A 230,686-nucleotide genomic window follows, 5' to 3' on the forward strand; every position below is an offset into this window, starting at 1 on the left:
GAGAAAGCAAAAGCGATTGCCTTAGTAGCGGCGAGCGAAACGGCAGGAGGGCAAACCGAAGAGTTTACTCTTCGGGGTTGTAGGACTGCAATGTGGACTCAAAGATTATAGAAGAATGATTTGGGAAGATCAGCCAAAGAGAGTAATAGCCTCGTATTTAAAATAGTCTTTGTACCTAGCAGTATCCTGAGTACGGCGGGACACGTGAAATCCCGTCGGAATCTGGGAGGACCATCTCCCAACCCTAAATACTCCCTAGTGACCGATAGTGAACCAGTACCGTGAGGGAAAGGTGAAAAGCACCCCGGGAGGGGAGTGAAATAGAACCTGAAACCGTGTGCCTACAACAAGTTCGAGCCCGTTAATGGGTGAGAGCGTGCCTTTTGTAGAATGAACCGGCGAGTTACGTTATGATGCGAGGTTAAGTTGAAGAGACGGAGCCGTAGGGAAACCGAGTCTGAATAGGGCGAATTAGTATCATGACGTAGACCCGAAACCATGTGACCTACCCATGAGCAGGTTGAAGGTGCGGTAAGACGCACTGGAGGACCGAACCAGGGCACGTTGAAAAGTGCTTGGATGACTTGTGGGTAGCGGAGAAATTCCAAACGAACTTGGAGATAGCTGGTTCTCTCCGAAATAGCTTTAGGGCTAGCGTCGACATAAAGATTCTTGGAGGTAGAGCACTGTTTGGGTGAGGGGTCCATCCCGGATTACCAATCTCAGATAAACTCCGAATGCCAATGAATTATGGTCGGCAGTCAGACTGCGAGTGCTAAGATCCGTAGTCGAAAGGGAAACAGCCCAGACCACCAGCTAAGGTCCCAAAATAATTGTTAAGTGGAAAAGGATGTGGGGTTGCACAGACAACTAGGATGTTAGCTTAGAAGCAGCTATTCATTCAAAGAGTGCGTAATAGCTCACTAGTCGAGTGACCCTGCGCCGAAAATGTACCGGGGCTAAAACAATTTACCGAAGCTGTGGATACCTTTATAGGTATGGTAGGAGAGCGTTCTATGTGTGAAGAAGGTGTACCGTGAGGAGTGCTGGAACGCATAGAAGTGAGAATGCCGGTATGAGTAGCGAAAGACAGGTGAGAATCCTGTCCACCGTAAGACTAAGGTTTCCAGGGGAAGGCTCGTCCGCCCTGGGTTAGTCGGGACCTAAGGAGAGACCGAAAGGTGTATCCGATGGACAACAGGTTGATATTCCTGTACTAGAGTATGTAGTGATGGAGGGACGCAGTAGGCTAACTAAAGCAGACGATTGGAAGTGTCTGTCTAAGCAGTGAGGTGTGAATTGAGTTAAATGCTTAGTTCTATAACATTGAGCTGTGATGGGGAGCGAAGTTTAGTAGCGAAGTTAGTGACGTCACACTGCCAAGAAAAGCTTCTAGCGTTTAAACATACTCTACCCGTACCGCAAACCGACACAGGTAGTCGAGGCGAGTAGCCTCAGGTGAGCGAGAGAACTCTCGTTAAGGAACTCGGCAAAATGACCCCGTAACTTCGGGAGAAGGGGTGCTGACTTTAAGTCAGCCGCAGTGAATAGGCCCAAGCAACTGTTTATCAAAAACACAGCTCTCTGCTAAATCGTAAGATGATGTATAGGGGGTGACGCCTGCCCGGTGCTGGAAGGTTAAGAGGAGTGCTTAGCGTAAGCGAAGGTATGAATTGAAGCCCCAGTAAACGGCGGCCGTAACTATAACGGTCCTAAGGTAGCGAAATTCCTTGTCGGGTAAGTTCCGACCCGCACGAAAGGCGTAATGATTTGGGCACTGTCTCAACGAGAGACTCGGTGAAATTTTAGTACCTGTGAAGATGCAGGTTACCCGCGACAGGACGGAAAGACCCCATGGAGCTTTACTGCAGTTTGATATTGAGTGTCTGTACCACATGTACAGGATAGGTAGGAGTCTATGAGATCGGGACGCCAGTTTCGAAGGAGACGTTGTTGGGATACTACCCTTGTGTTATGGCCACTCTAACCCAGATAGGTGATCCCTATCGGAGACAGTGTCTGACGGGCAGTTTGACTGGGGCGGTCGCCTCCTAAAAGGTAACGGAGGCGCCCAAAGGTTCCCTCAGAATGGTTGGAAATCATTCGCAGAGTGTAAAGGTATAAGGGAGCTTGACTGCGAGAGCTACAACTCGAGCAGGGACGAAAGTCGGGCTTAGTGATCCGGTGGTTCCGTATGGAAGGGCCATCGCTCAACGGATAAAAGCTACCCTGGGGATAACAGGCTTATCTCCCCCAAGAGTTCACATCGACGGGGAGGTTTGGCACCTCGATGTCGGCTCGTCGCATCCTGGGGCTGTAGTCGGTCCCAAGGGTTGGGCTGTTCGCCCATTAAAGCGGCACGCGAGCTGGGTTCAGAACGTCGTGAGACAGTTCGGTCCCTATCCGTCGCGGGCGTAGGAAATTTGAGAGGATCTGCTCCTAGTACGAGAGGACCAGAGTGGACTTACCGCTGGTGTACCAGTTGTCTTGCCAAAGGCATCGCTGGGTAGCTATGTAGGGAAGGGATAAACGCTGAAAGCATCTAAGTGTGAAACCCACCTCAAGATGAGATTTCCCATGATTATATATCAGTAAGAGCCCTGAGAGATGATCAGGTAGATAGGTTAGAAGTGGAAGTGTGGCGACACATGTAGCGGACTAATACTAATAGCTCGAGGACTTATCCAAAGTAACTGAGAATACGAAAGCGAGAGGTTTTCTTGGTTTGAATAGATATTCAATTTTGAGTAGGTATTACTCAGAGTTAAGTGACGATAGCCTAGGAGATACACCTGTACCCATGCCGAACACAGAAGTTAAGCCCTAGAACGCCGGAAGTAGTTGGGGGTTGCCCCCTGTGAGATATGGAAGTCGCTTAGCTCTAGGGAGTTTAGCTCAGCTGGGAGAGCATCTGCCTTACAAGCAGAGGGTCAGCGGTTCGATCCCGTTAACTCCCAAAGGTCCCGTAGTGTAGCGGTTATCACGTCGCCCTGTCACGGCGAAGATCGCGGGTTCGATTCCCGTCGGGACCGTTAGAATAACGGAAGTTATTTTAGACTCGTTAGCTCAGTTGGTAGAGCAATTGACTTTTAATCAATGGGTCACTGGTTCGAGCCCAGTACGGGTCATATCTGCGGGTTTGGCGGAATTGGCAGACGCACCAGATTTAGGATCTGGCGCTTAACGGCGTGGGGGTTCAAGTCCCTTAACCCGCATTAAGATATAATAAATGAGCCGGCTTAGCTCAGTTGGTAGAGCATCTGATTTGTAATCAGAGGGTCGCGTGTTCAAGTCATGTAGCCGGCATTTTTAGATAGAAGAAAACAGTGCGAACGTAGTTCAGTGGTAGAACACCACCTTGCCAAGGTGGGGGTCGCGGGTTCGAATCCCGTCGTTCGCTTGGAGAGGCCGGGGTGGCGGAACTGGCAGACGCACAGGACTTAAAATCCTGCGATTGGTAACGATCGTACCGGTTCGATTCCGGTCCTCGGCATAAACTAATGAGCACCCTTAGCTCAACTGGATAGAGTACCTGACTACGAATCAGGCGGTTAGAGGTTCGACTCCTCTAGGGTGCATTTTTCTTTTTAACTCGGGAAGTAGCTCAGCTTGGTAGAGTACTTGGTTTGGGACCAAGGTGTCGCAGGTTCGAATCCTGTCTTCCCGATATATTACAGAGATATGTGAGTGTGTATTTTTAAAACTAGATATTATATACATTAAGAGAGAATCATTTTGGTTCTCTCTTTTTTGATTTTCAGCAATTCATTTTGATTGCGTATATTTTTTTGTTTCCTGATTTGTTCAATGAATACTGTAGTTTAGGTACATAAATTAAAATTTAACAGATTGTATAATTCTTACAAACTTTTAAGAAAGTAATTGAAGAGTTTTTTGTCCTACATATAATATATATGTTTGTACGATAAAAATTTCCGCTCTTTTGATTTTAAATAAGTATTAGTTTACATTATAGTGTGAATGGGGTTTGATATCTCTTTTGAGGAAGTTGCCTTAGATTTTTCTACTTGTGTTTTATTGTATAGTGTATCTTGCTTGTTTTGAACAGAATCTTTTATGACATTTGTCATATCTCCTCATGACAGAAGCTTCTAGTGATTCTACCTTCAAAGAATTATACTAGATGTATCAAGTGGAGGAAGAAAAAATGAAACATAAAGTAATTGTCGCAATGAGTTTAGTAGCAGCAGGAGTCATGACTTATCTCATGTTCTCAGGATTGGATGAAGATTTCTATCATTTTCCTTGGGAGCTATTTGCAGGATTTGGAATGATGTCCTGGCTTATCCGAGAAGGTTTGAAATTAGTCTCAGATGTGAAAAAGGAGTTTGAAAAATGAAAAAAGCGTTTCTCTATCTTTTTATTGGACTATCACTAGTGGTATGGTTGGTAGAAATGTTTACAGGTTGGTTTGATCAAGCCTTCCTTCACCAATTCATCCGTGGTGCCTGGGGACTAGGATTTATGATTTTTATCGTCTTTCCTATGGGAAAGGAGTGGCTGAAAGGAGAATATCATGAACATGATTAAGGTAGAAAGTCTAAATAAAAACATCAAGGGCAAGGCTATTTTGAAGGATATTTCTTTTGAGGTAGCTGAAGGTGAATGCGTCGCCTTGATTGGGCCCAATGGAGCTGGGAAGACAACACTCTTAGATTGTTTGCTTGGAGATAAACTAGTCACAAGCGGTCAAGTATCTATTCAAGGTTTACCAGTGACGAGTTCTAAGTTAGCCTATACTAGGGCTTACCTCCCTCAAGAAAATGTAATCGTTCAGAAATTAAAAGTTAAAGAGTTGATTGCTTTCTTTCAACGTATCTATCCAAATCCCTTAAACAACCAGGAAATCGATCAACTATTACAGTTTGACCAGCAACAAAAAGAGCAATTCGCAGAAAAATTATCAGGTGGACAAAAGCGTCTTTTCTCTTTTGTCTTGACCTTAATTGGGCGACCAAAGCTTGTCTTTTTAGATGAACCAACTGCTGCTATGGATACCTCTACTCGTCAACGTTTTTGGGAAATTGTTCAGGAGCTAAAAGCGCAGGGAGTCACCATTCTCTATTCGTCCCATTATATTGAGGAAGTGGAACACACCGCAGACCGCATTTTGCTCTTAAATAAGGGAGAGTTGATTCGCGATACGACACCACTAGCCATGCGTAGCGAGGAAATAGAAAAGCACTTTATCCTTCCTATATCTTATAAGGAAGTCGTTGAGAAGTCAGTCTTGGTTGAAAGGTGGGTACAAAAACAAGATGCTCTGCAAGTTGTCACACGAGAGGCAAATGCTTTCTGGGAACTATTAGTCCGAGCAGGATGTAGGATTCAAGAAATTGAAGTCAATAATCGTAGCTTGCTGGATACAATCTTTGAAGAAACACAAAAGGGAGATGACTAAGATGAAACAATGGATCGCACTAAACAAGATAGAATTTCTATTGACCAAACGACAATTAGTCTATTATCTATTATCCGTAGGGATGCCGACAGCCTTCTATCTATTCTTTTCAGGCATGTACCAGGACACACCAGGTGGACCGGCTAATTTTATGCGCGACTACCTCATCTCCATGACTGCCTTTTCCATGATGTCGACCGCTATCTTTTCATTCCCAGCTGTCTTACATACCGATAAGATGAACAACTGGCAGAAAACATTGCGTCATAGCCCTGTAAATATGGTAGAATATTATCTATCAAAGATAACAAGTATGCTGGTTGATTATTTGGTTTCAATTTTGGTTGTTTTTACAGTTGGGCATTTTGTAAGAGGTGTGGATATGCCTTTAGCAAGTTGGGTTGGTGCTGCGATTTTGCTTATTTTGGGAAGTATTGCTTTTGTAGCGCTTGGCTTGACCTTGACGCTCTTACCGACTAGTCAGCTGATGTCTGTTGTGGGCAATCTTCTTTATCTAGGGTCGGCTGTTTTAGGTGGGCTCTGGATGCCTATCTCTTTATTTCCAGACTGGATGCAAGCAGTCGGTAAGTGTCTCCCGACCTATCAGTTGATGGAGTTGCTCAAGACCTTTTTAAACGAGGGTGGTATCAATCTATCAGCCACAGTTTATTTACTTGTTTTTTCAGCAGTTTTATTTGGTTTGACCATTTACCTTCAAGGTCATAAGGAGAATGCTTAATGCTTGAAAGACTGAAAAGCATACATTATATGTTTTGGGCCAGTTTAATTTTTATGATTTTCCCCATCCTACCTGTAGTGACTGGATGGCTTTCTGCCTGGCATTTATTGATTGATATTCTATTTGTAGTGGCATATTTGGGTGTTTTAATAACTAAGAACCAGCGCATATCATGGCTTTTCTGGGGGATCATGCTGGTCTATGTAGCTGGGAATACCGCCTTTGTTGCTGTGAATTATATCTGGTTTTTCTTTTTCCTTTCCAATCTCTTAATTTATCATTTTGGCGTACGTAGTTTAAAGTCTTTACATGTATGGACATTTCTCCTTGCTCAAGTCCTTGTTGTGGGGCAACTTTTGATTTTTCAGAGAATCGAAGTTGAGTTTCTAGTCTATCTGCTTGTAATTCTTGCTTTTGTTGATTTGATGACTTTGGGCTCGGTTCGGATTCGACTTGTCGAGGATTTGAAAGAAGCTCAGGTCAAGCAAAATATCCAGATAAATCTATTGCTAGCAGAAAATGAGCGCAATCGTATCGGTCAAGATTTGCATGATAGTCTGGGACATACCTTTGCTATGCTGAGTGTCAAGACAGATTTAGCCTTGCAGTTATTTCAGATGGAGGCTTATCCACAGGTGGAAAAGGAATTAAGAGAAATACAGCAAATTAGCAAAGAATCAATGCGTGAAGTGCGAACCATTGTGGAAAATCTGAAATCACGGACTTTAACATTAGAACTTGAAACTGTCAAAAAGATGCTGGAAATTGCTGGGATTGAGGTGGAAATAGCTAATCAACTAGATACAGCTAGCTTAACTCAGGAATTGGAGTCAACGGCTTCCATGATTTTGCTTGAATTAGTGACCAATATCATCAAACATGCTAAAGCGTCTAAAGTCTACTTGAAATTAGAACGGACAGAGAAGGAATTGCTCCTGACGGTCAGAGATGACGGGAAAGGTTTTGCAACTGTAACAGAAAATGAGCCCCATACGGTTCGAGATCGTGTTATTCCATTTTCGGGAGAGGTAAAGGTGATTAGTCAGAAACAACCGACAGAAGTTCAGGTTCGACTACCTTATAAGGAGAGAAAGTAGATGAAAGTATTAGTCGCAGAAGATCAAAGTATGTTGCGAGATGCTATGTGCCAGTTGCTTGCCTTTCAAGCAGATGTAGAGTCTGTCTTACAAGCCAAGAATGGGCAAGAAGCAATCCAACTCTTAGAAAAAGAGTTCGTAGATATTGCCATTCTTGATGTAGAGATGCCTGTGAAGACAGGTCTTGAAGTCTTGGAGTGGATACGAGCAGAAAAGCTAGAAACAAAGGTGGTTGTGGTGACGACCTTCAAGCGTCCTGGTTACTTTGAACGTGCGGTCAAGGCTGGAGTAGATGCTTATGTATTAAAAGAAAGAAACATTGCAGACCTCATGCAAACCTTGCACACCGTCCTCGAGGGACGCAAGGAGTATTCACCTGAATTGATGGAAGTGGTGATGACACATCCCAATCCATTAACAGAGCAAGAAATCGCAGTTTTAAAGGGAATCACTCAGGGCTTGTCTAACCAAGAAATTGCAGATCAACTTTATTTATCAAACGGAACCGTCCGAAACTATGTCACCAATATTCTTTCGAAACTAGATGCTGGTAATCGAACAGAGGCAGCTAATATCGCAAAAGAATCTGGTTGGTTGTGATACTATCATATCTCGAAAACCATTATGTGCTAAAATTGATGGGATTCAATGAAATAATTTGTAACTTGAGGAGGCTTAGTTTCCTCCTTTTTGTTTACTCTAAGGTGTAGCAAGGAGCTAAACCTAGGCTTTCTATGAAATTTTTTCAATCAATCTTCAAAAAACACTTGAAAGTGTTTACAATTAGTGATAGAATGGAATAAGTAGAAACATGAAAACGAAATTTTCACATCTTCACTTTTGTAAGTAGATGTAGAGCTTCAATCGGTGCCTCTACTTGTAAAAGAATGTGTGGGATAGAAAGGGCAGGAAAAGGAATGAATGCAGATGATACAGTAACCATTTATGATGTCGCTCGTGAAGCAGGTGTTTCCATGGCGACGGTCAGCCGTGTGGTCAATGGCAATAAAAATGTAAAAGAGAATACCCGTAAAAAAGTGCTAGAGGTAATTGATCGTTTGGATTATCGTCCAAATGCAGTTGCGCGTGGTCTTGCAAGTAAAAAGACAACTACTGTTGGTGTCGTGATTCCAAATATTACCAATGGTTATTTTTCGAGTTTGGCCAAGGGGATTGATGATATTGCAGAAATGTACAAGTACAATATTGTCCTAGCTAATAGCGATGAAGATAACGAGAAAGAAGTTTCTGTTGTCAATACCCTCTTTTCAAAGCAGGTAGATGGCATTATCTTTATGGGTTATCACTTGACAGATAAAATTCGCTCAGAATTTTCGCGTTCACGTACTCCGATTGTTCTCGCAGGAACTGTCGATGTTGAGCACCAGTTGCCAAGTGTCAACATTGACTATAAGCAAGCAACGATTGATGCAGTGAGTTACCTTGTTAAAGAAAATGAACGTATTGCTTTTGTTAGCGGTCCGCTAGTGGATGACATCAATGGTAAGGTTCGTTTAGTTGGCTACAAGGAAGCCTTGAAGAAAGCAGGAATCGCTTATAGTGAAGGTTTGGTATTTGAATCTAAGTATAGCTATGATGATGGTTACGCCTTGGCAGAGCGTTTGATTTCATCAAATGCAACTGCAGCAGTTGTGACAGGTGATGAGTTGGCAGCAGGAGTCTTGAACGGTTTGGCTGATAAGGGTGTTTCTGTGCCAGAAGATTTTGAAATTATTACTAGTGATGATTCACAAATCTCACGCTTTACCCGTCCAAACTTGACAACGATTGCCCAACCTCTTTATGACCTTGGTGCCATTAGTATGCGTATGTTGACCAAGATTATGCACAAGGAAGAGTTGGAAGAACGTGAAGTTCTCTTACCTCATGGTTTGACAGAACGTCGTTCAACACGAAAACGGAAATAGAAAAAATCAGGGAATCGTGAAGATTTCCTGATTTTGTGCTCTTAAACAAGAGATGTTGACTCAATGAATACCACAGAGCGGACTAGGAGGCTTGTTGAAGGCTACGCAACACACCGTTTTGAGGTTGCAGATAGAACTGACGAAGTCAGCTCAAGGCACTGCTTTGAGGTTGTAGATAGAACTGACGAAGTCAGCTCAAAACATGTTTTTGAGGTTGCAGATAGAATTGACGAAGTCAGTAGCCATACATACGGCAAGGCGACGCTGACGTGGTTTGAAGAGATTTTCGAAGAGACTTAGCCTTCCATATAGTCTTTCAAAGCCTGTCCTTTTAGTCCGGCATTGAGGGCAATGAGGAGTTTCAAGCGGGCTTTTTGGGCGTTAAGTTCTTTAACAAAGAAAACGCCTGATTTTTGCAACTGCACGCCCCCACCTTGGTAGGCATAAACAGGCTCAGCGATACCGTTAAAGCATCGTGAAACCAGGGCGACTGGGATTCCTTTTTGCAGAAGGCTTTCTAATTTTTGAGCCGTTTCTTTGGGAATATTACCAGCTCCGAAGGCTTGGATAATCAAACCGTCCAATTGTTTCAAATCCAGCATATCAATCAGCTCATCTGTCATACCAGCATAAGCAGAGATGATAGGGACTAAGCCTTGTATGTGATCAAGGTCAAAGCGGACACGAGGCTCAGCTGTTTTAAAGTAGAGGATTTCGTGTTTCATGATCAGACCAAGTGGTCCGTGTGTTGGAGTCTGGAAGGTGTTGACGTTGGTTGTATGCGTTTTGGTAACATACTTGGCAGCGTGGATTTCATCGTTCATAACGACCAAAACTCCTTTATCAGCAGCCCTGTCATCGCTAGCCACCCTTAAAGCACTCAGATAATTATAAACACCATCACTGCCGAGTTCATTGGAGCTGCGCATTGCCCCTGTTAGAACGATAGGCATATGGGGAACTTCCATGGTATCAAGGAAATAGGCTGTTTCCTCTAAAGTATCGGTTCCGTGTGTGATCACCACTCCATCGTAGTTATCTGCTTCCTCTTTAATTTTCTGGTAGAGAGCCAGCATATGCTTGGGTTTGATATGGGGGCTTGGCAGGTTAAAAAAGTCTAAGGCGTGGACTTGGATTCCTTCAAGTGGGTTGGACACATGATTCATGGGATTATCTGAACTCGTCACAACAGCGCCAGAAGCATCGGCCTGCATGGAAATAGTCCCACCTGTATGTAAAACAAGGATTTTCTTAGGCATGATTTACTCACTCTTTCTGAAATGTGGTATAATCATTGTATCACAAAAGGGGAGATTGGGATAGGATGGAAGTCAAAGCGGTTTTTTTTGATATCGACGGAACCTTGGTCAACGATCGCAAGAGTGTTTTGAAATCCACTAAGGACGCGATTAAAATCGTCAAAGAACAAGGGGTGCTTGTCGGTGTAGCGACAGGACGAGGACCTTTTTTTGTTAAGGAATTGATGGACGATTTGGACCTGGACTTTGCGGTAACCTACAATGGCCAGTATATCTTTACTAAAGACAGAGTCTTGTTCACGAGCCCAATTTCCAAGTTACATTTGCGCCATCTTATTACGTATGCTAAAAAAGAGGGCAAGGAGATTGCCCTAGGGACCAAGGATGCCATGCTGGGTTCCAAAATCATGTCCTTTGGTCTGGGTTCTTTTTCCCAACGAATCAGTCGCTTCGTTCCCTCTGTTTTAACTCGGACAGTGAGTCAGTCTTTTAATCGCATGGTCAGCAAGGTTGTTCCCCAAAAGGAAGAAGACCTGCTTCATCTGATGAATCAGCCTATCTACCAAGTTTTGATGCTGATGACGCCAGAAGAATCTGAGAAGGCGGCAGCTGATTTTGAAGACTTGAAATTGACACGTAGCAATCCTTTTGCTGCAGATGTCATCAATCAGGGAAATTCTAAATTAGAAGGCATTCGCCGAGTCGGGAAAGAATATGGCTTTGACCTCAACCAAGTCATGGCCTTTGGTGACTCAGATAATGACCTTGAAATGCTGGCTGGTGTCGGTATGTCGGTCGCTATGGGAAATGGTAGTAGCAGTGTCAAGGAAGTTGCCAAGCACATTACCACTAGCAATCAACAAGATGGGATCCACAAGGCCTTGGAACATTTTGGTGTTTTGTCTTCAGAAAAAGTCTTTGTCAGCCGTGACTATCATTTCAATAAGGTCAAGACCTTCCACCACATGATGGATGAACGGACCCAAGAAGAACCTCGAGCTTGGGATTTAGAAGGTGCAACCCACAGGGCTGGTTTTAAAATAGAAGAATTGGTGGAGTTTGTTCGAGCTGCCAGCCCTTCTGAAGAGGACTTTGGTCAAGCTCTATCGCAACTTCATCAAGCTCTTGATAAGGCGGCAGATAAGGTAGCCAAGAAGACGCCTGCCCAGCAAGATTTGATAGGGCAGGTGGATGCCTTGATTGACACACTTTACTTCACCTATGGCAGTTTTGTCTTGATGGGAGTGGACCCAGAACGTATTTTTGATATTGTTCATCAGGCCAATATGGGGAAAATTTTCCCAGATGGCAAGGCTCATTTTGATCCAGTGACCCACAAAATCTTAAAACCAGATGATTGGGAAGAAAAATATGCTCCAGAACCTGCTATTAAAAAGGAACTGCAGCGCCAGCTAAAGGCTTATGAACGCCATAAAGAGAGAAATAATACTCAATGAAAATCAAAGAGCAAACTAGGAAACTAGCCGCAGGCTGCTCAAAGCACTGCTTTGAGGTTGTGGATAGAACTGACGAAGTCAGCTCAAAACACTGTTTTGAGGTTGCAGATGAAACTGACGAAGTCAGTAACATACCTACGGCAAGGCGACGTTGACGTGGTTTGAATAGTATAAATAGTAAACAAAAAGGAGCGTTGAGCTCCTTTTCTTCGTGATTATAAGGTTTTTTCTTGTTCTCTCACAACCAGCAAATCGACCTTAGCATGGCGGAGAATGTATTCAGATGAAGAGCCGACCAAGAGGCGTTCAAAGGCGTTGAGACCAGTTGCGCCAACTAGAATGAGGTCCACTTCCTCAGCATCTGGAATAGTACGTGCTAGTAGGGTCTTTGGATTTCCCATTTCAATGACGATATGAACATCTGCCACACCAGCATCTTTAGCACGTTTTTCGTACTCTTTCATCAGACTTTCAGCGTCAACTTGGAGTTGTTCGTAAACTTCAGCATCAAAGGTGGATACGCTTTGGAGAGCGCGTGTGTCAATGACATGGGCGATGGTGAGTTTAGCGTCGTTTCGTAGAGCAGAATGAACTCCTTTGATAAAAGCCAAGTCCGCTTCCTTAGAACCATCGATTGCGACCATAATATTTTGGTAACGTTGTGCCATAATGAAACCTCCTGAAATTTTCTTACTATCATTGTAAACCTTTTCACTATAGAAGTAAAGCAAAAAAAGTATTTTTCAAAAGAATGTTAGTGCTTAAAATCTATATAAATATATGATAAAATAAAAGAAAGGATAGCAGGAAAGAAGTGAAGGGAGGGAGAATGATGAAAAACTCTTTTCAAACATCAAATTTCCTTTATTATGGAATCATTCTAGTTTCAGTCTTGGTAGAAGTTGTCATGATCTGGCAATTAGAGAGTCTGGTACCGTTTCTTTATCCAGGGTTTATCGGATTTTTAGTCTTTCATGTACTCTACCATCTAATCTTATTCCTGGTTGCAAAACGAAGTGGGCGTTGGGATTACTTGATGATATGGGGGCTTTTCCTCATGTTCAATCTTCTCTATGACTCCTTTTTAGGCTTACTTTTTCTAGGTTTATCTTTTGGTATGTGATATGTCTTTCGCAAAATACCTGCTATCTCCCCTGTCTTGACCTCGCTTTTAGCGAGGCTTTTCTTCTGTAGGATTTTAGTAACACATTTCAGCAAACTTGTCGCATTGTCTTTCTAGTGGTATAATGTTACTATCTCGATGAATTGAGGAAACAAGATGAAAGAATATAACAAGTCTAGTAAGTTAGAGCATGTTGCTTATGATATCCGTGGCCCTGTTTTGGAAGAAGCCATGCGGATGCGAGCAAATGGAGAAAAGATTTTACGTCTGAATACAGGAAATCCAGCAGAATTTGGCTTTACAGCGCCAGATGAGGTCATTCATGACTTGATTATGAATGCGCGTGATAGTGAAGGATATTCTGACTCCAAAGGGATTTTTTCAGCCCGTAAGGCCATCATGCAGTATTGCCAATTGAAGAAATTCCCAAACGTAGATATTGATGATATCTACCTTGGAAATGGTGTCAGTGAGCTGATTGTCATGTCCATGCAGGGGCTTTTGGACAATGGAGATGAGGTCTTAGTGCCAATGCCAGACTATCCTTTATGGACAGCGGCTGTCAGCCTAGCTGGAGGAAATGCCGTTCACTATATCTGTGATGAAGCTGCAGAATGGTATCCAGATATTGACGATATCAAGTCAAAAATTACTTCCAATACCAAGGCAATCGTCCTTATCAATCCAAATAATCCAACTGGAGCCCTTTATCCTAAGGAACTCTTGTTGGAGATTATTGAGATTGCCCGTCAAAACGATTTGATTATCTTTGCGGATGAAATTTACGACCGCATGGTAATGGATGGTCATGTGCATACGCCTGTTGCGAGCTTGGCACCAGATGTCTTCTGTGTCAGCATGAATGGTCTATCAAAATCCCATCGTATCGCTGGTTTCCGTGTGGGTTGGATGGTCTTGTCTGGACCTAAGACTCATGTCAAAGGCTATATCGAAGGGCTCAATATGCTGTCCAATATGCGCCTTTGCTCTAACGTTTTGGCCCAACAAGTCGTACAAACTTCCTTGGGTGGCCACCAATCAGTTGATGAATTGCTTCTTCCAGGTGGACGAATATATGAGCAAAGAAACTTTATCTACAATGCCATTCAAGAAATCCCAGGTTTGTCTGCTGTTAAACCCAAGGCCGGACTCTATATCTTCCCTAAAATCGACCGAAATATGTACCGTATAGATGATGATGAGCAGTTTGTCCTTGATTTCTTGAAGCAGGAAAAGGTTCTCTTGGTTCATGGTCGTGGTTTTAACTGGAAGGAACCAGACCACTTCCGTATCGTTTACCTTCCTCGTGTTGATGAGTTAGCCCAAATCCAAGAAAAGATGACTCGTTTCTTGAAACAGTATCGTAGATAGGGCTTACATTCGAAAAAGCGCCAAAAAGCTGGAAACATTTGCCTTGAGCTATTGACAAAAGTGAAAGAATCAGATAGAATAGTAAAGTATGTTTAGTAACTGATCACTTTATAGCCGGCTAAACGAATACAAATCTATGAGGAGGTATTCATCGTGAAACGTACTTATCAACCAAGTAAACTTCGTCGTGCGCGCAAACACGGATTCCGTAACCGTATGTCAACTAAAAACGGTCGTCGCGTATTGGCAGCTCGTCGTCGTAAAGGACGCAAAGTTTTGGCTGCATAATCCAAACGAACCATAACAAAAATCAGTAGGAACTCGAGTCTACTGATTTTTATTTTTGTAAAAAAGTTCAAAAAGGCTTTATATTTTTGCTTAAATGGTGTATAATATTTCACATACTGTAAAAAATGGAGAATAATCATGAAGAAATCAAAAGTTATGCTTTTTGGAGCTGTAGCTTTTACAGCAGGTCTAGCTCTAGCGGCATGTGGGTCTTCCCAATCTAGTAATGCTGAGAAAACCTACTCTTATGTATTTACTAGTAATCCTGATACCTTGGACTACATTACGTCAACACGTGGTTCTACTTCAAGTATTACGACCAACCTGATTGATGGCTTGTTAGAAAATGATCAGCATGGTAATCTCATTCCATCTATGGCTGAGTCATGGACGGTGTCAAAAGATGGCTTGACCTACACTTATAAAATCCGTCAGGGGGCGAAATGGTACACTTCAGAGGGCGAAGAGTATGCGGATGTAACGGCTCATGACTTTGTGACAGGTCTCAAGTATGCAGCTGATAAAAAGGCTGAAAACTTGTACTTGGTTCAAGACTCTATCAAGGGTCTCGCAGACTACGTTGAGGGGGAAACATCTGACTTTGAAACTGTTGGTGTTAAGGCAGTGGATGACTATACTCTTCAATATACTTTGAATAAGCCGGAATCTTACTGGAATTCTAAGACTACTGGGGGTATTTTGAGTCCTGTAAATGAAGCTTTTTTGAAATCTAAAGGAGATGACTTTGGAAGTGTAACACCATCCAGTATCTTGTCAAATGGTCCTTACTTGTTTAAATCTTTCTCATCAAAATCTTTGATTGAATTTGATAAAAATCCTAATTACTGGGACAAGGATAATGTGAAAATTGAGAAAGTGAAGCTCTCTTTCTTTGACGGTTCTGATCAAGATAGTTTAGCGAGAGGATTTTTGGAAGGGAACTACTCGGACGGTCGTATCTTCCCGACAAGTTCAGTGTTTAATCAGCTGAAAAAAGGGAATGAGGACAAAATCACCTACACACCACAAAACTCAATTACCTTCTATTACCTTTTTAACGTTAATCGTCAAAGCTACAAGCAGACCATGAAACAGTCTGATAAGGAAAAGACAGATTCACTTGCAGCCATGCGAAATAAGGATTTCCGTCAGGCTATCAACTTTGCCTTTGACCGTCATGCTTATGCAGCGCAGACAAATGGTGAAGATGGAGCAGACCGTATCTTGCGTAACACGCTTATCCCAAGTGATTTTGTCCAAATCGGTGGTAAAAACTTTGGAGATGTTGTCAATGAAAAGATTATTAACTATGGTACAGAGTGGTCGAATATCAATTTAAATGATGCGCAACCTGCCTTTTTGAATGCTGAAAAAGCCAAGGCAGCATTTGCTAAAGCTAAAGAAACCTTGCAAGCAGAAGGCGTGACCTTCCCAATTCATTTGGATATGCCGGTTGACCAGACGGCCAAGTTAGATGTGCAACAAGCAAGTTCCTTTAAGCAGACAGTGGAAGAAACCCTTGGGTCGGACAATGTTGTGATTGACGTGATCCAACTTTCTCCAGACGAGAAGGATCAAGCTACATTCTTTGCAGATACAGCTGAACAAAAGGACTATGACATTGATATTTCAGGTTGGAGTGGAGATTACTCAGATCCTAAAACTTATCTTGATCTCTTGGATCCAGAATCAGGTTCTCAGCTTAATAATATTGGGTTAACTGCTGGAAAAGATAATGAGGTAAAAGAAAAAATTGGACTTTCTGCTTACAAGAAGTTACTAGATGAAGCAGATAGCGAAGTTGAAAATACTCAGGCTCGTTATGAAAAATTTGCTGAAGTACAAGCTTGGTTGACTGACAGTGCCCTCTTCCTACCAGTTCAAAGTGGCGGAGCCAACCCAATCTTCCGTAAGACTGTACCGTTCACAGGAGCCTTCTCGTTCGTTGGTCATAAGGGAGATGCTGATAACTACAAATATGTTGAACTGCAAAAAGAGCCGGTAACTGCGAAACAGTACCAGGAACTCTATGATAAATGGCTAAAAGAAAAAGCCGAGTCAAATAAAAAAGCTCAGGAAGATTTAGCTAATCATATTCAATAACATTGCTAGTCATGCTTTTTAGTTAATACTCTTCGAAAATCTCTTCAAACCACGTCAGCGTCGCCTTGCCGTAGGTATGTTACTGACTTCGTCAGTTTCATCTACGACCTCAAAGCAGTGCTTTGAGCAGCCTGCGGCTAGCTTCCTAGTTTGCTCTTTGATTTTCATTGAGTATAAGCATAGTGACTGGTTTCAGAAAAAGGCCTTACCAGACGCTTTTGGTTCTGGTAGGGCCTTTTCTTTATTTTGTGATGAAGTAAGTGGAGTGGATAGGGATATAGATACCTAGAATGACTTGTTTTATGTTTTTGAATGGGAATCGATTAAAATTTATAAATCTGTATAAGGGATTAGTGACAAAACGATAGCAAATAAGGTAAATTTCTATATATTTTAATTAAAGTAAAAATTAGGCTAAAAGTGGACGGGGGGGGGATTTTATGCTATAATGTACGTATATTCTTATCACCTAAAGTAGATATATTATAATAAAGTTTTATTGTAGTGCATCAGCTTTTTGAATAAGAAGCAATAAAAATAAAAAATGGAGATCAAAGAATGAAGTATAAGAGAACGCAGAAACGCTCCAAGCAAATGTGGCAGCGTGTGGAAAAATTTTCGATTAGAAAGTTTAGCTTTGGAGCAGCATCGTGTTTGATTGGGGCTATTACTGTACTTGGCTCATCATATCAAATAGCTAAAGCGGACGGGATAACATCCTACGAAGCTAATGGTAATAAAGTGACCGCTTATGCTCATGGAGAAAGTGTGTATAAACTTAGAGGTACTTCAACAAGTATTTATAATGCTTTTCGTATGAACGTTGATACTTCCAAGTATACAAAAGAAAATCCAGTAGTTACTGTTACATTAACGTATAATGCTAAAGATAACTCGCATGAAGAAGCTCCGATATTTTGGAGTGGTCGACCATTTCATTGGTTCACTGTGCCAGAAGGAACAGAAGAATTAGGAAATGACTATGGACTTACACTAACAAACGGTAGTGGAGTTACTAATGAGTATACAAATTGGAGTAGTTGGGAAAGTAATTCACGTTTTATTCATAGTAAATATAAAGGTAATCCAGATGCATGGGAAAGATTTAATGAAACTACTGGAGAATGGCTGAGAAAAACACCTTTTGCAAGTTTAAATAGTGAATTTAATAAGTTTTTAGGGGATTATAACAATCGTTGGTATGACAATAGTAATATGCCTACTCAAGATATCATGCATGACCTTCGTGCTAAGAGCCGAAGTATTTACGCTGATTGGGAAAAAAGAGCAGCTGGAACTGTAACGGTTACTTATACTACCAAGGTGAAAGATCCTGTAAACACTAAAGAGTTAACGATTGGTATGGGGGTCTATCAAGAATTAAATAGGCAACAATATGCTCGTGTTGGAACTGTTAAGCTTCCGGTATTGTATAAATTAAATGAAGTTTTTGAACCGAAGGTACCAGAACGTACAGGAGTAGTAGATAAAACAAAACTTACAGATGCTGAAGTAAATGATATTAAAGAAAAAATTTGGACAGTCAATGGCAATAATGAAAGTGAGCTTTTATCTACAAATAAATCGTTTAAAGATAATTTAAAAAACGGTAAAGATTCAATTACTATTGACAAAGCTACTGGTAATGCAACGATTACTTATAAGGATGACAGTACGGATACGATTGAAGGCTCTAAGTTGACTTATGAAAAACCAAAAGCATCAAAAAATGATACGGCTTCAACTGATTTAAAAACAGATGGAAGCTACAATGTTAAATACCACATTAAACCTGTAACAGTGGAAAATTATGATAAAATTAGTGAAGACGATAAAAGCAGAGCCTTGGACAACTTTTTAAGTGCCAATTTAACGGAAGCTGGGCAGAATTACTACAATAGTAATAAGGAAGTACGTAGGGGGGATCTTAAATCTGGGGTTAGTTTTAACTTGGATAGGTATGCTGGTAGACTTGAGTTCAATGAAAAAGGTGAATTAAAGATTATACGAAAAGTACGTGAACGCGTTTTAGCTATTGTACCTAAAGAACACTTGTATAAGAAAAAACAAGAACCTGCATTTGATGTTAACGCTGCACGTACTGAAGCTAAAAAGGTAATAGGTTCGTTGGATAATTTATATCCAAGCGAAAAAGCTGATTTTGTAACTAAAATAGATAAAGCAACAAACCGTGAAGGTATTGAAAAAGTACTAAATAATGCCCAATCAAAAGCTAATGAAAATGCTGTAGCATTAGCTAAAATGAAAAAGGCTGCTAATGATAAAATCAATGCGCTAGGTTATCTAACACCAGCTGAAAAAGATGCTGCAATTAACAAGATTAATTCTGCAACGATTAAACAAAATGATGCGGCTGTTGATAAAGCAGTCGGGACTAATAATCTAGATACTGACGCTAATCGTGACGCGACAAGAGCTCGTTTAAATAAAATTGTAGCTGAACTTGAGAAGAAAAATATTGAAAAAGCTAAAGAAGAAGCGATTAATAATATCAAGAACATTTCAGATGAGAACTTGCCAAAAGCTGAAAAAGATAAGTATATAGAGGACATAAAGAAAGCCGATAACGAGGAAACTATCTTAAATCTTGTAAAAGAAGCACAAAAAAAGCGTCAGATGCAGAAGCTGCTCGTAGAAAAGCAGAAGCCGATAAAGTTCGTCAGCAATATAAGGATATGATTGCTAATATTCCAGGTTTAACTGATGACGAGAAAAAACAATACGATGATGCAATCGATAAAGCAACTAGTACCGATGAAATGGCTGCTATCGTTGACTTTGCTAAATTATCAGGTGAGCGTAAAAAAGCTGTAGCTGAATTAGAAAAACTACAATACTTAAATAATAATCAAAAACAATCATTTAAAGATCGAGTAGAAAACAGCGCTAATAAAGAAGATATAGAAAATTATGTTTCACAAGCTAGACAATTAAATAGTAAAATGAAACGACTTCATGATTTAGCTGAAAAAGCAAAAACAATTAAACCAACGGTTAAATATACATCGGCTGCAACAGAGAAACAAACAGCCTTTGATAATGCGTTAGAAAAAGCAGAAAGTGTGCTAAATAAAGAAAATGGTGCTGATGAAACTATTACAACTGTGGGTAATTTATTTACTGCATTAGAGACAGCAATTAATAATTTACAACCTAATGGTGAAAAAGTAAAAGTTAATGCCGATAAATCAGCCTTACAAGCAGAGTATGATAAAAAGGATTCGGTTAAAAACTCACCAGCGTACACTAAAGAAAAAGATGAAGCGAAAAAACAAGCTTATGATAATGCATTAATAAAAGCTAAAAAAATATTAGATAATACTGATGCTACACAAGATGTAGTAGATAAAGCGTTAGAAGATTTAGAATCAGCTCGTTCATCACTAACTGGTAAGGCGGATGAATTTGAATTAACGAAGAAAGATGACAAACCAGTACCTATTTCTGTTGATCCAGTTATAGGAGCGACTAATTTATCTTCAGAAGATAAAAAGTTAGTTCAAGATAAGATAAACGGAATACCGACTGGAGCAATAGTAATCTATAAACCAATAGTAGCAAAAGCTGATAAAAAATATGTACCAGTAAAAGTTACACACGAAAATATTTCAAAAGAAATAGAAATAGAAATTGTTCAATCTGAAGCAGCGAAATCGCCATTAACAGAACCAGAAAAAGTAAAAGTAAATGATGTGAACAATCTATCTGAGGAAGAAAAAACAGCAGTAGAGAATGCGATTAAAGAAGCAAATCCAAGCTTAAAAACAAATCCTAATATAAAAGTAACTGTAGATGAAAAAGGAAAAGTAACGGTAACATATCCAGATACATCACATAACGAACTTACACCAGATAAGACTGTAGTAGAGAAAACAAAAGAGGAAAAAGTATTAGATGCTGCCAAAGAAAAAGCGAAATCAGACTTAATAGCTGCAGCTAACAAAGAAAAAGCAGAGATTGATGCAGACAAAAACTTAACAGATCAACAAAAAGCTGATAAGAAAACAGAAGTTGACAACGCTAAGAAAGCTGCAGAAGCAAATATCGATAAAGCGACAACACCAGAAGATGTAACAAAAGCAACAGAAGAAGGCAAGAAAGCAATCGATGCAGTGCACCAAACAGAGTTAGACAAAGCTAAAGAACAAGCAAAATCAGACTTAACGGCTGCAGCTAATAAAGAAAAAGAAGAGATTGATGCAGATACTAAGCTAAGCAAAGATGAAAAAGACAAAGCCAAAGCTAAAGTTGATGAAGTTAAGAAAGCAGCGGAAGACAAAATCGATAAAGCTGGAACAACTGACGAAGTAACAAAAGCAATAGAAGACGGTAAGAAAGCAATCGATGCAGTTCACAAAACAGATGCGGATAAATCAACTCCAACAATCACATCAGGAGAAGTACCAGTAAGCGTAGACCCATCTAAAGATAAAAAAGTAGCAGAAACAGACAAAAAAGCAATTACAGACGCAGTAGAAGTACCGAAAGACCAACCACAACCGACAGACAAACAAGTTAAAAATGACGGAGCAATCGTGGATGGAACAGGAGCGAATGCAGGTAAGAAAGTAGTTGTAGTAGAAGTTACATATCCAGATGGATCAAAAGATGAAATCGAAGTACCTGTGAGAAAAGAAAAAGACGCAGACAAAGCAACTCCGAAAGTGAAAGATGAAATTGCATCAGGAGAAGTGCCAGTAAGCGTAGACCCATCTAAAGATAAAAAAGTAGCAGAAGCAGACAAAAAAGCAATTACAGACGCAGTAGAAGTACCGAAAGGACAACCACAACCGACAGACAAACAAGTTAAAGATGACGGAGCAATCGTGGATGGAACAGGAGTGAATGCAGGTAAGAAAGTAGTTGTAGTAGAAGTTACATATCCAGATGGATCAAAAGACGAAATCGAAGTACCGGTGAGAAAAGCGACTGATAAGGAAAAAGCAAAAGCTGACTTAACAGACGCAGCTAACGCAGAAAAAGCCGAAATTGATGAAGACAATGCATTATCTAAAAAAGAAAAAGAAGCATTGAAGAAACAAGTTGATGAACTGAAAGCAAAACACGAAGAAAACATCAATAATGCAACTTCACCAGAAGCTATAGCGTCAGAAACAGAAAAAGGTAGACAAGAAATTGCTGCTGTTCATACTCCACAAGATATTACAGAAACAGCTAAGAGAAAGTTAACTCCACCAAAAGAAAAGGTTAAAGTTACAGATAGCAATCATTTAACAGATGAAGAGAAAGAAGCTGTTAAAAAAGCGATTGTGGCGACTAACCCTTCATTAGAAGAATCTGAAGTCTATGTGAGTGATAAGGGAGATGTAGCTTCTCCTAAAGGTTACTTGGAAGCAGAAAAAGTTGTTGTTCAAGCATTAAACAAACCAGCGACACCAGTCGTAGTAGCTGATCCAAATCATTTAACAAATGAAGAAAAGGAAAAAGTGAAAGATGCTGTAGCTAATGCAAATCCTGGTCTAAGCAAAGATGATATTACAGTCGATGATAAAGGTAATGTAACAACTAAAAATGGCGATAAATTACTTGCAAAAGATGTAGTAACTCCAGCCTTGAAGAAACCAACAACACCAGTTGTAGTTGGAAATCCTAATGCTTTAACAGAAAAAGAAAAAGAGGACATTAAGGATGCTGTCGCAGCTGCAAATCCAGGCTTAAACAAAGGTGATGTAACGGTAAATCCTGATGGCAGTGTCACAACTCCAAAAGGAAATCTACCAAAAGAAGATGTTGTAACGACAGTCTTAAATAAACCAAATAAACTTGTTGAAGTAGAAAATCCAAACAGCTTAACAGTTAAAGAAAAAGAAGCGGTTAAGAAAGCTGTTGTAGAGGCAAATCCAGGTTTAACTGAAGATAAAGTCAAAGTCGATGATCAAGGCAATGTGACAACACCACAAGGCAACTTACCGGCAAAAGATGTTGTAACTTCTAGCTTGAAGAAACCAACAACCCCAGTTGAAGTTGTCAACCCATCTAAACTGACAGACCCAGAAAAAGCTAAAGTTGTAGAAGAAATTATTAAAAACAACCCTGATTTAGCGGATAAAAAAGATAAAATTAACGTTGATGATCAAGGCAATGTTGAAACGCCAAAAGGCAACTTACCAGCAGAGGATGTAGTGACACCAGCCTTGAAGAAACCGACAAATCTTGTCCCTGTTAAAGATATCAATAACTTATCAGATGCAGAAAAAGACGCTGTTAAGGATGCTGTTGTAGCTGCAAATCCAGGCTTAAACAAGGACGATGTCAAGGTTGATGATCAAGGCAATGTTGAAACGCCAAGAGGTAATTTACTAGCAGGAGAAGTTGTAACTCCAGCCTTGAAGAAACCTGTGACACCTGTAGAAGTTAAAGATCCTAAAAACTTAACAGATGCAGAAAAAGACGCTGTTAAGGATGCTGTTGTAGCTGCAAATCCAGGCTTAAACAAGGATGATGTCAAGGTTGATGGTCAAGGCAATGTTGAAACACCACAAGGTAATTTACCAGCAAAAGATGTAGTAACACCAGCTTTGAAGAAACCTGTCACACCTGTAGGAGTTAAAGATTCGAATAACTTAACAGACAAAGAAAAAGAAGATGTTAAGAAAGCTATTGTTGAAGCAAATCCAGGCTTAAACAAGGACGATGTCAAGGTTGATGATCAAGGAAATGTTGAGACTCCAAACGGAAATCTACCAAAAGAAGATGTAGTAGTACAAACTGCTAAAGGGCAATCTACAAGTATCTTCAAACCAGAGTTAGACCTACAAACTGCTTTAGTATCCGGAAAAGCAACTGTTGAAAAAGGCAAAGACTTAACAGACGAAGAAATCCTAAAACAATTAGCACTTGCAGAAGGCTTAATACCGAAAGTTATCTCTAAACCATCTACAACAGAAACAGGCACTAAAGAAGCAGAGGTGGAAGTAACCCTAGCTGATGGTACTAAAGTAACTGTAAAAGTACCGGTTGAAGTAGTTGATTCCTTAGGCACAGCTGATAAAGATAATGATCTTGCAAAAGCGAAAGAAGATGCTAAAAAACAAGTAGAAGAAGCTGCTAAAGATAAAATCACTGAAATCAAGAAGGATCCAAGCTTAACTGAAGAGCAAAAACAAAAAGCTGAAGAAGCAATCAATAAAGCTAAAGATGAAGCTAACAAAGCTATTGACGAAGCATCATCAGCAGGAACAGCTAAACAAATTGCAGATCAAGCAAAAGAAAATATTGAAAAATATGATCCAAAAGCTGATACAGAAGTTAAGAAACCAGATGTAACAAACCTTGATGAAGAAAAAGCGAAAGCAAAAGCTGAAATACTGGAAGAAGCTCAAAAACGCATTGACGAAATCAAGAGCAATAAAGATTTATCAGACGAAGCGAAACAAAAAGCTATCGAAGAAATCAATAAGGCCAAAGATAAAGCGATTGAAGACATCAACAAAGGTCAATCTAAAGATGAAATCAACGCGGCGAAAGAAGCTGGTATTCATAAGATAAATGAAGTTCAACCAGATGGCTCTATTGCATCTAAATTCGAGCCGAAAGTTCCTGAAAATAAAGTGGAAGTGGGAAATCCAGCAAAACTTTCAGATGAAGAAAGAGAACAAGTTCGTCAAAACATCGAAGGTGCGAACACATTCCCAGATGGAACAACAGTAGAAGTTCAACCAGATGGAACAGCTGTAATCACATATAAAGATGGTTCAAGCGATACGATTTCTAAAGATAAATTAGTAGCGCCAGCTAACAAAGAGACAGGAACAATCGCGTCAAGAACCGAGCCAGTTATCCCAGGAAAAACACAAGTAGGAAACACTACTAAGTTAACACCAGAAGAACAAGCTGCGGTTAAAAAAGCGGTTGAGGAAGCGAACAACTTCCCAGTAGGAACTACGGTAGAAGTAAGACCTGATGGAACAGTAGTCATCACCTATCCAGATAAATCTGTAGATACAATAACAGGGGATAAACTTGTTGAAAAAGGAAGTAAACAAGGAACTCCAAAAGTTCAGACAGATGCAGAGAAGAACCCAGCGCAAGTTCCAGGAAACTTTGTACCTGTTGAAAATACTCACAACTTGACACAGATGGAGCAAGATACTGTAGCAGCTAAGGTTAAAGAAGCAAATCCAGTGGCGACAGATGTTAAGGTATCTAAAGATGGAACAGCAACGCTAACATATGGAGATGGTTCAGTAAACACAATTCCAGGAACCAGTCTAGTAGTAGCCAAAGATACTGACAATGAAGTTGCAACACAAGCTGCGCAAAACCCAGCTGTGGTGCCAGCAACTACAGAAGTTGGAAATGCTCATAGCTTAACACCTGAGGAACAAGCTGCAGTAACAGCTAAAGTACAAGCAGTCAACCCAGCGGCGACAGATGTTAAGGTATCTAAAGACGGAACAGCGACATTGACATACTCAGATGGTTCAGTCAATACAATTCCAGGAACCAGTCTAGTAGTTCAAAAAGAGGAAACTTCAACACAAGAGCAACCAACAATCGCAGAGAAGACAAAAGTAATCATTCCAGCTAACCCTACAAAAGTAGCAGAAGCTACAAGATTAACAGATGCAGAAAAAGAAGCTGTTAAAAAAGCTGTAGTAGATGCAAATGGATTCGGAAGCGATGTTAAAGTTGAAGTAGCTGGAGATGGCACAGCGACAATCGTCTTTAAAGATGGTTCAGCTATTACAATTCCAGGAAATCAATTGGTAGCACAAGATCCAAAAGCACAAGATAGCACTAAACCGACTGCTGAAAAATCAACTGTTAAAGCGCCTGCTCAAAGAGTAGATGTAAAAGATATAACTCATTTAACAGATGAAGAAAAAGAAAAAGTTAAGGTTGCTATTTTACAAGCAAATGGTTCAACATTAGACGGAGCGACAATCAATGTAGCTGGAGATGGTACAGCAACAATCACATTCCCAGATGGTTCAGTAGTGACGATTCTAGGGAAAGATACAGTTCAACAATCTGCCAAAGGTGAATCTGTAACTCAAGAAGCTACACCAGAGTATAAGCCAGAAACTACACCAGGTGGAGATAATGGAGGCAATACTGGAAGCTCAGATGCTAATGCGAATGCAGGCGGTGGTAGCCAGGCAGGCGGACAAGCTCACACAGGTTCACAAAAATCAGCTCAATCACAAGCTTCTAAGCAATTGGCTACTGAAAAAGAATCAGCTAAAAAGGTCATTGAAAAAGCTGCCAAGGACAAGCAGGATGAAATCAAAGGCGCACCGCTTTCTGATAAAGAAAAAGCAGAACTTTTAGCAAGAGTGGAAGCAGAAAAACAAGCATCTCTCAAAGAGATTGAAAATGCGAAAACTGTGGAAGATGTGAAGGAAGCAGAAACGATTGGAGTGCAAGCCATTGCCATGGTTACAGTTCCTAAGAGACCAGTGGCTCCTAATGCTGCTCCTCAGGCAACAAGTGCACCGCAAGCAACTGCAGGAACAATGCAAGATGTTACCTACCAGTCACCTGCTGGCAAACAACTACCTAACACAGGTTCAGCATCAAGTGCAGCACTTGCTAGTCTTGGTCTAGTGGCGGCAACCAGTGGTTTTGCTTTGCTAGGAAGAAAGGCTAGACGTAGAAAATAGGACAGCTAGAAAATTCTATTCTCTACTTAAAGTTAGGTTATAAGGGGGATTTGGAGAAATCATCAATCCTAGGGATGGGTGAGAGAAGTGAGAACCCAAGATAATCACACACTTTATACTCAATGAAAATCAAAGAGCAAACTAGGAAACTAGCCGTAGGCTGTACTTGAGTACGGCAAGGCGACGTTGACACGGTTTGAATTTGATTTTCGAAGAGTATTAGATGAATAGGGATGTTCTATCAATCTAGCCAATCTCTTCTGTCTCTAACTGTGAGACAGGAGATGGGCAATATCGAGCCAGAAAAGATAGCAGAATAGCTCTCTATGGAAGAGAGGAGGGAAACCGAAAATTGGGTGCCCCTCCTCTTTTTTGGTATAATAGAAGATAGAAAACGAGGTTAGAAGAGATGATTTTTGATACACATACACACTTAAATGTAGAAGAATTTGCAGGTCGTGAGGCAGAAGAAATTGCCTTGGCTGCTGAGATGGGTGTGACACAGATGAATATTGTTGGTTTTGATGAACCGACGATTGAGCGTGCTTTGGAGTTGGTAGATGAGTATGAGCAGCTCTATGCGACTATCGGTTGGCATCCGACAGAAGCTGGAACTTACACAGAGGAGATTGAAGCCTACTTGCTTGACAAGCTCAAGCATCCAAAGGTGGTTGCCTTGGGTGAGATTGGTTTGGATTATCATTGGATGACAGCACCAAAAGAGGTGCAGGAGCAGGTTTTTCGCCGTCAGATCCAGCTATCTAAGGACTTGAATTTGCCTTTTGTTGTCCATACCCGTGATGCGCTGGAAGATACCTATGAGATTATCAAGAGCGAGGGAGTTGGCCCTCGAGGTGGCATTATGCATTCTTTCTCAGGAACTCTTGAATGGGCAGAGAAGTTTGTTGAGCTTGGCATGACCATTTCCTTCTCAGGAGTGGTGACTTTTAAGAAGGCAACTGACATCCAAGAAGTAGCTAAAGAGTTACCTTTGGACAAGATTTTGGTGGAAACAGATGCGCCTTACCTAGCTCCTGTTCCTAAACGGGGTCGCGAAAACAAAACAGCCTATACTCGCTATGTAGTGGACTTTATCGCCGACTTGCGTGGTATGACGACAGAAGAGCTAGCGGTAGCAACGACTGCAAATGCAGAACGAATTTTTGGATTGGAAAGTTAATTATGAAAGAGAAAATTTCTCAAGTTATCGTGGTCGAAGGTCGCGATGATACGGCCAATCTCAAACGTTATTTCGAGGTAGAGACCTATGAGACTCGAGGTTCTGCCATCAATGACCAGGATATAGAGCGGATTCAGCGCCTGCACCAACGTCATGGAGTTATTGTCTTTACAGACCCAGATTTTAATGGGGAGCGGATTCGACGCATGATTATGACAGCCATTCCAACAGTTCAGCATGCCTTTCTCAAGCGAGATGAAGCTGTTCCTAAGTCCAAAACCAAGGGACGTTCTCTGGGAATTGAGCATGCCAGCTATGAAGACCTGAAAACGGCTCTAGCTCAGGTAACAGAACAATTTGAACATGAGAGTCAGTTTGACATCAGTCGTAGCGACTTGATTCGCCTTGGTTTTCTAGCAGGGGCAGACAGCCGTAAGCGACGAGAATATCTAGGAGAGGCTCTCCGAATTGGCTATTCCAACGGCAAGCAACTCCTCAAACGCCTAGAGTTGTTTGGGGTCACCTTGGCAGAAGTGGAAGAAACCATGAAATCTTATGAGAACAGCTAAGCAGACCCCAAATGTAAGGGGAATGTGTTACAATAGTAGTAACAGATAATAGAAAAGAGAATAGATGAGAATTGCAGATTATAGCGTGACCAAGGCGGTGCTGGAGCGTCACGGTTTTACTTTTAAAAAGTCCTTTGGGCAAAATTTCTTGACGGATACCAATATCCTACAAAAAATCGTGGATACAGCTGAGATTGACGGCCAGGTTAATGTTATCGAAATCGGGCCAGGGATTGGTGCCTTAACGGAGTTTCTGGCTGAGCGTGCAGCTCAAGTCATGGCTTTTGAGATTGACCACCGTTTGGTACCAATTTTGGCAGATACCTTGCGTGATTTTGATAATGTGACCGTGGTCAACGAGGACATTCTCAAGGTTGACTTGGCGCAACATATCCAGAATTTTAAAAATCCTGATCTGCCAATCAAGGTAGTGGCTAACTTACCCTACTACATCACGACGCCTATTCTCATGCACCTAATCGAGAGTGGGATTCCTTTTAGTGAGTTTGTGGTCATGATGCAAAAAGAGGTAGCGGACCGCATTTCCGCTCAACCAAATACCAAGGCATATGGTAGTTTGTCAATCGCTGTGCAGTATTACATGACTGCCAAGGTTGCCTTCATTGTACCTCGTACGGTCTTTGTGCCAGCACCAAACGTGGACTCTGCTATTTTGAAAATGGTGCGTCGTCCAGAACCAGCCGTAGTAGTAGAAGATGAGAACTTCTTCTTTAAGGTTTCCAAGGCAAGTTTCACCCATCGCCGCAAGACCTTATGGAATAACTTGACAGGCTACTTTGGCAAGACTGAAGAAGTTAAGGAAAAATTGACCAAGGCTTTGGACCAGGCAGGATTGTCACCAAGTGTACGTGGGGAAGCTCTCAGCTTGGCAGAGTTTGCTAGCCTAGCAGACGCACTTAAAGGGCAAGGACTCTAAGATGCAGGGACAAATCATTAAAGCCTTGGCTGGGTTCTACTATGTAGAGAGTGATGGCCAGGTCTATCAAACACGAGCGCGTGGAAATTTCCGTAAAAAAGGTCATACACCCTATGTTGGAGACTGGGTCGATTTTTCTGCAGAGGAAAATTCAGAAGGCTATATCCTCAAGATTCATGAACGGAAAAACAGTCTGGTCCGTCCGCCTATTGTCAATATTGACCAAGCTGTGGTGATCATGTCTGTCAAGGAACCTGATTTTAACAGCAATTTGCTGGATCGTTTCTTGGTTCTTTTAGAGCATAAGGGCATCCATCCCATCGTCTATATTTCTAAAATGGATTTGTTGGGAGACGGGGGAGAACTGGATTTTTATGAACAGACTTATGGTGATATCGGCTATGACTTTGTGACCAGTAAAGAGGAACTCCTTCCTTTGTTAACAGGCAAGGTTACAGTCTTTATGGGGCAGACAGGTGTTGGGAAATCAACTCTTCTCAATAAAATCGCACCAGATCTCAATCTTGAAACAGGAGAAATTTCAGACAGTCTGGGTCGCGGGCGCCACACTACTCGAGCAGTTAGTTTTTACAATCTTAATGGGGGTAAAATCGCAGATACACCAGGCTTTTCATCACTGGATTATGAAGTAACAACGGCTGAAGACCTCAATCAGGCTTTCCCAGAGATTGCTAGTGTCAGTCGAGACTGCAAATTCCGCACTTGTACCCATACACATGAGCCGTCTTGTGCTGTCAAGCCAGCTGTTGAAGAGGGTATCATTACCACCTTCCGTTTTGATAATTACCTGCAATTCCTCAGTGAGATTGAAAATCGCAGAGAAACTTATAAAAAAGTCAGCAAAAAAATTCCAAAATAAGGAGAAACCTATGTCTCAATACAAGATTGCTCCGTCAATTCTGGCAGCAGATTATGCCAACTTTGAACGTGAAATTAAACGCCTAGAAGCAACTGGGGCGGAGTATGCCCATATCGATATTATGGATGGTCATTTTGTACCGCAAATCAGTTTTGGTGCGGGTGTGGTCGAATCTCTTCGTCCTCATAGTAAGATGGTTTTCGACTGCCACTTGATGGTGTCAAATCCTGAGCATCATTTAGAGGACTTTGCGCGTGCAGGTGCAGATATCATCAGTATCCATGTGGAAGCAACGCCTCATATTCATGGTGCCCTCCAAAAGATTCGTTCACTCGGTGTCAAGCCTTCGGTTGTCATCAACCCTGGTACGCCTGTCGAGGCGATTAAGCACGTCCTTCACCTAGTTGACCAAGTCTTAGTCATGACAGTAAACCCTGGGTTTGGCGGACAAGCTTTTCTGCCTGAAACCATGGATAAGGTCCGTGAGTTGGTTGCCCTTCGTCAGGAAAAAGGTTTGAACTTTGAGATTGAAGTGGATGGTGGGATTGATGATAAAACGATTGCTCAAGCCAAAGAAGCTGGTGCGACCGTTTTTGTAGCAGGTTCCTATGTCTTTAAGGGAGATGTCAATGAGCGAGTACAAACTCTCAGAAAACAACTGGACTAGGGTTGCCGTTTTTGCTGGTGGAGACCGTGGTCATTATCGGACAGACTTCGATTGCTTTGTCGGTGTGGATCGAGGTTCGCTTTGGGTCTTGGAGGAAAAGCTGCCTCTTGCTCTAGCAGTTGGGGATTTTGATTCTGTTACTGCAGAAGAGCGTCAGTTGATTCAAAAACGTGCTCAGCATTTTGTCCAAGCCCGACCAGAAAAGGATGATACAGATCTGGAATTGGCTCTCTTGACTATTTTTGAGCAAAATCCTCAGGCTCAGGTCACTATTTTCGGTGCTTTGGGTGGCCGTATTGACCATATGTTGGCCAATGTCTTTCTGCCTAGCAATCCCAAGTTGGCGCCTTATATGCGGCAGATAGAAATTGAGGATGGGCAAAATTTGATTGCCTATTGTCCAGAAGGGACCAGTCAGCTAGAACCCCGCTCGGACTATGACTATCTAGCCTTTATGCCGGTTCGGGATAGCCAGCTGACTATTCTCGGAGCTAAGTATGAGTTGACAGAGGAGAATTTTTTCTTTAAAAAAGTGTACGCTTCTAACGAATATATAGATAGGGAAGTGTCAGTGACTTGCCCAGATGGCTATGTGGTCGTGCTGCATAGCAAGGACAGGAGGTAGGATGGAAAGTTTACTTGTTCTATTATTGATTGCCAACCTAGCTGGTCTCTTTCTGATTTGGCAAAGGCAGGATAAGCAGGAAAAACATCTGACCAAGAGCTTGGAGGATCAGGCAGATCACTTGTCAGACCAGTTGGATTACCGTTTTGAACAAGCCAGACAAGCCAGTCAGTTGGACCAAAAAGATTTGGAAGTGGCTGTTAGCGACCGTTTGCAAGAAGTGCGAATGGAATTGCACCAAGGTCTGACTCAGGTCCGTCAAGAAATGACAGATAATCTCTTGCAAACTAGAGATAAGACTGACCAACGCCTTCAAGCCCTGCAGGAATCCAATGAGCAACGTTTGGAACAAATGCGCCAGACAGTCGAGGAAAAACTAGAAAAGACCTTACAGACACGCTTGCAGGCTTCCTTTGAGACAGTTTCCAAACAACTGGAGTCAGTCAATCGTGGCCTTGGAGAAATGCAGACAGTTGCCCGCGATGTCGGCGCCCTCAACAAGGTTCTCTCTGGAACCAAGACGCGAGGGATTCTGGGAGAATTGCAACTGGGGCAAATCATCGAAGACATCATGACTCCTGCCCAGTATGAACGAGAATATGCAACGGTTGAAAACTCCAGTGAACGAGTGGAGTACGCTATCAAGTTACCTGGGCAAGGCGACCAGGAATATGTCTACTTACCAGTTGACTCCAAGTTTCCATTGGAAGATTATTACCGCTTGGAAGAAGCCTATGAAGCAGGTGACAAGGACGAAATCGAACGCTGTCGTAAGTCACTCTTAGCAAGCGTCAAGCGCTTTGCCAAGGATATCAAGAGCAAGTACATAGCACCGCCTCGGACGACCAATTTTGGAATCTTGTTTGTTCCGACAGAGGGACTTTACTCAGAAATCGTCCGCAATCCTGTCTTCTTTGATGACTTGAGACGGGAGGAGCAGATTATTGTCGCAGGGCCAAGTACCCTGTCAGCTCTCCTCAATTCCCTATCAGTTGGATTCAAAACTCTCAATATCCAAAAGAGTGCCGACCATATCAGTAAGACTCTTGCCAGTGTCAAGACCGAGTTTGGCAAGTTTGGTGGTATTCTGGTCAAGGCACAAAAGCATCTCCAACATGCCTCGGGCAATATTGATGAATTATTAAACCGTCGTACCACAGCTATCGAGCGTACGCTCCGTCACATTGAGTTGTCAGAAGGTGAGCCTGCGCTTGATCTACTCCATTTCCAAGAAAATGAGGAAGAATATGAAGATTAGTCACATGAAAAAAGATGAGCTATTTGAAGGCTTTTACCTAATCAAATCAGCTGACCTGAGACAAACTCGCGCTGGGAAAAATTACCTAGCTTTTACCTTCCAAGATGATAGTGGCGAGATTGATGGAAAGCTCTGGGATGCTCAACCTCATAACGTTGAGGCCTTTACTGCAGGTAAGGTTGTCCACATGAAAGGTCGCCGAGAAGTTTATAACAACACCCCTCAAGTCAATCAAATTACCCTCCGCTTGCCTCAACCTGGCGAACCCAATGATCCAGCTGATTTTAAGGTCAAGTCACCAGTTGATGTCAAGGAAATCCGTGACTACATGTCGCAAATGATTTTTAAAATTGAAAATCCTATCTGGCAACGGATTGTCCGAAATCTTTACACCAAGTATGATAAGGAATTCTATTCTTATCCAGCTGCCAAGACCAACCACCATGCCTTTGAAACGGGTTTGGCTTATCATACGGCAACCATGGTGCGTTTGGCAGATGCTATTAGCGAAGTCTATCCTCAGCTCAATAAGAGTCTGCTCTATGCTGGGATTATGCTGCATGACTTGGCTAAGGTCATCGAGTTGACGGGACCAGACCAGACCGAGTATACAGTGCGAGGTAATCTTCTTGGACATATCGCTCTGATTGATAGTGAAATTACCAAGACAGTTATGGAACTCGGCATTGATGATACCAAGGAAGAAGTCGTTTTGCTCCGCCATGTCATCCTCAGTCACCACGGCTTACTTGAGTATGGAAGCCCAGTCCGTCCACGCATTATGGAAGCAGAGATTATCCATATGATTGACAATCTGGATGCCAGCATGATGATGATGTCAACAGCTCTGGCTTTGGTGGATAAGGGAGAGATGACCAATAAAATCTTCGCTATGGATAATCGTTCCTTCTATAAACCAGATTTAGATTAATAATTTAAGAAAAATGAGCATTTTTTAGGATAAGAATGTTCGTTTTTTTATGTGAATATGGTATAATAAGTAAAAGACAAAAATGAATACTCTTCGAAAATCTCTTCAAACTAGGCTAGCATCGCCTTGTCGTATGTATATATGCAGGTATATTACAGGAATTGTCAGTTCTATCGACAATCTCAAAACAGTGTTTTGAACCACCAGCGACCAGCTTTCTAGTTTGCTTTTTTGATTTTTTGAATAAAAATGGAATAGGAAATAGAAATGAAATTAAGAAGAAGTGATCGGATGGTTGTCATTTCCAACTATTTGATTAATCATCCTTATAAACTAACTAGTCTCAATACTTTTGCTGAAAAGTATGAATCTGCTAAATCATCCATCTCAGAAGATATCGTGATTATCAAACGCGCCTTTGAGGAAATTGAAATTGGTCACATCCAGACAGTAACTGGTGCTGGCGGAGGTGTCATTTTCACACCATCAATCTCAAGCCATGATGCCAAGGAAATGGTTGAAGACTTGCGTGCCAAGTTGTCAGAAAGTGACCGTATCTTGCCAGGTGGCTATATCTACTTGTCAGATTTGCTTAGCACACCAGCTATCTTGAAAAATATTGGACGCATTATTGCCAAGAGCTTTATGGACCAAAAAATTGACGCGGTTATGACAGTAGCGACCAAGGGTGTGCCACTTGCAAATGCAGTTGCCAATGTCCTCAATGTTCCTTTTGTTATTGTGCGCCGTGACTTGAAAATTACCGAAGGTTCAACTGTCAGCGTCAACTATGTTTCAGGTTCAAGTGGTGACCGTATTGAAAAAATGTTCCTTTCAAAACGCAGTCTCAAGGCAGGAAGCCGTGTCTTGATTGTGGATGACTTCTTGAAAGGTGGCGGAACTGTCAACGGGATGATTAGTCTCTTGCGTGAGTTTGATTCAGAATTGGCTGGTGTAGCGGTCTTTGCGGACAATGCCCAAGAAGAACGTGAAAAGCAGTTTGATTACAAGTCACTCTTGAAGGTAACCAATATTGATGTCAAGAACCAAGCCATTGATGTTGAGGTTGGCAATATCTTTGACGAAGATAAATAAGAGATAGAACTAAAGGTTGGAACGATTGTCCCAGCCTTTCTTTGCAAATAGAATAGAAGGAAACTTATGAAAACACCATTTATCAATAAAGAAGAGTTAGAAGCGATTGTTGCCGAGTTCCCGACTCCCTTTCACTTGTATGATGAGAAGGGAATTCGTGAGAAGGCAAGAGCTGTTAACCAAGCCTTTTCGTGGAATAAGGGCTTTAAGGAATATTTTGCGGTTAAGGCTACTCCAACACCAGCTATTTTGAAAATTCTCCAAGAGGAAGGCTGTGGTGTGGACTGCTCTAGTTACGTAGAGCTTTTGATGAGCCATAAACTGAATTTCCCTGGTTCTGAGATTATGTTCTCTTCCAACAACACGCCAGACAAGGAATACGCCTATGCGCGTGAATTGGGTGCGACCATTAACTTGGATGCCTTTGAAGATATTGAACATCTGGAGAGAGCAGCAGGCATTCCAAAAATCATCTCATGTCGTTACAATCCTGGAGGCGTTTTTGAACTGGGGACAGACATTATGGACAATCCTGGAGAAGCCAAGTTTGGCATGACCAAGGACCAGCTCTTTGAAGCTTTTGCTATCTTGAAGGAAAAAGGAGCTAAGACCTTTGGGATTCACTCCTTCCTAGCGTCTAATACTGTGACCCATCTCTATTATCCAGAGTTGGCGCGTCAGCTTTTTGAATTGGCTGTTGAAATCAAGGAAAAGTTGGGCATTTCGCTAGACTTTATCAATCTTTCTGGCGGTATTGGTGTCAATTATCGTCCTGATCAGGAGCCAAATGATATTGCCTTGATTGGTGAGGGGGTTCGTAAGGTTTATGAAGAAGTTCTTACGCCAGCAGGTCTTGGTCAGGTTAAGATTTTCACCGAATTGGGTCGTTTTATGCTAGCCCCTCACGGTGCTTTGGTTACAAGAGTGACTCATAAGAAAGAAACCTACCGTACTTATCTGGGTGTGGATGCATCAGCAGTCAACCTCATGCGTCCAGCTATGTATGGAGCTTATCATCACATTACTAACGTGACCCATCCAGATGGACCAGCTGAAGTGGTAGATGTGGTCGGCTCACTCTGCGAAAACAATGATAAATTTGCAGTGAATCGCGAACTGCCTCATACAGAAATCGGTGATTTGCTGGTCATTCATGATACAGGTGCCCACGGATTTTCAATGGGCTACCAGTACAACGCCAAACTTCGTTCTGCGGAAATCCTCTATACCGAAGAAGGTAAAGCCCGTCAAATCCGCCGAGCAGAGTGCCCTGAGGACTATTTTGCAACCTTGTATGGTTTTGATTTTGAAGAATAAAATGAGAAGTAATTGAAAATGAAATTGAAAAACAGATTGCTTTCTAAAAAATAGGCAAAAATCTTGTTTTTCCTTCAAGTCATGATATAATAAAACTATAAAACGTTTTCAAGGAAGGTAACGATATGTCTGAAGAAACAATTGATTATGGACAAGTGACAGGAATGGTGCATTCGACAGAAAGCTTTGGGTCAGTAGATGGGCCTGGTATTCGCTTTATTGTCTTTTTGCAGGGCTGTCACATGCGTTGCCAGTATTGCCACAACCCAGACACTTGGGCTATGGAGTCCAATAAGTCACGTGAACGGACGGTAGATGATGTCTTGACAGAGGCCTTGCGCTACCGCGGTTTCTGGGGAAATAAGGGTGGGATTACAGTCAGTGGAGGAGAAGCCCTCTTGCAGATTGATTTCCTGATTGCCCTATTCACTAAGGCTAAGGAACAAGGAATCCACTGTACCTTGGATACCTGTGCGTTGCCTTTCCGTAATAAACCACGTTACCTTGAGAAGTTTGACAAACTCATGGCTGTCACTGACTTGGTTCTTTTGGATATCAAGGAAATCAACGAAGAACAGCACAAGATTGTTACTAGCCAAACCAATAAAAACATCCTGGCCTGTGCCCAGTATCTATCAGATATTGGAAAACCTGTCTGGATTCGCCACGTGCTAGTTCCAGGCTTGACAGACAGAGATGATGACTTGATTGAACTTGGGAAGTTTGTCAAGACCCTTAAAAATGTTGATAAGTTTGAAATTCTGCCTTATCACACCATGGGAGAATTCAAATGGCGTGAATTGGGAATTCCATATTCACTCGAAGGGGTTAAACCACCAACAGCAGATCGCGTCAAGAACGCTAAACAACTCATGGATACCGAAAGTTACCAAGACTATATGAAACGTGTACATGGATAAAAAGAAGCCTGATGGAAACATCGGGCTTTTGATACTCAATGAAAATCAAAGAGCAAACTAGGAAGCTAGCCGCAGGTTGCTCAAAGCACTGCTTTGAGGTTGTAGATAGAACTGACGAAGTTAGCTCAAAACACTGTTTTGAGGTTGTGAATAGAACTGACGAAGTCAGTAACCATACGTACGGCAAGGCGAAGCTGACGTGGTTTGAAGAGATTTTCGAAGAGTATGACTTGCAAAAAAGACTTAGCAAATCAGCTAAGCCTTTTTCTTCTTATCTCGAACGTTGTTTTCCAGCGTTGCGATTTTTGTGTTTTTTCTTGCTTGTGATAGCAGTTGGTTGTTCAGGGGTAACGTCTTTTCGTCCACTTGGTTTAGAGAAAGCACTTGCTTTTGGTGGATTCTTGGCCAGTTCTTCACGGACTTTTTTGCGAAGTTTTGGACGAACGATATAGTTGACGATAAACTGTTGGAGAATCATCATGAAGCCACCAACAACCCAATAAAGTGTGACACTAGCTGGTGAGATGAGGGAGAAGCCGGCAATCATGACTGGGCTCACGTAAGCCATTTTCTTGATTTGATCTCTTTGCGTTTCATCCTCTACTCCGTGAAGTGAAAGGAGTGATTGAAGATAGTAAAGGACACCAGCGCAGGCAGCCAAAATCATACTTGGAGAGCCTAGAGGAATGCCTAGGTAGCTTGCTTGAGCAACACCTTCAGTATGTTGGGCAGTAAAGTAGATAGCAGAGAAGAAAGGCATTTGAAGGAGGAGAGGGAAACATCCTACACCACCAAACATACTGATGCCATGCTCTTTTTGAGCAGCAAAGAGAGCTTGTTGGGCTTCGAGTTTTTCTTCTTGAGTAGTCGCTTCCTTGAGACGAGTTTGGTGTGGCTCAAGGACATGCTTGAGGGCGTTCATCTTTTCAGAGTGAAGCGTTGCCTTCCATGATTGGTAGATACCAAGTGGCAAGATAATCAAGCGCACGATAATGGTTACGATAATGATAGCGACACCAAAGCCTAGAGCTTTATCATTGGCGAAGTACTTGATAGCTTCAGCCATAGGCGCTCCGAAAGTATTCCAAATGACTCCTGTTGGCTGGCCTGTGGATTTATCAACATTGACACAGCCAGTCAAGACAAGCAACATAGCCACTCCCATAGCTGAGAGTGCAAAACGTTTAATAGATTTCACTGTTTTTATTCCTTCTTTAAAAATTATACCTTTCTATTCTACTGTTTTTTTACAAAATATACAATAGTTCTAGAGACCTAATTTGCGATTTTAAAGTCAGAGTAGGGAGGAAAGTTGCTCAGTTTGACATCTAAGTAGCTGACTTTTGAAAAAGGTGTGGGTCCTTTGCGGATTTCTTGGATAAATTTTGCCATGATAGCAGATGAGTCTGCTTGGGCTAAGATTTCCACTGTGCCATTGTCGTTATTCCACACTCGACCTGTGATGCCACCAATTTCAAGCGCCAGGCTGTAAACACCCCAACGAAAGCCGACTCCTTGCACCCTACCTTGGGCAATCATTCTAACCTTTTGCATACCAAACCCCTTTGATTGTGTTATAATATTTCTATGACTATTATAACCTCAAAAGCCAATTCTGTGGTAAAAAATGCCAAGAAATTACACCAAAAAAAATACCGCAAGTCTTCCTATTTGATTGAAGGCTGGCACTTGTTTGAAGAAGCTGTTCAAGCTGGAGTGACGATTGAGAAAATCTTTGCCCTAGAAAATTACCGAGATCAGTTAGTTGCTTTTCCGCAAACTGTCTGGGTTTCAGAGGATATTTTGCTAGATTTGGCAGATTCTCAGACTCCTCAGGGAATTGTTGCGGTGGTTCAAAAAGAAGAAGTAGTACAAGCTGATTTGAGTCAGGGCAAGTTCTTGTTTTTGGAAGATGTGCAAGATCCTGGTAATGTGGGAACGATCATTCGGACTGCGGATGCAGCAGGCTATACAGGAGTGATTGTTTCAGAAAAGTCGGCAGACATCTACAGTCTCAAGACTCTACGTTCCATGCAAGGCAGTCATTTTCATCTGCCTATTTACCGGATGTCTAGTCAAGCGCTTCTCGAGGAAGCTAAAAAGGCAGCTATCCCAGTGCTAGCAACAACCCTATCTAAAGATTCTGTTGATTACAGAGAACTGCCTCCTATAGAAAATTTTGTACTAGTCATGGGAAATGAGGGTCAAGGAATTAGTCCCCTTATGGCTGAAAGTGCAGACCAGTTGGTCCATATTAGCATGAAGGGGCAGGCGGAGAGTTTGAATGTTGCCATTGCAGCTGGTATTTTGATTTTCCATTTAAGCTAATTTTAACTTTTTTTGTTATAATCAAGGAAAGATGTTCATAGAAAAGGAGAAAAGGATGAATCACACTATTATACATGACCGTGCAGGTCTCAATCAATTTTACGCTAAGGTTTATGCCTTTGTTGGTCTAGGAATCGGACTATCTGCTTTGGTATCAGGCCTTATGTTGACGGTCTTTCAGTCTCAGTTGGTTTACTTTTTGATGCAGGGGCGTCTCTGGTTGACCATTGCTACTTTTGCGGAGTTGGCCTTGGTTTTCGTTGCCAGTAGCATGGCTTCAAGGAATAGTCCAGCTGCTCTTCCAGTATTTTTACTTTACTCTGTTTTAAACGGTTTTACACTCAGTTTTGTGGTGGCCTTCTATACTCCGGGTACAGTTTTATCTGCCTTTGTATCGAGCGCCCTTCTCTTCTTTGTCATGGCGGCAGTTGGTATCTTCACCAAGAAAGATTTGAGTGGCCTTGGTCGAGCGATGATGGCGGCTCTCATTGGTTTACTGATTGCTATGGTAGTCAATATTTTCTTGGCTAGTGGCTTCTTTGATTATATGATTAGCGTAGCCATGGTTTTGGTTTTCTCAGGGTTGATTGCTTGGGATAACCAAAAGATTCGCCTTGCTTATGAGCAATCACAAGGTCGTGTAGCGACAGGTTGGGTTGTGTCAATGGCTCTCAGTATCTATCTTGATTTTATCAATCTCTTCCTAAGTATTTTACGTATCTTCGGTCGTAATGACTAGAAGGTCCCTAACATCAGTGTTCGAAGGAGCACTGATTTTTTTCGTATTTGCTCTTTCCTTTTCTTGAAAATAGGTGTATAATGTTTTTAATTAATTTTTTGAGGAGTAGTTTATGAAGAAAAGTTTTATCCATCAACAAGAAGAGATTTCCTTTGTCAAAAACACTTTTACCCAGTATTTGAAAGATAAGTTAGAAGTTGTCGAAGTTCAAGGTCCTATTTTGAGCAGGGTCGGTGACGGGATGCAGGACAACTTATCAGGTGTGGAGAACGCCGTATCGGTCAAGGTTCTCCAAATCCCTGATGCTACTTATGAAGTGGTGCACTCCCTTGCTAAATGGAAACGCCATACCTTGGCTCGCTTTGGTTTTGGTGAAGGTGAAGGTCTTTTCGTCCACATGAAGGCCCTTCGTCCAGACGAAGACTCGTTGGATGCGACCCACTCTGTTTATGTTGACCAGTGGGACTGGGAGAAGGTTATCCCAAATGGTAAGCGTAACATCGCTTATCTAAAAGAAACAGTTGAGAAGATTTATAAGGCCATTCGTTTGACAGAACTAGCTGTTGAAGCCCGCTATGACATTGAGTCTATCTTGCCAAAACAAATCACCTTTATCCACACAGAAGAGTTGGTAGAACGCTACCCAGACTTGACACCGAAAGAACGTGAAAATGCTATTTGTAAAGAATTTGGAGCCGTCTTTTTGATTGGTATCGGTGGCGAGTTGCCAGATGGTAAACCGCATGATGGGCGTGCACCAGACTACGATGACTGGACAAGCGAGTCTGAAAATGGCTACAAGGGTCTAAATGGTGATATTCTTGTTTGGAATGAGTCTTTAGGTGGAGCCTTTGAGTTGTCTTCTATGGGGATTCGTGTAGATGAAGAAACGCTTCGCCGTCAGGTCGCCATCACAGGTGATGAAGACCGTTTAGAATTGGAATGGCACAAGTCTTTGTTGAACGGCCTATTCCCATTGACAATCGGTGGAGGAATTGGACAATCTCGGATGGCCATGTTCCTACTTCGCAAGAAACACATCGGAGAAGTGCAAACAAGTGTTTGGCCTCAAGAAGTCCGCGATACTTACGAAAATATTTTGTAGAGAATCGAACCGCAAGGTTCGGTTTTCTTTCTCTTTTCGCCCATAATTTGGTATAATAAACGGTATGAAAATCGTATCAGGAATCTATGGGGGACGTCCCCTCAAGACACTAGAAGGAAAGACGACAAGACCTACTTCGGATAAGGTTAGGGGAGCCATTTTTAACATGATTGGTCCCTACTTTGAAGGGGGACGAGTCTTGGACCTTTATGCAGGTAGTGGTGGTTTATCTATCGAGGCAGTATCGCGTGGCATGTCCAGCGCTGTTTTGGTGGAACGAGACCGTAAGGCTCAGGCTATCGTAGCTGAAAATATTCAGATGACCAAGGAAGTTGGAAAATTTCAACTCCTCAAGATGGATGCAGAAAGGGCATTGGAACAGGTATCTGGGGAATTTGACCTCATTTTCTTAGACCCTCCTTATGCCAAGGAACAAATCGTAGCAGATATTGAAAAAATGGCTGAGAGAGAGCTTTTTTCTGAAGATGTCATGGTCGTGTGTGAGACGGATAAGGCCGTTGAGCTTCCAGAAGAAATTGCCTGCCTGGGCATCTGGAAGGAAAAAATTTATGGAATTAGTAAGGTGACGGTCTATGTCAGATAAGATTGGCTTATTCACAGGCTCATTTGATCCGATGACAAATGGGCATCTGGATATCATTGAACGGGCGAGCAGACTCTTTGATAAGCTTTATGTCGGTATTTTTTTTAATCCCCACAAACAAGGATTTCTCCCTATCGAAAATCGTAAACGGGGGCTAGAAGAGGCTTTGAAACATTTAGAAAATGTTGAAGTCGTGTCTTCTCATGATGAATTGGTGGTTGATGTTGCGAAAAGACTGGGGGCTACTTGTCTAGTGCGGGGTTTGAGGAATGCGTCGGATTTGCAATACGAAGCCAGTTTTGATTACTACAACCATCAACTGTCTCCTGATATAGAGACTATTTATTTACATAGTCGACCTGAACATCTCTATATCAGTTCATCAGGCGTTAGAGAGCTTTTGAAATTTGGTCAGGATATTGCTTGCTATGTTCCCGAGAGTATTTTGGAGGAAATAAGAAATGAAAAAAAAGATTAGATGGCCCTTATATGTCATTGCGGCCTTAATTGTGACTTTCTTGGCATTTGTAGTGCCCTTGCCCTACTATATAGAAGTTCCAGGTGGTTCGGAAGATATTCGCCAAGTCCTTAAAGTAAATGACACAGAAGATAAGGAAGCTGGGGCCTATCAATTCGTTACGGTTGGTGTCCAGCACGCTACTTTAGCCCATATGATTTATGCATGGTTGACGCCTTTTACAGATATTCGTAGTGCCCAAGAGACTACAGGTGGCTCTTCCGATGTTGAATTTATGCGAATCAATCAATTTTACATGCAAACATCGCAAAATATGGCCAAATATCAAGGGTTAAAAACAGCTGGTAAAGATATCGAACTCAAATACCTTGGGGTTTATGTCTTGACTGTAACGGATAATTCGACCTTTAAAGGGATTCTCAACATCTCTGATACAGTTACAGCAGTCAATGATCAGACCTTTGATAGTTCCAAAGATTTGATTGATTACGTCAATTCTCAAAAACTAGGGGACTCCGTCAAGGTCACCTATGAAGAGGATGGGCAAACCAAGTCTGCAGAAGGAAAAATCATTACTCTAGAAAATGGCAAAAATGGGATTGGAATCGGTTTGATTGACCGTACAGAAGTGACCAGTGATGTCCCAATTCGCTTTTCAACAGCTGGTATCGGTGGTCCAAGTGCAGGTCTCATGTTTAGTCTAGCTATCTATACTCAAATAGCTCACCCAGGTCTTCGTAATGGTCGTATTGTTGCTGGTACAGGTACCATTGACCGTGATGGGAATGTGGGGGACATTGGTGGTATTGACAAGAAAGTTGTAGCTTCGGCTAGAGCAGGTGCCGCTATTTTCTTTGCTCCTGATAACCCAGTTAGCGAAGAAGAACAAAAGGCGCATCCGGACGCGAAAAACAACTACCAAACAGCCCTAGAAGCGGCTAAAACAATCAAGACGGATATGAAAATCGTGCCCGTTAAAACCCTACAAGATGCGATTGATTACTTGAAAAACAATCCCTAGATTTTGAGGGGGATTTCCAAACTAGCGCGCAAACAGAGAAGATGGTATAATAGTCAAATGGTTCAATTATTATTCACTCTAAGCAGTCACATGCTCTTTATTTATGTGAGTTTTTACCTTTTAAAGGATCTTGTTAGATGGGAAAAGGTTTTAAAAGTGACAGATGAGAATACAAGAAAAGTTCGTTTATTAGTAGCCTTTTTCAGCATTGTCATGGGCTACATCCTGAGTTCTTTCTTTATCAGCCTATATCAGTTGTGGCAAGAAGCGCTTAGAGGATTATTATAAAATCAAGAGTAAAGGAAACGAGTATGGACAAAATTGTGGTTCAAGGTGGCGATAATCGTCTGGTAGGAAGTGTAACCATCGAAGGAGCAAAGAATGCAGTCTTGCCCTTGTTGGCAGCGACTATTCTAGCAAGTGAAGGAAAGACAGTCTTACAGAATGTACCGATCTTGTCGGATGTCTTTATTATGAATCAGGTAGTTGGTGGTTTGAATGCCAAGGTTGACTTTGATGAGGAAGCCCATCTTGTTGAGGTGGATGCTACTGGCGACATCACTGAGGAAGCCCCTTATAAGTATGTCAGCAAGATGCGCGCCTCCATAGTTGTCTTAGGGCCAATCCTTGCCCGTGTGGGTCATGCCAAGGTATCCATGCCAGGTGGTTGTACGATTGGTAGTCGCCCTATCGATCTTCATTTGAAAGGTCTGGAAGCTATGGGGGCTAAGATTAGCCAGACTGCTGGTTATATCGAAGCTAAGGCAGATCACTTACATGGTGCCCATATCTATATGGATTTTCCAAGTGTTGGTGCTACGCAGAACTTGATGATGGCTGCAACCCTAGCTGATGGGGTGACAGTGATTGAAAATGCTGCGCGTGAGCCTGAGATTGTGGACCTAGCCATTCTCCTCAATGAAATGGGAGCCAAGGTCAAAGGTGCTGGTACAGAGACTATTACCATTACTGGTGTTGAGAAACTTCATGGTACGACTCACAATGTAGTCCAAGACCGTATCGAAGCAGGAACCTTTATGGTAGCTGCTGCCATGACTGGTGGTGATGTCTTGATTAAAGACGCTGTTTGGGAGCACAACCGTCCCTTGATTGCTAAATTGCTTGAAATGGGAGTGGGAGTGACGGAGGAGACTGAAGGCATTCGCGTTCGCTCTCAACTAGAAAATCTAAAAGCTGTCCATGTAAAAACTTTGCCCCACCCAGGATTTCCAACGGATATGCAGGCTCAATTTACAGCCTTGATGACAGTTGCAAAAGGCGAATCAACCATGGTGGAGACAGTTTTCGAAAATCGTTTCCAACACCTAGAAGAAATGCGTCGTATGGGCTTACACTCGGAGATTATCCGTGATACAGCTCGTATTGTTGGTGGACAAGCTTTGCAGGGAGCAGAAGTTCTTTCAACTGACCTTCGTGCCAGTGCAGCCTTGATTTTGACAGGTTTGGTAGCACAGGGAGAAACTGTGGTTGGTAAATTGGTTCACTTGGATAGAGGTTACTACCGTTTCCATGTGAAGTTGGCACAGCTAGGTGCTAAGATTCAGCGGATTGAGGCAAATGATGAAGATGAATAAGAAATCAAGCTACGTAGTCAAGCGTTTACTTTTAGTCATTTTGGTACTGGTTTTAGGGCTTCTAGCCCTAGGAATCGGTCTAATGGTCGGCTATGGAATTTTGGGCAAGGGTCAAGATCCATGGGCCATCCTGTCTCCAGCAAAATGGCAGGAATTGATTCATAAATTTACAGGAAATTAGGCTGGGAGACCAGCCTTTTTATAAAGATAAGGAGAAATATGAACAAAAAAACAAGACAGACACTGATTGGCTTGCTAGTGTTATTGCTCTTATCTGCGGGGAGCTATTATATTAAGCAGAATGAACTAGGCAATCAGGCTGCTAAGACAAAAATAAGTCAGAAAAGTCAATCACCAGACGCGCCTAGTCAAGAATTGGCAGAAAGTGTCTTAACAGACGCAGTCAAAAGCCAAATAAAAGGGAGTCTGGAGTGGAACGGGGCTGGTGCTTTTATCGTCAATGGTAATAAAACAAACCTAAATGCCAAGGTTTCAAGTAAGCCCTACGCTGATAATAAGACAAAGACAGTAGGAAAGGAAACTGTTCCAACCGTAGCTAATGCCCTCTTGTCTAAGGCTACTCGTCAGTACAAGAATCGTGAAGAAACTGGGAATGGTTCAACTTCTTGGACTCCTCCAGGTTGGCATCAGGTCAAGAATCTAAAGGGCTCTTATACCCATGCAGTCGATAGAGGTCATTTGTTAGGCTATGCCTTAATCGGTGGTTTGGATGGTTTTGATGCCTCAACAAGCAATCCTAAAAACATTGCTGTTCAGACAGCCTGGGCAAATCAGGCGCAGGCCGAGGATTCGACTGGTCAAAACTACTATGAAAGCAAGGTGCGTAAAGCCTTGGACCAAAACAAGCGTGTCCGTTACCGTGTAACTCTTTATTATGCTTCAAACGAGGATTTAGTTCCCTCAGCTTCACAGATTGAAGCCAAGTCTTCAGACGGAGAATTGGAATTTAATGTCCTAGTTCCCAATGTTCAAAAAGGGCTTCAACTGGATTACCGAACTGGAGAAGTCACTGTTACTCAGTAAAATACAAAATAAACTCCTATGTCACTTATGGATGTAGGAGTTCTTTTTTCTAGTTTAAGCAGGGATAGAATAGGTACTAAGAAAAAATAATATGTACTGAGCTAATTTTTGTGATATAATAAGTGACAAGATACTATTTTAGGAGAAGAACTATGGAAGACCCAAGTAGTCAGAATTTGTTGCTACAATTTGTTTTATTGTTTATCTTGACGGTATTAAATGCCTTTTTCTCAGCCACAGAAATGGCCATGGTTTCTCTTAATCGTGCGCGGGTTGAACAAAAGGCGGAAGAAGGAGACAGACGCTACATCCGCCTGCTGAAGGTACTAGAAAATCCTAACCACTTTTTATCAACCATTCAGGTAGGAATCACCCTGATTACAATCTTATCAGGGGCGAGTTTAGCTGATACTCTAGGACGTGTGATTGCCTCTTGGCTTGGGAATGGCGAAACAGCACAAGCCGTGGCAACTTTTCTATCCTTGGCATTTTTGACCTATATTTCCATCGTTTTTGGGGAATTATATCCTAAGAGAATCGCTCTTAATCTAAAGGATGCCTTGGCAATTCGTACAGCGCCGGTTATCATTGGGATCGGAAAACTAGTCAGTCCTTTTGTTTGGCTTTTAGCTGCTTCGACCAATTTCTTGAGCCATTTGACTCCTATGTCATTCGATGATGCGGATGAAAAGATGACCCGTGATGAAATTGCCTATATGCTGACAAATAGTGAAGAAACATTGGATGCTGATGAGATTGAGATGCTACAAGGTGTCTTTTCGCTCGATGAACTGATGGCACGAGAGGTTATGGTTCCTCGAACGGATGCCTTTATGGTGGATATTCAGGATGATAGTCAAGCCATTATCCAAAGTATTTTAAAACAAAATTATTCTCGTATCCCGGTTTATGATGGGGATAAGGACAATGTAATTGGAATCATTCACACCAAGAGTCTCCTTAAGGCTGGTTTTGTGGACGGTTTTGATAATATTGTTTGGAAGAAAATCTTACAAGATCCACTTTTTGTACCTGAAACTATTTTTGTGGATGACTTGCTAAAAGAATTGCGAAACACTCAAAGACAAATGGCAATCTTGCTGGATGAATACGGTGGGATGGCTGGTTTGCTAACCTTGGAAGACCTTTTAGAGGAAATTGTTGGTGAAATCGATGATGAAACGGACAAAGCAGCAATAGATGTTCATCAGATTGGCGAGGATACCTATATTGTTCAAGGAACTATGACCCTCAATGATTTCAATAATTACTTTGATGTTGAACTGGAAAGTGATGACGTTGATACCATCGCTGGTTATTATTTGACAGGAATTGGAACCATTCCAACGACTGAGAAACTCAGTCATGAATTGGTCAGCCAAAACAAACAGCTTATCTTAACCAATGATAAAGTGAAGAATGGACGTGTTACCAAGGTAAAGGTCCAAATTACCGAAGTCGAAATAGAAGAAGAAACAGAGTAAACTAGAGGCTTTTGTCACCAGGCGTGACGAAGCTTTTTTCAGTTTCAAAGGTTCTTTAATGACTTTATAGCAAAGAGCACGAGAGACTGGAGTCTATTTCGGTTAATTCATAGGGAAGTCGTATTCTGGGAAAACTCAGCCCCAAACTTGCCCCAAAACTATCCGTATTTATCAGAAGAAAAAATAAAAAAAGCCCTTCAAATTGGGCTTTCTGTTCATTTGAAACCTGATAAATCAAGTTATAGAAGGCGGTAGACGGATTTGAACCGACGATCAAGCTTTTGCAGAGCCGTGCCTTACCACTTGGCTATACCGCCTTAACGTTTCTTATTATACCTTGAAAATGATTTTCAGTCAATAGCTTTTTCAGTTTTTTGTACTATAGTGTGATTCGAATGTGATGCTAAGTTTTCTATGGGAAAAAGATTACCAAAAATCTACTGAATCCCCTTGAAAAATCTAGCTAAATAGGGTATAATGTAAATAATCATTTGTCGTAGGTTTTGTCTGAAATATTGTCCAGACAAGGCTCACAGCAGTTAAATCTTCTGAAAAAGTCAGATTTAGCTGCTCTTTTTGTGCTTTTTTTCAGGATTTCGAGTATTTGTAACACAGACTTAAAGATTCTGAAAATTCGTCAAGAGGACACGGTGATAGGGGTTTTACAACCATATGACGATTAGAAAAGCCTGATTGATAGGCTTGGAACTTATTTACAAAGGAGAATCATCTTGGCAGGACATGACGTTCAATACGGGAAACATCGTACCCGTCGTAGTTTTTCAAGAATCAAAGAAGTTCTTGACTTACCAAATTTGATTGAAATTCAAACTGACTCATTCAAAGATTTCCTAGACCATGGTCTGAAGGAAGTGTTTGAAGATGTATTGCCAATTTCAAACTTCACAGACACAATGGAGTTGGAATTTGTTGGATATGAAATCAAGGAACCAAAATACACGCTAGAAGAAGCTCGTATCCACGATGCTAGCTACTCAGCACCAATTTTTGTAACCTTCCGCTTGATCAATAAAGAAACAGGCGAAATCAAGACCCAAGAAGTTTTCTTTGGTGATTTCCCAATCATGACAGAAATGGGTACCTTCATCATCAATGGTGGTGAACGTATCATCGTATCTCAGTTGGTGCGCTCACCAGGTGTTTACTTTAACGATAAAGTTGATAAAAACGGTAAAGTGGGCTACGGTTCAACGGTTATCCCTAACCGTGGAGCTTGGTTGGAACTTGAAAGCGACTCAAAAGACATCGCCTATACTCGTATCGACCGTACTCGTAAGATTCCATTTACAACCTTGGTTCGTGCCCTTGGTTTCTCAGGCGATGATGAAATCTTTGATATCTTTGGTGATAGCGAATTGGTTCGCAACACTGTTGAAAAAGATATCCACAAGAACCCAATGGATTCTCGTACAGACGAAGCTTTGAAAGAAATCTACGAACGCCTTCGTCCAGGTGAACCTAAGACTGCTGAAAGCTCACGTAGCTTGCTTGTAGCTCGCTTCTTTGACCCACGTCGCTATGACTTAGCAGCAGTTGGTCGTTACAAGATCAATAAAAAACTCAATGTTAAAACACGTTTGCTCAACCAAACCATTGCTGAGCCATTGGTAGACCCTGAAACAGGAGAAATCTTGGTAGAAGCTGGTACAATCATGACTCGTAGCGTGATTGAAAGTATTGAAAGCCATTTGGATGGTGACTTGAACAAGATTGTTTACATTCCGAATGATGCAGCGGTTGTGACTGAGCCAGTTGTTCTTCAAAAATTCAAGGTTGTTGCACCAACTGATCCAGACCGTGTTGTAACCATCATTGGTAATGCTAATCCAGATGACAAGGTTCGTATCGTCACTCCTGCTGATATCCTTGCTGAGATGAGCTACTTCCTCAACTTGGCTGAGGGACTTGGCCGTGTAGATGATATCGACCACCTTGGAAACCGTCGTATTCGTGCGGTTGGTGAATTGCTTGCCAACCAAGTACGTCTTGGACTTTCTCGTATGGAACGTAATGTCCGTGAACGTATGTCTGTTCAAGATAACGAAGTCTTGACACCACAACAAATTATCAATATCCGTCCTGTAACAGCTGCGGTGAAAGAATTCTTTGGTTCATCACAGTTGTCACAGTTCATGGACCAACACAACCCACTTTCTGAGTTGTCTCACAAACGCCGTTTGTCAGCCTTAGGACCTGGTGGTTTGACTCGTGACCGTGCCGGATATGAAGTACGTGACGTGCACTACACTCACTATGGTCGTATGTGTCCTATCGAGACACCTGAAGGACCTAACATCGGTTTGATCAATAACTTGTCATCTTACGGACATTTGAACAAGTATGGTTTTGTTCAAACACCATACCGTAAGGTTGACCGTGAAACCGGCGTTGTTACAAACGAAATCGTTTGGTTGACAGCCGATGAAGAAGATGAATATACTGTAGCTCAGGCAAACTCTCGTCTGAATGAAGATGGAACCTTTGCTGAGAAGATTGTCATGGGACGTCACCAAGGGGTCAACCAAGAGTATCCAGCGAATGTTGTTGACTACATGGACGTATCACCAAAACAGGTAGTTGCCGTTGCGACAGCATGTATTCCTTTCTTGGAAAACGATGACTCCAACCGTGCCCTCATGGGAGCCAACATGCAACGTCAGGCTGTGCCATTGATCAATCCTCAGGCACCTTACGTTGGTACTGGTATGGAATACCAAGCAGCCCACGATTCAGGAGCTGCTGTGATTGCTCAGTATGATGGTAAAGTTACTTACGCAGATGCTGACAAGGTAGAAGTTCGTCGTGAAGATGGTTCATTGGACGTTTACCACATCCAAAAATTCCGTCGTTCAAACTCAGGTACCGCTTACAACCAACGTACGCTTGTTAAAGTTGGCGATGTCGTTGAAAAAGGCGATTTCATCGCTGACGGACCTTCTATGGAAAATGGAGAAATGGCGCTTGGACAAAACCCAATCGTTGCCTACATGACATGGGAAGGTTACAACTTCGAGGATGCCGTTATCATGAGCGAACGCTTGGTGAAAGACGATGTCTACACATCTGTTCACCTTGAAGAATACGAATCAGAAACACGCGATACAAAGCTTGGGCCTGAAGAAATTACTCGTGAAATTCCAAACGTTGGTGAAGATGCCCTTAAAGACCTTGACGAAATGGGTATTATCCGTATCGGTGCTGAGGTTAAAGAAGGTGATATCCTTGTAGGTAAAGTAACACCTAAGGGTGAGAAGGACCTTTCAGCTGAAGAACGTCTCTTGCACGCTATTTTCGGAGACAAGTCTCGTGAAGTGCGTGATACTTCTCTTCGTGTACCACACGGTGCCGATGGTGTCGTTCGTGATGTCAAGATCTTTACACGTGCAAATGGAGATGAGTTGCAATCAGGTGTTAACATGCTGGTTCGTGTCTACATCGCTCAAAAACGTAAGATCAAGGTCGGAGATAAGATGGCCGGACGTCACGGAAACAAAGGGGTTGTCTCTCGTATCGTTCCTGTAGAAGACATGCCTTATCTTCTAGATGGAACTCCAGTCGACATCATGTTGAACCCACTTGGGGTGCCATCACGTATGAATATCGGTCAGGTTATGGAGCTTCACCTTGGTATGGCAGCTCGTACTCTTGGTATTCACATCGCAACACCAGTCTTTGACGGAGCAAGTTCTGAAGACCTTTGGTCAACTGTTAAAGAAGCAGGTATGGATAGTGATGCTAAAACAATCCTTTACGATGGACGTACTGGTGAACCGTTTGATAACCGTGTGTCAGTTGGTGTCATGTACATGATCAAACTCCACCACATGGTCGATGATAAATTGCACGCTCGTTCAGTCGGACCTTACTCAACCGTTACTCAACAACCACTCGGAGGTAAAGCTCAGTTTGGTGGACAACGTTTCGGTGAGATGGAGGTTTGGGCTCTTGAAGCCTACGGTGCCTCAAATGTCCTTCAAGAAATCTTGACTTACAAGTCTGACGATATCAACGGACGTTTGAAAGCTTATGAAGCCATTACAAAAGGAAAACCAATTCCAAAACCAGGTGTTCCAGAATCCTTCCGAGTTCTTGTCAAAGAATTGCAATCTCTTGGTCTTGACATGCGTGTCCTAGACGAAGATGACCAAGAAGTGGAACTTCGTGACTTGGATGAAGGAATGGACGAAGATGTCATCCACGTAGATGACCTTGAAAAAGCCCGCGAAAAAGCAGCACAAGAGGCTAAAGCAGCCTTTGAAGCTGAAGAAGCTGAAAAAGCAACAAAAGCGGAAGCAACAGAAGAAGCTGCTGAACAAGAATAAGCAGTTCACTTAGAATAGAAAGGGAAGAAATAGTGGTTGATGTAAATCGTTTTAAAAGTATGCAAATAACCCTAGCTTCTCCAAGTAAAGTCCGTTCATGGTCTTATGGAGAAGTCAAAAAACCTGAAACAATCAATTACCGTACTTTGAAACCAGAACGTGAAGGACTCTTCGATGAAGTCATCTTTGGTCCTACAAAAGACTGGGAATGTGCTTGTGGTAAGTACAAACGCATTCGTTACAGAGGGATTGTTTGTGACCGCTGTGGGGTTGAAGTAACGCGTACAAAAGTTCGTCGTGAGCGTATGGGGCATATCGAATTGAAAGCTCCTGTATCTCACATCTGGTACTTCAAGGGGATTCCAAGTCGTATGGGCTTGACCCTTGATATGAGCCCTCGTGCCCTCGAGGAAGTTATCTACTTTGCGGCTTATGTGGTGATTGATCCTAAGGATACACCACTGGAGCACAAGTCTATCATGACAGAGCGCGAATACCGTGAGCGCTTGCGTGAATATGGTTATGGATCATTCGTTGCCAAGATGGGTGCCGAAGCCATCCAAGACCTTTTGAAACAAGTAGATCTTGAAAAAGAAATTGCTGAACTCAAAGAAGAGTTGAAAACAGCTACTGGACAAAAACGTGTCAAAGCTATCCGTCGTTTGGATGTTTTGGATGCCTTTTACAAGTCTGGAAACAAACCTGAATGGATGATTCTCAACATCCTTCCAGTTATTCCACCAGATCTTCGTCCAATGTTGCAGTTGGATGGTGGCCGTTTTGCCTCATCTGACTTGAATGACCTTTACCGTCGTGTTATCAACCGTAACAACCGTTTGGCTCGTTTGCTTGAGTTGAATGCACCAGGTATCATCGTTCAAAATGAGAAGCGTATGCTTCAAGAAGCGGTTGACGCTTTGATTGACAATGGTCGTCGTGGTCGTCCAATCACAGGACCAGGTAGCCGTCCGCTGAAATCATTGAGCCACATGCTTAAAGGTAAACAAGGACGTTTCCGTCAAAACTTGCTCGGTAAACGTGTTGACTTCTCAGGACGTTCCGTTATCGCCGTTGGTCCAACACTTAAGATGTACCAATGTGGTGTGCCACGTGAAATGGCGATCGAGCTCTTTAAACCATTCGTCATGCGTGAAATTGTCGCTCGTGACATCGTGCAAAACGTGAAAGCAGCTAAACGCTTGGTCGAACGTGGAGATGAGCGTATCTGGGATATTCTTGAAGAAGTGATCAAAGAACACCCAGTACTTTTGAACCGCGCACCGACCCTTCACCGTTTGGGTATCCAAGCCTTCGAGCCAGTCTTGATTGATGGTAAGGCCCTTCGCTTGCACCCGCTTGTCTGTGAAGCCTACAATGCCGACTTTGACGGGGACCAAATGGCCATCCACGTACCGCTTTCAGAAGAAGCCCAAGCAGAAGCTCGTATCTTGATGCTCGCTGCTGAGCACATCTTGAACCCGAAAGATGGTAAACCAGTTGTTACTCCATCTCAGGACATGGTTTTGGGTAACTACTACTTGACCATGGAAGAAGCTGGTCGTGAAGGTGAAGGAATGGTCTTCAAAGACCGTGACGAAGCGGTTATGGCTTACCGTAATGGTTATGTTCACCTTCACTCACGTGTTGGTATCGCAACAGACAGCCTCAACAAGCCTTGGACAGAAGAGCAAAAACACAAGGTATTGCTTACAACAGTTGGTAAAATCCTCTTCAACGACATCATGCCAGAGGGTCTACCATACTTGCAAGAACCAAACAATGCCAACTTGACAGAAGGCGTTCCAGCTAAATACTTCTTGCCACTTGGTGGAGATATCAAGGAAGCAATCAGCAATCTTGAACTTAACCCTCCATTCAAGAAGAAAAACCTTGGAAATATCATCGCTGAAATCTTCAAACGTTTCCGTACGACAGAAACTTCTGCCCTACTTGACCGCATGAAGAACCTCGGTTACCATCACTCAACTCTTGCAGGATTGACAGTGGGTATTGCCGATATCCCAGTCGTTGATGACAAGGCTGAAATCATTGAAGAATCACACAAACGTGTAGAACAAATCACAAAACAATTCCGTCGTGGTATGATTACAGACGACGAGCGTTACAATGCTGTTACAGCTGAATGGCGTGCTGCCCGTGAAAAACTTGAGAAACGCTTGATTGCCAACCAAGATCCTAAGAACCCAATCGTTATGATGATGGACTCTGGAGCCCGTGGTAACATCTCAAACTTCTCACAGCTTGCCGGTATGCGTGGTCTGATGGCTGCTCCGAACGGACGTATCATGGAATTGCCAATCCTTTCAAACTTCCGCGAAGGTTTGTCGGTATTGGAAATGTTCTTCTCAACTCACGGTGCGCGTAAAGGTATGACCGATACGGCCCTTAAGACAGCCGACTCAGGTTACTTGACTCGTCGTTTGGTTGACGTTGCCCAAGATGTTATCATCCGTGAGGACGACTGTGGAACTGACCGTGGTCTCTTGATCCGCTCTATCGCAGAAGGAAAAGAGATGATCGAGTCTCTCGAAGAGCGTCTCAATGGTCGTTACACTAAGAAAACTGTTAAACATCCAGAAACTGGTGCAGTTATCATTGGTCCAAATGAATTGATTACAGAAGACAAGGCGCGTGAAATTGTCAATGCTGGTGTGGAAGAAGTGACTATCCGCTCTGTATTTACATGTAACACTCGTCATGGTGTCTGCCGTCACTGTTACGGTATCAACTTGGCGACTGGTGATGCAGTTGAAGTTGGTGAAGCAGTTGGTACAATCGCTGCCCAATCTATCGGGGAACCTGGTACACAGCTTACAATGCGTACCTTCCACACGGGTGGGGTTGCCTCAAATACCGATATCACTCAGGGTCTTCCTCGTGTCCAAGAAATCTTTGAAGCCCGCAATCCTAAAGGGGAAGCGGTTATCACAGAGGTTAAAGGACAAGTTACCGCTATCGAAGAAGATGCATCAACTCGTACCAAGAAAGTCTTTGTTAAGGGTGAAACTGGCGAAGGTGAGTACGTCGTTCCATTTACAGCTCGTATGCGTGTAGAAGTTGGAGACCAAGTAGCGCGTGGTGCTGCTCTTACAGAAGGTTCTATCCAACCAAAACGTCTCCTTGCAGTCCGTGATGTCTTGTCAGTTGAAACTTACCTCCTCGGTGAAGTACAAAAAGTTTACCGTAGCCAAGGGGTAGAAATCGGTGACAAACACATCGAGGTAATGGTTCGTCAAATGATCCGTAAAGTCCGTGTCATGGATCCAGGAGATACAGACCTTCTCATGGGTACCCTTATGGATATCAATGACTTTACAGATGCTAACAAAGATGTCCTTATCGCAGGTGGAGTTCCAGCGACAGGTCGCCCAGTCCTTATGGGAATTACCAAAGCCTCACTTGAAACAAATAGTTTCTTGTCAGCGGCTTCCTTCCAGGAAACAACTCGTGTCCTTACAGATGCAGCTATCCGCGGCAAGAAAGACCATCTCCTTGGACTTAAAGAAAATGTTATCATCGGTAAGATCATCCCAGCAGGTACTGGTATGGCTCGCTACCGTAACCTTGAACCACATGCTATCAACGAAGAAGAATACCTTAATCCTCCAGTAGAGGAAGAAGGAAATGAAGAAACAACAGAAGTAGTTGTGGATACTGCCGTTGAAACTGTGGAAGAAACAGTAGAATAAGAGAGAATGAGAGAGCCCTCGGGTTCTCTTTCTCTTTTCTGAAAACTTTCTCCATTTTTCCATGAAATGTGGTAAAATAATACTCAATGAAAATCAAAGAGCAAACTAGGAAACTAGCCGCAGGTTGCTCAAAGCACTGCTTTGAGGTTGTAGATAGAACTGACGAAGTCAGCTCAAAGCACTGCTTTGAGGTTGTGGATAGAACTGACGAAGTCAGCTCAAAGCACTGCTTTGAGGTTGTGGATAGAACTGACGAAGTCAGCTCAAAGCACTGCTTTGAGGTTGTAGATAAGACTGACGAAGTCAGTAACATATACCTACGGCAAGGCGACGATGACGTGGTTTAAAGAGATTTTCGAAGAGTATAAAAGAAAGAAGCTGACAAAGGAGACAGGTATGGAACAAACATTTTTTATCATTAAACCAGACGGTGTAAAAAGAGGATTAGTAGGCGAAGTCTTGAAACGCATCGAACAACGTGGATTTACAATCGAAAAATTGGAGTTGCGTACACAGCTTTCAGAAGAGTTGATTGACCAGCACTATCAGGACTTGGTTGGTCAGAGTTTTTATCCACCGATTCGTGAATTTATGACTTCAGGCCCAGTTCTTGTGGGTGTCATTTCAGGTCCCGAAGTAATCGAAACTTGGCGGACTATGATGGGGGCAACTCGTCCAGAAGAAGCTTTACCAGGAACGATTCGAGGTGATTTTGCAAAAGCTGCTAGTGAAAACCAAGCTATTCAAAATGTTGTACATGGTTCAGATTCAGAAGAGTCAGCTAAGCGAGAAATTGCTCTTTGGTTTTAAGAGTGGATTGGCTCAATCAATTGGTTAAAAGCTCATTTGAATAGAAAGTATAGTCAATTAGTTTAAGACATGACGCATAATATCAAATTTTTTAGTTTTTGATATGGTGCGTTTTTTGATTAAGTGACTATTAGTTCGTCTCGCTCCGTTAGGTGCGAGACAAAAAAACACCCGCTATGCGGGTGCGCGTCGAAGGTTATACCAAAAAACTCCAAACGCGATACAATAAAGGTGTTCAAGCCAATTGTAAAGCGAAAGGAGAAAAATATGGCACAAAAGGTTCTTTTGTCCTGTTCTTGTTTCAATTGACTATATTTCTATACTTTTTCTTCCTTTCTCTGTGAAAACCGCAAGTTTTTCACACTTTTTCTCAATGATTTCAATACTGAAACAACATCTTTCCAGAACTTCAATAATTTCTTTTTGTGTTAAATCATTATTTAACTAAATCTTTGGAGGCAATACGTTTTCAAATCTACTTTTTACCATAGATTTTGAGCCTTCAACACAGATTACTAAGCCAAAAATGCTCTAAATTTTTGAAATTCTAATAAATCCCACTCAACTTCATCATCATCTTTGACTTTCACAATATCTCCCTCAAAATAACATGGAATAAAGATAGTTTTCTTTTGAAACGGTTGTAGGAGGAAAATCTCTCCTACACTATTATTGATTCATGATAATATTTCAGTAACTCATGGTGCAATTAAAAACAAGGATTTTTATTTCAGACGATCCATCGTGAACACTTCATCAGCCATCTCCCAAATTGCCGGATTATGTGTTGCGATAATGATTAGCCTATTATCATCTCGAAGAGATAGCAAAATCTCCATAATCAACTGAGAGGTTGCTGGGTCTATTGAAGCTGTTGGCTCATCTGCCAGAATAAAGGGTGGATTCTTTAAGATAACTTTTGCCAAGGCAACCCGTTGCGATTCTCCGCCCGATAACTCAAAGATGCGCTTATCTAGGTCAAGATAATCCAGGCCGACCTGTTCTAAAGCCTGCTTCTGCCTCAACCGCCGTTCCGCCCGACTCAACTTTTGACCAATGAGACCTAGCTTAAGGTTTTCTTCAATACTTTGGTTTTCAATTAAGCCAAAGTTCTGGAAGAGGTAGCCCAATTCGTGACGAAAAAAATCACTCGATTTATAATTGGCCAAGTCTTTACCTCGGTAAAAAATCGTCCCATCATAAGATTCTAATTTCCCAATCATGTTCATCAAGGTTGTTTTTCCGCTACCACTTGAACCAATTAAGGCATAGACTTTTCCAGCCTCAAATGTCATTGAAAGATTCGAAAATAACTCTCGTTCTCCAAAAGATTTACTCACCTGTTTAAGTTCAATCATATTAACCTCCCTTCAAAACAAGCATGGACATCTTGTTTTCTTTCTGCATTTGGACATGTAACTGTAAAAGAGATAGACCAGTAAAGAGTAACGAGACTAAGAAAGCAACTACTATCTCTACCATAAGAAATACACTCGCAACAAATCCCAGTAAAAACACACCCAGTTGAGCAAAGAGATAAGTGCGATGGATTTCTAAGAACCTGAGACCTGCAATGCGTTTGATAAAAATGGCACGTCTAAATTCTTCAAAGTAGAGCCTATTCATAGTGTTAAACAACAAAATTGAAGTTGCAATCCCAAGCACAGCTCCTGCTAGCATTACCCAACGTTCCCTCTGTATATTATCCAATAATGTGATGTAGTTGTGGTAACCTGTTTGCATTTCTGAGACCCAATTTTCAATGCCTTGTCTCTGGATAAGCTCCTGGGCATCAGACAATTGATTAAAGAGAACGTAGTTCTGTACTGCGTCTACCCAAAACAAAACGGACTGTGGACCAGTTGATTGGGGTGTTATAACAATGATGACTGGATCTTTCAAAAACTGCTGGTAAGAAATAGGGGTCGTATTATACACAAAACGATCCTGACCTGATTCCAAATAACCTACCGTAGCAGTCATTTGCTGTCGTTCATCTTGACTAGACATGCGACTGGTTAAGTCGTCTTCAAAAACAGATTTATAATGTTCTTCCTCTGAACGGAGGTGTTCAGGCAGCAATAAGACAAACTCCCCTACATCAAGGTGATTCATCTTTTGCTCAATAGTTGTATCTACAGGAATGTTTTGACGCTCCAAGTATTGCGGTGTGACGATAAGGACATTGCCATTCGGGCTGTAATCGTGCCATTCTGTAGAGGTTGTCAAGTTTTTGGAGGAAGCCATGCCATTTTGCAAAGTACGGTCAATTAACTGGTGTCTAGATAAGAAAGCCTTTTGTTCTGAAACAGCCAGATCCATCAATTGATACCAAGTTCTGAATTTCCTTTGAGCTTGTTCATCAAAACCAGGACTCGTTCCTTCACGGCTGATTGATAGGGTAATCAGTTGCCTTTCCTGGCTCCAAGCCTCTTGTCCAATCCGATGCTGTTGCCAGGCTTGGGAATACTTTAAGCTACTCCCTATTCCCAGCGTTACAATAATAATCGCTAATAGTTGACCGATTAAAATCAAATTAATGATTCCTCTGACAGGCACTTGCCCTTTTATAATCTGCATCAGGTGTATCTTTTTTATCCCAACTGCGAAGAGTTGAGCGAAAAACAGGGAGATCGACAACAAGATGAGATTATAACTGAGCAAGCCTGCTCCTATGGTCATTAGGGATTGCGTTGGAAGCGACAGAATTTTTTGCATAAGAATGGCGAGCACGCCAGCTAAACTGAAACCAACAGCTATCCCTTTCAAATCCTCACCAACTGGTCTAAGGAAAATGGACCACCGTTTCTCTCCTGAAATGAGACGAATGCCCGACGACCGTAATTGGCTAATTTGACTAATTAAAGTCAGTGCTCCAAAGGTTAAGATGAAAATCAATAGACTGATTAACTGAAATCCGTTACTAAAGATAGCCATTAACGTAGATAGTTTAGATAGAATTGTCAGGTGCATGTTAGTCAAGCCAAGTTGACTTAGCTCCTCCCTTAGCAAGTGAATATCTAGGTTTCCATCGAATACAAAATAGTTTGTTTCAACACTACTACTTTGAGCATCTTCTAGATTTTTTTCCTGTAGCCCATCAGGCAACTTTCCGTCTCCAAAGGTCGTATAAGAAAAAACTGTAGTACCTTCTGAGTTAGGATCTTGGTGTTGAATCGCAATAAAGCTATCTGTTTCTTCTGCTAGTTTTTCCAAGCGTGTAGCAACATGCTGAAAAGTTGTTTCAGGGGAAGAATCATGTACAACAACGTTGGGGTAATAATGGGAGACATATGTATCAGTCCAAATGGTAAATACCCAAACAAAGAACAAACTAGCAAGCAGGTTGGATATGAGTATAAATAATTTTTTCATAGTGCATTCCTTATTCTAAAACAGAGGGCAGAAATACCCCTGACCTCTATAAACTAACAAGCTTACTAAACTATTGATAAAAGAATCTTCTTCAATTATTCTTTACCATCCCGCATCAAATTTTTAACATATTATTCCTCCTCTGAATGAAATATTATGAAAATGAGCGAAATGCAACTACATATTTTAATTAGAAATCTCAGTCTGAATTATAGTATCCTATTTTTTCCTCCGTTCTAACTGCACGTTCCTTTCTACAGACAGAGACCTAATTTTATAAATCAATCTTAAATACTTTAGATTTTGTAACTCATCATTTTCAACAGTTGGTTAGCTATGAAAGCATTTTATCAAACATCTCCATTTGACTATATTTCTATACTTTTTCTTCCTTTCTCTGTGAAAATCGCAAGTTTTTCCCACCTTTTCTCAATACTGAAACAACATCTTTCCAGAACTTCAATAATTTCTTTTTGTGTTAAATCATTATTTAACTAAATCTTTGGAGGCAATACGTTTTCAAAGCTACTTTTTTACCATAGATTTTGAGCCTTCAACATATATTACTAAGCCAAAAATGCTCTAAATTTTTGAAATTCTAATAAATCTCACTCAACTTCATCATCATCTTTGACTTTCACAATATCTCCCTCAAAATAACATGGAATAAAGATAGTTTTCTTTTGAAATGGGTTCAGAAGTAACCGTATCAAGTGCTAATAATGGTTGAGTTAATTTACAAGAACCGACTCCAGTGAAATGATCCTATCACATTGCCGTGCTTGCTCCATGTTATGTGTAACAACTAAAATTGTTTTACCAAATTGATCTCTCAAAGTTCGAATCAAATCGAATGATTTTTGAGACATTTCAGGATCTAACGATCCGGTTGGTTCATCTGCTAGGACAATATCTCCGGGCTTTAAAATAGCTCTCACAATCGCAATTCTCTGCTGTTCACCTCCCGATAATTCATTGATTTTACTATTTAACCGATTTTGTAGACCAACAAATTCTAGCGTTTCCTTGATTCTCTGCTCTTTCTCCTGTCTAGAGAAATTTGAAAAAGTCATGGCAAGCATCAGGTTATCTTTCACACTAGATGTAGAAATGAGTGCATTGGATTGAAAAAGATAGTTGATGACATTCCTTCGATAATGAACTGCTGATTGCGAATTTACCTTAGGCAAAACTTTTCCGTTGATTAGGATTTTACCACTGTCAACAGTATCCAATAGTCCAATCATATTGAGGATAGTCGATTTTCCAGAACCAGAAGGTCCTACTAAAGCTACAAATTCATTTTCCTCAATATCAAAGCTTAAGTCTTTGAAAATTTCTCTTGAACCAAATTGTTTTGATACATTTTGTACTGAAATTCTAGACATGAGATTACTCCTTAAATGATTGTATGATACTCTCTCCTTCTTTACGGAACAAACTGAAGTAAAGAAGCATTATCTGAAAAGCAAATGTAGCTAGTGTCATGACTATTCCCAACTTAGAACCCACCAAGATAGAAACGATTAGTTCCATCACAGAAAAACTAATAATGAGAGAAACCACACCAATATATCTTTTCCATGGTGAGAATCCCATAAAGTATTGAACATACAATTTTTCTTCAAATAACAAGCGGTACATTAAGACAAAACTCCAGAAAATAGCCATCATCGTAATGATGATAATCGCTATAATCGTGCCGAAAAGATAAAATGTATAACTCAGATCTTTTTGAAGACCATTGATAAAGTTCTTGACAGTTGTAAAACTCAACCGATTATCCGTTAAATCTGGAAATTCTGTTTCTAAAACGGACACTACCTGTTCCATTGTTTCCCTATCACGAATCTTCAAAAGACCATTATAGCCGCTGACAACTAAGTTTGCCGACTCCATGAAATATAGATTCTCTGGTGTTGAGACAAAAATAACTGGATTCTCACTAGTTGTACCATAAGAAATGGAATCTGACCAAGTAAATATTGGTCGAGACGGTTGGTAAACCTTGAACATAAATTTCTGATTTTCTGTGAAATTAGTTTGTAAATCTCCCGGTTTTACAGTGACACTTTCCTGTAAATAAGCCTTCATCGCCTCAAGTTCTTCTGTATTGAGCGTGTTAGGTAGAAGATAAAGTCTAGTACCATTCCTCATCTCTAGCAACTCCTCATCACTTAGGGGAATACCTAACTCTTGCAGGTAATTATAGGAGAATTTCAAATACCAAAATGGTTTTTTAGGGACATGTTGGTATGTCCCATAGACTGCATCAAGGTACTCCTGATTAAGAAATTTTCCTTGGGCAATATAGACACCTGGAAGCTCAGATATACGCTGGTAAAAGTTATACATACTACGCTCAAGGGAATTTGTAGTTCCTGCATATGTACCTACATCATCTCCCTCAACAAAGCTGGAGATAACGTACATATCTTCAACATTTTTCCACTCCCTAGATACTTTCATATTCTCAATAAACTGATTCGTTGGAGCATCTAAAGAGTAACTGACTGCGATTAACAAACCAGCTACCAAGGTATAGAATAACAAGCAGGTTACCATTAAAGGCTTCATTGGTAATTGTTTATGAATTGCGGCTAATGGAGAAACCGAATAAACAATAATCGTTGGAATAATGAATATCAATAGTAGCAACAAGACTGAGAGGCTGACTCCAGCAAAAACTAGAATAAACGATGATAAACCAAAACTAGACCAGCCTGACAACAACCAACTACATAAAGAGATAATTGGAATAATGTAGATTGAAAATAGTAGAGAATTTTTGAAAAAAGCAGACCATAATTCTTTTCTACCCCATCCTAAAAGAATCAATGTTCCGAAATGTTTAAAGGATTGAAGAACACAGATTAAGAATAGGATCAGTAAAATGAGGGCATTTACTATGATGCTGATAGCAAGTGTTATTCCCCAAATTCCCTGATCAGTACTACTTCCAAAACTTTCTTTTGTCAAATCCTCAACAGAAATACCTGACATCTTTGAAAGACGTAACAGAAAGTTATCTCTTGAGACAGCATCGTGGAGACCATTGATATGGTATATCCCATTAACCGTATTAGTGTTTTGGAAAGTATAATCTAATCGTTCAATGACTACAGGTATGCTAAATAATAAATTTGGAAGCTCGTAAAGCATATTATTTGAGCCTTTGTCAAGTCCAATAGTCATACTATTATCACTATGAGATAATAAATCTGCAAATTGTTGTTGTGAGACTACTATTTTACCCGTACTTTCAAAATCTGAAAAACCAGCAGAGCTACCAAGGATGTCTATATAAATCCTATTTAGACCTTCTCCTGTATCACTACTTTCAGAACGTTTTGTCCATATGGACAAGTCACTCTGTTCTAAAAAATAATTAAATACATCTTGTGATTGCTCTTCTGTTAACTTCTGAAGATAAACTGTTACAGTTTCGGAATGATGATTATAACTCTGCCATGACTGCTGATACTGTAAACCTGCTAAAAAAATTGCTACCAGAGCAAGTAAGACACTCTGGATGGTAATCAAAAACAGGATTAAGTATCTCATTTTACCTAATAATATGTTTTTGTATGTCATAAGTACTTACCTACAATTCCAGTAACATTCAGCTGTACAGTTCCAATGAATTTAGAAACATGTGCTTCTACTCCAGGTGATTGCCAGCCTGAGAATGCCCCGTTAGCAGTTGATGAGTGTTCGTAAACACTAGACTGAACATTTGAATAGCTCCGAAGACCAGCAGTACGACCATAATTCCAATAAACTGCAGTACCTTTATACCAAACTGTTGCAGCTGAAACAATCGAACCACCTGCACCAGCTAAAGTCAGTGTAAGTAAAGATGTTGTAATTATTTTTTTTATGCTTTTCTTCATCGTAAAGCCCTCATTTCTTTCACTTAAAATCTAACAATAACAATGACTGCCTTTAGAAGTATCAACAAATCAAACCCTGCTACATTCGAATCACTTCTTTCTAATTAAAAATTAGATAAAACAGAAATACTATATAGTTAATAGTATTTTCATCATTTAATCAACTAATCAGCCTTCCCAACATCAAGACCATTGGACTTCTTTTGTGATTGCACTCGAATCTCCAATTGTTTATCCTTCTGAATAACTGTTGGTAAGGAATTGTGTTACTAAACGTAAAAACACCTAGTAATGCTAATATAGCTAATTTTTGAATTCCACGATTTTTTCATTCGTGAAACCCTTTTCTTTTTCGTTATCCTTATTTTAACAGATATATTTTATTTAGCCAAGCATTTTTATGTAATTTTTGACTTTTTTTTTTGTTTATTACCTTAAAGAATTATTTATTTCTTTAACTTGCTATTTTGAACTAAAAACTTTATAATGAAATTAAGCAAATAGGAAGGTTTATTATCTTTAATGAATACACTCGCAGAGAAATTCAGATTGAAAAGAAAAGAGTTGAGACTCTCCCAACAAACTCTTGCAGAAGGAATTTGTGAACAAAGCCAGATTAGTAAAATTGAGAGAGGGCATTTCATTCCCTCCGCAGACCTTTTGTTCAAACTCTCACAACGACTTGAAGTACCATTAGATTATTTTTTTAATGAACAAATTGAAATTAAATCTAACCTCTCTAATTTCAAGCAATTATCTGCTCGCCTATTGGATGATAGAAATTATGACGATTTAGAATATCTTTATAAAATAGAGGTTGAGCGAAGCACTTTTCTAACACTAGAAGACCGAACTTACCTTGAATGGATTAAAGCTATTATTGACTTCTATCAATATGACAGTAAGCGTGAGGCTATTTCTTCATTGGAAAATATATTATTAAAAGTCTCCTCAAATACTCTGATTTATTTAAAGGCATTGAATACTCTATCTAATTTCTATTCCTTAGTGGGTCGTGAACAAGAATATGAGGCAAACTACTCTCATTTGATGGAGTTATATCAGACAAAAAATTTTGAGCATCAAGAGTTTTTATTTGGCTACATCAGAGTTCGTTACAACTACGCTCACTACCTAGTATCAAAGGAAAAATATAATGAAGCCATCCAAGAAGCTCTTGAGACGATTGAACTCTGTAAACAAAGACAGACAAGCTACCAACTGGCTCCTCTACTTATTCTTGTAGGAAATGCTGGAGCTAAATTTCTAGACAAGGAACAAGTCAAAAATTATTATATGGAAGCAAGAGAGTTATGCAAGATTTATAACAATCCTTTAATGTTGATGAAGATAGAAAATTATTTGAAGGAATTAGATACTGTTTAGTTAATCTTGACATTATAGTTTTTCTGAAACGTTAAATAACCTGTAAGGCTGATAGTGAAATGAATACTATCAGCCTTATTTCAAGTTTATATTCTTCGAAAATCTTTTCAAACCACGTCAGCTCTATCTGCAACCTCAAAACAGTGTTTTGAGCAATCTGTGGCTAGCTTCCTAGTTTGCTCTTTGATTTTCATTGAGTAGTAGTCTCTCATGTTTGTTTAGCGTCTTAAAAAGACATTTGAGAAGATTAGAAACAGTTCTCTCTTTTCTCCTAGTATAATGATTGGTAGGAAGGGAGAGAAAAGATGAAATCAATGAGAATCTTATTTTTGTTAGTCTTAATTCAAATTAGTTTGAGTAGCTGTTTCCTATGGAAGGAATGCATCTTGTCCTTTAAACAAAGTACAGCTTTTTTTATCGGAAGTATGGTCTTCGTTTCAGGAATCTGTGCTGGAGTAAATTATCTTTATACCCGTAAGCAAGAAGTCCATAGTGTCCTAGCCAGTAAGAAGTCGGTGAAGCTTTTTTACAGTATGTTACTCTTAATTAATTTGTTAGGAGCTGTTCTTGTCTTGTCAGATAACTTGTTCATCAAAAATACGCTGCAGCAAGAATTAGTTGACTTTTTATTGCCATCCTTTTTCTTTCTATTTGGGCTAGATTTGTTGATTTTTTTACCCTTAAAAAAATACATGCGCGATTTGCTTGCTATGCTAGATAGAAAAAAGACGGTGTTGGTGACTATTTTAGCAACACTTCTCTTCTTAAGAAATCCAATGACCATTGTCTCTCTTCTGATTTATATTGGACTGGGTTTGTTTTTTGCAGCCTATCTTGTCCCAAATTCGGTTAAAAAGGAAGTTTCCTTTTATGGTCATATTTTCCGAGATCTTGTATTGGTCATTGCTACACTCATTTTCTTTTAGAGAAGGCTTGTTTTTATGGATGTTATGATGGTAATACTCTTCGAAAATCTCTTCAAACTACGTCAGCGTCGCCTTGCCGTACTCAAGTACAGCCTGCGGCTCGCTTCCTAGTTTGCTCTTTGATTTTCATTGAGTATAAGTTTAGCAGGAAAATAGACACAGAAGAAAACTTTTTGGTATAATAAGAGTATGTACACAAAAAATGAAGAAGAGTTGCAAGCCTTAGGGGAACGATTGGGCCATTTATTAGAAAAGAATGATGTTTTAATCTTAACTGGAGAACTGGGCGCAGGTAAAACAACCTTTACTAAAGGACTTGCTAAAGGTTTACAGATTTCTCAAATGATTAAAAGTCCCACCTATACTATCGTAAGAGAGTATGAGGGGTGTCTTCCGCTTTACCATTTAGATGTTTATCGTATTGGAGGAGATGCGGATTCTATTGATTTGGATGAATTTCTCTTTGGTGGAGGCGTGACTGTTATTGAGTGGGGAAATCTCTTAGGAGATGCCTTGCCAGATACTTATTTAGAGTTGGAAATTCTAAAAGAAGAAGACGGTCGCCGTTTAAATTTTCAGGCAAAGGGTTTGCGTGCAGAAAAGCTTTTAGAGGAGCTTCAACATGGAGTATGAATTGCTCATTAGGGAGGCAGAGCCTAAAGATGCAGCTGAATTAGTGGCCTTTTTAAATCGTGTGAGTTTGGAGACAGATTTTACCAGCTTAGACGGAGATGGTATTCTCTTGACCAGTGAGGAGATGGAAGTATTCCTCAACAAGCAAGCTAGTTCGGACAATCAGATAACCTTACTTGCATTCTTAAATGATAAAATTGCTGGTATTGTAAATATCACAGCTGACCAGCGTAAGAGAGTTCGTCATATTGGAGATCTCTTTATTGTGATTGGAAAAAGATATTGGAATAATGGATTGGGAAGTTTGTTGCTAGAAGAAGCGATAGAGTGGGCACAAGCAAGTGGCATTCTGCGTCGTCTCCAACTGACTGTCCAAACTCGTAATCAAGCTGCAGTTCATCTGTATCAAAAGCATGGCTTTGTAATTGAAGGTCGCCAAGAGCGTGGAGCATATATAGAAGAAGGGAAATTTATCGATGTTTACTTGATGGGTAAACTGATCGATTAGTAGAAATATGGTTAAAAAAATTATTGGAATGGTGCTAGCTTTACTTTCTGTAACTGTAGTAGGAGCAGGTATTTTTGCTTATACTATTTATCAACAAGGGACAGAAACCTTAGCTAAAACCTATAAAAAAATCGGCGAAGAAACCAAGGTTATAGAAGCAACTGAACCTTTGACCATTCTGTTAATGGGAGTGGACACCGGAAATGCTGAACGAACTGAAACTTGGGTCGGTAGAAGTGATAGCATGATCTTGATGACAGTGAATCCTAAAACGAAAAAAACAACGATGATGAGTTTAGAGCGGGATATTCTGACCCGCATTGAATCAGGGAATGGTCAGGCTCATGAAGCGAAATTGAATTCAGCATATGCAGATGGTGGAGCAGAGCTTGCTATAGAAACCATTCAAAAAATGATGAATATCCATATTGATCGCTATGTGATGGTCAATATGAAAGGGTTGCAAAAACTAGTGGATGCAGTAGGTGGTATTACAGTCAATAATACCCTAGGTATCCCAATTTCTATCAGTGACCAAGAAGAATTTAATACCATTTCTATCGGTGTTGGGGAGCAACATATTGGGGGAGAAGAAACCCTAGTCTATGCACGAATGCGTTACCAAGATCCTGAGGGGGATTATGGTCGTCAAAAACGTCAACGTGAAGTTATTCAAAAAGTCATGGAAAAAGCTCTCAGTTTAAATAGCGTTGGTCATTATCAAGAGATTCTAAAAGCTTTGAGTGACAATATGCAGACCAATATTGATTTGTCTGCGAAAAGTATCCCTAACTTGCTAGGCTATAAAGATTCATTTAAAACCATTGAAACTCAGCAGTTGCAGGGTGAAGGAGAGATGCTTCAAGGTGTTTCTTACCAGATTGTTTCGAGAGCCCATATGTTGGAAATGCAAAATCTACTCCGACGTTCTTTGGGACAAGAAGAAGTTACTCAGCTTGAAACCAATGCGGTTTTATTTGAAGATTTATTTGGAAGAGCACCTGTTGGTGATGAAGATAATTAACTTTTGATACAAATAAAAAATCAATCGTAGGAAATTTCCTGCGATTTTTTCAAAAAAATACGAATAGATAGGTAGGAGGAAACATGAAAGCAGAAATCATTGCTGTTGGAACAGAGATTTTGACAGGACAAATTGTCAACACCAATGCCCAGTTTTTATCAGAAAAACTAGCAGAGATTGGAGTGGACGTATATTTTCAGACGGCTGTAGGAGACAACGAAGCCCGTCTCTTATCCTTGCTTGAGATTGCCAGTCAACGTAGCAGTCTGGTGATTTTGACAGGTGGTTTAGGGCCAACTGAGGACGATTTGACCAAACAAACTCTGGCTAAATTTTTAGGGAAAGAATTAGTCTTCGATCCTCAGGCCCAGGAGAAGTTGGATGTCTTTTTTGCCCAGAGACCAGACTATGCCCGAACACCGAATAACGAAAGACAAGCTCAAATTGTAGAAGGAGCGACTCCACTGCCAAACGAAACAGGACTGGCTGTGGGAGGAATATTGGAAGTCGATGGAGTGACATACGTCGTCCTTCCAGGTCCACCAAGTGAATTGAAACCCATGGTTTTAAACCAACTTCTACCCAAGTTGATGACAGGGAGCAAGCTATATTCCCGAGTTCTTCGTTTCTTTGGAATTGGCGAAAGCCAGCTGGTGACCATTTTGGCTGATTTGATTGATAATCAAACAGATCCGACCTTGGCACCTTATGCCAAGACAGGAGAAGTAACTCTACGTCTGTCAACAAAAGCTAGCAATCAAGAAGAGGCGAATCAAGTGCTGGATATTTTGGAACATCAAATCTTGAATCGCCAAACTTTTGAAGGCCTTTCTTTACGAGAACTTTGTTATGGTTATGGGGAAGAAACTAGTTTAGCCAGCATTGTGGTAGAAGAACTGAAAAAACAAGAGAAAACCATCACGGCTGCCGAGAGTTTGACGGCAGGTCTTTTCCAAGCGACCGTGGCTGATTTTTCGGGCGCTTCCAGTATATTTAAGGGTGGTTTTGTGACCTATAGCCTGGAGGAAAAATCAAAGATGTTGGATATTCCTGTCAAGGATTTGGAAGAGCACGGTGTGGTGTCTGAATTTACAGCTCAGAAGATGGCTGAGCAGGCGCGAAGCAAGACCCAGTCTGATTTTGGCCTTAGTTTGACTGGAGTGGCAGGACCAGATAGCCTAGAAGGGCAGCCAGCTGGGACAGTCTTCATAGGCTTGGCTCAAGAGCAAGGAACTGAGGTTATCAAGGTGAATATTGGAGGCAGAAGTCGAGCAGATGTACGACATATTGCGGTTATGCATGCCTTTAACCTAGTTCGCAAGGCTTTATTAAGTGACTAACTTTTGATATAATAGTAGATAGGTCTAAGGACCATTAGAATGTAGGAGAATAGAATGGCGAAAAAACCAAAAAAATTAGATGAAATTTCAAAAAAATTTGGGGCAGAACGTGAAAAAGCCTTGAATGACGCTCTTAAATTGATTGAGAAAGACTTTGGTAAAGGATCAATCATGCGTTTGGGTGAACGTGCCGAGCAAAAGGTGCAAGTGATGAGTTCAGGTTCTTTGGCTCTTGACATTGCCCTTGGTTCAGGTGGTTATCCTAAGGGACGTATCATTGAAATCTATGGGCCAGAGTCATCTGGTAAGACAACGGTTGCCCTTCATGCAGTTGCGCAAGCGCAAAAAGAAGGTGGGATTGCAGCCTTTATCGATGCGGAGCATGCCCTCGATCCAGCTTATGCTGCGGCTCTTGGTGTTAATATTGACGAATTACTCTTGTCTCAACCAGACTCAGGAGAACAAGGTCTTGAGATTGCAGGAAAATTGATTGACTCAGGTGCTGTAGATCTTGTCGTGGTTGACTCAGTTGCAGCCCTTGTCCCTCGTGCGGAAATTGATGGAGATATCGGAGATAGCCACGTTGGTTTGCAGGCTCGTATGATGAGTCAGGCCATGCGTAAATTGGGTGCCTCTATCAATAAAACCAAAACAATTGCCATCTTTATCAACCAATTGCGTGAAAAAGTTGGGGTCATGTTTGGAAATCCAGAAACAACTCCTGGTGGACGTGCTTTGAAATTCTATGCTTCAGTCCGTTTGGATGTTCGTGGTAATACACAAATTAAGGGAACTGGTGACCAAAAAGAAACCAATGTCGGTAAAGAAACTAAGATTAAGGTTGTAAAAAACAAGGTAGCTCCACCGTTTAAGGAAGCCGTAGTTGAAATTATGTACGGAGAAGGAATTTCTAAGACTGGTGAACTCTTGAAGATTGCAAGCGACTTGGATATTATCAAAAAAGCAGGGGCTTGGTATTCTTACAAGGATGAAAAAATTGGGCAAGGTTCTGAGAATGCTAAGAAATACTTGGCAGAGCACCCAGAAATCTTTGATGAAATTGATAAGCAAGTCCGTTCTAAATTTGGCTTGATTGACGGAGAAGAAGCTTCAGAACAAGATACTGAAAACAAAAAAGATGAAGCAGTTCAAGCAGATTCTGTGAATGAAGAAGTCACACTTGACCTAGGTGATGAACTTGAAATCGAAATTGAAGAATAAGCTGTTAAAGTAGTGGAGAAATCTGCTACTTTTTTGTTGCCTTGTTCTGGTTTTTAGTTCACGCATAGTTTGCTGTTTCTTGTCGCTCCACTAGAAAGCTGATATAATAGCCTTATGAATAAAAAACGAACAGTGGACCTGATTCATGGCCCGATTCTTTCCTCGCTCTTAAGCTTCGCCTTCCCAATCTTGCTATCCAATATTTTTCAACAGCTCTATAACACGGCTGATGTCATGATTGTTGGGCGTTTCCTTGGCCAAGACTCCTTGGCGGCAGTAGGAGCGACGACAGCGATTTTTGACTTGATTGTAGGTTTTACTCTTGGTGTTGGCAATGGCATGGGGATTGTCATTGCCCGTTATTATGGGGCTCGAAATTTCACTAAAATCAAGGAAGCAGTAGCAGCCACTTGGATTTTAGGTGCTCTGTTGAGTATTGTGGTTATGTTGCTGGGCTTTCTTGGCTTGTATCCTCTCTTGCAATACTTAGATACTCCTGTAGAAATCCTTCCTCAGTCTTATCAATATATTTCTATGATTGTGACCTGTGTCGGTGTCAGCTTTGCCTATAATCTCTTTGCAGGCTTGTTGCGGTCCATTGGGGACAGTCTAGCTGCGCTTGGTTTTCTGATTTTCTCTGCTCTGGTTAATGTGGTTTTGGATCTCTATTTTATTACGCAACTGCAACTGGGGGTTCAGTCCGCAGGACTTGCTACCATTATTTCGCAGGGCTTATCAGCGGTTCTTTGCTTTTATTATATCCGTAAGAGTGTGCCAGAACTTTTGCCTCAGCGCAAGCATTTCAAATGGGATAAGGCCTTGTACGCCGATCTCTTGGAGCAAGGTTTGGCTATGGGCTTGATGAGTTCGATTGTGTCCATCGGCAGTGTGATTTTACAATCTTCTGTCAATACCTTTGGCGCAGTGATTATTAGTGCTCAAACGGCGGCTCGCCGCATTATGGCCTTCGCCCTCCTTCCTATGACCGCTATTTCTGCCTCGATGACGACCTTTGCTTCTCAGAATTTAGGAGCTAAGCGCCCAGACCGTATTGTTCAAGGCCTTCGAATCGGCAGTCGTTTAAGTATATCCTGGGCAGTTTTTGTTTGTATCTTCCTCTTTTTTGCCAGTCCTACCTTGGTTTCCTTCTTGGCCAGTTCGATGGATAGCTATTTGGTAGAAAATGGAAGTCTCTACCTGCAAATTAGTTCAGCCTTCTATCCTATTTTGAGTCTCTTGTTGATTTATCGTAATTGTTTGCAGGGCTTGGGGCAAAAGATCCTTCCTCTGGTTTCCAGCTTTATTGAACTAATCGGGAAAATCGCTTTTGTGGTCATGATTATCCCTTGGGCAGGCTATAGAGGAGTTATTCTTTGTGAACCCCTTATCTGGGTTGCCATGACAGTTCAACTGTACTTTTCGCTTTTCCGTCACCCCTTGATAAAAGAAGGGAAGGCCATCTTGGCAACAAAAGTGTCATCCTAGCTTGATTTACTGAATAAAATCTATTTCCTCTAGTGAAAATCGAAAAAACTTGTGCTGTCATCTTTAGTTTGGTCTTGAAAATAGTTTAATATACTTTTGACTTCTTTTATATGATATAATAAAGTATAGTATTTATGAAAAGGACATATAGAGACTGTAAAAATATACTTTTGAAAAGCTTTTTAGTCTGGGGTGTTATTGTAGATAGGATACAGACCCTGTCAGTCCTATTTACAGTATCAAAATAGTGCGTTTTGAAGTTCTATCTACAAGCCTAATCGTGACTAGGATTGTCTTCTTTGTAAGGTAGAAATAAAGGAGTTTCTAGCTCTGGATTGTAAAAAATAAGTTGTTTTAATTGATAAGGAGTAGAATATGGAAATTGATGTGAGTAAATTAAGAACAGATTTGCCTCAAGTCGGCGTGCAACCATATAGGCAAGTCCATGCCCATTCCACAGGCAACCCCAACTCAACGGTTCAAAATGAGGCTGACTACCATTACAGAAAAGATCCTGAATTGGGCTTCTTTTCTCACGTAGTCGGTAATGGTCGTGTTATGCAGGTAGGACCTGTTGATAATGGTGCCTGGGACGTTGGGGGCGGTTGGAATGCAGAAGGTTATGCACAAGTTGAACTGATTGAAAGCCATGAATCAAAAGAAGAGTTTCTGATTGACTATCGTCTCTATATCGAACTCTTACGTAATCTAGCAGACGAGGCTGGGATACCGAAAACACTTGATACTGCTGATTTAGCAGGTATCAAGACACACGAATATTGCACCAATAACCAACCTGACAACAACTCAGATCACATTGACCCCTATCCTTATCTTGCCAAATGGGGTATTAGCCGTGAGCAATTCAAGCAGGATATTGAAAACGGCTTGACGATTGAAGCAGGATGGCAACAGAACGATACTGGTACCTGGTATGTACACTCAGACGGCTCTTATCCAAAAGATAAGTTTGAGAAAGTCAATGGTACCTGGTATTACTTTGACGGTTCAGGCTATATGCTTGCAGACCGCTGGAAGAAGCACATAGACGGCAACTGGTACTGGTTTGACCAGTCAGGCGAAATGGCTACAGGCTGGAAGAAAATCGCTGAGAAGTGGTACTATTTCGATGGAGAAGGTGCTATGAAAACAGGCTGGGTCAAATATAGGGAGACTTGGTACTATCTTGATAGTCAAAATGGGGACATGGTTTCTAATGCCTTTGTCAAATCAAATGATGGCTGGTATTACCTTAAAGAAGATGGCACGATAGCAGAAAAACCAGAATTTACAGTCGAGCCTGAAGGCTTGATAACAGTAAAATAATAATGGAGTGTCTTTCAAATCAGAACAGCGCATATTATTAGGTCTTGAAAAAGCTTAATAGTATGCGTTTTCTTGTGGAGATATTTCCTTCAATTTTTGCTACTATATTAAATAAAAATCAAAAAGCAAACTAGAAAGCTATGCTCAAATAAAATCTAAATTTGACAATGTAAACCGAGTCGGATAGCTTTAAGTACTGTTTTGAGGTTGAAGATATGATTTTTGATAGGAACTCATCAAATAGGTTTACTATCATCAATTTTGGATTTTTAAGCAGTATCAATAAATTGCTTCCTTGTTTTGTCATATTTTTTTTATTTAAAAAATTGACTTTATGACAAGAGTGTGCTATTCTTTTTATGAGAGGTGTATGAATATGATAAATGTATGTGATGTTGGAAAAAGAATAAAAGAACTTAGAATATCTTCAAATCTTACTCAAGATAAGATTGCTGAATATTTGTCTTTGAATCAAAGCATGATTGCCAAAATGGAAAAAGGTGAAAGGAATATCACGTCGGATGTTATTGAGAAACTATCTGCCCTGTTTTGCTGTACGGTTGAATATCTTTTGTTTGGCGAACAAGCTGAACAACAGTGTGTCATATCGTTTAGAAAAAATAAAATAGTAGACCAAGATCTTAAAGTTTTAGCGAAAATCAATAAAATTGTATTGAATCAATTTGAGATAGATCAGCTATTGGAGAGAAAATAAATGATTGATAAAATGGATTTAAGTAATAAAGCTTCAAATCTTAGAAAAAAGTTGGGAGCTGATGGTGAAGCGCCGATAGATATTTTTAAATTGGTACAAAAGATAGAAAATTTGACGCTGGTATTTTATGGACTCGGAAAGAATATTAGCGGAGTCTGTTATAAAGGAACTCAGTCAAGTCTCATTGTAATCAATTCAGACATGTCATTAGGAAGGCAAAGATTTTCTTTAGCACATGAACTGTATCATCTTTATTATGATGAGGTGAAGAAGAGTTCAGTCAGTCTTATCTTGATTGGTGAAGGAGATGAAACTGAAAGAAAAGCGGATCAGTTTGCTTCTTATTTTTTAATTTCCCCATCTTCACTGTATAGGATGGTTGAGGAAATCAGAGAAAATGCCAATAGAACTCATCTTGAAGTAGAAGATATTATAAAATTGGGTCAGTTTTATGGTATCAGTCATAAAGCTATGTTATATAGATTGAGGAATGATGGATACCTTGCTGCAGAAGAAATTAAAAATATGGATATTAGTGTTATAGAGACAGCTTCAAGATTAGGCTATGATACAAGTTTATATCGTCCTTTGTCAGAAAGTAAAAAGGAAATGGTATTAGGACACTATATTAAATCGACTGAACAACTTTTAGAAAATAACAGAATTTCGCAAGGGAAGTATGAGGAACTGCTACTAGATGCTTTCAGATATGATATTGTATATGGGCTAGATGAAGAGGGGGAGTTGTCGTTTGACTAGTCGTGTATTTATTGATACAGATTGTATTTCAGCATTTTTATGGGTTGGCACTGAATATCTTTTAGAAAAGCTCTATTCGGGTAAAATTGTTATTCCACAAGAGGTGTATGATGAAATCAATATACCTACAATCCCCCATTTAAAATCTAGGATAGACCAGTTGGTAGCTAAGGGTTCGGCTGAGATTGTGAGCATAGACATTGGAAGTGAAGAATACGAATTATATAGAAATTTAACAAGAAATCATGATAGTAACAAGGTTATTGGTAAGGGAGAAGCGGCTTCTATTTCCTTAGCGAAAAAGCATAATGGGATATTAGGAAGTAATAATCTAAGAGATGTTCAACCATATGTAGAAGAATTTTCTTTAGAACATATGACAACAGGAGATATACTGGTTGAAGCGTTTAAAGCGCAATTTATTACTGAACAAGAGGGCAATCATATCTGGAATAATATGCTTAAAAAGAGAAGGAAAATTGGGGCGGATTCTTTTTCAGACTATCTTCGTGGAAGTGTTCATCAAAATAGACAAAAATAAATTTGGATAAATCGAACTCACTATTCAGGAGGCATATGAGCACTTCGAAGAAGAAAAGTGTCAAATTGAGCCTATAGGAGTATAAATGTAATCGTAAGTCCTGCATAGTGGATGAGAAAAAGCTGTCCTTAAAGTTTCCCTGAACTATCAGTCGCATATTAAATGGATATGTAGGGTGATGTGAGAGGGGATAGCGAGTAGTTTTTGGTTATTTTGTCAAAAAACTTGTATTTTATCATACTAAATGATAAAATACAAGAAAAATAGTAGAATAAAGGAAAGCTTTTCTAAAATGTGTATCTCCCCACAGGATTCGTTCTTGTGGGATTTTTTTCGTTAAAGAAAGCGATAAATATTGACTTTTTTAAAGAAAGATGTCATAATTAAGTTGGAAAAAACGTAAAAGTATTACTTTTCTCGTTATCCCGACTCCCAAAACGTCGTTAAACCGCTCGGCAATCCATGGAGACATGGACACATAGTAGTAAGCACGCTATGTGGCTTGGCAGAGCTAAAAACTGTTCCCTTGCGATAAGCCTAATAAGCACAACATAGGGAGTTAGAGAAGCCGACTCTAATCATCCACTTTGGGCAGTAGTGAGAACTGCCCCGTGCTTTTTTTATTTTGAGAAAATATGGAGTTTGTCGTTGAAATTACTTGATTGTATTTTAGATTATCAAGAGAAATTCGATGGAAAAACATGTCAAGTATCAACGAATTATAAGCATTTAGAGACTTTCGAAGTAGATTTTTGCTTGACTGATTTACATCACTTATTTGGCTTGCACAAAATCACACGAGATTATGCTAGTCAAACAATACCTGCTATTCAAGCTGGTGTTTTTATTTTGGAAGAATATAAAAATAATCCCATGTACAACGATGTTATAGAAAGGATATCTTTGTATAGTTTTATCGGTGATATCTTCTATTCTAAGATAACAAGTTGTTGTATCCTAGCCAAAGATTTATCTAAAAACACTATGAAGTTGGACGTCATATTTTTTGAGGATAGAAATAAAAGATCCGCAGTTTTAGGTTTACGAAGAGACAAAAGTGGAGTATTTAAACCAGTTACTCTACATTTTACAAGCGCTAAGAAATATGCTAAAGTTCGTAAAACAGATGTGAAAGAAATTAAATGGTTATAAAAAAACTTTTCGCAGGCTTCGGCTTGCGTTTTTTTGTTTGATAAAATTAAAAAAATGTGCAAAAATAAGTAGAATTGAAAACAGGAAAAAACACCTCCTTTCGATTCGCCAAGCCTCTTCGCAAGGCAATGAGGGGGCGGAGAGACGCGCTCGTCAACAGAAGTATCTCATTGGAAATGTTGCTCACTTTTTTAGTGAGCTTTTTATTTAAGGAATAGGAATGAAAAATAAGAAGTTAAAATTATACTCAATGAAAATCTCTTCAAACCACGTCAGCGTCGCCTTGCAGTCTGTATCTTACTGACCAAGCTATGATGGACTTAGAATAGGTGATTTGGAGCGTCCTAGCGGCTAGGAAATGCTGATCATAGTCCTTTGCTGAGGATAGGGTGTAACACTCAACTGTTGACCTAATTGATAGGAAGGAAATTACTATAAAATACTCAGGATTCTATCATATATTTCGAAATATATGTGTAATCAAAATGTAACAATATTGTAATATTGGTGTAGAAGATGTCGAACATATATAAATGTAGTATAACTCTTGTATATTTGTTAAAAATAGGCTGTATCAAAAGGCTTTATATGTCCGTGCATATATATATATATATATATATATCGCTTTTTTCTTGCATTTCCCGACTCTATACTATCAGCGATGGGGTTGATTTGTATGTCAGAAGTGTTAGTATAGAGTTGATATATTATCGTCTGTCGGCTTTTTGCGCGCTTTCTAAGCTCGGGGAAGCTCTCAGGCGAGGAAAGGATTCACTTATGTTCAAGAAAAAGAATGATGGTAATGGAGAGAAAATTTTCCGTTATTCCATTCGTAAATACCATTTTGGGGCTGCTAGCGTTGCGGTTGCGGCTCTGATGTTCTTTGCAAATGGGGTGCAAGCGCAGGCACCTGCAGTATCTTCGGCAACAGCCAGTGATGTAGTTGCTGGATCTGCTGGAAATTCAGATGGGGAAGAGCCAGAGAAGGTCTCTCAGACTGAACCGTCGGCTGAGCTCCAGTCTACAGGGGAGTCAAACTCTCCAGAGACTAAAGCCGAGGATGCTAGTAAGGGGCAGGAAACAGCTGACCTTGCTCCTACCAAACCAGAGACGAAACCAGCAGCTCAAGAAACTTCTCAAGGAGGAGCAGTAAAAGAGCAAGACCAGCCCACATCTGCCACTAAAACGACAGAAGCTAAATCACTCCAAGGCAATCTGCAAGCTTTGTTGGAAAAACTAACTCTTAGCTCCATGAAAGCGCTCCACGATGAAGTGGAATCGCGTCTAGCAGCAGCTAAGGCTGTCTTAGAAAATCCAAAAGCGACGCAAGCGCAAGTTGATGAGCAAGTAAGAGCTATGGAAGAACTGACGAGCCGTGTCAATCAAGCCTTGGAGCCATCGCTACCAAAATTGATAGACTTGGGTGAAGCAAGTTCGACAAATAATAAGCTTAGCGCTCCAGATGGGGCTGTGACTGAGCAAGCAACTGGTGGAAAGCGTCGTAAAAGAGGGGGAACAATCGAGCCTGGAGCAGTTGCGAACCAAGTTAGTCCAACTGATGGAGGAAAGGAAGCAGCACCTGAAGCCAACTCTCAATCTACTCCACGAGAACTCCCAACCTACACTAATACGACAGAAGGTGAAAACGGCGTCTATGGACTAAAAGATGAATTAGAGTCTATTGTCAAACGACTTAAAGAAAATCAAGCGTCGGAAGATAAAATCCAAGCAGCAAAAGCAGCAGCTGATAAGTTCAATGAAGCCTTTTCTAAGGGTAATACCATCAGCCAAGAAGATTTTGCCGCTGCCCTAGTCGACCTGAAAAAATCCCGAGACCTTATCGAAGGAGTGCTGGAAGAAAAATATGGTGAGGAAACTACAGCTGGAGGAGTAACCCCTCAACCGCGTGATGGTGGCTACTCTGATTTTCGTAGTTCGAGAGTTACAAGAGCTGCCGAAAACTACTCTGAGGACTTTAAACGCGCTAGAGAAAGTTACTTTGAAAGGTCAGGTAACAAGGGAAACTCTCCTTATGATAAGTACACCTATGTATTCTTCTCAGACAGACGTCCGAGAAATGAAGCTACGGCAAATGTATCAGATGCTGAAAAATATATTAAAGCTACAGTAACTCGAACGGCTACTGGCTTCCATTGGCTATTTGAGGTTAATGGAGGTCATAGGATGATGCCTGGGAATACTCAGGTCTGGTTTACTATACCTTCGGGTCAAACCTTCAAAACCAATTCAGATGGCTTGACCATAACAGAAAAAAGTGGAGGAAGTACATCTACGTCTCCAAATAGTAGTAGTATTTTACATCTACTACAGCAACCCAGAACACAATTTGGTAAGGTTACTAAAGGAACCCCTCAGTCTAGTGGTGTTAATAATAGGTTTGGATTTGATCCAATGCCATCTGGAAGTCTAAACGATTTGGCAAGGAGAGGTCCTAGAGGGACTGACCCTTATGAAAGAAGGGCTGAAAGTCAGGAAAATCAAAAAAATTCAGATGAGAAGTTCAACCAAATTAACTCGAGTTCGGGAGAGTTGTATTACTTTGAATTGGCGAATAATGATAAAAAATATACGTTTTCATTTGACACTATTGGGAATTCAGACCGCTCAAAACCAAGAAGGTGTTAACCAAGCCAAGACAAACGGTTTGACAGCTATCAGTAAGGTGTCACCAATCGGACGCGACAAAGCCAACGATGAGCTAGACAAAGCGAAGACAAGGCAAGACCAAACGATTGATGGCAACGATAACTTGTCAGCAGATGAGAAGAGAACAGCGAAAGAACAAGTAGCAGAAGCAGTCCGCAATGCGAAACAAGCTGTTCAGACCGCTCAAAACCAAGAAGGTGTTAACCAAGCCAAGACAAACGGTTTGACAGCTATCAGTAAGGTGTCACCAATCGGACGCGACAAAGCCAACGATGAGCTAGACAAAGCGAAGACAAGGCAAGACCAAACGATTGATGGCAACGATAACTTGTCAGCAGATGAGAAGAGAACAGCGAAAGAACAAGTAGCAGAAGCAGTCCGCAATGCGAAACAAGCTGTTCAGACCGCTCAAAACCAAGAAGGTGTTAACCAAGCCAAGACAAACGGTTTGACAGCTATCAGTAAGGTGTCACCAATCGGACGCGACAAAGCCAACGATGAGCTAGACAAAGCGAAGACAAGGCAAGACCAAACGATTGATGGCAACGATAACTTGTCAGCAGATGAGAAGAGAACAGCGAAAGAACAAGTAGCAGAAGCAGTCCGCAATGCGAAACAAGCTGTTCAGACCGCTCAAAACCAAGAAGGTGTTAACCAAGCCAAGACAAACGGTTTGACAGCTATCAGTAAGGTGTCACCAATCGGACGCGACAAAGCCAACGATGAGCTAGACAAAGCGAAGACAAGGCAAGACCAAACGATTGATGGCAACGATAACTTGTCAGCAGATGAGAAGAGAACAGCGAAAGAACAAGTAGCAGAAGCAGTCCGCAATGCGAAACAAGCTGTTCAGACCGCTCAAAACCAAGAAGGTGTTAACCAAGCCAAGACAAACGGTTTAAATGCCCTAGATAAAATCCTTGAAAATCTTTCTGATCGTATTAACCAAAGAAACTCATCCACACCAGGTAATGGTGGCAACCAAGCAGGTTCAGATAGTAGGGGGGATACGGGTAACCAAGGAGATAGACCAGCTCCATCTGATGATGGCAATCAAGGCGATGCAAATAACCAAGCTCAGCCTACTACTCCAAGCGCTCCAGCTCATTCAGGAGATTCGATGAATCAAGCTACTGGTCCATCTGCTCAACAGAGGGGAGCAGGAAATGCGACAGCACCAGAGTCTCCACAAGGGCTATCTGAAAGTTCTGTGACACCACCAGCTCGTAGCCGTAGAAGTGTAGCCTTCGCTGGAGGCACTCAATCGAGTCAAGAGAAACAGGTTAATAAATCAGTCTTAAGAGATTTGATTCAAGACTTGGAAACTCGTTTGAAAGACTTGGATGGTATTGATCAATCTGTCATCGACGCTGCGAAAGTCATTCTCGGAGAGGGTCAAGAAGCCCTTAGAAATGCTGACTTGACAGAGGCAGGCTTGAAAGAGATGACTGCCAAGGTCAAAGAAGCTCTCGAATCCTTGAAAGGCAAGCAAACGACTAAGGATGAAGAAACGAAAGAAACAAGCAAAGAGCAAGGTCATCTTCCATACGGTACCATGATTGGCAGCCTGCTCGCCCTTCTTGGTCTCCTTCTCTTCCTCATCGCTCGTCGCAAGAAAGAGTCAGAACTCAAGAAATTGACCAAGGAATTGACTAAGGTTCTGCAAGAAAGCGACCTTACAAATGTAGATGCGAAAGTCCTCGACCAAGCACGAGAAGCTCTCGCTCAAGCAGTTGCTTTCCTAGCTAATGAGAAAGAGTCTGACCACACAGAAGAGGAGTTGATTGAGAAACTCAAAGCTGTTCTTGCTCAGTTAAGATAAGTAAAGTTTAGACGAGTTGGAAACTAGCTAGAATAGTGATTGATAGAATGTTGGAAAAACTCAATTTGAGGTGAACATTCAGAAAATCTTTCTCTGATAAAACGCATAATATCAAGCTTTTTAAGGCAAGGTATTATGCGCTTTTATCATTTTGAAACTTTTTGTTCTATCTTATTTGTGATATTTTTCCCTTATTTCATAAACATTTCATATTTAGATTTTATAATAAGATATAGCTTTCCAGTTTTTACTATACTTTGATATTCAAATATGTTATACTATGATTATCAAAGTAAATGAAAGGGGTTACGAACATGACGTCAGAAGAAATGTACTTGACAGAGCGATTAGACGTACAGATAGCTCATTTTTTAAAGAAAAGCGTTCAACATCGTAGACGCTATAAGGTATTAAAAACAACAGAAATCGTGGCAGGTTTCCTCATAGCTGTTTTTTGTGCTATTCCTATGCCAGGTGATCGCTACCGTTTGATTTCGGTTGCCTTGTCCAGTTTAGGCTTGCTGTGTGAGGGGATTCTCAATTTGTATAATGCCAAGGAACACTGGATTTCTTACCAAAAGACTGCGCAACTCCTGGAGAGAGAAAAATTCCTCTATCAATGTCAAACAGAGAAATATGCAGGAAAAACCAAGGCTTTTGCCCTATTTGTCAAGACATGCGAAGGTCTTATCTCAGAGGAAATTAACCAGTGGGAAAGTATCCAGTCAAAAGAAGTAGCAGCTAGTGCAGATGCTCCAGAGAAAAAAGAATAGGAGGTGGAGGAAATGTATCAATCCAGCTACCTATTGCCCTTGCTCTGGTTGAAAAAAGAAGCCGACAAGGAAAAGATGAGCGCAACTCAGTGCCAGATATTTTTCTTTTATTATCAACTGTTTGAACTCTTATTTGCTAGAGAAAGCGACTTGAGAGACTTATGTCTGGGAAGGCAAGGTTTTTATTTCTCGCAGTTAGAGAAAGATTTGCTTTCTGGAGTTTCCCACTTTCTAAAAAACTTGGAGGGAAAAGGGACTCTCAAGGCTAATCAAGAAGTATCAGCTCGCAAAGCCCTTTTTCTAGCCTTGACAACTAGCCAGTCAGATTGGCAGGCTTTGGCTCCTGTTTTTGATTTTTATCAGACTATCGGGAGACTTGAAAATCCCTTGCTCTTGAGTTCTCAGGACAGACAATATCTGATGTGGATTTACCAGTCAGCTTTGGAGAAGGATTATAGTGTCAAGGTAATTGGCGACAAGCATTTTGTATTGAAGAGACAAGATGCTACTAAATTGACAGGGCGCCAAACTCAAACTTTGGAAATTCTGAGTCAATCAGAAGACTTGGTCAATCCTGTCTATGTTACATTAGGAGAAAAGGGGGTGCTCTTGCTTGATTAAGAGAGGAGATGTTGTAGCTCTTTATTTGCCTTTTCCGACTATTAGTAGCGATTTGGCTGTGAAGAATCATATGTATATTTGTATTGACAACAGCATGACTAAAAACAAAGAGTTAGTTAAAAATCAGACCTTCAAACCAGCTCTCTTGACCAGACGTTTGGTCAAGAACTTTATGATAGAAGAGCCGGATTTAGCTCGTAATCCTTTTACAAGACCAACCTTGATTGACTTAGATAAGGTATTTATGTTGGATAATACGGTCATTCCAACTTCTTATCTAGCCAGACGGCGACGCAATGTCTCAGAAGAATTATACGAGGAAGTTTTGGATCACTTAGTCCAACCACGGCTGATTTCGCTGAACAAGTCTGAGTTTATGCAACTCAATCCAGGAACTTATTAGGAGGTAGAAGATGACAAATAAAGCAGTGAATGACTTTATACTAGCTATGGATTATGATAAAAAGAAACTCTTGACCCATCAGGGAGAGAGTATTGAAAATCGTTTCATCAAAGAGGGGAATCAGCTACCCGATGAGTTTGTTGTTATCGAAAGAAAGAAGCGGAGCTTGTCGACAAACACAAGTGATATTTCCGTGACGGCTACCAACGATAGTCGCCTCTATCCTGGAGCGCTTCTCGTAGTGGATGAGACCTTGTTAGAGAACAATCCCACTCTTCTTGCGGTCGATCGTGCTCCGATGACTTATAGTATTGATTTGCCTGGTTTGGCAAGTAGTGATAGCTTTCTCCAAGTAGAAGATCCCAGCAATTCAAGTGTTCGCGGAGCGGTAAACGATTTGTTGGCTAAGTGGCATCAAGATTATGGTCAGGTCAATAATGTCCCAGCTAGAATGCAGTATGAAAAAATCACGGCTCACAGCATGGAACAACTCAAGGTCAAGTTTGGTTCTGACTTTGAAAAGACAGGGAATTCTCTTGATATTGATTTTAATTCTGTCCATTCGGGCGAAAAGCAGATTCAGATTGTTAATTTTAAGCAGATTTATTATACAGTTAGCGTAGATGCTGTTAAAAATCCAGGAGATGTGTTTCAAGATACTGTAACGGTAGAGGATTTGAGGCAGAGAGGAATTTCTGCCGATCGTCCTTTGGTCTATATTTCGAGTGTTGCTTACGGGCGTCAGGTTTATCTCAAGTTGGAAACTACGAGTAAGAGTGATGAAGTAGAGGCTGCTTTTGAAGCTTTGATAAAAGGAGTCAAGGTGGCTCCTCAGACAGAGTGGAAGCAGATTTTGGACAATACAGAAGTGAAGGCAGTTATTTTAGGGGGCGACCCGAGTTCGGGTGCCCGAGTTGTAACAGGCAAGGTGGATATGGTAGAGGACTTGATTCAAGAAGGCAGTCGCTTTACAGCAGATCATCCAGGCTTGCCGATTTCCTATACAACTTCTTTTTTACGGGACAATGTAGTTGCGACCTTTCAAAACAGTACAGACTATGTTGAGACTAAGGTGACAGCTTACAGAAACGGAGATTTACTGCTGGATCATAGTGGTGCCTATGTTGCCCAATATTACATTACTTGGGATGAATTATCCTATGATAATCAAGGTAAGGAAGTCTTGACTCCTAAGGCTTGGGACAGAAATGGGCAGGATTTGACGGCTCACTTTACCACTAGTATTCCTTTAAAAGGGAATGTTCGCAATCTCTCTGTCAAAATTAGAGAGTGTACCGGACTTGCCTGGGAATGGTGGCGTACGGTTTATGAAAAAACCGATTTGCCACTAGTGCGTAAGCGGACGATTTCTATTTGGGGAACGACTCTTTATCCTCAGGTAGAGGATAAGGTAGAAAATGATTAGGAGAGAAGAATGTTTGCGACAAAAAGAGGCGATGATCTCTCTGCGAATATCTGAAAGTTTATCTCTTGCCTAGCGATTTCCATTGGAGTATGCTCGTGATGTTAAAATAAGTCTATCAAACAGGATGTGTAAAAAAGTAAAAAGGGTAGTGAAACTCCTTGCTATACAGGGGATTAGCTACCTTTTGCTTGTTTTAGAAGTGCCAGTGTACTAGTCTAATTTCAGTATCATGTGAAATCAAAAAGAACATAAATTTCTGTTTCGGGAACATATAAATTATGGTTTTGTTTAGAAACTCTTCTATTGATTTCTTAGAATACAATAGTGCCTATAAGAACTGTTGAATTTCAAAGTATTTACTTGAACTATAATATGTCTGGAGTAGACTGTCAACAAAAGGTGCAGTATAATGGTTTTTATCGGTTATATCTACAACCTCAAAACAGTAGCTTGAGCGGACTTTGTCAAACTTGGCTGAAACTTTCTATTTGCAGATAATGGTCTAGTTTGTTTTTTGAATGTTGATAAGGATGGAAAGGCAAGGCAAGGAAATCTTGGTGACAAAAGTGTCATCATAGCTCAATTTGCTGAATAAAATCTCTTTCCTCTAGTGAAAATCGAAAAAACTTGTGTTATAATAAGAAAGATTAAAATGTGAAAAAAGGAGATTCCTAATGGGACGTAAATGGGCCAATATCGTAGCCAAGAAAACGGCTAAAGATGGAGCTAACTCTAAAGTATATGCAAAATTTGGTGTAGAAATCTATGTAGCAGCTAAGAAAGGTGATCCAGACCCAGAATCAAACACTGCTTTGAAATTCGTTATCGACCGTGCCAAACAAGCCCAAGTGCCAAAACACGTTATCGATAAAGCGATTGATAAAGCAAAAGGAAACACAGACGAAACCTTTACAGAAGGACGTTACGAAGGTTTTGGACCAAACGGTTCAATGCTAATTGTTGATACCTTGACTTCAAATGTCAACCGTACAGCGGCCAATGTCCGTGCAGCCTTTGGTAAAAACGGCGGAAACATGGGTGCTTCAGGTTCGGTTTCATACCTCTTTGACAACAAGGGAGTTATCGTATTTGCAGGTGAAGATGCGGATGCGGTCTTTGAGCAATTGCTAGAAGCAGATGTGGATGTGGATGATGTAGAAGCAGAAGAAGGTGCAATCACAGTTTACACAGCGCCAACTGACCTTCACAAGGCTATCGTTGCCCTTCGTGAGTCAGGTATCCAAGAATTCCAAGTGACTGAATTGGAAATGATTCCTCAGTCAGAAGTGGAATTGTCAGGCGATGACCTTGAAACCTTTGAAAAACTTTACAGCGTTCTTGAAGACGACGAAGACGTACAAAAAATCTACACAAACGTAGACGGGTTCTAAATTAACCTAGCAAACATGATCCTAAGTGAAAAAATCACTTGGGATTTTTTAAATCAAAAAAATAGTTCTCTAGGAAACTTTTTCTTGACATCTTTTTTCAAAGTGGTAAAATAGTTCTCACGGAAACTTATTTAGTTCCTAGGAGAACTAAATGTGATGGTTAGAAAGGAGTTAGTATGGATAAGCCGATGTTAGTCTTTAAGCGTTTTGGTCATCAGATTCATCTCATGGTGCAAAAGGAAGCCAAACGTTGTGGTATTGAATTTATGGGTGGACCTCAAGGTCAGGTTGTGCGTTTTTTGGATAATCGTGAGAAAAACCAAGACTTGGTTTTGATTAAAAATATCGAGCAGGAACTCAATATTACCAAGTCTGTTGCTAGTAATTTGGTCAAGCGTATGGTGCAAAATGGTTTGGTGGAATTGGAGGCGAGTCCTAGCGATAAGCGGGCAAAATTTGTTCGTTTGACGGACAAAGCACGTTCTCAGATGCAACAGGTTAAGGCTTTTTTTGAACGAATAGACAAGCAGTTGATGGAAGACATTGATGAAGATGAATTACTGATTTTTGAGAAAGTTCTCGGTCAACTACAGGCAAATATCGAGGGAATAGGAGGAGAGAATGAAGAAATTAGCCAAACGAATTAGTAGGAAAGAATGGGGGATGATTTTATTAGCCATTCTCTTTACCTGCTTTTCGGTCTATCTAGAGTTGGAAGTGCCGACCTATATCTCGAAAATTACGGATTTGCTGGGAAGTCAAGGAACTAATTTAGATGAGTTGTGGCAGCCGGCAAGCATGATGGTGGGAATGTCCTTTCTTGCCTTCTTGTCCGTAGTTGCAGTTGGATTTTTTGCATCCCGAGTGGCGGCTTCTTATACTAGTAGGCTGAGAAGTGATATTTTTAACCGAGTTTTAGACTACTCGCAGACAGAGATTAAGAAATTCTCTATTCCCAGTCTTTTAACTCGTACCACCAATGATATTACTCAAGTTCAAATGTTGATTACCATGGGCTTGCAAGTGGTAACGCGTGGTCCAATTATGGCTATCTGGGCTATTGGGAAGATTTTAGGTCATTCAGAATACTGGCTCTGGGCGGTACTTGTGGCAGTGATTGTCAACGTCCTGATGACGACTGTTTTGATGACGCTAGCCTTTCCAAAACAGTCCTTGATTCAGGGGCTGACAGATAAACTGAACAGTATCACTCGTGAAAGTTTAACAGGTATTCGTGTCGTTCGTGCCTACAATGCTGAAGAATACCAAAATGAAAAATTTGCAGCAGCAAATGATGAATTGACACGCTTGAATTTGTTTGTCAACCGTCTTATGGCTATTTTGAACCCTATCATGATGGGGATTTCAAGTGGTTTGAGTGTGGCGATTTACTGGATTGGGGCCTATGTGATTAACGACGCTGCTCCGATAGCGCGTCTGCCTCTCTTTAGTGACATGATTGTTTTCATGTCTTATGCCATGCAGGTTGTCATGGGCTTCCTTCTCATGGGAGCACTCTTCATCGTTCTTCCCCGAACTATGGTCTCTGCTAAGCGGATCAATCAGGTTTTAGATTTGCATTCTTCTATCCAAAATCCTGCTCAAGTGCAGCTGGCTGATGAAAACCTCAAAGGTCAGGTTGAATTTAAGGATGTGACCTTCCGCTATGCGGCAAATTCGGAGGCGGTTATTGAGAATGTTAGCTTTAGAGCAGACGCTGGTCAAACAGTTGCCTTTATTGGGTCAACAGGTTCTGGTAAATCAACTCTGGTCAATCTGATTCCACGTTTCTACGATGTGTCAGCAGGAGAAATTCTGGTGGACGGTGTCAATGTTCAAGGCTATGCCTTAGAGGATTTGCGCAACAAGGTTGGTTATATTCCTCAGAAAGCGGTTCTCTTTTCAGGTGATGTCAAGGACAATTTAGATTTTGGACAGAGTCAAGAAACACCGCTTAGTGAGCAAGCTATGTGGCAAGCCTTGGAATTGGCCCAGTCTAAGAACTTTATCGAAGACAAGGAAGCGGGCTTAGTGTCAGAAGTGGCCCAAGGAGGAACCAACTTCTCAGGTGGTCAAAGACAACGTCTGGCCATTGCGCGTGCCTTGGCTCGGAAGCCAGAAATCCTCATCTTTGATGACTCCTTCTCAGCCTTGGACTACAAGACAGACCGTGTCCTACGCCAAGAGCTAGCAGAGAAAACCAAGTCTATGACCAAGCTTATCGTCGCACAGCGTATTTCAACGATTATGGATGCTGATTTGATTTTGGTCTTGGATCAAGGAAAAGTCGTGGGACAAGGCACCCACAAGGAACTTCTAGCTAATAACGAAGTTTACCAAGAAATTGCCTATTCACAACTATCGAAGGAGGAATTGGAACATGGAAAATAAGAAAATGACTCTTTGGAAACAGAGTAAACCCTATCTTGCAGGTCTCCAGTTTGCCCTTCTAATTGCCTTTCTAGCAACAATCGTATCCAATATCATTACTGTATATGGTCCAACCCGTATCAAGGAAATGACCAATATCATTGCCAGTGGTCTGGGAACCAGTGTAGATGTCGCGGCGGTTGCAGCTATTGGTGGTTTTTTGGCCGTGATTTATGTGATTGGACTTCTATCAAATTATTTACAGGCCTTTCTGTTTACAACAGCTATTCAACGTTTTTCAGAGCGTTTAAGAACAGCCATTGCAGAGAAAATCAATCGCCTACCATTGGGATATTTTGATGGCCATTCTCAAGGAGATACCTTGTCTCGTGTAACCAATGACGTTGACACTGCAGCCCAGTCCCTTAATCAAAGTCTGGGAACAGTTCTTTCATCTAGTTTATTGGTCTTAGCAGTCTTGGTAACCATGTTTGGGATGAACTGGATTTTAGCCTTGGTGACGGTTGTGTCAACTCTTATCGGTTTTGTTTTCGTGTCCGTCTTTATGGGCAAATCACAGGGCTTCTTTAAGAGTCAGCAGCAAGATTTGGCAGCTGTCAATGGCTATGTGGAGGAAATGTACTCTGGCCATAATGTGGTGACCAGTTACAATGCTATCGAGAGCACGAAAGAAGAGTTTGCGAAATTAAACAATCGTCTGTATGATAGTATCTGGAAATCTCAATTTATTTCAGGGATTATGATGCCGATTATGATGTTTATTGGGAACTTTAGTTATGCCTTAGTGATTATTGTTGGTGCAGCCTTGGCTCTGAATGGGCACATCAGTATCGGGATTATCGTTGCCTTTATGGCCTACGTTCGTATCTTTTCTCAGCCCCTTTCTCAAATTGCTCAAGGGATTACTAGTTTGCAGCAGGCTAGCGCAGCCATGGGGCGTGTCTTCGAATTTCTAGCTGAAGAGGAAATGGAAGATGAATCCCATAAAGAAAGACAATTGAGCGATATGAAAGGTCAAGTGGTCTTTGATCGAGTTTCCTTTGGCTACACACCAGAGCGAACCATTATCCATGACTTTTCTGCGATAGCTCATGCAGGTCAAAAGGTTGCCATTGTTGGACCGACCGGGGCTGGTAAGACAACTATTGTTAATCTTTTGATGAAGTTCTATGAGATTGATAAGGGAAGTATCCGCATCGATGGCGTGGATACCAAGGAGATGAAGCGTTCGGAAGTACATGATGCCTTTTCAATGGTCCTGCAGGATACTTGGCTCTTTGAAGGTACTATCCGAGATAATCTCATCTATAACCAAGAGGGGATTAGTGATGAGCGCGTGATTGAAGCCAGCAAGGCTGTAGGGATTCACCACTTTATCATGACCCTACCAGATGGTTACGATACCGTCTTGGACGACACGGTGACCTTGTCTGTCGGGCAAAAACAACTCTTGACTATCGCTCGTGCTTTGTTGAAAGATGCACCGCTCTTGATTTTAGATGAGGCGACCTCTTCTGTTGATACACGGACGGAGGAATTGATTCAGAAAGCCATGGACCGTTTGATGGAGGGAAGAACTTCCTTTGTCATCGCCCACCGCTTGTCAACTATCCGAAATGCTGATCTTATTCTCGTCATGAAAGATGGCAATATCATCGAGCAAGGAAATCATGATGAGCTGATGGCGCAAGCTGGTTTCTACGCTGACCTCTATAACAGTCAGTTTACAGAAGACGAAGCAGAAGAATAAATCCAAAGAAGGCTTGACGGCCTTCTTTTTCTGCACTATACTAGAAGATAAGTGTTTCCCTGCAAGCAAAATTTGAGTAAGTAATGAGAAAATATATGAAAAATTATCAAGAATGGTGTGACCATATTGCTGCTAATATTGAAAATAAGCCTATCTTTCTGAGATTGCTGAGAGCTTTCAATCGCTTCATGACAGTAGTTATGCCTATAGTTTATTTAATCTTGTTAACTACTACCTATCTCCAAGAAGGACTTGGGAAACAGGTCGGAATCTATTTGTTTATTCCTGCATCAGGTTTTGTGATTTTGTCCTTTCTTCGTAAGAAAATCAATGCCCCTAGGCCTTATGAGGAATGGGATATTAAACCCTTGCTTGACAGAGATAGTCCTGGTCAGTCTCTGCCCAGTCGTCATGTCTTTTCAGCAACCGTTATCTCTATGGCTTGCTTGCATGCTAGTTTATCTGTAGGGATTATCTTGTTGGTCTTGTCAGCCCTCCTCGGCCTTGTGCGAGTCTCAGGTGGCGTGCATTATCCCAAGGATGTAGTAGTTGGTTATATTTGTGGTCTTGTGTGGGGTGTGATTTTCTTTCTATTTTGACCTGTAAGTTAAGGGGGTCCTACAACCACTTACTGGTCTAAAGTAACCACTTGCTTCTTTGCTCTTGTTTTCTTATTTTAGCTTTGATATAGTAGAGTCAGAAAGGAGATGGAATGAAGTTACGAATCGAAATTGACAGCAATTTAGAGGAAACTGAAATTGTCATCAAGTGATGTATCTATGTCCTACAGCGTGGATGATGTAGTGTCAAATGTTTTAAAAAAATGAATGATATTGGACAGTTTTTTTGGCCTCTAATTGCTCAGGAGCTATGAAAGCAAGCGCTTGGGTTTATGACAAGGGAGAATGGTATTATGTAAGTTCTTCTGGTTCCATGCTAGCGAATGATTGGGTCAAAGACAATGGCAAGTGGTATTATCTGGCTTCATCAGGTAAGATGCTTCGTAATACCTACACACCAGATGGTTACTACGTTGGTAACTCAGGCGCCTGGCAATAAGAATAATACTCTTCGAAAATCTCTTCAAACCACGTCAGCGTCATCTACAACCTCAAAGCAGTGCTTTGAGCAACCTGCGGCTAGCTTCCTAGTTTGCTCTAGTATAAGAAGTCCTTTTCCTTAAAGGAAGAGGCTTTTTACTTGCTTTTCTGCTGCTTCCTCATTTGTCCTAAAGCCTTTTTTGTGTTAAAATGAATGGTATGAAAGCTAAAAAAATGTGGATGGCAGGTCTGGCTCTGCTTGGTATTGGGAGCCTTGCCCTTGCTACGAAAAAAGTTGCAGATGACCATAAGCTCATGAAGACTCAGGAAGAGTTGACAGCGATTGTGCGAGACCATTTTTCCGACATGGGGGAAATTGCGACCCTCTATGTTCAAGTTTATGAAAGCAGTCTAGAGAGCTTGGTTGGTGGTGTCGTTTTTGAGGATGGCCGTCATTATACCTTTGTCTATGAAAATGAAGACCTAGTCTATGAGGAGGAAGTCTTATGATACAACCAACAAGTTTAGAAGAATTAGCATCTTTAGTGGAAAAAGATGGCAAGAAGGTCTTTCTTTTTGTAGCAGACTGGTGTGGCGATTGTCGTTATATCTATCCTTCCTTGCCAGAGATTGAGGAGACCAATCCAGAGTTCACCTTTATTCGAGTGGACCGAGACCAGTATATGGATTTGGCCAAACTCTGGGATGTATATGGAATCCCTAGCCTTGTTGTTCTAGAAAAGGACAAGGAAATCGGTCGTTTTGTTAATCGCGACCGTAAAAGTAAGCAACAAATTAACGACTTTTTAGCAGGACTGAAATAGGAGAAAATAGAAACAATGATTTTTACATATAACAAAGAACATGTCGGTGATGTCCTTATGGTCATCGTGAAAAACAGCGGAGATGCCAAACTAGATGTGGAACGCAAAGGCAAGGTGGCTCGTGTTTTCCTTAAAGATAATGAAGAAACAGTGGCCTGGAATATTTTTGAAGTTTCAAGTTTGTTTGAAATTGCAGAGAGCGGTCAAGTCTTTTTGTCTGATGAACAAGTAGCTCGTTTGAACCAAGAATTGCAGGCGGAAGGTTTTAAAGAAGAAATTGTCAATGACAAGGAACCTAAGTTTGTTGTTGGTGAAATTGTCGAGATGGTAGCCCATCCTGATAGTGACCACCTTAACATCTGCCAAGTTGCAGTCGCGAGTGACAAGACAGTGCAAATCGTTGCAGGGGCTCCCAATGCGCGTCTTGGATTGAAAACCATTGTAGCTCTTCCTGGAGCTATGATGCCAAAAGGCAATCTCATTTTCCCAGGCGAGCTTCGTGGTGAAAAGAGTTTTGGCATGATGTGTAGCCCTCGTGAATTGCATTTGCCAAATGCTCCGCAAAAACGTGGTATTATTGAATTATCAGAAGACCAAGTTGTTGGAACTCCATTTGATCCAGCTAAACACTGGACTGCTTAGGAACTTGTCAGTATCTGATAGACCAGCTAGAAGGAAATAAGATGGCAAAAAATGTTGTGATTACAGGAGCGACATCAGGAATTGGTGAAGCGATTGCGCGTGCTTATCTGGAGCAGGGTGAGAATGTCGTTCTAACAGGACGACGGATAGATAGACTAGAAGCTCTTAAGTCGGAGTTTGCAGAAGTCTTTCCAAATCAAACCGTCTGGACCTTTCCACTAGATGTCACGGATATGACTATGGTGAAGACTGTTTGCTCCAGTATTCTAGAAACGATAGGGAAGATTGATATTCTGGTCAACAATGCCGGTCTGGCTCTAGGTTTAGCACCCTATCAGGATTATGAAGAGCTGGATATGTTAACTATGTTGGATACCAATGTCAAAGGTTTGATGGCAGTCACTCGCTGTTTCTTGCCAGTAATGGTAAAAGCCAATCAAGGACATATCATCAATATGGGCTCAACCGCAGGAATTTATGCCTATGCAGGTGCAGCAGTTTATTCGGCCACCAAGGCAGCAGTTAAGACCTTTTCGGATGGACTGCGAATTGATACCATCGCAACGGATATCAAGGTTACAACCATTCAGCCTGGAATTGTCGAAACAGATTTTTCTACAGTACGTTTTCATGGTGATAAAGAGCGGGCTGCGACGGTTTATCAAGGAATCGAAGCCTTGCAGGCACCAGACATCGCAGGCACAGTGATCTATGTGACCAGTCAACCTCGCCGTGTGCAGATTACAGATATGACCATTATGGCCAATCAACAGGCGACAGGTTTCATGGTTCATAAAAAATAAAAAATTTTCTCGAAAAGTTACAAATTTCTGTAACTTTTTTTGATTTCCTACGAATAGATAAGTAGGAGGAAGAAAATATGTATAATAAAGTTATCTTGATTGGACGTTTAACGTCTACACCAGAATTGCATAAAACCAACAATGACAAGTCAGTAGCGCGTGCAACTATCGCTGTGAATCGTCGATACAAAGACCAAAATGGCGAACGTGAAGCTGATTTTGTCAATATGGTCCTATGGGGCAGACTAGCAGAAACTTTGGCAAGCTACGCAACCAAAGGTAGTCTTATTTCCGTTGATGGGGAATTGCGTACCCGTCGTTTTGAGAAAAATGGTCAAATGAATTATGTGACCGAAGTCCTCGTCACAGGATTCCAACTCTTGGAAAGTCGTGCCCAACGTGCTATGCGAGAAAATAACGCTGGGCAGGATTTGGCAGATTTGGTTTTGGAAGAGGAAGAATTGCCATTTTAAACATTGAAAAGTCTGAGTTGCTCTCAGGCTTTTTTATACTGTCTAAATGTGTTACAATGAACTAGTTGAAACTTTTTGGAGGTTGGAATGAGTAGAGAATATACAAGAACAATCGTCAAAATTATATTTTGTACAGTAGTCGTATTTGTTTTTGCGATTTATACTCATGTGAGTCAGACAGATCCTATTCCGGGACAAATAAAAGTTGGAGCGACTTATATGACGATGAATAGTGAATTTTATAGACATTTACATAATGAGATTCAACGCTATTCTGATTCAGAAGGTCAGATATTGTATACTCGGGATGCAGAGATGAGTGAAGAAAAACAGAGTAAACAAATTGATGAGTTTATAGAGAAGCGAGTGAATGTTATTGTTATTAATCCGGTTAAGAGTGATAGCGAGCAAATTGTAGAAGCGTTAAGTAGGGCAAAGAATTTTGGAATTAGAGTTATAGCAGTAGATAGTCAGTTGAATAATATAAAAGTTGATACGAGCATAGTTTCTGATAATTACCATGCTGGGATATTAATTGCCAAGGATTTGATGAAACGTACCTCAAATGCTCATATTCTTTTGTTAACGCACAAAGATGCTTTATCAGCTAATCAGAGAATAACTGGTTTTTTGGATACAATAAAATCAGAAGAACATTATCAAATTATCTCAGAAAGAGAAACGGTTGGTCAAACAGAGTATGCTATGACTACTGTAGGTGATGCGTTATCTGGAGGTTTACAATTTGATGCTATAGTGGCTTTAAATGATAGAGCAGCTATAGGAGCTTTAGCAGCAATTAAAGAATTGAAAGTAACTTCAAAAAAACTTATTTACGGAATAGATGGTTCACCAGATATGAAGCATTTATTAGCTACAACAGATGAAGGTACGGGAACGGTTGCTCAATTTCCATCTCATATGGGTAGAAAAGTATCGGAAACAATAGATTTATTAGTAAAAAAAGAAGAAGTTGAAGAATTATATACTATACCTGTACAATTTGTTGATAAAAATAATATAATTCAGTTTGATATTAATGGGTGGCAGTAATGAAACAGGTAAAAGGTGTCCAGTACTCTATAATTTTGCTTTTGTTAATTAATTTTCTAACCATTATATACAATGGAGCTTTGTATATACAGATTACAAACTATGTAATTTCAAAGGGACAGATGATACTCTTATTGGGAGAATTAAACAATATTTCAAAATCACCTGACCAGATTTTTTGGTATTCAATTATTTTTTTTGTCGGTATTATTTTTATATCTACCTATAAAATGTATTCAACTGAGAAAAAGTGGCCAATTTTTTCAAAATGGAATTTGTTTGAAATAGTATTAATGATCGGTGTTATATGGTCACAAAATCTGTCATACAATGGAATAATATTATTAGTTTTTGCTGATATATTCTATAGTTCAAGAGAGTTTCAAGACTCTGATAGTAAACGTTCTTGGATTATTTTTATTTTCTTGAGTTTTTTAATATTACTTTTAACCGACTATGAAATATTGTCTCTATTTATAAAAGTTCCATCTCTAGCTACCTATATCCAATTTTATCCATCTTCCATACGAGGTATAGTGTTATTTTTAGAAAATGCATTGACATCATTAAATGTTATTATTTTCATCATCTCTTTATTGTCTTATATCCTATACGTGATTAAAGAACATCATAATATTGAGGAAGAGCTTAAAATGTTATCTAGAGTCAACACTGAATTGAATCATTACATATCGTTATCAGAGAAAATCGCTGAAGATCGAGAAAGGAAAAGAATTGCTCGGGAAATTCATGATACTTTAGGTCATGCGTTGACAGGAATTTCAGCAGGGATTGATGCTGTTTCTGTATTAATTGATGTTCATCCTATCCGTGCTAAAGAACAGTTGAAAAATGTTTCAAATGCAGTTAGAGAGGGGATAAAAGATGTTAGGGGATCATTACAGAGACTGAGACCAGGAGCTTTGCAAAATAATGGTTTAAAAGATGCTCTAATATTAATGATTAGTGAGTATGAGTCTCTATCAAAACTCTCTGTCGATCTAAAATATGAATGGGGGAATATTGATTTAGATGTTATGCAGGAAGATACTATTTTTAGGATTATACAAGAATCTATGACAAATTCTGTTCGTCACGGACATGCTAGTAAAATGAGCATTCACTTTATGAGTGAGGATAACAACATAATAGTTTTGCAAGATAATGGAATAGGTTTTGACGACTTACAAATTGGGTATGGCTTGAAACAAATGAGAGAGCGAGTTTCTATTTTAGGTGGTTCTATTCATTTTGAAAATAGGGAAGGATTTTACACTAAAATAATTTTTCCAAAAATAGGAGGTGAAGTATATGATAAAGGTAATGATTGCAGATGATCAGGCGTTAATTAGAGAGTCCTTGCAGATTATTTTATCAGTATATGCTGATATTGATGTTGTATCTGTTGTTGGTGATGGTATCGAAGCTATGGATAACATTATGGCTGTAAAACCGGATATAATTTTAATGGATATTAGAATGCCCAGAATGGACGGAGTATTGGCTACAAAAGAAATCAAAAAACGTTTTCCAAATATAAAAATTATAATCTTAACAACATTTGATGACGACGAATTCATTTTTAGTGCTTTAAAATATGGTGCATCTGGCTATTTATTAAAAGGAGTTTCAACAGACGAGTTATATCAAGCCATTCAGACAGTGTATAAAGGTGGAGCTATGATTAATCCTAATATAGCCAGTAAGGTATTTCAATTGTTCTCGCAGATGGCACAGACCAATTTTTCTATTACTGTGAAGGAAGAGAATATTGAAAATATATCACTGACAGAATGGAAAATTATTCAGCAAGTGGCATTTGGAGAATCAAATAAGGAAATTGCCAGTAATCTTTTTTTATCCGAGGGAACAGTGCGCAATTACCTTTCTATCATTCTTTCAAAACTAAATTTGAGAGATAGGACACAGTTAGCCATATGGGCTGTACAAACAGGTGTGACACAAAAGAATTTTTCGAAGGAAATTGATAAATGAAAGTAAAGCAATTGTTTCTAGCGATACTGTTTGTGCTAAGTTGTTTGAGTTTATTCCTTATTTGGGAAAACAAGCAGATAAAGATTATTAGACTGGGTTTTTATTCTGATTCTAGTTGGGGAATTCCTACAGGGAATAACAGCTATGTACTAGATGAGGCTATTAAGAAATTTGAAGAGCTTCATCCAGGAGTTAGGATTGTATATGATTCAGGTATTCCCAAGGAGGAGTATTCTAATTGGATTTCAAGTCAAATTTTAAAAGGTTCTGAACCAGATGTCTTTCTATTATCAAGCGACCAATTATCTTTATTTGCATCAAAAGGTATTTTAAAAAACCTAAATTCCTATCTGTCTCAAGAAGATGCCTCTAATTTCTATGATGTATCTTTGCAGGCAGCAAAATACGGAGATGATTTATACGGTCTTCCATATGAAAGCAATCCCATGTTGATGTGTGTAAATCAAGATTTACTTTTAAAAGAGGGGATTGAAATTCCTAAAGTAGGGTGGACACAGAAAGATCTCTATGAGATTAGTAAAAAAGTTACAAAAGATACCGATGGAGATGGAATCGTTGATCAATTTGGGATAACAGGATATAGTTGGAAAGAATCTCTAGCAGCCTTTGGAGTTACTATTTCTGAGAGTGGGATTCCTCGTATAGATTCGTCAGAAATGAAGGATGCTTTATCCTATATAAGGGGATTGAATCAATTAAACGGACGCTACAAAGTAACCTATAAAGATTTTGATGAAGGACATGTGGCCTTTTATCCAATGAGTTTGGCACAATATCGTACATATAAACCTTTTCCTTATCATGTGGCCAAATATACAAATTTTAACTGGACATGTATTTCGTTGCCAACGACTAAGGAAGACATTCGTTCGACTGTAACAGATACTTCCTTATACGTGGTTTCTTCGCGTGCTCGCAATTCAAACCTTGCCGTATCGTTTATAGAATTTTTAACAATTAATCGTGAAATTCAACAAAATTTATTTAATAAGGGTCAAGGAAGCTCAGTATTACCAGAGGTAGTAACTAGTTTGAAAAGTGAAGAGTTGATGAAGAAAGGAATGATTGGTCAAAATGCCTTAACGACTACTTCACTGGATTATATAATGAAAAATTCAATTACAACTATTTCAAAAGGGATAGATTCAAAATCATTAGTTGGAACAGAAGAAAGATTAGAAGCATTATCTATGGATGAAAATAACACGGATATTGAAGGTAGTCTTATTAAGTTACAAAAAGAACTAGATATAGGAACCCTTAAATAGATATCAAGATTATTACTCTTAAATAATACGAACATGGCAGATGTCTTTATTGACATTTGTCATTTTTTTATTGACATTTATCAATAAACTTTTGTGACATTTAACAATTATAAAGTGAAGATAAGGATGATAGAATAAAATCAATAAAAGGAGGGAAATATGAAGTATTTGATATTAGTCAGTCATGGAGGGCTCGCAGAGGGATTGAAATCATCTCTTTCTATGTTTGCTTCGGATAAGGTAGATGATGTCATAGCGATTGGCTTAAAAGATGGAGAAAGTCTTGCAGGTTTTTCTGTAGAGGTCAAGAATGTTATTGCGTCTCTGGATGAAAATGATTCGGTTCTTGTTTTAGCAGATATTGTTGGGGGAAGTCCTTTAACAACTGTTGCAACAGTATTAGAAGAATTTGGAAAATTAGAGAATGCAACTATTTTGGGAGGTATGAACTTAACAATGGCACTTACAGCAGTGGTGATGAAAGACATTCTGACCGGAAGTGAACTTGTTTCTACGATATTAAACGAATCATCCTCAGCTCTACAGGAATTTGAAGTCGGATCGGATGATAATCTTAATGAAGAAGACGATATTTAGTTATATAAGGAAAGGGATAAAAAATTATGGTAGTAACATTTGTACGAATTGACGATAGAATGATTCATGGACAAACAGTCACTAGATGGGCAAAAGAACATCCATGTGATGGATTAATTGCAGTAAATGATGCTGCTGCATCTAATAAGGTTTTAATTCAGGCATATAAAGGTGCGTCAGATAAAAAAACATTTGTTTGGACAAAGGAAGCGTTTGAAGAAAAATCATCTAAAGTAACAGAATCGGATAGTAGATATTTTTTGATTACTAAGAATCCAATTGATATGAAAGAAATTTTAGTAGACCAGGGCTTTATTCCAGGAGATGTTAAAGAGATTATTGTAGGACCTGCTAACGATAGACCAGGTGCTATCAAGTTGGGAAATAATCAATCAATTACTCAAGAGGAAGCAGTTGCATTAGAAGCAATTGAAAAAGCAGGATATAAAGTTAGATTCCAATTATTATCAGATGTATCTATTGGCTATTGGAGTGATTTTAAATCAAAATTTGGATTTTAATAATGAAATAAGGAGACAAAATGATGGAAATTTCTTGGATTCAAGCAGCTCTTTTAGGATTGTTTGCAAGTTTAGCATCGATGCCAGGTATGGGGGGATCCAGTATTGGTAACTATACTTTGGGGCGTCCATTAGTTGGTGGTTTAATTGTAGGTTTAATATTAGGAGATATAACAACAGGGGTAATCGTTGGTGTGGCTTTACAGGTATTATATATTGCCTTAGTGACACCTGGTGGAACTGTATCGGCCGATGTACGGGCAATTTCTTATATCGGAATTCCGTTATCTATCCTATTTGTTCATGCAAATAATATTTCAGGTGAAGTGGCGATTGCAGCAGCAGCAGCGCCAATTGGAGCCGCGGTTGGAACAATTGGAACTGTTTTATTCTATGGTACAGCTACTATGAACTTGCTTTGGCAACACATTGGATGGAAAGCTGTAGAGAAAGGTGATTTTAAGAAGTTATATGCTGTTGATTGGGTATATCCTTGGATTTCACATTTTATCTTTTCTTTCTTACCAACAATGATTATTACAAAATTTGGACCAGATATGGTTGATCTTATGAAAGTATATCTTCCGATGGATGGTTTTGTAATGAAGTCTCTATTTACTGTAGGAGCACTCCTTCCATGTGTGGGTATTGCAATACTTTTGAAACAAATTGTTACAAAAACAACAGACTTTATTCCTTTCTTTGTCGGGTTCACGTTAGCAAAATCTTTAGGCTTGAACTTAGTAGCAAGTGGTGTTGTGTCATTAATTTTTGCAGTAATTTATTATGAATTAGAAGTTGTTAAATCTGCCCGTACGACAGCAGTTGTCAGTGATATGGGATTTGATGAAGAGGAGGATATTTAGAATGAGTCGAAAAAAATATCAAGAAAAACATTGACAAAATCATTTCACCACTGGTTCTATGGACATCTGACATGTTTTTCTCAAGAACATATGCAAACTTTTGGATATTTAACTTCTATGCTTCCAATAGTGGAAGAAATGTATGATACTAAGGAAGAACAAAAAGAAGCTATGCAAACATACACAGCATTCTTTAATACTGAGCCGCAGCTGGGTTCTCTAGTAGTTGGGATAACAGCTGGTTTGGAAGAAGCGCGTGCAAATGGAGATGCCGTAGATAGTGAGACCATCAATGGAATGCGAGCCGGTCTAATGGGGCCTATTGCAGGTATTGGAGATTCACTTATTGTAGGAACATTAATTCCTGTTCTTTTGGGGATAGCTCTAGGTCTTTCTAAAGGAGGAAATATTTCTGGTGCAATATTCTATATTATTGCATGGAATCTATTAGTCTATCTTGGAATGCGTTTTGCTTATTTTAAAGGATATGAACTTGGAGATAAAGCAGTAGAATTTTTAGTAGGTCCTAAAGGTCAGGCGCTAAGAAAAGCAATTAGTGTTGTTGGTGGTATGGTCATAGGAGCTGTTGCAGCAACTTGGGTATCTGTCACTACGGCGCTAGAGCTGAAAAATGGAGATGGAGAAACGTTTTTAAACTTACAAGAAAAGATTGATGGTGTTTATCCAGGTCTTTTAACAGCAGGTTTTATTGTTCTATGTTGGTGGCTGATGGCTAAAAAGAAAGTTTCTCCAAATTGGGTGATGCTATTATTGGTAGTTATTGCACTTGTAGGAGTAGCCTTAGGATTTTTCAATCCAGGATTGAAATATTAATAGTATGTAAAAAAGCAACGGTTTATAATCGTTGTTTTTTATATATACGTAATATAAGGATTTAGAGTTTCGGTATTTTTTATAAAAGAATTAACGAAAATACTAATTTCATAAATCATGTTCGTTAAAATTCTACATTATTAAAGTGCAAAATTAGGATAAAGAAATTTATATATTCATCCTCAGAAAGTCAGACTTTTTTCTTGACTATTTCTGACCAAGTGATACAATAGAACTATGATTTAGCACTCAGGTCTAAAGAGTGCTAATACTATCTATCTCATTATGGAGGAAATCAGATGTTGAAACCATTAGGAGACCGTGTTGTCTTAAAAGTAGAAGAAAAAGAACAAACTGTTGGAGGCTTTGTCCTTGCAGGTTCAGCCCAAGAAAAAACAAAAACAGCCCAAGTTGTAGCTACTGGACAAGGTGTTCGTACCTTGAACGGTGACTTGGTGGCTCCAAGTGTCAAGGTTGGAGACCGTGTCTTAGTTGAAGCTCACGCAGGTCTTGATGTCAAAGATGGCGATGAAAAGTACATCATCGTAGGCGAAGCGAACATCTTGGCAATCACTGAAGAATAGAAGGAGAAAGTAAGTATGTCAAAAGAAATTAAATTTTCATCAGATGCCCGTTCAGCTATGGTCCGTGGTGTCGATATCCTTGCAGACACTGTTAAAGTAACCTTGGGACCAAAAGGTCGTAATGTCGTTCTTGAAAAATCATTCGGTTCACCACTCATCACCAATGACGGTGTAACTATTGCCAAAGAAATCGAATTGGAAGACCATTTTGAAAATATGGGTGCCAAATTGGTCTCAGAAGTAGCTTCAAAAACCAACGATATCGCAGGTGACGGAACGACAACTGCAACAGTCTTGACCCAAGCAATTGTCCGCGAAGGAATCAAAAACGTCACAGCAGGTGCCAATCCAATCGGAATTCGTCGTGGGATTGAAACAGCAGTTACAGCAGCAGTAGAAGCTTTGAAAAACAACGCCATCCCTGTTGCCAACAAAGAAGCTATCGCTCAGGTTGCAGCCGTATCTTCTCGTTCTGAAAAAGTTGGTGAGTACATCTCTGAAGCCATGGAAAAAGTTGGTAAAGATGGTGTTATCACAATCGAAGAGTCACGTGGTATGGAAACAGAGCTTGAAGTTGTGGAAGGAATGCAGTTCGACCGTGGTTATCTTTCACAGTACATGGTGACAGATAGCGAAAAAATGGTAGCTGACCTTGAAAATCCATACATTTTGATTACCGATAAGAAGATTTCAAATATCCAAGAAATCTTGCCACTCCTAGAAAGTATTCTCCAAAGCAATCGTCCACTCTTGATTATTGCGGATGATGTAGATGGTGAGGCTCTTCCAACTCTTGTTTTGAACAAGATTCGTGGAACCTTCAACGTAGTAGCAGTTAAGGCACCTGGTTTTGGTGACCGTCGCAAAGCCATGCTTGAAGACATTGCCATCTTAACAGGCGGAACAGTTATCACAGAAGACCTTGGTCTTGAGTTGAAAGATGCGACAATTGAAGCACTTGGTCAAGCAGTGAGAGTAACTGTTGATAAAGATAGCACTGTTATCGTAGAAGGTGCTGGAAATCCTGAAGCGATTTCTCACCGTGTTGCAGTTATCAAGTCTCAAATCGAAACCACAACTTCTGAATTTGACCGTGAAAAATTGCAAGAACGCTTGGCGAAATTGTCAGGTGGTGTAGCAGTCATCAAGGTCGGAGCTGCAACTGAAACTGAGTTGAAAGAAATGAAACTCCGCATTGAAGATGCCCTCAACGCTACTCGTGCAGCCGTGGAAGAAGGAATTGTTGCTGGTGGTGGGACAGCTCTTGTCAATGTCATTCCAGCTGTTGCTGCCTTGGAATTGACAGGAGACGAAGCAACGGGCCGCAATATTGTTCTCCGTGCTTTGGAAGAACCTGTTCGTCAAATCGCCCACAATGCAGGATTTGAAGGTTCAATCGTTATCGATCGTTTGAAAAATGCTGAGCTTGGTACAGGCTTCAACGCAGCAACTGGCGAGTGGGTTAACATGATTGATCAAGGTATCATTGATCCAGTTAAAGTGAGTCGTTCAGCTCTACAGAATGCAGCATCTGTAGCCAGCTTGATTTTGACAACAGAAGCAGTCGTAGCCAATAAACCAGAACCAGCAGCCCCAGCTCCAGCAATGGATCCAAGCATGATGGGTGGCATGATGTAAGCTTTCTATAGAAAACAACTTATAAAAAACATAAAAGGAGGGAATGCCTATTCCTCCTTTTTATGCTATTCACTTCTAAATAGATTTGAGCTCTCCTAACTTATATGATAAAATAAGATTAGAAAAAGGAGAAGAACATGATCGATGTAGAAGAAATTCTGAGCAAGATGAACTCCAATCAGAAGATTAATTATGACCGTGTCATGCAGAAAATGGTACAAGTATGGGAGAAAAATGAGCAACGTCCAACTATTCTCATGCATGTTTGCTGTGCCCCTTGCAGTACCTATACCCTCGAATATTTGACTAAGTATGCAGATGTGACTATCTATTTTGTTAATTCCAATATCCATCCCAAGGCAGAATACCATAAGCGGGCTTACGTCACCCAAAAATTTGTCAGTGATTTCAATGAGCGAACTGGCAATAACGTTCAATACCTAGAAGCTCCTTATGAACCTAACGAATATCGTAAACTGGTTCGAGGTTTGGAAGAAGAGCCTGAAGGTGGCGATCGTTGTAAGGTTTGCTTTGACTACCGACTGGATAAGACAGCGCAAGTGGCTATGGATTTGGGCTTTGACTACTTTGGCTCAGCCTTGACCATCAGTCCTCATAAGAATTCTCAAACCATCAACAGCATCGGAATTGATGTGCAAAAGATTTACACCACCCACTATCTTCCCAGCGATTTCAAGAAAAATCAAGGCTACAAACGTTCAGTAGAGATGTGTGAAGAGTATGACATTTATCGTCAATGTTATTGTGGATGTGTCTATGCAGCACAGGCTCAGAATATTGACCTTGTTCAGGTTAAGAAAGATGCTACAGCTTTCTTGCTGGATAAGGATGTTGAAAAAGACTATTCCCACATCAAATTTACTGTTACGAAATTAGATATATAAGGATAAGCCCAGCTGCAAAGCTGGGTTTCTATACTCTTCGAAAATCAAATGCAAACCGCATCAACGTCGCCTTGCCGTATATATATGTGACTGACTTCGTCAGTCTTATCTACAACCTCAAAACAGTGTTTTGAGCAACCTGCGGCTAGTTTTCTAGTTTGCTCTTTGATTTTCATTGAGTATTAAAATAAAAAACCAGGGATTTCACCCTAGTTTGACAACTTTACCGATTCTTTAGTTCTACATAGCGCTTGTACCAAATGTTTACATAGGCTTCTGAGAAAGGACCACGTCCATTGTTAATCCAATCAACAAGAATTTTGACATGTTCTTTTAAAATATAGTCCAAATCATCAGAATAATTCATTTTGCGTTTGTGACGCTCATACTCCTCAACGTCCAAGAGACGTTTTTCCCCATCTGTAAAAATTTTAACATCCAAATCGTAATCAATATACTTCAGTGCTTCTTCATCCAGATAGTAGGGGCTGGCCATATTGCAATAGTAGGAAGTTCCATTATCACGAATCATGGCAATGATATTAAACCAATATTTCTTATGAAAGTAAACAATAGCCGGTTCTCGAGTGACCCAACGACGACCATCACTTTCGGTAACAAGTGTATGATCGTTGACACCAATAATGGCGTTTTCTGTTGTTTTTAGTACCATGGTGTCCCGCCAAGTTCGGTGGAGACTCCCATCATGCTTATAACTTTGAATTGTAATAAAGTCGCCTTCTTTTGGAAGCTTCATAACTAACCAACTTTCTACAATTTATAAGTTTATCATTTACTATTGTACCATAAAATTACCTAAAATCTGTGAATTTTACATGAAAATATTAAAGATATTCTCTGAGAGCGCTTGCTATATCCGAAAAATCGTAGCCTTTTCGTGCTAAAACTTGGGTTAAACGCTGTTTAAGTTCGTATCCTTCATATTTTCGGGCATACTTGGCATATTGCTTATCAAGTTCCTTGAAGATGAGTTCCTGAGTCGTTTCTTCGTCGACTTGACTATCCAACTGGTCAAAGGCAATTTTAGCATCAGAGTAGGAAAACCCCTTGTTGGTCAAGTTCTGTATAATCTTATCTTGCAAGGCACGAGCTGGAAGTTTTCCTTCATATTTTTTCAACAGTTTATTAGCTACACGTTGAGCAACTTCCGAAAAATCAAATTCTTTCAAGTTCTCTTCTATAGTAGATTTTGAAATCCCTTTTTGAGCTAGTTTCTGAGTCAGTACATAAGGCCCCTTGTCTCCTGAAAGTTGATTGGCATTGATGATAGCATAAGCGTACTGGCCATCATTAGTCCACTTCTCTTCTTTAAGAGCAGCAATGATTTGAGAAACTATTTTTGCATCAATATCGTATTTTTTTAGATATTCTCTGACCTCTTTTTCAGTACGTGCTTTAAATGATAAATGGTAGAGAGCCAGATTCTTACCATAAGAAAATTGAGCAAAGTCCTGAATCTCTTTCAATTCCTCTTCGCTTATCACCTTATCTCTCGATAACATAAAACGAACAATTGTATCTTCGGTGATATAGCATTTGTCGCCATTATCAAGCTCCATCAGATAGAGTCTTTTTTTCTTTTCAAGTTTTGTGATTTTCATAGTTCCCTTTCATCTAAATGCTTCGAAAGCTGCAACAAGTCGGAGTTTATCCATATCTACATATTCTCTACCGTAATAGTCGAGAAATAATTCAGTATACGTAGCATCTTGTAGGTTGTAATGAAGGGACCAAATTGCCCAAAAGAGGTCGATATGTCGGTCACTAAAACCAGCCAATCCCAAGTCAATAAAGCAAGAAAAATGCGAGGCATCCTTCAAGATGAAATTTGGCAGGCAGGCATCTCCATGAATTAAAGCATCAGCTTTGAGAATGTAATCTTTCTCTTGTATCAGTTGGTAAGCTTCTTCACGACTGTGAATATGAAATTGAGGTAGAAGAGTCTTGTTATAAAAAGCCCCCTTCTGATAGTTTTTTAAGGCTTTTTCTTTATAACGCTTCAGATGATTTTCCGACGGAAAAGATTGTGGTTTAAGACTGTGAAGTTCGTTTAATGCTTGAGCCAGGGTTTGACAGAGTTTTTCGGGTTGATTTAAAAAATCGAGAGCGTTTCTGCCAATGGCTTCTTTGGTCAGAAGGAAATCCTTTTTTGCTGATAAATAGGTAATCACTGGAGTTCCCAATCCTTCAGTTTCGAACCAACTTGCAATCTTAGCTTCTTGATCTAATCTGCCTTTTTGATCTAATTTTAAATAGTAACCTGAATCTATATATAGGACAGTTGCACTTGAATGAGAAGAACTATCAGAGAGATTAGCTCCCTTGATATAGCTTCGTAATTGTTCAGGGAAATCTAGTATACTAAAGCGAGGTGTTTTTGAATTCATGCTTTTATTGTAACATATTCTTAAATATCTTAGAAACTCCATGGTATAATAGACCTATGAATCTAAAAATAAAACAAAAAATACCATTAAAAATCAAGCGCATGGGAATTAATGGTGAAGGAATTGGCTTTTATCAAAAAACTTTAGTCTTTGTACCTGGAGCTCTCAAAGGTGAAGATATCTATTGTCAGATTACTTCTATTAAACGCAATTTTGTTGAGGCAAAATTACTGAAGGTCAACAAGAAGTCTAAATTTCGAGTTGTGCCAGCTTGTACTATTTACAATGAGTGCGGAGGCTGCCAAATCATGCACCTGCATTATGATAAGCAACTGGAGTTCAAGACGGACTTGCTTTATCAAGCGCTGAAAAAATTTGCTCCTACAGGATATGAAAACTATGAAATTCGTCCGACAATTGGTATGCAGGAACCAAAATATTACCGTGCTAAGTTACAATTTCAGACTCGAAAATTTAAGAATCAGGTCAAGGCGGGCTTATATGCACAAAATTCTCACTATTTAGTAGAGTTGAAAGACTGCCTGGTACAAGACAAGGAAACCCAAGTGATTGCTAATCGTCTAGCGGAATTACTTACTTTTCACCAAATTCCAATCACGGATGAGAGAAAAGTTCTAGGTGTTAGAACTATAATGGTTCGACGAGCAAGAAAGACTGGACAGGTTCAGATTATTATTGTTACAAATCGTCAGCTTAATTTTACCCAACTAGTGAAAGACTTAGTTAAAGATTTTCCAGAAGTTGTGACAGTAGCTGTGAATACAAATACAGCTAAAACCAGTGAGATTTATGGTGAAAAGACAGAGATTATCTGGGGACAAGAGAGTATTCAAGAAGGTGTACTCGATTATGAATTTTTACTATCTCCTCGAGCTTTCTATCAACTAAATCCTGAACAAACAGAAGTTCTTTATAACGAGGCAGTAAAAGCCTTGGATGTAAATAAAGAAGACCATTTGATTGACGCTTATTGTGGAGTTGGAACGATTGGTTTTGCCTTTGCAAAGAAAGTTAAAACACTTAGAGGTATGGATATTATTCCAGAAGCTATTGAAGATGCTAAGCGAAATGCTAAAAGAATGGGATTTGACAATACTCATTATGAAGCTGGAACGGCAGAAGAGATTATTCCTCGTTGGTACAAGGAAGGATACCGAGCAGATGCTTTGATTGTGGATCCACCACGTACAGGTCTGGATGACAAGTTATTAGATACAATTCTTACCTATGTACCAGAAAAAATGGTCTATATTTCTTGCAATGTTTCAACTTTGGCAAGGGATTTGGTAAGGTTAGTAGAAGTCTACGATATCCATTATATTCAGTCGGTCGATATGTTCCCACATACCGCTCGAACTGAGGCTGTTGTAAAATTAATTAAAAAATTTTAAAAAAGGTGTTGACAAAGTTTAAAAAGCCTGTATAATAGTAAGAGTTGAAAATAACACCTCTGGTCCGTTGGTCAAGGGGTTAAGACACCGCCTTTTCACGGCGGTAACACGGGTTCGAATCCCGTACGGACTATGGTATGTTGCGGTAGGAACACTTGATGAAAAAAGTTTTAAAAAAGTTTCAAAAAAGTGTTGACAAGCGAAAGCGACTGTGATATACTAATATAGTTGTCGCTTGAGAGAAGCGAGTGACAAAGACCTTTGAAAACTGAACAAGACGAACCAATGTGCAGGGCACTACAACTAAGGTTGTAGTACTGAACAATGAAAAAAACAATAAATCTGTCAGTGACAGAAATGAGTGAGAACTCAAACTTTTTAATGAGAGTTTGATCCTGGCTCAGGACGAACGCTGGCGGCGTGCCTAATACATGCAAGTAGAACGCTGAAGGAGGAGCTTGCTTCTCTGGATGAGTTGCGAACGGGTGAGTAACGCGTAGGTAACCTGCCTGGTAGCGGGGGATAACTATTGGAAACGATAGCTAATACCGCATAAGAGTAGATGTTGCATGACATTTGCTTAAAAGGTGCAAATGCATCACTACCAGATGGACCTGCGTTGTATTAGCTAGTTGGTGGGGTAACGGCTCACCAAGGCGACGATACATAGCCGACCTGAGAGGGTGATCGGCCACACTGGGACTGAGACACGGCCCAGACTCCTACGGGAGGCAGCAGTAGGGAATCTTCGGCAATGGACGGAAGTCTGACCGAGCAACGCCGCGTGAGTGAAGAAGGTTTTCGGATCGTAAAGCTCTGTTGTAAGAGAAGAACGAGTGTGAGAGTGGAAAGTTCACACTGTGACGGTATCTTACCAGAAAGGGACGGCTAACTACGTGCCAGCAGCCGCGGTAATACGTAGGTCCCGAGCGTTGTCCGGATTTATTGGGCGTAAAGCGAGCGCAGGCGGTTAGATAAGTCTGAAGTTAAAGGCTGTGGCTTAACCATAGTACGCTTTGGAAACTGTTTAACTTGAGTGCAAGAGGGGAGAGTGGAATTCCATGTGTAGCGGTGAAATGCGTAGATATATGGAGGAACACCGGTGGCGAAAGCGGCTCTCTGGCTTGTAACTGACGCTGAGGCTCGAAAGCGTGGGGAGCAAACAGGATTAGATACCCTGGTAGTCCACGCCGTAAACGATGAGTGCTAGGTGTTAGACCCTTTCCGGGGTTTAGTGCCGTAGCTAACGCATTAAGCACTCCGCCTGGGGAGTACGACCGCAAGGTTGAAACTCAAAGGAATTGACGGGGGCCCGCACAAGCGGTGGAGCATGTGGTTTAATTCGAAGCAACGCGAAGAACCTTACCAGGTCTTGACATCCCTCTGACCGCTCTAGAGATAGAGCTTTCCTTCGGGACAGAGGTGACAGGTGGTGCATGGTTGTCGTCAGCTCGTGTCGTGAGATGTTGGGTTAAGTCCCGCAACGAGCGCAACCCCTATTGTTAGTTGCCATCATTCAGTTGGGCACTCTAGCGAGACTGCCGGTAATAAACCGGAGGAAGGTGGGGATGACGTCAAATCATCATGCCCCTTATGACCTGGGCTACACACGTGCTACAATGGCTGGTACAACGAGTCGCAAGCCGGTGACGGCAAGCTAATCTCTTAAAGCCAGTCTCAGTTCGGATTGTAGGCTGCAACTCGCCTACATGAAGTCGGAATCGCTAGTAATCGCGGATCAGCACGCCGCGGTGAATACGTTCCCGGGCCTTGTACACACCGCCCGTCACACCACGAGAGTTTGTAACACCCGAAGTCGGTGAGGTAACCGTAAGGAGCCAGCCGCCTAAGGTGGGATAGATGATTGGGGTGAAGTCGTAACAAGGTAGCCGTATCGGAAGGTGCGGCTGGATCACCTCCTTTCTAAGGATAAGGAACTGCGCATTGGTCTTGTTTAGTCTTGAGAGGTCTTGTGGGGCCTTAGCTCAGCTGGGAGAGCGCCTGCTTTGCACGCAGGAGGTCAGCGGTTCGATCCCGCTAGGCTCCATTGGTGAGAGATCACCAAGTAATGCACATTGAAAATTGAATATCTATATCAAATAGTAACAAGAAAATAAACCGAAAACGCTGTAGTATTAATAAGAGTTTATGACTGAAAGGTCAGAAAATAAGGTTAAGTTAATAAGGGCGCACGGTGGATGCCTTGGCACTAGGAGCCGAAGAAGGACGTGACAAACGACGATATGCCTTGGGTAGCTGTAAGTAAGCGATGATCCAGGGATTTCCGAATGGGGGAACCCAACAGGTACTACCTGTTACCCGCATCTGTTAAGGATGTGAGGAGGAAGACGCAGTGAACTGAAACATCTAAGTAGCTGCAGGAAGAGAAAGCAAAAGCGATTGCCTTAGTAGCGGCGAGCGAAACGGCAGGAGGGCAAACCGAAGAGTTTACTCTTCGGGGTTGTAGGACTGCAATGTGGACTCAAAGATTATAGAAGAATGATTTGGGAAGATCAGCCAAAGAGAGTAATAGCCTCGTATTTAAAATAGTCTTTGTACCTAGCAGTATCCTGAGTACGGCGGGACACGTGAAATCCCGTCGGAATCTGGGAGGACCATCTCCCAACCCTAAATACTCCCTAGTGACCGATAGTGAACCAGTACCGTGAGGGAAAGGTGAAAAGCACCCCGGGAGGGGAGTGAAATAGAACCTGAAACCGTGTGCCTACAACAAGTTCGAGCCCGTTAATGGGTGAGAGCGTGCCTTTTGTAGAATGAACCGGCGAGTTACGTTATGATGCGAGGTTAAGTTGAAGAGACGGAGCCGTAGGGAAACCGAGTCTGAATAGGGCGAATTAGTATCATGACGTAGACCCGAAACCATGTGACCTACCCATGAGCAGGTTGAAGGTGCGGTAAGACGCACTGGAGGACCGAACCAGGGCACGTTGAAAAGTGCTTGGATGACTTGTGGGTAGCGGAGAAATTCCAAACGAACTTGGAGATAGCTGGTTCTCTCCGAAATAGCTTTAGGGCTAGCGTCGACATAAAGATTCTTGGAGGTAGAGCACTGTTTGGGTGAGGGGTCCATCCCGGATTACCAATCTCAGATAAACTCCGAATGCCAATGAATTATGGTCGGCAGTCAGACTGCGAGTGCTAAGATCCGTAGTCGAAAGGGAAACAGCCCAGACCACCAGCTAAGGTCCCAAAATAATTGTTAAGTGGAAAAGGATGTGGGGTTGCACAGACAACTAGGATGTTAGCTTAGAAGCAGCTATTCATTCAAAGAGTGCGTAATAGCTCACTAGTCGAGTGACCCTGCGCCGAAAATGTACCGGGGCTAAAACAATTTACCGAAGCTGTGGATACCTTTATAGGTATGGTAGGAGAGCGTTCTATGTGTGAAGAAGGTGTACCGTGAGGAGTGCTGGAACGCATAGAAGTGAGAATGCCGGTATGAGTAGCGAAAGACAGGTGAGAATCCTGTCCACCGTAAGACTAAGGTTTCCAGGGGAAGGCTCGTCCGCCCTGGGTTAGTCGGGACCTAAGGAGAGACCGAAAGGTGTATCCGATGGACAACAGGTTGATATTCCTGTACTAGAGTATGTAGTGATGGAGGGACGCAGTAGGCTAACTAAAGCAGACGATTGGAAGTGTCTGTCTAAGCAGTGAGGTGTGAATTGAGTTAAATGCTTAGTTCTATAACATTGAGCTGTGATGGGGAGCGAAGTTTAGTAGCGAAGTTAGTGACGTCACACTGCCAAGAAAAGCTTCTAGCGTTTAAACATACTCTACCCGTACCGCAAACCGACACAGGTAGTCGAGGCGAGTAGCCTCAGGTGAGCGAGAGAACTCTCGTTAAGGAACTCGGCAAAATGACCCCGTAACTTCGGGAGAAGGGGTGCTGACTTTAAGTCAGCCGCAGTGAATAGGCCCAAGCAACTGTTTATCAAAAACACAGCTCTCTGCTAAATCGTAAGATGATGTATAGGGGGTGACGCCTGCCCGGTGCTGGAAGGTTAAGAGGAGTGCTTAGCGTAAGCGAAGGTATGAATTGAAGCCCCAGTAAACGGCGGCCGTAACTATAACGGTCCTAAGGTAGCGAAATTCCTTGTCGGGTAAGTTCCGACCCGCACGAAAGGCGTAATGATTTGGGCACTGTCTCAACGAGAGACTCGGTGAAATTTTAGTACCTGTGAAGATGCAGGTTACCCGCGACAGGACGGAAAGACCCCATGGAGCTTTACTGCAGTTTGATATTGAGTGTCTGTACCACATGTACAGGATAGGTAGGAGTCTATGAGATCGGGACGCCAGTTTCGAAGGAGACGTTGTTGGGATACTACCCTTGTGTTATGGCCACTCTAACCCAGATAGGTGATCCCTATCGGAGACAGTGTCTGACGGGCAGTTTGACTGGGGCGGTCGCCTCCTAAAAGGTAACGGAGGCGCCCAAAGGTTCCCTCAGAATGGTTGGAAATCATTCGCAGAGTGTAAAGGTATAAGGGAGCTTGACTGCGAGAGCTACAACTCGAGCAGGGACGAAAGTCGGGCTTAGTGATCCGGTGGTTCCGTATGGAAGGGCCATCGCTCAACGGATAAAAGCTACCCTGGGGATAACAGGCTTATCTCCCCCAAGAGTTCACATCGACGGGGAGGTTTGGCACCTCGATGTCGGCTCGTCGCATCCTGGGGCTGTAGTCGGTCCCAAGGGTTGGGCTGTTCGCCCATTAAAGCGGCACGCGAGCTGGGTTCAGAACGTCGTGAGACAGTTCGGTCCCTATCCGTCGCGGGCGTAGGAAATTTGAGAGGATCTGCTCCTAGTACGAGAGGACCAGAGTGGACTTACCGCTGGTGTACCAGTTGTCTTGCCAAAGGCATCGCTGGGTAGCTATGTAGGGAAGGGATAAACGCTGAAAGCATCTAAGTGTGAAACCCACCTCAAGATGAGATTTCCCATGATTATATATCAGTAAGAGCCCTGAGAGATGATCAGGTAGATAGGTTAGAAGTGGAAGTGTGGCGACACATGTAGCGGACTAATACTAATAGCTCGAGGACTTATCCAAAGTAACTGAGAATACGAAAGCGAGAGGTTTTCTTGGTTTGAATAGATATTCAATTTTGAGTAGGTATTACTCAGAGTTAAGTGACGATAGCCTAGGAGATACACCTGTACCCATGCCGAACACAGAAGTTAAGCCCTAGAACGCCGGAAGTAGTTGGGGGTTGCCCCCTGTGAGATATGGAAGTCGCTTAGCTCTAGGGAGTTTAGCTCAGCTGGGAGAGCATCTGCCTTACAAGCAGAGGGTCAGCGGTTCGATCCCGTTAACTCCCAAAGGTCCCGTAGTGTAGCGGTTATCACGTCGCCCTGTCACGGCGAAGATCGCGGGTTCGATTCCCGTCGGGACCGTTAGAATAACGGAAGTTATTTTAGACTCGTTAGCTCAGTTGGTAGAGCAATTGACTTTTAATCAATGGGTCACTGGTTCGAGCCCAGTACGGGTCATATCTGCGGGTTTGGCGGAATTGGCAGACGCACCAGATTTAGGATCTGGCGCTTAACGGCGTGGGGGTTCAAGTCCCTTAACCCGCATTAAGATATAATAAATGAGCCGGCTTAGCTCAGTTGGTAGAGCATCTGATTTGTAATCAGAGGGTCGCGTGTTCAAGTCATGTAGCCGGCATTTTTAGATAGAAGAAAACAGTGCGAACGTAGTTCAGTGGTAGAACACCACCTTGCCAAGGTGGGGGTCGCGGGTTCGAATCCCGTCGTTCGCTTAGAGAGGCCGGGGTGGCGGAACTGGCAGACGCACAGGACTTAAAATCCTGCGATTGGTAACGATCGTACCGGTTCGATTCCGGTCCTCGGCATAATATAATGAGCACCCTTAGCTCAACTGGATAGAGTACCTGACTACGAATCAGGCGGTTAGAGGTTCGACTCCTCTAGGGTGCATTTTTCTTTTTAACTCGGGAAGTAGCTCAGCTTGGTAGAGTACTTGGTTTGGGACCAAGGTGTCGCAGGTTCGAATCCTGTCTTCCCGATTCATGGCGGTGTAGCTCAGCTGGCTAGAGCGTCCGGTTCATACCCGGGAGGTCGGGGGTTCGATCCCCTTCGCCGCTATAAAGATCTTGTTGGACCTTTAGCTCAGCTGGTTAGAGCTCTCGGCTCATAACCGAGTGGTCGTAGGTTCAAGTCCTACAAGGTCCATTTGAATATTGGAGGATTACCCAAGTCCGGCTGAAGGGAACGGTCTTGAAAACCGTCAGGCGTGTAAAAGCGTGCGTGGGTTCGAATCCCACATCCTCCTTTTTATTAACGCGGGATGGAGCAGCTCGGTAGCTCGTCGGGCTCATAACCCGAAGGTCGTAGGTTCAAATCCTGCTCCCGCAATAAGGCTCGGTAGCTCAGTTGGTAGAGCAATGGATTGAAGCTCCATGTGTCGGCGGTTCGATTCCGTCTCGCGCCATTTTTACTTATAGTATGTATGCGGGTGTAGTTTAGTGGTAAAACTACAGCCTTCCAAGCTGTTGTCGCGAGTTCGATTCTCGTCACCCGCTTTGAACTTTGTTCAAATTACCAAGTTTTTTAACTTGGGCGCGTAGCTCAGGTGGTTAGAGCGCACGCCTGATAAGCGTGAGGTCGGTGGTTCGAGTCCACTCGTGCCCATTAATTGGAGAATTACTCAAGAGGCTGAAGAGGACGGTTTGCTAAATCGTTAGGTCGGGTAACTGGCGCAAGGGTTCGAATCCCTTATTCTCCGTTTTAATGAGAGTTTGTAACTCTCTTTTTTACTTTTAGAAACAATAAAACTTCAGATCTGTAAAACTTAATTGAATTACTAATCTGAAGTTATTTTTATATCGTTTATATTATAATTGTGTTATTTTACTTCCAACTATTGAGAGAAATTTCTCCGCTATTGAGCCAGATTTCTTTTCCATTATCACATTGAATTAAAAGTTTTCCATTTTCTGAGATGTCTTTAGCAAGTCCCTTGTGGTCTTTTTGATCTAGTGTGAAAGTAACTTCTTTTCCTAGAACGAATGACTGTTTTTTATATAGGTATAATAGCTCCTCTGCTGGTGTTTCGAAGAAAGCACGCCAGATTTCTATGATCAATTCATTCCTTGTTATAGGAGCTGTAGTTTTAAATAAGCTAGCAGCTTTTTCTTTTAATTCCTGAGGGAAGTCTTTAATGGTGAAATTGATACCTACTCCAATAATGATATCTGTGACTAAGCTTGTTTCTACAGAGGTCATTGCTTCAGTGAGAATTCCTCCAATTTTATGATTGTTTAGATAGATATCATTGACCCATTTTATGTCGACATCTATTAAAGTTAGGTTCTTAATAGCTTTGTAGATAGCTCCTGCTACAAGTAGTGTGTAGGACGGTAATTTGTCGTAAGGAAGATTTGGTTTGAGATGGAGTGTCATATAAATACCACCTTGTGGTGAGTAGAAGGAACGTTGAAAACGGCCTCGGCCTGCTGTTTGATAGGAAGCTAGATAGAGGGTATTTGCTTCATGGCCTAAATCAATTGCTTCTTTTGCATCTAGTTGTGTTGATTTTGTTTCGGTTTTAAAGCTGACTTTAATTGGAAGATTTTCTTCTAGAATCTCTGGAAGAATAAGGTCACCATTCACCAGTTTATAGCCTTTGTTTTTGATACTATCAATTTCAATGCCTTCTTGTTCTAGCCGCCTGATGGCTTTCCAAATTGATGTTCTGCTGAGGGATAGTTCTTCTGCGATTTTTTCTCCGCTGATATAATCGGTTTCTTTAGCTAGAATCTGGTAGACAGCTTGGTAGGATTTCATAGTGTTTCCTTTCTCACTAGTTGGTACTGAGAGTATCTTTTCTTGTATGACTTGGAGTCTGATTAAAGTATTGTTTATAAGCTTTTGAAAAATGGAGTGGATCTGAAAAACCTACTGAGTATGCAATTACCTTGATGGACTCTTGGGTATTTTCGAGAAGTTGTTTAGCTCGGTGCATTCGAACGTAGAGTAGGTATTCTTTGGGTGATAAGGTATTAAATTCTTTGAATACGCTTGATAAGTAGCTTCTGTGAACGGATAGCTCTTTTGCTAAATCTTGAATTGTAAGTGATTGAGGATAGTGGCTATCAATTAATCGTTTGCATTCAAGATAGAGTTGGTAGGTTGATGAAATATTCTTTTTTTTCTGATTGGGAGCAATAGTTCCCAGATGAAACATCAGTTCATGGAGTTGTCCCATGATATGGAGTTGAGCTAATTCATTTGATTTTGTAATCTGAGCGAAGCGGACAATGTCTGAGATGAGTTTTGCAGTAGACTGAGTATGACAAGTTTCAGATTGGACGAGATAGGATTGGTCAGAAATTTGAGAAAGAGCAAAATAGTCAGGAGCTTTCCCTCCAGTGATTCCTAACCAGTAGTAGGCCCAAGGTTCTTTACTATCTGCTTGATAAAAGGTTAGTTCATCTGGTTTTAATAGAAAGAAATCTCCTTCTTTTAAATCAACAATTTTACCCTTGTAATGAAATTTTCCTTGTCCTTTAGTAATGTAATGTAGAACGTATGTATCTCGAATTGCTGGACCAAAAGAGTAATTAGGTGTGCATTCCTCATATCCATAAAAGCTTAGGGAAAGGTCAATTGTTCCAGTCTGGTATTCTGAAAAAACTAGCATGTGCTACCTCCTACCTAACATTTTACCATATTCTTGAGACATTTTTCTATTTTAGAAAGCGATTTCAGATGATAAAATAGAGTCAATAAAGTGATGAGGTGAAGTAAATGGGAGTTAGGATAGAGAATAATCTATTTTATGTTGAGAGTAAAAATCTAAGCTTGATTATTGAAAATCGTGGTGGGTACTTACTTTTGAAACATTTAGGAAAGCCTATTAAGAACTATAAAGGTTCCAATAGTGTTTATGAACGAGACCATGCCTTTTCAGGAAATCCAACAGCTACTAATCGAACCTTTAGCTTAGATACGCAACGTCAAATTTTTGGACAACATGGTTTGGGTGACTTTAGAAAACCAACTTTACAGGTTCAGCATGATGCAACTGAAGTAACAGACTTTCGATTTGTAGAAGCAAAGATTTTAAAAGGTCAGAATGGTCCACAGGGCTTACCTTCTCCACATAGCATGGACGATACAGAGACTCTTGTCTTGATGTTAGAAGATTCTAAGGCTCAACTTAGTCTGAATTTGTATTATACTGCTTTTAATAATGCTGCGACAATTGCTAGCTACAGTAAATTGGAGAATAATAGTAACCAGGAAGTTGTTATCCATAAAGATTTTTCTTTTATGGCTGATGTTCCAGCGGCATCTTACGAAATAGTAACTCTGCAGGGTGCTTATGCTCGTGAAAAGACTGTTCGACGTCAACAGGTAGAACAAGGAATCTTTTCGATTAGTTCGAACCGTGGAGCTTCTGGGCATGCTCAAACACCAGCTCTTCTACTATGTGATCAAGGAGTCACAGAGGATGCAGGGAATGTGTTTGCTATTCAACTAATGTATAGTGGAAACTTTGAAGCTTTTGTTCAAAAAAATCAATTGAATGAAGTTCGGGTGGCTATTGGCATAAATCCGGAAAATTTTTCTTGGAAGTTAGACCCTGAGGAATACTTTGAAACACCGGTAGCTTTAGTGACTTATTCAGATAAGGGATTAACTGGTGTTAGTCATGAAAGTCATAATTTTGTACTGAAGCACATTCTGCCAAGTAAATTTTCTACAAAAGAACGCCCAATTCTAATCAATAACTGGGAAGCTACTTACTTTGACTTTCAGAGAGAAAAACTGTTAGAACTAGCTGATGAAGCTAAGAAAGTTGGAATTGAACTTTTTGTATTAGATGATGGTTGGTTTGGCAATCGTTTTGATGATAATCGTGCTTTAGGTGACTGGAGTGTTAATGAGAAAAAGCTGGGTGGAAGTCTAGAAAGTCTGATTTCAGCAATCCACGAAAGAGGTTTGCAGTTTGGGATTTGGTTAGAACCTGAGATGATTTCTGTAGATAGTGATTTGTATCGTAAACATCCTGACTGGGCTATTCAGGTTCCTGGCTATGAGCATACTTATTCTCGGAATCAATTAGTACTTAATCTTGCCAATCCTCAGGTAGTAGAATACTTGAAAAATGTCTTAGATGAACTCCTATCTTATCATGAGATTGATTACATTAAATGGGATATGAATCGTAATATGACTAAGCTAGGAAATGGCTTTACTTATCTAGAAACACAGATGCAATCTCATCAGTACATGCTGGGGCTTTATGAACTTGTCGCTTATCTGACAGAGAAGCACAGCCATATTCTCTTTGAGTCCTGCTCTGGTGGTGGTGGACGAAATGATCTTGGTATGATGCGCTATTTTCCACAAGTCTGGGCTAGTGATAATACAGATGCTATTGCACGTTTACCAATTCAATATGGCTCATCCTATCTCTATCCAACCATTTCTATGGGGGCTCATGTGTCAGCAGTACCGAATCATCAGATGGGACGGATGACACTATTGGAAACTCGTGGTCATGTAGCAATGATGGGAAATTTGGGATATGAGCTTGATTTGACAAGTTTATCCGATGAAGAGAAAGCTACGATTGCTAATCAGGTGAACTTGTATAAAGAATTACGACCAGTAGTTCAGTTAGGACAACAGTATAGACTCATTAACCCTGATACTGAATCCAATGAAGCAGCTGTACAATTTAATTACAAAAATCAAACGATTGTAACCTACGTTCGCGTTTTGTCAGTTGTAGAGACAATGGAAACAACTTTAAAGTTAAAAGATTTGGATGAAGAGGGACTGTATGAATTACAGGAAAATGGCGAAGTTTACTCAGGTGCAGAACTCATGTATGCAGGCTTAACTGTTATCTTATCCCAAGGAGATTTTTTGAGTAGACAGTATATTTTTAGAAGACTATAATAAAGGTGTATAAATTTATAAAGGAGGCTTTCCAATGAAATGGTATAAGAAAGCAGGTTTTCTTTTAGCAGCTGGTGCTAGTGTACTAGGCCTAGCAGCTTGTGGTCAGAATAATCAATCGACTGATGGAAAGGTAATGATTGAATTTTTTAACCAGAAGACCGAAATGGCGGATACTTTGCAAAAAATTGTAGATCATTTTGAAAAGGATCATCCTACTATTGATGTAAAACTGACGACTGTTCCGGCAGCTGGAATTGTTCTGAAGACTCGGATTTTATCAGGAGATGTTCCAGATATTGTTAATATCTATCCTCAAAATATAGATTTTCAGGAGTGGGCAAAAGCAGGTTACTTTACAGATATGACAGGGAAATCTTATCTTGAGAACATTAAGAATGACTATGCAGAAAAGTATGCAATCAATAATAAGATTTATAGTGTTCCTTTAACTGCTAACCTTTATGGAATCTATTACAATAAAACAAAGTTTAAAGAATTAGGACTTGAGGAACCGAAGACTTTTAAAAAGTTTCAAGAGATTGTTAAAAAGATAAAAGATAGTGGGAATTCTCCGTTTGCAGTTGCAGGCAATGAAGGATGGACATTAAACGGTTATCACCAACTTTCTCTCATTACCATTACAGGCAGTGGAGACGCAGCTAATAACTATCTTCGCTTTTCAAAACCAAACGCTATCTCTGTAGATGATGCTATTTTAAAAGCAGATGCAGAACGACTAGATTTGTTGGCAGACAATGCTCAAGATGGATGGCGTGGTGCTTCTTATAATGATGCGGTGGTAGCATTCTCGAATGAAAAAGCCTTGATGATGCCACAAGGATCATGGGCATTAGCAGCAATTAATCAACAGGATCCAAAATTTGATGTGGGGATGTTTGCCTTCCCAGGAGAAGAAGTAGGAAAAGAAGTCACTGTTGGTGCAGGGGACATGGCACTATCAACTTCAGCTACTACCAAACATCCTAAAGAAACCGAAGAATTTATCAGCTATATGACTAGTTCAAAAGCTATGCAAGCATATTATGATGTGGATGGATCACCAGTTGCTGTAAAAGGTGTACAGGAAAAAGAAGATTCAGCACTTGCAGAGATTTCTAAACTAGCATTTACGGATAAACATTATGTTTGGTTGGGCCAACACTGGAATTCTGAAGAAGATTTTTTTAATCTAAGTGCAGGTTACTTGATAGATAAAAATCTGAAAAATATGGCAAACAATCTCAATGCTTTCTTTAATCCAATGAAGGCAGATTTGGACTAGAATAGGAGTTAAGATGATATGGCTATTCGAAAAATTTTAAATAAATACTGGGGTTGGACTTTTTTGCTCATCCCGCTGGCATTACAAGCTATCTTCTTTTACTTTCCGATGGTGCAAGGTGCTTTCTATAGTTTGACTAACTGGACTGGATTGACCTACAATTATAAATTTGTTGGTCTGAATAACTACAAATTGCTGATGATTGATGGGAAATTCTTCACAGCCATTGCTTTTACTTTGATTTTAACCCTGGCATTGATTATTGGAGAGATTACAATTGGGATGGTTGTGGCTCGAGCCTTGAATTCTAAGATGAAAGGGCAGACCTTCTTTAGAGCATGGTTCTTTTTCCCGGCGGTTTTGTCTGGTTTGACAGTTTCCTTGATTTTTAAACAATTCTTCAACTATGGTCTTCCAACGATTGGAAAAATTTTAGGGATTAGTTTTTTACAAGAAAGTCTATTAGGAACACCAATCGGAGCGGTAGTGGCAACTATTTTTGTTCTTCTATGGCAAGGAGTAGCAATGCCAATTATTCTCTTTCTTGCTGGTCTTCAGAGTATTCCATCTGATATTTTGGAGGCGGCATCAATTGATGGTGCAACAAGCAAACAAACTTTTTGGAAAATTGAATTACCATATTTGTTGCCAACGATTTCTATGGTTTTTATCCTAGCTCTTAAGTCCGGTTTGACTGCCTTTGATCAAATTTTTGCCTTGACGAGTGGTGGTCCTAATAATGCTACAACGTCTCTTGGTCTTTTAGTCTATAACTATGCCTTCAAGAGTAATCAATATGGATATGCGAATGCAATTGCCTTGATTTTATTCTTAATTATTGGAATTGTTTCTCTGATCCAAATCAAACTATCAAAGAAATTTGAAATCTAATAGGGGAGTCTTACACATGAAAAAAGAAGAAAAATTGAATCAGTTTTGGAAGTATGTCCTCTTGATAGTAGGTGGTATTCTTATACTTGTTCCTTTGTTGGTAACGGTTTTTAGTTCCTTCAAGACAACCAAGGATATCATGAATCATTTCTTTAGTTTGCCCAATCCTTTTACATTAAGCAATTATGAACGATTGGTTTCGGATGGGATTGGAGGTTATTTCTGGAATTCAGCTGTTATTACGGTATTATCATTGATTGTAGTAGCCTTCTTTATACCAGCTGCAGCCTATTCCATTGCTCGAAATATGTCCAAGAAAAAAGCCTTTGCAATTATGTATTCGCTCTTGATCTTAGGGATATTTGTTCCATTTCAGGTGATTATGATTCCTATTACAGTTATGATGAGTAAACTCGGCCTGGCAAATATGTGGGGGTTGGTACTACTCTATCTAACTTATGCAATTCCACAGACCCTCTTCTTGTATGTCGGTTATATTAAAATCAGTGTACCAGATAGTTTAGATGAAGCTGCGGAAATTGATGGGGCTGATCGATTTACAACTTACCGTCGAATTATCTTTCCAATGCTGAAGCCTATGCATGCTACAACCTTGATTATCAATGCATTATGGTTCTGGAATGACTTTATGTTGCCATTGTTGATTTTGAATAAGGATTCCAAGCTGTGGACTTTGCCTCTCTTCCAGTATAACTACCAAGGTCAGTATTTTAATGACTATGGGCCAAGTTTTGCATCCTATATTGTTGGAATTGTAACAATTACTGTCGTCTACCTCATCTTCCAAAAACATATTATTTCAGGAATGAGCAACGGAGCAGTGAAGTAAGAAGAGACTAGAGAAGCTATGATTCCTGATACAGAGGAATAGTTCAGCTAGTTGACAATTTTATGTGAAAACAAGAAAGTAGTACTTAGTTTATTGAAGTCTATATTTAGTACGAGTTTGATGATAAACAGAGATTTAATACTCAATGAAAATCAAAGAGCAAACTAGGAAGCTAGCCGCAGGTTGCTCAAAGCACAGCTTTGAGGTTGCAGATAAAGCTGACGTGGTTTGAAGAGATTTTCGAAGAGTATAACATGAATTTGATTTACGAAGCCAAGTCATATGAGACTTGGCTTCAATTAGAAAAAGGAGAGTAATGATGCCAATTCAAAATAAAACCATGTTGATTACCTATTCAGATAGTCTGGGAAATAATCTTAAAGACTTATATGATAATTTGGAAGAGCATTTTGGAGATGCTATTGGGGGAGTTCACCTTCTACCATTTTTCCCATCAACAGGTGATCGTGGATTTGCGCCAGTTGACTACGACGAAGTGGACTCAGCTTTTGGTGATTGGGAGGATGTTAAGCGTTTAGGTGAGAAATATTATCTTATGTTTGACTTTATGATTAACCATATTTCTCGTCAATCTAAGTATTATAAGGACTATCAAGAAAAACATGAAGCCAGTGAATTTAAAGATCTCTTTTTAAACTGGGATAAGTTTTGGCCGGAAAATCGTCCGACACAAGCTGATGTAGACTTAATTTACAAGCGTAAGGATCGTGCACCAAAGCAAGAGATTGTCTTTGCAGATGGGTCAGTGGAACATTTGTGGAATACCTTTGGTGAGGAGCAGATTGATCTTGATGTGACCAAAGAAGTAACGATGGAATTTATCCGTAAGACCATTCAGCACTTGGCAAGTAATGGGTGTGATTTGATTCGCTTAGATGCCTTTGCTTATGCAGTGAAGAAATTGGATACCAATGATTTCTTTGTGGAACCAGATATTTGGGATTTATTGGACAAAGTTCGAGACATCGCTGCTGAGTATGGAACAGAGCTCTTACCTGAGATTCATGAACATTATTCGATTCAGTTTAAAATAGCGGATCACGATTACTATGTTTATGATTTTGCTCTTCCAATGGTGACACTTTATACTCTTTACAGTTCCAGAACAGAGCGTTTGGCTAAGTGGTTAAAGATGAGCCCAATGAAGCAATTTACGACGCTAGACACCCATGATGGGATTGGAGTAGTAGATGTCAAGGATATCCTGACTGATGAGGAAATTGACTATGCTTCAAATGAACTCTATAAGGTTGGAGCGAATGTCAAACGTAAGTACTCTAGTGCCGAGTATAACAATTTAGATATCTACCAAATCAATTCAACCTACTATTCTGCGCTTGGAGACGATGATGTCAAGTATTTTCTCGCTCGTCTAATTCAAGCTTTTGCCCCAGGTATTCCTCAGATTTACTATGTAGGTCTATTAGCAGGCAAGAATGACTTGAAATTGTTAGAAGAAACTAAAGAAGGTCGAAATATTAATCGTCATTACTATAGCAATGAGGAAATATCAGAAGAGGTCCAACGTCCTGTAGTGAAGGCCCTTCTCAATCTATTTTCTTTCCGTAACCGTTTAGAAGCCTTTGATCTAGGAGGGACTATTGACGTTGAAACACCAACAGCTCAAAGCATTGTAATCAAACGTCAAAATAAAGATAAGTCCGTAACAGCAGTAGCAGAAATTGATTTGCAAAATCAGACTTATCGGGTAATTGAGAATGGAGTTGAAGTAACATTTTGAAGCCTTGATATGGTTGATAAAATAGTTTTTTTATTTTAGTAAACGTTTCCCTTGTTTTCAAATTGCTAAAAAAGTGGTACAATATAGGATAGCTTACTATTATCTGAATCAACTGATTTGGAGAGAAAGGATTCATTTTGAAATCAATAGGCTTTATTGAAAAGCTGAAAGGGTTGTCTAGTAAAGAGCTGATTTTATTGGGAATTATCCTGAGTATCTTTTTGCCCTTTTATCTTTTTGTAGTTGTATTCTGTTTATATATTATCAGTTTGATTTTTACAGGAGACATGAAAAGTATTCTTCAGAAAATGGGGGAGCATCCGATGCTGCTTCTTTTTCTTGGCTATAGTACTGTTATATCCATTCTTGCACAAAATTGGATGGGGCTTGTGGCTTCAGTAGGAATGTTTCTATTTACTATTTTCTTTTTGTATTATCAGTCGATTTTATCCCATAAATTCTTTCGCTTGATTTTGCAGCTCGTCTTATTTGGTAGCGTCTTGTCAGCTGTTTTTGCGAGTTTAGAGCATTTCCAAATTGTGAAGAAATTCAACTATGCTTTTCTTTCACCTAACATGCAGGTGTGGCATCAGAATCGTGCAGAAGTGACCTTCTTTAATCCTAATTATTATGGAATTATTTGTTGTTTCTGTATCATGATTGCCTTCTATTTGTTTACAACGACCAAGTTGAATTGGTTGAAAGTATTCTGTGTGATTGCAGGCTTTGTGAATCTCTTTGGTTTGAACTTTACTCAAAATCGAACTGCCTTTCCTGCTATTATCGCTGGAGCCATTATCTATCTCTTTACGACCATTAAAAATTGGAAGGCCTTTTGGCTTAGTATTGGGGTCTTTGCGATTGGCTTGAGCTTCCTCTTTTCTAGTGATTTGGGAGTTCGGATGGGGACTTTAGACTCTTCTATGGAAGAACGCATTTCTATCTGGGATGCTGGGATGGCCTTATTTAAGCAAAATCCTTTCTGGGGTGAGGGGCCATTGACCTACATGCACTCGTATCCTCGGATAAATGCTCCTTATCATGAACATGCTCACAGCCTTTACATTGATACGATTCTGAGTTACGGAATTGTGGGAACTATTTTACTAGTTTTGTCTTCTGTTGCTCCTGTTCGCTTGATGATGGATATGAGTCAGGAGTCGGGGAAACGCCCGATTATCGGCCTTTATCTATCTTTCCTTACAGTGGTTGCTGTGCACGGAATCTTTGACTTGGCCCTCTTCTGGATTCAGTCAGGCTTTATTTTCTTGTTAGTTATGTGCAGTATTCCATTGGAGCATCGAACCTTGGTATCGGACATGACGGATTAAGTTTATAAGATTACAATCTTCTACCTTGGGTGGGAGATTTTTATATACACTGGACATGTCGTGCATCTGAGGTGTAAGTCCTCTGTAGGGATCCACTATCGGTGAATACAATAGCTCTCCCCAAGCCTGACTATCGTGAGGTAGTGGATTAAAATGGTCTGGGGATAGATCGTTTTAAGTCTGACGCAGGAAATAAGAATTGTCAGAGAAAGCAATAGTGAAATCGTACGCTATGAACAGGAACGTGATAGTAAGGCGTATATAGTGGATAAGGTAGCGAAAAATTTTAAAGTATAAAAGATAGTCTTAATCTATATGTGTAAATCACGAAAGTAATTGAATTCGGAATAAGGTTGGTGTGAAAAAGACATAGTAAACTGAATCTTGAATACTAGAATGATACTTCTACAATATTGTTATAATTTAATTTGAATTCCAAAATCACATTGTTCCGTCCGTATTTCATTTTACTATAGGTCTTCCTAAGCTCCAAAGTTTCTGAGCCAAATTTCCTATTTTCACTGTAGTCTTTGACACTTCGAACGACAATTTGAATCATATATTCAAAAAAAAATGAAAAATTTGTGTTAATAAGCCTAAATATTCTGAAAATTTGTTTGATTTTTAATGGATAATATGATATAATGGTTGTCAATCTATAATTCACATAAACAGAGGAGTAGAAAATGAAAAAAAGTCGTGTATTTGCTACAGCAGGTCTTGTTTTATTAGCAGCAGGTGTACTTGCAGCATGCAGTTCTTCAAAATCATCTGATTCATCAGCCCCTAAAGCTTATGGCTATATTTATACAGCAGACCCAGAAACCTTGGACTACCTGATTTCAAGTAAAAATAGTACAAAAGTAGTGACTTCAAATGGGATTGATGGTTTATTCACTAACGATAATTACGGGAATCTTGCTCCTGCAGTTGCAGAGGATTGGGAAGTCTCTAAGGATGGTTTGACCTATACTTATAAGATTCGTAAAGGGGTTAAATGGTTTACCTCTGATGGAGAAGAATATGCAGAGGTGACGGCTAAAGATTTCGTGAACGGTTTAAAACACGCAGCAGATAAAAAATCAGAAGCTATGTATTTAGCTGAAAATTCGGTTAAAGGCTTGGCAGATTATCTATCAGGAACTTCAACAGATTTTTCAACAGTTGGTGTCAAGGCGGTTGATGATTATACGTTACAATACACTTTGAACCAGCCTGAACCGTTCTGGAACTCTAAGTTGACTTATTCTATTTTCTGGCCTCTGAATGAAGAATTCGAAACATCAAAAGGAAGCGATTTTGCTAAACCAACAGATCCGACATCCTTGCTTTATAATGGTCCATTCTTGTTGAAAGGGTTGACTGCAAAATCTTCTGTAGAGTTTGTAAAAAATGAACAATATTGGGACAAAGAAAACGTCCACCTAGATACTATAAATCTGGCTTACTATGATGGCTCAGATCAGGAGTCGCTAGAGCGTAACTTCACTAGTGGAGCTTATAGTTTTGCTCGTCTTTTCCCTACCAGTTCCAACTACTCTAAGGTTGCAGAAGAATACAAGGACAATATCTATTACACACAACCAGACTCTGGGATTGCTGGTATAGGTGTGAATATTGATCGCCAAAGTTACAACTATACTTCTAAAACTACCGATTCAGAGAAAGCCTCTACTAAGAAGGCATTGCTTAACAAAGATTTCCGTCAAGCCTTGAATTTTGCTTTTGATCGCTCAGCTTACTCTGCTCAAATCAATGGTAAAGATGGAGCAGCTTTAGCAGTTCGTAATTTATTTGTAAAACCAGACTTTGTTTCAGTTGGTGAGAAGACCTTTGGTGATTTAGTCGCTGCTCAACTTCCTGCCTATGGAGATGAGTGGAAAGGTGTGAATTTAGCTGATGGGCAGGATGGTTTATTCAATGCTGACAAGGCCAAGGCAGAATTTGCAAAAGCTAAGAAAACTTTAGAAGCAGACGGCGTTCAGTTCCCTATTCATTTGGATGTTCCAGTAGACCAAGCAGCAAAAGGCTACATATCCCGTATTCAGTCCTTTAAACAATCTGTAGAAACAGTTCTTGGTGCTGAAAATGTCGTGGTTGATATTCAACAAATGACAAGAGATGAATTTCTTAATATCACTTACTATGCTGCTAATGCGTCAGCTGAGGATTGGGATGTATCGGGAGGAGTTTCATGGGGGCCAGACTATCAAGACCCATCTACTTACCTGGATATTTTAAAAACAACTAGTAGTGAAACTACAAAAACATATTTAGGATTTGATAATCCAAATAGCCCTTCAGTAGTTCAAGTTGGTTTGAAAGAATACGATAAATTAGTTGATGAAGCTGCCAAAGAGACAAGCGACTTGAATGTCCGTTATGAAAAATATGCAGCGGCTCAAGCATGGTTGACAGATAGTTCACTCTTTATTCCTGCTATGGCTTCTGCTGGTGCAGCACCGGTGCTTTCACGAGTTGTTCCATTTACTGGAGCTTCTGCGCAAACAGGCTCTAAGGGGTCAGATGTTTACTTCAAATATTTGAAATTACAAGATAAAGCGGTGACTAAGAAAGAGTATGAAAAAGCTCGTGAAAAATGGTTGAAAGAAAAAGCTGAATCAAATGAGAAAGCTCAAAAAGAATTGGCAAGTCATGTGAAGTAAATAATTTCTAATAGAACTTTCTCTCCATGAGGAGAAGGTTCTTTTGGGATTTTTAAAGGAAATAATATGAAAAAATATATTTTTATGCGTGTTTTGCGGTCATTGGTTTCGATTTTCTTAGTGACGACTTTGACCTACACGATTATCTATACCTTGGTTCCTCGAAAATTGATTTTCAAGCAGGATCCTAACTATAATAAAATTGCGACAACGGCTGATAAACGTGATAACTATGAAAACACTGTGTTTGAGCGTATGGGCTACATTGAGTATTACGATACTAAAGAGTTGCAAGAAAAGGCAAGTAGCATGGATTCTTCTGTAACAGTAGAGGCAAATGCGACCAATAAAGCTATTTATGAAAAGTACATCAATCAATTAGGTCATGGTTGGACTTTGGGAGAATTTACTGAAAGTGGTCAATTCTATGCTACTCGTGAAATTCCAATTTTTGAACGTGTTTTTCACTTCTATGCTAACTTGATTGATATTGATCATACAAATAAAATTCAAGACCCTGAAAATCCAGACTTGAAACGCTACCTTCGTTTCGAAAATGATCCAGCTATCGGATGGTCATTGGTCGGTTCAGGCACTAAACATAAATATCTCTTGTACTTCAACAGTCAGTTCCCATTTGTGCATCAAAATTTTGTGAATATTAATTTAGGTGACTCCTATCCAACCTATGCTAATACACCAGTTCTTCAGGTTATTACTCAAGGTCAAGGACAAACCAAAACTGCCCAAGTTCAGTTCCCAACAGGTAAGAAAACGTCTTCTGTAAATATTTACTCAAGAACCTACAAGTCACCTAGTCAGGCTGACTCTCGTGAAGTAGCTAGCTATGGGAAAGATGATCCTTATACAGCGACTGAAAGTAACTACCAATATCCTTCAATGATTGCCAGCTCTGCTGTTGTAGGATTGATCGGTTTGGTGATTTCTTATGCGATTGCCGTGCCACTTGGTTCAGCTATGGCTCGCTTCAAGAATACTTGGATTGATAGCTTTTCAACAGGGGCTTTGACCTTCTTGATGGCTCTTCCAACAATTGCCTTGGTTTATATCGTTCGTTTGGCTGGTTCTTCAATCGGTTTGCCAGATTCATTCCCTATCTTGGGTGCTGGAGATTGGCGTTCGTATGTTTTACCAGCAGTTATCCTTGGTTTGTTGGGTGCTCCGGGTACAGCTATTTGGATTCGTCGTTACATGATTGACTTGCAATCACAAGACTTTGTTCGTTTCGCTCGTGCAAAAGGTTTGTCTGAAAAAGAAATTTCAAACAAACACATCTTTAAAAATGCCATGGTTCCGCTGGTTTCAGGAATTCCTGGTGCTGTTATTGGGGTTATCGGTGGTGCAACCCTTACTGAAACAGTCTTTGCCTTCCCAGGTATGGGTAAAATGTTGATTGACTCTGTAAAAGCATCTAATAACTCTATGGTCGTTGGTCTTGTCTTCATCTTTACATGTATTTCTATCTTCTCACTTCTTTTGGGAGATATTTGGATGACCATTATTGACCCACGTATTAAATTGACTGAGAAAGGAGGCAAATAATGTCTACAATCGATAAAGAAAAATTTCAGTTTGTAAAACGTGACGATTTTGCCTCTGAAACTATTGATGCGCCAGCATATTCTTACTGGAAATCAGTGTTTAGACAATTTATGAAGAAAAAATCAACTGTAGTCATGTTGGGAATCTTGGTAGCCATCATTTTGATGAGTTTCATCTACCCAATGTTTTCTAAGTTTGATTTCAATGATGTCAGCAAGGTAAACGACTTTAGTGCTCGTTATATCAAGCCAAATGCTGAGCATTGGTTCGGTACAGACAGTAACGGTAAATCTCTTTTTGACGGTGTCTGGTTCGGAGCTCGTAACTCCATCCTCATTTCTGTGATTGCGACAGTGATTAACTTGGTTATCGGTGTCTTTGTCGGTGGTATTTGGGGTATTTCAAAATCAGTAGACCGTGTGATGATGGAAGTTTATAACGTCATCTCAAACATCCCATCTCTTTTGATTGTTATTGTCTTGACTTACTCAATCGGAGCTGGATTCTGGAATCTGATTTTTGCTATGAGTGTAACAACATGGATCGGGATTGCCTTCATGATTCGTGTGCAAATCTTGCGTTATCGTGATTTGGAATACAACTTGGCGTCACGTACTTTGGGAACACCAACCTTGAAGATTGTTGCCAAAAATATCATGCCTCAATTGGTATCTGTTATTGTGACAACCATGACTCAAATGCTTCCAAGCTTTATCTCATACGAAGCCTTCTTGTCTTTCTTCGGTCTTGGATTACCGATTACAGTGCCAAGTTTGGGTCGTTTGATTTCGGATTATTCACAAAACGTAACAACCAATGCTTACTTGTTCTGGATTCCATTGACAACCCTTGTCTTGGTATCCTTATCTCTTTTCGTAGTTGGTCAAAACTTAGCGGATGCTAGTGATCCACGTACACATAGATAGGAGTAGAAATGACAAAAGAAAAAAATGTAATTTTGACTGCTCGCGATATTGTCGTGGAATTTGACGTTCGTGACAAAGTATTAACAGCCATTCGTGGCGTTTCCCTTGAACTAGTTGAAGGAGAAGTATTAGCCTTGGTAGGTGAGTCAGGATCAGGGAAATCTGTTTTGACAAAGACTTTCACAGGTATGCTTGAAGAAAATGGTCGCATTGCTCAGGGTAGTATTGACTACCGTGGTCAGGATTTGACAGCCTTATCTTCTCACAAGGATTGGGAACAAATTCGTGGTGCTAAGATTGCGACTATCTTCCAGGACCCAATGACTAGTTTGGACCCAATTAAAACAATTGGTAGTCAGATTACAGAAGTTATTGTAAAACACCAAGGAAAAACAGCTAAAGAAGCGAAAGAATTGGCCATTGACTACATGAATAAGGTTGGGATTCCAGACGCAGATAGACGTTTTGATGAATACCCATTCCAATATTCTGGAGGGATGCGTCAACGTATCGTAATTGCTATTGCCCTTGCCTGCCGACCTGATGTCTTAATCTGTGATGAGCCAACGACTGCCTTGGATGTGACTATCCAAGCACAGATTATTGATTTGCTCAAATCATTACAAAACGAGTACCATTTCACAACAATCTTTATTACCCACGACCTTGGTGTGGTAGCAAGTATTGCGGATAAGGTAGCGGTTATGTATGCAGGAGAAATCGTTGAGTATGGAACTGTTGAGGAAGTCTTCTATGACCCTCGCCATCCATATACATGGAGTCTCTTGTCTAGCTTGCCTCAGCTTGCTGATGATAAAGGGGATCTTTACTCAATCCCAGGAACACCTCCGTCACTTTATACTGACCTGAAAGGGGATGCCTTTGCCTTGCGTTCTGACTATGCAATGCAGATTGACTTCGAACAAAAAGCTCCTCAATTCTCAGTATCAGAGACACATTGGGCTAAAACTTGGCTTCTTCATGAGGATGCTCCAAAAGTAGAAAAACCAGCTGTGATTGCAAATCTCCACGATAAGATCCGTGAAAAAATGGGATTTGCCCATCTGGAAGACTAGGAGGAAGGAAATGTCTGAAAAATTAGTAGAAATCAAAGATTTAGAAATTTCCTTCGGTGAAGGAAGTAAGAAGTTTGTCGCGGTTAAAAATGCTAACTTCTTTATCAACAAGGGAGAAACGTTCTCGCTTGTTGGTGAGTCAGGTAGTGGGAAAACAACTATTGGTCGTGCGATAATCGGTCTCAATGATACAAGTAATGGTGATATTATTTTTGAGGGTCAAAAGATTAATGGTAAGAAATCGCGTGAACAAGCTGCGGAATTGATTCGTCGTATCCAGATGATTTTCCAAGACCCTGCAGCAAGTTTGAATGAACGTGCGACTGTTGATTATATTATTTCTGAAGGTCTTTACAATCATCATCTGTTTAAGGATGAAGAAGAACGTAAAGAGAAAGTTAAAAATATTATCCGTGAAGTGGGTCTTCTTGCTGAGCACTTGACTCGTTACCCTCATGAGTTCTCAGGTGGTCAACGTCAACGTATCGGTATTGCCCGTGCCTTGGTCATGCAACCAGACTTTGTTATTGCGGATGAGCCAATTTCAGCCTTGGACGTTTCTGTACGTGCCCAAGTCTTGAACCTGCTCAAAAAATTCCAAAAAGAACTCGGTTTGACTTATCTCTTCATCGCCCATGATTTGTCGGTCGTTCGCTTTATTTCAGATCGTATCGCAGTTATTTATAAGGGTGTTATTGTAGAGGTTGCAGAAACAGAAGAATTGTTTAACAATCCAATTCACCCATATACTCAAGCCTTGCTTTCAGCGGTACCAATTCCAGATCCAATCTTGGAACGTAAGAAGGTCTTGAAGGTTTACGACCCAAGTCAACACGACTATGAGACTGACAAACCTTCTATGGTTGAAATCCGTCCAGGTCATTATGTTTGGGCGAACCAAGCCGAATTGGCACGTTATCAACAAGGATTAAACTAATAATGGTTTTATAATTTCCATGTCAACTTTTATGGAAATTATAAACCTTTTTTTGTTGGACTGATTTGAAAAAACTTTGAAAGCGGCTTGAAAGAATTTTCGAAAAATTTTAAAAAATTCTGAAATATTCTTGACAGCTGATGAAAAAGGTGGTAAGATAGGAAACATCAAAAAAGAAAGCAGAAAAAGAAATGAATAAGAAACAAGCTGTAACGATGAATCAAAACTTTTACTTTAGCTACTTTAGATAGTGTTTGTAGACATGTCACCATGGATGCAAACAGTTCAAGCAATTTGTTTGTATCTATGTGGCTAAGATTTTTGATTGTGGTCCATATAGATGAATATCTAAATGGACTAGCTAAGTTATAACTTGTTAGATTATTTCAAGCATCCGTTTAGGTATTATCTAGGCGGTTTTTTGTTTTATACTCTTCGAAAATCTCTTCAAACCACGTCAACGTCGCCTTGCCGTACTCAAGTACAGCCTGCGGCTAGTTTCCTAGTTTGCTCTTTGATTTTCATTGAGTATTATCTTTTCTGAGAAGGAGTTTCATTATGAAAGTTGTTCGAAAATTACTAGCCCCTCTCTTGGTAGTGGGGATTCTCTTGACCTCTCTGATTAGTTTGCATCAGTTGAAGGCAGATAAGAAGAAAGATGTATTTCGTATCGGTATTTCGCAATTTATTACTCATCAATCTTTGGACGCTACTAGAGAAGGTTTTGTGGATGAGCTGGCCAAGCAAGGCTATGTTGAAGGGAAAAATATCGAGATTGATTTGCAAAATGCACAGGGAGAACAACGAAATCTAAAAACGATTTCCCAGCAACTAGCAGAATCTAGTGATGTCGTTCTAGCTATCGCAACGCCTTCTGCTCAGAGCTTGGCTAATACAACACAAACGACACCGGTTATCTTTTCAGCTGTAACAGACCCTGTCAGTGCCAAGTTGGTTGAGTCAAGAGAGCATCCTGGGGGCAATGTAACTGGGACAAGTGACCAGTCATCAGATGCTATTTCAACCCAAATCAACTTAATAAAGAAAGTCCTACCAAAGGCTAAAACGATTGGAATTCTCTATACTCAGAGCGAGCCAAACTCAGTTGTCCAAAAGGATGAAGCTAAGCGCCTTCTGGAAGAAAAAGGCTTTACCGTTGTTGAAAAAACAATCTTGGACAGTAACAACGTCAAGGCTGCTGCAGAAAGCTTGATGGCAGAGGTGGATATGGTTTTTGTACCAACGGATAATATCATTTCATCAACCATGGAAACAGTTAAGCAGGTTTCTATTAAACACAAGGTTCCAGTATTTGGTGGTTCAACAGAAATGGTTGCGGTTGGTGGTTTGTATAACTACGGAACCAATTATGAAGAATTGGGACGTCAGACAGCAAGAATGCTAGTTCGTGTCTTAAAAGGTGAGAAGCCAGAAAATATAGCAGTTGAGTTGCCTGAAAAGCTGGAATTGCATACCAATCAAGAAATGGCAGATGCATTGGGAATTGATATTAGTAAGCTAGAAGGCAAGGAATAAGGAGGTTTAAGATGAATTTTGTATTATCTAGTTTATCAGAAGGTTTGCTATGGTCGATTATGGCTATTGGGGTCTACTTGACTTTCCGTATTTTGGATATTGCGGATATGACTGCTGAGGGAGCCTTTCCTCTGGGGGCAGCAGTCGTTGTATCACAGATACAGGCAGGGACAAATCCTTGGATTGCGACTTTACTTGCTTTGTTTGCAGGTATGGTAGCAGGTCTAGTATCAGGAATGCTCCATACCAAGATGAAAATTCCAGCTCTCTTGACAGGGATTGTGACCTTGACAGGGCTTTATTCGATCAATATTAAAATCATGGGAAGTGTGCCCAATCTTTCCTTGGGAGATTCTTCAACTGTCTTTAAACAATTGGCGAGCTTAGGGCTGACAACTGAAGAAGCCGTTTTCTCATTCAGTTTAGCCTGTCTCTTACTTGTTTGTTTGGTCTTGACTCTTTTGATGAAAACAGAGATTGGCTTGGTCTTGCGCTCAACTGGGGACAATATTCCGATGAGTGAGGCCAATGGGGTCAATGTAGACACCATGAAGATTGTTGGTTACATGATTTCAAACGGCTTGATTGCCCTATGTGGTTCCTTGTTTGCCCAAAATGATGGATTTTCAGATGTGACTTCTGGGACAGGAACCATCGTTGTTGGCTTGAGTGCAGTCATTATTGCAGAAGTATTGATACACGACTTGACCATTGGAGGTCGCTTGTTATCCATCGGAATCGGTGCTATTGTTTACCGTTTGATTATTTTAAATATCTATGAAATTCCAAATCTAGATCAAAATTTGGTTCGTCTCTTTAATGCAATCTTGTTAGCCTTGGTTCTATTTGCACCAGAGTTGCAAAAGAGATTAAAGATTCGTGGTTTGAAATTGAGAAATGAATAGGAGGAGAAAGTTATGGCAAGTTTGTTAACACTTGAAAATATTCACAAAACATTTGAAGCAGGGACGGTCAATGAGAACCATGTCCTCAAAGGATTAGATTTAGAGGTTGAAGAGGGAGATTTTATCTCTGTGATTGGTGGAAATGGAGCAGGGAAATCCACTTTGATGAATATCTTGGCTGGCAATCTATCGGTGGACGAAGGGGACCTTCTACTGGCAGGCAAATCCATTAAAAATCTGAGTGTAAGGAAGAGAGCCAAGGATATCGCCCGTGTTTTTCAAGATCCTAAGATGGGAACAGCTTCTCGTTTGACGATTGAGGAGAATATGGCTATTGCCTTGAGACGCGGGCAGAAGAGAGGGCTTGGTTGGGGCGTGAAGGAGAAGGACAGAATCCAGTTCCAAGAGGCCTTGAAAGAGTTGAATATTGGCCTTGAAAACCGCTTAAAAGTAGATACTCAATACCTTTCAGGAGGGCAAAGACAGGCCTTGACCCTAGTCATGGCAGCTCTAGTGAAACCCAAACTTTTGCTTTTGGATGAACATACTGCGGCCCTTGACCCAAAAACTAGTCAAATGGTGATGGACTTGACGCAAAAGATTGTGGAGCACCATCAGTTGACGACTTTGATGATTACCCACGATATGAATCATGCGATTGAGTATGGTAATCGTCTCATTATGCTCTATCAAGGCAAGATAGTGGTAGATGTCAAAGGAGAAGAGAAAAAACATCTGACAGTTGAAGACCTCATGCATCTCTTCCAGAAAAATAGTGGCCAAAGTTTGGTCAGTGATGAATTGGTTTTGGGATAAAGAAAAAGGCTGAGATCTAGTGTCTCAGTCTTTTATTTCTTGCGTTTTGCAAAATCTCTTCAAACCACGTCAGCTCTATCTGCAACCTCAAAACAGTGTTTTGAGCAGCATGCGGCTAGCTTCCTAGTTTGCTATTTGATTTTCATTGAGTATAAACTCAGTAAGGAACTCTCTTTCGCAGAAAAGCAGGGTTCTTTTTGCTGTTTATTCCATCCCTGAAAGTGTAGAACAAACTGGTCAGGGTGGCTAGTTTGTGGTATAATGAAAGGGACTCAAAAAGAAATAGGAGAAAAATGATGGATTTACTTTTAGCAATTGTATTGATTGTGCTAGCTTTTCTAGGAGGAGCTCTTGGAGGAATGTACTTGGTTCGTAAGCAAATTGAAAAAGAATTCGCTGACAACCCACGTTTGAATGCTGAAGCAGTTCGTACTCTTTTGAGTGCAAATGGTCAAAAACCAAGCGAAGCTAAGGTACAACAAGTTTACCACCAAATCATCCGCCAACAAAAGGCAGCCCTTGCTAACAATAAAAAGAAAAAATAAATAAGGAAAAGTCTGGGATGAAAATTCCAGACTTCTCACTATGTTGGCTAAGGGTTTAGGGATGAGACTTTTTCCTTGCATTCTATTGATATTTGATTATGATTAAGAGAGATAGTTGTTGCTTAGGCTGTCATTTATTCATAGAGACAAGTAATCATAATGAGCTATCAATCAGAAAAAAGACTAGAAAGAAGACTGTATGGATAATCGACCAATTGGTTTTTTGGATTCGGGTGTCGGGGGCTTGACCGTTGTGCGCGAGCTCATGCGCCAACTTCCCCATGAAGAAATCGTCTATATTGGAGATTCGGCGCGGGCGCCCTATGGTCCCCGTCCTGCTGAGCAAATTCGTGAATATACTTGGCAGTTGGTCAACTTTCTCTTGACCAAGGATGTCAAAATGATTGTCATTGCTTGTAATACTGCGACTGCCGTCGTCTGGGAAGAAATTAAGGCTCAACTAGATATTCCTGTCCTAGGTGTGATTTTGCCAGGAGCTTCAGCAGCCATCAAGTCCAGCCAAGGTGGGAAAATCGGAGTGATTGGAACACCCATGACGGTACAATCAGACATCTACCGTCAGAAAATCCATGATCTGGATCCGGACTTACAGGTGGAGAGTTTGGCCTGTCCCAAGTTTGCTCCCTTGGTGGAGTCTGGTGCCCTGTCAACCAGTGTCACCAAGAAAGTGGTCTATGAAACCCTGCGTCCCTTGGTTGGCAAGGTGGATAGCCTGATTTTGGGTTGTACCCATTATCCACTGCTCAGACCTATTATTCAAAATGTCATGGGGCCCAAGGTTCAGCTCATCGATAGTGGGGCAGAGTGTGTACGGGACATCTCAGTCCTACTCAATTATTTTGAAATCAATCGTGGTCGTGATGCCGGATCACTCCATCACCGTTTTTACACAACAGCCAGCAGCCAAAGTTTTGCACAAATTGGTGAAGAATGGCTGGAAAAAGAGATTCATGTGGAGCATGTAGAATTATGACAAATAAAATTTATGAATATAAGGATGAACAGGACTGGTATGTCGGGTCCTATGGTATTTTTGGTGGCGTCCGGACGTTGACGGATGATGACTTGGATTTTCCTCTATTGGAGTTTGCCCAAAGATTTCGAGATGAGGATCGAGGTTTTCCTGTTTCTGTTACTGTTTTACGCTATGGTTCTCTCTACCGTTTATTGTCTTTTGTGGTAGATATCCTCAACCAAGAAATGGGACGAAATGTGGAAGTCATCCAACGTCAGGGGGCTTTTCTCTTAGTTGAAAATGGGCAACTCCTGCATGTAGAATTGCCTAAAGAAGGTGTTGATGTAGAAGCTTTCTTTGAGACAAACAAGGTCAGAGAAACCTTATTGATTGCGACTCGAAACGAGGGCAAGACCAAGGAATTCCGAGCTATCTTTGACAAGCTAGGCTACGATGTGGAAAATCTTAATGACTATCCTGACTTACCTGAAGTAGCTGAAACAGGCATGACCTTTGAAGAAAATGCCCGTCTCAAGGCAGAAACTATTTCTCAATTAACGGGCAAGATGGTTTTGGCAGATGACTCAGGTCTCAAAGTCGATGTCCTTGGTGGCTTGCCAGGTGTCTGGTCAGCTCGTTTCGCAGGAGTGGGAGCTACTGACCGTGAAAACAATGCCAAACTCTTGCACGAATTGGCCATGGTCTTTGAACTCAAGGACCGCTCGGCTCAATTCCATACAACCCTAGTCGTAGCCAGTCCAAACAAGGAAAGTTTGGTTGTTGAAGCAGACTGGCCTGGCTACATTAACTTTGAACCTAAGGGTGAAAATGGCTTCGGCTATGATCCTCTCTTCCTTGTAGGAGAGACAGGCAAGTCATCAGCTGAATTAACCCTCGAAGAAAAAAATAGTCAATCTCACCGTGCCTTAGCCGTTAAGAAACTTTTGGAGGTATTTCCATCATGGCAAAGCAAACCATCATTGTAATGAGCGATTCTCATGGCGATAGCTTGATTGTGGAAGAAATCCGTGATCGCTATGTGGGCAAAGTCGATGCCGTTTTTCATAATGGCGATTCTGAACTGCGTCCTGATTCTCCACTTTGGGAGGGCATCCGTGTTGTTAAAGGGAACATGGACTTCTACGCCGGCTACCCAGAACGTTTGGTGACTGAGCTTGGTTCGATCAAGATTATCCAAACCCATGGTCACTTGTTTGACATCAATTTCAACTTTCAAAAGCTGGACTACTGGGCTCAGGAAGAAGAGGCCGATATCTGCCTTTATGGTCACTTGCATGTGCCAAGCGCTTGGATGGAAGGCAAGACCCTCTTTCTAAATCCAGGTTCCATCAGTCAACCACGTGGGACCATCAGAGAATGTCTTTATGCTCGTGTGGAGATTGATGATAGTTATTTCAAAGTGGACTTTTTGACACGAGTCCATGAGGTGTATCCGGGCTTGTCCAAGGAGTTTAGCCGATGATTGCCAAGGAGTTTGAGACTTTCTTGTTGGGGCAGGAGGAAACTTTTTTGACCCCTGCTGAAAATCTAGCCGTGTTGATTGATACTCACAATGCGGATCATGCAACCCTCTTGCTCAGTCAGATGACCTATACCCGTGTTCCCGTTGTGACAGATGAAAAACAGTTTGTTGGGACGATTGGGCTCAGAGATATTATGGCTTATCAGATGGAGCATGATTTGAGTCAAGAAATCATGGCAGATACGGATATCGTTCATATGACGAGAACGGACGTAGCGGTCGTCTCGCCTGATTTTACCATTACGGAGGTCTTGCACAAGCTGGTAGATGAGTCCTTCTTGCCGGTTGTGGATGCGTCTGGTATTTTCCAAGGAATTATCACGCGCAAGTCTATCCTCAAGGCAGTCAATGCCCTCTTGCATGACTTTAGTAAGGAATATGAGATTCGATGCAAATAAAAGACAGGATTTCAGACTTTTTAGAGGAAAAGCAGGGTCTGTCTGCCAATTCCAAGCAGTCCTATAGGTATGATTTGGAGCAATTTTTAGACATTGTAGGCGAGCGGATTTCTGAGACCAGTCTCAAGATTTACCAAGCCCAGCTAGTCAATCTAAAAATCAGCGCTCAGAAGCGAAAGACTTCGACCTGTAACCAATTTCTCTACTTTCTCTATCAAAAAGGAGAAGTGGATAGCTTTTACCGCTTGGAATTAGCTAAACAAGCTGAAAAGAAGACCGAAAAGCCAGAACTGTTAGACTTAGACTCTTTTTGGCAGGAAAGCGACTATCCAGAGGGCCGCTTACTGGCTCTCCTGATTTTGGAAATGGGGCTCTTGCCCAGTGAGATTTTAGCCATCAAGGTTGCAGATATCAATCTGGATTTTCAGGTGTTGCGAATCAAGAAGGCTTCCCAACAGAGGATTGTCACCATTCCCACGACCTTGCTTTCAGAATTAGAACCCTTGATGGGGCAGACTTATCTCTTTGAAAGGGGAGGGAAAGCCTATTCTCGTCAGTGGGCCTTTCGTCAGCTAGAATCCTTTGTCAAGGAGAAAGGTTTTCCGGCCTTATCAGCCCAAGCCTTGCGGGAACAGTTCATTCTACGACAAATAGAAAACAAGGTCGATTTGTACGAAATTGCAAAAAAATTAGGATTAAAAACAGTCCTGACTTTAGAAAAATATAGATAATGGATATTAAACTAAAAGATTTTGAAGGGCCTCTGGACTTGCTCTTGCACCTGGTTTCTAAGTACCAGATGGATATCTACGATGTGCCTATCACAGAAGTCATCGAACAGTATCTAGCCTATGTCTCAACCCTGCAGGCCATGCGTCTGGAAGTGACGGGGGAGTACATGGTCATGGCCAGTCAGCTCATGCTGATCAAGAGTCGCAAACTACTTCCAAAGGTAGCAGAAGTGACAGACTTGGAGGATGACCTAGAGCAGGATCTTCTCTCTCAAATCGAAGAATACCGCAAATTCAAGCTCTTAGGGGAGCGCTTGGAAGCCAAGCACCAAGAACGGGCCCAGTACTATTCCAAAGCACCGACAGAGTTGATTTACGAAGATGCGGAGCTTGTGCATGACAAGACGACCATTGACCTCTTTTTGGCTTTTTCAAATATCCTAGCCAAGAAAAAAGAGGAGTTTACTCAGAACCACACGACCATCTTGCGGGATGAGTATAAGATTGAGGACATGATGATTATCGTGAAAGAGTCCTTGACTGGACGAGACCAGTTGCGCTTGCAGGATTTGTTTAAGGAAGCCCAGAATCTCCAAGAGGTCATTACCCTCTTTTTGGCAACCCTAGAGTTAATCAAAACCCAGGAGCTGATCCTCGTGCAAGAGGAAAGTTTCGGAGATATTTATCTCATGGAAAAGAAGGAAGAAAGTCAAGTGGCCCAAAGCTAGACTTGATAGAGAGGAAAGATGAGTACTTTAGCAAAAATAGAAGCGCTCTTGTTTGTAGCGGGTGAAGATGGGATTAGAGTCCGCCAGTTAGCTGAACTTCTCTCTCTGCCACCGACAGGCATCCAACAGAGTTTAGAAAAATTAGCCCAGAAGTATGAAAAGGACCCAGATTCCAGTTTGGCTCTGATTGAGACAGGGGGCGCTTATAGATTGGTGACCAAGCCTCAATTTGCAGAGATTTTGAAGGAATACTCTAAGGCACCTATCAACCAGAGTTTATCTCGGGCTGCCCTTGAGACCTTGTCCATTATTGCCTACAAACAGCCCATCACACGGATAGAGATTGATGCCATCCGTGGGGTCAACTCGAGTGGGGCTTTGGCAAAGTTGCAGGCCTTTGACTTGATACGAGAAGACGGGAAAAAAGAAGTGTTGGGTCGTCCCAACCTCTATGTGACTACAGATTATTTCCTAGATTACATGGGGATAAACCATTTAGAAGAATTACCAGTGATTGATGAGCTTGAGATTCAAGCCCAAGAAAGCCAATTATTTGGTGAAAGGATAGAAGAAGATGAGAATCAATAAGTATATTGCCCACGCAGGTGTGGCCAGTAGGAGAAAAGCAGAAGAGCTGATCAAGCAAGGTTTGGTGACGGTTAACGGCCAAGTGGTACGTGAACTAGCAACGACCATCAAGTCAGGCGACAAGGTCGAAGTTGAAGGCCAGCCTATCTACAACGAAGAAAAGGTCTACTATCTGCTTAACAAACCACGCGGTGTCATTTCCAGTGTGACAGATGACAAGGGGCGTAAGACTGTTGTCGACCTCTTGCCTAACGTGAAGGAGCGCATCTACCCTGTAGGTCGTTTGGATTGGGATACATCAGGAGTTTTGATTTTGACTAATGATGGGGATTTTACGGATGAGATGATTCACCCTCGTAATGAGATTGACAAGGTTTATGTCGCGCGTGTTAAAGGTGTGGCCAATAAGGATAATCTCCGCCCCTTAACCCGTGGACTTGAGATTGATGGCAAGAAAACCAAGCCGGCTGTCTATGAGATTCTCAAAGTGGACCCAGTTAAAAACCGCTCTGTGGTGCAGTTGACCATCCATGAAGGGCGTAACCACCAGGTTAAAAAGATGTTTGAAGCTGTCGGTCTCCAAGTGGACAAGTTGTCACGGACTCGTTTCGGACACCTAGACTTGACAGGTCTTCGTCCGGGAGAATCCCGCCGTCTTAATAAAAAAGAAATCAGCCAACTACACACCATGGCTGTAACCAAGAAATAATGAAACGAATTTTAATCGCGCCTGTGCGCTTTTACCAACGTTTTATCTCACCAGCCTTTCCACCCTCTTGTCGCTTTGAGCCTACCTGTTCAAACTATATGATTCAGGCTATTGAAAAACATGGCTTCAAGGGTGTTTTGATGGGCTTGTCTCGGATTTTACGTTGCCATCCCTGGTCGAAAACAGGTAAGGACCCCGTCCCAGATCACTTTTCACTCAAACGGAATCAAGAAGGGGAATGAGGTTGGGCAAAAGGTTTTAATAAAATGATAAAAACGCATCCTATCAGGTTTGAGTGAGCTTGATAGGATGCGTTTTATCATGTAAAGATGTGATTGAGTTTAAAGCAGCTTATTTCAAGGCTTTTTGTGCGTCTTCAATCATGAGTTTTGTTGATTCAAGTCCGCCTCCGCTTAGATACCAGAGATCTGGTGTTAGTTGGATGATCTTTCCATTTTTAGCGGCAGGTGTTTCAGCGATGAGGGCATTTTCTAGGACGCCATCGTTGCTTGAGTTGTCACCACCGATGGCAAGGGTACGGTTGATGACAAAGAGGATGTCAGGGTTGATTTCTTTGACACTTTCAAAGCTGACTTCTTGTCCGTGGCGTGAGTCTTCGAATTTAGTGTCAGTTGGCTTGAATTTCAAGGTTTGATACAAGAAAGAGAAACGAGATTGGGCACCAAAGGCAGCCATTTTTCCTTCATTGAGGAGGATAGCAAGGGCTTTTTTGTCAGAACTTTCGTTTTTAGTTGCGACTTCTTGGATGCTCTTGTCTAGCTTGTCCAATTCTTCCTTGGCTTTCTGTGTACCAGTTTCACCAAAGGCGCTTGCTAGGGATTCGATATTAGTCTTGGTAGAAGTCCAGTAGTCATCTTTGCCTGCTTGGAAGAGAACAGTCGGAGCGATTTCGTTGAACTTATCTACGAATTTTTGGGTACGTGGTGAAGCGATAATTAGGTCTGGTTCAAGAGCAGCAAGGGCTTCTAGGTCTGGCTCAACCATAGAACCAACATTTTTAACTTTTCCAGCTAGATCTTTTAGATAAGTCGGAACAGTTTTTGTAGGCATTCCGACGATATTCTTTTCAAAACCTAAAGCGCGAATAGTATCCGCAGCACCGAGGTCAAAGGTCACAATCTTTTCAGGGACTTTTGAAAGTGTGACTACACCTAGTGAACTTTTAATGGTTACCTCTGTTGGAGCAGAGCTACTTGACTCCGTCTTACTAGTGCTTGAGTTTGTACTACATGCACCAAGTAGGAGCAAGAAGCTGGCCGCTAGGGCAGTGAGATAAAGTTTAAGGGATGTTTTCATAATTTCTCCTTTTTAAAATGTGATAACGATTTAGGGAGTCTCTAGGTTTTATTGACTAAGAGACTGAAGGTTCTCTAACTTGAACTTCTATGTTATTAGCTATAGATACAGATCTTTTTGCCATTGATGTCAGCCAGCGTGATGGGAATCTCATAAAGTTGACTGAGCAGGTCAGCCTGCATGATTTGATCTGTTCTTCCCTTGCTAAAGACTTGACCGTCTTTGAAGGCGACAATTTCATCTGCATACTGACTGGCCATGTTGATATCGTGAAGGACGATGATAATGGTTTTCCCTAGTTCTTCCACCAGTCTCCGAAGAATCTGCATCATGCTAACGCTTTGTTTGATGTCGAGATTGTTGAGTGGTTCGTCCAGCAAGATAAAGTCTGTATCCTGGGCCAGTACCATAGCGATAAAGACTCGCTGGAGTTGTCCCCCAGACAGGCTGTCGATGTAGCGGTCTTTTAAGTTGGTTAGTTCCAGATAGTCCAGAGTTTCTCGGATTTTTTCCCAATCTTCTGGTCTCAGTCGACCTCGGCTGTAGGGAAAACGTCCAAAACTGACCAGTTCTTCCACCGTCAATTTGGCTTGGTAATTGATTTTCTGCTTTAGGATGGTTAGTTCTTGAGCCAGTTCTTGCGAATTCCAACTCTCGATTTCACGGCCTTTGATACTGAGAATTCCCTGATCTTTCTTGGTCAGTCTGCTCATGATGGAGAGGAGAGTTGATTTTCCAGCACCATTTGGACCAATAAAGGCTGTCAGTTTCTGAGGACTGACTTCAAGCGAAATGCCTTGCAAAATATCCTGTTTTTGAATGGATTTGTCAATGTTTTTCAGTTTCACCGACGTGCCCTCCTATAAAGTAAGATAAAGAATAAGAAGCCACCCACACTCTCGATGATCATACTGATGCGAATTTCTAGTGCAAAGACTCGTTCAATCAAGGCTTGCCCCAAGGTTAAGCTAATAAATCCAACCAGAATGGCTACGATAAAGAGTAACTTGTGCCGATAGTCTTTGACAATCAGGTAGGTGAGGTTAGCCAGCATAAAGCCGAAGAAGGCCATAGGCCCTACCAAGGCAGTGGCCGTTGAGGTCAAAAGCACGATGCCCCAGAGGAGTTCTTTCTGTTCTTTTTCAACATCGAGTCCCAATATCTGAGCCGTTTCTCTTTGCAGATGCAAGACATCCAGAATGACTGCTTTCCGAAAGAAAAAGATTGTCAAAGCAAGGATAATCAGAGAACCGATGGCTAGGATGGAAGTGTTGAGATGTTGAAAGGAGGCAAAAAGACTGTTTTGCAGTTTATCGTATTCATTTGGATCCATCAGGACTTGGAGGAAGGTACTGATATTTCGAAAGAGACTTCCGAGTGCTAGACAAATCAGCAGGATGAAGACCAGATCTTGCTTCATCAGTGTCTTCAAGTAGCCTTGTAAGGCGAGAAAGAAGAGGGATTGGACGAGAAGTAAGATTAGGAATTCTAAAATAGGAGACTTACCAAGTTGGAGAAGCTTGCTTTCAAAAACCAGTAGTAGAGTTTGTAGTAGGACGTAGAAGGATTGGATTCCTAAAATACTAGGTGTCAGGAAGCGATTTTCCGTCAGGGTTTGAAAACTAATGGTCGAAATCCCAGTTGCGATGGCTACCAAGAGATAAACGATAATCTTTTGGGAACGCAACTTCCAAGCAAAGGCTGACAAGTGGGTGATGGGCCAAAAGTAGAGGAGACAAGCTCCGATGGCCAGAATAATGAGAAGGCAGAAGATCTTGGTATGTTTGCTTTTAAACTGCATCTTTTCGTCCCCCTCTCCAGAGAAGTAGGATAAAGACGAGGCTACCAATGATTCCTAGTAGAAGACTGACAGACAGCTCATAGGGCCGAATTAGAACTCGAGAGAGAATGTCGCAGGCCAAAACCAGATTGGCACCAACCAGTACGACCATGAGTTTGGTTTGACTCAAATTATCTCCATAGTGCTTGCGAACCAGATTGGGAACGATAACTCCGAGAAATGGTAAGCCACCCACGGTAATCATGGTGACACTTGTCGTTAGCGCCACCAGAAAGAGACCTAGTTTTTCAAGTAGGGAGTAGGAAATCCCCAAACTTTCACTGGTTTCTTTTCCTAAATTCATGATGGTAAAGGTTTGGGATAATTTCCAAACGGCTATCAGGATAATGAGGCCTAAGAAGAGCCACTCATACTGATGAGTCTGAATCATGGAGAAGGAGCCCTGGGTCCAAGCTGTCATACTCTGAACCAGATTGAAACGGTAGGCGATAACTTCTGTCACAGAACCAATAATCCCACTATAGATGATCCCAATCAGAGGCAACATCCACCTTTCCTTTATAGTAAAAATGGTCATAAAGGCTAGGAAGAAGAGGGTAAATACGATGGATGAAACAAAAGCAAAGAGCATCTTTTGAGTAAGACTAGCTGACGGAAAGACAAAGAGGCTCAGCACCATTCCCAGTTTGGCAGCTTCAGTGGTTCCAACTGTACTCGGAGCAGCAAACTGATTTTGAGTAATAGTCTGCATGAGCAGTCCTGCCATGCTCATACTAGAGGCAGTCAGGAGAATGCTGATGGTTCTTGGGAGACGGGACTCTTGAAAGAGAAGCCAAGTTTCATGATCCAGTGCAAAGAGTTTTCCCCATGAAAAATCACTGGTCCCAATGCTAATAGAGAGAAAGACTAGGAGTAGAAGTAAGCCAATTAAATAATGAGAAAGTTTCATACCCCATCCTTTCATGTAGATTTGGTACCGAAAGATACCTGCGGATATTACTGTAACACGATTTTTCTAATCTGTCAATAAATTTTCTGACAATTTAATGTAAAAAGAAAGAAAAATTCCTGAAAGAACATCTGTCTCTCTTTTTTATAGGAAAACTGAGTAAAAAACTATCCACCTTCCCGCTATCCTTCTCCTATAAAAAGTGGTAAAATGGATGAAAGAAAGAAGGAACTGAAATGACAACATTATTTTCAAAAATTAAAGAAGTAACAGAACTTGCTGCGATCTCAGGTCATGAAGCACCTGTCCGTGCTTATCTTCGTGAAAAGTTGACACCGCACGTGGATGAAGTGGTGACAGATGGCTTGGGTGGTATTTTTGGTATCAAGCATTCAGAAGCTACGGATGCGCCTCGCGTCTTGGTCGCTTCTCACATGGATGAAGTTGGTTTTATGGTCAGCGAGATTAAGCCAGATGGTACCTTCCGTGTGGTTGAAATTGGTGGTTGGAATCCTATGGTAGTCAGCAGCCAACGTTTCAAACTCCTGACTCGTGACGGTCGTGAAATTCCTGTGATTTCGGGTTCTGTCCCTCCACATTTGACTCGTGGAAAGGGTGGACCAACCATGCCAGCCATTGCAGATATCGTCTTTGATGGTGGCTTTGTGGATCAAGCTGAGGCAGAAAGCTTTGGCATCCGTCCTGGCGACACCATCGTACCAGATAGCTCTGCAATCTTGACAGCCAATGAAAAAAATATCATCTCAAAAGCTTGGGATAACCGCTACGGTGTTCTTATGGTTAGCGAGTTGGCGGAAGCTCTGTCAGGTCAAAAACTGGGAAATGAACTCTATCTTGGCTCTAATGTCCAAGAAGAGGTTGGTCTTCGTGGTGCTCATACATCTACAACTAAGTTTGACCCAGAAGTTTTCCTAGCAGTTGACTGCTCACCTGCTGGTGATGTTTATGGCGGTCAAGGCAAGATTGGAGATGGAACCTTGATTCGTTTCTACGATCCAGGTCACTTGCTTCTCCCAGGAATGAAAGATTTCCTTTTGACAACGGCTGAAGAAGCAGGTATCAAGTACCAATACTACTGTGGTAAAGGCGGAACAGACGCTGGCGCAGCTCATTTGAAAAATGGTGGTGTCCCATCTACAACAATCGGTGTTTGCGCTCGTTATATCCATTCTCACCAAACCCTCTACGCTATGGATGACTTCCTAGAAGCTCAAGCTTTCTTGCAAGCCTTGGTGAAAAAATTGGATCGTTCAACGGTTGATTTGATTAAAAATTATTAAACTTAAGGAGGTGGTAGGGATGGTAGAACCAAACCTAGAAAGCCTTATAAAAGATCTTTACAATCATGCTCGACATGATTTGAGTGAAGATTTAGTTGCTGCTCTCCTAGAGACTGCTAAAAAACTGCCTACTACAAATGAGCAATTGCTGGCAGTTCGTCTCTCAGGTCTGGTCAATCGTGAATTGCTCAAGAATCCCAAACATCCGGCACCTGAGTTGCTCAACTTGGCCCGCTTTATCAAAAGAGAAGAGGCTAAGTACAGAGGAACTGCGGCTTCTGCCCTTATGTACGGGGAGTTCTTTAAAATGCTTTGATTCCATTGTGGATCAAAGCATTTTTTGTAAGATCTATCTCGTGAGCGTTCAAATAGTAGTAACAAGGAATCATGAGAAGTTAGCCGAGACCATAGTAGTGAAGAAACTTCTGTAATGGAAGTGGAGAGAAGTGAGGAATCGTCAAACGGTAGGGGATAGGCTGTTTGAAGGGTGCTATGAGAAAGATAGGGTAAGGTGAAATTAAATACGAACAAATTGATTGGGAAATTCAAATCGCTTTCTATCAATGTTTTAGAAGATACAGTGCCCTAGTCCAACTTCAATATACTATAAAATAGCAGATGGAAGCAATTAAGATTTACTTCTATCTTTAAAATAAATGGTCTGATAGGAAAAACGTATCCCATCATAAAATATAGGACAGTACGGATGGAAGGCTTTTGTAGACTGGAGGACGAAGGAGTTTAGAAACTTTCGTTAAAAGTTAGTTGAGCAGGAGTATGGTGGTGTAAATCATTATCAAAAATTATTTCTAAATCGAAATAGTTGACAGTTGAAAGGACAAGTGTTACAATAAGTTTAATTATTTCGGCATAGAAATAAATTGGAGGTGTTATGAAAGATAGTCATTTGCTAGCCCATCATATTCGTTTGTTGAATGGGCGGATTTTTCAAAAGTTACTGAGTCAAGACCCTGAAGCTCTTTATAGGGGTGAACAGGGGAAGATTTTAGCGGTTTTATGGAATAGTAAAACTGGCTGCGCAACTGCGACAGATATTGCTCTGGCAACTGGGCTTGCGAATAATACGCTGACGACTATGATAAAAAAGCTAGAGGAACAAAAGCTTGTAATTGTTAGTCCGTGTGGGGAAGACAAGCGTAAGAAGTATTTAGTTTTAACGGAGTTAGGCAAGTCCCAGAAAGAAGTGGGACATCGTGTCAGTCAGAAATTGGATACGATTTTTTACAAAGGTTTTTCAGAGGAAGAAATTCGGCAATTTGAAGCCTTTCAAGAAAGAATTTTGGCGAATCTGAAAGAGAAGGCAAAAGAGGATTAAAATAGATCAAATTAGCTGTTTGTAAGTAAAGGCCACTTTTGACTTTGTTTTCCAACTCTTAGGACAAGGAAACTATGTGGTTAGCTATGGTCAGACTCAGATTGATGGAGTTGATTATGCCCAGTACGATATCTTCCGTTTAGAAAATGGAAAAATTGTAGAGCATTGGGACAATAAGGAAGTCATGCCTAAGGTAGAAGACATGACCAATCGAGGAAAGTTTTAAAATGAGGACAAAGAATGATTGAATACAAAAATGTAGCCTTGCGCTACACAGAAAAAGATGTCTTGAGAGATGTCAATTTACGGATTGATAATGGGGAATTTATGGTTTTAGTTGGGCCTTCTGGATCCGGTAAGACGACCATGATTAAGATGATTAACCGTCTCTTGGAACCGACTGATGGAAATATTTATATGGATGGCAAGCGCATCAAAGACTATGACGAGCGGGAGCTTCGTCTGTCTACTGGTTATGTTTTACAGGCCATTGCTCTCTTTCCCAATCTAACGGTTGAGGAAAATATTGCCCTGATTCCTGAGATGAAGGGCTGGACTAAGGAAGAAATTGCTCAGAAAACAGAAGAGCTCTTGGCTAAGGTTGGTTTACCAGTAGCCGAGTATGGGCATCGACTTCCGAGTGAATTATCTGGTGGAGAACAGCAACGGGTCGGTATTGTCCGTGCCATGATTGGTCAGCCTAAGATTCTCCTCATGGATGAGCCGTTTTCAGCCTTGGATGCTATTTCGAGAAAACAGTTGCAGGTTCTGACGAAAGAATTGCATAAAGAATTTGGGATGACAACTATTTTTGTAACCCATGATACGGATGAAGCTCTGAAATTGGCGGACCGTATTGCTGTCTTGCAGGATGGAGAGATTCGTCAGGTGGCGAATCCCGAGACCATTTTAAAAGCTCCTGCAACAGACTTTGTAGCAGACTTGTTTGGAGGTAGTGTTCATGACTAATTTAATTGCAACTTTTCAGGATCGTTTTAGTGATTGGTTGACAGCTCTATCTCAACATTTGCAGTTGTCACTTTTGACCCTGTTACTAGCTATTTTTATCGCGATTCCTTTGGCTGTTTCTCTTCGCTATCATGAGAAGTTGGCGGATTGGGTTTTGCAGATTGCAGGGATTTTCCAGACCATCCCGTCACTGGCATTGTTGGGTCTTTTCATTCCCTTGATGGGAATTGGAACCTTGCCAGCTTTGACAGCTCTAGTGATCTATGCGATCTTTCCGATTTTACAAAATACCATCACTGGGTTGAAGGGAATTGATCCGAGTCTGCAAGAGGCTGGGATTGCCTTTGGGATGACCAGATGGGAGCGACTCAAGAAGTTTGAAATTCCACTTGCCATGCCTGTTATCATGTCTGGGATTCGGACAGCAGCTGTCTTGATTATCGGTACGGCAACCTTGGCGGCTTTGATTGGTGCAGGGGGACTGGGTTCCTTTATCCTTTTGGGAATTGACCGTAATAATGCCAGTCTGATTTTGATTGGGGCCCTTTCTTCTGCAGTGCTAGCCATTGCCTTTAACTTCCTACTAAAAGTGATGGAAAAGGCAAAATTGCGGACGATTTTCTCAGGTTTTGCCTTGGTGACCTTATTGCTAGGTCTGTCTTATAGTCCAGCCCTCTTAGCTCAAAAAGAGAAAGAAAACTTGGTTATTGCTGGAAAATTGGGTCCAGAACCAGAAATTTTGGCCAATATGTATAAATTGCTGATTGAAGAAAATACCAGTATGACTGCGACTGTTAAACCAAATTTTGGGAAAACAAGCTTCCTCTATGAAGCTCTGAAAAAAGGCGATATTGACATCTATCCTGAATTTACTGGTACGGTGACTGAAAGTTTGCTTCAGCCATCACCGAAAGTGAGTCATGAGCCAGAGCAGGTTTATGATGTAGCGCGTGATGGCATTGCCAAGCAGGATCATCTAGCCTATCTCAAACCCATGTCTTATCAAAATACTTATGCTGTAGCTGTTCCGAAAAAGATTGCTCAGGAATATGGCTTGAAGACCATTTCGGACTTGAAAAAAGTGGAAGGACAGCTGAAGGCAGGCTTTACACTTGAGTTTAATGACCGTGAGGATGGAAATAAGGGCTTGCAATCAATGTATGGTCTCAATCTCAATGTAGCGACTATGGAACCAGCTCTTCGCTATCAGGCTATTCAGTCAGGCGATATTCAAATTACGGATGCCTATTCGACTGATGCGGAATTGGAGCGTTATGATTTGCAGGTCTTGGAAGATGACAAGCAACTCTTCCCACCTTATCAAGGGGCTCCACTCATGAAAGAAGCTCTTCTCAAGAAACATCCAGAGTTGGAAACAGTTCTCAATAAATTGGCTGGTAAAATTACTGAAAGCCAGATGAGCCAGCTTAACTACCAAGTCAGTGTTGAAGGCAAGTCAGCAGGACAAGTAGCCAAGGAGTTTCTCCAAGAACAAGGCTTGTTGAAGAAATAGCTTGAAAAGCTAAACTCAACTTGGTTAAACGATTATATAGAAGAAAGCTCAGACAATGTCGTCTGGGCTTTTTTGATTTTAGGGTTATTGAATGTCACTTAAAATGGAAAGAAAGAGAAAATTTTCAGGAATTTCTAAAATTTATCTGTAAATACACTTGGCTATTCATAAAATAGGTGTATAATGTGTTGTGAACTACTTAACAAATAAGGATTTTCAACTCATGTCGACTAAGGTTAGAAATCTTGTGTATAGACAGTTCATTATCTAATAGAGCGTTGCGTCCGAAAGTCTATCCAGACACGGCTCTTTAAAAACAAAAGGAGAAATGATGCATACTTATTTGCAAAAGAAAATTGAAAATATCAAAACAACTCTAGGTGAAATGTCAGGTGGTTACCGTCGTATGGTTGCGGCTATGACTGATTTAGGATTTTCAGGAACTATGAAGGCTATTTGGAATGACCTCTTTGCCAATCGTAGCTTTGCCCAGTGGCTGTATTTGCTGGTTTTAGGAAGTTTTCCTCTCTGGCTGGAATTGATTTATGAACACCGTATTGTTGACTGGATTGGGATGATTTGTAGCTTGACAGGGATTATTTGCGTTATCTCTGTATCGGAAGGTCGAGCAAGTAATTATCTTTTTGGCTTGATTAACTCTGTTATTTACCTTATTTTGGCACTACAGAAAGGCTTCTATGGTGAGGTTTTAACAACTCTCTATTTTACAATTATGCAGCCAATTGGTCTCTTGGTTTGGATTTATCAAGCCCAGTTTAAGAAAGAAAAGCAGGAGTTTGTTGCACGTAAGCTGGATGGCAAGGGTTGGACCAAGTATCTTTCCATTAGTGTTCTTTGGTGGTTGGCCTTTGGTTTTATTTATCAGTCTATTGGTGCCAATCGTCCCTATCGTGATTCAATCACAGATGCGACCAATGGGGTAGGGCAAATACTCATGACAGCTGTTTACCGTGAACAATGGATATTCTGGGCAGCTACCAATGTCTTTTCTATCTATCTCTGGTGGGGAGAAAGCCTGCAAATTCAAGGGAAATATCTAATTTATCTCATTAACAGTCTAGTTGGATGGTACCAGTGGAGTAAGGCAGCCAAGCAGAATACTGATTTACCTAACTAGGAAAAGATGTTTTAAGTTTTGGGATAAAACAGATAGAGTTGATAATCAAGGATTGGATATGATGAAAAAGAGGAGCAGTAGTTCCTCTTTTATTGTCGAAAAGATAAAAACTCAGTAGCCTGGGCATAAGGCAACTGAGCTCTAGTCTGTATTTAGTCTTTAGAAATGAGAAGGTCTAGATAAAACTGGACAACTTCCTGATTTGTGAAGTCTTGCCCTTTTTTGAGCCACCAGGTCAAGGTTTCGATAAAGTTGGTCACGACCAAGTGTTGGAGATAAGAAACAGGCAGACTTGGGTGAGATTCTTTCAACTCATCAGCCAACATGGGATAGACATGGTGCTCCAGTTCTTTATGAAGTTGGCGAAGGAAGTAGTCATTTTTGGAGAATAGCAGACTGGTGATATGGTCTTGGTTTTTCTGAAAATGAAGAAAGAGATGGGCGAGATAAACCTTAGTTGAAATGGATTTTTCTCTTTCAAAGAGGTGATGGAAGAGGTAGCGGCAGAGCTCGTCCAGAAGCAGCTCCTTACTCTCATAGTGACAGTAAAAGGTGGAGCGTCCCACATCTGCAAGATCAATGATATCCTGAACAGTAGTGGTCTCGTAGCCCTTAGCATTCAAAAGTTGTAGAAAAGCTTGATAGATGGCTTTTTTTGTTTTACTGATACGGCGGTCAATCTTAGTCATATGGACACTTGGGGCAAATTGTTCAGAACTGAATAAAGCTGACCTTTTGCTTCTATCCTTTCTTTGAGTTTTAGTGGATAATGATAATGAACAAGATGTTCATAAATCTATTATAACAAAGGAATGAGAAATATGAAGGCAAAATATACTGTTTGGCTAGCTTTTTTCTTAAATTTGACTTATGCCATTGTCGAGTTTATCGCTGGTGGAGTGTTTGGGTCCAGTGCAGTTCTTGCTGACTCGGTGCATGACTTGGGAGATGCGATTGCTATTGGGATCTCAGCCTTTTTGGAAAGTATCTCCAATCGTGAAGAAGACAGCCACTATACCTTGGGCTACAAGCGTTTTAGCCTTTTAGGGGCCATGGTAACGGCTGTGATTCTTATGACAGGGTCCGTTTTGGTCATTTTGGAAAATATAGCGAAAATCTTTCATCCACAACCGGTCAATGATGAGGGGATTCTCTGGTTAGGAATTATTGCGATTACTATCAATGTGCTAGCGAGTCTCGTCATTCGCAAAGGACAAACCAAGAACGAATCCATTCTCAGCCTGCACTTTCTGGAAGATACCTTGGGTTGGGTGACTGTCATCCTGATGGCCATTGTTCTTCGATTTACCGATTGGTATATCTTGGATCCGCTCTTGTCTCTTGTTATTTCCTTCTTTATTCTGTCAAAAGCCCTTCCACGTTTTTGGAGCACGCTCAAGATATTCCTCGATGCAGTGCCAGAAGGAGTAGATATCCAGAAGATCAAGACGGATTTAGCAGAATTGGACCATGTCGCTAGTATCAATCAGCTTAATCTCTGGACTATGGATGGTTTGGAAAAAAATGCCATTGTCCATGTTTGTTTAAAAGAGATGGAGCATATGGAAACTTGTAAAGAATCTATTCGAATTTTCCTCAAAAATTGTGGCTTTCAAAATATTACCATTGAAGTTGATGCAGACCTAGAAAGTCACCAAGCACATAAGCGAAAGGTGTGAGTTGGAGCAGAATCATAGAGATTATTAGAGAAACAGCCTTGCTAGAGGTCGTTTTGTAATCCTAATCATTCCTTGTACTCTCTCTCAATGTCAGTCTGGTTCCCAGCATAGTAAGGCTAGGGATTTTGCGACCGTGGAGTACTTCCTTATTAAGAATATCCATGCCTGCTCTGCCCATTTCTTCGGTATAGACGGTGATGCTGGAGAGGGGAGGATAGACTTGCTTGGTCAGGCTAGTATCGTTAAAGGAAATGAGGCTGACGCGGTCTGGCAGGCTGATTCCAGCTTCTTGGAGGGCACGGAGAGCACCGATAGCTAAACTATCGCTGGCTGCAAAAAATGCTGGCGGGAGTTGGTCTCCCAAGAACTGAATGGCCTCCTTCATCAAGTCATAGCCAGACTGGGCAGTAAAGCTTCCTTGAAAGACCAGTTCATCATGATAGATTTCCTTCGCTTGACTGTAGTTTCTGAAATTTTCCAGCCGCTTATCCTGAATGATTTCTTCTTGGTCAGTTGTTTCTTCAAGGCCTGTTAGAATCCCGATACGGTCCATTCCTTGGCTGAGGAAATAATCGACAACCTGTTTCATGGCAGTATAAAAGTCCGTGATAATACAGGTGTGTCCTAGTGAAAGAGTATCACTGTCTAGAAAGACAAGGGGCTTTTGGTATTCTTCAAAGGCAGAAATCTGAGCTCGACTAAACTTTCCGATGCAGAGAATTCCAATCACTTCCTCGCTCAGGGTAAAAGGATGGTCATTAAAATAGCGCAAGATATCATAGTCCAACTCTTGGGCTCTTTTTTCGATGCCTAGGCGAATCTGGTAGTAGTAGAGGTCGTCTAGCTCCCCTTGTTCGCTGACCCATTGAATAATGGCAATCTTTTGCTTGGGCTTATGGGACTCGCCTGTTTTGAGGTGCTTGGTGTAGCCTAGCTCTTCAGCAACAGTTAAAATACGGTGTCTGGTTTCTTCTGTAACAGATAGGCTCTGGTCGCGATTGAGGACGCGGGATACGGTCGCGATAGAGACAGAGGCTAGCTGTGCAATGTCTTTTAAGGTAGCCATAAATCCTCCTTCTTTAAGGTTAGTATATCATATTTTTCTGCTTTTTACTGATAGTTTAGTAAAATTTTAGTAAAAAGGATTGACCTTAGGAAATCCCTTGGATACAATAGAAGAAAACGATTACACGTTAAGGTGACTTAACGGACAGTCAAAGGAGAAATCATATGACACAACATCTTACTGCAGAAGCTCTTCGTAAAGACTTTCTTGCTGTTTTTGGTCAAGAAGCAGACCAAACATTCTTTTCACCAGGTCGTATCAACTTGATTGGTGAGCACACAGACTATAATGGTGGACATGTATTTCCAGCAGCTATTTCCTTAGGAACTTATGGGGCTGCTCGTAAGCGTGACGACCAAGTTTTACGTTTCTACTCAGCTAACTTTGAGGACAAGGGCATTATCGAAGTGCCTCTCGCTGACCTCAAATTTGAAAAAGAGCACAACTGGACCAACTATCCAAAAGGGGTTCTTCATTTCTTGCAAGAAGCTGGGCACGTGATTGATAAAGGTTTTGATTTTTATGTTTATGGGAATATCCCAAATGGTGCTGGCCTGTCTTCTTCAGCATCCTTGGAACTTTTGACAGGGGTCGTGGCAGAGCATCTCTTTGATTTAAAACTAGAGCGTCTCGATTTGGTTAAAATCGGAAAACAAACAGAAAATAACTTTATCGGAGTAAATTCTGGCATTATGGACCAGTTTGCTATCGGTATGGGGGCTGACCAACGTGCTATTTACTTAGATACCAATACTTTAGAATACGACTTGGTGCCACTTGATTTGAAGGACAATGTCGTTGTTATCATGAACACCAATAAACGTCGTGAATTGGCGGACTCTAAATACAATGAACGTCGTGCTGAGTGTGAAAAAGCAGTGGAAGAATTGCAAGTTGCCTTGGATATTCAGACTTTGGGTGAATTGGACGAGTGGGTCTTTGACCAATATAGCTACCTAATCAAAGATGAAAATCGTTTGAAACGTGCTCGCCATGCTGTGCTTGAAAACCAACGTACCCTCAAAGCTCAAGCAGCCCTTCAAGCAGGAGATTTGGAAACATTTGGTCGTTTGATGAATGCGTCACACGTTTCCCTAGAGCATGACTATGAAGTAACTGGTTTGGAATTGGATACCCTTGTTCATACAGCTTGGGCACAAGAAGGAGTTCTCGGTGCTCGTATGACAGGAGCAGGTTTTGGCGGATGTGCCATTGCCTTGGTGCAAAAAGATACTGTTGAGGCCTTTAAGGAAGTTGTAGGCAAACACTACGAGGAAGTAGTTGGGTATGCTCCAAGTTTCTATATCGCTGAAGTTGCAGGTGGCACTCGCGTCCTTGATTAGTCAGAAGGAGGCTCTATAGTGACCTTAGTAGATAAATTTGTAACACATGTCATTTCTGAAAGTTCATTTGAGGAAATGGATCGAATCTACCTGACCAATCGTGTCTTGGCACGAGTGGGAGACGGTGTTTTGGAAGTTGAGACGGATCTGGATAAAGTGATTGACCTCAAGGACAAGCTGGTTGAGGAAGCCGTTCGATTAGAGACGATTGAGGATAGTCAGACTGCGCGTGAAATCCTTGGCGCTGAACTGATGGACTTGGTGACTCCTTGTCCGAGTCAGGTCAATCGTGACTTTTGGGCAACCTATGCCCAATCTCCTGAGCAAGCGATAGAGGATTTTTACCAACTCAGTCAGAAAAATGACTACATCAAACTCAAGGCCATTGCTAAAAATATCGCTTATCGTGTTCCATCTGATTACGGTGAACTTGAAATTACCATCAACCTCTCTAAGCCTGAAAAGGATCCCAAAGAGATTGCGGCAGCCAAGTTGGTGCAAGCTAGTAATTATCCTCAGTGTCAGCTTTGTCTAGAGAATGAGGGCTACCATGGTCGAGTTAACCACCCAGCTCGCAGCAACCACCGTATTATCCGCTTTGAAATGGCTGGTCAGGAGTGGGGCTTCCAGTATTCGCCCTATGCTTATTTTAATGAGCACTGTATTTTCTTAGATGGCCAGCATCGTCCCATGGCCATTAGTCGTCAGAGTTTTGAACGTCTGTTGGCTATCGTAGAGCAGTTTCCAGGCTATTTTGCGGGCTCTAATGCCGACTTGCCGATTGTGGGGGGCTCTATTCTCACTCATGATCACTATCAGGGAGGCCGTCACGTCTTTCCGATGGAATTGGCTCCCTTGCAAAAGACTTTTCAATTTGCAGGTTTTGAGCAGGTCAAGGCTGGAATTGTCAAGTGGCCTATGTCAGTGTTGCGTTTGACTTCGGATTCCAAAGAAAATTTGATCAATTTAGCTGACAAGATTTTGCAGGAATGGCGTCAGTATTCAGATCCTGCAGTGCAGATTTTAGCAGAGACGGACGGAACACCGCATCACACCATCACACCCATTGCCCGTAAACGCGATGGCCAGTTTGAGTTGGACTTGGTCTTGAGGGACAATCAGACTTCTGCAGAACATACTGATGGCATCTATCATCCTCACAAGGATGTCCAACATATCAAGAAGGAAAATATCGGCTTGATTGAGGTCATGGGCTTGGCAATCTTGCCACCACGTTTGAAAGAAGAAGTGGAGCAAGTTGCTAGCTATCTTGTAGGAGAAGCTGATACAGTTGCCGATTATCATCAGGAATGGGTAGACCAACTCAAAGTCCAACATCCAGATCTAGCGGATAAAGAAAGAGCCCTTGAAATCGTCAAAGACTCTGTGGGTGCTATCTTTGCGCGTGTACTTGAGGATGCAGGAGTCTACAAGCAGACAGAACAAGGACAGGCAGCCTTTATGCGCTTTGTGGAGCAGGTCGGAATTTTGCCAGACTAGGAGCTTTATCCTTGCACAGTCCTATAAAAAGTAGTATCATAGTGTCGTTTGAAATATCAGGAGGAAATGATGAAAGATTTTCACTTTGATGCTATATCAGCTTTTGAAAATTATGAAATTAAAGAGATGAAAGATGGTCACGTTGTGGTGATGACCAAAGTAGTGGACTCGTCGCTCAACTACTATGGCTATGCCCATGGTGGCTATCTCTTTACCCTTTGCGACCAGATTAGTGGTTTGGTGCTCATCTCGCTAGGACTAGACGTAGTGACACTTCAGTCCTCTATCAACTACCTCAAAGCAGGAAAACTCGACGATGTATTGACCATTAAAGGAGAATGTGTCCATCAAGGTCGCACAACCTGCGTAGTGGATGTCGATATTACCAATCAAGAAGGCAGAAATGTCTGCAAAGCAACCTTTACCATGTTTGTCACAGGCCAACGGTCAGAAGACAGACAGGTAAGGATATAGAAAAACAAAAAAGAGGCTCGCACCTCTTTTTCTTATTTCTTTTTATGATTTAATACGGCATTGAGGACAATGGCGAGTAGGCTGGCTACGACGATTCCGTTTGAGAAGAACATTTGGAAGGCTGTCGGCATGCTGATAAAGAGATTACTGTTATTGAGTCCGACACCTGCAGCGATTGAAACTGCTGCGATAAGAAAGTTATGTTCATTGTTAGCAAAGTCAACACGGGCGAGGATTTGCATCCCTTGAATAGACACAAAACCAAACATTACCAGCATGGCACCACCGAGGACAGGGCTTGGAATGATTTGGGCAAGGGCGCCAAACTTAGGAAGGAGTCCAAGGAGAACCAGGAAACCAGCTGCGTAGTAGATTGGCAGGCGAGTCTTGATACCTGACAATTTAACCAAACCAACGTTTTGTGAAAATCCTGTGTAAGGGAAGGTGTTAAAGATTCCTCCGAGAAGTACGGCCAAACCTTCTGCGCGGTAACCGTTGCGAAGGCGCGTGCTGTCGATTGGGTCTTTCGTGATATCAGACAAGGCTAGATAAACACCAGTAGACTCAACCATAGACACTGTTGCGATGATACACATCATGACAATAGATGAGATTTCAAAGGTTGGCATCCCAAAGTAGAGTGGAGTTGGGACATGGACAAGAGGTGCTGCTGCAACAGGAGAGAAGTCAACCAAGCCCATGCTAGCAGCAATGGCAGTTCCAACAACCAGACCAATCAAAATAGAGATAGACTTGATAAATCCTTTGGTAAAGATGTTAATCAAGAGGATAATCAGAACAGTGATAGCTGCAAGCAAGAGACTTTGACCAGTTGGCTCTGGAACGTTATTTCCCATATTTCCAATAGCGACAGGAATCAAGGTTAATCCAATTGTTGTGATAACAGATCCTGTTACGATAGAAGGGAAGAGATTGGCTACTTTTGAGAAAACGCCTGAAACAAGAACCACGTAAATCCCTGATGCGATAAGGGCACCAAACATAGCGCCACTACCATGGCTTTGCCCAATCATAATCAAGGGAGCGACCGACTGGAAGGCAACTCCAAGAACGACTGGGAGTCCAATCCCAAAGTATTTGTTGAGTTGGAGTTGGAGGAAGGTTGCCACCCCACACATGAAGATATCTGTAGAAATCAGGTAGGTCAACTGCTCAGCTGAATAGCCAAGGGCTGTCGCAATCATGATAGGAACCAGGATGGATCCTGAGTACATGGCTAATAAGTGCTGTAAGCCAAGAACGGCTGCTTGCGAGTGTTTTTCTTGAGTTTGCATTAGAGATCTGCCTCCTTAAATACGACCCGACCATTTTCAAAACGATCCAAACGAGCAAGTGATAGGACGGGGTAACCTGCTTTTTCAAGCAAATCACGACCGTCTTGGAAGGATTTTTCAATCACGATACCGATGGCTTCGACTGTGGCACCGGCCTGTTCGATGATTTGAATCAAGCCTTTAGCAGCTTGGCCGTTAGCAAGGAAATCGTCGATAATCAAGACCTTGTCCTCTGGTGAGAGGAATTTTCCAGCGATAGAAACGGTGCTGGTAACCTGCTTGGTAAAGGAGTAAACTTCAGCAGTTAAGATGCCTTCGTTCATAGTGATGTTCTTAGCTTTTTTGGCGAAAATCATCGGCACATTTAAAGCTTCAGCTGTAAAAACGGCTGGGGCAATGCCTGACGCTTCAATGGTCACGACCTTGGTAATGCCAGCAGCAGCGAATTTTTCCGCAAAAACCTTACCAATCTCTCGCATCAAGCTAAAGTCAACTTGGTGGGTTAAAAAGGAATCCACCTTGAGGATGTTATCACCCAAGATATGCCCATCCTTGAGGATGCACTCTTCTAATAATTTCATAAGACCTCCTAAAGTCTAAAAGCCAATCCATTTGCTTGTTTCAGATTTCTATCCAGTAAAATGGATAGAAAAAAGGACCTACTTAATCTCTAAGCAAGTCCCCAAAATAGGCATGGCAAAAAAGACCATACCTCAAGCTGACTTACTTATTGTTAGGTGTTCCGGCACCTTGTAGAAACGTCGTGCCAATTCACGACATAAACAAGTAAAACGATATTCAATTTCAAATAGGCTTGAGCCAATGTTTTTATTTTACACTAAATAACTTTAGAAATCAAATATTTTGTTAGTGTTTTGAAATAAAAACGAACAATGAAAATAAAAGAGCAAAGTAGGAAGCTAGCCGCAGGCTGTACTTGAGTACGGTAAGGCGACGCTGACGTGGTTTGAATTTGATTTTCGAAGAGTATTAGAAGATTTTTTCATCATAAAAGACATATTATCAAGATTTTTCAAAACTTGACAATATGCCTTTTTCTAACTTTAAAGACTTTTTCCCAGTCTTTATTATTCTACTCGCTAAATCTTAAAAAATAACCATCTGGATCCAAAATCGCAAATTCATGGGGATATATAAAGCTATCTCCTACTCGAAATTCTCTTTTTGTCAGGGGACGATGGATAGGATAGTCAGCTTCCAGCAGTTTTTGGTGGAGCTGAGGAACATCTGCAATGCCAAAGGAAATATTGACACCGCGCCCGAAAGGATAGGTCAGCTGAGCTAATTCTTCTGCGCTGCCTTCTTCTAGCATAAGTTGGCAGTCTTCAAGCGAGAGGAAGAGAAATTTCTCCTCTGGACGCTCGTATTCGACAGAGAATCCTAGCAGGTCGCAGTAGAAGTGGCGTGATTTTTCGATGTCAGATACTACAAATTCAGGAATGACAGCTTGATAGTCCATTCGTTTTCTCCTTAGAGTTCAATCTCCATGACAATGGGTGTGTGGTCTTGGCGAGCTCCTGAGTCAATCATATCAGACTTGGTCACCTTGTCAGCCACGCGGTTGCTTGTCAGCCAGTAGTCGATTCTCCAGCCTGTATTGTTGATTTTAGAAGTCTTACTGCGTTGTGCCCACCAAGTGTAGCGTTCTGGAACATCGCCGTGAATATGGCGGAAGGTGTCGGTAAATCCAGTTGCCAAGAGGTTGGTAAATCCAGCACGTTCCTCGTCGGTAAATCCAGGTGAACGGCGGTTGCTAGCAGGATTTGCAAGATCGATTTCATTGTGGGCTACGTTATAGTCACCGGTCGCAAGGACTGGTTTTTCTTTGTCTAGTTCAGCCAAGTACTCAGCATATTTGACATCCCAGACTTGGCGTTCTTCCAAGCGTTTGAGGCCATCGCCAGCGTTTGGAGTGTAAACTTGGGTCACGAAAAATTTATCAAATTCTAGAGTGATGATACGACCTTCCAAGTCCATGGTAGAAGGGGCACCGATTTCTGGGAAAGTGACAGTGGGTGTGAGTTCTTTCTTATAGAGGAACATGGTACCAGCGTAGCCTTTGCGGGCGGGCTCTTGAGAAGAGCGCCACGTGTTTTCGTAGCCTGGGAAGAGTTCTTCTAAAATTTCCAAGTGTTTCTTTGTAGGCCCTTTGGCAGAAAGCTTGGTTTCTTGGATAGCGATGATATCAGCATTTTCAGCGACCAAAGTTTCTAGTACTTCTTGGGACAATTTGGCACGAGCTGAGTCACTAGTTAGGGCAGCATTGAGGGAATCAATATTCCATGAGATAAGTTTCATAAAGTTACCTTTTTCATTCAGATTATAGATTTTATTATACCAAAAAAAGATCTATTTCCCCAACGTATGGTTTGAAAAATCACTCTTTAGACTTTATCCTGAGAAAATAAAAATCCCCTAAACTATTTAGAAAAAAATCTAAATAGTTCTTGTGTTTAGAATAGAAAGGTGTATAATGTTATTTAGAAAAACATCTAAATAGAAAGTGAAGTTACATATATGTCAAATAAGAGAACAATCCTTCTTTTTGTGGTCTTTGCTTATGGCCTTGCTTGGATAATATGGTTGGCACTATGGATAAGTGGTGTTGGTCTAAATTCTCCATGGAGTCAACTTACTAGTATTGTAGCCATGTGGATGCCTGCACTTGCAGTCTTTATTTTAGGGAAAATCACGAATCAACCTAGTGGAATCAAATCTAAATTAGCCGTGAATATCAAGAGGAACTGGCGCTTTTACTTACTAGCTATCTGGTTACCAGCAGTTATCAGTTTTTTAGGAGCAGGACTTTATTTTCTTGTATTCCCTAGTAATTTCAGCCTTGGTTTTGAATCTATTCAAGCCATCTTACAAGAAAAAGGTGTCTCTCAATCAGCCATTCCCTTATCTTCCTTGCTCTTGATTCAAATCCTAGCTAGTTTGACCTACGCTCCTTTTCTTAATAGTTTCTTTGCATTGGGAGAGGAAATTGGTTGGCGTGGCTATCTTTACCCAGCTCTAAGAGGACGCTTTTCAATAGTTCAGACTCATGTCTTGCTTGGTCTCATTTGGAGTCTTTGGCATCTACCAATCAATTTGCAAGGCTATAATTATGGACTATCTTATTTTGCTTATCCTGTTTTGGGAGTTGTTGCTATGTTTCTATCTTGTTTTAGCCTAGGAATATTGTTGAGCTGGTTGTTGGAAAAGACAGGTTCTATCTGGGCTTCTGCCCTATTTCATGGGGCAATCAATGCAACTGCAGGTATTGGGTTACTCTTTCAATTACCAGGAGAAAAAGTTTCAAGCCTCTTGATTTTAGGGCCATCACCGACTGGAATGCTATCAGTTCTACCTTGCTTAGTCCTAGCCCTACTAATATTACAAAGGGAAAGGAGTCATTATGAGTTTTGCAAATAGTTTTAAAGCCTTATCTCATCCAGTTAGGAGAGAGATTTTAAATTTACTCAAAGCAGGTAGATTATCTGCAGGAGAAATTGCCAGTCAATTCGAGTTGACAAGTGCAACGATTTCACATCATCTCACGATTTTGAAAGCAGCGGATTTGATTCATGAAATGAAAGAAAAAAACTTTATTTATTATGAGTTAAATACATCGGTTTTAGAGGATATAATGGTTTGGTTAGCAGATCTGAAAGGAGATCATTTTGATGAAGATAAAAATCAATAAGAAATTGGTATTATTTACGAGCATTCTCATCCTACTACCTTCCCTTGTAGGTTGTGTTTTCTGGAATCAATTACCAGAGGAGATACCCACTCATTTTAATCTACTGGGTCAAGCAGATGGCTACAATCATAAAATGTTTGCTATCTTTGGATTACCTACTCTCATGCTTTTGATGCATTGGTTGCTTCTATTTTTAATGATTAAGGATCCTAAATCTAGCAATATCAGTTCAAAAATACAAGCTTTGATTTACTGGATTATTCCTTTTGTATCTTGTCTATTAATGATTTCTATCTTTGGAGAATCTTTGGGTTATTCCATGATGAGTGGGCTACTAGCTCAGATTTTTATGGGAGTCGTTATGATCGTAATTGGAAATTATCTACCAAAAACACACCGAAATTATATAATCGGTATTCGACTTCCGTGGACCTTGGAGAATGATGAAAACTGGAGAAAAACGCATCGTCTAGCTGGAAAAATTTGGGTATTAGGAGGATTGTTATTGTTTCTAAATTCCTTTGTGCAACTATATGTTTACTGGGTATTCTTCTTGACACTTTTCTTTGTAGTGATAATTCCTAGTGTCTATTCTTATCAATTATCAAAATTAGAATCTTGAAACAGGTATTTGAGTCATTAGTTTGAGAAGTTGGTCTGATATGTCTATTTCCCCAACGTATGGTTTGAAAAATCACTCTCTTTCGTTTATAATGAAGAATGATTTTATGAAAGGGAGTGAAAATAAATGAAATTTTACTCATATGACTATGTGCTTAGCCAAATCAGTCAGCAAAATGGCATCATGATTGGCTTGGGGATTCTTCTCCTAGCTATCACAGGGTTTTTTGCTTTTAAGGCTTATCGAGATAAAAAGGGGACTAAGTTTCGGGAATTGGTCATGATTTTGGCCCTGACTTTAGTGGCCATGCTTTTGGTGACAATTTCAAATACCAGACCAATCAAGCCTCTAACAATCAATTTCAAACCTCCCTTCATTTTATAGAGGTCGTTTCTAAAGATTTGGGAGTGGATAAATCAGAAGTTTATGTCAATACTTCTGCAACCACTGATGGAGCGCTTGTCAAGGTAGGTTCAAATTTCTACCGCGCTATGAATGGGAGCCAACCAGACAAGTATCTTTTAGAGAAATTAGAATTGCATCAAACAGACGCTATTGAATTGGTGGAGGTAAACAAATGACACTCAACTATATAGAAATTTTAATCAAACTGGCCTTGGGTCTCTTCTCGCTGGTTTTTGTTATCAATGTGACAGGAAAGGGGAATCTAGCGCCTAACTCTGCGACAGACCAAATTCAGAACTATGTTCTTGGTGGTATCATCGGTGGGGTGATTTACAATAGTTCTATTAGCATTCTCCAGTACGCAGTGATTCTGATGATGTGGACGATTTTGGTCTTGACCCTCAAGTGGCTTAATAACAATGTTCGTTTTGTCAAACGCTTGATTGATGGGAAACCAACTCTCCTCATCAAAAATGGGAAGATTGACCCAGAAGCCTGCCGTTCAGTTGGCTTGTCTGCAGCGGATGTAGCCCTCAAACTTCGTAGCCAAGGGATTTTCCAGATGAAGCAAGTTAAACGAGCTGTGCAAGAACAAAATGGCCAACTCATCGTGGTCCAAATGGGAGATGAAAATCCCAAGTATCCAGTTGTGACTGACGGTGTGATCCAAGTCGATGTCTTGGAATCGATTGGTCGTAGCGAAGAGTGGCTGCTTGATAATCTCAGCAAGCAAGGGCATGACAATGTGGCCAATATCTTTATCGCTGAGTATGACAAGGGTGCGGTCACAGTCGTAACCTATGAATAAGAAAAACCTGGGGTCTTGTACTCTTCGAAAATTAAATTCAAACCGCGTCAACGTCGCCTTGCCGTATGTAGGTTACTGACTTCGTCAGTTCTATCTACAACCTCAAAGCAGTGCTTTGAGCAGCCTGAGGCTAGTTTCCTAGTTTGTTCTTTGATTTTCATTGAGTATTGGCCTCAGGTTTCCATTTGCAATCAGAAAGGGATTTTATGTCCATTATTCAAAAACTTTGGTGGTTTTTCAAGTTAGAAAAACGCCGTTATCTAGTTGGGATTGTGGCCCTGGTCTTGGTTTCCGTCCTCAATCTCATTCCACCTATGGTTATGGGGCGGGTTATTGATGCCATTACTTCGGAGCAATTAACCCAGCAGGACCTCCTTCTTGACCTATTTTACTTGCTACTTGCGGCCTTTGGGATGTACTATCTGCGCTATGTTTGGAGGATGTATATCCTTGGGACTTCCTACCGTCTGGGGCAGATTATGCGGTCTCGCTTGTTTGAGCATTTCACAAAAATGTCTCCAGCCTTTTATCAAACCTATCGGACGGGGGACCTGATGGCACACGCAACCAACGATATCAATGCCTTAACCCGTCTCGCAGGTGGCGGTGTCATGTCTGCGGTGGATGCCTCTATCACGGCGCTGGTGACCTTGCTAACCATGCTTTTTAGCATTTCATGGCAAATGACGCTAGTTGCCATTCTGCCCCTGCCTTTTATGGCCTATGCGACTAGCCGTTTAGGGAGAAAGACCCACAAGGCCTTTGGTGAATCACAGGCAGCCTTTTCCGAACTCAATAACAAGGTACAAGAGTCCGTATCAGGTATCAAAGTGACCAAATCTTTCGGGTATCAGGCGGACGAGTTGAAGTCCTTTCAGGCAGTCAATGAATTGACCTTCCAAAAGAACCTCCAAACCATGAAATACGATAGTCTCTTTGACCCTATGGTTCTCTTGTTTGTTGGTTCCTCCTATGTTTTAACGCTTTTGGTCGGCTCCTTGATGGTTCAGAAAGGGCAAATAACGGTTGGGAATCTAGTTACCTTTATCAGCTACTTGGATATGCTAGTTTGGCCTCTTATGGCCATCGGCTTCCTCTTTAATACCACTCAGCGAGGGAAGGTTTCTTACCAACGGATTGAGGATCTTTTGTCTCAGGAATCACCTGTACAAGACCCTGAGTTTCCTTTAGATGGCATTGAAAACGGGCGCTTGCAGTACGATATTGACAGCTTTGCCTTTGAAAATGAGGAAACACTGATGGATATTCACTTTAGTTTAGAAAAAGGGCAAACCCTGGGCTTGGTTGGGCAGACAGGCTCTGGGAAAACATCCTTGATCAAGCTCCTCTTGCGTGAATACGATGTGGATAAGGGAGCCATTTATCTGAATGGCCACGATATTCGTGACTATCGTCTGACAGACCTTCGCAGTCTCATGGGCTACGTCCCTCAGGACCAGTTTCTCTTTGCGACTTCAATATTAGACAATATTCGCTTTGGAAATCCTAAATTGCCTCTTTCAGCGGTCGAGGAAGCGACTAAGCTAGCTCAAGTTTACCAAGACATTGTAGACATGCCTCAGGGATTTGATACGTTGATTGGTGAAAAGGGAGTCAGTCTTTCTGGAGGTCAAAAGCAGCGTCTGGCCATGAGTCGGGCGATGATTTTAGACCCTGATATCTTGATTTTAGATGATTCCTTGTCCGCCGTAGATGCCAAGACAGAGTATGCGATCATCGACAACCTCAAGGAAACGCGTAAGGACAAGACAACCATTATCACGGCTCATCGCCTCAGTGCAGTTGTCCATGCAGATCTGATCTTAGTCCTGCAAAACGGCCAAATTATCGAACGGGGCAGGCACGAAGACTTGCTAGCTTTGGATGGCTGGTATGCCCAAACCTACCAGTCTCAGCAGTTGGAAATGAAAGGAGAAGAAGATGCAGAATAAGAAAGAACAATGGGCTGTATTGAAGCGCTTGATGTCCTATCTCAAACCTTATGGACTCCTTACCTTTTTGGCACTCAGTTTTCTCCTAGCGACGACGGTCATTAAAAGTGTCATTCCCCTTGTGGCTTCCCACTTTATCGACCAGTATCTCAGCAATCTCAACCAACTCGCTGTAACCGTTTTGCTGGTCTACTATGGTCTTTATATCCTACAAACTCTAGTCCAGTATGTCGGTAATCTTCTCTTTGCGCGCGTGTCCTACAGTATTGTTAGGGATATTCGTCGGGATGCCTTTGCCAATATGGAGAAACTAGGCATGTCTTACTTTGACAAGACGCCAGCAGGCTCTATCGTCTCTCGTTTGACAAATGACACCGAGACTATCAGCGATATGTTTTCAGGGATTTTATCTAGCTTTATCTCAGCAGTTTTCATCTTTCTGACAACTCTTTATACCATGTTGGTATTGGATTTTCGTTTGACAGCATTAGTCTTGCTCTTTCTCCCCTTGATTTTCCTTTTGGTCAATCTCTATCGGAAAAAATCAGTGAAAATCATTGAGAAAACCAGAAGTCTCTTGTCAGATATCAATAGCAAGCTGGCTGAAAACATCGAGGGAATCAGGATTATCCAGGCCTTTAATCAAGAGAAGCGCCTGCAGGCGGAATTTGATGAGATCAACCGAGAACACTTGGTCTATGCCAACCGTTCTGTAGCCTTGGATGCCCTCTTTTTGAGACCTGCCATGAGTTTGCTGAAACTTTTAGGTTATGCTGTCTTGATGGCCTATTTTGGCTATCGTGGACTTTATCTGGGAATAACGGCAGGAACTATGTATGCCTTTATCCAGTATATCAATCGTCTCTTTGATCCCCTGATTGAAGTGACGCAAAATTTTTCGACCCTTCAAACTTCCATGGTGTCTGCAGGTCGTGTATTTGCCTTGATTGACGAGAGAACCTATGAGCCTCTTCAAGAAAATGGACAGGCCGTGATCAAAGAAGGCAATATCCGTTTTGAACATGTATGTTTCTCTTATGATGGAAAACATCCGATTCTGGATGATATTTCCTTTTCGGTTAATAAGGGTGAGACCATTGCCTTTGTAGGGCATACAGGTTCTGGGAAATCGTCTATTATCAATGTCCTCATGCGCTTTTATGAATTTCAATCAGGGAGAGTTCTCTTGGATGATGTGGATATTAGGAACTACAGTCAGGAAGAGTTGAGAAAAAACATCGGTTTAGTATTGCAGGATCCCTTCCTCTATCATGGGACCATTAAGTCCAATATCGCCATGTACCAAGAAATCAGTGATGAGCAGGTAAAGGACGCAGCTAGCTTCGTGGATGCAGATTCCTTTATTCAAGAACTTCCTCAGGGATATGACGCCCCTGTTTCTGAGCGTGGCTCCAGTTTTTCAACAGGTCAGCGTCAGCTTCTTGCCTTTGCCAGAACAGTCGCCAGTCAGCCTAAAATTCTGATTTTGGATGAAGCGACAGCCAATATTGACTCTGAAACAGAAAGTTTGGTTCAAGCTTCTCTGGCTAAGATGAGACAGGGACGGACAACCATTGCCATTGCCCACCGCCTTTCGACCATCCAAGACGCCAACTGTATCTACGTATTGGACAAGGGGCGCATCATTGAGAGCGGAATCCATGAGGAACTCTTGGCCTTGGGAGGAACCTATCACAAGATGTATAGCTTGCAGGCAGGGGCCATGTCCTAATAACCTTTGAAAATCTATTCAAAGCAGGTCAACTCTATACACAACCTCAAAGCTGTACTTTGATTTTAATTGAGTAAAAGAAGGAAATCCTTCAAATTACAGATTTCTTTCACCGCCTTTTCCATTTTGTGGTATAATGAAAAATGTTGACAAATAGTATAATAAAAACAAAGGAGAAACAGCATGCTGAAATGGGAAGACTTGCCCGTGGAAATGAAATCAAGCGAGGTTGAGTCTTACTACCAGCTTGTCTCTAAAAGGAAGGGGTCGCTGATTTTCAAGCGTTGCTTGGACTGGGTTCTAGCCTTGGTCGTACTGGTTCTGACCTCTCCCATCTTTCTCATCTTGAGCATTTGGATCAAGTTGGATAGCAAGGGGCCAGTGATTTACAAGCAAGAGCGCGTGACCCAGTACAATCGACCTTTCAAGATTTGGAAGTTCCGTACCATGGTGACGGATGCAGACAAAAAAGGAAGTTTGGTGACTTCTGCTAACGATAGCCGCATTACCAAGGTTGGCAATTTCATCCGCCGTGTGCGTTTGGACGAACTGCCTCAGCTGGTCAATGTCCTTAAAGGCGAAATGTCCTTTGTCGGTACACGACCTGAAGTGCCACGTTACACAGAGCAGTATAGCCCTGAAATGATGGCAACCTTGCTTTTGCCAGCAGGGATTACCTCTCCAGCCAGCATCAACTACAAGGATGAGGATACGATTATCAGTCAAATGACCGAAAAAGGCCTGTCGGTTGACCAGGCCTATGTCGAACATGTCCTTCCTGAAAAGATGCGCTATAACCTTTCTTATCTCCGAGAATTTAGTTTCCTTGGAGACATCAAAATCATGTTTCAAACCGTGTTTGAAGTGCTAAAATAGAGTAGTCATGAGAAAATGAGTACAGATAAAAGGAGCAAATCAATGCCAAATTACAATATTCCATTTTCACCACCCGATATTACGGAAGCAGAAATTGCTGAAGTAGCGGATACCCTGCGTTCTGGTTGGATCACAACAGGTCCTAAGACAAAAGAACTGGAGCGTCGCTTGTCTCAATACACACAGACGCCCAAGACTGTCTGCCTCAACTCTGCGACTGCCGCTCTGGAGTTAATTTTGCGCGTCTTGGAAGTGGGGCCTGGTGATGAAGTCATCGTTCCAGCCATGACCTATACAGCCTCATGTAGTGTTATCACTCACGTAGGAGCAACACCTGTCATGGTAGATATCCAAGCAGATACGTTTGAGATGGACTATGACCAGCTTGAGCAAGCTATTACAGAAAAGACCAAGGTAATCATTCCAGTAGAGCTTGCAGGGATTGTTTGCGACTATGACCGTTTGTTCCAAGTTGTGGAGAAAAAACGTGACCTCTTTACCGCTTCAAGCAAGTGGCAAAAAGTCTTTAACCGTATTGTGATTGTTTCTGATAGCGCCCATGCTTTGGGATCTACTTATAAAGGACAACCTGCTGGTTCTATCTCTGACTTTACTTCCTTCTCATTCCATGCTGTTAAGAACTTTACAACTGCCGAAGGTGGAAGTGCGACTTGGAAAGCCAATCCAGCGATTGACGACGAAGAGATGTACAAGGAATTTCAAATTCTTTCCCTTCATGGTCAAACAAAGGATGCTCTTGCCAAGATGCAATTGGGTTCATGGGAATACGACATCGTAACCCCTGCCTACAAGTGCAACATGACAGATATTATGGCTTCCCTTGGTCTAGTACAATTGGATCGTTACCCAAGTTTGTTGCAACGTCGTAAGGACATTGTGGACCGCTATGATCGTGGTTTTGCAGGTTCTCGCATCCATCCTTTGGCACACAAGACTGAAACTGTCGAATCTTCACGCCACCTCTACATCACCCATGTAGAAGGAGCGAGTTTAGAAGAACGCAATCTTATCATCCAAGAATTGGCCAAAGCAGGAATTGCAAGTAACGTTCACTACAAACCGCTTCCGCTCTTGACAGCCTATAAGAATCTTGGCTTTGATATGGCGAATTATCCTAAGGCCTATGCCTTCTTTGAAAATGAAATTACGCTCCCTCTTCACACTAAATTAAGCGATGAAGAAGTGGACTATATCATTGAGACTTTCAAAACAGTTTCTGAAAAAGTACTAGCTTCATCAAAAAAATGACAAACTACAGTCAAGTAATAGTGATTCTGTTTCTAAAAAGTCTAATTGAGTGTAAAACTGTTGTTTTCAATTGAAAGTCCTATAGTAAAATGAAATAAAAACAGGACAAATCAATCAGGATAGTCAAATTATTTTCTAGCAATATTTTAGAAGCAAAGGTGTACTCTTATAGTTTCAATATACTGTATGGTTTGAAATGAGATGTGAGCAATTTGGTGTAGCATTTAGAATTTTTATTAGGCATCATTTAGAAAATGTAGTGTCTTGTTCTAGTTTTCAATTCACCCTATTTTTTGAAAGACGCGAGTTTCCACGATGAGGTTGTGGAAACTCGCGTCTTTCTTTTTTGTTTTCAGAATATTGTTCAAAGTTTTGAGACTATTTTTCATGTTCTAGTCATTCTTTTGAAATAATCTATAAAACACGTGTCTACAATGATTTATATGTCCTATTCCAGTATTTTAGAAGAACTGCGTCTATTTTTATAGAGCTTGAATCTAGCTTTTATAGAAAATCTATTTAAGAAATATATTGTATTGTTTTGATTTCAATCCGCTATATGAACGATATTCATGTAAATATACCTGGCGAATGCTTGCATGACAAGATATTTGTTCTTGTATTTATAAATTAGTATTTTACGAGATGTCAACATGCTTTAAATACAGTGAATAGGATATTTTTATGTTCAAGCTAAGAAAGATAGTAATCACTTTTGAATGGAAGGTTAAAGAATTATTAGAAGTATGGTTAGATATATAAATGGTCACGCTTTCACAATTTTGATATTTTATTGTGTTATTCCTTGACAATTTTGATTTAAAAATATATTATAAAGAAAATGACAGCGGTGTCATTTTCTGGCATGGAATTTATATGAATATTAAATTAGGACATAATGTTTTTAATTGGAGGCTAATATGAAATCTTTTCAACAAAATGAGGTTTTCTCTATTCGTAAGTCTAAGGTGGGAGTTTGCTCAGTTCTCTTAGCGGTTTTATTTATTGGAACACAAAGTGTTTTAGCTAATGAAGTAGTTGGTGAAACTTCTTCGTCTAAAGATAATATGCAAATGAACTCTTTGTTGAGTAGCACATCTACATCATTATCTGCGGAACCCCATCCTGATACTCTCAGTCTTGATAACAATTCAAGTTTAAGTACTGATAATAATGGAGGAGTGAGTATTAATCAAAATAAACCTGATATAACAAATGATACTATGATGGGTAACATCTCTGGGATGGAAGTGAATACTATTTTAAGTACTAATCTGAACGAACACGTAGCTTTGAATGTTAAAGATTATGGAGCAATAGGTGACGGGGTTAATGATGATCGACAAGCAATTCAAGATGCAATAGATGCTGCAGCTCAAGGGCTAGGTGGAGGAAATGTATATTTTCCGGAAGGAACTTATTTAGTAAAAGAAATTGTTTTTTTAAAAAGTCATACACACTTAGAATTGAATGAGAAAGCTACCATTCTAAATGGTATAAATATTAAGAATCACCCTTCTATTGTTTTTATGACAGGTTTATTTACGGATGATGGTGCGCAAGTAGAATGGGGCCCAACAGAAGATATTAGTTATTCTGGTGGTACTATTGATATGAACGGTGCTTTGAATGAAGAAGGAACTAAAGCAAAAAATCTACCACTTATAAATTCTTCAGGTGCATTTGCTATTGGGAATTCAAATAACGTAACTATAAAAAATGTAACATTCAAGGATAGTTATCAAGGGCATGCTATTCAAATTGCAGGTTCGAAAAATGTATTAGTTGATAATTCTCGTTTTCTTGGGCAAGCCTTACCCAAAACGATGAAGGATGGGCAAATCATAAGTAAGGAGAGCATTCAGATTGAACCATTAACTAGAAAAGGTTTTCCTTATGCCTTGAATGATGATGGGAAAAAATCTGAAAATGTGACTATTCAAAATTCCTATTTTGGTAAAAGTGATAAATCTGGAGAATTAGTAACAGCAATTGGTACACACTATCAAACATTGTCGACACAGAACCCCTCTAATATTAAAATTTTAAATAATCATTTTGATAACATGATGTATTCTGGTGTACGTTTTACTGGATTTACTGATATTTTAATTAAAGGAAATAGATTTGATAAGAAAGTAAAAGGAGAAAGTGTACATTATAGAGAAAATGGTGCAGCCTTAATAAATGCTTTTAGTTATAAAAATGTAAAAGATGAACTTGATTTAAATAAGAAAGTCGTTATTACTGAAAATACATTTTATATTTCTGATCCTAAAACAAAGGCTATTAGAGTAGCAAAAGATAGTGCAGAATATTTAGGAAAAGTATCAGATATTACTGTAACAAAAAATGTAATTAATAATAATTCTAAGGAAACAGAACAACCAAATATTGAATTATTACGAGTTAGTGATAATTTAGTAGTCTCAGAGAATAGTATATTCGGTGGTAAAGAAGGAATTGTTATTGAGGATTCAAAGGGTAAAATAACCGTTTTAAATAACCAATTTTATAATTTATCCGGTAAGTATATATCATTCATCAAATCTAATGCAAATGGGAAAGAACCAGTTATACGTGATAGCGATGGTAATTTCAATATTGTAACGGAGAATGGGCTTTACAAAATTGTAACAAATAACTTAAGTGATAAAAACGAAAAAGAAAAAAACAAAGAGGAAAAATTTAAAACAAGTTCATATGTGCATGAAAAACAATCTAATTCAAATAATGTAATTGATAGTAACCAGAAGAAAGGAGAGTTTAACTCAAGTAAAGATAATAGACAAATTAATGACAAGATCGACAATAAACAAGATAATAAGATAGAAGAAGTGAACCATAAAATAGTTGGAGATGGCAGAGAAACTGAAAATCATATTAATAAATCTAAAGAAATAGTAGAGGTAAAACAAAAATTACCAAAGACTGGTTCGAACAAGATTATGGAACTATTCTTAACAGTGACAGGAATTGGTTTACTTTTGACACTAAAAGGGTTGAAGTATTATGGCAAAGATAAATAAAATTTGTTCGATACAAGGAAGTTCCGTAGAAAATGAGGATGCTGTAGGTTCACAAAATCAGTATTTTTGGATTATCGATGGAGCTACAGATTTATATAATTCTAAAGAGGAGATAGGTTATTCAGTCTCAGAAGTTGTACATATTTTATCAGAAAGTTTGTCGGTTAATTGTAAAGAATCAAAAACTCTTAAACAAATATTTGAAACTGCTTTACTCGAGGTTAAAGATGAAATCGGTTTAAACTCATATGAATTAACAGAGTATTATCGCTTACCAACATTTGCTTTTATATTTGCTAAACTTTCAGAAAAAAAGTTGGAGTATATGATGCTAGGTGACTGCGTCATGTTAGTAAACGAAATGGAAATAACTGATCATAGAGTAGATAACTTATTTGAAAAAGGGAAAAATGAGATAAAAGACTCAATTGGTACAAATAGTGTTTTAAATAAAAAAATTATTTTACAAAAAATCAGAAAATTATCTAATCAACCGAGTGGGTACTGGATAGGTTCGTTGGATGAGAGATTTTTAGACTATGCTATTATTAATCAAATAGATGTTACTAGTGAACAAATTGTTTTAATGAGCGATGGCTTTTATGAATTCTATCAAAATAATCAAAATAAAACTTTTGAAGAGTTAATTAAGATGAGATTTAATTCTTCTGCTATTGATCCAATCTATGGAAAGAAGGATGATGCAAGTATTCTAGTTATTGATGTTTGATATATTGTTTAAAATATTAATTGTTACTATTGAACTTTGTTAAGAAGAGGTACCTAAATGTTAAGGTTATATTTAGAAAATGAAATTATAGAATTATCAAATAATTTAGAGACCATTTGGGTATCTGTGCTTGATAAATATGAGAAGTTATTTGAATATTTATCAAATGAAGAACGAGTAGAATTGATTAAAGAAGATTTAATCATAAATGAGTCAGTTCTAAATATTGATAAAAAAGGATATGAGTTAATTTGTTTACAACATCCTGTTTCATATGACTTAAGAAGAATTATTAGTGTAATAAAAATATCAACTGACATTGAACGTATTGGGGATAGAATTGTTGAAATTTTAAAAAATCTACAGATTATTCAAAATAATGAAATTTTGAAGAAAATTATTTCAGAAATAAAAATACTTCATGAAGTTATCGGACTGCATATGAATAGGGCTATATCTTGTTATAGAGAGGAACAATCTGGATGTTTAGATATGGTTGTTATACAAAAACAGAATGAGATAGAAGAGCTTAGTATAAATATTGAAAAGAAAATAATGAATTATATATTTGAAGATGATGGGAACGTTTCTGAAGTAATTGGTGCTTTGGATATTATTCATCACCTTGATAAAATTGCTCATACTACGCAATCAATTTATAAATGGATAATGTATAGAAAATATGGGAACATAAATTAGAAAGAAAAATATATGAAAACAATTATTGATAATTTTGTTGATAGAGTAATTGAATACGGAATGTATAATGAAATTGACAAAATATATGTGAAAAATAGAGTACTAGCGTTAATAGGTGAGGAGGGAACTGATCGCATTTCCGATGAAAATGACCTGAAACAAATAAAAGATTACTTAGTGGAAATCGCCTTAAAAAACGGTAAAATTAAAGATTTAATCGAGGAAAAGGAATGTTTAGGAGCAGAGTTAATGAATTTCATAGTTCCTTTACCTAGTCGATTAAATGATATTTTTTGGAGTTCATATGATATATCACCTCAAGAAGCAGTTGAAGAGTTTTATAAGTTAAGTAAAGATAGTGATTATATTAAAACTTCTGCTATTGCTAAGAATATTGAATTTAGAGCATCAACTAAATACGGAGAGCTAGAGATTACGATAAATTTGTCAAAACCCGAAAAAGATCCAAAAACAATTGCTGCTGAAAAATTAGTAAAAGCAACTAATTATCCCAAATGTTTACTATGTATGGAAAATGAAGGATATCAGGGGCGAATAAATTATCCAGCACGTTCGAATCATAGAATTATTCGGTTGAAACTTGGTGACGAAGTATGGGGATTCCAGTATTCTCCCTACTCATACTTTAATGAGCATGCGATATTTTTAAATAGTCAACATGTACCAATGGCTATTACCTCTAAAACATTTGAACAATTATTGGAGATTGTTGATATTTTGCCAGGATATTTTGCTGGTTCAAATTCTGATCTTCCTATCTCAGGAGGCTCCATTCTTAGTCATAACCACTACCAGGGAGGGAAACATATTTTCCCAATGGAAAAAGCAAAATTTGAGAGTGAATTTCGTTTTAAAGACTTTGAGGATGTTAATGCTGGTATTGTAAAATGGCCAATGTCAGTAATTAGGTTACAAAGTGAAAATAAAAATCGCTTGTTAGATTTAGCTACTAAAATTCTAAATAAGTGGAGAGAATATTCAGATTTAGAAGTAGACATCATTGCTATGACTGAAGATGTCCCACACCATACGGTGACTCCTATTGCTCGTAAAGTGGACGGGAGATATGAATTAGATATTGTTCTAAGAGATAATCATACTACTGAACAATACCCAGATGGTGTTTTCCATCCTCATCAAGATGTACAACATATTAAAAAGGAAAATATCGGGTTAATCGAAGTGATGGGACTTGCGATATTACCACCTCGTTTGAAACCAGAGTTAGAAGAAGTTGGAAAATATCTTTTAGGAGAGGATAACGCAATTGCGGATTATCATTTAGAATGGGCCGACCAATTGAAAGAAAAATATCCTCGCATTAATAAAGAAGAGGTTAATAGCGTAGTTCAACACGAAGTAGGACAAGTGTTTGCGAGAGTTCTGGAAGATGCAGGAGTTTATAAGAATACACCGTCTGGGCATGAAGCGTTTATGAGATTTGTTAAGTCGGTTGGAATTAATTAGGAGGAAACCCAAATGGCAATATTGGTAACAGGCGGAGCTGGTTATATTGGTAGCCATACCGTAGTAGAATTACTAAATTTAGGAAAGGAAGTTATCATTGTCGACAACCTTTCGAACTCTAGCATCTTGGTGCTAGACCGTATTGAAGCAATTACAGGAATACGTCCCGTGTTTTACGAATTAGATGTTTGTGATAAACAAGCATTGAGAAAGGTATTTGAACAAGAATCGATTGATGCTGCAATTCATTTTGCAGGTTATAAAGCTGTCGGAGAATCCGTGCAAAAGCCTGTGATGTACTACAAAAATAATATTATGAGTACATTGGCACTTGTTGAAGTGATGTCAGAATTTAATGTTAAAAAGATTGTCTTTTCTTCAAGTGCGACTGTATATGGAATTAACAATCAGTCACCACTAATTGAGACAATGCAAACAAGTGCTACAAATCCTTATGGGTATACGAAAGTGATGCTTGAGCAAATTTTAAAAGATGTTCATGTGGCAGACTCAGAATGGAGTATTGCGTTGCTTCGTTATTTCAATCCAATTGGTGCTCATGAGTCTGGTTTGATTGGGGAAGATCCCTCAGGAATTCCTAACAACTTGATGCCCTATATTGCACAAGTAGCGGTAGGTAAGCTGTCAGAACTAAGTGTGTTCGGAAATGATTATGATACGCTTGACGGTACTGGTGTGCGCGATTATATCCATGTAGTAGATTTAGCAATAGGACATATAAAAGCTTTAGAAAAAGTATCTGAAAAAACAGATGTTTATATCTATAACCTAGGCTCGGGAGAAGGAACTAGTGTATTACAACTAGTAAATACATTTGAAAGTGTTAATAAGATCCCTATTCCTTATAAAATAGTTCCAAGACGTTCAGGAGACGTTGCAACTTGTTATGCAAATGCAGACAAAGCATATAAGGAATTAAATTGGAGGACAACAAAATCGATTGAAGACATGTGTAGAGATACATGGAATTGGCAATCAAAAAATCCCAATGGCTATAATTGATGATACTGTCTATATGAGTGCTGTATTTTGGAAAAATTACTTAACCTTTTAATGAAATGCATATTTAATGAAAGATAAATTTTTTTTAAAAAATTTTTGAAAGCGCTTGACAAAGTAAACGGTTTCGTTATATAATATAAGCATAGATGACACCGGTGTCAAATATAAAAAAGAGGGTCTTTATATGAAAAACCTAACAAAAATTAAGTTCAAAGAAAATGGAGAATTTAATCATTTTCCAGGAAATACTGTTGTAGCAAATCTTTATACTAAACAAGATTTGATGGAAGTTGTTGATATTATTCAATCACGTTATAGAGAATTACCATTTATTGATAAGTTCACTTTAACTCCAAGGAATTCTATTCACATGACTGTAATTGAATTGTTGTGCCATGAAAATCGTGAAACGGAGTTTTGGAGCAGTAATCTTCCTTTAGATACACCTTTACAGAAAATACATGATTACTTTGCTAAACAACTTGAAATTTTTCCATTGTTAAATGAAGAAATTCATATGCGTGTGACTGAAATGGGAAAACAAAACATACTAGTTGAACCTGCAGATGAAGCTTCTGCAAAGAGATTAGAAGAAATTCGTACTTATGTTTCAGAAAAAGCAGGTGTTCGTTTCCCTAATCATGATAGATATCAATTCCATATTTCAATTGGATATCTTCGGATTCCTCTAACCGAAGAGGAGGAAGAAGAGTTTACTAAAGTCAGAGCAGAATTAACTGAAATCTTATTAGAGAAGATTCCAACTATTACTGTAAACCGTATTGACTATACTGTATTTGAAGATATGAGACAATTTGTTCCATATCACGAAAAATTTAAATAAAATAATAAAAAAGGAGAACTTATCATGAAAAAAATGAAAATTTGGTCTACTGTACTTGCAACGGGAGTTGCTCTTACTACACTTGCTGCTTGCTCTGGAGGTTCAAATTCTACGACTGCTTCTTCATCTGAAGAAAAAGCTGATAAAAGTCAAGAATTAGTAATCTATTCGAACTCAGTTTCAAATGGTCGTGGTGATTGGTTAACTGCTAAAGCAAAAGAAGCTGGTTTTAATATAAAAATGGTTGATATTCCTGGCGCTCAATTAGCAGACCGTGTTATTGCCGAGAAGAATAATGCAGTTGCAGATATGGTATTTGGAATTGGTGCTGTTGATTCAAATAAAATTAGAGATCAAAAATTACTAGTCCAGTACAAGCCTAAATGGTTAGATAAAATTGATCAATCTTTATCAGATAAAGATAATTATTATAATCCTGTGATTGTTCAACCATTAGTTTTAATTGGGGCGCCTGATGTAAAAGAAATGCCTAAAGATTGGACTGAATTAGGTAGTAAGTATAAAGGTAAATATTCAATTTCTGGTCTTCAAGGTGGTACAGGACGGGCAATTCTAGCAAGTATCTTAGTTCGATACCTTGATGATAAAGGTGAATTAGGTGTTTCCGAAAAAGGTTGGGAAGCAGCAAAAGAATATTTGAAAAATGCATACACTCTTCAAAAGGGAGAAAGTTCAATTGTTAAGATGTTAGACAAAGAAGATCCAATACAATATGGAATGATGTGGGGTTCTGGTGCATTAGTTGGACAAAAAGAACAAAATGTTGTTTTCAAAGTTATGACTCCTGAGATTGGTGTACCATTTGTAACTGAACAAACTATGGTTTTAAGCACTAGTAAAAAACAAGCGTTAGCTAAAGAATTTATTGATTGGTTTGGTCAATCAGAAATTCAAGTAGAATATAGTAAGAACTTTGGATCTATTCCTGCAAATAAAGATGCCCTAACAGAGTTACCTGAAGATACGAAAAAATTTGTTGATCAAGTGAAACCACAAAATATTGACTGGGAAGCTGTTGGAAAACATTTGGATGAATGGGTAGAAAAAGCTGAATTAGAATACGTACAATAAGAAATAAGAGTTAATTTTTATGTCCAAGTCTCTCTATTATTTCTAAATTTAAGGAAGAAATAAAGAGAGGCTTTTGGTTTAGTAATAGAGGGAGTTAGTGAGATGATTAAATTTGATAATATTCAAATTAAATATGGTGATTTTGTTGCAATTGATAATCTAAATTTAGATATACATGAAGGGGAATTCTTTACATTTCTTGGGCCTTCAGGGTGTGGTAAATCAACTACTTTGAGAGCATTGGTAGGTTTTCTAGATCCATCATCAGGAAGTATTGAAGTTAATGGAACAAATGTCACTCATTTGGAACCTGAAAAGCGTGGAATTGGTATTGTATTTCAATCTTATGCGCTATTTCCAACTATGACTGTTTTTGATAATATTGCATTTGGTTTAAAAGTTAAGAAGGTAGCTCCAGATGTTATTAAAGCTAAAGTATCAGCAGTAGCAGCAAAAATTAAGATCTCTGATCAACAGTTACAGCGTAATGTATCAGAATTATCTGGGGGTCAACAACAAAGGGTAGCATTGGCTCGTGCTCTGGTTCTTGAACCTAAAATTCTTTGTCTAGATGAACCATTGTCAAACCTTGACGCAAAATTACGTGTAGATTTGAGAAAAGAGTTGAAAAGACTTCAAAAAGAGTTAGGTATTACTACTTTATATGTTACTCACGACCAAGAGGAAGCCTTAACTTTATCTGATAGAATTGCAGTCTTTAACAATGGATACATCGAACAGGTCGGTACACCTGTAGAGATTTATCATAATTCTCAAACTGAATTTGTATGTGATTTTATTGGCGATATTAATGTTTTGACCGATGAAACAGTCCACGAAGTATTACTGAAAAATGCAAGCGTTTTCTTAGAAGATAAAAAAGGATACATTCGATTAGAGAAAGTTCGATTCAATCGTGAAACTGAACAAGATTTCATTCTAAAAGGGACAATTATTGATGTTGAGTTTTCTGGAGTTACAATTCACTATACAATAAAAGTTTCTGAAAGTCAGATTCTTAATGTAACAAGTATTGATAGTCAGGCTGCTATTAGATCTGTCGGAGAAAGTGTGGAATTATTTATCACACCATCAGACGTTCTGCAATTTTAAGGAGGTGCAGTATGCGTCATAAATTAAATTTAAAAGATTGGCTTATTCGTTTAGGGTTAATCTGGTTCTTAGTAACATTTATTATTTATCCAAACTTTGATCTAGTAGTGAATGTATTTGTAAAAGGAGGAGAATTTTCCCTTGATGCTGTACATCGTGTTCTAAAATCTCAAAGGGCACTTCAGAGTATTATGAACAGTTTTAAGTTGGCATTTTCACTCATTATTACAGTTAATATCGTAGGTATTCTTTGTGTTCTATTTACAGAATACTTTGATATTAAAGGTGCTAAAATTTTAAAATTAGGTTATATGACCTCTTTAATTTATGGAGGAGTGGTTTTAGCGACTGGATATAAATTTGTCTATGGTCCGTATGGATTGATTACAAAATTTTTACAAAATATTATCCCTTCTTTAGACCCTAACTGGTTTATTGGGTATGGTGCAGTCTTATTCATTATGACATTTTCAGGAACTGCTAATCATACATTGTTTTTAACAAATACAATTCGAAGCGTTGACTATCACACTATTGAGGCTGCTCGAAATATGGGAGCAAAACCATTTACTGTTTTCCGAAAAGTAGTGTTACCAACCTTAATTCCAACTCTATTTGCACTTACTATCATGGTTTTTCTTAGTGGTTTATCTGCAGTAGCAGCACCCATGATTGTTGGTGGTAAAGAATTTCAAACTATAAATCCAATGATTATTACATTTGCAGGGATGGGGAATTCTCGTGATTTAGCTGCCCTACTTGCAATTATTTTAGGTATTGCAACTACAATTTTGCTTACTATCATGAATAAGATAGAAAAAGGTGGAAATTATATTTCTATCTCTAAGACTAAAGCGCCTCTTAAAAAACAAAAAATTGCGTCTAAGCCTTGGAATATCATTGCTCACATTGTAGCATATGGATTGTTCACAGTTTTCATGCTTCCACTAATTTTTATAGTATTATACTCATTTACAGATCCAGTTGCAATTCAAACAGGAAACTTAACATTATCAAACTTTACTTTAGAAAATTATCGCTTATTCTTTAGTAATAGTGCGGCATTCTCTCCATTCTTGGTCAGCTTTATTTATTCTATTATCGCTGCGACAACAGCAACAATTCTAGCAGTTGTATTTGCTCGTGTTGTCAGAAAACATAAATCTCGCTTTGATTTCTTATTTGAATATGGTGCTCTACTCCCTTGGTTACTACCAAGTACACTTTTAGCAGTAAGTTTATTATTTACTTTTAATCAGCCACAATTTCTTGTCTTTAATCAGATTTTGGTAGGTAGTTTGGTAATTCTACTTATTGCATATATAGTTGTAAAAATCCCATTTTCTTATAGAATGGTACGTGCTATTTTATTTAGTGTTGATGATGAGATGGAAGATGCAGCAAGAAGTATGGGTGCTTCACCTTTTTATACTATGATGAAGGTTATCATTCCATTTATTTTACCGGTTGTTCTCTCTGTTATTGCTTTAAACTTTAACTCTTTATTAACTGACTTCGACTTATCTGTATTTCTTTACCATCCATTAGCTCAACCGCTGGGTATAACTATTCGTTCAGCAGGTGATGAAACAGCAACTTCAAATGCTCAAGCACTTGTATTCGTTTATACTATTGTATTAATGATAATTTCTGGTTCTGTATTATACTTTACTCAGAGACCAGCTAGTAGAAAAAGGAAATAATAATGCAGGCAACAAGCTTAGGACTATCATATATCGAAATTGTATTAAGAATTGTACTTTCATTAGTTATTGGTGGTGTAATTGGTTTAGAGAGAGGAAGTAAATCTCAACCAGCAGGTATTCGTACACATAGTATTGTTTGTCTGGCTGCATGTTTAATTATGATGACTAATGAGTATGTATCTTATAAATTTGGTACAGGAGATCCTACACGCTTAGGTGCGCAGGTTATATCAGGTGTTGGTTTTCTTGGGGCTGGAACAATACTTATTACAGATAAAAAGAAAATAACTGGTTTAACAACTGCAGCCGGAATATGGGCTTCAGCTGGAATCGGTCTAGCTATTGGTGTTGGTTTTTATGAAGGAGCCATACTAGGAGCAATGTCTGTTTGGAGTGTTATAACTATGTTCCAACCTTTAAAAAAATATCTTCAAAGTCGTTCAAAGATAATCGAATTGTATATCGTTGTTAGATCTACAGAGGCATATAATCGGGTACTAGTATACTGTGCTGAGAATGGCATTAGAATGACTGATTCTAGAACTGCATTTGGAGATGTTAATTCAGAAAGAATTGAATATTTTGATGTTCCAGACAAAAAAATCGCGTCATTTATTACTCTGGAATTATCAGGTAGATTTGAGCACCTTAAACTAATGGAAGAAATTGCTAATATTGTTGGTGTGATTTATGTTGAGGAAATCAGCTAATCTAGGGATAAACAAAGGGACGGATTATTCTAGTCCTTTTGTTTTCTTTAAATAATAAGAAATATAAGGGCACATCTAAAAACTCAATTTCAATACTTTTAAACATTGATGTATCAACGTTTTCTGAGCAATAAAAATAGAAAATCGGTAGTTTTTAGAGGTGTCCATAATAATTTTTGAAGAAAAGGATCTAACTAATTTGAGAGTATATAAAGTGGATTTTGATGCAGGGAAAATAACTTATTTTGATGACTATAATCTCATACAGGTATACCACTTCCATTCATTTTATGATGTTTGTGAGATGGTGTTCGCTTGTCATTTACCATTTGAAGAAATGCTTAGAAATGTTATTGTTAAGGAGAAAGCTGTTCCCATATTAGAGTGTTATATTGAACAGATAATGAATACATTTCTAAATACAGAAGGATTTACTGAAAATGATTCCTTGGAATTTTCAGGTAGTGTATTTTCTTATCCGGTGATTTGTAATGCAGTTTACAAAATAGTACAAAACAGTGAATTGAATTGTAAAATTTATGTTACTAGTACTGAAAGTTAATGTAGATTTAGTGAAGTATTTCCTCCAGATGTAAACTAGATTAAAAGATTAGAATGTAATTTTCTTGTTAAAATAATTTAAATATTGTATAGTTATAGTGAAGGTTTATGACAGGAGTATTTTAATGGAAAAAGGGAAAAAGGTAACGATATATGATATTGCACGTTTGTCTGGTTTTTCTCCAAAGACAGTTTCACGTGTAATAAATGGAGGGAATAGAGTAAAACCTGAGACTTATAATGCCATAAAAAAAGTCATCGATGAGTTATCCTATATTCCAAATGCCTATGCTCAGAATTTAACGAAGAAAGAAACCACGAATATTTTAATATCTGTGAAGAAGATTGATTCTTTTCCTTTAATCTGGTTTCAAACACTTTTAGATAAAGTTTTACAAACTTGTAGACAATTTGGAGTAAATGCTATTGTTGAATATTTTGGAGAGGAAGATTCGATTAGTAATTCAATTATTTCAAGTATTGGTAGCCTTGTAGATGGAGTGATTGTCTTTTATGAGGGGGAGAATGATATTCGAATCCAATATTTAAAGAAAAATAATATGCCTTTCATTGTCTTTGGAGAGTCTCAAACACCTGGAGTAGTTTACGTATCTAACAATAACTTTCAAGCTACTTATGATATGATGAAAGTAGTTTTGGAAAAGAATTTTAAAGATATGTGGTTACTTATGGGAGGTGAGTCTTATGTAAATAAGGATCGAGAGAGAGGAGTGAGAACTTTTTTAAAGGATAATAATTATTCTATGGATTTGAAGGTAGTTTATGGTTTAACTACAATAGAGTCAGTTTATTCCTTTGCTGTGAATGATTTGTCTTTTGGAAATTATCCAGATATTATATTTGTTTCAGGCGATGAAAAAGTTCAAGGACTAATTCGTGCGTGTTACGAAAAAGGAATAGCGATTCCGGATAATATATCCGTTGTTGGATTTGATAATATTCCAATTTCACAGTATTACACTCCTGCTTTATCTACAATTTCTCCTAATTATGTTAAATTAGCTCAAGAAATGATTGAAGGGGTATTAGCAATTATAAAGGGGGAAAGTGTCACATCTGTTGAAGTTTCTACTAAACTTGTTAGGAGACAGAGTTTCTAGTATTGTTTAATTCTTGAAAATCCTAATGGAAAAGATGGAGTGTTCTAAAGTAAGTTCTGTTTAGCATCTATTCAGTTTCTATTGAGTTGGATCCAATTTCTAACAAGTGGGACATTTTCACGTTCGATTTACTAAAGACATTATCACATTCGAATCACACATCTTTCAAAAAAATTGTAAAAAAGTCTTGACAAAGAAAAAACAAAGTATTAAAATAAGTTCAACAAATCAGAAAAGTAACTATTTTTGATCTTCAGGGAGCCTGTGGTGATTGTGAACAGGTGGTTGGAAGTAGTGAAAGTGGGCTGATTTTAAAAATGAATTTGAAACAATGAAAATTCGGTGCGCACACCTTACAGTGCAACTTGTTGTTAGACAAGGCAGAGATGTAAAGGGATAGACCCTTTATAATTGAGGTGGCACCGCGTTACCAACGCCCTCACACGGAATTTAATTCTGTGTGTGGGCTTTTTTCTATCCGTCGTTTTGTTTATCTTTTATTAGGGCGTTAAGTCGCTTTGATGAACTTGAGTTCTATCTACAGCTCCTTGCCTACTACTAAAAGCAAACAAAAAGGCCGGATTCATACTAAAAGAGGAAAAATTTTATGACAACTAAAGGTTATTTTGGACAATTTGGTGGTAGTTTTGTACCGGAGCCGATTCAGGCTTTGTTGGATGAGTTGGAAGTGACATTTGACAAGTACAAAGATGATCCAGAGTTTTTGGCAGAATTTCGTCATTACTTAAAGGACTATTCCGGTCGCGAAACACCACTCTATTTTGCGGAAAGTTTGACAGACCACCTAGGTGGCGCTAAGATTTATCTCAAGCGCGAAGACCTTAACCACCTTGGTTCTCACAAGCTCAACAATGTTTTAGGACAAATCCTTCTTGCCAAACGTATGGGCAAAAAACGAGTAATCGCAGAAACAGGAGCTGGTCAGCACGGTGTTGCGACAGCAGCGGCTGCAGCCAAGTTTGGGATGGCCTGTGATGTCTACATGGGAGCAGAGGATGTGGAACGTCAACGTCTCAATGTTTTCCGTATGGAGATGATGGGAGCAACTGTTCACGCAGTTGAAACAGGGACTCGTACCCTCAAAGATGCTGTTGATGCAGCCTTTGGAGCATGGATGAATGACCTTGAAGCCTTCTATGTTCTGGGATCTGCTGTAGGTCCTCACCCTTATCCTACAATTGTCCACGAGTTCCAAAAGGTCATCAGTGAAGAATCTCGCCGTCAAATCTTAGAAAAAGAAGGTCGTTTACCAGACTACGTTATTGCCTGTGTAGGTGGTGGTTCCAATGCCATCGGTGCTTTTTCTCAGTATGTAGCTGATGAAGAAGTTAAATTGGTTGGGGTTGAAGCTGCTGGTCATGGACTTGACACAGACAAACACGCAGCTACTATGACAAAAGGTAGTGTCGGAATTGTTGATGGCATGAAGACTTATGCAGTCTTTAAGGAAGATGGAGAGTTAGCTCCAGTTTACTCTATCTCAGCTGGATTGGACTATCCAGGGGTTGGCCCAGAACACGCCTACTTTAAAGATTCAGGTCGCGTGGAATATGTTGCAGCAACGGATGAAGAAGCGGTTCAAGCCTTGCTCCTCCTCAGCAAGACAGAAGGGATTATCCCAGCGATTGAAAGTTCGCACGCTATCGCAGAAGCAGTTAAACGTGCACCGAAACTAAGTAAAGACGATATTATCATCATCAATGTCTCTGGTCGTGGAGACAAGGACGTAGCTGCAATTGCAGACTACCTAGAAGCTAAGAAATAATAGATGGAAAAATTACAGTCCTTTCTCTCACAGAGAGCTTGTGGTTGCTGGAAACAAGCAGAGAAAGCTGTAAGGTTGGGTCCATCTGAAACGAGAGAAGAAAACATAATTCTCAAGGGAGTGCCCTTTATCGCACAACCTGTTACAGGAGGTTTCTGAGACAGGAATGAGAGATAGGAGAAATCCTATAATTGAGGTGGCACCGCGAATTTCGTCCTCACGCAAGTTGTTTTGCGTGGGGATTTTTATATATTTACCGCAGATATTGCGATTAATTTTTTAAATATTTTCAATAAATAGGTCGTTATAGAATATTTACGAACGAAGTGAGTTTCTAAAAGCTGTTTCCCGCCATAGTGGTATCCTAGAGAAGCAAAGATGCTTCTCTAGGACGGAATTTTTGAGAGTAAAATAGTTCGGGGAACTATTTTAGCCTGAGCCCAGAAATGAATGAGCGAGGAGCTCAAAAATTAGGTCTTTCATTTCCTGGATTGCTAAAATCATCCACTGGATAATTTTACCTCCCGTCCGCACTATTTAAGGGAAATAAAAAAAGATAAAAAATTAAAAATAAGGAACTGAAAGGGAAATTACAATGGAACGAATCATTCATGGAGATGTCTTATCACCAATCTTGGCTTATATGCGCCTAAAGGGGCAACACAAGGTTATTTTAGAGAGTATTCCGAGAGACAAGGAAACAGCTCGTTTTTCTATCTTAGCCTATAATCCAGTTTTTGAGATTAAGTTTGAAAATGGAGTTCTCTATCAAAATGGTCAAGTGATTGATCGGGATCCCTTGGATTTCCTTTATGAAGTGACTCATAAGAGACAGCACCATTCAGACCTCCCTTTTGGTGGTGGGGCAATTGGTTTTGTTGGCTACGATATGATTTCGCTTTATGAAGAAATTGGTCAAATTCCTGAAGATACAATTGGGACGCCAGACATGCATTTCTTTGTTTATGAGAGCTACATGGTCTTTGACCACAAGAAGGAAAAAATCCATGTCATCGAGGATTCTCTCTATAGTGAGCGCAGTCAAGAAGACTTGGAAAAATCCTTGAACCAAGTGCTTGAGGAATTACGCATTCCTGCTCCAAATGAATTTGAAGACTTGGATCTATCTCCGCTGGACTTCAAACCGCATATTGCTCCTCAGAAGTTTGAGGAAATGGTGGAAACCGCTCGTGACTTGATTCGTAATGGCGATATGTTCCAATGTGTACTTAGTCAACGCTTCTCAGCAGAAGTGACTGGAAATCCATTTGACTTCTACAGAAATCTTCGCGTGACCAATCCATCGAATTACCTCTATTTCTATGACTTTGGGGATTATCAAATCATCGGAGCTAGCCCAGAAAGTTTGGTTTCCGTCAAAAATGGCATCGTAACAACCAATCCGATTGCAGGGACGCGACCAAGAGGAGCTACGGATGAAGAAGACAAGGATTTGGCGACAGACCTGCTTTCGGATGAGAAGGAAACAGCAGAGCATCGAATGTTAGTAGACTTGGGACGTAACGATATTGGCCGCATTTCTGAAACGGCCAGTGTCCAAGTCACTAAGTATATGGAAGTGGAGCTCTTCCGTTATGTTATGCATTTGACCAGTGTGGTCAAGGGGCGTTTGCTTCCAGAACTCACTGCTATGGATGCCTTGAAAGCAACACTTCCTGCTGGAACCGTTTCTGGAGCACCAAAGATTCGAGCTATGAGACGCATTTATGAACTGGAAACGGAAAAACGTGGCGTATACGCAGGAGCAATCGGCTACTTGTCTGCGACGGGTGATATGGATTTTGCTATTGCCATCCGAACTATGATTCTCAAAAATCAAACAGCCTATGTGCAGGCTGGGGCAGGGATTGTCTACGATTCCATCGCCCAAAACGAATACCAAGAAACCATTAACAAAGCAAAATCTATGACTAGAATTGGAGAACTAAGACCATGATTTTATTGATTGACAACTATGATTCTTTTACCTATAACTTGGCGCAGTACATTGGGAATTTTGCAGAAGTTCAGGTCTTGAGAAATGATGATCCCAAGCTGTATGAAGAAGCTGGAAAAGCAGATGGTCTGGTCTTTTCGCCCGGTCCTGGTTGGCCAGTTGATGCTGGAAAGATGGAAGACATGATTCGTGACTTTGCTGGCAAGAAGCCGATTCTTGGAATTTGTTTGGGCCACCAAGCCATTGCAGAAGTCTTTGGTGGTAAGTTAGGTTTGGCTCCAAAAGTCATGCATGGGAAACAGAGCAATATCAGCTTTGAAGCGCCATCTGTTTTGTATCAAGGTATCGAAGATGGCCGTGCGGTCATGCGTTACCACAGTATTTTGATTGAAGAAATGCCAGAAAACTTTGAAGTGACAGCCCGTTCGACTGATGACCAAGCCATCATGGGGATTCAACATAAAAACCTACCGATTTATGGCTTCCAGTACCATCCAGAGAGCATTGGAACGCCAGATGGCTTGTCTTCTATTCGGAATTTTATCGAGAAGGTTGTAAAGTGAGGAAACTAGGATGAAAGAGATTATTGAAAAACTAGCAAAATTTGAAAATTTATCAGGTGTGGAAATGACGGATGTCATTGAGCGTATCGTAACTGGGCGTGTAACTGAAGCGCAAATTGCTTCTCTCCTCTTAGCTCTTAAGATGAAGGGGGAAACACCTGAAGAACGCACAGCCATTGCCCAAGTCATGAGAGGACATGCTCAACATATTCCAACTGAAATTCATGATGCCATGGACAACTGTGGTACAGGTGGGGACAAGTCTTTCAGCTTTAACATCTCCACAACTGCAGCCTTTGTCTTGGCTGGTGGTGGTGTTCACATGGCAAAACACGGTAACCGCTCGATTTCTTCTAAATCTGGTTCTGCAGATGTCCTCGAAGCCTTGGGTATCAACCTAGACCTCAAACCAGCTGAACTAGGTAAGGTATTTGATAAAACTGGCATCGTCTTTCTCTTTGCCAAAAATATGCACCCAGCTATGAAATATATCATGCCAGCTCGTTTGGAATTGGGAATTCCAACGATTATGAACTTGACTGGTCCTCTGATTCACCCAATGGCTTTGGAAACACAGCTTCTTGGAATTAGTCGTCCAGAACTTCTAGAAAGTACAGCTCAGGTTTTGAAAAATATGGGTCGCAAACGTGCCATCGTTGTTGCTGGACCAGAAGGATTGGATGAAGCTGGTTTGAATGGAACAACCAAGATTGCACTTCTTGAAAATGGCGAAATCAGCTTGTCAAGCTTCACTCCAGAAGATCTGGGGATGGAAGGCTACGCTATCGACGATATTCGTGGAGGGAATGCTCAGGAAAATGCAGAAATTTTGCTCAGCGTTCTTAAAAACGAACCAAGTCCATTCTTGGAAACGACAGTTTTAAATGCTGGTCTTGGTTTCTATGCTAATGGTAAGGTAGATAATATCAAGGATGGAGTTGCCTTAGCTCGTAAAGTCATTGCTAGTGGCAAGGCCCTTGAAAAACTCAGACTGTTACAGGAGTACCAAAAATGAGTCAGGAATTTTTAGCACGAATTTTGGAGCAGAAGGCGCGTGAGGTTGAGCAGATGGAGCTGGAGGAAATCCAGCCCCTGCGCCAGACCTATCGCTTGGCTGACTATCTAAAACAACACCAAGACCGTTTACAGGTAATCGCTGAGGTCAAGAAAGCTAGCCCTAGTCTGGGAGATATCAATCTAGATGTGGATATTGTGCAACAGGCCCAGACTTATGAAGAGAACGGAGCAGTGATGATTTCTGTTCTGACAGATGAAGTTTTCTTTAAAGGACATTTGGATTATCTACGGGAGATTTCCAGTCAGGTACAGATTCCGACGCTTAACAAGGACTTTATTATCGATGAAAAGCAAATTATCCGCGCTCGCAATGCAGGTGCAACAGTTATCTTGCTCATCGTGGCAGCCTTGTCCGAAGAACGCCTCAAGGAACTTTATGACTATGCGACAGAGCTTGGTCTGGAAGTCTTGGTGGAGACTCACAATCTAACTGAACTAGAAGTGGCTCACAGACTTGGTGCTCAGATTATTGGGGTTAATAACCGCAATTTGACCACCTTTGAAGTTGACTTGCAGACCAGTGTAGATTTGGCTAAACATTTCAAAGATGATTGCTTGTACATTTCTGAATCTGCTATTTTCACAGGGCAGGATGCGGAACGAGTAGCGCCATATTTTAACGGAATTTTGGTAGGGACAGCTCTTATGCAGGCAGAAGATGTAGCCCAGAGAATCAAGGAGTTGCAGATTGACAAAGATTAAGATTTGCGGATTATCGACCAAAGAAGCGGTGGAAACAGCCGTTTCAGCAGGAGCCGACTACATCGGTTTTGTCTTCGCACCTAGTAAAAGACAGGTGACCTTGGATCAGGCTGCTGAGTTGGCAAAGCCCATTTCTGCTAATGTTAAGAAGGTTGGCGTATTTGTTTCACCAAGTCGGGCAGAATTGCTAGAAGCGATTGACAAAGTTGGCTTGGACTTGGTTCAAGTTCACGGTCAGGTAGCAGATGATTTGTTTGAGGATTTGCCTTGTGCCAGTATTCAGGCTGTGCAGGTGGATGGAGAGGGTCATGTGCCCAATTCTCAGGCAGACTATCTACTCTTTGATGCCCCTGTGGCTGGGAGTGGCCAGACCTTTGACTGGGCTCAACTGGATACGATTGGACTAACTCAGCCTTTCTTTATCGCAGGTGGGCTTAATGAAGACAATGTAGTAAAAGCAATTCAACACTTTACTCCCTATGCAGTTGATGTATCAAGCGGAGTGGAGACAGATGGACAAAAAGATCATGAAAAGATTAGAAGATTTATAGAGAGGGTAAAGAATGGCATATCAAGAACCAAATAAAGATGGATTTTACGGAAAATTCGGCGGACGTTTCGTCCCAGAAACATTGATGACAGCAGTTTTAGAGTTGGAGAAAGCCTACCGTGAAAGTCAGGCAGACCCAAGTTTCCAAGAGGAATTAAACCAGCTCTTACGCCAGTATGTGGGGCGTGAAACTCCTCTTTACTACGCAAAAAATTTGACTCAGCATATTGGCGGAGCCAAGATTTATCTCAAACGTGAAGATCTCAACCATACAGGGGCTCACAAGATTAACAATGCCTTGGGACAAGTTTTGCTTGCCAAACGCATGGGTAAAAAGAAAATTATCGCTGAAACAGGTGCTGGTCAGCACGGTGTAGCAACTGCAACTGCTGCAGCCCTCTTTAACATGGAATGTACTATCTACATGGGTGAGGAAGATGTCAAACGCCAAGCCCTCAATGTGTTCCGTATGGAGCTTTTGGGAGCCAAGGTTGAGGCAGTGACAGACGGTTCGCGCGTGCTCAAGGATGCGGTCAATGCAGCCCTTCGTTCATGGGTGGCAAATATCGACGACACCCACTATATCCTTGGTTCTGCCTTGGGGCCTCATCCATTCCCAGAAATCGTTCGTGACTTCCAGAGTGTTATCGGTCGAGAGGCTAAACAACAGTACCGCGACTTGACAGGACAAGATCTGCCAGATGCCCTAGTAGCCTGTGTTGGTGGTGGTTCAAATGCCATCGGTCTCTTCCATCCATTTGTGGAAGATGAGTCTGTAGCCATGTATGGAGCTGAAGCGGCTGGACTTGGTGTGGATACAGAGCACCACGCCGCTACCTTGACTAAGGGTCGCCCAGGCATTCTTCACGGTTCCCTCATGGATGTGCTCCAAGATGCGCATGGTCAAATTCTTGAAGCCTTCTCTATCTCAGCAGGTTTGGACTATCCTGGTATCGGTCCAGAACACTCTCACTATCATGATATCAAACGTGCCAGCTATGTTCCTGTGACTGACGAGGAAGCCTTGGAAGGATTCCAACTCTTGTCTCGTGTGGAAGGGATTATACCAGCCTTGGAATCTAGCCATGCTATCGCCTTTGCGGTGAAATTGGCCAAAGAACTCGGTCCAGACAAATCCATGATTGTCTGTCTATCAGGTCGTGGGGACAAGGATGTGGTTCAAGTCAAGGACCGCTTGGAAGCAGATACAGCAAAGAAGGGAGAAGCTCATGCCTAAGACACTAACAGAAAAATTGAACGCTATTAAAGCAGCTGGAAAAGGAATTTTCGTTCCTTATATCATGGCAGGAGACCATGAGAAAGGTTTGGATGGACTCGCTGAAACAATCCACTTTTTAGAAGATTTGGGTGTCTCTGCAATTGAAGTGGGTATTCCTTTTTCAGATCCTGTCGCAGATGGACCTGTTATCGAAGCAGCTGGCTTGCGCAGTTTAGCCCACGGGACCTCTACCCAGGCTTTGGTTGAAACCTTGAAAACCATTGAAACAGAGATTCCACTGGTCATCATGACCTACTTCAACCCCCTCTTTCAGTACGGTGTTGAGAACTTTGTCAAAGATTTGGCAGATACAGCGGTTAAGGGCTTGATTATTCCAGACCTGCCTCATGAGCATGCCAACTTTGTAGAACCATTTTTGGCAGACACAGACATGGCCTTGATTCCTCTAGTTAGTTTGACGACAGGAATTGAGCGCCAAAAAGAGTTGATTGAAGGAGCAGAAGGATTTGTCTATGCCGTTGCCATCAATGGGGTGACAGGAAAATCAGGAAACTACCGAGCAGACTTGGATAAGCACTTGGCGCAATTGCATCAAGTAGCTGACATTCCAGTCTTGACAGGATTTGGTGTGTCAAGTCAAGCCGATGTGGAACGCTTCAATGCGGTATCAGATGGCGTTATCGTTGGTTCAAAAATCGTAAAAGCCCTCCATGAAGGAGAGCCGATTCAGGACTTTATCAAACAAGCAGTAGCTTACCAAAAATAATCACACAAGCAGCGAGTAAGAGGAAAGGCACAAAAGGAAGTCTTTCCTTTTTCTTTTGTAGGAGAAAGGCTAGTTTTATAATGAATTGAATCTGGAATAGTACATTATGATTCCTAAAATATTTTAAGAAAGTGATTTGAATTTCCCAATAAATTTGTTCAGTTTTTAATTGATTTTACTATAGAAGATATAATTTTCTAAATTACTCTGATATGCAACTTTAAGAAAAAGCTAATTATTGTAGTAATTTCTTTAAGAAAATGATATAATTCATTAAAAAGAATTTGAAGGAGGAAGAATTATGTTGAATCAGGATCTCTTTGATTCGCTTGAGGCACAAAAAATTGTAGATACTTTGATGAAAGGGCAAAAAGATTATGTAGATGAACGTCTAGAAAAAAGAGAGACCATGATAGTGTCGAATGGTTATGCATGGACACGACCTAATCATATTGATACTGCATTTGCATCAGCAGATTTGTTTGAGTATAAATTAAAATTAGCAGGACAGACTTGGGGATATTTAGAATTTGAAACAAATACAGAAAAATATGGGAAAGTATTGTTAATTATAAAGGGTAAGAAGCGACTTACGAACCAATTTCCTTTGGTACAAAAAAATAAGAGTGGCTACTTATTTGAATATGCTCAGATTAATACACTTTATCTTAATCAACATTCTTCCTATAAAAATGATGAAGATAGTCATTCTTTTCCAATTCAGATGGAGTTAGTTTCTGATGAAATGATTCAAGAAATTGAACAAGCTACTAAAAATTCGAATATCGAAAAATTTATGATTTTAACTTATGAGGCGGACTCAGCAAACAATATTATATCTGTAGATGTTGTTATGCCTGATGCACGAACTGGTCAGTTACACTTGATTCAAGATTTGTCTGAGTATATTCAATCAAGTTCGTACCATTTCGAAGAAGCTAAATACCAAGATATTCCTAATTTTTCAGAATTATCGGAAACAGAAGATTTTGAAATTATTCCAAGAATAGAAAAACAAGAAGGTCAAAAGTAGTAAGGAGTATGTAAATGTTTAATGGTCGGGTATTGAAAGAATTACGGCTGTTAAATGGTTTAAGTAGAGCAGAATTGGCTCAGAGAATTAATTTAACGGAACAAGCCATTTGGCAGTTTGAGTCTAACGAAACTAAACCTAAATTATCAACCAAAATGCATTTGGCCAACCAATTTCATGTTGATTTAACTTATTTTGAACAAGAAGAAGAAAGTATTCGATTTGATTCTTCTGTAATTGCCTTTAGAAATGCAGACCTAGCAACACGGAAAACAATAGATATTCAAACTATGTATTTACATAAGGTAGATAGTTTGATTGATTATTTTGAAAGTTTTGTAATTATACCTAATATTACAATTCATGACCTAAGTAATGTAGTGAGTGAATCTTATCATAAGGGAGAATCCATTGAGGAATTGGCTCTTTATGCCAGGGAAAAATTAGGTATTTCAAAAGATAATCATGATTTGCTTTATAAATTAGAACGTTCAGGCATCTATATCGTGGAACGATTAATTAATGGGCAAGCTGATGCTTATAGCGCATGGTCAAAATTGGGAAGACCTTATATTGTGTTGGGGACGAATAAATCATCTGTACGTCGAAATTTTGACTTAGCTCATGAACTAGGACATATTCTTTTACACAAATATAAAGATATGAATGAAGATGGCGATCGTTTGGAGCAAGAAGCAAATTATTTTGCATCATGTTTTTTATTGCCAAAAGAAGAGTTTTTGGTCAAATTTGAAGAGAGGGTTGGCAAGCGTGTCAGCAATCCTGATAGTTATATTTTATTGAAGTCGGATTTGAATGTTTCGATACAGGCTTTAGAGTATCGAGCTTTTAAGTTAGGATTATTGACTCCAAAGCAACATTCTTACTTTTATCGTCAAATTGCGCAAAAAGGTTACAAAATGATTGAACCTCTGGATGATCAAATTTTTGTTAAAAAACCAAGCAAAGTAAAGAGTATTCTGGACGTCGTTTTGAGTAATCATCTAGTCAGTCTAGCGACTATAATGTCTAAACAAAGTATTCGTTTACAGTTTATAAGCGAAATATTTTCAGTCGAAATGAAATTTTTTGATCAGTATAAAGAAGATAAAAGAACAGATCGATTTGATAACATCATTCCTTTGTACAAAAGAAATAATTTATAATTCAACTGTGAAATAATTTCATGAAGGACATATGGCAGAAATTGGACTTTATCAAACAAGCAGTAGCTTACCAAAAATAATCAAACAAGCAGAGAGTAAGAGGAAAGGCACGAAAGGAAGTCTTTCCTTTTTCTTTTGCAGGAGAAAGGCCAGGATGCCCGTCGCAGAAGCAAACTGAATCAAGATGAGTAATTCGGTCGCACTAAAGACGAGAGCACAAGAAGCTAAAAAGAGAAAATCCCCTGCGCCCATGCGAATATCGATAAAATGAGCCAAAATTCCAAGAACAAAGAAGAAAATCATGACCAGATTCCAGCCAGAGAAGGCCATGAGGATTAGGTGGAAAGTCATCCAGACCAGTAAGGGATATTCCTGATGGCGAAAGTCGTAGATGCCCAAGGTCAAACCAGCAGTGATTAGGATGACTTGCCCCAAGGGAAGTAATTCCCAAGACCAAGCCAGAAAGAGGAGCCCTAAGCCTAGTTCCAAAAGCGCATACCAGACAGGATAAGTAGCCTTGCAGTAGCGACAGCGAAAGCGATTGAAGACCTGCGAGAGAATCGGAATCAAATCTAAGGGACGCAAGCGAGTCTGACAGGAATCGCAGTGACTGGCTGGGCTGATAATGGATTGCTCTGGAAAACGGTCAATAACCAAACCAAGAAAGGAAGCGAGAATGCTCCCGACAAGAAAAAAATAAATATCAATCATACTTATCTATTCGTAAAAAATAGGAGAAGTAGTATAATGGAGAAACATAGATAAGATGGTGAGGAAAAGATGACAATTCGTTTTGAAGAAAATGTGAGCAAAGAAAATGCTCAGCTCGTATGCCAATGGTCCAACTCCCTAGGCAAATCATTTCAAGAACAATGGATGGGACCAAGGATTTCATTTCCATTGACAATTCAAGTCTTGCAAGATTTGGAAGGAATCTTTTCAATCTTTGAAGGACAAGAGTTTGTGGGGCTTATCCAGAAAATCAGACTAGAAGAGAGAAATCTACATATCGGACGCTTTTTGATCAACCCCCAGAAACAGGGGCAGGGACTAGGTAGCCAGACTTTAAGGAAATTTGTTAGTTTGGCCTTTGAAAATGAAGAGATAGATAGTATTTCTTTAAATGTATTCGAAGTAAATCAAGCAGCCAAGCACCTTTACCAAAAAGAAGGATTTGAAATCGTTCAAATGGTTGAAGCACCTGAACGGAAATATATTATGAAGAAGGGGAGATAGGAGTTTAATTACAAATATAAAGAAAGCGAACAAAACAGAATTCTGATTTTCAGAAAACAGGTTTGTTCGCTTTTTATGATATACTCCCTCTTTTTAGCCTATTTATTAAATGTAATAGAAAATTAGGGATGTAGAATTGTATGATACAAACAAAGTGCAATAGCTGAGTGTGCAGCTGTAAAATCATTATAAGGTTCAATAATAACTTCAGGTAGGCGATTATAGAGCAGTTTGGGTTTGTAGTTCATTTCACTATATAGTTTTTGGATGATGTGTTGATTTGTTAGTAAAGGACTATGTAGGTAGATTTTTTGAGAGTCAATCATCATACTGATATTTAAAATGGTTTGACTAAGATAGAGTAAGGCTTGATGGATAAGTGTGATTATTCCAGTGTCACCTAATTGATAAGCGGTTAAAATAACTTGGATATCAATATCATCGGCATTTTTGACTAAACTAGGAAGTAGAGAATAGGGAGATTGATGATATAGAATTTTTGATTTTTTGATTAACCAAGATTCTCCAGCAAAAGTTTGTAAGCACCCCTTGCGTCCACAACCACATTCTTCTCCCTCAGATGAAACCACTGTATGCCCTATTTCTCCAATCATTAGATTTCCTTTCCCATAAATGTTCCCGTCGTAGATATAAGAGCAGTGCATACCTCTAGCAAAATGAAAATAAGCAAAATTAGAGTCATTCTGTTGGCGACTAAATAGGCGTTTACCTATAGCCATACAGTTAACATTGTTAGAGAAAAACAAAGGCTTATCAAAGTGGGATTGAATCATTTCTAAGTCGATATGTTGCCATAAAGGATTGTTTGTTGTTATTTTATAATCATCTAAATAGCGACCAGGTAGCGCGATTCCAATTGCTTCTATTTCATAATCAGAGCAGTTATTTAAGAATTGCTTTAGTGTCTGGCTAATAAGTTGATTTCCCTTTTCTTGGATTAACTGTTTAGTAACAATTTCTTTCTCTTCTTTTAAGATATTTCCTAGATTATCTCCTAAAGCAAAAGTGAAATGTTTTTCAGATAGTTCACAACCAATGTAGTAAAATCGATTAGCTTGAATGTCTAGCAGAATTTTTTTTCTCCCTACACTTGTATCGTGTTCGTCTTCACCAAGTTCTAAGAGAATGTTTTCTTTAATCAGCTCATTTGTGATACTGCTAGTTGTTGCAGGTGTTATTCCTGTTTTGGTAGCAATTTCAATTCGTGAAATGGGTCCTAATGTGTAAACTGTCTCCAGTATTTTAGCTCTTAGTTGTAATTGTTTCTTAGATAAGGTCATATTAGTTTTCTTCCTAGTTGTCAGATTCTTAAAATCCTATGATTTTTTGCTATGGATAAATGTAGATGTTAATCTTTTTAAGCTTTTCATTACTTACTGGTCTCTTTTTATTATATATTGATAATAAAAAATAATCAAATATTTACACAAATCCTTGACAAGGCTTTCTTATAGTTGTAAAATATAAATAACAAAAGATAATCAAATAACAACTTGACGTCAAAAAATAAAGATAATTGATAACTTTTGATAATAAAATATATTTAAGAGGAAGTGCAACGGAAAATAATGGAAAGTAATTTACAAGATAGAAAATAGAGTAGTATGTGATGATAGGGGTTCTTGCTAACAATGATATAGAGCCTAGTTGTTACGAAAATATTTCAATCAGTTGGAGGATTGAGAATGAAACGTTTAATTAGTGCAAATCCATCTGAGATATTAGAGATGAATGCTGAAGAATTAAAACAAAGTATTTTAGCAAGTGAAGGTAGAGTTGTTCTATCTGAAAATGTAGCCACTCGTGAGACATTTGTTGGAGATATCACTAATTCTGAAATTGCTAGAGCTTTTGGAGCTGACATGATTTTATTGAATTGTGTTGATGTTTTTGAGCCTAAAATTTATGCTTTGGATAGTTCAGGTGATGATGTTATTCATCGCTTACACCAGCTCGTTGCTTGCCCAATTGGTGTAAATTTGGAACCGATTGACCCATCTGCAAAAATGCTAGAAGAAACACAAGAAATTGTTGCAGGTCGTGTTGCAAACAGAGATACCTTTAAGAGGATTGAAGAACTTGGGTTTGATTTTGTTTGTCTGACTGGAAATCCAGGTACAGGAGTTAGCAATCGAGAAATCATTAAGGCTGTTCAAACTGCTAAGGAAAACTTTTCTGGTTTGATTATTGCAGGTAAGATGCACGGCGCAGGAGTGAATGAGCCTGTGGCAGAGCTTTCTGTCGCAGAGCAATTGTTGGAAGCAGGTGCGGATGTGATACTTGTTCCAGCAGTTGGAACCGTTCCTTCTTTTAACGATGAAGAATTACGCGCAGTGGTAGATTTAGTTCACAGTAAAGATGGGCTAGTACTGAGTGCTATTGGGACTAGTCAAGAAACATCTGATACGGAGACAATTAGGGAAATAGCGCTGAGAAATAAAATTTGTGGAGTTGATATTCAACATATAGGTGACGCAGGATATGGGGGACTGGCAACAGTCGATAATATTTATGCCTTGAGCAAGGCAATTAGAGGAGTGAGACATACAGTATCTCGCTTGGCTAGGTCAGTAAATAGGTGATAAAGGAGTAAGCTATGGCTAAAGTAACAATTATGTTAGCATGTGCAGCAGGTATGAGTACAAGTCTGCTAGTGACAAAGATGCAAAAGGCAGCAGAAGATAAGGGGTTGGATGCAGAAATTTTTGCAGTTCCTGCTCCTGAAGCAGAAGAAATTGTAGCAACAAAAGAAGTGAATGTGTTGCTTTTAGGCCCTCAAGTTCGCTATTTACTAGGGGATTTTCAAGAAAAATTAAAAGATAGACAGATTCCTGTGGCGGTTATTCCGATGACAGATTACGGAATGATGAATGGTTCTAAAGTCTTAGATTTAGCTGAAAGTTTATTAGACTAAGATTGAGGAGAATGCTATGAATGAAAGTAATTTAGAATCTGTAATGGGGCTAATTATGTATGGTGGGGAAGCCAAAAGTAATGCTATGGAGGCTATTCAGGCAGCAAAAAAAGGTGATTTCTCAAAAGCCAATCAAAGATTAGCTGATGCGAATGCTGCCTTACTACAGGCGCATAAGGCTCAAACAGAAATGTTGACAAGAGAGGCACAGGGGGAAGAAACTTCAATTAGCCTCTTGATGGTACACGCGCAAGATCATTTAATGACGAGTCTGACCTTTGTTGACTTAGCAAAAGAAGTGGTAGAAGTGTACAAACGATTTGAAAAAAATTAGGAGTTTGGTATGAATACAATGTTGGATAAAATGCAAGAAAAACTTTCTCCAATTGCAATGAAAGTTGGGAATCAGAAGTTTTTAGTTGCTTTACGTGATTCATTTGTGGGGACTATGCCTGTTATTATGACAGGTTCCATTGCTTTGTTATTAAATGCTTTTCTAGTGGATTTACCACAACAATTTCACCTAGAAAGTATTACGAAAACTTTTCAGTGGCTTGTTGACATCAATAATTTGGTATTCAAGGGAAGTATACCAATTGTTTCCTTGTTGTTCATCTATTGCTTGGGAGTGAATATCGCTAAGATTTACAAGGTTGATACAGTTTCTGCTGGTTTGGTATCACTTGCCTCGTTTGTCATTTCAATTGGAAGTACAGTTACAAAGAGTTTCCCTTTGGCAAATGTAGGAGATGTGAAATTAGATCAAATCTTACAAGGAATTGATAATCTAGCATTTGATGGTAAAAATCTGATGGTAACTATTGGGAATGTGATTCCAGGAAACCATATCAATGCCAGAGGCTACTTTACAGCCATGATGATTGGATTTTTAGCCTCTATTATTTTCTGTAAAGTGATGAAAAAGAACTGGGTAATCAAGTTACCAGATTCAGTTCCTCCTGCGATTGCTAAGCCGTTCACTTCTATCATTCCAGGATTTATGGCGATGTATATAGTAGCCATCTTGACTTATGTTTTCCATTTACTTAGCAATGACTTATTGATTGATTGGGTTTACAAGGTGTTACAAACGCCATTACTAGGTTTGTCTCAAAGTTTCTTTGCAGTTATTCTGATGATCTTTTTGAATAAGTTATTCTGGTTTTTTGGTCTCCATGGAGGAAATGTATTGGCTCCCATCATGGAAGGGCTATTTGGAGTTGCTATGTTAGCGAACTTGGATGCTTTCCAAAAAGGTGAACCGATTCCTTATATATGGACAAGTGGATCTTTTGGGGCGTTTGTCTGGTTTGGAGGATTAGGATTAGTACTTGCTATTTTAATTTTTTCAAGAAATAGTCATTATCGAAAAGTTGCCAAACTTGGTCTAGCACCAGTTCTGTTTAATATTGGCGAGCCGGTCAATTATGGTTTACCAGTTGTCTTGAATCCTTTGCTATTTATACCATTTGTACTTAGCCCAGTCTTCATGGCAACGGTAGCTTACTGGGCAACAAGCTGGGGTCTTGTTTCACCTGTTACACAAAATGTTACTTGGGTAATGCCACCAATTTTATATGGTTTCTTCTCTACAGCATTTGATTGGCGTGCCATCATCTTATCAGTTGTTTGTTTGATTATTAGTGTCTTGACGTATTTCCCATTTGTGAAAATGGCAGATAAAACTGAATTGAGTTAATGGTCTTACTTACGTTTTTTGTGATAAAATAGAAATAGATTACGTGTAAGATGAGTTAGGTGTAGGATTTCTTATCTCCACTAAAATTGTTATTAGACAAAGGTTTATAGTCTGTTGAAGTTAGAATAGTACACTGTAACTTCTAAAACAGTGCTAGAAAATGATTTGAATTTCCTAATCGATTTAGTCATATTTTAGTTCATTTTTCTATAAAACATAACAAGAATGTTATTGCTTTATATAGAGAGATTGATATAGAAAGGGGTGCAGTAAAGGTAGATATCTTCTTGTGCCTCTTTTGCCATATTAGAAAGGAGATTTTATGGTTCAGACAAAACAGCCAAATATTATTTTGATTGTTGTAGATCAAATGAGAGCAGACGCCTTATCCTTGAATAGTAAGGATAAGCTAGTTAGCACTCCAACATTAGATATGATGGCTAGTGTAGGTTATAATTTTGAAAATGCCTATTCTCCAGTTCCTTCTTGTGTTCCTGCTAGGGCAGCTTTATTGACTGGTTTAGATCAAGATAAAAGTGGACGTGTTGGTTATCAAGATGAGGTGCCTTGGAATTTTACTAATACTCTTCCAAAAGTCTTTAAAGATATGGGTTATCAGACAGAATGTATTGGTAAGATGCATGTTTTTCCTTCCAGACAGAGACTTGGGTTTGATCATGTCTTGCTTCACGATGGGTATCTACATGTTGATAGAAAGTATGACAAGGCTTATGGAAGTCAATTTGATTATGCTAGTGACTATCTAGCCTTTTTAAAGGGTAAAGTTGGTTATGATGTTGATTTGATTGATGACGGAATGGATTGTAATTCTTGGGAAGCTAGACCTTGGGATAAAGATGAGAAGTTACATCCAACAAACTGGGTTGTGAGTGAGTCCATTTCATTTTTACAAAGAAGAGATCCAACGGTTCCTTTTTTTCTCAAAATGTCTTTTGAAAAACCACATGCTCCATTAAATCCCCCAAAATACTATTTTGATATGTATATGGAACGCTTGCCTCAATTTCTCGATTTGCATATCGGGAATTGGGAAGTATTAGAAAAGCAAATTCCGTCTATTTATGCTTTAAGAGGGAAATTAAAGGAAGATGATCAAAGAAGAATGGTTGCTGCTTATTTTGGATTGATTACTCATATAGACCATCAAATTAGTCGCTTTTTGACTGCCCTAAAAGAATTTCGTCATGATAAAGATACGATTATCTGGTTCGTTTCGGATCATGGGGATCAGCTTGGTGAACATTATCTGTTTAGAAAGGGATATCCTTATCAAGGAAGTATCCACATTCCTTCGTTCATTTACGATCCGGCTGGATTGATAGCTGGTAATAGGGGAACAATCAAGCAATTAGTGAAAATCCAAGATATTTTTCCTTCACTCGTGGATTTGGCAGGAGGAACTACTACAGATGAACTAGATGGACGGAGTGTTAAGAATTTATTATTTGGACAGTATGAGGGGTGGCGAACAGAATTTCATGGTGAACATGCTTTAGGAAAAGATTCTAGTCAATATATCTTGACAGACCAGTGGAAATTTATCTGGTTTCCTGTTCTAAATCATTATCAGTTATTTGATATGAAAAAAGATCCGCATGAAATGAATGATTTGTATCCAAGTGAAAAATACCAACCTATTGTTCGTCAGATGAAGAAAAAATTAGTAGACTTTCTTAGATATAGAGAAGAAGGTTTTGTTGTGGATGAAGAGTTAGTTCCTGTTGAACTATCTAAAATAACACCCACTCTAACGAAAACGGGGGATAGTCAATCATGAAGATGAAAAAAATCAAGGGTGGGACATTTATGATGGGAACAAATTCTGAGGAGGGATTTTTAGATGATTTTGAAGGTCCTCAAGTTGCTGTTAGTGTAAAGGATTTCTCCATTGCGGATACTCCAGTTACGAATCAAGAATTTGCTCAATTTGTGAAAGAAACAGGCTATAAAACACTAGCTGAGCGACAAGAGTGGTCTTTTGTTTTTATATTGTTCGTTCCAGAGGCAGAAAGGGAGGGATATCCTCATCCTGCTGGGGCTCCGTGGTGGTTACAAGTTCCGAACGCTTGCTGGAAACATCCCTATGGTGAGAACAGTAATCTAGTGGGTTTAGAAGACCATCCAGTAGTTCATGTTGCTTTAGAAGATGCATTGGCTTTCTGTAATTGGAGCGGAATGTCTTTACCGACTGAAGCACAGTGGGAATATGCTGCTAGAGGAGGAAGACAATCTGAATATCCTTGGGGAGATACTCTTTTAGAAGGTGGATATTATCATGCCAATACTTGGCAAGGAAGATTTCCTTATGAAAATACTGGCTTAGATGGATTTATAGGAACGGCTCCTGTCTATGAATTTTTACCTAATGATTTTGGTCTATATCAAATGATTGGGAATGTTTGGGAATGGTGTCGCAATCCGAGATATACCTTATTAGCTAGTTTTAATGAAGATGACTATGAGTTGCCAAAATATGGGATACAAGAGGAGGAGTATGCTATCAGAGGAGGTTCCTTTTTATGTCATTGTTCTTATTGTAATCGATACCGAGTAGCTGCTAGAAATGGATGTATTTCTACTTCCACTAGTAGCCATCTAGGTTTTAGATGTTTGAAAGAATAGGATGGACTTAAAAAGTGGTTGAGATTATTTATTTTCTAATCATTATAATAGCTAGTGGATTGGGTTCTATATCAGGCATGGGTGGTGGAATTATAATTAAGCCACTTATGGATAGTTTTGGATACCATTCGGTCAGTGATATTGCTTTTTATTCTAGTTTCTCTGTTTTTATAATGGCGATTATTTCAACAATCAAAAGATTTTCACAAAGTAAAGAGATAAAATGGAGATTGATTTTTACGGTATCCTTTTCTTCTGTTTTAGGAGGATTTCTAGGTCATCTTATTTTTCAAGTTTTGTTATCTCAATTATCAGTACGGCTAGTATCCATTGTTCAAATGATTTTACTATTTGTGATGCTACTTGTATCATTTGTTTTAGCAGATTTTAAAAAAACTTATCAATTTGATAAGATAGGATTCTATATGATTTGTGGTCTTCTATTGGGCTTGATTTCTAGTTTTTTAGGGATTGGTGGTGGTCCGCTCAATGTATCTTTATTGATGGTGTTTTTTTCTATTTCGATAAAAGAAGCAACGATGTATTCTCTTGCAATTATTTTCTTTTCCCAGCTGTCTCATTTGGCTACAATTGTTGTGGTTACAGGTTTAAATCAGTATCATTTAGCACCTGTTCCAGTTATTTTTCTTGCTTCTATATGCGGAGGGGTATTGGGGACGGTTGTATCAAAAGTCTTACCTGAAAATTGGGTAAGATACTGTTTTAAAGGGATGTTATTCTTTGTCATGGGAATGACTTTATATAATTTATTTCATATTTTGTAAGGTCAGTGTGAAAATATTTAAATAGACTTCCTGTAAAAACTGGATTTAACGCCCTCCATTTGTCAAATTAAGCTAGACAGTCTTACCAACTCAGAAAATACCTGATGAGGTGTTTGGTATCCAAGGGATTTAGGTGGGATGTGATTTCTTGAGGCTGGGAAAAAAGTCTTTAAAATTAAAAAACGTATAATATCAGGTGTTGAAAACTTTGATACTATGCGTTTTATTGTGGGAATATTTATTTCATTTTCTCCTGAAATTGAGTTTTTGCCCAGCCTAAAATTCTTGACTGACTTCGTTGAAGTCTGTCTGCTTTGGCAAGTCATGACACCTTAAAAGTCTATTTGAATGTTCGTTGAGACACCGCTGTCTTGGACATCCTAGATTCGCAAAAAAGCTCTCACTATCGTGCTGATTGGAAATATCTTTCCATTTTGAAAACTCTTTTCCACAGTCAAATGTAATAGATTTAAAGAGGTTCACTAGAAATTGTGCTAGCCACCCTTGGATGGATTCTGCCACATCCTTTGCCTTACGACTCTTGGTCTTCAAACTGACAATCAATTGACTATACCTGTTCGCTCACAAATAGGAGAGAACTTTTTACGAAAATCTAATGAATATGCCATAAGAACATTATACCGCAACGTGTACTATTTTTGGTTCATTTTACTACAGAAACTATTGAAGCACCTGTACGAAAATATATCATGAAAAAGAGGAGATAGAAGCAAACAAAGTCTTTTCATGTGGTAGGTAGATTCCTATATATGAAAATTGAAGGGATTTTAGAAAGCTGATTGGAGTGATTTTATCCATGATGGTAAAAAGGGTCTGGATAAAAATGATTGAGAAATAGTTGCTAAAAAAGCGTTTGCATGATACTATATATTGAAAGGAGGTGATAATATGGTAGAACAAAGAAAATCAATTACCATGAAAGATGTTGCTTTAGAAGCAGGAGTTAGTGTTGGAACAGTTTCACGTGTGATTAATAAAGAAAAAGGTATTAAAGAAATAACTTTGAAAAAAGTGGAACAAGCAATTAAAACCTTGAATTACATTCCAGATTACTACGCTAGAGGAATGAAAAAAAATCGAACAGAAACGATTGCAATCATTGTACCAAGTATCTGGCATCCCTTCTTTTCAGAATTTGCTATGCATGTGGAAAATGAAGTCTATAAGAGGAATAATAAATTACTCTTATGTTCTATAAATGGTACAAATAGAGAGCAAGACTATCTGGAGATGTTGCGTCATAATAAAGTTGATGGAGTGGTTGCTATTACCTATAGTCCAATTGAACATTACCTGTCGTCAGGAATTCCCTTTGTCAGTATTGACCGTACATACTCAGATATTGCCATTCCTTGTGTTTCATCAGATAATGATGCAGGTGGAAGAGAAGCAGCTAAACAACTAATTAGTAAAGGATGTCAGCATTTAGCCTTTGTGGGCGGACATAATACAACCATTAATGAAACCAAACGTCGTAGAATTTCCTTTGAAAAGTATGTCCAAGAGCATAAAATACCTCTTAGTATTTTTGATTTGGATGAGACAGTTACTGACTATCATGGGAAGCTAGAGAGTTTCTTGGAAGAAAATTCTTCTATAGATGGAATTTTTACAATTAACGACTTTACAGCTTTAGATGTTATTGATATACTAGAAAAAAATGGCAAACATATTCCTCATGATGTCCAAATTATTGGATACGATGGAATTAAAATGGCTGGAGATAGAGATTATCTACTTTCAACAATTGAGCAACCCCTGGAAGAAATGGCCAAAGAAGCGGTTCGGATTTTGTTTGATATTCTTGATGGAAAGACTGTTAATTTGCAGACAATCCTACCAGTAAAATTTGTTGAAGGAAAAACAACAAAAAATGAAAATAAGTCTTGACAGAAAGCGCTATCAATGATAGAATGAATTCAGATAAAAAAAGATTTATTTTTTAAAGAAAAAATGAAACGTTTCAAAAATAAAATAAATAGACAGCGCCAAGCGCTATCTTTTCTAGGTAAAAATGAAACGTTTCAAAAAGGAGGTTGCTATGAATAGCAAAGCGAAGCAAGTTTCTCTTTGGGAAAGAATCAAGAAACAAAAACTCTTGTTATTGATGACTGTCCCTGGTTTAGTTTTAACATTTATCTTTAAATACATCCCTATGTATGGGGTTTTAATCGCATTTAAAGATTATAATCCCTTAAAAGGAATTTTAGGGAGTGATTGGATTGGTTTTTCTGAGTTTACAAAATTCATATCCTCTCCCAACTTTGGTATCTTGTTAGCCAATACTTTAAAATTAAGTATCTATGGTTTATTGCTTGGCTTTTTACCACCAATCATTCTTGCTATTATGCTCAATCAACTCTTGAGTGAAAAAGTTAAAAAACGAATTCAGCTCATTTTATACGCACCAAACTTTATCTCAGTCGTTGTTATCGTTGGTATGATTTTCCTTTTCTTTTCAGTGGGAGGACCAATTAACAATTTTCTCTCTATGTTTGGAATGAAGGCTGACTTCTTGACAAATCCAGACTTCTTTAGACCTTTATACATCTTTAGTGGTATCTGGCAAGGAATGGGGTGGGCTTCAACGCTCTACACGGCAACGTTGGTAAATGTAGATCCAGCCTTAGTAGAAGCAGCACGACTGGATGGAGCCAATATCTTCCAACGAATCTGGCACATTGATATTCCAGCTCTTAAGCCTATTATGGTTATCCAATTTGTTTTAGCTGCAGGTGGAATCATGAATGTCGGATATGAAAAAGCATTCCTGATGCAGACATCGTTGAACTTGCCAACTTCTGAAATTATCTCTACATATGTCTATAAAGTTGGTCTTGTATCAGGAGACTATTCTTACTCAACAGCGGTGGGTTTGTTTAATGCAGTGATTAACGTAGTATTGCTAGTCGCGGTTAACCAAATCGTTAAACGCATGAATAATGGTGAAGGAATTTAAGGAGGAAAGTATGAAAAATTCGATTATGGATACAAAATTTGATAGACGTATCTTACTCTTAAATAAAATCATTATTGTCTTTATCGTTTTGATGACTTTGCTTCCTTTACTTTATATCGTCGTAGCATCCTTTATGGATCCTAAGGTTCTGGTTAGTAGAGGGATTAGCTTTAATCCAGCCGATTGGACGGTAGAAGGTTACCAGCGTGTATTCAGTGACCAATCTATTCTAAGAGGTTTTATCAATTCTCTACTATACTCTTTTGGCTTTGCGGCTTTAACAGTCTTGCTATCTGTGTTTACAGCTTATCCTCTTTCTAAGAAAGACTTGGTTGGACGTCGTTGGATTAATTATTTCTTGATTGTAACCATGTTCTTTGGTGGTGGTTTAGTTCCAACTTACTTACTAGTAAAAGATTTGGGCATGCTTAATACTCCATGGGCTATCATCGTTCCCGGTGCTGTCAATGTTTGGAATATTATTCTTGCTAGGGCCTATTTCCAAGGATTGCCTGAAGAGTTAGTTGAAGCTGCTGTCATTGATGGTGCAAATGATTTACAGATTTTCTTCAAAATCATGCTTCCTCTTGCAAAACCAATTATGTTTGTTCTCTTCCTCTATGCTTTTGTAGGACAGTGGAACTCATACTTTGATGCAATGATTTATATCAAGGATCCAAACTTGGAACCATTGCAACTTGTACTTCGTAAAATTCTCATTCAGAGCCAACCAGGTCAAGACATGATTGGAGCACAAGCGGCTATGAATGAAATGAAACGTTTAGCTGAATTGATTAAATACGCAACTATTGTCATTTCCAGCTTGCCATTGATTGTTATGTATCCATTCTTCCAAAAATACTTTGATAAAGGAATTATGGCTGGTTCACTTAAAGGATAAAAAAGAAAAAATAAAAGGAGATTTCTCATGAAATTCAAAACATTCTCAAAATCAGCAGTTTTGTTGACAGCTAGTTTAGCAGTACTTGCAGCCTGTGGCTCAAAAAATACAGCTTCAAGTCCAGATTATAAGTTGGAAGGTGTAACATTCCCGCTTCAAGAAAAGAAAACATTGAAGTTTATGACAGCCAGTTCACCGTTATCTCCTAAAGACCCAAATGAAAAGTTAATTTTGCAACGTTTGGAGAAGGAAACTGGCGTTCATATTGACTGGACCAACTACCAATCCGACTTTGCAGAAAAACGTAACTTGGATATTTCTAGTGGTGATTTACCAGATGCTATCCACAACGACGGAGCTTCAGATGTGGACTTGATGAACTGGGCTAAAAAAGGTGTTATTATTCCAGTTGAAGATTTGATTGATAAATACATGCCAAATCTTAAGAAAATTTTGGATGAGAAACCAGAGTACAAGGCCTTGATGACAGCACCTGATGGGCACATTTACTCATTCCCATGGATTGAAGAGCTTGGAGATGGTAAAGAGTCTATTCACAGCGTCAACGATATGGCTTGGATTAACAAAGATTGGCTTAAGAAACTTGGTCTTGAAATGCCAAAAACTACTGATGATCTGATTAAAGTCCTAGAAGCTTTCAAAAACGGGGATCCAAATGGAAATGGAGAGGCTGATGAAATTCCATTTACATTTATTAGTGGTAACGGAAACGAAGATTTTAAATTCCTATTTGGTGCATTTGGTATAGGGGATAACGATGATCATTTAGTAGTAGGAAATGATGGCAAAGTTGACTTCACAGCAGATAACGATAACTATAAAGAAGGTGTCAAATTTATCCGTCAATTGCAAGAAAAAGGCTTGATTGATAAAGAAGCTTTCGAACATGATTGGAATAGTTACATTGCTAAAGGTCATGATCAGAAATTTGGTGTTTACTTTACATGGGATAAGAATAATGTTACTGGAAGTAACGAAAGTTATGATGTTTTACCAGTACTTGCTGGACCAAGTGGTCAAAAACACGTAGCTCGTACAAACGGTATGGGATTTGCACGTGACAAGATGGTTATTACCAGTGTAAACAAAAACCTAGAATTGACAGCTAAATGGATTGATGCACAATACGCTCCACTCCAATCTGTGCAAAATAACTGGGGAACTTATGGAGATGACAAACAACAAAACATCTTTGAATTGGATCAAGCGTCAAATAGTCTAAAACACTTACCACTAAACGGAACTGCACCAGCAGAACTTCGTCAAAAGACTGAAGTAGGAGGACCACTAGCTATTCTAGATTCATACTATGGTAAAGTGACAACCATGCCAGATGATGCCAAATGGCGTTTAGATCTTATCAAAGAATATTATGTTCCTTACATGAGCAATGACAATAACTATCCAAGAGTCTTTATGACACAGGAAGATTTGGACAAGATTGCCCATATCGAGGCAGATATGAATGACTATATCTACCGTAAACGTGCTGAATGGATTGTAAATGGCAATATTGATACTGAGTGGGATGATTACAAGAAAGAACTTGAAAAATACGGACTTTCTGATTACCTCGCTATTAAACAAAAATACTACGACCAATACCAAGCAAACAAAAACTAGAGGTTGATTATGGGAGATAAGAAATACACAGTAGAAAAAGCCAATCGTTTTATAGCAGAAAATAAACATCTTGTAAATACTCAATATAAGCCTGAAGAACATTTTTCAGCTGAGATTGGTTGGATCAATGATCCAAATGGATTTGTCTATTTTCGTGGAGAATACCATCTCTTTTATCAATTCTATCCTTATGATAGTGTTTGGGGGCCTATGCACTGGGGTCATGCTAAAAGTAAGGACTTGGTGACTTGGGAGCACTTGCCAGTGGCACTTGCTCCTGACCAAGACTACGACCGCAATGGTTGCTTCTCAGGATCAGCTATCGTCAAAGACGATCGCCTCTGGCTCATGTATACTGGTCACATCGAAGAAGAAACCGGTGTTCGTCAAGTACAAAATATAGCATTTTCAGATGACGGGATTCACTTTGAAAAGATTGAACAAAATCCAGTTGCAACTGGAGCAGATTTGCCAGATGAGTTAATTGCTGCTGATTTCCGTGATCCAAAACTCTTTGAAAAAGATGGACGCTATTACTCCGTAGTAGCTGCTAAACACAAGGATAACGTGGGCTGTATCGTTCTACTAGGGTCCGATAACCTAGTAGAATGGCAGTTCGAATCCATCTTTTTAAAAGGGATAGAACACCAAGGCTTCATGTGGGAATGCCCGGATTACTTTGAGTTAGATGGGAAGGATTGCCTTATTATGTCACCCATGCGTTATCAGCGTGAGGGAGACTCATATCATAACATCAACTCATCGGTTTTGTTCACGGGTAAGGTAGATTGGGGAGAAAAACGTTTTATCCCAGAATCAGTTCAAGAAATTGATCATGGCCAAGACTTCTATGCGCCTCAAACATTGTTGGACGATCAAAATCATCGTATCCTGATTGCTTGGATGCAGACATGGGGGCGTACCCTTCCAACCCATGACCAAGAACACAAATGGGCTGGTGTCATGACTTTACCTAGAATTCTAAGATTGGAAGATGGCAAACTAAGACAATTCCCTGTTAAAAAAGGCCAATATCAAATCCAAATAGATAAAGATTGTCATTTCCACTTAGGAAATGATACAGATTATCTTGAATTTGGTTATGACAGTAATGCGCAGCAAGTTTACATTGATCGTAGCCATCTTGTTCAAAAAATTCTAGGTGAAGAAGAGCAGGACACTAGTCGACGGTATGTAGATATTGAAGCTAAAGAATTGGATGTTATTTTAGATAAAAATTCCATCGAGATTTTTGTCAATCAAGGTGAAGCAAGCTTGACGGCAACTTATTACTTAACAGTGCCAGCTAAGCTATCATGAATCGATTAAAAATTAAGTTATTTCTCCTAAAGAAAAAGTTCTCTTTCTAAAACAGTGGAAAGAGGACTTTTTGTGTTATGTGACTTTCAGTCCGTCTCGCTCCGCTAGGTGCGAGACAAAAAAACCACCCGCTATGCGGGTGCGCGTCGAAGGTTATACCCAAAAAACTCCAAACGCGATACAATAAAGGTGCTCAAGCCAATTGTAAAGCGAAAGGAGAAAAATATGGCACAAAAGGCTCATAGTTTATCGCACACAAAGTGGCATTGTAAGTATCACATTGTGTTCACCCCTAAGTATAGACGAAAAGTTATCTATAATCAATATCGAAGTAGTTTAGGAGAAATATTTCATCGCTTGTGTAGTTATAAAGGAGTTGAAATTATCGAGGGTCACTTAATGCCAGACCATGTACATATGTTAGTCAGTATTCCACCAAGGATAAGTGTTTCAAGTTTCATGGGGTATTTAAAAGGCAAAAGTGCACTCATGATGTTTGACAAACACGCCAATCTCAAATACAAGTTTGGGAATCGGCATTTCTGGGCGGAAGGTTATTATGTAAGTACGGTGGGACTCAATGAAGCCACAATTAAGAAATATATTCAAGATTAAAGAAATTATCCAGTGGATGATTTCTTCACGAGTATGAAAATTTGAGAACGAGTAAAGCATGATATAGCACTAGATAAATTAAGTGTAAAAGAATATGAGGATCCCTTTAGGGATAGTGGTAAGTAATACTAAAGTCTCTTTGAGAGGCAAGTGACGAGTCAAGAGCAATAAGGCTTGAACAAAGTGAAAGCCAGCGTCTTTAGGCGCTGGCTGGTAATTTGGGCTTATAGCCCTGGGACAAACCACCCGTTTGACGGGTGGTCATGATTTTGGGTATATAAGCTTAGTTTATGGTATTTGTAAAATTGGTGTTGGATTATGATTTAAGCTAGTTTTCTAAAGAATTTGAAAAAAATTTTATTTAAGCAAAAAAGCCTTATTCCAAGGCTTTTCCTGTTGTATGTAGATGCCCCCTACAAGTGTATTATGATACATAGTATTAAGTGATTATTTATTTTTAAGGCTTTTCTTATTCTAAAAGTAGGTATATGAGTTTATGGACGTTATAATTCACGACAAATTCACGGCATACAATTAGGTAGTTTGTAATTTTAAAATTAATGCGAAACTAATTAAATTTAAAAAAATCAACTTTCTTCCTTGACCTTTTAAAAAAATTATGGTAGACTTAATGAGTAGTCAAGATTGAACAAAAAATCAAGCTTTTTCAACTTGCAAAATTATCAGAAAGGAGGCTCTATAATGAGGATTCAAATGAGATTATCTAAAGAAGCTCGCGTTGTTTTAGAAGAATTAAAATTAGAATATTTAAAAAAAGGTGAAGACAAAACATCAGGAGTAATCGTTGATGAAATTTTTAAACATTTTAGTTCTAATTTTCAAAAAGTAGATTGGAAATCTGTTCAAAGTGCACCTAAGTTTAATGAAATTTTGGCAGATTATACTTCAGTTAATCCCACAACACTTAATTTATCTAATAGTACAATAAGTACAATGTCTTACATTAGAGACCATTTTAACTACATATTAGATATGAAAAGAACCGTCTATCGTTCATTCGTAATTCGACTAGTCTTGAAGGCTTACAAATTAGAGAAGGAAGGCACCGACATTTATCTATAATAGATGTTTATTCCATCTATTATAATTTTTACCACTATGAGTAGTCAAAACTTAACCGTGTTATAAATCATATTTTAAGGAGGAATTTGAAATGAAGGCTAGAGATTCACCGTTGAATTGATTTTGTTTTTAGAAAAAATCAATAATTAGAAAATAAGAGGTAATTAACATGAATAGAGATGTACTAAAGTTTCTGCGAACAGAGACCGCTGAAAAAATCACTCTTTATATTAGCAAGGCTAATAGATTGGAAGGTGATGTAATTCTACTCGCACCTAGTTCTCAAGATTTGGAAGATATTAAAAATGCTATGCTTTCCAATCCTAATCTCGAGCTAAAAGTAGCAAGACTAGATGTGATTAAAAAAATTGCATATGCTTCCACAAGAAATCACTATTTGACAGGGGCTACAATTTTTGGGGATATTTCGAGAGGAATATACAATTGTTATCCTAAAAGTTATGTCTAATATAAGGAAGGTTAATCCCTTCCTTTGCTTTTGAAAATTGAAAGGAAAAATATAAAAATGAAAGTTAATGAATATTTCTGGAGAACGAGCTGTCTTATACTGCTAATTATTATGAGCTTCTTTGCAGGATTCGGAGCTAAATTAGAGTTTACATCTTATAACCCGTTTTTATCTGTTAAATTTGGTTTGGTCGTAGCTCTGACAGTCTTTGTAGTTCAATTGTTAGCCATACTACCAGCCATAATTAAAAGAGGAAATAGAAATGAGAATGTTGAATCAAACAATTCGTGTGAAGAGTAAATACCCTTACTTGATTCGTCCCCGAAATATTACAATTCTAAGATTGTTTATTCAAATTTTTGTCTTTTTACTCTTAATATCTTCGTGGGTTGCTATAATTCCATTTATTGCACGTCTAGTCTTTTCCATGTTTTTTATAAGTCTTCTTTTTTTAGTAGAGAGGTTCTTTCGTTCTAATTTTATAGCAAATTTAAGAAACAAGCTCAATATCAGAGAAGCATTGTTTTTTATGTTAATTAGTTTAAATTTGTATGATGAGCTAGATAATGACGTAGTAGATACAGCAGTTCTATATTTTGACGTTTCTGAGGATGACAAAGTTATTATTTGTGCCCCATTATTTGGGAACCGTTATCTGAAAACCTTGAAAAATTTAGAGGAATATCTATGCCCCACTTTGGGGTTGTCCTTAATTTCTAAAAAAGAAGAAATCGACAAAATAATATATGTGTTAGGTCACGTAAATCAAATTGAGCAGTACGTATTCAATGGTCAGACTCAGACTTTGTCAAGAGATTTTTTTGAAGACATTCCTAGTCCAATTATCAAGCTGTCAAATACACAGAAATTTAGTCTAAAGTCCAACACTAACCTAGGTATATATGGAAGAACGGGAACAGGCAAAACAATAGCTCTGCAATGGTACTTATTTAACGCACTGGCTAAAGGTTGTGGGACTGCTGATAATACTTATTTAGGCATAGTAGATGGTAAGGCAGCTGACTTATATGGTCTTGGTAAGCTACTACAAGAAGAATTAGGAGAGCAAATAACAGCAGGCTCTTCACCTCAAATGTTAGCAAAATTATCAAGAGAATTTCTTGAGATTATGAATGAACGTTTTGAAATTATTGAGCGAAACAGCACACTAAATTCTGACGCTTATGACTTAGGCATGACACCAAACTTTCTATTTATTGATGAACTTGCTTCCATCCGCGATAGTTGTGGTTCTAGCAAACAGGGGAAAGAACTTTGGAATGAAATTCTACAAAATTTAGGGTTGATTGCCCGTAAAGGAAGGCAGGCTGGTTGTCACTTAGTATTATCCACACAAGACCCTAATGCTGAGAATATTCCAGTAGAATTGAGAAATCAAATATCGGCAGTTTTATACCTTGGAGGTCCAGGTGCTGATCGATTGAAGATGGCTTTTAGCATGTGCGAATTAGAAAACGTTCCTACGGTTTCAGATAGAAAAGGAGAGGCTCTCTTTTATGCTGATGGACTTAATACAGTAGAGCCAGTGCTAACAATTGTGCCATTTGTTGATTTAAAAACTAAGAAAGAGTTTTTACAGATAGTTAGAAACATACTGCCAACTAATGAAGGTCTTTCGAGCTAGCGAAATAGGGCGATTGCCGGAGGCAGAATCGAGCGGAGCGTTCTTTTTCGCTAGGGAGGAAGAGCCAACCGACTGCTTTGCAGGAGGTCAGAAAAAACATCCCCAGTACTAATAGGGGGTGCACACATACATGAAATGTACTCTAAACCCTTGGTACGTGAGGGGGTACGGCTTACTAGTTGCACCAAGGGGTCGCAAACTCTTGGGAGAGTAAGGATGAGAGGTGTTTTCATGTATGATACGGAATTAAAGGAGAAAAAATATGGTTTACAATATGACAGATACAAACATTAAAATTGGATTGCTTGACCTTGAAATGTCACAGTTTGATATTCCTAAGAAAGTAGTGGTTTTATCAGTTAGGGTGAACAATAAATACAAAGAAGTCAACGGCGAAAACGTGAAGACAGATGAAGTAAGTAAAATTACTTCTGCTGTTCTTGACGCTGACAAAGTGAAAGTTCTAACTGAAATGGGAATTTCTACTGATGACTTAAAAGCTATTAACCTAGAAATTATCGGAAATCTAGATAAGATTGCAAAACTTGCTCAAAATGATGCTTTGTTGAATGTTCCTGTTGAATTGATTCGGCCTAAAGTTCGACTAGCTTGGAACATGGCTAGGAATAATTGGTCTGGTGTAAAAATTGTGTGTGAGGATATTAAAGTTCTAGGAGAATAATCCTATGAATACAGTTAGAATAGATTATTTTGCTGTGACTGTTAAGGATGTTTCGCCAGAAAGAGTTCTGACAGACATCCTTTTGATTCCTCTTGAAAACTTTACCTTGAATGATTGGGGCATAAATAAGTATAAGCAACATTATTCTTGTTCAGAAATTAAGGTGTATTTTAATGCTGATAGGCTTTCTATGGGTGTATTTATTGAATTAAAAGGGCAAGGTTGTCGTCAATATGAAGAATTTTTAAACAGTAACGAAAATAATTGGATTGCTTTGATAAGTCGTTTATATCATCATAATGCCAACTTTACTAGACTAGATATTGCCCACGACATATTTGACGGTAGCTTAGATGTTCAACGAATATATGACTATTGCAAGAAAGGATTATGTATCTCGAAAGCAAAACACTTTGAATATCATGAGAAATCAGTTCTAGATTCTGGTGAGCGTGTAGGAGAAACAGTTGCAATAGGTTCACGAGGTAATCAGCAGTGGTGCATATACAATAAACGTATGGAGCAACTTGGTAAGCAAGAGCTTGTAGAAGTTCCGTCTTGGATTCGCGCAGAGCTTAGATGTTGGCAGGAAAAGGCTAATATAATTGCAGAGCAGTTATTTTTAAAACGTCCCTTATCGTCAATCTATTTTGAGGCTATCAATGGTCATTATCGCTTTGTTCGTCCAAATGCGACAGATAGCAATCTTTGGAGAAGAAAAAAAGTCAAGTGGTGGATAGATTATCTAGGAACTGAAAACCAGACAGTTCTTAGTATTACAAGGGCTAAAACGACACTACGGCAGTCTGAGGCTTGGACAGAGAAACAAGTTGCGAAAACATTAGCAAAAGTCTATATTGCAAAGTATCAGGCCTATGATGTTCAAAAGGCGGAACATTATATTCAAAGCTTACTCAAAGAGGGACTTTCAAGGCTAACTGATAATGATGAAAAGGATATAGAACAATATATAAGAGAACAGAATAGTTCCCAACTTTGGGGAACCGATGGAAGGAGTGACTGACATATGGCAGATACTATATCAAATAAGGATTTGATTTCAATGGGTTATAGGCCATCAACAGCTAATGCTATTATTCATCAGGCAAGAGATATACTTGTTTCCAGAGGGTATACATTTTATAATAGAAAACGTTTGATGGTTGTTCCCAAAAGTGTTGTGAAAGAGTTGTTGGGAATGGACTTGTGAAATGGCTTATATCGAGTATAAACAGCGTGGGAAGAAAAGGCTTTGGTCGTTCTCTATACGTGAGAGGAGCAAGAGCCTACTCCATAAAAGCGGATTTAAAACAAAACGAGAAGCTAAAATAGAAGCTGAGAAGGTGCTTCATAAGTTAAACACAGGAAGTATTTTGCGTTCTAATATGACTTTATCGGAACTTTATCAAGAATGGCTTGATTTAAAAATTTTACCTAGTAGTAGAAGTGAGGTCACAAAAAAGAAATACATCATGAGAAAAAAGGTCATCGAAAGGCTATTTGGAGATAAACCTGTATCACAAATTAAGCCCAGCGAGTATCAAAAAATCATGAATGAATATGGGAAAAGTGCCTCAAGGAATTTTTTGGGGAGATTAAACTCTTGTATTCGAGCAAGCATACAGATGGCTATTGCTGATAAAGTAGTGATAGAAGATTTTACTGCTTATGTAGATTTGTTTTCAACTAAGAGTGGACAAAAGGTTGAAGAAAAGTATTTACATACTGAATCTGATTATCAAAAAGTCTTAGTGTATTTGAAAAGTAAGTTTGATTATCAGAAATCTATTGTACCGTATGTGATTTATTTTCTTTTTAAAACAGGCATGCGTTTTTCTGAGTTGATAGCTTTGACTTGGGATGATGTGGATGAAGTTGGAGAGCAAGTTAAAACTTATCGTCGTTACAATACCGCTATTCATAAGTTTACTCCACCAAAAAACAATACTTCAATAAGATTAGTTCCCATTACTTCAGATATGCTTTCCTTGTTAAAAACATTGAAAATGTTACAACTAAAAACAAACAAAGAACTAAACATTGACAATAAAAATAATTTGATTTTTCAGCATTTTGGCTATGCCTACGATGTTCCAGATATTGGAACAGTTAATAAGGCTATAAAGGTAATGTTAATGGAACTGGAGATTTTTCCGATAATTAGTACCAAGGGTGCTAGACACACTTATGGTAGTTATCTATGGCATAATAACATTGATTTGGGAGTTATTGCGAAAATTTTAGGACACAAAGATATCTCTATGCTTGTTGAAGTTTATGGTCATACATTGGAGGAGAAAATTAGTGAGGAATTTATGGCTGTGAAAAGTTTGTTGTAAAAACACGGCAAACTGCACGGCAATTTTTAAACGTAAAGCAAAAAAAGCCCTACATTATAAGGCTTTTTCCTGTTGATTTAGATGCCCCCTACAGGGATCGAACCTGTGACCCACGGATTAAGAGTCCGCTGCTCTGCCAGCTGAGCTAAGGAGGCAAAGAAAAAAGCTGTATTGGTGCCGAAACTTCACGGTTTGTATTGAACCCGCGCAATTAAGCAGGTGGGCAACTCGCTCTAACTGAAGCTGTTTCCGTGTGAGACGGCCTACATGCTGTTAGAAGACTTTTGTTTCCCTAATAATACAAAAAATAGTCGGTCAACACTTAAGTGTGAAGTCGTACACCACAGCGTTTCTATGTTTATATGATACCACTTTTTCAAAAAAAATCAAGAGGAAAGTGCAATTTTTTGAAAAGGATTTCAGATTTTTCGCAAACGGTCGATAGCTTCCTTCCTTTGAGCCAAAGCCCGTTCATATTTACCAGTATCTTCTGCTTGGAAATAGTGATGATTGCGGATTTTTTTTGGCAGATAGTCTTGCTTGACCCAATTTCCAGGGTAGCTGTGTGGATAGAGATAGTCTTGGGCATTCCCCAGTTCCTTGCTTCCGCTGTAGTGCCCATCACGCAGGTGTCGCGGAATAGGCAAGTGCCCTGATGTTTTGAGGTCAGCAAGTGCCTTGTCCATAGCTACATAGGCTGAGTTGGATTTTGGAGAAAGGGCCAAATCAATCACGACATTGGCAATGAGGATGCGGGCTTCTGGGAAACCAATCCTTTGTGCAGCATCCAGAGCAGTCACGGTATGAATCTGGGCCTCAGGATTGGCCAAACCGATATCTTCATAGGCGATAACAGTCAAGCGACGAGCGAGACTAGGCAAATCACCAGCCTCAATCAAGCGGGCAGCATAGTGGAGACTGGCATCCACATCGGAGCCACGGATGGATTTTTGCAGGGCTGAGAGCACATCATAGTGTCCATCTCCGTCTTTGTCCATAGTAATATAACTCCGCTGCAGGCTATTTTCCATGATGTTTAGGGTGATATGGCGGATGCCCTTGTCATTCTCAGGGGTAGAGAGAACAGCCAAGTCCAGTGAGTTAAAGGCAGAGCGAAGGTCTCCGTTTGTAGAGGTTGCGATGAAATCCAGCGCATCCTCATCTAGTTCTACTGGGAAATCAAAACCACGTTCAGGGTTACATAGAGCGATCTGCAGGGCCTCTTTAACGTCTTGGTTAGACAGAGGTTCCAACTCAAAAATTTGAACGCGACTGCGAATGGCAGGAGTGACAGAAAAGAAAGGATTTTCAGTCGTAGCCCCAATCATGATGACCAGACCACTTTCCAAAAGAGGCAAGAGGAAGTCTTGTTTGGTCTTATCCAGTCGATGAATCTCGTCTAGTAATAGGACGAGACCACCAGAGAATTTAGCCTCTTCCGCAATTTCTTGCAGTCGCTTTTTACTATCAACTGTCGCATTGAAAGTTCGAAAGGCATACTTGGTCGTTCCTGCGATGGCAGAGGCAATACTGGTCTTGCCGATTCCCGGAGGGCCGTAGAGAATCATGGAGGACAGGCGGTTGGCTTCCACCATGCGGCGGATGATTTTTCCTTGTCCGACCAGATGTTCCTGACCGATGACCTGGTCGATGGTTTTAGGGCGCATACGAAGCGCGAGATTGTCTGGCATAGCAGTCCTTTCTAACGTGGATTTTCTGATGTATATGTGGTAAGATGGTAGTATCTATTTTAGCATATTTCCGAGCAATCGGGGCGATTAAAGAGTCGCATAGAAAGAGGACAAAATGGCAACATATGGATTTTTAGATGTTTTAGAGGAAGAGTTGGAGAAGAATTTTCCCTTTGACTTTGAGATTAGTTGGGACAAGCGTAACCACGCGGTTGAAGTGAGTTTTCTATTGGAAGCGCAAAATGCTGCAGGTGTGGAGATGGTGGATGAAGATGGAGAGGTTTCATCAGACGACATTCTTTTTGAGGAAGCGGTGCTTTTTTACAATCCTGCCAAATCAACAGTCAATGAGGAAGACTATTTGGCTGTCATCCCTTACCTGCCTAAAAAGGGATTTTCTCGTGAATTTTTAGCTTATTTTGCGCTATTCCTTAAAGATACTGCCGAGGTTGGACTAGATGCCCTTATGGACTTTTTGGAAGACCCGGAAGCAGAAGAATTCGTCATGGAATGGAACCAAGAAGTCTTTGAAGAAGGAAAAGTTGGCTTGGAAGAGGGAGAGTTTTATCCTTATCCGAGATACTAGGAGTTGGTTGGAGATTTTATGAAGAAAATTGGGATTTATTTGGTTTATGTGCTAGCTGTTGTCTTTATTATGCTGGCTTTTGCTTGTGGAACAATCGCATTTGCAGAGTTGGGGTATTCCGCAGTTTTAGTTTTTACTTTTGGTTATGCCTTCGCTCTTCTAAGTATGTATGTAATCTTTATTCTTCATGAACTGGGACATGCTTTTTGTGGCTACTTGACAGGCTATAGGCTGGTGGCTTTTGGATTAGGACATTTTATTTTGACCAAAAAGTCAGGCAGGTTTCATCTTAGTAGAACAGCCATTCTGAAAAATGTTGGTGCTCAATACATTGGTTTAAAAGAGGATGAAAGCGATCAAAGAATCATCCTGATGCTTTCAGGAGGCTTGATGGTTCATCTCAGCTTGATATTATTGGCGATAGTGTTTGGATTTTTGACAAGAAGCTGGTATTTTGCAGGAACTTGGATTTTTCTTAATTTGTCTTTCTTCCTAAATAACATTTTGCCAGTCGGCATCACCGATGGCGCAAAAATTTGGGAATTGCTACAACACCCTGAAAATACGAAATACGCCTACCTGATGTTGAGGCATTCTGCCCAGACCTTGCTAGCTCCTCAAGAATATGATTTAAAAGACTTTATCATATCTGTTGATGAGGATGTAAGAGGGAGTTTTGCAGAAAGTGTTCAAACTCTTCAGGGGTTGGTATTCATATTGGATGATAATATAGAACTTGCAAAGCAACAGTTTCAGTCTGTGCTAGAGAAAACAGATAATCCAATGTCTAAAACTATTTCTCAATTATACCTTCTTCAAATTGCTCTGATAGAAGGAGATAATAAGAAAGTGGAAGAATATGCAAGTATTCGAGGGGTCAAATCCTTTTTATCTCTAAAAACAGCAGAAATGCAGGTCATTCAAGCTTGGTATCAATTTAAGGTAAAGAAAGATGTAGTTCAAACTCACAAGGCTATGAAGATTGCTAGACAGAAAATGAATAGCAGTCGGATGTTACGGGATGAGAAAAGTTATTATCAAAATTGGTTAGTCGAGCTGGAAAAGGAATTAACTGAAGGAGTCTAATATGGACATAGAAATTTCTGATTTCACAGGCTGTAAGATTGCTTTGTTTTGTGGGGATAAGCTTTTGACTATCTTACGCGATGATAAGGCAAGCATTCCCTGGCCCAATATGTGGGAACTGCCCGGTGGGGGACGCGAGGGGGATGAAAGTCCTTTTGAGTGCGTAGCGCGTGAAGTTTTTGAGGAACTGGGAATTCATCTGACTGAGGATTGTCTGCTTTGGAGCAAGGTTTACCCAAGTATGCTTTTTGCGGATAAACAATCTGTATTTCTAGTCGGCAAGTTAACGCAAGAACAGTTTGACCAGATTGTATTTGGAGATGAAGGACAGGGCTATCAGTTAATGAATGTCGAGGAATTTCTTAGTTCCAGTCAAGTTGTCCCTCAGTTGCAAGAGAGATTAAAAGATTATTTAAAAGTAAGTGATTAGAAAGGATGGTTCGGTTACATTTCTAAACTGAACCCGCCCTAAACACTGTGCCAAAAAGATAAACTTCTCTTAGACACAAGCGTCTTCAGAGAATTTCCTATTTTGACTTTGTGTTTTATGGGCTTGGTATCTTAATGATGGAAACATGGCAAGAGTTAAAAGTTACAGTGAAGCGTGAGGGGGAGGAGTTGGTTTCCAATCTCTTGATTGAGCTGGGAGCGCAAGGCGTTGCGATTGAAGACAGCATGGACTATGTGGGAAATGTTGACCGCTTCGGTGAGATTTTCCCAGAGGTTGAGCAACAGGAAGAAATCGTTGTGACCGCCTACTACCCTGACACGGTGGATGTGACAGTGGTTGAGGCGGACTTGCAGGCTCGCCTAGCAGAATTGACAGATTTTATGGATTTGGGTGAAGTTAAGATGGGGACGACTGCCTTGGCTGAGGAAGACTGGGCAGACAACTGGAAGAAATACTATGAACCCGCTCGCATCACCCATGATTTGACTATCGTGCCGTCGTGGACAGACTATGAGGCGACTGCGGGAGAAAAGATTATCAAGCTGGATCCAGGTATGGCTTTTGGTACGGGGACCCATCCAACCACTAAGATGAGCCTCTTTGCCTTGGAGCAGGTCCTTCGTGGTGGCGAAACGGTGCTAGATGTGGGGACTGGTTCAGGGGTTCTCTCTATTGCCAGCTCGTTGCTTGGTGCCAAGGAAATTTTCGCCTATGACCTAGATGATGTGGCAGTTCGTGTTGCTCAGGAAAATATTGAGCTCAACCCTGATATGGAAAACATCCATGTAGCTGCAGGTGATTTGCTTAAGGGTGTTGAGATTGAGGCAGATGTCATCGTGGCTAATATCTTGGCGGATATCCTCATTCATATGACGGATGATGCTTACCGCTTGATCAAGGATGAAGGCTACCTCATCATGAGTGGAATTATTAAGGACAAGTGGGACATGGTGCGCGAGTCGGCTGAGTCAGCTGGATTTTTCCTTGAAACTCATATGATCCAAGGGGAATGGAATGCCTGTGTCTTTAAGAAAACCAAGGATATTTCCGGTGTGATTGGAGGCTAGCATGCAACAGTATTTTGTCAAAGGCAGTGCTATCTCTCCTGTCACCATCGATGACAAGGAAACCAGCAAGCATATGTTTCAGGTTATGCGCTTGAAAGAAGATGACGAGGTTACTTTGGTCTTTGATGATGGAATTAAGCGCTTGGCGCGTGTGTTGGATGTGGAAGTCCGTCAGTTTGAGTTGATCCAAGAATTGGCTGACAATGTGGAACTGCCCGTCCAAGTGACCATTGCATCTGGTTTTCCCAAGGGAGACAAGCTGGAGTTTATCACTCAGAAAGTAACAGAACTAGGTGCCAGTCAAATCTGGGCCTTTCCTGCTGACTGGTCAGTAGCCAAATGGGATGGCAAGAAATTGGGTAAAAAGGTTGAAAAACTAGAAAAAATCGTTCTTGGAGCAGCAGAACAAAGCAAGCGAAATCGTGTCCCAAGTATCCAGCTTTTTGAAAAGAAAGCAGATTTTCTAGCTCAGTTTGACCAGTTTGACTCTATCATAGTAGCCTATGAAGAATCAGCAAAAGAAGGAGAAGTCGCTGCGCTCTTACAAGCGGTCTCTGGTCTTGAAAAAGGAGCCAAACTGCTCTTTATCTTTGGTCCAGAAGGTGGTCTGTCACCTGCGGAAATTGAGAGTTTTGAAGCTGAGGGAGCAGTCTTGGCAGGACTTGGTCCTCGCATTTTGCGAGCAGAAACAGCACCGCTTTACGCTTTATCAGCCCTTAGTGTTTTATTAGAATTAGAGAAATAAGAGGAAGAAAATGGAACAAAAACACCGTTCAGAATTTCCAGAGAAGGAACTTTGGGATTTAACAGCCCTATATCAAGACCGTGAGGATTTCTTGCGTGCAATCGAGAAGGCTCGAGAAGACATCAATCAATTTAGCCGTGATTACAAGGGTAATCTTCATACTTTTGAGGATTTTGAAAAAGCCTTTGCGGAATTGGAGCAAATCTACATTCAGATGAGCCATATTGGCAACTATGGTTTTATGCCTCAGACGACAGACTATAGCAATGACGAATTTGCCAATATTGCCCAAGCTGGGATGGAATTTGAAACAGACGCCAGCGTAGCTCTGACCTTCTTTGACGATGCCTTGGTGGAAGCTGATGAGGAAGTCTTGGACCGTTTGGGTGAATTACCTCATTTGACAGCGGCCATTCGTCAGGCCAAAATCAAAAAAGCCCACTATCTAGGGGCTGATGTGGAGAAGGCCTTGACCAATCTCGGTGAAGTTTTCTACAGTCCACAGGACATTTACACTAAGATGCGAGCTGGGGATTTTGAAATGGCTGACTTTGAAGCTCATGGCAAGACTTATAAAAACAGCTTTGTGACCTATGAAAATTTCTACCAAAATCATGAGGATGCTGAGGTTCGTGAGAAATCCTTCCGTTCCTTCTCAGAAGGTCTTCGTAAGCACCAAAATACGGCTGCAGCAGCCTATCTAGCCCAAGTCAAGTCTGAAAAACTACTGGCAGATATGAAAGGTTACGACTCAGTCTTTGATTATCTTCTGGCTGAGCAGGAAGTGGACCGTGCCATGTTTGACCGCCAGATTGACCTCATCATGAAGGATTTTGCGCCGGTTGCTCAGAGATACCTCAAGCATGTTGCCAAGGTGAATGGTCTTAAAAAGATGACCTTTGCAGACTGGAAATTGGATTTGGATAGTGCCCTCAATCCTCAAGTGACCATTGACGACGCTTATGATTTGGTCATGAAGTCGGTAGAACCTTTGGGGCCAGAATATTGTCAAGAAGTTGCTCGCTATCAAGAAGAGCGCTGGGTGGACTTTGCTGCCAATAGTGGCAAGGATTCCGGAGGTTATGCGGCGGATCCATATCGCGTGCACCCTTATGTCCTCATGAGCTGGACAGGCCGTTTGAGTGATGTCTATACCTTGATTCATGAAATCGGGCATTCTGGTCAATTTATCTTTTCTGACAACCACCAAAGCTATTTCAACGCCCACATGTCGACCTATTATGTTGAAGCACCGTCAACCTTCAATGAATTGCTTCTCAGTGATTACTTGGAGAACCAGTCTAATGACCCACGTCAAAAACGCTTCGCTCTGGCTCACCGCTTAACAGACACCTACTTCCATAACTTTATCACTCACCTTTTGGAAGCAGCCTTCCAGCGTAAAGTGTATACATTGATTGAAGAAGGAGAAACTTTCGGAGCAAGCAAGCTCAACAGCATTATGAAGGAAGTTTTGACGGATTTCTGGGGAGATGTCATTGAAATCGACGATGATGCAGCTTTGACTTGGATGCGTCAAGCTCACTACTACATGGGCTTGTATAGCTACACTTACTCAGCAGGACTAGTCATCTCGACAGCTGGTTACCTTCATCTTAAAAACTCAGAAACTGGAGCTGAAGACTGGCTCAATCTCCTCAAATCAGGTGGTAGCAAGACACCACTTGAGTCAGCCATGATTATCGGTGCTGATATTTCAACAGACAAACCACTCCGTGATACCATCCAATTCTTGTCTGACACAGTTGACCAGATTATCGCCTACAGTGCTGAGTTGGGGGAATAGTGGAATAGAAAGGTTGTTCTAGAATGATGTTTATGGGCTTGTTAAGCATCATTCTATTTGTCTTATCTATAGCTATTTTCAAAAACGCCGTTGAAGGTCGTGATGTTAAATTTGAGCTTGCGGTAGAGTTGGTATTGATCCTTATTTACTTCATTTTTTATCAGATTGTATTTAATTGAGAGTTCAATATTAAATCATCTAAGAACAGCTTTTTGAACAGTTACCAGAAATATAGAGGTATTGACCATGTATCAAGAGTTACTTAGAAAAATAGCAGAAGAAAAACCAAGTTATCATGAGGAAGAAATCCAATGGTTGCTTGATCATTTGGGAGATTCTTCTCCAGAAATTCGCGATGACCTTGTTTTTACAAGCTTTGCTAGAGGGATTCAGGAAGAGCTATTTACACACGAACAATTTTATTTCATTGCTGAGGAAATTTTATCTGATGGAGGATTATATAAAGAGATTGATAAGGCAGGCTTGTCAACCCTTGAACGTTCTTTTAGGGCGCTTATTTATGCAAATCTCTTGTCTGCAGATGCCAACCAGCAATCGATTTTTTATCAGGGATTAAAAGCAGAAATTCGTAATGTCCTTTTAAATCAAGGTTTGCACTATCTTTCAAAAGAAAAGGATACAACGGGTTTTTCAAGTCAGTATGGTTGGGTTCATGCTTTTGCACATGGAGCCGATTTACTGACAGAGGTGGTTTGTCATCCAGACTTTCCTAAAAACAGAATTCATGAAGTATTTGAGATACTTGGTCAATTATTTAAAAGAATTCCCATTCGTTTTACAGATGATGAAGATTGGCGTTTAGCCAGAGTACTTTATGAACCGATTTTAAAAGGGAAGTTAGCGCAAGAACAAGTAGCTTCTTGGATAAAAACTGTTGACTTTCCGATAGAAGAAAGGGAAGATTTTTATAAATTTTCCAACTTTAGATCCTGTCTGTTGGAAGTCTATGTCCAACTTGACCAGAGAAATAGTTTACAAGATGACTTGAAAGAAGCTATCCAGTCTTTTCAATACTAGGACTTAGATAACAGTTCTATGATTTTCAAGAAAATTTCCAAACAATTTTCTTGAAACCCTTTCCCTCTTTTGATAGACTAGTATCTAGTTTTTGAAAAAAGGAGAAAGAGAATGAAAAAATTTGTCGCTGAGTTAATCGGTACGTTCATGCTTGTGTTCGTTGGGACAGGGGCTGTTGTTTTTGGAAATGGTCTTGATGGCCTTGGTCACCTTGGAATCGCCTTTGCCTTTGGTTTGGCAATCGTGGTGGCAGCCTACTCAATCGGAACTGTTTCAGGTGCTCACTTGAACCCGGCTGTTTCGATTGCTATGTTTGTTAACAAACGTTTGTCATCTTCAGAACTTGTAAACTACATCCTTGGTCAGGTTGTTGGAGCTTTCATCGCTTCTGGCGCAGTCTTCTTCCTCTTGGGTAATTCAGGTATGTCAACTGCTAGCCTTGGTGAAAATGCCTTGGCAAACGGTGTCACTGTCTTTGGTGGTTTCTTGTTTGAAATCATCGCAACTTTCTTGTTTGTCTTGGTTATCATGACTGTGACTTCAGAAAGTAAGGGCAATGGCGCGATTGCTGGTTTGGTAATCGGTTTGTCATTGATGGCGATGATTCTTGTCGGATTGAAGATTACTGGACTTTCAGTAAACCCAGCTCGTAGCTTGGCACCAGCTGTCTTGGTAGGCGGCGCAGCCCTTCAACAAGTTTGGATTTTCATCCTTGCACCAATCGCTGGTGGAGTTCTTGCAGCCCTTGTTGCGAAAAACTTCCTTGGAACAGAAGAATAATTGAAACTCAAAAAGCCTTGCTCCTCATCTTGAGGAACAGGGCTTTTTCGTATGAGTTTAGCGGTTGTCAATTTTCTCTGGATAAAGGTCGTGTTGGAAGAGGCGTTGTTCTGCCAAGCCTTCAAACTTAGTTCCAGGTTTACCGTAGTTGTAGTAGGGGTCGATTGAAATGCCACCGCGCGGAGTGAATTTTCCCCAGACTTCTAAATAGCGAGGGTCTAGCAAGTTGACCAAGTCTTTCCCGATGGTGTTGATACAGTTTTCGTGGAAATCTCCGTGGTTTCGGTAACTAAAGAGGTAGAGTTTGAGGGATTTTGACTCAACACAGAGCTTGTCAGGGATGTAGGAAATATAGATAGTCGCAAAGTCTGGCTGAGCGGTAATAGGGCAAAGCGAGGTAAATTCAGGACAGTTAAATTTGATAAAATAGTCATTTTCCACATGACGATTGTCAAAAGATTCGAGGACATCTGGTTGATAGTCAAAGATATAGTTGGTTTCTTTGTTGCCGAGGAGGCTTAGGTTTTTCATTTCTTCTTGTTGTGACATGATTTTTTCTTTCTAATCTTAAACACCACGTTGGTTATCGTAGAGGAGGGTATGGAGTTGAGGAAGGACGCGGACATTGCCCCAGCTATCGTCAGTAGCGACGCGTTCCCAGAGTTCTTTGAGACGGTTCAGTTGATCTTGGATAATATTGCCTGTGGCCTTGGGCTCAGGATTTCCAGCCGATAAGAAGAGGACATCTGGTTGGTAGCGTTCTTGTATTCCTTTAGCAAAGGCTAAATCTGCATCATCAAAGACAGGGATTTTAAAGGTGACCTTGTCTGGATCCAGTTGGGAAACGATAAAGTCCAAGGTCTCAAAGTTGACTTCCATCTTGGATGAAGGAGGTTTGGGACTCAGGGTGACTTGGTCGATGTCTTTTAACCAATTTTGCCAGCGAGAACCTTGAGTCTCGACAGCAAGGGTGACACCGCGTTCCTTGAGCTTAGTGACCAATTCGGCCATATTGGCTGCTAGGATAGCAGGATTTCCCCCAGACAGGGTGACATAGTCGTAGTTCCCCAATTTATCCAACTCAGCAATGACCTCGTCAGCTGTCATACGAGTTGGCTTTTCAGAGCCATCCCAAGTAAAGGCAGAATCGCACCAGTCGCAGTGGTAGTCGCAACCAGCAGTGCGGACAAACATGGTTTTCTGCCCGATAGCACGGCCTTCACCTTGAAAGGTTGGGCCAAAAATTTCCAGAACTGGTAGTTTGAGGACACGTTCCCTAGTCATCTAACCACTCCCGTCTAAACTCTGCAAAGGCAGTCGGAGTCTCATAGAGGCGAACGTATTCCAAACGGAGACCGCGCTCGTCTGGCAACTCTTGACTCATGGTTTGGAAAATCCAGTAAACCATATTTTCAGCAGTCGTGTTCATATAGGGAAGAGTTTCATTGAGATAGCGATGGTCCAGGTGGGGCTCTAAGTAGTTCTTGTAGATCGCTTTGATGTCTCCGAAATCGTAGGTCATGCCACGTTCATCTAAAAATCCACTGACAGCAATCTGCAAATGATAGGTGTGGCCGTGCAGGGACTTACATTTTCCCTCATAGTGAAAGAGGTGGTGGGCAGCATCGAAGGTAAACTCTTTTGATACCAAGGTTCTGTGAGGATTGTAGACCAGAGACTCCCCAGTTTCCTGTTTGATTTCTTTGGGTGCAAAAAACATTAGTCCTTTCCTTTCTGTGAGAGATAAACATCTAGACCATGTTGACGTAGGTGGCAGGCTGGGCAATCTCCACAGCCACTCCCTATAATTCCGTTGTAGCAGGTTAAGGTCTTTTCACGAACATAGTCAAAGGCACCGAGTTGGTCAGCCAATTCCCAAGTTTCAGTCTTGTCCAGCCACATGAGAGGTGTTTGGATAACAAAGTCGTAATCCATAGCAAGGTTGAGGGTAACATTAAGGGATTTGACAAAGACATCTCGACAATCGGGGTAGCCTGAGAAGTCTGTCTCGCAGACACCTGTCACGATGTCTTTAATGCCCCGTTGCTTAGCAAGAACAGCCGCAAAGGATAGAAAGAGGTGGTTGCGACCATCAACGAAGGTATTGGGAATCTCTCCTTCTTTTTGCTCAATCTCCATATCAGAGGTCAGGGCATTTTCAGTGATTTGTCCCAGCAGAGACATATCTAGGATGTGATGGCGAATCCCCTGTTCCTTAGCGATTTCTTGGGCAACTTGAATTTCAAGATGGTGGCGTTGGCCATAGGCAAAGGTGACAGCTTCGACTGTTTCATAGTGTTCTTTAGCCCAAAAGAGGCAGGTTGTAGAATCTTGACCGCCACTAAAGACGACCAAGGCAGATTGACGTTTCATAGTACTCCTTCCAAAATGGGAAATGTTCAGAGCACGCAAAAAGCTCCCTTGAGGGAGCTAAAAAATACCAAGTCAAGGTTTTTTTTAGCGATGGCATGTCCCAAACATCGTAATATTCTACTTACAGTCTAGCATATTTTTTGAAAAATGGCAAAGAGCAAGAAAAAAGAGACCAAAGAAAGTACTTGGTCTCTAGTTTGATTAGCTCAATTCAGCAACGATGGCCTTGATTTGTTCTGCTGTGTGAACACCAGCAACTTGTTTGACAACTTGGCCGTCTTTTTTGAAGAGAAGAGTTGGGATAGACATGATTCCAAAAGCACGAGCTGTGTTTGGATTTTCATCAACGTCCATTTTAACGATTTTCAAGACATCTTCTGAAAGTTCTTCAGACAATTTATCCAAGATTGGACCTTGCATACGACATGGACCACACCAAGTTGCCCAGAAGTCTACCAAGACCAAACCGTCTTTTGTTTCTTGTTCGAATGTTGCATCTGTAATTGCTTTTGCCATTGTATTTCTCCTTTTTTAGTTATATTGGCTTAAATCTTGTTTCTTGAGATAGAAGAAGATGTCTCCATAAGTCCCATGGTAGTCCAAATCATGACCCTTATAAGTCAATTTTTGGACAGGGTAGTAGTCTGCGACGCCGATAAGGCAAGCTTGCTGCGAACGATCAAAGTCTTCATAAGACTCGAAAGTCACAGTTCTTTCGTTCTTGCTGGCATCTAAATAGGTGATTTCAATCATGTTTAAAACTCCTTTGTTTAATGATGACTTTATTTTACTCCTTGTAGAAGAGAATGTCAAGAAAAATGATTGCGCACGCAACTTTTTTCTAAAATCATCTCAAATCAAGAAATCCAAA

At 40.1% G+C, this 230,686-nt stretch carries 206 protein-coding genes, 30 tRNA genes, 5 rRNA genes, 8 pseudogenes, 1 riboswitch and 1 other annotated feature (2 of these 251 only partly in view); of the genes and pseudogenes, 210 read left to right on the forward strand and 39 right to left on the reverse strand.

All coding sequences use genetic code 11. From position 1 onward, the window contains the following. The 19 genes from SP4011_RS01450 to SP4011_RS01540 form a co-directional block, all read left to right on the forward strand. Positions 1 to 2,688: ribosomal RNA gene (locus SP4011_RS01450) — 23S ribosomal RNA — on the forward strand; it begins 213 nt to the left of the window's first position. Between the two features lie 76 nt (positions 2,689 to 2,764). After that, positions 2,765 to 2,880: ribosomal RNA gene (gene rrf / locus SP4011_RS01455) — 5S ribosomal RNA — on the forward strand. A 4-nt stretch (positions 2,881 to 2,884) separates the two neighbouring features. Then, positions 2,885 to 2,957, forward strand: a tRNA-Val gene (locus SP4011_RS01460). Between the two features lie 2 nt (positions 2,958 to 2,959). Further along, a tRNA-Asp gene (locus SP4011_RS01465) sits at positions 2,960 to 3,032 on the forward strand. Positions 3,033 to 3,055: 23 nt separating this feature from the next. After that, positions 3,056 to 3,128 (forward strand) — tRNA-Lys (locus tag SP4011_RS01470). A gap of 5 nt (positions 3,129 to 3,133) precedes the next feature. Next, positions 3,134 to 3,215 (forward strand) — tRNA-Leu (locus SP4011_RS01475). Positions 3,216 to 3,233: 18 nt separating this feature from the next. Beyond that, a tRNA-Thr gene (locus SP4011_RS01480) sits at positions 3,234 to 3,306 on the forward strand. 22 nt (positions 3,307 to 3,328) lie between these two features. Continuing rightward, positions 3,329 to 3,400, forward strand: a tRNA-Gly gene (locus SP4011_RS01485). A 7-nt stretch (positions 3,401 to 3,407) separates the two neighbouring features. Then, positions 3,408 to 3,493 (forward strand) — tRNA-Leu (locus SP4011_RS01490). Positions 3,494 to 3,504: 11 nt separating this feature from the next. Further along, positions 3,505 to 3,578, forward strand: a tRNA-Arg gene (locus SP4011_RS01495). A gap of 15 nt (positions 3,579 to 3,593) precedes the next feature. Further along, positions 3,594 to 3,667: transfer RNA gene (locus SP4011_RS01500), tRNA-Pro, on the forward strand. Positions 3,668 to 4,168: 501 nt separating this feature from the next. Next, complete coding sequence (locus SP4011_RS01505; protein WP_012972435.1) at positions 4,169 to 4,360, forward strand: hypothetical protein; 192 nt, start codon at positions 4,169 to 4,171, stop codon at positions 4,358 to 4,360. Next, on the forward strand, positions 4,357 to 4,551 hold the full coding sequence (locus tag SP4011_RS01510) for a hypothetical protein (protein WP_112445176.1): 195 nt from the start codon (positions 4,357 to 4,359) through the stop codon (positions 4,549 to 4,551). The genes SP4011_RS01505 and SP4011_RS01510 overlap by 4 nt, the downstream gene beginning before the upstream one ends. Next, positions 4,538 to 5,422, forward strand: coding sequence for an ATP-binding cassette domain-containing protein (locus SP4011_RS01515; protein WP_112445174.1), 885 nt, complete (start codon positions 4,538 to 4,540; stop codon positions 5,420 to 5,422). The genes SP4011_RS01510 and SP4011_RS01515 overlap by 14 nt, the downstream gene beginning before the upstream one ends. Before the next feature lies 1 nt (position 5,423). Continuing rightward, positions 5,424 to 6,161 carry an ABC transporter permease gene (locus SP4011_RS01520; RefSeq protein ID WP_164226905.1) on the forward strand — a complete coding sequence of 246 codons (738 nt, stop codon included), beginning with the start codon at positions 5,424 to 5,426 and terminating at the stop codon, positions 6,159 to 6,161. Beyond that, positions 6,161 to 7,258, forward strand: coding sequence for a sensor histidine kinase (locus tag SP4011_RS01525; protein ID WP_338619554.1), 1,098 nt, complete (start codon positions 6,161 to 6,163; stop codon positions 7,256 to 7,258). Before SP4011_RS01520 ends, SP4011_RS01525 begins: the two co-directional genes overlap by 1 nt. Next, positions 7,259 to 7,858, forward strand: a complete 600-nt coding sequence (locus tag SP4011_RS01530) for a response regulator transcription factor (RefSeq protein WP_338619555.1) — start codon at positions 7,259 to 7,261, stop codon at positions 7,856 to 7,858. Between the two features lie 317 nt (positions 7,859 to 8,175). After that, positions 8,176 to 9,186: a catabolite control protein A gene (gene ccpA, locus SP4011_RS01535; protein ID WP_173212244.1), complete on the forward strand. Its 1,011-nt coding sequence runs from the start codon at positions 8,176 to 8,178 to the stop codon at positions 9,184 to 9,186. Positions 9,187 to 9,249: 63 nt separating this feature from the next. Further along, positions 9,250 to 9,486 carry a hypothetical protein gene (locus SP4011_RS01540; protein WP_338619557.1) on the forward strand — a complete coding sequence of 79 codons (237 nt, stop codon included), beginning with the start codon at positions 9,250 to 9,252 and terminating at the stop codon, positions 9,484 to 9,486. Here SP4011_RS01540 and SP4011_RS01545 read toward each other — a convergent pair. Further along, on the reverse strand, positions 9,483 to 10,445 hold the full coding sequence (locus SP4011_RS01545) for an asparaginase domain-containing protein (protein ID WP_173233624.1): 963 nt from the start codon (positions 10,443 to 10,445) through the stop codon (positions 9,483 to 9,485). The genes SP4011_RS01540 and SP4011_RS01545 overlap by 4 nt on opposite strands. 65 nt (positions 10,446 to 10,510) lie before the next feature. Here SP4011_RS01545 and SP4011_RS01550 point away from each other — a divergent pair, with 65 nt between their 5' ends. Then, the gene (locus SP4011_RS01550; protein WP_196312505.1) at positions 10,511 to 11,902 is read left to right on the forward strand and encodes a Cof-type HAD-IIB family hydrolase; all 1,392 of its coding nucleotides are present in this window, start codon (positions 10,511 to 10,513) and stop codon (positions 11,900 to 11,902) included. Next, entirely contained in the window at positions 11,899 to 12,057 is a 159-nt protein-coding gene (locus SP4011_RS01555; RefSeq protein WP_218774513.1) for a hypothetical protein, read from the forward strand. The genes SP4011_RS01550 and SP4011_RS01555 overlap by 4 nt, the downstream gene beginning before the upstream one ends. Positions 12,058 to 12,117: 60 nt before the next feature. Here SP4011_RS01555 and SP4011_RS01560 read toward each other — a convergent pair whose 3' ends face one another. Continuing rightward, a complete protein-coding gene (locus tag SP4011_RS01560; RefSeq protein WP_031223038.1) occupies positions 12,118 to 12,570 on the reverse strand; it encodes a universal stress protein in 453 nt (150 codons plus the stop codon). A 161-nt stretch (positions 12,571 to 12,731) separates the two neighbouring features. Here SP4011_RS01560 and SP4011_RS01565 point away from each other — a divergent pair, with 161 nt between their 5' ends. The 17 genes from SP4011_RS01565 to pflA all read left to right on the forward strand — a co-directional run bounded on the left by SP4011_RS01565 (position 12,732) and on the right by pflA (position 36,813). Next, the gene (locus SP4011_RS01565) at positions 12,732 to 13,025 is read left to right on the forward strand and encodes a hypothetical protein (protein ID WP_173254593.1); all 294 of its coding nucleotides are present in this window, start codon (positions 12,732 to 12,734) and stop codon (positions 13,023 to 13,025) included. 156 nt (positions 13,026 to 13,181) lie between these two features. Next, positions 13,182 to 14,396, forward strand: a complete 1,215-nt coding sequence (locus tag SP4011_RS01570; protein ID WP_000666459.1) for a pyridoxal phosphate-dependent aminotransferase — start codon at positions 13,182 to 13,184, stop codon at positions 14,394 to 14,396. A 153-nt stretch (positions 14,397 to 14,549) separates the two neighbouring features. Beyond that, positions 14,550 to 14,684 carry a 50S ribosomal protein L34 gene (gene rpmH, locus SP4011_RS01575; RefSeq protein WP_000831905.1) on the forward strand — a complete coding sequence of 45 codons (135 nt, stop codon included), beginning with the start codon at positions 14,550 to 14,552 and terminating at the stop codon, positions 14,682 to 14,684. A gap of 138 nt (positions 14,685 to 14,822) precedes the next feature. Continuing rightward, on the forward strand, positions 14,823 to 16,787 hold the full coding sequence (locus tag SP4011_RS01580; RefSeq protein WP_338619559.1) for a peptide ABC transporter substrate-binding protein: 1,965 nt from the start codon (positions 14,823 to 14,825) through the stop codon (positions 16,785 to 16,787). 558 nt (positions 16,788 to 17,345) lie between these two features. After that, on the forward strand, positions 17,346 to 19,487 hold the full coding sequence (locus SP4011_RS01585) for a YSIRK-type signal peptide-containing protein (protein ID WP_338619560.1): 2,142 nt from the start codon (positions 17,346 to 17,348) through the stop codon (positions 19,485 to 19,487). Continuing rightward, complete coding sequence (locus SP4011_RS01590) at positions 19,484 to 26,434, forward strand: cell wall surface anchor protein (RefSeq protein ID WP_367670414.1); 6,951 nt, start codon at positions 19,484 to 19,486, stop codon at positions 26,432 to 26,434. Before SP4011_RS01585 ends, SP4011_RS01590 begins: the two co-directional genes overlap by 4 nt. Before the next feature lie 409 nt (positions 26,435 to 26,843). Next, complete coding sequence (locus SP4011_RS01600) at positions 26,844 to 27,614, forward strand: TatD family hydrolase (protein WP_338619562.1); 771 nt, start codon at positions 26,844 to 26,846, stop codon at positions 27,612 to 27,614. Between the two features lie 2 nt (positions 27,615 to 27,616). Then, positions 27,617 to 28,183 carry a ribonuclease M5 gene (gene rnmV / locus SP4011_RS01605; protein ID WP_020900841.1) on the forward strand — a complete coding sequence of 189 codons (567 nt, stop codon included), beginning with the start codon at positions 27,617 to 27,619 and terminating at the stop codon, positions 28,181 to 28,183. Positions 28,184 to 28,247: 64 nt separating this feature from the next. Then, positions 28,248 to 29,120, forward strand: coding sequence for a 16S rRNA (adenine(1518)-N(6)/adenine(1519)-N(6))-dimethyltransferase RsmA (gene rsmA / locus SP4011_RS01610; protein WP_338619563.1), 873 nt, complete (start codon positions 28,248 to 28,250; stop codon positions 29,118 to 29,120). A gap of 1 nt (position 29,121) precedes the next feature. Beyond that, positions 29,122 to 30,000 (forward strand): ribosome small subunit-dependent GTPase A, encoded by an 879-nt coding sequence (gene rsgA, locus SP4011_RS01615; protein ID WP_338619564.1) that lies wholly within the window; start codon positions 29,122 to 29,124, stop codon positions 29,998 to 30,000. Between the two features lie 10 nt (positions 30,001 to 30,010). Then, positions 30,011 to 30,667 carry a ribulose-phosphate 3-epimerase gene (gene rpe, locus SP4011_RS01620; protein ID WP_338619565.1) on the forward strand — a complete coding sequence of 219 codons (657 nt, stop codon included), beginning with the start codon at positions 30,011 to 30,013 and terminating at the stop codon, positions 30,665 to 30,667. After that, the gene (locus tag SP4011_RS01625; RefSeq protein ID WP_338619566.1) at positions 30,630 to 31,292 is read left to right on the forward strand and encodes a thiamine diphosphokinase; all 663 of its coding nucleotides are present in this window, start codon (positions 30,630 to 30,632) and stop codon (positions 31,290 to 31,292) included. Before rpe ends, SP4011_RS01625 begins: the two co-directional genes overlap by 38 nt. A 1-nt stretch (position 31,293) precedes the next feature. Continuing rightward, a complete protein-coding gene (gene rmuC, locus SP4011_RS01630; RefSeq protein WP_338619568.1) occupies positions 31,294 to 32,550 on the forward strand; it encodes a DNA recombination protein RmuC in 1,257 nt (418 codons plus the stop codon). Further along, positions 32,540 to 33,481, forward strand: a complete 942-nt coding sequence (locus tag SP4011_RS01635) for a 3'-5' exoribonuclease YhaM family protein (protein WP_338619570.1) — start codon at positions 32,540 to 32,542, stop codon at positions 33,479 to 33,481. Before rmuC ends, SP4011_RS01635 begins: the two co-directional genes overlap by 11 nt. Before the next feature lie 267 nt (positions 33,482 to 33,748). Continuing rightward, complete coding sequence (purR, locus tag SP4011_RS01640) at positions 33,749 to 34,576, forward strand: pur operon repressor (protein ID WP_001825276.1); 828 nt, start codon at positions 33,749 to 33,751, stop codon at positions 34,574 to 34,576. A 66-nt stretch (positions 34,577 to 34,642) separates the two neighbouring features. After that, positions 34,643 to 35,893 (forward strand): diaminopimelate decarboxylase, encoded by a 1,251-nt coding sequence (locus SP4011_RS01645; RefSeq protein ID WP_338619572.1) that lies wholly within the window; start codon positions 34,643 to 34,645, stop codon positions 35,891 to 35,893. 125 nt (positions 35,894 to 36,018) lie between these two features. Beyond that, positions 36,019 to 36,813, forward strand: a complete 795-nt coding sequence (gene pflA / locus SP4011_RS01650; RefSeq protein WP_001288289.1) for a pyruvate formate-lyase-activating protein — start codon at positions 36,019 to 36,021, stop codon at positions 36,811 to 36,813. Between the two features lie 271 nt (positions 36,814 to 37,084). Here pflA and yidC read toward each other — a convergent pair whose 3' ends face one another. Next, positions 37,085 to 38,011, reverse strand: a complete 927-nt coding sequence (gene yidC, locus SP4011_RS01655; protein WP_338619575.1) for a membrane protein insertase YidC — start codon at positions 38,009 to 38,011, stop codon at positions 37,085 to 37,087. Between the two features lie 77 nt (positions 38,012 to 38,088). After that, the gene (locus SP4011_RS01660; RefSeq protein WP_001174618.1) at positions 38,089 to 38,367 is read right to left on the reverse strand and encodes an acylphosphatase; all 279 of its coding nucleotides are present in this window, start codon (positions 38,365 to 38,367) and stop codon (positions 38,089 to 38,091) included. A gap of 33 nt (positions 38,368 to 38,400) precedes the next feature. Between SP4011_RS01660 and SP4011_RS01665 the strand changes: the two genes are divergently transcribed. From SP4011_RS01665 to SP4011_RS01715, 11 genes are all read left to right on the forward strand, one after another. Next, complete coding sequence (locus tag SP4011_RS01665; protein WP_000152696.1) at positions 38,401 to 39,141, forward strand: TrmH family RNA methyltransferase; 741 nt, start codon at positions 38,401 to 38,403, stop codon at positions 39,139 to 39,141. A 55-nt stretch (positions 39,142 to 39,196) separates the two neighbouring features. Then, a complete protein-coding gene (locus SP4011_RS01670) occupies positions 39,197 to 39,880 on the forward strand; it encodes a Bax inhibitor-1/YccA family protein (protein ID WP_001016914.1) in 684 nt (227 codons plus the stop codon). 112 nt (positions 39,881 to 39,992) lie between these two features. Continuing rightward, on the forward strand, positions 39,993 to 40,985 hold the full coding sequence (gene asnA, locus SP4011_RS01675) for an aspartate--ammonia ligase (RefSeq protein ID WP_000748004.1): 993 nt from the start codon (positions 39,993 to 39,995) through the stop codon (positions 40,983 to 40,985). 64 nt (positions 40,986 to 41,049) lie between these two features. Beyond that, a complete protein-coding gene (gene rsmD / locus SP4011_RS01680) occupies positions 41,050 to 41,589 on the forward strand; it encodes a 16S rRNA (guanine(966)-N(2))-methyltransferase RsmD (protein ID WP_000706954.1) in 540 nt (179 codons plus the stop codon). Continuing rightward, positions 41,579 to 42,067, forward strand: coding sequence for a pantetheine-phosphate adenylyltransferase (coaD, locus tag SP4011_RS01685; protein WP_001280725.1), 489 nt, complete (start codon positions 41,579 to 41,581; stop codon positions 42,065 to 42,067). The genes rsmD and coaD overlap by 11 nt, the downstream gene beginning before the upstream one ends. Continuing rightward, entirely contained in the window at positions 42,051 to 43,088 is a 1,038-nt protein-coding gene (locus SP4011_RS01690; RefSeq protein ID WP_000727282.1) for a SepM family pheromone-processing serine protease, read from the forward strand. Before coaD ends, SP4011_RS01690 begins: the two co-directional genes overlap by 17 nt. A gap of 57 nt (positions 43,089 to 43,145) precedes the next feature. Next, positions 43,146 to 43,376, forward strand: a complete 231-nt coding sequence (locus tag SP4011_RS01695; protein WP_014017351.1) for a DUF1146 family protein — start codon at positions 43,146 to 43,148, stop codon at positions 43,374 to 43,376. Positions 43,377 to 43,399: 23 nt separating this feature from the next. Continuing rightward, positions 43,400 to 44,683, forward strand: coding sequence for a UDP-N-acetylglucosamine 1-carboxyvinyltransferase (gene murA, locus SP4011_RS01700; protein WP_000358020.1), 1,284 nt, complete (start codon positions 43,400 to 43,402; stop codon positions 44,681 to 44,683). Next, positions 44,676 to 44,864, forward strand: a complete 189-nt coding sequence (locus SP4011_RS01705; RefSeq protein WP_044012464.1) for a DNA-directed RNA polymerase subunit beta — start codon at positions 44,676 to 44,678, stop codon at positions 44,862 to 44,864. Before murA ends, SP4011_RS01705 begins: the two co-directional genes overlap by 8 nt. Positions 44,865 to 44,902: 38 nt before the next feature. Continuing rightward, positions 44,903 to 45,727 carry a DNA/RNA non-specific endonuclease gene (locus SP4011_RS01710; RefSeq protein ID WP_338619581.1) on the forward strand — a complete coding sequence of 275 codons (825 nt, stop codon included), beginning with the start codon at positions 44,903 to 44,905 and terminating at the stop codon, positions 45,725 to 45,727. A 152-nt stretch (positions 45,728 to 45,879) separates the two neighbouring features. Next, the gene (locus SP4011_RS01715) at positions 45,880 to 47,211 is read left to right on the forward strand and encodes a hemolysin family protein (RefSeq protein ID WP_338619583.1); all 1,332 of its coding nucleotides are present in this window, start codon (positions 45,880 to 45,882) and stop codon (positions 47,209 to 47,211) included. Between the two features lie 246 nt (positions 47,212 to 47,457). Here the strand turns inward: SP4011_RS01715 and SP4011_RS01720 are convergent. Next, positions 47,458 to 47,528, reverse strand: a tRNA-Cys gene (locus tag SP4011_RS01720). 414 nt (positions 47,529 to 47,942) lie between these two features. On the opposite strand from SP4011_RS01720, the gene rpoB reads away from it, so the two are divergent. From rpoB to ndk, 3 genes are all read left to right on the forward strand, one after another. Beyond that, positions 47,943 to 51,554, forward strand: coding sequence for a DNA-directed RNA polymerase subunit beta (gene rpoB / locus SP4011_RS01725; protein ID WP_338619585.1), 3,612 nt, complete (start codon positions 47,943 to 47,945; stop codon positions 51,552 to 51,554). Between the two features lie 32 nt (positions 51,555 to 51,586). Next, positions 51,587 to 55,264, forward strand: coding sequence for a DNA-directed RNA polymerase subunit beta' (gene rpoC, locus SP4011_RS01730; RefSeq protein ID WP_000228746.1), 3,678 nt, complete (start codon positions 51,587 to 51,589; stop codon positions 55,262 to 55,264). Positions 55,265 to 55,660: 396 nt separating this feature from the next. Then, entirely contained in the window at positions 55,661 to 56,074 is a 414-nt protein-coding gene (ndk, locus tag SP4011_RS01735; protein ID WP_218764446.1) for a nucleoside-diphosphate kinase, read from the forward strand. Positions 56,075 to 56,799: 725 nt separating this feature from the next. Here ndk and SP4011_RS01740 read toward each other — a convergent pair. From SP4011_RS01740 to SP4011_RS01765, 6 genes and pseudogenes are all read right to left on the reverse strand, one after another. Beyond that, positions 56,800 to 57,432, reverse strand: a complete 633-nt coding sequence (locus SP4011_RS01740; RefSeq protein ID WP_000571431.1) for an ABC transporter ATP-binding protein — start codon at positions 57,430 to 57,432, stop codon at positions 56,800 to 56,802. A 1-nt stretch (position 57,433) separates the two neighbouring features. Beyond that, positions 57,434 to 59,449 (reverse strand): bacteriocin-associated integral membrane family protein, encoded by a 2,016-nt coding sequence (locus SP4011_RS01745; protein ID WP_338619587.1) that lies wholly within the window; start codon positions 59,447 to 59,449, stop codon positions 57,434 to 57,436. A gap of 731 nt (positions 59,450 to 60,180) precedes the next feature. Further along, positions 60,181 to 60,837 (reverse strand): ATP-binding cassette domain-containing protein, encoded by a 657-nt coding sequence (locus tag SP4011_RS01750; protein ID WP_218764444.1) that lies wholly within the window; start codon positions 60,835 to 60,837, stop codon positions 60,181 to 60,183. A 4-nt stretch (positions 60,838 to 60,841) separates the two neighbouring features. Next, positions 60,842 to 63,043 (reverse strand): ABC transporter permease, encoded by a 2,202-nt coding sequence (locus SP4011_RS01755; protein WP_338619588.1) that lies wholly within the window; start codon positions 63,041 to 63,043, stop codon positions 60,842 to 60,844. Beyond that, positions 63,040 to 63,342: a hypothetical protein gene (locus SP4011_RS01760; RefSeq protein ID WP_239683525.1), complete on the reverse strand. Its 303-nt coding sequence runs from the start codon at positions 63,340 to 63,342 to the stop codon at positions 63,040 to 63,042. The genes SP4011_RS01755 and SP4011_RS01760 overlap by 4 nt, the downstream gene beginning before the upstream one ends. Positions 63,343 to 63,506: 164 nt before the next feature. Then, a pseudogene (locus SP4011_RS01765) lies at positions 63,507 to 63,658 on the reverse strand (PhrA family quorum-sensing system peptide). 206 nt (positions 63,659 to 63,864) lie between these two features. Here SP4011_RS01765 and SP4011_RS01770 point away from each other — a divergent pair. The 41 genes and pseudogenes from SP4011_RS01770 (at position 63,865) to SP4011_RS01970 (ending at position 103,666) form a co-directional block, all read left to right on the forward strand. Beyond that, positions 63,865 to 64,728, forward strand: a complete 864-nt coding sequence (locus SP4011_RS01770) for a helix-turn-helix transcriptional regulator (RefSeq protein WP_338619590.1) — start codon at positions 63,865 to 63,867, stop codon at positions 64,726 to 64,728. Positions 64,729 to 65,033: 305 nt separating this feature from the next. Continuing rightward, complete coding sequence (locus SP4011_RS01775; RefSeq protein WP_338619592.1) at positions 65,034 to 65,654, forward strand: hypothetical protein; 621 nt, start codon at positions 65,034 to 65,036, stop codon at positions 65,652 to 65,654. A 189-nt stretch (positions 65,655 to 65,843) separates the two neighbouring features. Continuing rightward, on the forward strand, positions 65,844 to 66,287 hold the full coding sequence (tsaE, locus tag SP4011_RS01780) for a tRNA (adenosine(37)-N6)-threonylcarbamoyltransferase complex ATPase subunit type 1 TsaE (protein WP_338619594.1): 444 nt from the start codon (positions 65,844 to 65,846) through the stop codon (positions 66,285 to 66,287). Continuing rightward, positions 66,277 to 66,795 (forward strand): GNAT family N-acetyltransferase, encoded by a 519-nt coding sequence (locus tag SP4011_RS01785; protein WP_061425432.1) that lies wholly within the window; start codon positions 66,277 to 66,279, stop codon positions 66,793 to 66,795. Before tsaE ends, SP4011_RS01785 begins: the two co-directional genes overlap by 11 nt. 7 nt (positions 66,796 to 66,802) lie before the next feature. Then, complete coding sequence (gene brpA, locus SP4011_RS01790; protein ID WP_338619597.1) at positions 66,803 to 67,819, forward strand: biofilm formation/cell division transcriptional regulator BrpA; 1,017 nt, start codon at positions 66,803 to 66,805, stop codon at positions 67,817 to 67,819. Between the two features lie 83 nt (positions 67,820 to 67,902). Further along, positions 67,903 to 69,159 (forward strand): competence/damage-inducible protein A, encoded by a 1,257-nt coding sequence (locus tag SP4011_RS01795; protein ID WP_112445114.1) that lies wholly within the window; start codon positions 67,903 to 67,905, stop codon positions 69,157 to 69,159. 54 nt (positions 69,160 to 69,213) lie between these two features. Continuing rightward, a complete protein-coding gene (gene recA / locus SP4011_RS01800; RefSeq protein WP_050234077.1) occupies positions 69,214 to 70,380 on the forward strand; it encodes a recombinase RecA in 1,167 nt (388 codons plus the stop codon). 114 nt (positions 70,381 to 70,494) lie between these two features. Continuing rightward, positions 70,495 to 71,865, forward strand: coding sequence for an MATE family efflux transporter (locus SP4011_RS01805; protein ID WP_338619599.1), 1,371 nt, complete (start codon positions 70,495 to 70,497; stop codon positions 71,863 to 71,865). 375 nt (positions 71,866 to 72,240) lie between these two features. Continuing rightward, positions 72,241 to 73,191 (forward strand): N-acetylmuramoyl-L-alanine amidase family protein, encoded by a 951-nt coding sequence (locus SP4011_RS01810; protein ID WP_338619601.1) that lies wholly within the window; start codon positions 72,241 to 72,243, stop codon positions 73,189 to 73,191. A gap of 370 nt (positions 73,192 to 73,561) precedes the next feature. Next, positions 73,562 to 73,906, forward strand: coding sequence for a helix-turn-helix domain-containing protein (locus SP4011_RS01815; RefSeq protein WP_261144334.1), 345 nt, complete (start codon positions 73,562 to 73,564; stop codon positions 73,904 to 73,906). 12 nt (positions 73,907 to 73,918) lie between these two features. Then, positions 73,919 to 74,665 (forward strand): ImmA/IrrE family metallo-endopeptidase, encoded by a 747-nt coding sequence (locus SP4011_RS01820; protein ID WP_338620384.1) that lies wholly within the window; start codon positions 73,919 to 73,921, stop codon positions 74,663 to 74,665. Next, positions 74,658 to 75,080 (forward strand): annotated as a pseudogene (locus tag SP4011_RS01825) (hypothetical protein); the annotation flags it as partial. The gene SP4011_RS01820 and the pseudogene SP4011_RS01825, both read left to right, overlap by 8 nt. Before the next feature lie 774 nt (positions 75,081 to 75,854). Then, positions 75,855 to 76,358 carry a PBECR4 domain-containing protein gene (locus SP4011_RS01830; protein WP_175880460.1) on the forward strand — a complete coding sequence of 168 codons (504 nt, stop codon included), beginning with the start codon at positions 75,855 to 75,857 and terminating at the stop codon, positions 76,356 to 76,358. Positions 76,359 to 77,135: 777 nt separating this feature from the next. Next, positions 77,136 to 79,004, forward strand: coding sequence for a YSIRK-type signal peptide-containing protein (locus SP4011_RS01835; protein ID WP_338619603.1), 1,869 nt, complete (start codon positions 77,136 to 77,138; stop codon positions 79,002 to 79,004). Further along, positions 78,934 to 80,847, forward strand: a complete 1,914-nt coding sequence (locus tag SP4011_RS01840; protein WP_338619604.1) for a DUF1542 domain-containing protein — start codon at positions 78,934 to 78,936, stop codon at positions 80,845 to 80,847. Before SP4011_RS01835 ends, SP4011_RS01840 begins: the two co-directional genes overlap by 71 nt. Before the next feature lie 314 nt (positions 80,848 to 81,161). Beyond that, the gene (locus SP4011_RS01845) at positions 81,162 to 81,620 is read left to right on the forward strand and encodes a DUF4231 domain-containing protein (RefSeq protein ID WP_338619605.1); all 459 of its coding nucleotides are present in this window, start codon (positions 81,162 to 81,164) and stop codon (positions 81,618 to 81,620) included. A gap of 12 nt (positions 81,621 to 81,632) precedes the next feature. After that, positions 81,633 to 82,241 (forward strand): hypothetical protein, encoded by a 609-nt coding sequence (locus SP4011_RS01850; RefSeq protein ID WP_262081332.1) that lies wholly within the window; start codon positions 81,633 to 81,635, stop codon positions 82,239 to 82,241. Further along, positions 82,234 to 82,644 carry a hypothetical protein gene (locus SP4011_RS01855; RefSeq protein ID WP_023936458.1) on the forward strand — a complete coding sequence of 137 codons (411 nt, stop codon included), beginning with the start codon at positions 82,234 to 82,236 and terminating at the stop codon, positions 82,642 to 82,644. The genes SP4011_RS01850 and SP4011_RS01855 overlap by 8 nt, the downstream gene beginning before the upstream one ends. 10 nt (positions 82,645 to 82,654) lie before the next feature. Then, on the forward strand, positions 82,655 to 84,070 hold the full coding sequence (gene ply, locus SP4011_RS01860) for a cholesterol-dependent cytolysin pneumolysin (protein WP_173214609.1): 1,416 nt from the start codon (positions 82,655 to 82,657) through the stop codon (positions 84,068 to 84,070). 674 nt (positions 84,071 to 84,744) lie between these two features. After that, complete coding sequence (locus SP4011_RS01865) at positions 84,745 to 85,461, forward strand: YebC/PmpR family DNA-binding transcriptional regulator (protein WP_338619608.1); 717 nt, start codon at positions 84,745 to 84,747, stop codon at positions 85,459 to 85,461. Positions 85,462 to 85,637: 176 nt separating this feature from the next. Continuing rightward, positions 85,638 to 86,108 carry a MarR family winged helix-turn-helix transcriptional regulator gene (locus SP4011_RS01870; protein ID WP_338619609.1) on the forward strand — a complete coding sequence of 157 codons (471 nt, stop codon included), beginning with the start codon at positions 85,638 to 85,640 and terminating at the stop codon, positions 86,106 to 86,108. Further along, positions 86,083 to 87,852, forward strand: a complete 1,770-nt coding sequence (locus SP4011_RS01875; RefSeq protein WP_338619611.1) for an ABC transporter ATP-binding protein — start codon at positions 86,083 to 86,085, stop codon at positions 87,850 to 87,852. Before SP4011_RS01870 ends, SP4011_RS01875 begins: the two co-directional genes overlap by 26 nt. Beyond that, a complete protein-coding gene (locus tag SP4011_RS01880) occupies positions 87,842 to 89,602 on the forward strand; it encodes an ABC transporter ATP-binding protein (protein ID WP_338619612.1) in 1,761 nt (586 codons plus the stop codon). Before SP4011_RS01875 ends, SP4011_RS01880 begins: the two co-directional genes overlap by 11 nt. A 95-nt stretch (positions 89,603 to 89,697) precedes the next feature. Next, entirely contained in the window at positions 89,698 to 90,201 is a 504-nt protein-coding gene (locus tag SP4011_RS01885; protein ID WP_338619613.1) for a phosphatase PAP2 family protein, read from the forward strand. Between the two features lie 262 nt (positions 90,202 to 90,463). Continuing rightward, positions 90,464 to 90,661 (forward strand): annotated as a pseudogene (locus SP4011_RS01890) (N-acetylmuramoyl-L-alanine amidase family protein); the annotation flags it as partial. Positions 90,662 to 90,852: 191 nt separating this feature from the next. Next, on the forward strand, positions 90,853 to 91,152 hold the full coding sequence (locus SP4011_RS01895) for a DUF4651 domain-containing protein (RefSeq protein ID WP_261045464.1): 300 nt from the start codon (positions 90,853 to 90,855) through the stop codon (positions 91,150 to 91,152). Continuing rightward, the gene (locus SP4011_RS01900; RefSeq protein ID WP_261045465.1) at positions 91,149 to 91,466 is read left to right on the forward strand and encodes a thioredoxin family protein; all 318 of its coding nucleotides are present in this window, start codon (positions 91,149 to 91,151) and stop codon (positions 91,464 to 91,466) included. The genes SP4011_RS01895 and SP4011_RS01900 overlap by 4 nt, the downstream gene beginning before the upstream one ends. Before the next feature lie 15 nt (positions 91,467 to 91,481). Then, positions 91,482 to 92,108, forward strand: coding sequence for a YtpR family tRNA-binding protein (gene ytpR / locus SP4011_RS01905; protein WP_338619617.1), 627 nt, complete (start codon positions 91,482 to 91,484; stop codon positions 92,106 to 92,108). Positions 92,109 to 92,149: 41 nt separating this feature from the next. After that, positions 92,150 to 92,911: an SDR family NAD(P)-dependent oxidoreductase gene (locus tag SP4011_RS01910; RefSeq protein WP_262081327.1), complete on the forward strand. Its 762-nt coding sequence runs from the start codon at positions 92,150 to 92,152 to the stop codon at positions 92,909 to 92,911. Between the two features lie 77 nt (positions 92,912 to 92,988). Continuing rightward, entirely contained in the window at positions 92,989 to 93,384 is a 396-nt protein-coding gene (locus SP4011_RS01915; RefSeq protein ID WP_000282442.1) for a single-stranded DNA-binding protein, read from the forward strand. Between the two features lie 87 nt (positions 93,385 to 93,471). Beyond that, complete coding sequence (locus SP4011_RS01920) at positions 93,472 to 94,437, forward strand: substrate-binding domain-containing protein (RefSeq protein WP_338619622.1); 966 nt, start codon at positions 93,472 to 93,474, stop codon at positions 94,435 to 94,437. Beyond that, positions 94,437 to 95,774: a sensor histidine kinase gene (locus SP4011_RS01925; RefSeq protein ID WP_261030302.1), complete on the forward strand. Its 1,338-nt coding sequence runs from the start codon at positions 94,437 to 94,439 to the stop codon at positions 95,772 to 95,774. The genes SP4011_RS01920 and SP4011_RS01925 overlap by 1 nt, the downstream gene beginning before the upstream one ends. After that, positions 95,749 to 96,432 (forward strand): response regulator transcription factor, encoded by a 684-nt coding sequence (locus SP4011_RS01930; protein ID WP_078237995.1) that lies wholly within the window; start codon positions 95,749 to 95,751, stop codon positions 96,430 to 96,432. Before SP4011_RS01925 ends, SP4011_RS01930 begins: the two co-directional genes overlap by 26 nt. Further along, complete coding sequence (locus SP4011_RS01935; RefSeq protein ID WP_338619625.1) at positions 96,429 to 97,721, forward strand: ABC transporter substrate-binding protein; 1,293 nt, start codon at positions 96,429 to 96,431, stop codon at positions 97,719 to 97,721. Before SP4011_RS01930 ends, SP4011_RS01935 begins: the two co-directional genes overlap by 4 nt. Before the next feature lie 159 nt (positions 97,722 to 97,880). Beyond that, positions 97,881 to 98,318 carry a PTS sugar transporter subunit IIA gene (locus SP4011_RS01940; protein WP_020903145.1) on the forward strand — a complete coding sequence of 146 codons (438 nt, stop codon included), beginning with the start codon at positions 97,881 to 97,883 and terminating at the stop codon, positions 98,316 to 98,318. Between the two features lie 26 nt (positions 98,319 to 98,344). Continuing rightward, positions 98,345 to 98,839, forward strand: coding sequence for a PTS sugar transporter subunit IIB (locus SP4011_RS01945; protein WP_338619626.1), 495 nt, complete (start codon positions 98,345 to 98,347; stop codon positions 98,837 to 98,839). Positions 98,840 to 98,862: 23 nt separating this feature from the next. Further along, positions 98,863 to 99,705: a PTS sugar transporter subunit IIC gene (locus SP4011_RS01950; protein WP_164226865.1), complete on the forward strand. Its 843-nt coding sequence runs from the start codon at positions 98,863 to 98,865 to the stop codon at positions 99,703 to 99,705. A gap of 30 nt (positions 99,706 to 99,735) precedes the next feature. Next, complete coding sequence (locus tag SP4011_RS01955) at positions 99,736 to 100,539, forward strand: PTS system mannose/fructose/sorbose family transporter subunit IID (protein WP_261039132.1); 804 nt, start codon at positions 99,736 to 99,738, stop codon at positions 100,537 to 100,539. A 299-nt stretch (positions 100,540 to 100,838) separates the two neighbouring features. Then, complete coding sequence (gene groES, locus SP4011_RS01960) at positions 100,839 to 101,123, forward strand: co-chaperone GroES (protein ID WP_338619629.1); 285 nt, start codon at positions 100,839 to 100,841, stop codon at positions 101,121 to 101,123. A 15-nt stretch (positions 101,124 to 101,138) separates the two neighbouring features. Then, positions 101,139 to 102,761, forward strand: coding sequence for a chaperonin GroEL (groL, locus tag SP4011_RS01965; protein WP_338619631.1), 1,623 nt, complete (start codon positions 101,139 to 101,141; stop codon positions 102,759 to 102,761). 137 nt (positions 102,762 to 102,898) lie between these two features. Continuing rightward, complete coding sequence (locus SP4011_RS01970) at positions 102,899 to 103,666, forward strand: epoxyqueuosine reductase QueH (protein ID WP_338619632.1); 768 nt, start codon at positions 102,899 to 102,901, stop codon at positions 103,664 to 103,666. Between the two features lie 223 nt (positions 103,667 to 103,889). Here the strand turns inward: SP4011_RS01970 and SP4011_RS01975 are convergent, their stop codons facing one another. From SP4011_RS01975 to SP4011_RS01985, 3 genes are all read right to left on the reverse strand, one after another. After that, the gene (locus SP4011_RS01975; protein WP_000775321.1) at positions 103,890 to 104,423 is read right to left on the reverse strand and encodes a DUF402 domain-containing protein; all 534 of its coding nucleotides are present in this window, start codon (positions 104,421 to 104,423) and stop codon (positions 103,890 to 103,892) included. Positions 104,424 to 104,511: 88 nt separating this feature from the next. Further along, entirely contained in the window at positions 104,512 to 105,288 is a 777-nt protein-coding gene (recX, locus tag SP4011_RS01980) for a recombination regulator RecX (RefSeq protein WP_173234923.1), read from the reverse strand. Positions 105,289 to 105,297: 9 nt separating this feature from the next. Next, the gene (locus SP4011_RS01985) at positions 105,298 to 106,074 is read right to left on the reverse strand and encodes a phosphotransferase (RefSeq protein ID WP_338620386.1); all 777 of its coding nucleotides are present in this window, start codon (positions 106,072 to 106,074) and stop codon (positions 105,298 to 105,300) included. 56 nt (positions 106,075 to 106,130) lie between these two features. Between SP4011_RS01985 and rlmD the strand changes: the two genes are divergently transcribed. The 23 genes from rlmD to SP4011_RS02100 all read left to right on the forward strand — a co-directional run bounded on the left by rlmD (position 106,131) and on the right by SP4011_RS02100 (position 114,256). Next, positions 106,131 to 107,486 (forward strand): 23S rRNA (uracil(1939)-C(5))-methyltransferase RlmD, encoded by a 1,356-nt coding sequence (gene rlmD / locus SP4011_RS01990; RefSeq protein ID WP_338619644.1) that lies wholly within the window; start codon positions 106,131 to 106,133, stop codon positions 107,484 to 107,486. Between the two features lie 61 nt (positions 107,487 to 107,547). Further along, positions 107,548 to 107,619 (forward strand) — tRNA-Glu (locus SP4011_RS01995). Positions 107,620 to 107,863: 244 nt separating this feature from the next. Further along, positions 107,864 to 109,409, forward strand: a 16S ribosomal RNA gene (locus tag SP4011_RS02000). A gap of 51 nt (positions 109,410 to 109,460) precedes the next feature. Beyond that, positions 109,461 to 109,533, forward strand: a tRNA-Ala gene (locus SP4011_RS02005). Between the two features lie 124 nt (positions 109,534 to 109,657). Further along, positions 109,658 to 112,558, forward strand: a 23S ribosomal RNA gene (locus SP4011_RS02010). A 76-nt stretch (positions 112,559 to 112,634) separates the two neighbouring features. Beyond that, a 5S ribosomal RNA gene (rrf, locus tag SP4011_RS02015) occupies positions 112,635 to 112,750 on the forward strand. Together the 16S, 23S and 5S rRNA genes with 19 tRNA genes alongside form the textbook arrangement of a ribosomal RNA operon. Before the next feature lie 4 nt (positions 112,751 to 112,754). Further along, positions 112,755 to 112,827, forward strand: a tRNA-Val gene (locus tag SP4011_RS02020). 2 nt (positions 112,828 to 112,829) lie between these two features. Continuing rightward, positions 112,830 to 112,902 (forward strand) — tRNA-Asp (locus tag SP4011_RS02025). A gap of 23 nt (positions 112,903 to 112,925) precedes the next feature. Next, positions 112,926 to 112,998 (forward strand) — tRNA-Lys (locus tag SP4011_RS02030). A 5-nt stretch (positions 112,999 to 113,003) separates the two neighbouring features. After that, positions 113,004 to 113,085, forward strand: a tRNA-Leu gene (locus tag SP4011_RS02035). Positions 113,086 to 113,103: 18 nt separating this feature from the next. Further along, positions 113,104 to 113,176: transfer RNA gene (locus SP4011_RS02040), tRNA-Thr, on the forward strand. Between the two features lie 22 nt (positions 113,177 to 113,198). Then, a tRNA-Gly gene (locus tag SP4011_RS02045) sits at positions 113,199 to 113,270 on the forward strand. 7 nt (positions 113,271 to 113,277) lie between these two features. Continuing rightward, positions 113,278 to 113,363, forward strand: a tRNA-Leu gene (locus tag SP4011_RS02050). Positions 113,364 to 113,374: 11 nt separating this feature from the next. Then, a tRNA-Arg gene (locus SP4011_RS02055) sits at positions 113,375 to 113,448 on the forward strand. A 15-nt stretch (positions 113,449 to 113,463) separates the two neighbouring features. After that, positions 113,464 to 113,537, forward strand: a tRNA-Pro gene (locus tag SP4011_RS02060). A 5-nt stretch (positions 113,538 to 113,542) separates the two neighbouring features. Continuing rightward, positions 113,543 to 113,616 (forward strand) — tRNA-Met (locus SP4011_RS02065). 13 nt (positions 113,617 to 113,629) lie between these two features. Continuing rightward, a tRNA-Ile gene (locus SP4011_RS02070) sits at positions 113,630 to 113,703 on the forward strand. A 10-nt stretch (positions 113,704 to 113,713) separates the two neighbouring features. Then, positions 113,714 to 113,803, forward strand: a tRNA-Ser gene (locus tag SP4011_RS02075). Positions 113,804 to 113,812: 9 nt separating this feature from the next. Continuing rightward, a tRNA-Met gene (locus SP4011_RS02080) sits at positions 113,813 to 113,886 on the forward strand. Between the two features lie 3 nt (positions 113,887 to 113,889). Continuing rightward, positions 113,890 to 113,962, forward strand: a tRNA-Phe gene (locus tag SP4011_RS02085). A gap of 20 nt (positions 113,963 to 113,982) precedes the next feature. Continuing rightward, a tRNA-Gly gene (locus SP4011_RS02090) sits at positions 113,983 to 114,053 on the forward strand. Between the two features lie 35 nt (positions 114,054 to 114,088). Further along, positions 114,089 to 114,162, forward strand: a tRNA-Ile gene (locus tag SP4011_RS02095). A 6-nt stretch (positions 114,163 to 114,168) separates the two neighbouring features. Continuing rightward, positions 114,169 to 114,256: transfer RNA gene (locus tag SP4011_RS02100), tRNA-Ser, on the forward strand. Positions 114,257 to 114,381: 125 nt separating this feature from the next. On the opposite strand, the gene birA is transcribed toward SP4011_RS02100, so the two are convergent. Both birA and SP4011_RS02110 read right to left on the reverse strand, forming a co-directional pair. Further along, on the reverse strand, positions 114,382 to 115,317 hold the full coding sequence (gene birA / locus SP4011_RS02105; RefSeq protein ID WP_338619645.1) for a bifunctional biotin--[acetyl-CoA-carboxylase] ligase/biotin operon repressor BirA: 936 nt from the start codon (positions 115,315 to 115,317) through the stop codon (positions 114,382 to 114,384). Next, positions 115,314 to 116,173 (reverse strand): annotated as a pseudogene (locus tag SP4011_RS02110) (AraC family transcriptional regulator). The gene birA and the pseudogene SP4011_RS02110 overlap by 4 nt, the downstream one beginning before the upstream one ends. 107 nt (positions 116,174 to 116,280) lie before the next feature. Between SP4011_RS02110 and SP4011_RS02115 the strand changes: the two are divergent. The 24 genes from SP4011_RS02115 (at position 116,281) to yidD (ending at position 141,447) form a co-directional block, all read left to right on the forward strand. After that, positions 116,281 to 118,443 (forward strand): alpha-galactosidase, encoded by a 2,163-nt coding sequence (locus SP4011_RS02115; RefSeq protein WP_338619646.1) that lies wholly within the window; start codon positions 116,281 to 116,283, stop codon positions 118,441 to 118,443. A gap of 34 nt (positions 118,444 to 118,477) precedes the next feature. Then, on the forward strand, positions 118,478 to 119,728 hold the full coding sequence (locus SP4011_RS02120; RefSeq protein WP_338619647.1) for an extracellular solute-binding protein: 1,251 nt from the start codon (positions 118,478 to 118,480) through the stop codon (positions 119,726 to 119,728). 18 nt (positions 119,729 to 119,746) lie between these two features. Then, on the forward strand, positions 119,747 to 120,619 hold the full coding sequence (locus SP4011_RS02125) for a carbohydrate ABC transporter permease (protein WP_001007715.1): 873 nt from the start codon (positions 119,747 to 119,749) through the stop codon (positions 120,617 to 120,619). 16 nt (positions 120,620 to 120,635) lie between these two features. Beyond that, complete coding sequence (locus SP4011_RS02130) at positions 120,636 to 121,469, forward strand: carbohydrate ABC transporter permease (protein WP_338619649.1); 834 nt, start codon at positions 120,636 to 120,638, stop codon at positions 121,467 to 121,469. Positions 121,470 to 121,788: 319 nt separating this feature from the next. Continuing rightward, complete coding sequence (gtfA, locus tag SP4011_RS02135; protein ID WP_112445793.1) at positions 121,789 to 123,231, forward strand: sucrose phosphorylase; 1,443 nt, start codon at positions 121,789 to 121,791, stop codon at positions 123,229 to 123,231. A gap of 137 nt (positions 123,232 to 123,368) precedes the next feature. After that, on the forward strand, positions 123,369 to 124,562 hold the full coding sequence (locus SP4011_RS02140) for an O-antigen ligase family protein (protein WP_173233271.1): 1,194 nt from the start codon (positions 123,369 to 123,371) through the stop codon (positions 124,560 to 124,562). Positions 124,563 to 125,248: 686 nt separating this feature from the next. Beyond that, on the forward strand, positions 125,249 to 127,228 hold the full coding sequence (locus tag SP4011_RS02145; RefSeq protein WP_262081318.1) for a peptide ABC transporter substrate-binding protein: 1,980 nt from the start codon (positions 125,249 to 125,251) through the stop codon (positions 127,226 to 127,228). Between the two features lie 66 nt (positions 127,229 to 127,294). Beyond that, a complete protein-coding gene (locus tag SP4011_RS02150) occupies positions 127,295 to 128,791 on the forward strand; it encodes an ABC transporter permease (protein WP_077804683.1) in 1,497 nt (498 codons plus the stop codon). Then, a complete protein-coding gene (oppC, locus tag SP4011_RS02155; RefSeq protein ID WP_000103703.1) occupies positions 128,791 to 129,717 on the forward strand; it encodes an oligopeptide ABC transporter permease OppC in 927 nt (308 codons plus the stop codon). The genes SP4011_RS02150 and oppC overlap by 1 nt, the downstream gene beginning before the upstream one ends. Positions 129,718 to 129,725: 8 nt before the next feature. Beyond that, complete coding sequence (locus tag SP4011_RS02160) at positions 129,726 to 130,793, forward strand: ABC transporter ATP-binding protein (RefSeq protein WP_000159551.1); 1,068 nt, start codon at positions 129,726 to 129,728, stop codon at positions 130,791 to 130,793. A 10-nt stretch (positions 130,794 to 130,803) separates the two neighbouring features. Continuing rightward, positions 130,804 to 131,730 carry an ATP-binding cassette domain-containing protein gene (locus SP4011_RS02165; protein WP_042900321.1) on the forward strand — a complete coding sequence of 309 codons (927 nt, stop codon included), beginning with the start codon at positions 130,804 to 130,806 and terminating at the stop codon, positions 131,728 to 131,730. Between the two features lie 558 nt (positions 131,731 to 132,288). Further along, positions 132,289 to 133,266: an ABC transporter substrate-binding protein gene (locus SP4011_RS02170; protein ID WP_000869840.1), complete on the forward strand. Its 978-nt coding sequence runs from the start codon at positions 132,289 to 132,291 to the stop codon at positions 133,264 to 133,266. A gap of 11 nt (positions 133,267 to 133,277) precedes the next feature. Next, positions 133,278 to 134,171 carry an ABC transporter permease gene (locus SP4011_RS02175; protein ID WP_338619651.1) on the forward strand — a complete coding sequence of 298 codons (894 nt, stop codon included), beginning with the start codon at positions 133,278 to 133,280 and terminating at the stop codon, positions 134,169 to 134,171. Between the two features lie 12 nt (positions 134,172 to 134,183). Beyond that, complete coding sequence (locus tag SP4011_RS02180) at positions 134,184 to 134,987, forward strand: ABC transporter ATP-binding protein (protein ID WP_000157661.1); 804 nt, start codon at positions 134,184 to 134,186, stop codon at positions 134,985 to 134,987. A 296-nt stretch (positions 134,988 to 135,283) separates the two neighbouring features. Beyond that, positions 135,284 to 135,532 carry a YneF family protein gene (locus SP4011_RS02185; protein ID WP_000364990.1) on the forward strand — a complete coding sequence of 83 codons (249 nt, stop codon included), beginning with the start codon at positions 135,284 to 135,286 and terminating at the stop codon, positions 135,530 to 135,532. A 199-nt stretch (positions 135,533 to 135,731) separates the two neighbouring features. Beyond that, positions 135,732 to 136,526: a glutamate racemase gene (racE, locus tag SP4011_RS02190; RefSeq protein WP_173213163.1), complete on the forward strand. Its 795-nt coding sequence runs from the start codon at positions 135,732 to 135,734 to the stop codon at positions 136,524 to 136,526. Then, positions 136,523 to 137,494: a nucleoside-triphosphate diphosphatase gene (locus tag SP4011_RS02195; RefSeq protein ID WP_050972308.1), complete on the forward strand. Its 972-nt coding sequence runs from the start codon at positions 136,523 to 136,525 to the stop codon at positions 137,492 to 137,494. The genes racE and SP4011_RS02195 overlap by 4 nt, the downstream gene beginning before the upstream one ends. Continuing rightward, complete coding sequence (locus tag SP4011_RS02200) at positions 137,470 to 137,991, forward strand: metallophosphoesterase (RefSeq protein ID WP_338619660.1); 522 nt, start codon at positions 137,470 to 137,472, stop codon at positions 137,989 to 137,991. The genes SP4011_RS02195 and SP4011_RS02200 overlap by 25 nt, the downstream gene beginning before the upstream one ends. Next, positions 137,988 to 138,449 carry a cyclic-di-AMP-binding protein CbpB gene (cbpB, locus tag SP4011_RS02205; protein ID WP_004260968.1) on the forward strand — a complete coding sequence of 154 codons (462 nt, stop codon included), beginning with the start codon at positions 137,988 to 137,990 and terminating at the stop codon, positions 138,447 to 138,449. Before SP4011_RS02200 ends, cbpB begins: the two co-directional genes overlap by 4 nt. Next, the gene (gene xerD / locus SP4011_RS02210; protein ID WP_316043873.1) at positions 138,446 to 139,180 is read left to right on the forward strand and encodes a site-specific tyrosine recombinase XerD; all 735 of its coding nucleotides are present in this window, start codon (positions 138,446 to 138,448) and stop codon (positions 139,178 to 139,180) included. The genes cbpB and xerD overlap by 4 nt, the downstream gene beginning before the upstream one ends. After that, on the forward strand, positions 139,180 to 139,908 hold the full coding sequence (locus SP4011_RS02215; RefSeq protein WP_173219670.1) for a segregation/condensation protein A: 729 nt from the start codon (positions 139,180 to 139,182) through the stop codon (positions 139,906 to 139,908). The genes xerD and SP4011_RS02215 overlap by 1 nt, the downstream gene beginning before the upstream one ends. Positions 139,909 to 139,926: 18 nt before the next feature. Then, positions 139,927 to 140,496, forward strand: coding sequence for an SMC-Scp complex subunit ScpB (gene scpB, locus SP4011_RS02220; protein ID WP_000105303.1), 570 nt, complete (start codon positions 139,927 to 139,929; stop codon positions 140,494 to 140,496). After that, complete coding sequence (locus tag SP4011_RS02225; protein ID WP_001222228.1) at positions 140,483 to 141,205, forward strand: pseudouridine synthase; 723 nt, start codon at positions 140,483 to 140,485, stop codon at positions 141,203 to 141,205. Before scpB ends, SP4011_RS02225 begins: the two co-directional genes overlap by 14 nt. Beyond that, complete coding sequence (gene yidD / locus SP4011_RS02230) at positions 141,205 to 141,447, forward strand: membrane protein insertion efficiency factor YidD (RefSeq protein ID WP_000821632.1); 243 nt, start codon at positions 141,205 to 141,207, stop codon at positions 141,445 to 141,447. Before SP4011_RS02225 ends, yidD begins: the two co-directional genes overlap by 1 nt. A gap of 109 nt (positions 141,448 to 141,556) precedes the next feature. On the opposite strand, the gene SP4011_RS02235 is transcribed toward yidD, so the two are convergent. The 4 genes from SP4011_RS02235 to SP4011_RS02250 form a co-directional block, all read right to left on the reverse strand. Continuing rightward, positions 141,557 to 142,522, reverse strand: a complete 966-nt coding sequence (locus tag SP4011_RS02235; RefSeq protein WP_338619669.1) for a siderophore ABC transporter substrate-binding protein — start codon at positions 142,520 to 142,522, stop codon at positions 141,557 to 141,559. Between the two features lie 95 nt (positions 142,523 to 142,617). Further along, the gene (locus tag SP4011_RS02240) at positions 142,618 to 143,370 is read right to left on the reverse strand and encodes an ABC transporter ATP-binding protein (protein WP_261149101.1); all 753 of its coding nucleotides are present in this window, start codon (positions 143,368 to 143,370) and stop codon (positions 142,618 to 142,620) included. Further along, positions 143,367 to 144,323 carry an iron chelate uptake ABC transporter family permease subunit gene (locus tag SP4011_RS02245; RefSeq protein ID WP_338619674.1) on the reverse strand — a complete coding sequence of 319 codons (957 nt, stop codon included), beginning with the start codon at positions 144,321 to 144,323 and terminating at the stop codon, positions 143,367 to 143,369. Before SP4011_RS02245 ends, SP4011_RS02240 begins: the two co-directional genes overlap by 4 nt. Then, positions 144,313 to 145,272: an ABC transporter permease gene (locus SP4011_RS02250; RefSeq protein WP_338619676.1), complete on the reverse strand. Its 960-nt coding sequence runs from the start codon at positions 145,270 to 145,272 to the stop codon at positions 144,313 to 144,315. Before SP4011_RS02250 ends, SP4011_RS02245 begins: the two co-directional genes overlap by 11 nt. Positions 145,273 to 145,508: 236 nt before the next feature. On the opposite strand from SP4011_RS02250, the gene pepA reads away from it, so the two are divergent. From pepA to pnuC, 7 genes and pseudogenes are all read left to right on the forward strand, one after another. Next, the gene (gene pepA / locus SP4011_RS02255; protein WP_060627141.1) at positions 145,509 to 146,573 is read left to right on the forward strand and encodes a glutamyl aminopeptidase; all 1,065 of its coding nucleotides are present in this window, start codon (positions 145,509 to 145,511) and stop codon (positions 146,571 to 146,573) included. A gap of 19 nt (positions 146,574 to 146,592) precedes the next feature. Further along, a complete protein-coding gene (locus SP4011_RS02260; protein WP_173226078.1) occupies positions 146,593 to 146,889 on the forward strand; it encodes a bacteriocin immunity protein in 297 nt (98 codons plus the stop codon). Positions 146,890 to 147,465: 576 nt separating this feature from the next. Then, entirely contained in the window at positions 147,466 to 147,909 is a 444-nt protein-coding gene (locus tag SP4011_RS02265) for a MarR family winged helix-turn-helix transcriptional regulator (protein ID WP_000655205.1), read from the forward strand. A gap of 34 nt (positions 147,910 to 147,943) precedes the next feature. Next, positions 147,944 to 148,135 (forward strand): annotated as a pseudogene (locus tag SP4011_RS02270) (polyketide cyclase); the annotation flags it as partial. A gap of 14 nt (positions 148,136 to 148,149) precedes the next feature. Continuing rightward, positions 148,150 to 148,878: an ABC transporter ATP-binding protein gene (locus tag SP4011_RS02275; RefSeq protein ID WP_000575218.1), complete on the forward strand. Its 729-nt coding sequence runs from the start codon at positions 148,150 to 148,152 to the stop codon at positions 148,876 to 148,878. Continuing rightward, positions 148,871 to 150,391 (forward strand): ABC transporter permease/substrate-binding protein, encoded by a 1,521-nt coding sequence (locus tag SP4011_RS02280; protein ID WP_000182941.1) that lies wholly within the window; start codon positions 148,871 to 148,873, stop codon positions 150,389 to 150,391. Before SP4011_RS02275 ends, SP4011_RS02280 begins: the two co-directional genes overlap by 8 nt. A gap of 331 nt (positions 150,392 to 150,722) precedes the next feature. After that, positions 150,723 to 151,529 carry a nicotinamide riboside transporter PnuC gene (gene pnuC, locus SP4011_RS02285; protein WP_000557784.1) on the forward strand — a complete coding sequence of 269 codons (807 nt, stop codon included), beginning with the start codon at positions 150,723 to 150,725 and terminating at the stop codon, positions 151,527 to 151,529. 152 nt (positions 151,530 to 151,681) lie between these two features. On the opposite strand, the gene SP4011_RS02290 is transcribed toward pnuC, so the two are convergent. Next, on the reverse strand, positions 151,682 to 152,218 hold the full coding sequence (locus SP4011_RS02290; protein WP_338619684.1) for a TetR/AcrR family transcriptional regulator: 537 nt from the start codon (positions 152,216 to 152,218) through the stop codon (positions 151,682 to 151,684). Positions 152,219 to 152,350: 132 nt separating this feature from the next. Between SP4011_RS02290 and SP4011_RS02295 the strand changes: the two genes are divergently transcribed. Then, a complete protein-coding gene (locus SP4011_RS02295; protein ID WP_049511521.1) occupies positions 152,351 to 153,208 on the forward strand; it encodes a cation diffusion facilitator family transporter in 858 nt (285 codons plus the stop codon). 61 nt (positions 153,209 to 153,269) lie between these two features. Here the strand turns inward: SP4011_RS02295 and galR are convergent, their stop codons facing one another. Beyond that, positions 153,270 to 154,274: a DNA-binding transcriptional regulator GalR gene (gene galR / locus SP4011_RS02300; protein WP_049511520.1), complete on the reverse strand. Its 1,005-nt coding sequence runs from the start codon at positions 154,272 to 154,274 to the stop codon at positions 153,270 to 153,272. A 164-nt stretch (positions 154,275 to 154,438) separates the two neighbouring features. On the opposite strand from galR, the gene SP4011_RS02305 reads away from it, so the two are divergent. From SP4011_RS02305 to SP4011_RS02315, 3 genes are all read left to right on the forward strand, one after another. Next, the gene (locus SP4011_RS02305; protein WP_338619685.1) at positions 154,439 to 155,617 is read left to right on the forward strand and encodes a galactokinase; all 1,179 of its coding nucleotides are present in this window, start codon (positions 154,439 to 154,441) and stop codon (positions 155,615 to 155,617) included. A gap of 18 nt (positions 155,618 to 155,635) precedes the next feature. After that, the gene (locus SP4011_RS02310; RefSeq protein ID WP_262081308.1) at positions 155,636 to 157,117 is read left to right on the forward strand and encodes a UDP-glucose--hexose-1-phosphate uridylyltransferase; all 1,482 of its coding nucleotides are present in this window, start codon (positions 155,636 to 155,638) and stop codon (positions 157,115 to 157,117) included. 69 nt (positions 157,118 to 157,186) lie between these two features. Continuing rightward, on the forward strand, positions 157,187 to 157,591 hold the full coding sequence (locus SP4011_RS02315; protein WP_261048474.1) for a PaaI family thioesterase: 405 nt from the start codon (positions 157,187 to 157,189) through the stop codon (positions 157,589 to 157,591). A 32-nt stretch (positions 157,592 to 157,623) separates the two neighbouring features. Here SP4011_RS02315 and SP4011_RS02320 read toward each other — a convergent pair whose 3' ends face one another. The 4 genes from SP4011_RS02320 to SP4011_RS02335 form a co-directional block, all read right to left on the reverse strand. Next, positions 157,624 to 158,886, reverse strand: a complete 1,263-nt coding sequence (locus SP4011_RS02320; RefSeq protein WP_338619687.1) for a nucleobase:cation symporter-2 family protein — start codon at positions 158,884 to 158,886, stop codon at positions 157,624 to 157,626. Then, positions 158,886 to 159,467 (reverse strand): xanthine phosphoribosyltransferase, encoded by a 582-nt coding sequence (locus SP4011_RS02325; RefSeq protein WP_338619688.1) that lies wholly within the window; start codon positions 159,465 to 159,467, stop codon positions 158,886 to 158,888. Before SP4011_RS02325 ends, SP4011_RS02320 begins: the two co-directional genes overlap by 1 nt. Positions 159,468 to 159,596: 129 nt before the next feature. Further along, positions 159,597 to 159,692: riboswitch (purine riboswitch) on the reverse strand. 287 nt (positions 159,693 to 159,979) lie between these two features. Continuing rightward, positions 159,980 to 160,366: a bleomycin resistance protein gene (locus SP4011_RS02330; RefSeq protein ID WP_000386216.1), complete on the reverse strand. Its 387-nt coding sequence runs from the start codon at positions 160,364 to 160,366 to the stop codon at positions 159,980 to 159,982. 11 nt (positions 160,367 to 160,377) lie between these two features. After that, positions 160,378 to 161,205 carry an exodeoxyribonuclease III gene (locus tag SP4011_RS02335; protein WP_166736232.1) on the reverse strand — a complete coding sequence of 276 codons (828 nt, stop codon included), beginning with the start codon at positions 161,203 to 161,205 and terminating at the stop codon, positions 160,378 to 160,380. 219 nt (positions 161,206 to 161,424) lie between these two features. Here SP4011_RS02335 and SP4011_RS02340 point away from each other — a divergent pair, with 219 nt between their 5' ends. From SP4011_RS02340 to trpA, 28 genes and pseudogenes are all read left to right on the forward strand, one after another. After that, positions 161,425 to 162,324: a type II CAAX endopeptidase family protein gene (locus tag SP4011_RS02340; RefSeq protein WP_338619690.1), complete on the forward strand. Its 900-nt coding sequence runs from the start codon at positions 161,425 to 161,427 to the stop codon at positions 162,322 to 162,324. Continuing rightward, entirely contained in the window at positions 162,308 to 162,595 is a 288-nt protein-coding gene (locus SP4011_RS02345; protein ID WP_000006510.1) for an autorepressor SdpR family transcription factor, read from the forward strand. Before SP4011_RS02340 ends, SP4011_RS02345 begins: the two co-directional genes overlap by 17 nt. Further along, entirely contained in the window at positions 162,576 to 163,217 is a 642-nt protein-coding gene (locus SP4011_RS02350; protein ID WP_338619692.1) for an SdpI family protein, read from the forward strand. Before SP4011_RS02345 ends, SP4011_RS02350 begins: the two co-directional genes overlap by 20 nt. A 126-nt stretch (positions 163,218 to 163,343) precedes the next feature. Further along, positions 163,344 to 163,798 (forward strand): annotated as a pseudogene (locus SP4011_RS02355) (DUF3290 family protein). Next, entirely contained in the window at positions 163,795 to 164,430 is a 636-nt protein-coding gene (locus tag SP4011_RS02360; protein WP_338619693.1) for a DUF421 domain-containing protein, read from the forward strand. Before SP4011_RS02355 ends, SP4011_RS02360 begins: the two are co-directional and overlap by 4 nt. Before the next feature lie 206 nt (positions 164,431 to 164,636). Continuing rightward, positions 164,637 to 166,382, forward strand: coding sequence for an ABC transporter ATP-binding protein (locus SP4011_RS02365; RefSeq protein WP_338619694.1), 1,746 nt, complete (start codon positions 164,637 to 164,639; stop codon positions 166,380 to 166,382). Next, the gene (locus tag SP4011_RS02370; protein WP_338619696.1) at positions 166,372 to 168,114 is read left to right on the forward strand and encodes an ABC transporter ATP-binding protein; all 1,743 of its coding nucleotides are present in this window, start codon (positions 166,372 to 166,374) and stop codon (positions 168,112 to 168,114) included. The genes SP4011_RS02365 and SP4011_RS02370 overlap by 11 nt, the downstream gene beginning before the upstream one ends. Before the next feature lie 183 nt (positions 168,115 to 168,297). Beyond that, on the forward strand, positions 168,298 to 168,990 hold the full coding sequence (locus SP4011_RS02375) for a sugar transferase (protein ID WP_125451821.1): 693 nt from the start codon (positions 168,298 to 168,300) through the stop codon (positions 168,988 to 168,990). A gap of 42 nt (positions 168,991 to 169,032) precedes the next feature. After that, positions 169,033 to 170,259: a DegT/DnrJ/EryC1/StrS aminotransferase family protein gene (locus SP4011_RS02380; RefSeq protein WP_338619699.1), complete on the forward strand. Its 1,227-nt coding sequence runs from the start codon at positions 169,033 to 169,035 to the stop codon at positions 170,257 to 170,259. 920 nt (positions 170,260 to 171,179) lie between these two features. Next, positions 171,180 to 173,288: a glycosyl hydrolase family 28-related protein gene (locus tag SP4011_RS02385; RefSeq protein ID WP_338619700.1), complete on the forward strand. Its 2,109-nt coding sequence runs from the start codon at positions 171,180 to 171,182 to the stop codon at positions 173,286 to 173,288. After that, entirely contained in the window at positions 173,272 to 174,018 is a 747-nt protein-coding gene (locus tag SP4011_RS02390) for a protein phosphatase 2C domain-containing protein (RefSeq protein ID WP_338619701.1), read from the forward strand. Before SP4011_RS02385 ends, SP4011_RS02390 begins: the two co-directional genes overlap by 17 nt. Positions 174,019 to 174,075: 57 nt before the next feature. Then, a complete protein-coding gene (locus tag SP4011_RS02395) occupies positions 174,076 to 174,717 on the forward strand; it encodes a phosphate signaling complex PhoU family protein (RefSeq protein ID WP_138700835.1) in 642 nt (213 codons plus the stop codon). Positions 174,718 to 174,729: 12 nt separating this feature from the next. Then, complete coding sequence (galT, locus tag SP4011_RS02400; RefSeq protein ID WP_050206830.1) at positions 174,730 to 176,205, forward strand: UDP-glucose--hexose-1-phosphate uridylyltransferase; 1,476 nt, start codon at positions 174,730 to 174,732, stop codon at positions 176,203 to 176,205. A gap of 12 nt (positions 176,206 to 176,217) precedes the next feature. Beyond that, complete coding sequence (galE, locus tag SP4011_RS02405; RefSeq protein WP_000996560.1) at positions 176,218 to 177,228, forward strand: UDP-glucose 4-epimerase GalE; 1,011 nt, start codon at positions 176,218 to 176,220, stop codon at positions 177,226 to 177,228. 184 nt (positions 177,229 to 177,412) lie between these two features. After that, positions 177,413 to 178,072: a DUF1868 domain-containing protein gene (locus SP4011_RS02410; protein ID WP_338619706.1), complete on the forward strand. Its 660-nt coding sequence runs from the start codon at positions 177,413 to 177,415 to the stop codon at positions 178,070 to 178,072. Positions 178,073 to 178,096: 24 nt separating this feature from the next. Next, a complete protein-coding gene (locus SP4011_RS02415; RefSeq protein ID WP_338619708.1) occupies positions 178,097 to 179,164 on the forward strand; it encodes an extracellular solute-binding protein in 1,068 nt (355 codons plus the stop codon). A gap of 102 nt (positions 179,165 to 179,266) precedes the next feature. Beyond that, positions 179,267 to 180,277, forward strand: coding sequence for an ABC transporter ATP-binding protein (locus tag SP4011_RS02420; RefSeq protein WP_049523867.1), 1,011 nt, complete (start codon positions 179,267 to 179,269; stop codon positions 180,275 to 180,277). A gap of 11 nt (positions 180,278 to 180,288) precedes the next feature. Continuing rightward, positions 180,289 to 181,980 carry an iron ABC transporter permease gene (locus SP4011_RS02425; RefSeq protein ID WP_338619709.1) on the forward strand — a complete coding sequence of 564 codons (1,692 nt, stop codon included), beginning with the start codon at positions 180,289 to 180,291 and terminating at the stop codon, positions 181,978 to 181,980. 2 nt (positions 181,981 to 181,982) lie between these two features. Continuing rightward, positions 181,983 to 182,693: an MgtC/SapB family protein gene (locus SP4011_RS02430; RefSeq protein WP_001149044.1), complete on the forward strand. Its 711-nt coding sequence runs from the start codon at positions 181,983 to 181,985 to the stop codon at positions 182,691 to 182,693. Positions 182,694 to 183,379: 686 nt separating this feature from the next. Continuing rightward, positions 183,380 to 184,375, forward strand: coding sequence for a LacI family DNA-binding transcriptional regulator (locus tag SP4011_RS02435; RefSeq protein WP_000410752.1), 996 nt, complete (start codon positions 183,380 to 183,382; stop codon positions 184,373 to 184,375). Positions 184,376 to 184,982: 607 nt separating this feature from the next. Further along, positions 184,983 to 186,161 carry a tryptophan synthase subunit beta gene (gene trpB, locus SP4011_RS02440; RefSeq protein ID WP_000208442.1) on the forward strand — a complete coding sequence of 393 codons (1,179 nt, stop codon included), beginning with the start codon at positions 184,983 to 184,985 and terminating at the stop codon, positions 186,159 to 186,161. Beyond that, positions 186,152 to 186,383, forward strand: a binding site (T-box leader). (Overlaps the previous gene by 10 nt.) A 373-nt stretch (positions 186,384 to 186,756) precedes the next feature. Then, the gene (gene trpE / locus SP4011_RS02445) at positions 186,757 to 188,118 is read left to right on the forward strand and encodes an anthranilate synthase component I (RefSeq protein WP_338619711.1); all 1,362 of its coding nucleotides are present in this window, start codon (positions 186,757 to 186,759) and stop codon (positions 188,116 to 188,118) included. Continuing rightward, a complete protein-coding gene (locus SP4011_RS02450) occupies positions 188,115 to 188,681 on the forward strand; it encodes an aminodeoxychorismate/anthranilate synthase component II (RefSeq protein WP_000601915.1) in 567 nt (188 codons plus the stop codon). The genes trpE and SP4011_RS02450 overlap by 4 nt, the downstream gene beginning before the upstream one ends. A 10-nt stretch (positions 188,682 to 188,691) precedes the next feature. Continuing rightward, positions 188,692 to 189,696 (forward strand): anthranilate phosphoribosyltransferase, encoded by a 1,005-nt coding sequence (gene trpD, locus SP4011_RS02455; RefSeq protein ID WP_261013254.1) that lies wholly within the window; start codon positions 188,692 to 188,694, stop codon positions 189,694 to 189,696. Then, on the forward strand, positions 189,693 to 190,460 hold the full coding sequence (gene trpC, locus SP4011_RS02460; RefSeq protein ID WP_261013255.1) for an indole-3-glycerol phosphate synthase TrpC: 768 nt from the start codon (positions 189,693 to 189,695) through the stop codon (positions 190,458 to 190,460). The genes trpD and trpC overlap by 4 nt, the downstream gene beginning before the upstream one ends. Then, on the forward strand, positions 190,447 to 191,046 hold the full coding sequence (locus SP4011_RS02465; protein WP_338619715.1) for a phosphoribosylanthranilate isomerase: 600 nt from the start codon (positions 190,447 to 190,449) through the stop codon (positions 191,044 to 191,046). Before trpC ends, SP4011_RS02465 begins: the two co-directional genes overlap by 14 nt. After that, positions 191,024 to 192,247 (forward strand): tryptophan synthase subunit beta, encoded by a 1,224-nt coding sequence (gene trpB, locus SP4011_RS02470; protein ID WP_338619718.1) that lies wholly within the window; start codon positions 191,024 to 191,026, stop codon positions 192,245 to 192,247. Before SP4011_RS02465 ends, trpB (SP4011_RS02470) begins: the two co-directional genes overlap by 23 nt. Then, positions 192,240 to 193,016, forward strand: coding sequence for a tryptophan synthase subunit alpha (trpA, locus tag SP4011_RS02475; RefSeq protein ID WP_338619719.1), 777 nt, complete (start codon positions 192,240 to 192,242; stop codon positions 193,014 to 193,016). Before trpB (SP4011_RS02470) ends, trpA begins: the two co-directional genes overlap by 8 nt. On the opposite strand, the pseudogene SP4011_RS02480 reads toward trpA, so the two are convergent. Then, a pseudogene (locus SP4011_RS02480) lies at positions 192,988 to 193,089 on the reverse strand (prepilin peptidase); the annotation flags it as partial. The gene trpA and the pseudogene SP4011_RS02480 sit on opposite strands and share 29 nt — an antisense overlap. 228 nt (positions 193,090 to 193,317) lie before the next feature. Here SP4011_RS02480 and SP4011_RS02485 point away from each other — a divergent pair. Then, positions 193,318 to 194,049 (forward strand): hypothetical protein, encoded by a 732-nt coding sequence (locus tag SP4011_RS02485; protein ID WP_000934014.1) that lies wholly within the window; start codon positions 193,318 to 193,320, stop codon positions 194,047 to 194,049. A gap of 14 nt (positions 194,050 to 194,063) precedes the next feature. Further along, complete coding sequence (locus SP4011_RS02490; RefSeq protein ID WP_000481755.1) at positions 194,064 to 195,215, forward strand: XRE family transcriptional regulator; 1,152 nt, start codon at positions 194,064 to 194,066, stop codon at positions 195,213 to 195,215. 51 nt (positions 195,216 to 195,266) lie between these two features. On the opposite strand, the gene SP4011_RS02495 is transcribed toward SP4011_RS02490, so the two are convergent. Further along, positions 195,267 to 195,926, reverse strand: a complete 660-nt coding sequence (locus SP4011_RS02495) for a prepilin peptidase (protein ID WP_338619722.1) — start codon at positions 195,924 to 195,926, stop codon at positions 195,267 to 195,269. 69 nt (positions 195,927 to 195,995) lie between these two features. Between SP4011_RS02495 and SP4011_RS02500 the strand changes: the two genes are divergently transcribed. Further along, the gene (locus SP4011_RS02500) at positions 195,996 to 196,451 is read left to right on the forward strand and encodes a GNAT family N-acetyltransferase (protein ID WP_338619724.1); all 456 of its coding nucleotides are present in this window, start codon (positions 195,996 to 195,998) and stop codon (positions 196,449 to 196,451) included. A gap of 122 nt (positions 196,452 to 196,573) precedes the next feature. Here the strand turns inward: SP4011_RS02500 and SP4011_RS02505 are convergent, their stop codons facing one another. Continuing rightward, positions 196,574 to 197,752 (reverse strand): ROK family transcriptional regulator, encoded by a 1,179-nt coding sequence (locus tag SP4011_RS02505; RefSeq protein WP_071478879.1) that lies wholly within the window; start codon positions 197,750 to 197,752, stop codon positions 196,574 to 196,576. A 405-nt stretch (positions 197,753 to 198,157) separates the two neighbouring features. Here SP4011_RS02505 and SP4011_RS02510 point away from each other — a divergent pair, with 405 nt between their 5' ends. The 7 genes from SP4011_RS02510 to SP4011_RS02540 all read left to right on the forward strand — a co-directional run bounded on the left by SP4011_RS02510 (position 198,158) and on the right by SP4011_RS02540 (position 204,513). After that, positions 198,158 to 199,054 (forward strand): haloacid dehalogenase-like hydrolase, encoded by an 897-nt coding sequence (locus tag SP4011_RS02510; RefSeq protein WP_338619727.1) that lies wholly within the window; start codon positions 198,158 to 198,160, stop codon positions 199,052 to 199,054. A 14-nt stretch (positions 199,055 to 199,068) separates the two neighbouring features. Next, positions 199,069 to 199,386, forward strand: coding sequence for a PTS sugar transporter subunit IIB (locus tag SP4011_RS02515; RefSeq protein ID WP_001151646.1), 318 nt, complete (start codon positions 199,069 to 199,071; stop codon positions 199,384 to 199,386). A gap of 16 nt (positions 199,387 to 199,402) precedes the next feature. Next, complete coding sequence (locus SP4011_RS02520; RefSeq protein WP_050239156.1) at positions 199,403 to 199,720, forward strand: PTS lactose/cellobiose transporter subunit IIA; 318 nt, start codon at positions 199,403 to 199,405, stop codon at positions 199,718 to 199,720. Positions 199,721 to 199,729: 9 nt separating this feature from the next. Further along, positions 199,730 to 201,085, forward strand: a complete 1,356-nt coding sequence (locus SP4011_RS02525; protein WP_001094994.1) for a PTS sugar transporter subunit IIC — start codon at positions 199,730 to 199,732, stop codon at positions 201,083 to 201,085. A gap of 322 nt (positions 201,086 to 201,407) precedes the next feature. Next, positions 201,408 to 202,883: an arylsulfatase gene (locus SP4011_RS02530; RefSeq protein WP_000250871.1), complete on the forward strand. Its 1,476-nt coding sequence runs from the start codon at positions 201,408 to 201,410 to the stop codon at positions 202,881 to 202,883. Next, entirely contained in the window at positions 202,880 to 203,728 is an 849-nt protein-coding gene (locus SP4011_RS02535; RefSeq protein ID WP_164226078.1) for an SUMF1/EgtB/PvdO family nonheme iron enzyme, read from the forward strand. Before SP4011_RS02530 ends, SP4011_RS02535 begins: the two co-directional genes overlap by 4 nt. A gap of 14 nt (positions 203,729 to 203,742) precedes the next feature. Beyond that, a complete protein-coding gene (locus SP4011_RS02540; RefSeq protein ID WP_218774142.1) occupies positions 203,743 to 204,513 on the forward strand; it encodes a sulfite exporter TauE/SafE family protein in 771 nt (256 codons plus the stop codon). 276 nt (positions 204,514 to 204,789) lie between these two features. On the opposite strand, the gene SP4011_RS02545 is transcribed toward SP4011_RS02540, so the two are convergent. Next, positions 204,790 to 205,035, reverse strand: a complete 246-nt coding sequence (locus SP4011_RS02545) for an IS30 family transposase (protein WP_261024936.1) — start codon at positions 205,033 to 205,035, stop codon at positions 204,790 to 204,792. A gap of 387 nt (positions 205,036 to 205,422) precedes the next feature. On the opposite strand from SP4011_RS02545, the gene SP4011_RS02550 reads away from it, so the two are divergent. The 13 genes and pseudogenes from SP4011_RS02550 (at position 205,423) to SP4011_RS02610 (ending at position 218,191) form a co-directional block, all read left to right on the forward strand. Beyond that, positions 205,423 to 206,424 carry a LacI family DNA-binding transcriptional regulator gene (locus tag SP4011_RS02550; RefSeq protein WP_172928775.1) on the forward strand — a complete coding sequence of 334 codons (1,002 nt, stop codon included), beginning with the start codon at positions 205,423 to 205,425 and terminating at the stop codon, positions 206,422 to 206,424. A 151-nt stretch (positions 206,425 to 206,575) separates the two neighbouring features. Then, positions 206,576 to 207,493 (forward strand): ABC transporter permease, encoded by a 918-nt coding sequence (locus tag SP4011_RS02555; RefSeq protein WP_001084979.1) that lies wholly within the window; start codon positions 206,576 to 206,578, stop codon positions 207,491 to 207,493. 10 nt (positions 207,494 to 207,503) lie between these two features. Continuing rightward, positions 207,504 to 208,394 (forward strand): carbohydrate ABC transporter permease, encoded by an 891-nt coding sequence (locus SP4011_RS02560; RefSeq protein ID WP_050306002.1) that lies wholly within the window; start codon positions 207,504 to 207,506, stop codon positions 208,392 to 208,394. 27 nt (positions 208,395 to 208,421) lie between these two features. Then, complete coding sequence (locus SP4011_RS02565; protein ID WP_338619740.1) at positions 208,422 to 210,038, forward strand: ABC transporter substrate-binding protein; 1,617 nt, start codon at positions 208,422 to 208,424, stop codon at positions 210,036 to 210,038. A 9-nt stretch (positions 210,039 to 210,047) separates the two neighbouring features. Continuing rightward, entirely contained in the window at positions 210,048 to 211,358 is a 1,311-nt protein-coding gene (locus SP4011_RS02570) for a glycoside hydrolase family 32 protein (RefSeq protein WP_338619741.1), read from the forward strand. A 225-nt stretch (positions 211,359 to 211,583) separates the two neighbouring features. Beyond that, positions 211,584 to 211,970, forward strand: a pseudogene (tnpA, locus tag SP4011_RS02575) (IS200/IS605 family transposase); the annotation flags it as partial. A gap of 717 nt (positions 211,971 to 212,687) precedes the next feature. Next, positions 212,688 to 213,056 (forward strand): hypothetical protein, encoded by a 369-nt coding sequence (locus SP4011_RS02580; protein ID WP_050237730.1) that lies wholly within the window; start codon positions 212,688 to 212,690, stop codon positions 213,054 to 213,056. 169 nt (positions 213,057 to 213,225) lie between these two features. Next, positions 213,226 to 213,525, forward strand: a complete 300-nt coding sequence (locus tag SP4011_RS02585; protein ID WP_050237719.1) for a hypothetical protein — start codon at positions 213,226 to 213,228, stop codon at positions 213,523 to 213,525. Positions 213,526 to 213,787: 262 nt separating this feature from the next. Further along, positions 213,788 to 215,170, forward strand: a complete 1,383-nt coding sequence (locus SP4011_RS02590; RefSeq protein ID WP_338619744.1) for a cell division protein FtsK — start codon at positions 213,788 to 213,790, stop codon at positions 215,168 to 215,170. A gap of 262 nt (positions 215,171 to 215,432) precedes the next feature. Then, positions 215,433 to 215,852 carry a hypothetical protein gene (locus SP4011_RS02595; RefSeq protein WP_338619746.1) on the forward strand — a complete coding sequence of 140 codons (420 nt, stop codon included), beginning with the start codon at positions 215,433 to 215,435 and terminating at the stop codon, positions 215,850 to 215,852. Positions 215,853 to 215,856: 4 nt separating this feature from the next. Next, positions 215,857 to 216,876 (forward strand): replication initiation factor domain-containing protein, encoded by a 1,020-nt coding sequence (locus SP4011_RS02600; RefSeq protein WP_338619748.1) that lies wholly within the window; start codon positions 215,857 to 215,859, stop codon positions 216,874 to 216,876. 3 nt (positions 216,877 to 216,879) lie between these two features. Beyond that, positions 216,880 to 217,062: a DUF3173 domain-containing protein gene (locus tag SP4011_RS02605; RefSeq protein WP_023943834.1), complete on the forward strand. Its 183-nt coding sequence runs from the start codon at positions 216,880 to 216,882 to the stop codon at positions 217,060 to 217,062. A gap of 1 nt (position 217,063) precedes the next feature. After that, positions 217,064 to 218,191: a tyrosine-type recombinase/integrase gene (locus SP4011_RS02610; protein ID WP_338619752.1), complete on the forward strand. Its 1,128-nt coding sequence runs from the start codon at positions 217,064 to 217,066 to the stop codon at positions 218,189 to 218,191. Between the two features lie 82 nt (positions 218,192 to 218,273). Here SP4011_RS02610 and SP4011_RS02615 read toward each other — a convergent pair. Together SP4011_RS02615 and SP4011_RS02620 are read right to left on the reverse strand one after the other, a co-directional pair. Continuing rightward, positions 218,274 to 218,346, reverse strand: a tRNA-Lys gene (locus SP4011_RS02615). Between the two features lie 264 nt (positions 218,347 to 218,610). Then, positions 218,611 to 219,882 carry a replication-associated recombination protein A gene (locus tag SP4011_RS02620; RefSeq protein ID WP_338619753.1) on the reverse strand — a complete coding sequence of 424 codons (1,272 nt, stop codon included), beginning with the start codon at positions 219,880 to 219,882 and terminating at the stop codon, positions 218,611 to 218,613. Between the two features lie 115 nt (positions 219,883 to 219,997). Here SP4011_RS02620 and SP4011_RS02625 point away from each other — a divergent pair, with 115 nt between their 5' ends. The 8 genes from SP4011_RS02625 to SP4011_RS02660 all read left to right on the forward strand — a co-directional run bounded on the left by SP4011_RS02625 (position 219,998) and on the right by SP4011_RS02660 (position 227,442). Beyond that, the gene (locus SP4011_RS02625) at positions 219,998 to 220,468 is read left to right on the forward strand and encodes a DUF3013 family protein (protein ID WP_023946093.1); all 471 of its coding nucleotides are present in this window, start codon (positions 219,998 to 220,000) and stop codon (positions 220,466 to 220,468) included. Positions 220,469 to 220,486: 18 nt separating this feature from the next. Continuing rightward, the gene (locus tag SP4011_RS02630) at positions 220,487 to 221,554 is read left to right on the forward strand and encodes a M50 family metallopeptidase (protein WP_338619754.1); all 1,068 of its coding nucleotides are present in this window, start codon (positions 220,487 to 220,489) and stop codon (positions 221,552 to 221,554) included. A 1-nt stretch (position 221,555) separates the two neighbouring features. Then, the gene (locus tag SP4011_RS02635; protein WP_338619755.1) at positions 221,556 to 221,984 is read left to right on the forward strand and encodes an NUDIX hydrolase; all 429 of its coding nucleotides are present in this window, start codon (positions 221,556 to 221,558) and stop codon (positions 221,982 to 221,984) included. A gap of 137 nt (positions 221,985 to 222,121) precedes the next feature. Then, entirely contained in the window at positions 222,122 to 223,072 is a 951-nt protein-coding gene (gene prmA, locus SP4011_RS02640; RefSeq protein WP_338620390.1) for a 50S ribosomal protein L11 methyltransferase, read from the forward strand. 1 nt (position 223,073) lies between these two features. After that, positions 223,074 to 223,817 carry a 16S rRNA (uracil(1498)-N(3))-methyltransferase gene (locus SP4011_RS02645; protein WP_261060909.1) on the forward strand — a complete coding sequence of 248 codons (744 nt, stop codon included), beginning with the start codon at positions 223,074 to 223,076 and terminating at the stop codon, positions 223,815 to 223,817. Positions 223,818 to 223,827: 10 nt separating this feature from the next. After that, positions 223,828 to 225,624, forward strand: coding sequence for an oligoendopeptidase F (pepF, locus tag SP4011_RS02650; RefSeq protein WP_338619756.1), 1,797 nt, complete (start codon positions 223,828 to 223,830; stop codon positions 225,622 to 225,624). Between the two features lie 246 nt (positions 225,625 to 225,870). After that, complete coding sequence (locus tag SP4011_RS02655) at positions 225,871 to 226,662, forward strand: DUF2785 domain-containing protein (protein WP_338619757.1); 792 nt, start codon at positions 225,871 to 225,873, stop codon at positions 226,660 to 226,662. Positions 226,663 to 226,773: 111 nt separating this feature from the next. Next, complete coding sequence (locus SP4011_RS02660; RefSeq protein ID WP_173233180.1) at positions 226,774 to 227,442, forward strand: MIP/aquaporin family protein; 669 nt, start codon at positions 226,774 to 226,776, stop codon at positions 227,440 to 227,442. A 57-nt stretch (positions 227,443 to 227,499) separates the two neighbouring features. Here the strand turns inward: SP4011_RS02660 and queF are convergent, their stop codons facing one another. From queF to SP4011_RS02695, 7 genes are all read right to left on the reverse strand, one after another. Further along, on the reverse strand, positions 227,500 to 227,991 hold the full coding sequence (gene queF / locus SP4011_RS02665) for a preQ(1) synthase (RefSeq protein WP_173233178.1): 492 nt from the start codon (positions 227,989 to 227,991) through the stop codon (positions 227,500 to 227,502). 18 nt (positions 227,992 to 228,009) lie between these two features. Continuing rightward, complete coding sequence (queE, locus tag SP4011_RS02670; protein WP_338619758.1) at positions 228,010 to 228,726, reverse strand: 7-carboxy-7-deazaguanine synthase QueE; 717 nt, start codon at positions 228,724 to 228,726, stop codon at positions 228,010 to 228,012. Then, positions 228,719 to 229,162, reverse strand: a complete 444-nt coding sequence (gene queD / locus SP4011_RS02675) for a 6-carboxytetrahydropterin synthase QueD (protein WP_000464575.1) — start codon at positions 229,160 to 229,162, stop codon at positions 228,719 to 228,721. Before queD ends, queE begins: the two co-directional genes overlap by 8 nt. Continuing rightward, positions 229,162 to 229,815: a 7-cyano-7-deazaguanine synthase QueC gene (queC, locus tag SP4011_RS02680; protein ID WP_164226099.1), complete on the reverse strand. Its 654-nt coding sequence runs from the start codon at positions 229,813 to 229,815 to the stop codon at positions 229,162 to 229,164. Before queC ends, queD begins: the two co-directional genes overlap by 1 nt. Positions 229,816 to 230,016: 201 nt before the next feature. Continuing rightward, positions 230,017 to 230,331, reverse strand: coding sequence for a thioredoxin (gene trxA / locus SP4011_RS02685; protein ID WP_001029581.1), 315 nt, complete (start codon positions 230,329 to 230,331; stop codon positions 230,017 to 230,019). A 15-nt stretch (positions 230,332 to 230,346) separates the two neighbouring features. Next, the gene (locus SP4011_RS02690; protein ID WP_000570253.1) at positions 230,347 to 230,568 is read right to left on the reverse strand and encodes a DUF4649 family protein; all 222 of its coding nucleotides are present in this window, start codon (positions 230,566 to 230,568) and stop codon (positions 230,347 to 230,349) included. A 99-nt stretch (positions 230,569 to 230,667) separates the two neighbouring features. Next, positions 230,668 to 230,686: the final stretch of a MarR family winged helix-turn-helix transcriptional regulator gene (locus tag SP4011_RS02695; protein ID WP_112443854.1), read on the reverse strand. 362 nt of this gene lie beyond the right edge of the window; the window shows 19 of its 381 coding nt (coding positions 363-381); its start codon lies beyond the right edge, outside the window; the stop codon is at positions 230,668 to 230,670.

This window comes from Streptococcus parapneumoniae (genome assembly GCF_037076355.1).
Taxonomy (GTDB): Bacteria; Bacillota; Bacilli; order Lactobacillales; family Streptococcaceae; genus Streptococcus; species Streptococcus parapneumoniae.

Excerpts from the sequence above, each read along its gene's own strand:
- SP4011_RS01580 (WP_338619559.1), top strand. The coding sequence starts at position 14,823 with ATGAAGAAATCAAAAGTTATGCTTTTTGGAGCTGTAGCTTTTACAGCA.
- purR (WP_001825276.1), top strand. The coding sequence starts at position 33,749 with ATGAAATTAAGAAGAAGTGATCGGATGGTTGTCATTTCCAACTATTTG.
- SP4011_RS02245 (WP_338619674.1), bottom strand. The coding sequence starts at position 144,323 with ATGCAGTTTAAAAGCAAACATACCAAGATCTTCTGCCTTCTCATTATT.
- SP4011_RS01740 (WP_000571431.1), bottom strand. The coding sequence starts at position 57,432 with ATGATTGAACTTAAACAGGTGAGTAAATCTTTTGGAGAACGAGAGTTA.
- SP4011_RS01665 (WP_000152696.1), top strand. The coding sequence starts at position 38,401 with ATGACTATTATAACCTCAAAAGCCAATTCTGTGGTAAAAAATGCCAAG.
- SP4011_RS01705 (WP_044012464.1), top strand. The coding sequence starts at position 44,676 with ATGAATAAGAAATCAAGCTACGTAGTCAAGCGTTTACTTTTAGTCATT.
- SP4011_RS01900 (WP_261045465.1), top strand. The coding sequence starts at position 91,149 with ATGATACAACCAACAAGTTTAGAAGAATTAGCATCTTTAGTGGAAAAA.
- SP4011_RS02595 (WP_338619746.1), top strand. The coding sequence starts at position 215,433 with ATGGTTTACAATATGACAGATACAAACATTAAAATTGGATTGCTTGAC.
- cbpB (WP_004260968.1), top strand. The coding sequence starts at position 137,988 with ATGATTGCCAAGGAGTTTGAGACTTTCTTGTTGGGGCAGGAGGAAACT.
- trpC (WP_261013255.1), top strand. The coding sequence starts at position 189,693 with ATGAGTCAGGAATTTTTAGCACGAATTTTGGAGCAGAAGGCGCGTGAG.
- SP4011_RS01805 (WP_338619599.1), top strand. The coding sequence starts at position 70,495 with ATGAATAAAAAACGAACAGTGGACCTGATTCATGGCCCGATTCTTTCC.
- SP4011_RS01810 (WP_338619601.1), top strand. The coding sequence starts at position 72,241 with ATGGAAATTGATGTGAGTAAATTAAGAACAGATTTGCCTCAAGTCGGC.
- trpB (WP_338619718.1), top strand. The coding sequence starts at position 191,024 with ATGGCATATCAAGAACCAAATAAAGATGGATTTTACGGAAAATTCGGC.
- SP4011_RS02370 (WP_338619696.1), top strand. The coding sequence starts at position 166,372 with ATGCAGAATAAGAAAGAACAATGGGCTGTATTGAAGCGCTTGATGTCC.
- SP4011_RS02420 (WP_049523867.1), top strand. The coding sequence starts at position 179,267 with ATGATTAAATTTGATAATATTCAAATTAAATATGGTGATTTTGTTGCA.
- SP4011_RS02690 (WP_000570253.1), bottom strand. The coding sequence starts at position 230,568 with ATGATTGAAATCACCTATTTAGATGCCAGCAAGAACGAAAGAACTGTG.
- SP4011_RS02150 (WP_077804683.1), top strand. The coding sequence starts at position 127,295 with ATGAAAAAATATATTTTTATGCGTGTTTTGCGGTCATTGGTTTCGATT.
- SP4011_RS01560 (WP_031223038.1), bottom strand. The coding sequence starts at position 12,570 with ATGGCACAACGTTACCAAAATATTATGGTCGCAATCGATGGTTCTAAG.
- SP4011_RS02530 (WP_000250871.1), top strand. The coding sequence starts at position 201,408 with ATGGTTCAGACAAAACAGCCAAATATTATTTTGATTGTTGTAGATCAA.
- SP4011_RS02125 (WP_001007715.1), top strand. The coding sequence starts at position 119,747 with ATGGCTATTCGAAAAATTTTAAATAAATACTGGGGTTGGACTTTTTTG.
- SP4011_RS01585 (WP_338619560.1), top strand. The coding sequence starts at position 17,346 with ATGAAGTATAAGAGAACGCAGAAACGCTCCAAGCAAATGTGGCAGCGT.
- SP4011_RS02485 (WP_000934014.1), top strand. The coding sequence starts at position 193,318 with ATGTTGAATCAGGATCTCTTTGATTCGCTTGAGGCACAAAAAATTGTA.
- SP4011_RS01795 (WP_112445114.1), top strand. The coding sequence starts at position 67,903 with ATGAAAGCAGAAATCATTGCTGTTGGAACAGAGATTTTGACAGGACAA.
- SP4011_RS02265 (WP_000655205.1), top strand. The coding sequence starts at position 147,466 with ATGAAAGATAGTCATTTGCTAGCCCATCATATTCGTTTGTTGAATGGG.
- SP4011_RS01710 (WP_338619581.1), top strand. The coding sequence starts at position 44,903 with ATGAACAAAAAAACAAGACAGACACTGATTGGCTTGCTAGTGTTATTG.
- pepF (WP_338619756.1), top strand. The coding sequence starts at position 223,828 with ATGGAACAAAAACACCGTTCAGAATTTCCAGAGAAGGAACTTTGGGAT.
- SP4011_RS02525 (WP_001094994.1), top strand. The coding sequence starts at position 199,730 with ATGAATACAATGTTGGATAAAATGCAAGAAAAACTTTCTCCAATTGCA.
- SP4011_RS01935 (WP_338619625.1), top strand. The coding sequence starts at position 96,429 with ATGAAAGTAAAGCAATTGTTTCTAGCGATACTGTTTGTGCTAAGTTGT.
- SP4011_RS02605 (WP_023943834.1), top strand. The coding sequence starts at position 216,880 with ATGGCAGATACTATATCAAATAAGGATTTGATTTCAATGGGTTATAGG.
- SP4011_RS01945 (WP_338619626.1), top strand. The coding sequence starts at position 98,345 with ATGGTAGTAACATTTGTACGAATTGACGATAGAATGATTCATGGACAA.
- SP4011_RS02225 (WP_001222228.1), top strand. The coding sequence starts at position 140,483 with ATGAGAATCAATAAGTATATTGCCCACGCAGGTGTGGCCAGTAGGAGA.
- SP4011_RS01600 (WP_338619562.1), top strand. The coding sequence starts at position 26,844 with ATGATTTTTGATACACATACACACTTAAATGTAGAAGAATTTGCAGGT.
- trxA (WP_001029581.1), bottom strand. The coding sequence starts at position 230,331 with ATGGCAAAAGCAATTACAGATGCAACATTCGAACAAGAAACAAAAGAC.
- galR (WP_049511520.1), bottom strand. The coding sequence starts at position 154,274 with ATGGCTACCTTAAAAGACATTGCACAGCTAGCCTCTGTCTCTATCGCG.
- SP4011_RS02335 (WP_166736232.1), bottom strand. The coding sequence starts at position 161,205 with ATGAAACTTATCTCATGGAATATTGATTCCCTCAATGCTGCCCTAACT.
- SP4011_RS01590 (WP_367670414.1), top strand. The coding sequence starts at position 19,484 with ATGATTGCTAATATTCCAGGTTTAACTGATGACGAGAAAAAACAATAC.
- SP4011_RS01745 (WP_338619587.1), bottom strand. The coding sequence starts at position 59,449 with ATGAAAAAATTATTTATACTCATATCCAACCTGCTTGCTAGTTTGTTC.
- ccpA (WP_173212244.1), top strand. The coding sequence starts at position 8,176 with ATGAATGCAGATGATACAGTAACCATTTATGATGTCGCTCGTGAAGCA.
- SP4011_RS01910 (WP_262081327.1), top strand. The coding sequence starts at position 92,150 with ATGGCAAAAAATGTTGTGATTACAGGAGCGACATCAGGAATTGGTGAA.
- SP4011_RS02555 (WP_001084979.1), top strand. The coding sequence starts at position 206,576 with ATGAATAGCAAAGCGAAGCAAGTTTCTCTTTGGGAAAGAATCAAGAAA.
- SP4011_RS02645 (WP_261060909.1), top strand. The coding sequence starts at position 223,074 with ATGCAACAGTATTTTGTCAAAGGCAGTGCTATCTCTCCTGTCACCATC.
- SP4011_RS02630 (WP_338619754.1), top strand. The coding sequence starts at position 220,487 with ATGAAGAAAATTGGGATTTATTTGGTTTATGTGCTAGCTGTTGTCTTT.
- SP4011_RS02120 (WP_338619647.1), top strand. The coding sequence starts at position 118,478 with ATGAAATGGTATAAGAAAGCAGGTTTTCTTTTAGCAGCTGGTGCTAGT.
- brpA (WP_338619597.1), top strand. The coding sequence starts at position 66,803 with ATGGTTAAAAAAATTATTGGAATGGTGCTAGCTTTACTTTCTGTAACT.
- pnuC (WP_000557784.1), top strand. The coding sequence starts at position 150,723 with ATGCATACTTATTTGCAAAAGAAAATTGAAAATATCAAAACAACTCTA.
- SP4011_RS02415 (WP_338619708.1), top strand. The coding sequence starts at position 178,097 with ATGAAAAAAATGAAAATTTGGTCTACTGTACTTGCAACGGGAGTTGCT.
- rmuC (WP_338619568.1), top strand. The coding sequence starts at position 31,294 with ATGGAAAGTTTACTTGTTCTATTATTGATTGCCAACCTAGCTGGTCTC.
- SP4011_RS02365 (WP_338619694.1), top strand. The coding sequence starts at position 164,637 with ATGTCCATTATTCAAAAACTTTGGTGGTTTTTCAAGTTAGAAAAACGC.
- SP4011_RS01970 (WP_338619632.1), top strand. The coding sequence starts at position 102,899 with ATGATCGATGTAGAAGAAATTCTGAGCAAGATGAACTCCAATCAGAAG.
- SP4011_RS02290 (WP_338619684.1), bottom strand. The coding sequence starts at position 152,218 with ATGACTAAGATTGACCGCCGTATCAGTAAAACAAAAAAAGCCATCTAT.
- SP4011_RS02260 (WP_173226078.1), top strand. The coding sequence starts at position 146,593 with ATGGTAGAACCAAACCTAGAAAGCCTTATAAAAGATCTTTACAATCAT.
- SP4011_RS02160 (WP_000159551.1), top strand. The coding sequence starts at position 129,726 with ATGACAAAAGAAAAAAATGTAATTTTGACTGCTCGCGATATTGTCGTG.
- SP4011_RS02600 (WP_338619748.1), top strand. The coding sequence starts at position 215,857 with ATGAATACAGTTAGAATAGATTATTTTGCTGTGACTGTTAAGGATGTT.
- SP4011_RS02590 (WP_338619744.1), top strand. The coding sequence starts at position 213,788 with ATGAGAATGTTGAATCAAACAATTCGTGTGAAGAGTAAATACCCTTAC.
- trpA (WP_338619719.1), top strand. The coding sequence starts at position 192,240 with ATGCCTAAGACACTAACAGAAAAATTGAACGCTATTAAAGCAGCTGGA.
- SP4011_RS01925 (WP_261030302.1), top strand. The coding sequence starts at position 94,437 with ATGAAACAGGTAAAAGGTGTCCAGTACTCTATAATTTTGCTTTTGTTA.
- SP4011_RS01880 (WP_338619612.1), top strand. The coding sequence starts at position 87,842 with ATGGAAAATAAGAAAATGACTCTTTGGAAACAGAGTAAACCCTATCTT.
- SP4011_RS02580 (WP_050237730.1), top strand. The coding sequence starts at position 212,688 with ATGAGATTATCTAAAGAAGCTCGCGTTGTTTTAGAAGAATTAAAATTA.
- SP4011_RS01895 (WP_261045464.1), top strand. The coding sequence starts at position 90,853 with ATGAATGGTATGAAAGCTAAAAAAATGTGGATGGCAGGTCTGGCTCTG.
- pflA (WP_001288289.1), top strand. The coding sequence starts at position 36,019 with ATGTCTGAAGAAACAATTGATTATGGACAAGTGACAGGAATGGTGCAT.
- SP4011_RS02235 (WP_338619669.1), bottom strand. The coding sequence starts at position 142,522 with ATGAAAACATCCCTTAAACTTTATCTCACTGCCCTAGCGGCCAGCTTC.
- SP4011_RS02350 (WP_338619692.1), top strand. The coding sequence starts at position 162,576 with ATGAAGATAAAAATCAATAAGAAATTGGTATTATTTACGAGCATTCTC.
- SP4011_RS02170 (WP_000869840.1), top strand. The coding sequence starts at position 132,289 with ATGAAAGTTGTTCGAAAATTACTAGCCCCTCTCTTGGTAGTGGGGATT.
- yidD (WP_000821632.1), top strand. The coding sequence starts at position 141,205 with ATGAAACGAATTTTAATCGCGCCTGTGCGCTTTTACCAACGTTTTATC.
- SP4011_RS01950 (WP_164226865.1), top strand. The coding sequence starts at position 98,863 with ATGGAAATTTCTTGGATTCAAGCAGCTCTTTTAGGATTGTTTGCAAGT.
- SP4011_RS02515 (WP_001151646.1), top strand. The coding sequence starts at position 199,069 with ATGGCTAAAGTAACAATTATGTTAGCATGTGCAGCAGGTATGAGTACA.
- SP4011_RS01520 (WP_164226905.1), top strand. The coding sequence starts at position 5,424 with ATGAAACAATGGATCGCACTAAACAAGATAGAATTTCTATTGACCAAA.
- SP4011_RS02330 (WP_000386216.1), bottom strand. The coding sequence starts at position 160,366 with ATGGACTATCAAGCTGTCATTCCTGAATTTGTAGTATCTGACATCGAA.
- SP4011_RS01525 (WP_338619554.1), top strand. The coding sequence starts at position 6,161 with ATGCTTGAAAGACTGAAAAGCATACATTATATGTTTTGGGCCAGTTTA.
- SP4011_RS01885 (WP_338619613.1), top strand. The coding sequence starts at position 89,698 with ATGAAAAATTATCAAGAATGGTGTGACCATATTGCTGCTAATATTGAA.
- SP4011_RS01570 (WP_000666459.1), top strand. The coding sequence starts at position 13,182 with ATGAAAGAATATAACAAGTCTAGTAAGTTAGAGCATGTTGCTTATGAT.
- SP4011_RS01940 (WP_020903145.1), top strand. The coding sequence starts at position 97,881 with ATGAAGTATTTGATATTAGTCAGTCATGGAGGGCTCGCAGAGGGATTG.
- SP4011_RS02185 (WP_000364990.1), top strand. The coding sequence starts at position 135,284 with ATGGATTTACTTTTAGCAATTGTATTGATTGTGCTAGCTTTTCTAGGA.
- ndk (WP_218764446.1), top strand. The coding sequence starts at position 55,661 with ATGGAACAAACATTTTTTATCATTAAACCAGACGGTGTAAAAAGAGGA.
- SP4011_RS02320 (WP_338619687.1), bottom strand. The coding sequence starts at position 158,886 with ATGCAAACTCAAGAAAAACACTCGCAAGCAGCCGTTCTTGGCTTACAG.
- murA (WP_000358020.1), top strand. The coding sequence starts at position 43,400 with ATGGACAAAATTGTGGTTCAAGGTGGCGATAATCGTCTGGTAGGAAGT.
- SP4011_RS02450 (WP_000601915.1), top strand. The coding sequence starts at position 188,115 with ATGATTTTATTGATTGACAACTATGATTCTTTTACCTATAACTTGGCG.
- SP4011_RS02305 (WP_338619685.1), top strand. The coding sequence starts at position 154,439 with ATGACACAACATCTTACTGCAGAAGCTCTTCGTAAAGACTTTCTTGCT.
- rsmD (WP_000706954.1), top strand. The coding sequence starts at position 41,050 with ATGAAAATCGTATCAGGAATCTATGGGGGACGTCCCCTCAAGACACTA.
- SP4011_RS02145 (WP_262081318.1), top strand. The coding sequence starts at position 125,249 with ATGAAAAAAAGTCGTGTATTTGCTACAGCAGGTCTTGTTTTATTAGCA.
- trpD (WP_261013254.1), top strand. The coding sequence starts at position 188,692 with ATGAAAGAGATTATTGAAAAACTAGCAAAATTTGAAAATTTATCAGGT.
- SP4011_RS01755 (WP_338619588.1), bottom strand. The coding sequence starts at position 63,043 with ATGACATACAAAAACATATTATTAGGTAAAATGAGATACTTAATCCTG.
- SP4011_RS01645 (WP_338619572.1), top strand. The coding sequence starts at position 34,643 with ATGAAAACACCATTTATCAATAAAGAAGAGTTAGAAGCGATTGTTGCC.
- galT (WP_050206830.1), top strand. The coding sequence starts at position 174,730 with ATGAAAACAATTATTGATAATTTTGTTGATAGAGTAATTGAATACGGA.
- SP4011_RS02340 (WP_338619690.1), top strand. The coding sequence starts at position 161,425 with ATGTCAAATAAGAGAACAATCCTTCTTTTTGTGGTCTTTGCTTATGGC.
- SP4011_RS02115 (WP_338619646.1), top strand. The coding sequence starts at position 116,281 with ATGGGAGTTAGGATAGAGAATAATCTATTTTATGTTGAGAGTAAAAAT.
- SP4011_RS01515 (WP_112445174.1), top strand. The coding sequence starts at position 4,538 with ATGAACATGATTAAGGTAGAAAGTCTAAATAAAAACATCAAGGGCAAG.
- SP4011_RS02565 (WP_338619740.1), top strand. The coding sequence starts at position 208,422 with ATGAAATTCAAAACATTCTCAAAATCAGCAGTTTTGTTGACAGCTAGT.
- SP4011_RS01635 (WP_338619570.1), top strand. The coding sequence starts at position 32,540 with ATGAAGATTAGTCACATGAAAAAAGATGAGCTATTTGAAGGCTTTTAC.
- asnA (WP_000748004.1), top strand. The coding sequence starts at position 39,993 with ATGAAGAAAAGTTTTATCCATCAACAAGAAGAGATTTCCTTTGTCAAA.
- recA (WP_050234077.1), top strand. The coding sequence starts at position 69,214 with ATGGCGAAAAAACCAAAAAAATTAGATGAAATTTCAAAAAAATTTGGG.
- SP4011_RS02610 (WP_338619752.1), top strand. The coding sequence starts at position 217,064 with ATGGCTTATATCGAGTATAAACAGCGTGGGAAGAAAAGGCTTTGGTCG.
- SP4011_RS02620 (WP_338619753.1), bottom strand. The coding sequence starts at position 219,882 with ATGCCAGACAATCTCGCGCTTCGTATGCGCCCTAAAACCATCGACCAG.
- SP4011_RS02585 (WP_050237719.1), top strand. The coding sequence starts at position 213,226 with ATGAATAGAGATGTACTAAAGTTTCTGCGAACAGAGACCGCTGAAAAA.
- SP4011_RS02500 (WP_338619724.1), top strand. The coding sequence starts at position 195,996 with ATGACAATTCGTTTTGAAGAAAATGTGAGCAAAGAAAATGCTCAGCTC.
- SP4011_RS01565 (WP_173254593.1), top strand. The coding sequence starts at position 12,732 with ATGATGAAAAACTCTTTTCAAACATCAAATTTCCTTTATTATGGAATC.
- rnmV (WP_020900841.1), top strand. The coding sequence starts at position 27,617 with ATGAAAGAGAAAATTTCTCAAGTTATCGTGGTCGAAGGTCGCGATGAT.
- SP4011_RS01660 (WP_001174618.1), bottom strand. The coding sequence starts at position 38,367 with ATGCAAAAGGTTAGAATGATTGCCCAAGGTAGGGTGCAAGGAGTCGGC.
- SP4011_RS01850 (WP_262081332.1), top strand. The coding sequence starts at position 81,633 with ATGTATCAATCCAGCTACCTATTGCCCTTGCTCTGGTTGAAAAAAGAA.
- SP4011_RS02130 (WP_338619649.1), top strand. The coding sequence starts at position 120,636 with ATGAAAAAAGAAGAAAAATTGAATCAGTTTTGGAAGTATGTCCTCTTG.
- SP4011_RS02315 (WP_261048474.1), top strand. The coding sequence starts at position 157,187 with ATGAAAGATTTTCACTTTGATGCTATATCAGCTTTTGAAAATTATGAA.
- SP4011_RS01510 (WP_112445176.1), top strand. The coding sequence starts at position 4,357 with ATGAAAAAAGCGTTTCTCTATCTTTTTATTGGACTATCACTAGTGGTA.
- gtfA (WP_112445793.1), top strand. The coding sequence starts at position 121,789 with ATGCCAATTCAAAATAAAACCATGTTGATTACCTATTCAGATAGTCTG.
- coaD (WP_001280725.1), top strand. The coding sequence starts at position 41,579 with ATGTCAGATAAGATTGGCTTATTCACAGGCTCATTTGATCCGATGACA.
- groL (WP_338619631.1), top strand. The coding sequence starts at position 101,139 with ATGTCAAAAGAAATTAAATTTTCATCAGATGCCCGTTCAGCTATGGTC.
- SP4011_RS01975 (WP_000775321.1), bottom strand. The coding sequence starts at position 104,423 with ATGAAGCTTCCAAAAGAAGGCGACTTTATTACAATTCAAAGTTATAAG.
- tsaE (WP_338619594.1), top strand. The coding sequence starts at position 65,844 with ATGTACACAAAAAATGAAGAAGAGTTGCAAGCCTTAGGGGAACGATTG.
- recX (WP_173234923.1), bottom strand. The coding sequence starts at position 105,288 with ATGAAAATCACAAAACTTGAAAAGAAAAAAAGACTCTATCTGATGGAG.
- SP4011_RS02410 (WP_338619706.1), top strand. The coding sequence starts at position 177,413 with ATGAAAAACCTAACAAAAATTAAGTTCAAAGAAAATGGAGAATTTAAT.
- rlmD (WP_338619644.1), top strand. The coding sequence starts at position 106,131 with ATGAATCTAAAAATAAAACAAAAAATACCATTAAAAATCAAGCGCATG.
- SP4011_RS01690 (WP_000727282.1), top strand. The coding sequence starts at position 42,051 with ATGAAAAAAAAGATTAGATGGCCCTTATATGTCATTGCGGCCTTAATT.
- prmA (WP_338620390.1), top strand. The coding sequence starts at position 222,122 with ATGGAAACATGGCAAGAGTTAAAAGTTACAGTGAAGCGTGAGGGGGAG.
- racE (WP_173213163.1), top strand. The coding sequence starts at position 135,732 with ATGGATAATCGACCAATTGGTTTTTTGGATTCGGGTGTCGGGGGCTTG.
- rpe (WP_338619565.1), top strand. The coding sequence starts at position 30,011 with ATGTCTCAATACAAGATTGCTCCGTCAATTCTGGCAGCAGATTATGCC.
- SP4011_RS02175 (WP_338619651.1), top strand. The coding sequence starts at position 133,278 with ATGAATTTTGTATTATCTAGTTTATCAGAAGGTTTGCTATGGTCGATT.
- SP4011_RS01865 (WP_338619608.1), top strand. The coding sequence starts at position 84,745 with ATGGGACGTAAATGGGCCAATATCGTAGCCAAGAAAACGGCTAAAGAT.
- SP4011_RS02195 (WP_050972308.1), top strand. The coding sequence starts at position 136,523 with ATGACAAATAAAATTTATGAATATAAGGATGAACAGGACTGGTATGTC.
- SP4011_RS01770 (WP_338619590.1), top strand. The coding sequence starts at position 63,865 with ATGAATACACTCGCAGAGAAATTCAGATTGAAAAGAAAAGAGTTGAGA.
- SP4011_RS02395 (WP_138700835.1), top strand. The coding sequence starts at position 174,076 with ATGTTAAGGTTATATTTAGAAAATGAAATTATAGAATTATCAAATAAT.
- SP4011_RS02325 (WP_338619688.1), bottom strand. The coding sequence starts at position 159,467 with ATGAAATTATTAGAAGAGTGCATCCTCAAGGATGGGCATATCTTGGGT.
- SP4011_RS02425 (WP_338619709.1), top strand. The coding sequence starts at position 180,289 with ATGCGTCATAAATTAAATTTAAAAGATTGGCTTATTCGTTTAGGGTTA.
- SP4011_RS01530 (WP_338619555.1), top strand. The coding sequence starts at position 7,259 with ATGAAAGTATTAGTCGCAGAAGATCAAAGTATGTTGCGAGATGCTATG.
- SP4011_RS01985 (WP_338620386.1), bottom strand. The coding sequence starts at position 106,074 with ATGAATTCAAAAACACCTCGCTTTAGTATACTAGATTTCCCTGAACAA.
- rsmA (WP_338619563.1), top strand. The coding sequence starts at position 28,248 with ATGAGAATTGCAGATTATAGCGTGACCAAGGCGGTGCTGGAGCGTCAC.
- SP4011_RS02295 (WP_049511521.1), top strand. The coding sequence starts at position 152,351 with ATGAAGGCAAAATATACTGTTTGGCTAGCTTTTTTCTTAAATTTGACT.
- SP4011_RS01920 (WP_338619622.1), top strand. The coding sequence starts at position 93,472 with ATGAGTAGAGAATATACAAGAACAATCGTCAAAATTATATTTTGTACA.
- rsgA (WP_338619564.1), top strand. The coding sequence starts at position 29,122 with ATGCAGGGACAAATCATTAAAGCCTTGGCTGGGTTCTACTATGTAGAG.
- SP4011_RS01775 (WP_338619592.1), top strand. The coding sequence starts at position 65,034 with ATGAAATCAATGAGAATCTTATTTTTGTTAGTCTTAATTCAAATTAGT.
- galE (WP_000996560.1), top strand. The coding sequence starts at position 176,218 with ATGGCAATATTGGTAACAGGCGGAGCTGGTTATATTGGTAGCCATACC.
- SP4011_RS02215 (WP_173219670.1), top strand. The coding sequence starts at position 139,180 with ATGGATATTAAACTAAAAGATTTTGAAGGGCCTCTGGACTTGCTCTTG.
- SP4011_RS02535 (WP_164226078.1), top strand. The coding sequence starts at position 202,880 with ATGAAGATGAAAAAAATCAAGGGTGGGACATTTATGATGGGAACAAAT.
- SP4011_RS02200 (WP_338619660.1), top strand. The coding sequence starts at position 137,470 with ATGGCAAAGCAAACCATCATTGTAATGAGCGATTCTCATGGCGATAGC.
- trpE (WP_338619711.1), top strand. The coding sequence starts at position 186,757 with ATGGAACGAATCATTCATGGAGATGTCTTATCACCAATCTTGGCTTAT.
- SP4011_RS02570 (WP_338619741.1), top strand. The coding sequence starts at position 210,048 with ATGGGAGATAAGAAATACACAGTAGAAAAAGCCAATCGTTTTATAGCA.
- SP4011_RS02550 (WP_172928775.1), top strand. The coding sequence starts at position 205,423 with ATGGTAGAACAAAGAAAATCAATTACCATGAAAGATGTTGCTTTAGAA.
- SP4011_RS02280 (WP_000182941.1), top strand. The coding sequence starts at position 148,871 with ATGACTAATTTAATTGCAACTTTTCAGGATCGTTTTAGTGATTGGTTG.
- SP4011_RS01695 (WP_014017351.1), top strand. The coding sequence starts at position 43,146 with ATGGTTCAATTATTATTCACTCTAAGCAGTCACATGCTCTTTATTTAT.
- SP4011_RS01545 (WP_173233624.1), bottom strand. The coding sequence starts at position 10,445 with ATGCCTAAGAAAATCCTTGTTTTACATACAGGTGGGACTATTTCCATG.
- SP4011_RS01835 (WP_338619603.1), top strand. The coding sequence starts at position 77,136 with ATGTTCAAGAAAAAGAATGATGGTAATGGAGAGAAAATTTTCCGTTAT.
- birA (WP_338619645.1), bottom strand. The coding sequence starts at position 115,317 with ATGAAATCCTACCAAGCTGTCTACCAGATTCTAGCTAAAGAAACCGAT.
- SP4011_RS01915 (WP_000282442.1), top strand. The coding sequence starts at position 92,989 with ATGTATAATAAAGTTATCTTGATTGGACGTTTAACGTCTACACCAGAA.
- SP4011_RS02360 (WP_338619693.1), top strand. The coding sequence starts at position 163,795 with ATGACACTCAACTATATAGAAATTTTAATCAAACTGGCCTTGGGTCTC.
- SP4011_RS01715 (WP_338619583.1), top strand. The coding sequence starts at position 45,880 with ATGGAAGACCCAAGTAGTCAGAATTTGTTGCTACAATTTGTTTTATTG.
- SP4011_RS02660 (WP_173233180.1), top strand. The coding sequence starts at position 226,774 with ATGAAAAAATTTGTCGCTGAGTTAATCGGTACGTTCATGCTTGTGTTC.
- trpB (WP_000208442.1), top strand. The coding sequence starts at position 184,983 with ATGACAACTAAAGGTTATTTTGGACAATTTGGTGGTAGTTTTGTACCG.
- SP4011_RS02520 (WP_050239156.1), top strand. The coding sequence starts at position 199,403 with ATGAATGAAAGTAATTTAGAATCTGTAATGGGGCTAATTATGTATGGT.
- SP4011_RS02250 (WP_338619676.1), bottom strand. The coding sequence starts at position 145,272 with ATGAAACTTTCTCATTATTTAATTGGCTTACTTCTACTCCTAGTCTTT.
- ply (WP_173214609.1), top strand. The coding sequence starts at position 82,655 with ATGACAAATAAAGCAGTGAATGACTTTATACTAGCTATGGATTATGAT.
- SP4011_RS02180 (WP_000157661.1), top strand. The coding sequence starts at position 134,184 with ATGGCAAGTTTGTTAACACTTGAAAATATTCACAAAACATTTGAAGCA.
- SP4011_RS02490 (WP_000481755.1), top strand. The coding sequence starts at position 194,064 with ATGTTTAATGGTCGGGTATTGAAAGAATTACGGCTGTTAAATGGTTTA.
- SP4011_RS01670 (WP_001016914.1), top strand. The coding sequence starts at position 39,197 with ATGAATCACACTATTATACATGACCGTGCAGGTCTCAATCAATTTTAC.
- SP4011_RS02435 (WP_000410752.1), top strand. The coding sequence starts at position 183,380 with ATGGAAAAAGGGAAAAAGGTAACGATATATGATATTGCACGTTTGTCT.
- queD (WP_000464575.1), bottom strand. The coding sequence starts at position 229,162 with ATGTTTTTTGCACCCAAAGAAATCAAACAGGAAACTGGGGAGTCTCTG.
- queF (WP_173233178.1), bottom strand. The coding sequence starts at position 227,991 with ATGTCACAACAAGAAGAAATGAAAAACCTAAGCCTCCTCGGCAACAAA.
- SP4011_RS02625 (WP_023946093.1), top strand. The coding sequence starts at position 219,998 with ATGGCAACATATGGATTTTTAGATGTTTTAGAGGAAGAGTTGGAGAAG.
- SP4011_RS01815 (WP_261144334.1), top strand. The coding sequence starts at position 73,562 with ATGAATATGATAAATGTATGTGATGTTGGAAAAAGAATAAAAGAACTT.
- SP4011_RS01870 (WP_338619609.1), top strand. The coding sequence starts at position 85,638 with ATGGATAAGCCGATGTTAGTCTTTAAGCGTTTTGGTCATCAGATTCAT.
- SP4011_RS01875 (WP_338619611.1), top strand. The coding sequence starts at position 86,083 with ATGAAGAAATTAGCCAAACGAATTAGTAGGAAAGAATGGGGGATGATT.
- oppC (WP_000103703.1), top strand. The coding sequence starts at position 128,791 with ATGTCTACAATCGATAAAGAAAAATTTCAGTTTGTAAAACGTGACGAT.
- pepA (WP_060627141.1), top strand. The coding sequence starts at position 145,509 with ATGACAACATTATTTTCAAAAATTAAAGAAGTAACAGAACTTGCTGCG.
- SP4011_RS02345 (WP_000006510.1), top strand. The coding sequence starts at position 162,308 with ATGAGTTTTGCAAATAGTTTTAAAGCCTTATCTCATCCAGTTAGGAGA.
- SP4011_RS01930 (WP_078237995.1), top strand. The coding sequence starts at position 95,749 with ATGATAAAGGTAATGATTGCAGATGATCAGGCGTTAATTAGAGAGTCC.
- queC (WP_164226099.1), bottom strand. The coding sequence starts at position 229,815 with ATGAAACGTCAATCTGCCTTGGTCGTCTTTAGTGGCGGTCAAGATTCT.
- SP4011_RS01555 (WP_218774513.1), top strand. The coding sequence starts at position 11,899 with ATGAAAATCAAAGAGCAAACTAGGAAACTAGCCGCAGGCTGCTCAAAG.
- SP4011_RS02375 (WP_125451821.1), top strand. The coding sequence starts at position 168,298 with ATGCTGAAATGGGAAGACTTGCCCGTGGAAATGAAATCAAGCGAGGTT.
- SP4011_RS02635 (WP_338619755.1), top strand. The coding sequence starts at position 221,556 with ATGGACATAGAAATTTCTGATTTCACAGGCTGTAAGATTGCTTTGTTT.
- SP4011_RS01840 (WP_338619604.1), top strand. The coding sequence starts at position 78,934 with ATGATAAAAAATATACGTTTTCATTTGACACTATTGGGAATTCAGACC.
- SP4011_RS02380 (WP_338619699.1), top strand. The coding sequence starts at position 169,033 with ATGCCAAATTACAATATTCCATTTTCACCACCCGATATTACGGAAGCA.
- SP4011_RS02430 (WP_001149044.1), top strand. The coding sequence starts at position 181,983 with ATGCAGGCAACAAGCTTAGGACTATCATATATCGAAATTGTATTAAGA.
- SP4011_RS01505 (WP_012972435.1), top strand. The coding sequence starts at position 4,169 with ATGAAACATAAAGTAATTGTCGCAATGAGTTTAGTAGCAGCAGGAGTC.
- SP4011_RS01760 (WP_239683525.1), bottom strand. The coding sequence starts at position 63,342 with ATGAAGAAAAGCATAAAAAAAATAATTACAACATCTTTACTTACACTG.
- SP4011_RS01820 (WP_338620384.1), top strand. The coding sequence starts at position 73,919 with ATGGATTTAAGTAATAAAGCTTCAAATCTTAGAAAAAAGTTGGGAGCT.
- SP4011_RS01750 (WP_218764444.1), bottom strand. The coding sequence starts at position 60,837 with ATGTCTAGAATTTCAGTACAAAATGTATCAAAACAATTTGGTTCAAGA.
- SP4011_RS01845 (WP_338619605.1), top strand. The coding sequence starts at position 81,162 with ATGACGTCAGAAGAAATGTACTTGACAGAGCGATTAGACGTACAGATA.
- groES (WP_338619629.1), top strand. The coding sequence starts at position 100,839 with ATGTTGAAACCATTAGGAGACCGTGTTGTCTTAAAAGTAGAAGAAAAA.
- SP4011_RS02390 (WP_338619701.1), top strand. The coding sequence starts at position 173,272 with ATGGCAAAGATAAATAAAATTTGTTCGATACAAGGAAGTTCCGTAGAA.
- SP4011_RS02165 (WP_042900321.1), top strand. The coding sequence starts at position 130,804 with ATGTCTGAAAAATTAGTAGAAATCAAAGATTTAGAAATTTCCTTCGGT.
- SP4011_RS01625 (WP_338619566.1), top strand. The coding sequence starts at position 30,630 with ATGAGCGAGTACAAACTCTCAGAAAACAACTGGACTAGGGTTGCCGTT.
- SP4011_RS01550 (WP_196312505.1), top strand. The coding sequence starts at position 10,511 with ATGGAAGTCAAAGCGGTTTTTTTTGATATCGACGGAACCTTGGTCAAC.
- scpB (WP_000105303.1), top strand. The coding sequence starts at position 139,927 with ATGAGTACTTTAGCAAAAATAGAAGCGCTCTTGTTTGTAGCGGGTGAA.
- queE (WP_338619758.1), bottom strand. The coding sequence starts at position 228,726 with ATGACTAGGGAACGTGTCCTCAAACTACCAGTTCTGGAAATTTTTGGC.
- SP4011_RS02655 (WP_338619757.1), top strand. The coding sequence starts at position 225,871 with ATGTATCAAGAGTTACTTAGAAAAATAGCAGAAGAAAAACCAAGTTAT.
- SP4011_RS02495 (WP_338619722.1), bottom strand. The coding sequence starts at position 195,926 with ATGATTGATATTTATTTTTTTCTTGTCGGGAGCATTCTCGCTTCCTTT.
- SP4011_RS01540 (WP_338619557.1), top strand. The coding sequence starts at position 9,250 with ATGAATACCACAGAGCGGACTAGGAGGCTTGTTGAAGGCTACGCAACA.
- ytpR (WP_338619617.1), top strand. The coding sequence starts at position 91,482 with ATGATTTTTACATATAACAAAGAACATGTCGGTGATGTCCTTATGGTC.
- SP4011_RS02510 (WP_338619727.1), top strand. The coding sequence starts at position 198,158 with ATGAAACGTTTAATTAGTGCAAATCCATCTGAGATATTAGAGATGAAT.
- SP4011_RS02560 (WP_050306002.1), top strand. The coding sequence starts at position 207,504 with ATGAAAAATTCGATTATGGATACAAAATTTGATAGACGTATCTTACTC.
- SP4011_RS02505 (WP_071478879.1), bottom strand. The coding sequence starts at position 197,752 with ATGACCTTATCTAAGAAACAATTACAACTAAGAGCTAAAATACTGGAG.
- SP4011_RS01785 (WP_061425432.1), top strand. The coding sequence starts at position 66,277 with ATGGAGTATGAATTGCTCATTAGGGAGGCAGAGCCTAAAGATGCAGCT.
- SP4011_RS02385 (WP_338619700.1), top strand. The coding sequence starts at position 171,180 with ATGAAATCTTTTCAACAAAATGAGGTTTTCTCTATTCGTAAGTCTAAG.
- SP4011_RS02275 (WP_000575218.1), top strand. The coding sequence starts at position 148,150 with ATGATTGAATACAAAAATGTAGCCTTGCGCTACACAGAAAAAGATGTC.